Raw genomic sequence first — 230686 nt, 5'->3', positions numbered from 1 at the left:
CCGGCGGGCAGTTGGACCGTGACCTCCAGGGATCCGGAGGCACCGAAGAGCTGGTTCTTCGCTTCCGGAGCGGCGATCCGCAGGACCCCGTCGCGGTACTCGACCGTGGTCTGCTCGGCCGCCTTCACGTCACGGCTCTTCGAGGCGTTCGCGGGCAGGACCTCCACCGTGGTGTCCGTCCGGTCCGCCGCGATGAACCGGACCAGCCCCGCGGGGACGTCCAGGACGGCGGAGACGGGGGCGGGGGTGTCGAACTTCAGCATCATGCACTCCGGGTTTCTGTATCGCGCACCTCTTGGCGCGCTGTTTCCGATGACAGAAACACTACGTTGCGTTCATCAATACGAGAATAGCCAGATTGCATTGCATTGCCATTACACCAGGTCAGAGGCGCACAATCATTGCAATGGAATGACACCTAACGCAATGAACCTCCACCCTACCGTTGCAATGGGATGAAGCTGAACGCTAAGCTGGAGGCGTCCGGGGCCACCAACGACCGCAAAGGAGACCGCGATGCCGGGAGGCAGGCTCACCCAACAGGAGCGCCGACAGATCGCCCTGGGGGTGACCGACGGACTCGCCTACGCGGAGATCGCCCGGCGCCTCGACCGTCCGACGTCCACGGTCACGCGCGAGGTGATGCGCAACGGCGGCCCCACCGCCTACCGCGCCGAGTCGGCCCACCGCGCCACCGAACGCCGTGCGCAGCGGCGCCGGCAGCCCGTGCCCCTGGGGCCGCAGGCACCCGGGCGGGCCGACGGGCCCGACGCCGAAGCCGTGCGCGAGTACGAGGAGGAGACCTTCACCACCGTCCTCATGCAGACGGGCATGCCCAGGATGACGGCACGGGTGCTGGCCTGCCTCTGCACCAGCGACAGCGGCAGCCTCACCGCGGCCGAACTCGTCCGGCGCCTCCAGGTCAGCCCGGCCTCCGTCTCCAAGGCGATCGCCTTCCTCGAAGCCCAGGGCCTGATCCGCCGGGAACGCCACGAAGGCCGCCGCGAGCGCTACGCCGTCGACGACGACGTCTGGTACCAGTCCACGGTCGCCAGTGCCCGCGGCACCGCCCGGCTCGCCGACATCGCACGGCAGGGCGTCGGCGTCCTCGGCCCCGGCACCCCTGCCGGCGCCCGCCTCGAAAACATCGCCCGCTTCGTCGACTTCGTCTCCGAGAGCATCGTCCGCGCCGCCGACCAAGCGCGCGACATCCTTCACACCCGACCCGAAACGGCCCCGGACAGCGGGGCCTGAGCCGCTCAGGTGGACAGTAGGGGTGCTGCGCCGAACGAGACGTCGAAGCGGTCGCACCAGATGGTGACGCTGCTGTAGTCGGCGATGTTCACCTCGGCGGGGACGGTGTAGTTCTGGTCGCCCTTGTTGCCCTTGAGCTTGCCGAGGCTCACGTGCTTGCCGTCGGCGAACACGCGCCAGCCGTCCACCCCTTCCTTCACCGGTGCGTCGCTGAGCCAGACGCGCAGGTCGGGGCCGTTGCTCGTTTCGAGGTTCTCCAGGCGCAGGGTGTGTGAGCCGTCCGGGAGCCGGACGAGCTTCGCCATGCCCGTGGTGCTGTGCTCGTGGCTGATCAGTACGCCGGCGGCGACGGTCCGCGCGGCGGGGGCGGCACTGCTCGCTCCGGTGGGGGCGCCGTGCGCGGTCGGTGAGGCCTCCCGGACCGTCTGGTCCTGCCACAGCTTCCACGGCTGGAACCAGTACAGACCCGCGCCCAGCACCACCACGGCAGCGATCAGAGCAGTGACCATGCGTCGTGTCATGACGATCCTTCATCCATCCTCGGCAGTACGTGACGGTCATTCAACGCGGCAGCGAGGCCGCAGACCATCCGCGGACCGATGACGAAACCCTTACGGCGTGCGCGCACCTGCGTCGGGCACGGCCGCTCCCCCTCGATTGTCAGTGGTGGGTGAGAAGGTTGGAGCATCCAGTCGGAAAGAGGGGGAGCTTCCATGTCCGGAAACCAGAACTACATCAATCACGTTGCTCTTGTGTTGGATGCCAGTTCTTCGATGTCGCATCTGAACCGTAAGGTCGTCGAAGTCGCCGACCAGCAGATTGCATATCTGGCGCGCCGGTCGCAGGAATTGGACCAGGAAACCCGTGTCACGGTGTACGTCTTCGCCGACAAGGTGGAGTGCATCATCTACGACAAGGACGTGCTGCGGATGCCGTCCCTGAAGCAGCTCTACCGGGTCGGTGGCATGACGGCTCTGCTGGCGGCCACGCTGAAGTCGCAGCGGGAGCTGGCGCAGACGGCGCAACTGTACGGCGACCACAGCTTCCTGACGTTCGTGCTGACCGATGGGCAGGAGAACGCGAGTCACCGCTGCGTGGACGCCCCTTCCAAGGACCCGCGTGAACTGGTGCAGGCCGTGTCGCAGCTGATCGCGACGCAGGCGGACAACTGGACGCTGGCCGTCCTCGTGCCGGACCAGATGGGCAAGCGCGAGGCCATGCAGTGCGGTTTCCCGAAGGACAACATCGCCATCTGGGACGCCACGAGCACGCAGGGTCTGGAAGACGCCGGCGAGGTCATCAAGCAGGCCACCGAAAAGTTCATGGTGGGCCGCTCCCAGGGCATTCGGGGATCGCGGGCAGTGTTCTCCATGGGTGCGGACACGGTGAACGAGGACACCATCAAGGCGGCCGGTCTCACCCCGGTCGATCCGTCGGGATACCAGCTGATTCCGGTGGCTCGTGACGCGGGAATCCGGGAATGGGTCGTCGAATCCGGGAACACTTATCGCACCGGTTGTGCGTTCTATCAGCTGAGCAAGTCGGAAAAGGTCCAGGCGCGGAAGCAGATTGCGGTGCTGGAGAAGAAGACGGACCGCGTGTTCACGGGACCGGAGGCGCGTGCCCTGCTCGGCCTGCCGGACGTGGAGGTCCGCGTCAAGCCCGACCACAACGACGACTTCACGATCTTCGTGCAGAGCACCAGCGTGAACCGGAAGCTCGTACCGAACACGCGGCTCCTGCTCATGAGCTGACGCCTCGGAACCTACCGGGTGGGACCGGGGGTGACATGTAGGCTGACTACGACTTTTGTGAACAAGTTCAGGAATTGGGGGGCCGGTGTACCGACACCGCGTCATGATCTCCGCTGCCGTCGTCGCGGCAGCAATCGGCTTCATACCCGCCACCGCGCAGGCGGCGGGGCCGTCCGCCGAGCCCGGCCGGTCCACGGCCACGGCCGGTTCCGCGCAGAACACCTCCGCACAGAACACCTCCGCGCAGGATGCCTCCGCGCAGGATGCCTCCGCGCAGGATGCCTCCGCGCAGGCGGCGGCCAAGGATGCCGCCGCGAAGGACACCGCCGCGAAGGGCGCCAACGCCAAGGCCGGCAACGCCGGAGCCGAGTACTTCGAGGTGGGCATGGGGACGTCCACCTCCTACGCGCACACCATCGGACTGGCGACCTCCGTCAGCACCGACCAGGCCAACAGCTACGCCTGGTACACCGTCGACTGGGGCGACGGCACCACCAACGAGGAGTTCGGCAAGGCCGACGAGCTCGTCTACCTCAAGCACACGTACGCCGAGGTCGGCTCCCACAAGATCACGATCACGGCGACCGACAAGATCGCCAAGCTGACGTCCACCACCACCAAGGACGTCGTCGTGGACGGCTCCGAGTTCACCCCGCACGCGCCCACCCGGCTGCTGGACACCCGTGACGGCACCGGCGCGCCGGCCGCCGGCCCCGTCGGTGCGAACGGCACGACCCGGGTGAAGGTCGTCGGCAACGGGGGCATCCCCGCCGGGGTGACCGCCGTGGCGCTGAACATCACGGCCACCAACGCCTCGGCGGGCGGGCACGTCATCGCGTACGCCTCCGGCAAGAAGCAGCCGGCCACCTCGAACGTCAACTTCGCGGCGGGGCAGACCGTCCCGAACCTGGCGATCGTGCCGGTCGGTGAGGACGGGTACGTCGAGCTGGCCAACCGCAGCGTGGGTTCGGTGGACCTGATCGCCGACGTGACGGGCTACTTCACCCGCACCGCAGCCAGTGGCTACACCTCCGTCAAGCCGTCCCGGCTCGTCGACACCCGGCAGGGGCTCGGCACGGCCATGGGCCAGGCCGCAGCGCAGAGCACCTTCGGCGTGCAGATCGCCGGTCAGGGCGGGCTGCCGGCGGGCGTCACGGCCGTGGCCCTCAACGTCACGGTGACCGACCCGAAGGGCGCCGGTCACCTGACCGCCTTCCCGAGCGGCCAGCAGGCGCCGTCCACGTCGAGCGTGAACTTCGCCGCCGGGCAGACGGTCGCCAATGCGGTGATCGTGCCCGTCGGGCCGGACGGAAAGATCAACATCCGCAACGGCGCCTGGAGCCCGACCGACGTGATCGTGGACGTCACCGGCTACTACAGCGCCGACGGCAAGGCCGCCTACCTGCCGATGGAGCCCGAGCGCAAGTACGACTCGCGGGCCGGCAGCTTCCCCCTGCCCCTCGCCGGCCAGAAGTACCACACCGAGACCGTGTGGACGTCGGGCAGGGCGCTGGAGGCCCTCGTCCTGAACACGACGGTGACCAACCCGCAGGGCAGCGGGCACCTCTCGGTCGCACCGGACCCGAACACCATGGACGACTACATCTCCGGCAAGGCGGTCAAGCCGACCCCGCCGGACTCGTCCGTCCTGAACTGGACGCCGGGCGCCACCGTCTCCAACCTGGTCCAGGCGAGCACCGGAACCACCGGTGTCATCGACTTCTGGAACCGGGGCTGGGATCAGACCGACCTGATCGTCGACCTGTACGGCATGTACGACAAGAACTGACCTGAAGCGCTGCTCGACGGCCGCCCGCCCCTTCCGGGGGCGGGCGGCCGTCTTTGTCACCCACACGGAAAACGCTTGGACGGCGTCGATACCGGCGCGGGACACTGCGAATTCCGCTACTGGACGACTACACAGGGTTGCCATGGAACCGTCTGCATCACGAGGAGGCCCACCCGGCAGGGGATCGGTGGTCCTCGCACTTCGTTACTACGGCAGGGAGTTGGCGCGGCTGCGGTGGTGGACGGCGCCCGCCATGCTGCTGCCTGCCGTCGGCAACATCGGGATCAACTACATCGCGCCGCTGATCGTCGCGAAGCTCGTCGGCCGGATCGCCGACGATACCGCCGGCGGTCTCGGCCTGGGGCCGGCGCTCCCGTACGTCCTCGCCTTCGCCGGTGTCCTGCTGCTCTCCGAGGCCGCGTGGCGCGCCGGCCTGCACTGCCTGAACCGGCTCGACGCCCTCGGGATCGAGAGCCTGTACGTCATCGGCATGGACGAGCTGTTCGCGAAGGACGCCGCGTTCTTCCACGACAACTTCGCCGGTTCACTGACCAAGCGGGTCCTGAGCTTCGCCTCCCGCTTCGAGGAGTTCGTCGACACGCTGACCTTCTCGGTCGTGGGCCGGTTCGTGCCGCTGCTGTTCGGGGCGGTGGTGCTCTGGCGCTACGAACCGCTGCTCGTCGTCGCGCTCCTGGTCATGATCGCGGTGACGGGGGTGTGCGTCCTGCCCCTCGTACGGCGCCGTCAGGCGCTCGTCAACCGGCGCGAGGAGGCGATCGCCCGGGTGTCGGGGCACGTCTCCGACAGTCTGATGAACATGGACACCGTCCGCGCGTTCGGTGCGGAGGACCGCGAGGCCGCCGAGCACCGCTCGCGGGTGGCGCGCTCGCGCGGGCTCATGCTGCGTTCGTGGGACTACGGCAACCTGCGGATCGACACCGTCGTCGCTCCGATGTCCGTGGTGACCAACGCGCTGGGCCTGCTGCTCGCCGTGACGGCCGTATCGGTCTCCGGGGCCCGGCAGGGGCACGGCGTGGAAGCGGTCGTGGTCGCGTTCACGTACTACTCCAACGCCACGCGGATCATGTTCGAGTTCAACCAGATCTACCGGCGGGTGGAGAGCTCGATGACGGAGGCCTCGCAGTTCACGCAGCTGCTGCTGACGCCGCCCACCGTACTCGACCCGCCGTCGCCGGAAGCGGCGCCGGAGCCGGAACGGGCCGGCGCGGTGCGGTTCGAGAAGGTGACCTTCGCGCACGCGGGCGCGGAGCCTTTGTTCGAGGGGCTGGAGCTGGCCGTGCCCAGCGGGGCGAAGATCGGGCTGGTGGGCCGGTCCGGCGGGGGCAAGACCACGCTGACCCGGCTGCTGCTGCGGATGACGGACATCGATTCGGGCCGGATCCTGATCGGCGGTCAGGACATCAGCAGGATGCGCCAGCGTGACCTGCGCGCCCTGATGGCCTACGTTCCGCAGGACCCGGCGATGTTCCACCGCACGCTGCGGGAGAACATCGCGTTCGCCCGGCCGGGCGCCACCGACGCCGAGGTCCGCCGTGCGGCCGAGGCGGCGCACGTCACGGAGTTCGCCGACGCGCTGCCGGACGGCCTCGACACCATGGTCGGTGAGCGCGGCGTGAAGCTGTCCGGCGGGCAGCGCCAACGGGTCGCGCTCGCCCGAGCGATCCTGCGCGACGCGCCGATCCTGCTGCTCGACGAGGCGACCAGCGCCCTGGACTCGGAGAGCGAGATCCTCGTCCAGGAGGCGCTGTGGCGCCTGATGGAAGGGCGGACCGCGCTCGTGGTCGCGCACCGGCTGAGCACGGTGGCCCACATGGACCGGCTCGTCGTCCTCGACCGCGGCCGCATCCTCGAACAGGGCACGCACCGGGAGCTGCTGGCCTGCGACGGCACCTACGCGAAGCTGTGGCAGCACCAGTCGGGCGGCTTCCTCGACGACGCGCCCTCCCCCGCCCCCTCGCCCTCTTCGGATCTGCGGTGATCCGCCGGTCCGGTCACGGCGACTCCTGGAGGTACGCGGCGATCAGGGCCAGGTCGTTGGCGATGGACAGGACGTCGACGGGGTCGGCGGTCGGGGTGGAGGCACCGTTGACGCCCGCGTAGAAGGTGTCGAAGCGGCCGCCGCCCTTGTCGAGGTAGCCGGCGATGGTGATCGCGCCGACGGCCAGCCGGTCGTTGAGGGAGTCCCCGCCGACTGCCGCACCGGTCTTGCCGAAGACCTTCCCGCGCGCCGGGCAGCTGCGGCAGTTCTCGGCCAGCAGACCGTCGACGCCGAGGATGGGCAGGGCCTCCCGGAAGCGTTGTGCGTCCGGGGTGCGCTGCCAGTACGCCAGCATCTGCACCAGTGCCCGGGGGGTGGCCCGGTCGGCGGGGTTGCCGCCGCGGCCGTCCATGAGTTCGGCCTGCTTGCGGTCGACGCCGGCCCGGTCCAGGAAGCCGGCGAGGACCGGGAAGCCGTCGGCGCACTGGTGGCTGCCGGTGGTGACGGCCATGAGGCAGATGCCGAGGTTGGCGCCCAGGTTGTGGCTGACCTTGAGGATGAGCTTGGCGTACTGGTCATAGGGGGGTGAGGTGTACGCGGCCACCCGCGGGCGGCCGTCGTACGAACGCGGCAGCCGGGCGGCGGGGTTGGGGCCGCTCGCGTCGGCGGTGACCCGTACGCCGGCCCGGGCGAGCGCCTCGATGAGCGCGGTGCGGCCGAAGGTGTTCGGGTCCGTGATGGGAGAGGTGCGCAGCAGCGGCTTGGCGTCCGCCGCGATGGTGCCGGACAGCAGGATGCGGGTGCCGCCGTCGGTGGCGGTCACGGTGATGTTCGTGGGTTGGCCGGCGGCGACCGTCTTGACCGTGGAGCTGACCCGGTACGGGGCGACCTTGGGACGCCAGTCCAGGCGGGCGGCGGCGCCCGCCCGGTCGCCGGGCGTGGTCAGCAGGTCGATGAGGTTGTCGTTGATGATCAGCGGGGTCGGGGTGGGGACGAGGACCGTGTCGGGGGCGAAGAGGCGGCTGTCGACGATGACGTCGCCCTCGACGCGGGTGATGCCGGAGGCGCGGACCTGCCGGGCGAGCTGGTCGATGCCGGCGAGGGGGTTCTCCGGGGTGAGGGTGGCTCCGGGGAAGTCGTTGGCGTAGGTGTGGTCGAGGTCGGTGTACGCCACGGTGCCGTCGGGCCGCGTCCGGCCGCCCAGGGTGAGGTCACCCTGGGCGACGAGGTCGAGGTCGCCGGTCAGCGTGGCGCCGTTGCGGTCGCCGACGGCGTAGACGGGCGTGACGAAGCGGTGGTCCGTGCCGAGGGTGCGCCAGGTACCGGAGACGGGGAACAGTTTCGCGGTGGAACCGGGGATGAAGAACTGCTCGGGGAACATGCTGTGCAGCACCCGCCCGTTGGCCGGCTCGGTCTGCAGGAGTCCCCACTGGGCGTGCCGGTACTCGGGCTTGCGCATGATCGCCGTGATGCGCGGGTCGAGCCGGCCCGGGTCGCCCGCATCGCCGTACGGCCACGGCGAGGGAGCGGGCGCGGCACGGGCGCCCGTACCCGAGGCGAGTGTCAACAGCAGCAGGGCGGCGAAGACGGCGGCCGCCCGGCGCCGTATCGCCGCAGCGCGTATCGGATGTCCCACAGCGCGCTCCGTTCGTCGCGGCTGTCATCTCCCGAGGCTCCGGGGCCTGTGAACAGGGTGGCACGGCACGATCCGGCGCGCACGTCACCCCGGGTGGACGCTGCTAGTCCTGCGCGGTGGGGCGGACGACGATGTCGCCCACGTCCACGTTGTCCGGCTGTTCGATGGCGTAGGCGATGGCGCGGGCTATGGCGTCCGGCGGGATCGCCGTCCTGTCCATGCGGGCGCGGACCTGGGCCTGCATCTGCGGTGGCATGGAGTCCGCGAATTCCGTGCGGGTGATGCCCGGCGAGACGACCGTGACGCGCAGGCTGTCGCCGGCCTCCTGGCGCAGGCCCTCGGAGAGGGTGCGTACGGCGTTCTTGGTGGCGGCGTACACCGCCTGGCTCGGGACGATCCGGAGTCCGGCCGTGGAGACGACGTTCACGAAGTGGCCGGAGCCCAGCTCGCGGAAGACCGGCAGGGCCGCGGCGATCCCGTACAGGACGCCCTTGAGGTTGACGTCGATCATCTTCTCCCAGTCCTCGACGCGGAGCTCGTCCAGCGGGGAGATCAGGCCGACCCCGGCATTGCCGACGAGGACGTCGATCCTGCCGAAGCGGTCGCAGGCCAGGTCGACGAGGCCGGTCAGGTCCTCGCGGAGCGTGACGTCGGTGCGGATCCACGCGGCTTCGCCGCCGGCCTGCTCGATGCGGGCGGCGAGGGCTTCGAGCCGCTCCGTCCGGCGCGCGCCGAGGACGACCTTGGCGCCGCGTTCGGCGAGCAGCAGGGCGGTCGCCTCGCCGATGCCGCTGCCGGCGCCCGTGATGGCGACTACCTTGCCTCGGATCCTTCCTTCGTTCTCGACTTCGTTCTTTCCGTCGTTCTTGCCTTCGTTCTTGCCTTCGATACCCGCCATGATCGGCACGTCCTTCCTCGACTTCCTCGGTGAATACGGGCAGGCCAGGGCATGCCCTAGAGTTAAGTGGAGGCGCCACCACTTAATGGAGACTAAGCGGGCGCGCCTCCACTTAGCAACCGACGGAGAGCGAAAGGACGGCCGACGCCGATGGGTCGGGACGCAGCACGCCCACTGAGGGCCGACGCGCAGCGCAACAGGGACAAGATCTTGGCCGCGGCGGTACGCGTGTTCACCGAGGAGGGTCTGGACGCGCACCTCGAACGCATCGCCAGGGAGGCGGGCGTGGGAACTGCGACCCTGTACCGCAACTTCCCCACCCGCGAGGCGCTCGTCGAGGCGGCCTACCGGAACGAGTTGGCGCAGCTGCGCGATGTCGTGCCCGAGCTGCTCGCGACGGGGTCGCCGTACGAGGCGCTGCGCGCATGGACCCGCCTCTTCATGGACTACGCCACGGCCAAGCTCGGCATGGCCGATGCACTGCGGGCCATCGCCGCTTCGGGGAGCAACCCGTACGCCCACAGCCACGACATGGTCCAGAGCGCCATCACCGAGTTGATGGACGCGTGTGCCGGGGCCGGGGCGATCCGGACCGACATCGGCCCGACCGACATGTTCGCGGCGCTCGCCGGTATCGCCCTCACCTCGGCGAGGCCCGAACAGCGGGAGCAGGCCGAACGCCTGCTGGACCTCACCCTGGACGGACTGAAGCGCACTCCGTCGGCACGTTGAGGAGGCGGCGCAGCCAGCGGGTGCGGGCCTCGCGGGCGTCGCGGGTGAGGGCCGCGTGCGGTGCCAGGCCGTCGAAGCCGTGGTAGGCGCCGGGCCACACGTGCAGTTCGGCCTGGCCGCCGGCCTGCCAGATGGCGTTCGCGTACGCCACGTCCTCGTCCCGGTAGATCTCGGCCGACCCCACCTCGATGTAGGCCGGGGGGAGTCCGGAGAGGTCCGTGGCACGGGAGGGGGCGGCGTAGGGCGGCAGGTCCGCGGCGCCGTGGCGCTCGCCCAGCAGGGCCTTCCAGCCGGTCGTGTTGGAGGTGAGGTCCCATACGCCGAGGCCGGTCATCTGGTGGCTGGAGAAGGTCTCGCCGCGGTCGTCGAGCATGGGGCACAGCAGCAGTTGACCCAGGGCGGCGGGGCCGCCGCGGTCACGGGCCAGCAGTGCGAGGGCCGCCGCGAGGCCGCCGCCCGCGCTCTTGCCGCCGATGACGATGCGGTCGGCGTCGATGCCCAGTTCGGCCGCGTGGCCGGCCGCCCAGTGGAGTCCGGCGTAGCAGTCCTCCAGCGGCGCCGGGTACCGGGCCCCCGGCGCCAGACGGTACTCCACCGAGACGACGGCCAGCTGCAGGGGCAGTGCCCACTCGCGCAGGATCCCCGGGAGTACGGACCAGGCGTTGCCCATGACCATGCCGCCGCCGTGCATGTAGTACAGGAGGGGCAGCGGGCCGGCGAGCCCGGCCGGGCGCGCGCTGACGAGGGTGACGTCGGGTGAGTCCGGGGGACCCGGTACGCACAGTTCCGTCACCTCGAAACGGCCGTCGGCACGCAGGTCCCCGGCCGTGGGCCGGGGGCGGGAGACGGCGTCCCGCTGCTGCCGGGCCGCGAGGTTGTGGGGGGTGATCGGCTCCCTCGCCGCGTCGTCCAAGGCCTCCAGCGCGACGCGGAGTTCGGGGTCGAAGGGGGGTACGGGGGTGGTGACCGGGGCCGGTCCCGATGCCGGGGCCGATGCCGGGGCCGGGGCGGAGGCCGGTGCCGGTGCCGATGCCGGTGCCGATGCCGGGGCCGGTGCCGATGCCGGGGTGCGGTCGGCCCCCGCCGGGGCGCGGCGGACGCTCATGACTCGTCTTCCTGTCCGATGAGACCCATACGGCGCATCCCATCACGCGCCCGCCCCAACCTCCGGTGCCGGGTCGGCGCATGACAGCTGTCATAAGGCACGCGTGACCCCGGGCTCTGCCCCCGAGGCCCCTCCCCCGGCCAAAATAATGATCATCAAACCAATCACGGGGGCGCAGCACCATGGACATCCTGAAGAAGAAGACCGCGCAGGGCGCACCGGCCGAAGCGATCGACACCAGCACGATGACACCGGCCGACTACCGGCTTCCGCTGTGGTTCTTCGGCTTCGAAGGCGTTCTCGCGGCCGCCTTCGACATCCTGAAGGCCTTCCCTTCGGCGTGGCCCGTGCTGCTGATCCTGCTGGCCGTGAACATCACCGTCTCGCTGACGATGATGCGCAGGCGGCTCAAGCTCGCCAAGGCGCTGTGGCGCGGCAAGGAGACCCGCAGGGTCGCCATCGCGCTCGTCGCCCTGCGGATCGGCAGCCACTTCGTCCTCAACGCCCTTGGCCTGGCCGTCACTTCGACCCTGGGCCACGTGCTCTTCGCGGTCGTCATGGCTGCGGTGACGATCGGTCTGCTCGGCTACTCCCAGCAGACCGCCATCCGCGCCCTGACCACCACCCCCGCCCCGGCCCCCCGCCCCACCGCCTGACCACCGCACGGCGGCGAACCGGACCTCGGTCAGCGGGCGCTGCCGAGGGTGCGGTCGGCGGCGGAGCCCTGGAGCATCAGGGTGGTTTCCTCGATGCGGCTGAAGCGGCCGTCGGGGGCGAGGTCGGCGAACACGTAGACCTCCATGCGCACGGTCGAGCCGTCCTCCTTCGTGATGTCGACGGTGTGCCGGTCGGCGTACCGGCTGCCGTCGTACAGCTCCTCGTGCACCTCCACGCGGCCACCGGCGACGACGCCGCGCACGTGGGTGATGTGCTCGATGAACTCGGCCCGGTCGGCCCACTCGCCGTCCGTGCGCTGGCGGTACTCCGGGGTGAAGTGGAGGTCGGCGGCCTCCTGGACGGTGATGTCGCGGTTGAAGATCAGGTCGTTGAGGGCGGCCTCGATACCGGTGCGCGTCATGGGAGTTCCTTTGCAGGACGAAGGAAAGTGCGTGCGTTTCGCACGCATCTCGATCACGGTAGCACCGATCGCGTGCGCCGCGCACGCTATTCTTGGGGCGTGGAGAACGAAGTAGGTCACGAGATCGCAGACGCGCTGGGCATCCTGCTCAGGCGCACCACCCGTACGCAGCTGCACCGGCAGCTCACCGAAGGCATGGGCGAGGGGGTGGACGAACAGACCTACCCGGTCCTCAGCGCACTGGCCCGGACCGGCCCCCGCAGCGCCGCCGACCTGGCCCCCGACGTCGGAATCGACCGCTCCGGCGTCACCCGCCGAGCCTCCCGACTGGAGGCCGCCGGCCTCATCCGGCGCGAGGCGGACCCCACCGACCGGCGCGCGCACCTGCTCGTCCTCACCGAGCAGGGCCGATCCGCGGTCGCGGAGCTGCGTACGCGGCTGGCCGCGCACATCATGAGCAGCCTGTCGGGGTGGCCGCCGGGCGAGGCCGCGAAGTTCGCCCACCAGCTACGCCGCTTCACCGCCGAGGGGCCCTTCGCCTAGGGCCTGTCGTCAGAGTGGCTGCGGGCGCCCCGAGCCAGCCGGGACTTTGACGGCAGGGCTTGGTGCCGGGAGCTTCCCGGACGCGCTCGTCGTCCGTCCCGTGCACGTACGGGACAGAGGGCGTGCGCTGGGGGGCAACGGCGGTGCGGGAGCGCGCACATGCTGGATCGAGCGGCACATGCCCGCTTCGCGTCCAGCCGCAGCGGTCGACCACACCCCGTCTGGACCCGGCCATTCGAGAGGGAACCGTGTTCAAGAAGACTTACTCCGCGCTGCTGTCGCTGACGGCCGCCACCGCGATCCTTGCGTCCACGGCCGTCACGGCCTCCGCGGCGGCCGCCCCCGACGGCGGGACGGCCGGGGTGAGCCGGGTTCAGGCCCAGGCCCAGCCGCAGACCGCCGCAGCCTATTCCGTTATCAACTGGGACATCACCGGCATCACCAACGGGGCAGGTGAGCACGCCGGCCGCTACTGGAACCTGATCGACGCGATCCACCGCAGCAGCTACGGAGATTCGACCGAGGTCGGCGGCGGGCTCGTCGAGCAGACCACGCGCAACACCAACCGGCTGATCCAGGTACGGGTGCTCAACGAGGGGGCCGACCTGGTCTCCGTCTACCTGTGGGCCGACAATCTCTACGTCGCGGGCTTCTACTCCCCCGGCGCCAACCGGCACTGGGCCTTCCAGGACGGCCGCCAGGGGCAGTTCCAGCAGGACCTGGGCGTGACGGCGCGCCTCATGCCGCGCAACGGCAGCTACGCCAGCCTGAACGGCGGGTCCACCCGCGAGAACCTGAACCTCGGCTCCACCAACATCTTCAACGCGCTCCGCGACCTGCACAACCTCGGGGACTGGGACGAGACGCGCGCGGACCGGGGCATGCTGATGGCGATCACCATCTTCTCGGAAGCCGCCCGCTTCGGACCGATCATGAACCGCGTCTACGGCAACATCAACGGCTACACCGCCTACCAGCTGAGCCCGGACTACGCCCAGCTGGAGAACCAGTGGGGGGCCCTCTCCCGGGCCGCGCACAGCTGGCACACGGGCCAGCCGGCCTCGGTGCGGGTGATCGGAAACAACGTCACGAGTTTCGCCAGCTTGCGGCGGGTCGTCGGCTTCGTGGAGCTCCACGGCTCGGAGGCGCTGCTCTAGGAGTTGGCGTCCAAGTGTCAGGCCCACATCAGGAGCGATGCGAGGGTGACAGCTGCTTGGTAGGACTGCGCGGTCTTGTCGTACCTGGTGGCGATGCCGCGCCACTGCTTGAGCCGGTTGAAGCACCGTTCCACGACGTTGCGGTACTTGTAGGTCTCACGGTCGAAGGCCGGTGGACGACCGCCGAGACTGCCGCGCCGGGCCCGATTCCGGGCCTGGTCGACCCGCTCGGGAATGGCTAGGCCGCGCCGCTGCTTGAGCTTGTTGATGCGCCGCTCGACGGTGTTCCGCTGCTTGTCGGCCTCGCGGTCGAAGGCCGGCGGACAGCCCCTGCGCCTGCCGAGCCGCCTGGGGTTGGCGGCCTGGTCGGCGGGCTGCGGGCTGCGGGCTGCGGGCTGCGGGCTGCGGGATCACCACTCGGACGCCCCGCCGCCGCAGATGGCCGCGGATCGCGCGGGACGAGTACGCCTTGTCGGCCAGGACCACGTCCGGTGCGACCGTGGGGCGGCCGATCCGCCGGGGCACCCTTGTCTGGGCCATGACCTGGGCGAACGCTGGTGCGTCACCCGCCTGGCCGGGTGTGATGACGAACGCTAGCGGCCGGGCCGGCACCGCCCGTCGGCCGCAGGGTGGATCTTCGTGGTCAGTCCGCCGCGGGACCGTCCGAGGGCATGGTTGACCGGCTCGCCGGCCGGGGCCCCTTTTGACGGGCCCTGGCAGCGTGCTGATGGGCACGCACGATCGTGGAATCGACCGCGACGACCCGGTCGAGGTCGCCCTCGCCTCGGCGTCGGCCTGCGCGAGCAGGGCGGTGAAAACCTTCGCCCAAGTGCCGTCGGCCGCCCACTTCCACAACCGGTCGTGCGCGCCCTTCCACGACCCGAAGTGCTCGGGCAGGTCCGGACGCCGGCGGGCTGCGGGGCGCGCGAGTCCGGTCGGGGGCTGGGCCCGATCGCCGCCCTCAGCCAGTCCTGGGGCATCGCCACCGACGGGACCGGCAAGTGGCTCTGGTTCCGCCTGGGCGCCTCCGCGGACACCGCCCGAGCGCGTCAGCGCAGGGCGGGCTCTCCCGCGCGGACGGCACGCACGGCGCGCTCGACCGTCTCCTGCTGCTCGCCGACCGGGGCCGCGTAGCCGATCGCACCGCGCGCGGCCTCCTCGCCGAGCGTACGGGTGATCACCCACGTTGCGAGGTACTGCGAGGCCAAGCAGCCACCCGCCGTGGCGATGTTGCCCACGGCGTGGAACGGCGCGTCCAGCACGGTCACGCCGCAGGCCTCGACGTACGGGCGGCTCATCAGGTCCGCGCACGCCGGCGTCCCGTCCAGCAGCCCGAGCCGGGCGAGGACGAGCGCGCCGGAGCACTGCGAGCCGATCAGCTGGCGCGCGGGGTCCAGGGGCAGCATGGAGAGCAGCCGGTCGTCGGCGACCACGTCGCGCGTCTTCACACCGCTGCCGATCAGTACGACGTCGGCCTCGGGAATGAACTCCATGGGGCGCTGGCCCGTCACCTCGACGCCGTTCATCGACGTGACCACGGGCGTCGGCGTGGTGATGAAGGCTTCGAGGCCGTCCTTGCGGCAGCGGTTGATCAGCGCCGAGGCGATGAAGCTGTCGAGCTCGTTGAACCCGTCGAAGGTGACCACGGCTACCTGCATCACAACTCCCTGCGTGTGGCGTGCGGGTGGCCAGCCTGCCATGCGGGGCGGGCCCGGACACGGGCCAATCCCCACCGATTGGCATGCCGATCAAGGCAGCATCATCTTTTTTGATGCATCAGAATTGATACATCAAGATTGATGGGATATTTTCGTGTCGTGGCCACCGGAGGATGCCGGGGCGCGGACGGAGGGGCGGGACATGCGCAAGTGGGCCGGCAATCCCTGGGCGGTACTGGTGACCGTGTCGTTGGGGTTCTTCATGACACTGCTGGATCTGACCATCGTGAACATCGCCATCCCCGAGATGATCGACGCCCTGGGGGCCACCCTCGACCAGACCCTGTGGGTGGTCAGCGGGTACGCGCTGGTGCTCGCCGTACTGCTGATCACCGCGGGCCGACTCGGGGACCTGTGGGGACAGCGCAGGCTCTTCGCCTCCGGAGTGGTGGTGTTCACGCTCGCCAGCGTGGCGTGCGGGCTCGCGCCGAACGCAGGGCTGCTGATCGCGGCCCGCGGGCTGCAGGGACTGGGCGCGGCACTGTTGGCGCCCCAGACGATGGCGCTGATCGTCTCGGTCTTCCCCGCGCAGCGGCGCGGCACGGCCATGGGCATCTGGGGGATGGTCGCCGGACTCGCCACGCTGTCGGGGCCCACGCTGGGCGGCACCCTCGTCTCGACCGTCGGCTGGCGGTGGATCTTCCTGGTGAACGTGCCGATCGGCGTGGCCGCGCTGGTGATGACGTACCTGGTGGTGCCGGACGTGCGGGGCGGGCGGAGCCACCGGTTCGACCTGGTGGGGGTGCTGATCGCGACCGCCGCGCTGTTCTGCCTCGCGTTCGGGCTGCAGGAGGGCGGGCGGTACGACTGGGGCGCGGGGGTCTGGGCACTGCTGGCCGCCGGGGTCGCGCTTGTCGCGGGGTTCCTCGTACACCAGCGCCGCAAGCAGGACCGTGAGCCTCTGGTGCCGTTCGTGCTCTTCCGCGACCGGAACTTCACCGTGATGACCGTGCTCGTGGCGCTGGTGTCGATGGCGATGATCGGGCTGGTGCTCCCCTTCAACCTGTACCTGCAGTCCGTACTGCACATGAGTGCGCTCAAGGCCGGTTTGGTACTCGCGCCGTCCTCGCTCGTGTCGATGGTGACGGGCCCCTTCGCGGGGCGGCTGTCGGACCGGATCGGCGGCAAGTACCTGCTGATGGCCGGGCTTTCGCTGTACGCGGCGGGGATGGTCGCGATCGTGCTGATCGCAGGTCCCGCGACGCCCTGGTACCTGTTCGCCCCGGCGACGGCCGTGACCGGACTGGGCATCGGGTGCGTGGTGGCGCCGATGTCGACCGAGGCCATGCGCCACGTGGAACCGAGGCTCGCGGGGGCGGCCTCGGGAGTGAACAACACGATCCGTCAGATCGGCTCCGTCATCGGGGCGGCCTCGGTCGGGGCACTGCTCCAGGGGCGGCTGGCCGCGGAGCTCGCGGCGGGCGCGACGTACGGGGACGCGTTCCTCGCAGCCCTGCACGTGACGGCGGTCCTGCCGATCGCCGCCCTGGGGATCGCGGTGCTGCTGTGCCTGCTGGTACGCAACCACACGAAGCAGCAGCCGGCCCCGTCGACGCGGAGCTCGGCGGCGCCCGCAGCCTCCGGTGCCTAGGGTCTGGTCTGCTGGGGTGACCGTGCTGGTCGCAGCCGTCGTCGATGGCCGCGACCAGCACGGTCGCGTCGACTTCGGCGACCGGCCGCCGCGCGAGCGGGCGAGGTGGACTTCGCCGGCCGGTCCGCAAGAGCAGCCGGGACCGTGGTAGGACGGGTCGCCGCCTTCCGGACAACACGGCGCGGCAGGAAGGCAGTTGACCGAAAGCGATCTCTGGGGTGATGATCTCCCCCGGGGGAAAATCCACCTCAACCGGGCCGTATGTCAAGCCTTGTTGCAGGTGGGCCGGAGGGGGACATTCCGGGACGGGACCGTTCCACTGCCCTTCGGCTTTGCTTGACCACTGCCTTTGTCGTGCTGTGACGCCAGTCCGCAGCCCGACCGCCCCCGCACGCCTGCGGGTCGGCCGGTCGGCCTGCCGTACCCGCACAGAGACGGAGGAACCATCATGATCGCTTCGCTGAAGACGACCGCTAAGGCCTGCGCCACGGTCGGCGCCGCCGCCGCGCTCGTCCTTTCCGTGACCAGCTCGGCCAGCGCCAACGGCTTGGTCCAGTGGCGGCACGACGTGTCCGGCAAGTGCCTGGCCCAGGACTACTACGACACCGACGTGTGGCTGGCCACCTGCGACGCCCGGGAAGCCAAGTGGTACGACTACGCCAACAACGACGGCACCTGGCTCATGCAGGACTACTACACCAAGGAATGGTGCCTGACCGGGTACGGGAACGACGTCTACATCGAGAAGTGCACCGGCAACGACTGGCAGCGCTGGAGCGAGAACTGGACCGGTAGCGCCTGGAAGCTGAAGAACAAGGCGACCGGGCGCTTCCTGGACTCCAACGGCGGCAACGGGCCGGCCAACGTCTACCTCCACGACGAGAACGACGGCCGCTACCAGCTCTGGCACTGACCGGCACCGGGCGCCCGGCACCGGGCGCCCGGTGCGGTGCCGGGCGGCGCGGTTCCGGGGACGCACGGGTTCAACGAGTTCAGCCTTGCTCTAGGATCCGATGGCTATGGGGGGATCTGTTCGCGGCCGCCGGCGCGCGACTCGCGCCGTCGCCGTGGCCTCGGTCGTGGTGGCCGTGCTGGCCGTGCTGTTCGTTGTGTTCCTGGTCTTTCCGGGGTTGGTGGTGGACCACGACCTGGCCGGTGACCACCTTGGTGCCGCAGAACGGTTGAACGCCGTGAACAACGTGCGCACCACGCTCCTACAGGCGATCGGTGGCGCGGTCGTCCTGTTCGGCGCCTACGCCACCTGGCGGCAGTTGCGCGTCAGCCAGGACGGGCTCAACGCCACCCGGGAGGGCCACGTCACCGACCGTTTCAGCCGGGCCGTGGAACAGCTCGGCAGCGACAAGCTGGACGTGCGGATCGGCGGCATCTACGCACTGTGGCGGATCGCGGACCATTCCGTCCGCGACCACGAGGCGGTCGTCTCGATCATGGCGGCGTACCTTCGGACGCACCTGCCGTGGCCGCCGCAGGAGCCGGGATCTCCGGCGGCGGACGTGTCCATCAACGCAGTGCGCCCGCTGGAGACCCGGGCCGCAGATGCTCAGGTGGCGCTCACCTGCCTCGGGGTCCTTGGTCAGGGACGCGACCCGGGCTGGCTCAACGTCAGCTTCACCGACCTGCGTCGAGCCGATTGCGACGGACTGTGGCTGAACGGCATCAACCTCGACGGCACGTGCCTGGAAGCGGCGAGCGCGTACCAGGTCAACCTGAGTGGGGCGTCACTGATCGCAGCCAATCTGCGGCATGCCGAACTCGGGACCTCGATTCTCCACCAGGTCCGCTGTCTCGAAGCCGATCTGCGCGGCGCACGCCTGGTCAAGGCCGACCTGCATGAGGCGAACTTCTCCGGTGCGGACCTGAGGGAGGCGAATCTGCGCAAGGCCCGTGCCCATGGGGCCGTGTTCGTCCGTGCGGATCTGCGATGCGCCGACCTGCGGGGCTGCGATCTCGGCGGTGCCGACTTGCGGCAGGCGAAACTGGAAGGCGCGCTGGCGAGCGACCTGACGATCTGGCCGACCGGCTTCGACGTTCACACGGCCGGCATCGTCGTCGCCGAGGATCCCGGCGCCGAACCGGACAATCTGCTGCCGGCTGCCGCGATCACGAGGCAGGCCCCACCCCTGCTGTCGACCTGATGTTCGGCCCGACACGACGGCTTCGTCGCGTCGAGTGATGTACTAGCCCGCTCCGGCGGAGCCCGCGTCCGGGGCTTCCAGGGTGAGGCGGGCCAGCACGTCGGGTGAGAGGCGGCGGGCGAGCGCGTCCAACAGGGCGACGACCTCGGCGAGTTCGTCGGGGTCGTCCGTGCCGAGCGCGGTGGACAGGGCGACGTCGATCGGGGCGGCGGCAACCTCCGCCCGCCGGTCGGAGACCTCGGGGTTCTGCCGGACGAGGGTGCGCCGCCGGTCGCCGGGGTCGGTGGCGGTGACCACGGAGCCGGTTTCGCGCAGCCGGGCCACGCACGCGGACACCGCGCTCTGCGGCAGCCCAGAGCGGACAGCGATCTCGCCCACGGTGGTGTCGGGGTGGGCGTACACGTCGAGCATCACGATCAGGACCGACCGCGTGCTCGTCGCGCGCTTGCCGACACCGCCCGTCGGGATGGCCTCTTCGCCGATCTTCATCAGCGTCCGGCCCAGCAGGAAGAGCTGCACTCCGTTCATGCCGCGACCTTACATCAGAACAGATGTATCTAGTTCGATGGAATATGAGGGCACGTGCGGCGCACGGAAAAGCCTTGGCACGGCCCGGTTCCGGGCACGTAGGGTCGTGCGTCCGCTCCGTTCCGGGTCGTCAGCCAGCCAGCTCTGCAGAGGGGTTCGATGTCCAGCGTGAAGATGCATGCCGACGAGGTCGACATCGACGGACCCCTCGTCGGCCGATTGGTCGCGGCGCAGTTCCCGCAGTGGGCGGACCTGGAGGTACGCAGGGTCCGGTCCGCCGGTACGGACCACGCGATGTACCGGCTGGGCGACGACATGACTGTACGGCTGCCGCGCATGCCCGGCGCCGCGGACCAGGTCGACCTCGAACAGCGGTGGCTGCCCCGCCTCGCCCCGCACCTGCCGCTGGCCGTACCGGTGCCCCTGGGGCAGGGGGTCCCGGGCGAGGGCTACCCGTTCGCCTGGTCGGTGTACCGCTGGCTGGACGGCGCGAACCTGTTCGACGAACCGCTCACCGAACTACACGATGCAGCCGCCGGGTTGGGCCGCTTCGTCGCCGCGCTGCGGCGCATCGACACCGCCGGCGCGCCGCGGTCGTTCCGGGGCGGGCCGGTGGGTACCGCCGACGCCGGGGTCCGGGCCGCGATCCGGGACCTGGGCGCCGACGGCACGCTCGACGCGGGGGCCGCGACCGCCGCGTGGGAGGCGGCGCTGCGCGTACCGCAGTGGGACGGCGCGCCCGTCTGGCTGCACGGCGACCTCCTGCCCGGGAACCTGCTGGCCCGGCAGGGCCGGCTCAGCGCCGTCATCGACTTCGGCGGCGTGGGCGTCGGCGACCCCGCCTGCGACACGATGGCGGCCTGGACCCTGCTGTCCGCCGACACCCGCGAGGTGTTCCGCGACGCGTCGGGCGTGGACGACGCCACTTGGGCGCGCGGCCGCGGCTGGGCCCTGCGCTTCGGCGTCACCGCGGAGCACTACTACCGCGTGACCAACCCCGTGCTGGCCCGGGTCGGGCACCGCGCGGCGGCCGAGGCCATCGCCGACCACCAGGCCGCCTGACCCCGGCCGGCCCACCGGGCCGCAGGCCGCCCCCGTCCGCCTTCGCCCGCCGGACCACCGTCCGGCGGGCGAAGGCGGTCGCGGCCTCGGGCGGGGCGGGCGGGGTCAGGCGCCGAAGTCGGCGAGGCCGAGGGCGCGGAGGCGGTCCTGGTCGACGATGACGTCGATCGCGGCGATCTTTCCGGACGTGACCGTGAAGGCCATGAGGGACAGGGGCCCGTCTGCGGAGACGACCACGACTCCGGCCGCGCCGTTGATCAGCGCCGGCCGGACGAACGGGACCAGGCTGCTGTACATGACGGCCTGGGAGGCCACCGTCTCGGCGCCGCGCAGGACGACCGTCCGGCGGGCGCTGCCGGCGAACCCGTCGGAACGCAGGATGACGTCGGGGTCGAGGACGGCGACGAGGGCTTCGAAGCGGCCGTCGCGGGAGGCCTCGAAGAAGGCGTCGACGACCTTGCGCTGGAGGGTGACATCGGGATCGGGGACCGGGGCCTGGCCCTGGACCCGGCGGCGGGCGCGGCTCGCGAGCTGGCGGGTGGCGGCCGGGGTCTTGTCGATCAGCGGGGCGATCTCGTCGAAGGGCACGGCGAACATGTCGTGCAGGACGAAAGCGAGCCGCTCGGCGGGCTGGAGCGATTCGAGGACCACCAGCAGGGCCAGGCCGACGGAATCGGCCAGCATCACCTCGTGTTCGGGGTCGATCACGTCGCCGCGCGTGACGACCGGGTCGGGCATGCGCGTCTCCAGTGGCTCCTCGCGGCGGGTTTCGCGCGAGCGCAGCATGTTGAGGCAGATGCGGGCCACGACGGTGGTCAGCCAGCCGGCCAGGTTCTCGATCTCGTCGGAGTCGGTGCGCTCCAGGCGCAGCCAGGTTTCCTGGACGGCGTCCTCGGCCTCGCTGAGCGAGCCGAGCATCCGGTAGGCGACCGCACGCAGCCGGGGCCGCTCCGCTTCGAAGCGGTCCATCGGCTGAAAACGTACGTCCACCGTCATGTTCCTTTCGTACGGCGCCGGTTCATCGACCCGATTGTCGTACAAGTGTGCCGCTCAGGCCGCGCCCGCCCCTGCCGCCGCGACCACCACCGGCCGGACCCGGGTCAGCATCAGCTCCAGGAACCGGTCCGGGTGGCGGAACGACGCGAAGTGGCTCGCGTCCTCGATCAGCGCGAACTCCTTGACCGGGGCCTCGACCTCGTCGAAGAACGCCCGGGCGCGCTCGGCCGGGGTGATGACGTCCTGGTCGCCCTGGAAGACGAAGAACGGCAGCTCGAAGCGGGTGCCGTCGGCCCGGTCGTCGAACGCGTCCAGTTCGGGGGTGAACCGCGCGGAGAACTTCATGCCCGCGAAGTACTGGCCCAGCTCGCGCAGCGAGTGCAGCGGCGAGAACCACAGCGAGCGCAGGACGACGCTCTTGAGGGTGTCCAGCGTCAGCGGGTCGGAGGCCACGGTCAGCTTGCCGTACGCAGCCCGCTGGTCGGCCGTCAGCCGGTGCGGGTCGCTGCCCATCGCCAGCACTGCGGCGGCGTCCTCGTCCTTGCCGGCCGCGCGCAGCCGGGCCAGGAGCGCCTCGTGGACGGAGGTGTCGCGCCCGGCGTCCAAGACGTTCTGGTCGGTGCCGACGTACGCGGAGTACAGCTCGGGGTGGCTGCGGGCCAGGCGCAGGCCGAAGACGCTGCCGAGCGAGCTCGCCACCAGCACGACCCGGTCGGCGCCGAGCCGCTCGCGGGCGTACCGGGTGACGTCGAGGGCGTCCTCGTACAACCGGCCGAAGCTCAACTCGCCCTGACCCTGCGGTCCGGAGCGGCCGAAGGTCTTGCCCGCACCGCGCATGTCCCAGCGCACGATCGTGAAGTGCGCCTCCCAGGACCGGGTGCGCTCCGCGAAGATCGAGTGGGAGGCGCCGGGGCCCCCGTGGATCTCGACGACCACCGGGTTGGCCCGGTCCTCGCCGCGGATCGAGATCCACTGCTCGATGCCGCCGATGCGGACGAACCCCTGCTCGTCGATGCCGTTCGGGCTGTCGATGCGCAGCAGCCGGGCGCTAACGGCGCGGCGCAGGGCGCGGTGCCCCAGCAGGCCCGTGACGGGCGTGGCGAGCAGGGCGGCGGACGTGGCGAGAACGGTGGCGAGCATGGCGAGCGACCCCCAAGAATTGTGTACCCGATAAACGATTACGTTTATGTTGTATACAGTTCCTGGCGCGTGCCGTCAACCGGTCCGGCGCGCAGCGATACGAGGGAGCGGGCCCCCATGGCCAGGAGCAGGGACGAGAAGCGTGATCCGGCGGTCAGCCTGGCGCTCCTGTGGGGAGAGCAGGGGCAGCCGAGGCGGGGGCCGAAGCCCTCGTTGACCGTCGATCGCATCGTGGACGGCGCGCTCGCCGTCGCCGACGCGCAGGGGCTGGACGCGCTGTCCATGCAGAGCGTCGCCGCGCGCCTGGGCGTGACCACCATGGCGTTGTACCGCTACGTCCCCGGCAAGGCGGAGCTGCTCGACCTGATGGTGGACGCCGCCTTCGGACCGGCGCCCGACGTCGCCGGCGTTCCGGGGGGCTGGCGGCCGCAGTTGGACGCGTGGGCGCGCGCGTGCTGGGAGCAGTACCGGCGCCGGCCCTGGATGGTGGTCGCGACGGGGATGCGCCGGCAGCTCATGGGTCCCCGTCAGCTGGCCTGGCTCGACTCGGCCTTGGCCGCGCTGTCGGGCACGGGGCTCCCGTACGCACAGCAGCACGCGGCGTTCCTGCTGGTCATCGGGCACGTACGGGGGCTTGCGCAGCAACTCGTCGACGACGACGAGGAGGGCCGCCAGGAGTGGGCCCGGCTCACGGCGCAGGTGTGGGAGCGGCACGGCGACCGGTTCCCCGCGCTGACCGCAGCCATCGCGGGCGGGGCCTTCACCCCGCGCGCGGACGATCCGCTCGACTTCGGGCTGGAGCGCATCCTCGACGGCGTCGCCGCGCTGGTCGAACGCGGGTGATCCCACGGCATGCCCGGGGCGGGGGACCCCGGGCATGCCGTGGCCGCCCGGGGGCGGGGGGTGGCCCGCCGGGCGGCGTACGGACTGTCCTTCGGTGTGGGGGGCGGGCGGTGGGGAAGGGCCTACGAGGCCCAGGCGCCCGGCGCGATGAAGGACGGTCGGGGGCGCAGGGGCAGCTTGTACACCTGGGCCTCCGTCTGGGAGGCGTGGGCCTCGTTCTGGAGCCGGATCCGGGCGGTGAGGAGCACGGCCAGGGCCGCGACCTCCTCCGCGGTCGGGTTGCCCTTGGTGATGCGGATCGAGGCGGCGATCGCGAGGGCGGACGTGTCGCCGGCGGGGCCCGGCGCGGTAGCGGTGACGGGGGCGGTCACAGCGGGACGTTCCCGTGCTTGCGGCTCGGCTGCTGCGTGTGCTTCGTACGCAGCATGTCGAGGGTGGTGATGAGCCGCGCGCGGGTCTCGGCCGGGTCGATGACGTCGTCGACGAGGCCGCGTTCGGCCGCGTAGTACGGGTGCATCAGCTCGGTCTGGTACTCCTTGATCTTCTGCGCGCGGGTGGCGTCGGGATCGTCGGAGGCGTTGATCTCGCGGCGGAAGATGACGTTGGCCGCTCCCTCCGCGCCCATGACGGCGATCTCGTTCGAGGGCCAGGCCAGGGCGACGTCCGCGCCGATGGACCGGGAGTCCATGACGATGTACGCGCCGCCGTAGGCCTTGCGCAGGATCAGGCTGATCCGCGGGACGGTCGCGTTGCAGTACGCGTACAGGAGTTTCGCGCCGTGCCGGATGATGCCGTTGTGCTCCTGGTCGACGCCGGGCAGGAAGCCGGGTACGTCGATCAGGGTGACCAGCGGGATGCTGAACGAGTCGCAGAACTGGACGAAGCGGGCCGCCTTCTCGGACGCCTGGATGTCCAGGACGCCCGCGAGGTGGGCCGGCTGGTTGGCGACGATGCCGACGACGTGCCCACCGAGGCGGGTCAGCGCGCAGACGACGTTCTGCGCCCACTGGGCGTGGACCTCGAAGTAGTCCCCGTGGTCCGCGATCTCCTCGATGAGGTCGCGGATGTCATAGCCCTGGGTGGGCTTGGCCGGGACCAGGTCGAGCAGGCTCTCGCAGCGGCGGTCCGCCGGGTCTTCGAGGTCGCCGGCGGGGGCGAGTTCGCGATTGTTGGACGGGAGCAGGGACAGCAGGTGGCGCACGTCCTCCAGGCAGCTCTGCTCGTCGTCGTAGGCGAACGCGGCCACGCCCGAGGCGCCGGCGTGGCTGTCGGCGCCACCGAGGTGCTCCATGGTGACGGCTTCGCCGGTGACGGCCTGGACGACGTCGGGGCCGGTGATGAACATCTGCGAGGTGCCGCGGACCATGAAGACGAAGTCCGTGAGCGCCGGCGAGTACGCGGCGCCACCCGCGCAGGGGCCTAGGATCACCGAGATCTGCGGGATGACGCCGGAGTTGCGGACGTTGCGCTGGAAGATGCCGCCGTAGCCGGCCAGGGCCGTGACGCCCTCCTGGATGCGGGCGCCGGCTCCGTCGCACAGGCCCACGATCGGAGCGCCGGCCGCCTCGGCCAGGTCCATCAGCTTGTGGATCTTCTCGGCGTGGGCCTCGCCCAGCGCGCCGCCGAAGATCCGGAAGTCGTGGGCGTACGCGAAGACGGTACGGCCGTGGACCTTGCCCCAGCCCGTGACGACTCCGTCGGTGTGCGGCTTCTTGTCCTCCAGGCCGAAGCCGGAGGCGCGGTGCCTGCGGAGCTGCTCGACTTCGCTGAACGTACCCTCGTCGAACAGGAGCTCGATGCGCTCGCGGGCGGTCAGCTTGCCCTTGGAGTGCTGGGCTGCGGTGGCGCGTTCGCTGGGTCCGGCTTCGGCCAGCGCGCGTACGGCGTGCAGTTCCGCGGTGCGCTCGCGCAGTGAAGCGAAGCGGGTCTCCTCCCGGCGCGGGGAGATCGGAGCCGCGGGTCGGGAGTCCGGCGCGAGTACGGTCTCCAGTGGTCTTTCCTCGACGATGCTCATACGGGCCCTTTCGACACAGAGGCACCGGGTCCGGCCGGTGTCGCGTCGCCCAGCTTCACCGCGGGCGCTACAGCTTGGCTTGATTCCCGCCCGGGAGCCGGTCGAGCTCCCGGTCGGCCCCCCGGTTTCCGGCCGGGAACGGGCCCGGTCACACGGGGTCCAGCAGTCCCGAGACCATGGCGACGAACCCTTCGTCGAGCATGGTGGACACGGCGGTGTCCCCGGACGGGTCGAGTCCGGCGTCGTGGCAGGCGACGCTGACGAGGTAGCGGCCGAGCACCGGGTAGGTACCGAAGGCCCATTCGTCGTGGGCGGCCGGGGTGCCGTCGGGGGCGAGCAGGCCGCTGTCGCCGCTACGGCCCGTCGCGAAGCCGAACTCGGAGAAGCCCATGCGCAGGCCCTGGCCGAGGGCCTTCGTGTACGCCTCCTTCAGCGTCCACAGGCGCAGCATGCCGGCGGTCTGCTCCGCCTCGGGGAGGGCGGCGAGCTCGGCGCGCTCGGCTTCGGTGCAGACCTGGTTCTGGAGCAGGGAGAAGGCCAGCCTGCGGTCGGCGGGTTCGGTGTCGATGCCGATGCGCCCGTTGCGGCTGATGCCGACGGCGATCAGGTCGTCGGTGTGCGTCAGGCTCAGGTCGATCTGGTCCAGGCCGCGCAGGTACGGGCGTCCGCCGGGCTTGTACGAGAGGTCGAGCTTGGCGGGGTCGGTCCCGAGCGCGGCGGCGGCCGTGTACCGGACCGCGAGCCGCGAGGCGACGAAGCGGAAGCGGATGGTCGGGTCGGTGGTGTGGCGGTAGCGCTGCCAGTCCCGGCCGAGCAGGGGCCGCAGGGCGGGTTCCGCGAGCGCGGCGGTGAGCCATTCGCCCCAGGTGGTGAACACCGAGGCGTTGCCGCGCCGGGCCATGCCCTCCCGCACCCCTTCCCAGGGGCCCGCGGGACCGGTGACGTGGACCGGCGCCGTGATGCGCTGCGTCGTGTCGCGCTGCGTCGTGTCGCGCTGCGGGTCTTCCATCGGCATCGCCCTCTCGTTGCATGTGTTTCCGCTGGCAGCGGCGGTGACGTGGCGCTGTCACGCTCGGCGGGACGGGTCGAGGAATCCTCGAACTCCACTTGAGGAGCGCCACAGGTTGCACCGCGGAACGGTCGGTACCGGGTCGCGGCGCGGGCACCGGCGCCAGGGGCGCGGAGAAGGCCGCGCCGGAGCGGGGCCGGTACCAGACCAGGACCGGGCCGGGCCTGCCCGGGCAGCGGCTCCCCCCACCGTCGGGCGGAACCCGCGAAGTGGCGCCGGCCGCCCGCGTACTGGACCTCGGGCGTGGCGCGCCCGACAACGCAACGAGATGCGGTGCCCGGGGCACCTCCCAGCGGCAGCTGGCCGAACGCCGCCGGGCAGGCGGGACTAGGCAGACCCCGCCCAAGGGGCTACGAGTGACGGGACCCAGGGCACCTCCCAGCAGTAGCTGGCGGAACGCCGCCGGGCAGGCGGGACTACGCAGACCCCGCCCATCGGATTGCAGGTGGCGGGGCGCCGCCCCGGGGCGGCCGGGGGGTTTCTGCTCCGTCCCCGCTCGACCACCCCTGTAGGCACGCCTTCGACCCTGACCCGGGTGAGGGGTGGAGTTTCGATGACGGGGGCACGTGTGACGCTAGTGGGCAGGGACGCGGTGATCGGAGCGCTGGACACGGCGCTCGCGGAGTGCTCCGAAGGGCGTGCGCGGATCGTGCTGGCCGAGGGCGCCACCGGCTGCGGCAAGAGCGCACTGGCGGACACCGCCGCCGAACGGGCGCGCGCGGCCGGGGCGTTGGTCCTGTCCGCGGTCGCCGCCCCGGAGGAGCGCCAGGTCGCCCTGGGCGTGCTGCGGCAGCTGGTCCACGGCGAGGAGGGCTTCGCCCTGCCCGTGCCCGCCGCCGACGGTTCGACCGCACCCGCCCGGGTGGAAGCCATGCAGGCCTTCTGCTCGCGCCTGCGCGAGCTGAGCGCCGAGCGGCCCGTCGTGCTCGTCGTCGACGACGTCCAGCACGCCGACGGCGCGTCCCTCCAGTACCTCCGCTACCTGGCCCGCCACGCCCGTTCGTCCGCCGTCCTGACGGTACTGACCGGCTCCCCGCACGCCGAGGACCTCGACCCGGTCTTCACCACCGAGCTGATGCGACAGCCGCACTTCGGCCGGCTCCGCCTCGACCGGCTCGGCCGCGACGAGGTCGCCGCCCTCCTCGGCGGGCTCCGGCCGGCCGACGGGCCGCACCGCATCAGCGGCGGCAACCCGCTCCTGCTGCGCGCCCTCGTCGAGGAGACCGGGGACGGGCCGTGCGAGACGCCCGAGCCGGGCGGCCCGTTCGCCCAGGCCGTCACCACCTGCCTGCACCGCAGCGGGACGACCGCGCTCGCCGCGGCCCGGGTCGCTGCGGTGCTCGGGGAACGCGCCACCCCGGAGCGGGTCGTACGGCTGCTGGACGCACCGGCCCCGGCCGGCCGGCGGGCACTGACCGCCCTGGAGGCCGCCGGCCTGCTGGACGGCACCCGCTTCCGGCATCCCGCCGCGCGGGCCGCCGTACTGGAGGACGCCGGGCCCGCCGCCCGCGCCGACCTGCACCGCCGGGCCGCCCGGCTGCTGCGCGCGGACGGCGACCCCGCCACCGCCGTCGCCGGGCACCTGCTCGCCGCCGCCGGCGATGACGCCCCGGGCGACCCCGCCGACACCGAGGTCCTGCGCGAGGCTGCCGAGGAACTCCTCGCCCAGGGCGACGCCCGCGCCGCCACGGAACTCCTCGAACTCGCCCTCCGAGCCGGCGGCGACGCACTCGCCTGCCACGGGATCCGGCTGCGGCTGGCCCAGGTCACGGCCCGCTTCGACCCTGCGGCGGCCGAACGCCGGCTCACGGACCTGCTGGAGACCCGGAGCGCGGCCGCGCCCGGCAGCGGGCACGGCGGGCACGGCGAGGACACCCGGCTCCTGATCGGTCTGCTGCTCTCCCAGGGGCGGCTCGCCGAAGCCGCCGCCCTCGCCGCCCGCGACACCACCGTCCCGGCCGGCGCGTCCACCGCCGAAGCCGCCGAAGCCGCCGCGGCCACCGCGGCTTCCCCGTTCGACACCACCCTCGACACCCCGGCCGCGGTCAGCGAGCGGCTCCTGCAGTCCACCCGGCTCACCGACGCCACCGTCACCCCCCTCACCCACGCGATCCGCTCCCTCACGGCCTCCGACCACCCCGACCGCGCCGTCACCTGGAGCCGCAACCTGCTGGAGGAGGCGGACCGCGCCCAGGCCCCCGGCTGGACCTCGCTCTTCGCCACCCTCCACGCCGAGGCCCTGCTGCGCCTCGGGGACCTCCCCGGCGCACACGCCCACGCCACCACGGCCCTCCAGGCCCTGCCCGAGCGGACGGGCAGTTCGTTCCACTGCGCGCCGACGGCCGTGCTGATCCGGGCGTGCAGTGCGATGGGCCGGTTCACCGAGGCCTCGCGATTGACGGACCGCCAGCTCCCGCCGCGGCTGCCGGCCGGCCTGCACGGGCTGTCGTACCTGCGCGCCCGCGGGCTGCACCGCCTCGCCGTCAACCAGCCGCACGCCGCACTCGCCGACTTCCTCGAAACCGGCCGCCTCATGGCGGCCTGGGGCATCGACCGCCCGGCGCACCTGCCGTGGCGCACCGATGCCGCCGAGGCCCTGTTGCGGCTCGGCGAGGCCCGGCGGGCCGAACAGCTCGTCCTGGAACAGCTCGCCCACCCCGACGCGCGGCGCCCCTGGGTGCGCGGTGCGTCCCTGCGCCTGCGCGCCCTCACCGGTGAGCCCCGGCAGCGGGCCGCGCTGCTGGGGCAGGCCGTGGAGGAGCTGCACCGCTCGGGCGACCGCGTCGAGACGGCGCGGGCGATGGGCGACCTCGGCCGCGCCCTCCAGGCCGAGGGTTCCGCCAAGGGGAACACCATGGTCCGCAACGCCTGGAACCTCGCGAAGGACAGCGAGGCCACCGCCCTGTGCCGGGAGATCCTCCCGGACGCACCGCTGACGCCGCCGGTCCGCGACCGGGCCCCGGCCACGGGGGCGGGCGGCAGCGCGACGCTGAGCGGTTCGGAGCAGCGGGTGGCGACGCTGGCGGCCCAGGGGCTGACGAACCGGGAGATCTCCTCGAAGCTGTTCCTGACGGTGAGCACCGTCGAGCAGCACCTCACGCGGGTCTACCGCAAGCTCCAGATCACCTCGCGGGGCGACCTGCCGATGGACCTGGCGCCGGTCGGCCGGGCGGCGTTCTGAGGCCCTGTCCTCCCGAAGCCGCCGTCAAGTGAGCGGCCCAGGAGGAATCCAACGGGTCAGACCACCGGCGGTCGGCCCGGCCGGGCCGTGCGCCGCACCGTCCGCCACCGCATGGGCCGCCAGCCGGACCCGGTCGCTTCGTGGCCCTGCCCTGATGTCCGCGCACGGTTAGGGGGCGGCAGGGGTACCCCGGAGCGGCTGCCCCCTCGTAGCGTCACTTGCCCGGAAATGCCGTCCGACAGGCGACGGCACGGGACGACGGACGACGGGGAGTTCACCATGGACTGGGACCAGCGATTCGAGGAACTGCTCCGCGAGTACCTGCCGTTCCTCTCGGACGGCGAGCCGCTCTCCCCCGACACCGGCCTGCGGGACGCGGGCCTGGACTCCCTCGGCACGGTCGAACTGCTGGGGTCGCTGGAGAGCGCGTACGGCGTCCGGTTCGTCGACGACGCACTGAGCCCCGAGACCTTCGCCACGCCCGCAGTGCTGTGGGCCGCGCTGGGCAGGATGTCCCGGGCGGCCCACGGCTGAGCTGCGGTCTTCGGTCAGGCGACCACGGTCCAGGTGTCGTTGCCGGCCAGGACGGTGGCGAGGTCGCCCTTGCCCTTGTCGTCGACGGCCGCCTGGAGCTGCTCCGCCATGAGCGTGTCGTAGACGGGGCGTTCGATGTCGCGGAAGACCCCGATGGGGGTCCGGTGCAGGGTGTCGGCGTCGGCGAGGCGTGAGAGGGCGAAGGCCGTGGTGGGGGACGTCGCGTGGGCGTCGTGGACCAGGATCCGGTCCTCGTTCTCCGGGGTCACCTCGACGACTTCGAGGTCGCCGGTCGCCGGGTCGCGGACCACGCCCTTGTAGAGGTCGGCGCCGAAGCGGATCGGCTGCCCGTGTTCGAGGCGGATCACCGCTTCCTGGGCCTCCTGCTTGTCCTTAAGGGCGGCGAAGGCGCCGTCGTTGAAGATCGTGCAGTTCTGGTAGATCTCCACCAGCGCGGTGCCCTCGTGCTCGGCCGCGGCGCGCAGCACGCCGCCGAGGTGCTTGATGTCGGAGTCGACGGTGCGGGCGACGAAGGTGGCCTCGGCGCCGAGGGCGAGGGATACGGGGTTGAAGGGGGCGTCGAGGGAGCCCATCGGCGTGGATTTGGTGATCTTGCCGACTTCGGAGGTGGGTGAGTACTGGCCCTTGGTGAGTCCGTAGATCCGGTTGTTGAACAGCAGGATCTTGAGGTTGACGTTGCGGCGCAGGGCGTGGATCAGGTGGTTCCCGCCGATGGAGAGGGCGTCGCCGTCGCCGGTGACGACCCAGACGGACAGGTCGCGGCGGGAGGTGGCCAGGCCGGTGGCGATGGCCGGGGCGCGGCCGTGGATGGAGTGCATCCCGTAGGTGTTCATGTAGTACGGGAAGCGGGAGGAGCAGCCGATGCCGGAGACGAAGACGATGTTCTCCTTCGCCAGGCCCAGCTCGGGCATGAAGCCCTGGACCGCCGCCAGGATCGAGTAGTCACCGCAGCCGGGGCACCACCGGATCTCCTGGTCCGAGCGGAAGTCCTTCATGGACTGCTTGGCCTCGGCCTTGGGCACGAGCTTGAGGAGTTCACTGGCCACGGTTCGCCTCCTGGATGGCGTCGGCCAGCTGCGCGGCCTTGAACGGCATGCCGTTGACTTGGGTGAAGGATAGGACGTCGACGAGGTAGGTCGCGCGCAGCAGCCGGGCGAGCTGCCCGAGGTTCATCTCGGGGACGACCACGCGCTCGTAGCGGGCGAGGACCTCGCCCAGGTTGCGGGGGAAGGGGTTGAGGTGGCGCAGGTGGGCCTGTGCGACCGACTCTCCCAGCGTCCGCAGCTCGCGGACGGCGGCGGTGATGGGGCCGTAGGTGGAGCCCCAGCCCAGGACGAGGGTGCGGGCCCGGTCGGGGTCGTCGACCTCCAGGTCGGGGACCTCGATGCCGTCGATCTTGGCCTGGCGGGTGCGGACCATGAAGTCGTGGTTGGCCGGGTCGTAGGAGATGTTGCCCGTGCCGTCCTGCTTCTCGATGCCGCCGATCCGGTGCTCCAGACCGGGCGTGCCCGGGACCGCCCAGGGGCGGGCCAGGGTCTGCGGGTCCCGCTTGTACGGCCAGAACACCTCCGTGCCGTCCGCCAGAACGTGGTTGGGTTCCGTCTGGAACGGGACGCGCAGGTCGGGGAGTTCCTCCACCTCGGGGATGCGCCAGGGCTCGGAGCCGTTGGCGAGGTATCCGTCGGAGAGCAGGAACACCGGGGTCCGGTACGTCAGCGCGATCCGCGCCGCGTCGAGGGCGGCGTCGAAGCAGTCCGCGGGGGTGCGGGGCGCCACGACGGGGACGGGGGCCTCGCCGTTGCGGCCGTACATCGCCTGGAGCAGGTCCGCCTGCTCGGTCTTGGTCGGCAGGCCGGTGGAGGGGCCGCCGCGCTGGATGTCCACGATCAGCAGCGGCAGCTCCAGGGACACCGCCAGCCCGATCGTCTCGGACTTCAGGGCGACGCCGGGGCCGGAGGTGGTGGTCACGCCGAGCGCGCCGCCGAAGGCCGCGCCGAGCGCCGCGCCGATGCCGGCGATCTCGTCCTCGGCCTGGAAGGTCCGCACGCCGAAGTTCTTGTGCTTGCTCAGCTCGTGCAGGATGTCCGACGCCGGAGTGATCGGATACGCACCGAGGTAGAGCGGCAGGTCGGCCTGGCGGCTCGCCGCGATCAGGCCGTAGGACAGGGCCAGGTTCCCGGAGATGTTGCGGTAGGTGCCGGTCGGGAACGCCCGCGTCGCCGGGGCCACCTCGTAGGAGACCGCGAAGTCCTCGGTCGTCTCCCCGAAGTTCCAGCCCGCGCGGAACGCGGCCACGTTCGCCTCGGCGATGTCCGGCTTCTTCGCGAACTTCTGCCGCAGGAAGTTCTCCGTGCCCTCGGTGGGCCGGTGGTACATCCAGGACAGCAGGCCCAGCGCGAACATGTTCTTGCTGCGGCCGGCCTCCTTGCGGGAGAGCCCGAAGTCCTTCAGCGCCTCGATGGTCAGTGACGTCAGCGGCACCGGGTGCAGCTGGTAGGCGTCGAGGGAGCCGTCCTCCAGCGGGGACGTCGCGTAGCCGACGCGGGCCATGCTCCGCTCGGTGAACTCGTCGGTGTTGACGATGATCTCGGCGCCGCGGGGGACGTCCGCGATGTTCGCCTTCAGCGCCGCCGGATTCATCGCCACCAGCACGTTCGGGGCATCGCCCGGCGTCAGGATGTCGTGATCGGCGAAATGCAACTGGAACGAGGAGACGCCGGGCAGGGTGCCGGCAGGGGCGCGGATCTCGGCCGGAAAGTTCGGCAGCGTGGAGAGGTCGTTCCCGAAGGAAGCCGTCTCCGAGGTGAACCGGTCACCAGTGAGCTGCATGCCGTCACCCGAGTCACCCGCGAAACGGATGATCACCCGGTCGAGGCGGCGTACTTCCTTGGGCCCTGTCCCGGTCTGGCTGGGGACGGCGTCGGTGACGACGGGCGTGGGCGGATTCACCTGGTACCTCCGAGGATGAGCAGGGCAGGGGTCAGCCTTGCGAACCGCGATCGCGTCAGACTCGACCGCCCGTTGAGCGGCCTGGAACTGCCTTCCGCGCCGCTCCGGCACATGGCCGCCGGATCTCGGCCCTCGACACGGACGCGCTTGCGAACCCGTCGAGAACGGCTGGAGGGCCGGTCGAGAAACGGTCGCGGCGCGCGGGAAATCCGGACACCCGGTTTTCCGCCGCCCATTTCGACCGGCAGCCCGTACGGTATTCGGCCAAGCGGAAGCGATCCGGTTTGGTCCGTCGATTTCGGGCGACGCCCAGCTGGCCGCCGCGCCGGCACCTCGAACGTACGGTCTTTCCTGCCGGAATGGGGGCGGTATTCCGCCGGATGCGCCGCTTCCGTGGCAGCTGCCTCCCCCTATCTCCGGCCGGGTGCCATTACCCCTCCGTAGGGGGTCGGTGGAAACTGCCACCCCAGAGTGCGGCGGCCACCATGGATCCGGGAGGCGTTCGCCCATAGCTTGAGGTGTCCTCGATCGGCTGGTGCCGACACTTCTCGGATCCGGCACTGGAGGTGGCCGTGCGCGTCCGACCGACGCCTGGGGTGGTCGCCGCCGCCGTGGATGCGGACGGCTGCCTGGAACTCCGTGCCGATTACGTTGCCGGTTCGGGCCGTTTCCGGTGCGGTCCGGTGGGCACCGCCATGTGGATTGTTCTGCGCCGCCACGACGGCGATGCGGGAATCGCCGCCGACACGCTCGCCGAATTGTGGAACACCGCACCGGAAAACGCGCGCGCCGATCTCGACATCTGGGTCGAGGAAATGCGTGACGCCGGACTGCTGTGCGTACAGCCGGCGCCCTGAGGCCGTCCTGGCCGGTTCCCGTCCCGATCTCCGCTTCTCCTCGACCTGCTCTGTAGCAGCCGGGATCCATCCTGTCCTCGGTTAGGGGTGGACCTTCAATGGCGGGGGCGGCTATGACATCGGCGGGCTTGGTGGGCAGGGAAGCCGGAATCGACCTCCTGGAGACGGCACTCGCGGACTGCGTCGCGGGGCAGTCCCGGATCGTCCTGATCGAGGCCGGCACAGGATGCGGCAAGAGCGCGCTCGTCGACCTCGTCGCCGAGCGGGCCGCCGCGACCGGCGCGACGGTCCTGTACGCCGTCGGCGCCCCCGAGGAGCAGCAGGTGTCGCTCGGGGTGCTGCGCCAGCTCGTCAACAGTGAGCAGGTCTTCGCCCTACCGAGGCCGTCCGACGGCCCCGGTGCGCCGTCGCGGGTCGAGGCGATGCAGGCGTTCTGCGCGGAGCTGCGCGAACTGAGCCTGGACAGCCCGGTCGTGCTCTGCGTCGACGACGTGCAGTACGCGGACCGCGAGTCGTTGCAGTACGTGCAGTACCTGGCGCGGCACGCGCGGACCGCGCCGGTCCTCGTCGTGGTCGCCGGCGCGCTTCACGCCCCGGCGCAGGATCCCGCGTTCACCACTGAGCTGATGCGTCAGCCGCACTTCCGGCGGATCCGGCTGGAGCGGCTCACCGCGGACGAGGTGGCCCTCGTACGGGGCCGCCCGGAGGGGGCCGAGGAGCTGCACCGGATCAGCGGCGGCAATCCGCTGCTGCTGCGCGCGCTCGTCGAGGAGGCCGCCGGGCAGCAGTGGACCGCGCAGGCGGACGGTGCGGCCGGACCGCCGGCGCCCGGGGCCGCCGGCCCCGAGCCGGGCGGGCCGTTCGCCCAGGCCGTCGCGACGTGCCTGCGGCGCAGCGGGCCGGACGGGCCGGGGCTGGCGCGGGCGGTGGCGCTGCTCGGCGAGCAGGCGTCCGCGGCCCGCGTCACCCGGCTGAGCGGGCTCGACGCGGCGGCGGCCCGGCGCGGGCTGGCCGCGCTGGAGGCCGCGGGCCTGCTGGACGGTGTGCGGTTCCGCCACCCGGCGGCGCGCGCGGCGGCCCTGGAAGAGTGCTCTCCGCAGACCCTGACCGCGCTGCACACCGCGGCCGCCCGGGTGCTGGGCGAGGACGGCGGGCCGGTGCTCGCCGTGGCCGGGCACCTGCTGGCCGCCCGCACCGAGGGCGGGTCCCCGGACTGCGGTCCCGCGGAGGTCGCCGTACTGCGGGACGCGGCGGAGGAGCTCCTCGTGCGCAACGACGCGCGGGAGGCCGCGCGGCTGCTGGAACTCGCCGTGCGGGGGCGGGGCGACGAGCACGTGCGCCGCGGGATCCGGGTGCGGCTCGCACAGATCACGGCCCGCTTCGATCCGGCCGCCGCGGAACGGCAGCTGGGTGCGCTGCTGGAGGCCGCGCGTAACGGCCTGCTGGACACCGAGCAGGTGCAGCCGCTGGCCGGGTTGCTGCTCGCGCAGGGGCGGGTCGCGGATGCCGCCGGGCTGCTGCCGGACGCCGTCGGCGAGCCGGCCGCCTCACCGCTGGACACGCTGGTGGACGCCTCGGCCGCGGTGAGCGAGCGGCTGCTCCAGTCGGCCCGCCTGACCGATGCCACCGTGGCGCCGCTCGCTCAGGCCGTACGGTCGCTGATCTGCTCGGAGCATCCCGAGCGGGCCGTGCCGTGGAGCCGGAACCTGCTGGAGGAGGCACGGCGCTGCCAGGCGCCGGGCTGGAGCGCGGTGTTCGCCGCCCTGCACGCGGAGGCGCTGCTGCGGATGGGGGACCTGCGGGGTGCGCACGCGCATGCGACGGCCGCCCTGGAGGCGCTCGCGGAGCGCGGCGGGAGCTTCCCGTGCGCGCCGGCCGCGGTGCTGATCCGGGCGTGCACGGCGATGGGGCGTTTCACGGAGGCGTCCCGGCTCACCGACCGGCAGGTGCCGGAGGGGCTGCTCACGGGCCTGTACGGGCTGGCGTTCCTGCGGGCCCGCGGCCTGTACCGGCTGGCGGTCAATCAGCCGCACGCGGCGCTGGCGGACTTCCTGGAGGTCGGGCGCCTGATGGAGGGCGGCCGGGTGGACCGGCCTGCGTTCCTGCCGTGGCGTACGGATGCGGCGGAGGCGCTGCTGCGGCTGGGCGAGGGGGCGCGGGCGGAGCAGCTCGCCCTGCGGCAGCTGGCCCTGCCGGACGCGCAGCGCCCGTGGGTGCGGGGCGTATCGCTGCGGATGCGGGCGCTGGCCGGTGATCCGAAGCGGCGTGCGGCCGTACTGGGCCAGGCCGTCGACGCGCTGCACCGCTCCGGGGACCGGGTGGAGACGGCGCGGGCGATGGCCGAGCTGGGGCGGGCGCTGCAGGCGGACGGGTCGCCGTCGAAGGGCAGCGCGATGATCCGTTCGGCGTGGAACCTGGCGAAGGAGTCGGATGCCACGGCGCTGTGCCGGGAGATCCTGCCCGACGCGCCGCTGGCGTCCGCGGCCGCCCGGGACCGGGCGCCGGCCGAGGCGGGTACGGGTACGGGTACGGGTGCGGGCGGGGCGGCGAAGCTGAGCAGTTCGGAGCAGCGGGTGGCGACGCTGGCGGCGCAGGGGCTGACCAACCGGGAGATCTCGGCGAAGCTGTACCTGACGGTCAGCACGGTCGAGCAGCATCTGACGCGTGTGTACCGCAAGCTGCAGATCACCTCGCGCGGTGACCTTCCGATGGGCCTGGAGCCGGTGGCACTGCCGGCCGTGGTCTGACGGCCCGGGACCGGGCCGCCCCGGGTACGCCTCCCGACCGGTCCCGACCGGGTCCCGGACCGGCCCGGGCCACGGACCGGACCGTGGGCCGGCGTCGACCGTAGGGCCACGGGACCGGACGGCCACGGACCCGATCGATTGCTCAGGGCCGGTCCGTGTGCTCCGGGCCGGGGCCCGGCGGGGCGCACGGGCGGCGGCCGCGTCAGGCGGCGCGGCGGGCGCGTGGGGCGAGCAGGTCCGCGGCCCGGGCGGCCAGGACGGGGCGGTCCACCTTGCGGTTGGAGTTGAGGGGGAACTCGGGGACGTGCTCGAAGCGGCGGGGCAGCATGCCGTGCGGCAGGACCTCGCGCAGGCTCCGGGCGAGTTCGGCCGCCGGCCGGACCTCGCCGGTGTAGAAGACGACGAGCTCGGTGCTGCCGTCGACGGGCCGTGCGACGGTCACCACGTCCTCGACGCCCGCGCAGGCGCGCAGCGCGTGGTCGACCTCGGCGAGCTCGACCCGCCAGCCCTGGACCTGGACCTGGGAGTCCAGGCGGCCGAGGTAGATCAGGTCGCCACCGGGCAGCCGGCGGACCCGGTCGCCGGTGCGGTACCAGAGGCGGCCGTCGCGTTCGACGAAGCGGCCCCCGTCGTCCTGCGGGTCGAGGTAGCCGGTGGCCATCTGCGGTCCGGTGATCAGCAGTTCGCCCTCGACGGCGGTCTCGGCGCCGTCTTCGTCGAGCAGGACGTGGTCGTGGCCGGCGTGGACGGCGCCGATCGGGACGAGCCCGTTGACGGCCTGGCCGGGCGAGGTCTGCGGGTCCCAGCGGTACGCGGTGATGGTGACGGTCAGCTCGGTCGGCCCGTAGATGTTCTCCAGCGTGGAGGCGGGCGCGGCGGCCTGCCAGTCGGCGGCGTCCTGGGCGCGCAGTGCCTCGCCGGCGAAGAAGCTCCAGCGCAGCGTCGCCAGCGCGCCGGGGTTCAGGCCGCCCATGCGGCGGATGAGGCCGATGGCGCTGGGGGTGGAGAACCAGACGGTGATCCCGCGCCGTTCGAGGTGGGCGGGCATGTCGAGGTAGGCGCTCGGCGGTACGACGTCGACGACGCCGCCCGCGCCCCAGGCGCAGAACAGGTCGAACATGCCGCAGTCGAAGTTCAGGTCGAAGGTCTGGGTGAAGACGTCGTCGGGGGTGAAGCCGTAGCGGGCGTCGAGGAGCTCGAAGTAGTGGTGCGTGCTGCCGTGGCTGATCGGCACGCCCTTGGGGCGGCCGGTGGAGCCGGAGGTGAACAACATGTACGCGGTGTCGGTGGCTTCGACCGGGCGCGGCGCGTCGAGTGCGCGGGCCGGGTCGGGCTCGACGAGCAGTATGCCGGGGGCGTCGAGGCCCTCGCCGAGGGCGGCGCGGCCCTGGTCGTCGACGATCAGGGCGGCCGCGCCGGAGAGTTCGAGCATGCGCCGGGTGCGGACGGCGGGGAAGTCGGGGTGCAGCGGGACGACGGTGGCGCCCGCGTAGAGCCCGCCGAGGATGCCTGCGTACGCGGTCACGGTCTTGCCGGCGAGGACGCCGACGACCTTGGCGGATCCGAGGGAGCCGGCCCAGGTGAGGGCCTGCTCGTGCAGCTCCCGATAGGTGTGGGTCTCGGAGCCGATCCGCAGGGCGGGGCGGTCGGGGGACAGGGCCAGCCCGCGGCGGAAGCGCTCGTACAAGGCGGGGCGCTCGGTGTCAGACATGCATCACTCCGAAGGGGACGTGTTGATTTCTTCGCGGGTTAGGGGTCAGGCCGGGGTTCCCGGGCGGCCGCCGCCGGTCCTAGCGTCACGTGCTTGGGAAACGACGACCAACACAGCGGAAAGACTGGGGTCACCATGGGCTGGGACAAGAATTTCGAGGAACTTCTGCGGGAGTACCTGCCGTTCCTCAGTGCGGACGAACCGCTTGAGGCCGACACCGATCTGCGGGGTGTGGGACTGGACTCCCTCGGCGTGGTCGAGCTGCTGGGGTCCCTGGAGCAGACGTACGACGTCCGGTTCGTGGACGAGGCGCTGTCGCTGGAGACCTTCGCCACCCCCGCGGTGCTGTGGGAGCAGATCGGCACGATGCGCGAGGCCGCGAACCGCTGACCGGCCGCACCACCGGACCTGCCGCCGCGGCCGCGGCCGCCGCCCTCAGGCGGCGGTCGCGGTCCGGCGGCGCGGCCGCATGGCCAGCCGGGGGTTGACGGGTACGACCTTGAAGTTGCGGGTCGCCGCCCCCACTCGGCCGAACAGGGCGTCCTGTCCGGCCACGTAGAGGGTCCCGACGCCCTTGTCGCGCAGCGAGCCCAGCACGCCCGGCCAGTCCACCGGCCGGACACAGCCGTCCAGCAGCAGGTTCCTCACCTCGTCGCCCGTGGTGAGCACCGCCCCGTCCTGGTCGGCGACGACGGGCAGGTGCGGGTCGCGGAACGTGAGCCCCGCCAGGACCTCGTCCTCGACGCGGCGGCGCAGCCCGCCGAACGCCGGGGAGTGCAGCGGCGGCTCCATCACGTACAGCGGCATGCCGCCCGCCGCCCGCAGCCGCTGCTGGAGCCACTCCAGCCGGGACTTGCGCAGGGTGAGCATCGCGAAGTCCTCGTCCACGACACAGGTGACGTCGTGCCACTCGCCCTGCTCGGTCAGCTCGGCCCGCACCTCGTCCAGCACGGCGCGCGGAGTCCGGGCGAAGGACTGGGTGGCGACCTCCTCGGGGTGCTCCTCGGCGAAGTACGCGTCGAGCGTGTGGGCGAAGCGTGCGGTGAAGCGGATGCCGTCGGCGAAGGACAGCGCCCCGCAGTGCACGGCGGCGGCCTTCTCGCCGAAGCTCAGGCCGGTGCAGAACGCCGGCTGCTCCTCGAACTCGTGCTCCACCCACTGGGCGAGGGCGAGGCAGTTCACGAGGAACGCCACCTGGGCGTGCTCCGAGTAGTCGCCCTCGGCCTGCTTGAACCGCTCGAAGAGCGAGTACCCGAGCACCTCGTCCGCCTCCGCGAACAGGGTCCGGGCGAACGGGTTGACCAGCATGAACTTGGCGACCTCGGCGAACGGGACGGGGCCCATGCCGGGGAACACCAGGGCGCTGCCCGTGCGGTCAGTTGCCTCCATGGCCCACCGTCTCCTTCTCCTTCGCGCCCGCCAGCGAGCCCAGGAACTCCTTCATCACCTGCTGGAACAGCTCCGGCTCCTCCAGGTGCGGGAGGTGGCTGGACTCCTCGAAGATCTCCCACCGGACGTCGGGGATCAGGTCCTGGAACGGCTGGACCGTCGCCGGGGTCGCCTCGTCGTGGCGCCCGGAGATGAGCAGGGTCGGCACGGCCACCTGCGGGCAGTGGTCGATGACCGACCAGTCCTTGAGGGTGCCGTTGACATGGAACTCGCTGGGGCCGTTCATGGCGTAGTACACCGTCGGGTCGTTGTAGACCTCGTAGAACGAGGCCAGGTAGTCCCGCGGCCACGGCTTGAGGCGGCACACGTGCTTCTCGTAGAAGGGGCGCATCGCGTTGTGGTACTCGTCGCTGTCGGTGGTGCCCGCGGCCTCGTGGCGCAGCAGCGTCTCGTTGACGCCGGGCGGCAGGTCGGCGCGCAGCCGCTCCGCCTCCTGGAGCCACAGCGGGTAGGAGGCGGGGGCGTTGGCGATGACGAGGCCGCGCAGGCCGGCGGGGCGGGCGGCCGCGAACTTGGTGACGAGCAGCCCGCCCCAGGACTGCCCGAACAGGACGTAGTTGTCGGCGATGCCGAGCTGCTTCACCAGGTTGTCGAGCTCGTCGGCGAACAGCTCCGGGGTCCAGAAGTCGGCCCCCTTGTCGGGCAGGTGGGTGGAGCCGCCGTTGCCCAGCTGGTCGTACAGGACGACCGGGCCGGTGTGCTCCGCGAGCTGCGTCAGGTTCTTGAGGTAGTCGTGGGTGCTGCCGGGGCCGCCGTGGACGACGACCAGCGCGGGCTGCTCCGACTGGAGGTCACCGGTGACCTGGTACCAGGTCTCGTACGGGCCGAAGGGCACGGTGCCTTTGGGTTTGAGTGCCACCGTCGTCTCACATCGCTTTCTGGGTCTGGTCGGCGGTCTGTGCTGCGTCGGGAGTGGTGGTGTCGGGCACGTCGGAGGTGAGCCAGTCCTCCAGCACCCGGGCGGTGTCGTCCGCGCGCTCCTCGACGATGGTGAAGTGGTTCGCGGCGACGGGGCGCAGCGTGTGGGCGGGCTCCCAGGGCTCGGCCTTGCCCTGGGTGAGCTCGGGCGAGGGGTCGTCGCCGTCCGGTACGAACGACTGGGTGCACTGGACGAACAGGACGGGCGCCGCGACGCTGTCCAGGGGCAGGTTCGGTACGAGTTCCACCCAGCGGCCCATGGCCGAGAGCCGGGTGGTGTCGAACTCCCCGAACGCCGCTTCCTTGTCGAACATGCCGAGTGCCAGGCCGTCCATCGGGACGCCCTCGCTCTCGCCGTCGTGGACGTTGTAGGTGTCGAGCAGGACCACGCCGTGCGGACGGATGCCGTACGCGCGCTCCAGGTGCCCGGCGGTGGCGTAGGCGAGGGTGCCGCCCGAGGAGTAGCCGATCAGGACGAACGGCTCGCCGCCGGCGGCCTCCAGGACGGTGCGCGCCAGGCCCTCGACGGCCGCCTGCGGCGTGGCCGGCAGGCTCTCGCTCGTGTCGAAGCCGAGGATGGGCAGGGCGGACACCTTCCGCTTGCCCTGGAGGTGGGAGACGAGGCGTGCGTGCTGGTACGCCCCGCCGGTCGCCATCGGCGTGTTGACGAAGATCAGGTGCGGGCCGTCCGCACCGTCGGCGAGCCGCGCCGCGGCCGGTACGTGCTCCAGCTCGGCCGCGGACTCGAAGGACGGCCGGACGGCCGCCGCCGCGCGCAGCAGGTCGAAGCCCTTGTCGGCGTGGCCGGAGACCACGGCCCCGTAGAACAGGTCGCGCAGGGTCTCCCCCGCGCCCCGGGCCGGCCGGGCGGCGGGAGCGGAGTCCGGTGACGGGGTGCCGGAGGCGGTGGCCGCGGTGGCCGTCGTACCGGGCCCCTGCTCGGCGTACTCGGCCAGCAGCACCTTGGCGAGCTGCGCCGGGCTGTGGCTGTCGAACACCACCATCGGGGACAGCCGCAGGCCGGTGTCCTGCATGAGGGCGTTGCGCAGCTCCATCGCGCTGAGCGAGTCGAATCCGGTCTCCAGGAAGCCCCGCTCGACGTCGATGGCGGTGGGGCTGCTGTGGCCCAGGAGGTGCGCGGCGCGCTTCTGGACGAGCTCGCGCAGCGCGGCCTCCTGCTCGTCCTCCGGTGCCTGGCCGATCCGGAGCCAGATGAGCTCCGTCACGGCGCTCTTGGCTCCGGCGGTGCGGCGCTGCACACCGGCGGTGGCGGGCCTCAGGAGCGCGGGGAGCCGGTCGGCACGCGCCTGGAGGGCGGTGCGGTTGACGTGGAGCGGAACGGTGGCGGGCCGTCCCGAGGCGCAGGCGGCGTCGAAGAGGGCGAGGGCCTCCTCGGCCCGGAGCGGCGGCAGGCCCTGGCGCTCCATGCGCTTCACGTCGGTCTCCGAGACGTACTGACCGAGGCCGGTGTGGGCCCAGAGGCCGTAGGCCAGCGACTGGGCGGCGAGGCCCAGCGCGTGGCGGTGGGTGGCCAGGGCGTCGAGGAAGGTGTTGGCCGCCGCGTAGTTCGCCTGTCCCGCGGCGAGGGTGAGTCCGCCGGCGGAGGAGATGAGCGCGAACAGCGGCAGGTCCAGGTGCTGGGTCTGCTCGTGCAGGTGCCAGGCGGCGTCGGCCTTGGGCGCCAGGACCCGGTCGAGGCGCTCGGCGTCCATGGTGGCGATCAGGCCGTTGTCACCGGTGCCGGCGGCGTGCACGAGACCCGTCAGCGGGTGCTCGGCCGGGATCGAGGCGAGGAGCGCGGTGATGTTGGCCGGATCGGCCACGTCGCACGCCGTGATCGTGACCTCGGCGCCCAGTTCCGTGAGCTCCGCGGCCAGTTCGGCGGCGCCCTCCGCGTCCGGACCACGGCGACTGGTCAGGACCAGGTGCCGGGCACCGTGCCCGGTCACCAAGTGCCGCGCCAGGTGCGCACCGATACCACCAGTACCACCGGTGATCAGGACCGTGCCCGCCGGGTCGAGGGCGACGGCGGCCTCGGCGGTCGAGGTGACCGGGGCGAGGCGCGGGATGCGGACGCCGTCGGCGCGGACCGCGCTCTCCGGTTCGCCGGAGGCGATGACGGCGGCGAGATCATCGGAGTCCGCGGTGAGGTCGGTGAGCTGGATGCGGCCCGGGTTCTCGGCCTGCGCCGCACGCACCAGACCCCACACGGGAGCCTGCGACAGATCGATGCGCTCCGCGGCATCCACGACGACCGCGCCACGGGTCGCGACCACGAGGGTGGTCTCGGCGAAGCGCTCCTCGGCCAGCCACTCCTGCACGACCGCCAGCGTCCGCGCGGCCGCGGAACGCACCGCCTCCGGCAGCGAACCGTCCGCATCCGGTACGTGGAAGACGAACGCACCCGACAGCTCGCCCTCGGGCAACGCACCCCACAAGTGCTGCTCCGCCACGACCTCGGCCGGGGCCGGGGCCGGCAGTGGACGCCAGGCGATCTCGAACAGCGACTCCGGCCGGCCCCCGCCCAACTGCTCCTGCGACACCGGGCGGAACGTCAGGCTCTTGACCGACAGCACCGGAGCACCGGTCGCATCGGCCGCGTCCAGGGACATGGTGTTCTCGGAGGTCCAGGAGATCCGTACGCGCAGCGCCGTGGCGCCGACCGCGTACAGGGTGACGTCCTCCCAGAAGAACGGCAGCAGTGGCTGTGCGCCCTCACCGGACTCGTCGCCGGATCCGGTGCTGCCGATGCCCAGTGCGTGCATCGTGGCGTCCAGGAGCGCCGGGTGGACGCCGAAGTCCTCGGCGTCGCCGTGCGCCTGCTCGGCCAGTTCGATCTCGGCGAAGATGTCGTCGCCGGACGTCCACGCGGCCGTGAGGCCCTGGAACACCGGGCCGTAGTGGTAGCCGCGTCCTTGGAGCAGCTCGTAGGTGTCGCTCACGTCCACCGCGGTGGCGCCGGTGGGCGGCCACACGGTGAGGTCCGTGCCCGCCGCGACCGGGCGGGTACCGAGCAGGCCGTCCGCGTGCAGCAGCCAGGGCGTGTCGGCCGGGGCGTCCTCGTGGCGCGAGTGGACCCGTACGGTCCGGCGGCCGGTGTCCTCGGGCGCGCCGACGGACACCTGGAGGGCGACGCCGCCGTGCCGGGGCAGTACGAGGGGTGCCTGGAGGGTGAGTTCCTCCAGGACGGGGGCGCCGACCTGGTCGCCGGCCTGGAGCGCCAGCTCGACGAAACCGGTTCCCGGCAGCAGCACGCTGCCGAGCACGTCGTGGTCACCGATCCAGCCGTGCGTGGCGGCCGCGATCCGGCCGGTCAGTACGGCTTCGTCGGACCCGGCCAGGGTGATGGCCGCGCTGAGCAGCGGGTGGCCGACCGAGGTCTGGCCGTGGTGGGCGACGTCGGTGGCCGGGGTGGCCTCCAGCCAGTACCGCTCGTGCTGGAAGGCGTACGTCGGCAGGTCGACGCGGCGGGCGCCCGTTCCGGCGTAGAAGGCGGTCCAGTCGATGCGCGCGCCCGTGGTGTGCAGGTGGGCCAGGGCGGTCAGGAGGCTCCGGGTCTCGGGGCGGTTCCTGCGCAGGACGGGTTCGACGAGCACGCTCCGCCCGTCCAGGGAGACCTGGGTGAGGGCGGTGAGGATGGCGTCGGGGCCGAGCTCCAGGAACCGGGTGACGCCCTTGGCGGCGAGGTGTTGGACGGTGTCGGAGAAGCGGACGGCTTCGCGCAGGTGGCGGGTCCAGTACTCCGGGGTGCCCCAGTCCTGGCTGATTTTCCCGTGGACGCCGGAGACCACCGGGATCTGCGCGGGTGCGTAGGTCACGGATTCGGCGACGGCGCGGAACTCCGCGAGTGCCGGGTCCATGAGCGGTGAGTGGAAGGCGTGCGAAACCCGCAGCCGGGTCGTCTTGCGGCCCTGCTCCGTGAACGCGGCCCGGATCGCCTCGACGGCCTCCTCGGTGCCGGACACCACGATCGAACGCGGGCTGTTGATCGCGGCGATGCCGACGGAGTCGGTGAGGTGCGGGAGGACTTCCTCCTCGGTCGCCTCGATCGCCGCCATCGCGCCGCCCGCCGGCAGCGCCTGCATCAGACGACCGCGCGCCGTGACCAGACGGGCCGCGTCTTCCAGCGACAGGACCCCGGCGGCGTGCGCTGCGCTGATCTCACCGATGGAGTGGCCCGCCAGGAAGTCCGGACGCACACCCCACGACTCCACCAGCCGGAACAGGGCCGTCTCGATCGCGAACAGGGCGGGCTGGGTGTAGGCGGTGCTGTTCAGCAGCGCCTCGTTCTCACCCCACATCACCTCGTAGAGGGGGGTGTCCAGGTGCGCGTCCAACGCCGTGACGACCTCGTCGAGGGCGGCGGCGAACACCGGGAACGCGGCGTGCAGTTCACGACCCATACCCAGACGCTGCGCACCCTGGCCCGTGAACAGGAAGGCCGACTTGCCCTCCCGCACCTGACCCTGCACCACACCCGGGGCCGTGGCCCCCTCGGCGAGGGCCGTCAGACCGGCAAGAAGCTCCTCGCGGGTCTCACCCACGACGACGGCCCGGTGCTCGTGCGCGGTGCGCGAGGTCGCCGTCGAGAAGGCGAGGTCGGTCAGCGAGACGTCCTCGTGGTCACCGGCGTGCGTGTGCAGGCGGGCCGCCTGGTCGGCCAGGGCCTCGGGGGAACGCGCTGAGAGCACCACCGGTACGGCGGGCAGCTCGCGGGGTTCGCCCTCGGGAGCCTCGGCCGCCGGGGCCTTGGGGGCCTCTTCCAGGATGACGTGTGCATTCGTACCGCTGAGGCCGAAGGACGAGATGCCCGCGCGGCGCAGGCGGTCACCCGCCGGCCACTCGACGGCCTCGGTGAGCAGTTTGACGTTGCCCTCGGACCAGTCGACGTGCGGGGTGGGCTCGTCGACGTGCAGGGTCTTCGGCATCAGGCCGTGGCGCAGGGCCTGCACCATCTTGATGACGGCGGCGACGCCGGCCGCGGCCTGCGTGTGGGCGATGTTCGACTTGAGGGAGCCGAGCCACAGCGGCTTGTCGCCGTCGCGGTCCTGGCCGTAGGTGGCGAGGACGGCCTGCGCCTCGATCGGGTCGCCGAGCTTGGTGCCCGTACCGTGCGCCTCGACCACGTCGACGTCCGCCGTGGTCAGGCCGGCCTTCTCCAGGGCGCTCTGGATCACGCGCTGCTGCGAGGGGCCGTTGGGCGCGGTCATGCCGTTGGACGCGCCGTCCTGGTTGACGGCGGAACTCCGGATCACCGCGAGCACGGGGTGGCCGTTGCGGCGGGCGTCGGAGAGCCGTTCGATGACGAGGACGCCGACGCCTTCCGACCAGGCGGCGCCGTCGGCGGCGCCCGCGAAGGACTTGCAGCGGCCGTCCGCGGCGAGGCCGCGCTGGCGGCTGAACTCGACGAACATGTCGGGGCTCGCCATCACCGCGACACCACCCACGAGCGCCATCGAGCACTCGCCGGAGCGCAGCGACTGGGTTGCCAGGTGTAGCGACACGAGGGAGGACGAGCAGGCCGTGTCCACGGTCATGGAGGGGCCTTCGAGGCCCAGGGTGTACGAGACGCGGCCCGAGATCAGGCTGCCGCCGGTGGTGGCCGCGGCCTCGGTGCCCTGCCCGTAGTCGTGGTACATGACGCCCGCGAAGACGCCGGTCCGGCTGCCCTTGAGGGTGTGCGGGTTGATGCCGGCCCGCTCGATGGCCTCCCAGGAGACCTCCAGGAGCTGCCGCTGCTGGGGGTCCATGATCAGCGCCTCATTCGGGCTGATGCCGAAGAAGTGCGGGTCGAAGTCGCCCGCCCGGTAGAGGAAGCCGCCTTCATTGGAGTACGTCTTCCCCGGCACGCCGGGCTCCGGGTCGTAGACGTTCTCGACGTCCCAACCGCGGTCGTTCGGGAAGCCGGAGACGGCGTCGCGGCCCTCCACGACGAGCTGCCACAGGTCCTCGGGGGACGTGACGCCGCCGGGCAGGCGGCAGCTCATCGCGACGATCGCGATCTGGTCGTCGTCGTCCGCCTGCGAACGGGCGACGCCGCGGGCCGGGCGGGTGGCGGCGCTCTGCGCCGATCCGGCGATGGACTCGCCGATGTACTGCGCGACGGCGCGTGCGTTCGGGTAGTCGAAGACCAGGGTGGCGGGGAGCCGGAGCCCGGTGGCGGCCTTCAGCTGGTTGCGCAGCTCGACGGCGCTGAGGGAGTCGAAGCCGAGCTCCTGGAACGCCCGGTCGGGTTCGATGGCGTCGGCCGACTCGTGGCCCAGTACGGCGGCGACGTGGGCCCGCGCCAGGTCGAGGAGGGCGCTGTCGCGTTCCTCCTCGGTCTTCCCGGCGAGGCGCGCCGCGAGCTCGTGGGCGGGGCCGGTTCCCGTACCGCTCGCGCTCGCGCGGACGTTGCGGCGCTGCGGGGCGGGGGTGGCAGAGCGCAGGAGCGCGGGCAGCTCGTCGGTACGGGCGGCCAGGGCGGTGCGGTTGACGTGGAGCGGGACGGTGGCGGGCCGTCCGGAGGCGTACGCGGCGTCGAAGAGGGCGAGGGCCTCCTCGGGCTGGAGCGGCGGCAGGCCTTGGCGCTCCATGCGCTTCACGTCGGTGTCGGTGATGTACTGGCCCATGCCCGTGCTCGCCCAGAGGCCGTAGGCCAGCGACTGGGCGGCGAGGCCCAGCGCGTGGCGGTGGGTGGCCAGGGCGTCGAGGAAGGTGTTGGCCGCCGCGTAGTTCGCCTGTCCCGCGGCGAGGGTGAGTCCGCCGGCGGAGGAGATGAGCGCGAACAGCGGCAGGTCCAGGTGCTGGGTCTGCTCGTGCAGGTGCCAGGCGGCGTCGGCCTTGGGCGCCAGGACCCGGTCGAGGCGCTCGGCGTCCATGGTGGCGATGAGGCCGTTGTCACCGGTGCCGGCGGCGTGGACGAGACCCGTCAGCGGGTGCTCGGCCGGGATCGAGGCGAGGAGCGCGGTGATGTTGGCCGGATCGGCCACGTCGCACGCCGTGATCGTGACCTCGGCGCCCAGTTCCGTGAGCTCCGCGGCCAGTTCGGCGGCGCCCTCCGCGTCCGGACCACGGCGACTGGTCAGAACCAGGTGCCGGGCACCGTGCCCGGTCACCAAGTGCCGCGCCAGGTGCGCACCGATACCACCGGTACCACCGGTGATCAGGACCGTGCCCGCCGGGTCGAGGGCGATCGGGCCCTGCGCCGACTCCGGCGTCGTCACGGCCGTCAGGCGCGGGATGCGGATGCCGTCCGGGCGGACCGCGCTCTCCGGCTGACCCGAGGCGATGACGGCGGCGAGGTCGTCCGTGGGCGCGGTGAGGTCGGTGAGCTGGATGCGGCCCGGGTTCTCGGCCTGCGCCGCACGCACCAGACCCCACACGGGAGCCTGCGACAGATCGATGCGCTCGGCGGCGTCCACGACGACGGCGTCACGGGTCGCGACGAGCAGCGTGGTGTCCGCGAAGCGCTCCTCGGCCAGCCACTCCTGTACGACCGCCAGCGTCTGCGCGGCCGCGGAACGCACCGCCTCGGGCAGTGCACCCTCGACGACCGGTACGTGGAAGACGACCGCACCCGACAGCTCGCCCTCGGGCAGCGCACCCCACAGGTGCTGCTCCGCGACGACCTCGGCCGGGGCCGGGGCCGGCAGTGGACGCCAGGCGATCTCGAACAGCGACTCCGGCCGGCCCCCGCCCAACTGCTCCTGCGACACCGGGCGCGACACCAGCGAGCCCACCGTCAGGACCGGCTGCCCCTCGGCGTCGGCCACCGTCACGGTGACGGTGTTGGGGCCGGAGGGGGCGATGCACACGCGCAGTGCCGAGGCCCCGCCCGCGTGCAGGGTGACGTCGTTCCAGGAGAACGGCAGGACCGTGGACTCGTCGGTGCTGGAGCCGTCGTCGATCAGCGCCACGTGCATGGCGGCGTCGAGGAGGGCCGGGTGCAGGCCGTACTGCGCGGCGTCGCCGTGCGCGTGCTCAGGGAGGGCGACCTCCGCGTACAGCGATTCGCCCGACGTCCACGCGGCCTTGAGGCCCTGGAACACGGGCCCGTAGTGGTAGCCGCGCTCCAGCAACAGCTCGTACGCACCGTCCACCGTCGACGGGGTGGCCCCCGGCGGCGGCCACTCGGTCAGACCGGCGCCGACCGGTACGGCCGAGCCGCTGACCAGGGTGCCCTCCGCGTGCCGCGTCCAGACGGGGTCGGTGGCGTTCTCGTCGCGGGAGTGGATGCTCACCGTACGGCGCCCGGATGCGTCCGCGGCGCCGAGCCAGACCTGTACGGCGGCTCCGCCGCGCTCGGGCAGGATCAGCGGGGCGTGCAGGGTGAGTTCCTCGATCGTGTCGCAGCCGGCCTGGTCGCCGGCGCGGACGGCGAGCTCGACGAAGCCGGTGCCCGGGAAGAGGATGCTGCCGAGGACGTCGTGGTCGGCCAGCCAGGGCTGGGTGTCGACCGAGAGCCGTCCGGTCAGGACGACCTCTCCGGAGTCGGCGGCGGCGATCGCGGCGCTGAGCAGCGGGTGGCCGACGGTGTCCAGGCCCGCGGAACCGAGCCCGGCACCGTCGCCGGTCGTGGCCTCCAGCCAGTACCGCTGCTGCTGGAAGGCGTACGTCGGCAGATCGGCCCAGCGGTCCTCGGTGGCGCCGAAGTAGGCGGCCCAGTCGACGGCGACGCCCTGGTTGTGGACGCGGCCGACGGCGGCGAGCAGCTCGCGGGCTTCCGGCCGCTGCCGGCGCAGCGAGGAGATGAAGGCGGTGCCCTCGACATCGCCGACGGTCGCGCTCGCCAGGGCGGTCAGGATCGCGTCCGGCCCGAGCTCGACGTACGTTTCGACACCGCGGCTCTGGAGGTGTTGGACGGTGTCGGAGAAGCGGACGGCTTCGCGCAGGTGGCGGGTCCAGTAGTCCGGGGTGCCCCAGTCCTCGCTGAGTTCGCCGTGGACGCCGGAGACCACCGGGATCTGCGCGGGTACGTAGGTCACGGATTCGGCGACGGCGCGGAACTCGGCGAGTGCCGGGTCCATGAGCGGCGAGTGGAAGGCGTGCGAAACCCGCAGCCGGGTCGTCTTGCGGCCCTGCTCCGCGAACGCGCCCCGGATCGCCTCGACGGCCTCCTCGGTGCCGGACACCACGATGGAGCGCGGGCTGTTGATCGCGGCGATGCCGACGGAGTCGGTGAGGTGCGGGAGGACCTCCTCCTCCGTCGCCTCGATCGCCGCCATCGCGCCGCCCGCCGGCAGCGCCTGCATCAGACGACCGCGCGCCGTGACCAGACGGGCCGCGTCCTCCAGCGACAGGACCCCGGCCACGTGCGCGGCCGTGATCTCACCGATGGAGTGCCCGGCCAGGAAGTCCGGCCGCACACCCCAGGACTCCACCAGCCGGAACAGGGCCGTCTCGATCGCGAAGAGGGCGGGCTGCGTGAACGCGGTGTTGTTCAGCAGGGCCTCGTCCTCGCCCCACATCACCTCGTAGAGGGGGGTGTCCAGGTGCGCGTCCAACGCCCCGACCACGGCATCGAGGGCCTCCGCGAACACGGGGAACGCGGCGTGCAGTTCACGACCCATGCCCAGACGCTGCGCACCCTGACCCGTGAACAGGAAGGCCGACTTGCCCTCCCGTACCTGACCCTGCACCACACCCGGGGCCGTGGCCCCCTCGGCGAGGGCCGTCAGACCGGCAAGAAGCTCCTCTCGGGTCTCACCCACGACGACGGCCCGCTCGCCCAGCCGGGCGCGCCGCGTGGCCAGCGCCCGGCCCGTCACGGCGAGGTCCGCCTCGTCCAAGGTCTCCAGGTGCGCGATCAGACGGCCGGCCTGTGCGCGCAGCGCGGGTGCGGTCCGGCCGGTCAGCGCCCACGGCACGAGCCGCGGTACGAACCCGGGGGCCGTGTCCTGCGGGGCGCCCTCTTCGTCGGTCGCGGCAGTCTCGACGGGCGCGGGGGCCTCCTCGACGATCACGTGCGCGTTGGTGCCGCTGAGGCCGAAGGAGGAGACGCCGGCCCGGCGCGGGCGCTCGCCGGCGGGCCAGGCGACGGGCTCGGTGAGGAGTTTGACGTTGCCCGCCGTCCAGTCGACGTGCGGGGTGGGCTCGTCGACGTGGAGGGTCCTGGGCAGGACGCCGTGGTGGATGGCCTGCACCATCTTGATGACGCCGGCGACACCGGCCGCGGCCTGGGTGTGGCCGAGGTTGGACTTCAGGGAGCCGAGCCACAGCGGCTTGTCCGCGTCGCGGTCCTGACCGTACGTGGCCAGCAGTGCCTGCGCCTCGATCGGGTCGCCGAGGGTGGTGCCCGTGCCGTGCGCCTCGACGGCGTCGACGTCGGCCGTGGTGAGGCCGGCGTTCTCCAGGGCGCTGCGGATCACGCGGCGCTGCGAGGGGCCGTTGGGGGCGGTGAGGCCGTTGGACGCACCGTCCTGGTTGATGGCGCTGCCGCGGATGACGGCCAGGACCTGGTGGCCGTTGCGGCGGGCGTCGGAGAGCCGTTCCAGCAGGAGGACGCCGACGCCCTCGGACCAGCCGGTGCCGTCGGTGGCGGCGGCGAAGGACTTGCAGCGGCCGTCCTTGGCGAGGCCGCGCTGGCGGCTGAACTCGACGAAGACCTCGGGGGTGGACATGACGGCGACGCCGCCGGCCAGGGCGAGGGTGCACTCCCCCGCCCGCAGGGCCTGCGCGGCGAGGTGCATCGCGACGAGGGACGAGGAGCACGCCGTGTCCAGGGTCACGGACGGGCCCTCGAAGCCGAAGGCGTACGAGACGCGGCCCGAGGCGATGGAACCCGTCGCGCTGTTGTACGCGTAGTCGTGGTACATCATCCCGGAGTAGACGCCGGTCTTGCTGCCCTTGAGGGTGTGCGGGTCGATGCCGGCCCGCTCGAAGACCTCCCAGGACGCCTCCAGCAGCAGCCGCTGCTGCGGGTCCATGATCAGCGCCTCGTTCGGGCTGATCGAGAAGAGGGCGGGGTCGAAGCGGTCCGCGTCGTGCAGGAACCCGCCCTTGTTGACGTACGTGGTGTTCGGGCGCTCGCCGTCGGGGTCGTACAGGCCCTCGACGTCCCAGCCCCGGTTGACGGGGAACTCGGAGACGCCGTCGCGGCCCTCGTCGACGAGCTGCCACAGGCTCTCGGGGGAGTCGACTCCGCCCGGGAACCGGCAGCTCATGGCGACGATGGCGATCGGCTCCCGCGCGGCGGCCGACAGGTTGCGGTTCTGCGTCCGCAGCCGGGCGGTCTCCTTCATGGACGCCCGGAGTGCGTCGAGCAGCTTCTGGTCAGAATTGGACATCGGCTTCTCACATTCCCTGTATCGCGTCGTCCAGCCCGAGACCGTCGAGCGCCATGTTGATCAGACTCTCGGCGTCCATGTCGTCGATCGCTTCTTCCTCCGCGGCGACCGTCGTGGACTCCGTGTGTTCCGCTCGCCCGTCGGCGAGTTCGAGCAGGGTGTCCACCAGGCCCAGTTCGCGCAGGCGGGCCATGGGGACGGTCTGGAGCAGGCGGCGGATCCTGCCCTCGTCGGAGTCGGGGTCGGCCGCGTCGCCGCTCCCCCCGCTCCCTTCCCTCGGCCGCAGCTCCTCGGCGAAGTGTTCGGCGAGCGCGAGGGAGTTGGGGTAGTCGAAGACGAGCGTGGCCGGCAGTCGCAGTCCGGTGGCCTCGGCGAGGCTGTTGCGGAATTCGACGGCGGACAGCGAATCGAATCCGAGTTCCTTGAACTCGCGGCCCTTGCCGATCGACGTCGCCCCCGAGTGGCCGAGGATCGCCGCCGCGTGGGCCCGTACGAGGTCGACCAGTTCGTCGGTACGGGCCGCGTCGGACAGCCCGGCCATCCGCCGGTGGAACGCCGCCACGTCGACCGTGGAGCCGGACTCCGCGCGGCGGCGCGAGCGGGCGGGCACCAGGCTCCGGAACAGGTCCGGGAGGTCGGTGGCGTTCCGCATCGCCTTCGTGTTCAGCAGGATCGTCACGAGGGCGGGTGCGCCGTGCGTGCGGGCCGCGTCGAACACCTCGGTGCCCGCGCCGGCCGACAGTGTCTCGATGCCGATGCGGCTCATGCGGCCGCTGTCGGCGACGGCCAGCTCGCCGGCCATGCCGCCGCCGGCCTCCTCGGCCGCCCACGGTCCCCAGGCGAGGGACTGGGCGGGCAGGCCCTGGGCCCGGCGGTGGGAGGCGAGGGCGTCCAGGAAGGCGTTGGCGGCCGCGTAGTTGGCTTGGCCCGGGTTGCCGAGCACACCGGCCACCGAGGAGAACAGGACGAACGCGGCCAGGTCCAGGCCCGCGGTCAGCTCGTGCAGGTGCAGGGCCGCGTCGACCTTGGGGCGCAGGACCGCGCTCACGCGCTCCGGTGTCAGGGAGGCGAGGACGCCGTCGTCCAGGACGCCGGCCATGTGGATCACACCTGTCAGCGGGTGGGCGGCCGGGATCGCTGCCAGGAGGGCGGCGAGGGCGTCCCGGTCGGAGGTGTCGCAGGCCGCGATCTCCACCTGGGCGCCCAATTCCGAGAGTTCCGCGACCAGTTCGGCCGCGCCCTCGGCCGCCGGACCCCGGCGGCTCGTCAGCAGCAGGCGGGTCACACCGCGCTCGGTGATCAGGTGCCGGGCGAACAGGCGGCCCAGCATGCCCGTGCCGCCGGTGATCAGCACCGTGCCATCGGGGGCGAACTCGGCGGCCGCGGCCGCTGCGGTGTCGGCGTCCGCCGCGGCCCGTACGAGGCGCGGGGCGTGGACGGCGCCGGCCCGTACGGCGGACTGCGGTTCGCCGGAGGCCACCGCGAGGGCGACGTCCGCCGTGTCTGCGGCGTCGGCGGTGTCCGTGTCGAGGAGGACGACGCGGCCCGGGTTCTCCGACTGGGCGGTCTTCACCAGGCCCCAGACGGCCGCGCCGGCCAGATCGCCCACGTGTTCGTCGGCGACGGCGACCGCGCCGCGGGTGCGGACGACGAGCGTCGATCCTTCGAAGCGCTCACCGGCCAGCCATTCCCGCAGGACGTCCAGGGCCTGGCCGACGGCGGTGTGCACCGCGGCGGCGTCCGACCCGGCGGGGGCGTCCCAGACGACGGTGTCCGCGACCGGGCCGTCGCCGAGCGACTGCCATGCGGCCACCGGCCGGGCGTCGGCGGTGGCCGTCGGCTGCTGCGTCGGCCAGTCGATCCGGAACAGTGCGTCCCGGACCACGGAGCGGCCGTCGGCGGCCAGCTGCTCCGCGGCGAGCGGGCGCAGCATCAGCGAGGCGAGCGAGGCGACGGGGACCCCGGAGGCGTCCGCGAGGTCGACGGCGACCGAGCCCTCGCCACGGGCGGAGACCCGTACGCGCAGGCTCGCGGCGCCGTCCGCGGTGAGCGAGACGCCGGAGAGGGCGAAGGGCAGGGCGGCCTCGCCGCCGGTCACGCCGGACAGCGCGACCGGGTGCAGCGCCGCGTCCAGCAGCGCGGGGTGGACCCCGTACCCGTCCGGCTCCACGCCGTCGGGCAGTGCGACCTCGGCGAAGACGTCGTCGCCGGAGCGCCAGGCGGCCTTCATGCCCTGGAAGACGGGGCCGTAGGCCAGGCCGGCCTCGGCCACGTCCGCGTAGAACCCGTCCAGGTCGACCGGCTCGGCGCCGGCGGGCGGCCAGGCCGTCGCGTCGAAGGGGCGCGCGGGTTCGGCGGCCTCCTCGGTGAGCGTGCCGACCGCGTGCCGCACCCACGGCAGGTCCTCGTCCTCGCCGCGCGAGTGGAAGGTGACCGGACGCCTGCCCGACCCGTCGGGGGCGCCGACCGCGACCCGCACCGCGACTCCGCCGTGCGGCGGGAGCACCAGCGGCGCCTCCAGCGTCAGTTCGTCCACGGCCGGGCAGCCGATCCGGTCGCCCGCCTGGACGGCGAGCTCCACGAAGCCGGTGCCGGGGAAGAGGACGGTCTCGCCGACCTTGTGGTCGGCCAGCCACGGCTGGGCAGAGAGCGCGAGGCGGCCCGTGAGGACGATCCCGTCCGTCTCGGGTGCGGAGATCACCGCGCCGAGCAGCGGGTGGTCGACCGTCGAGAGGCCGAGGGAGGTGGCGTCGCCGCCCGCCTGGCCGTCGAGGATCCAGAACCGGCGGCGCTGGAAGGCGTACGTCGGCAGGTCGACGCGGCGGGCGCCGGTGCCGGCGTAGAAGGCCTGCCAGTCGATGCGCGTGCCGGTGGTGTGCAGGCGGGCCAGTGCGGTGAGCAGGGTGCGCGATTCGGGGCGGTTCTTGCGCAGGACCGGCTCGACGGCGACGTCCCGGCCGTCCAGGGTGGTGCCGGTCAGGGCCGACAGGATGGCGTCGGGGCCCAGCTCGACGAAGCGGGTGACGCCCTGGCCGTGTAGGAAGCGGACGGTGTCGGCGAAGCGGACGGCCTCGCGCAGGTGGCGGGTCCAGTAGTCCGGGGTGCCCCAGTCCTCGCTGATCTCGCCGTGGACGCCGGAGACCACCGGGATCTTCGGCTGGTCGTACGTCACGTTCTCGGCGACCAGGTGGAACTCGGCGAGGACCGGGTCCATGAGCGGCGAGTGGAAGGCGTGCGAGACGCGCAGCCGGGTCGTCTTGCGGCCCAGTGCGGTGAAGACGGCGGTGATCTCCTCGACCGCGTCCTCGGCGCCGGACACGACGATCGAACGCGGGCCGTTGACCGCGGCGATGCCGACCTTGTCGGTCAGGTGCGGCAGGACCTCCTCCTCCGTGGCCTCGACGGCGGCCATCGCACCACCGGTGGGCAGCGCCTGCATCAGGCGGCCGCGGGCGGCGACGAGGCGGGCCGCGTCCTCCAGGGAGAGCACCCCGGCGGCATGGGCCGCGGTGATCTCGCCGATGGAGTGGCCGGCCAGGAAGGACGGGCGGACGCCCCAGGACTCGACGAGCCGGAACAGGGCCGTCTCGATCGCGAAGAGCGCGGGCTGCGTGAACGCGGTGCTGTTCAGCAGCGCCTCGTCCTGGCCCCACATCACCTCGTACAGCGGGGTGTCGAGGTAGGCGTCGAGAGCGGCGACGACCTCGTCGAGGGCGGCGGCGAAGACCGGGAAGTCGGCGTGCAGTTCCCGGCCCATGCCCAGGCGCTGCGCACCCTGGCCGGTGAACAGGAAGGCCGGCTTGCCGTCCCGTACCGCGCCCTGCACCGCGCCCGCGGCGGCGGGCGTGCCGTCGGCCAGCGCGGCGAGTGCGGCCAGCAGCTCCTCGCGGTTCCCGGCGACGACCGCGGCGCGGTGGTCGTGGGGGGTGCGGGAGGTGGCCGCGGAGTGGGCGAGGTCGGTCAGGGAGAGTTCCGCGTCCTCGGTGACCCGCGTGCGCAGGCGTTCCGCCTGTTCGGCGAGGGCCTGCGGGCTGCGGGCCGACAGCACCACCGGTACGAGGGGCAGTTCGCGGTGTTCGCCGGCGGGCGCCGTGGTGGCGGGGGCCTCTTCGAGGATGACGTGGGCGTTGGTGCCGCTGAGGCCGAAGGAGGAGATGCCGGCGCGGCGCGGGCGGCCGGCGCGGGCGGGCCAGGCGACCGGTTCCTGGAGCAGCTTGACGTTGCCCGCCTCCCAGTCGACGACCGGGGTGGGCTCGTCGACGTGCAGGGTCTTCGGCATCAGGCCGTGGCGCAGGGCCTGCACCATCTTGATGACGCCTCCGACGCCGGCGGCGGCCTGGGCGTGGCCGATGTTCGACTTGAGGGAGCCCAGCCACAGCGGCTTGTCCTCGTCGCGGTCCTGGCCGTAGGTGGCGAGGACGGCCTGGGCTTCGATCGGGTCGCCGAGGGTGGTGCCGGTGCCGTGCGCCTCGACGACGTCGACGTCGGCGGTGGTCAGGCCGGCGCCCTCCAGGGCGGTGCGGATGACGCGCTGCTGGGAGGGGCCGTTGGGGGCGGTGAGCCCGTTGGAGGCGCCGTCCTGGTTGACGGCGGAACCCCGTACGACGGCCAGGACGCGGTGGCCGTTGCGGCGGGCGTCCGAGAGGCGCTCGACGACGAGGACACCGACGCCTTCCGACCAGGCGGCGCCGTCGGCGGCGCCCGCGAAGGACTTGCAGCGGCCGTCCCTGGCCATGCCCTTCTGGCGGCTGAACTCGACGAACACCTCGGGGTCGGACATCACGGTGACGCCGCCGGCCAGGGCGAGGGTGCACTCGCCGGACCGCAGTGCCTGGACGGCCAGGTGCAGGGAGACGAGGGAGGACGAGCAGGCCGTGTCGACCGTCATGGACGGGCCCTCGACGCCGAGGACGTAGGACACCCGGCCCGAGGCGATGCCGCCCGTGCTCGCGTTGTGCGCGTAGTCGTGGTACATCATCCCGGAGTAGACGCCGGTGCTGCTGCCCTTGAGGGTGCGCGGGTCGATGCCGGCGTCTTCGAACGCCTCCCAGGACGCTTCCAGCAGCAGCCGCTGCTGCGGGTCCATGATGAGCGCCTCGTTCGGGCTGATGCCGAAGAAGTCGGGGTCGAAGTCGCCCGCGTCGTAGAGGAATCCGCCCCGGGCGACGTAGCTGGTGTCGGGACGGGCGCCGGTCGGGTCGTAGATGCGGGCCAGGTCCCAGCCGCGGTCGGCCGGGAAGTCGGAGATCGCGTCGACGCCGTCGGCGACGGCCTGCCACAGGCCGGCGGGCGAGGTGATGCCGCCGGGGTAGCGGCAGGCCATGCCGACGATGGCGACGAGGTCGTCGTCGGCCGTCGCGGCGGTGGTCTTGCGGGCCGCGGGCTGTGCGGCCGCGGGCAGTCCGGACACCTCGGTGAGCAGGTGGCGGGCCAGGGCGAGCGGGTTCGGGTAGTCGAAGACGACGGTGGCGGGCAGGCGCAGGCCGGTGGCCTCGGCGAGTCCGTTGCGGAACTCGACGGCGCGCAGCGAGTCGAAGCCGAGCTCCTTGAACGCCCGCTCCGGCTCGATGGCCTGGGTCGAGCTGAAGCCCAGTACGTCGGCGACCTGCCGCAGCACCAGCTCGACGAGCACCTCTTCGCGGTCGGCGGCGGGCAGTGCGGCCAGCCGCTGCTGGAGGGCGCCGGCCTCGATCTTGCCGCCGGCCTTGCGGCGGCCCGTGACCGGGGCGAGGGAGCGGAACACCTCGCGGGCGCTCCCGCCCTGGGCGCGGATCGCGCCGAGGTCCAGCTTGACGGGTACCAGGGTGGCGTCGCCCGCGCTCCGTGCGGCGTCGAAGAGCGCGACGCCCTCCTCGGCGGAGATCGGGAAGACGCCGCCCTGCGAGATGCGGGAGCGTTCGGCTTCGGTCAGGCTGCCGGTCATGGCGCTGGCCTCGCCCCAGAAGCCCCAGGCGAGGGACTGGGCGGGCAGGCCCCGGGCCTGCCGGTGGGCGGCGAGGCCGTCCAGGAAGGCGTTGGCGGCAGCGTAGTTGGCCTGGCCGGGGTTGCCGAACACGCCGGCGACGGAGGAGAAGAGGACGAAAGCGGCCAGGTCGGCGTCCGAGGTGAGTTCGTGCAGGTTGAGGGCCGCGTCGACCTTCGGGCGCAGGACGGCGTCGATGCGCTCGGGGGTGAGCGAGCCGAGGATGCCGTCGTCGAGCACGCCCGCCAGGTGGATGACGCCGGTGAGGGGGTGCTCGGCCGGGACGGCGGCCAGGAGGGCGGCGAGCGCGTCGCGGTCGGCGGCGTCGCACGCCGCGATCTCGACGTGGGCGCCCAGTGCGGTGAGTTCGGCGGCGAGTTCGGCGGCGCCTTCGGCGTCCGGGCCGCGGCGACCGGCGAGCAGCAGGCGGCGCACTCCGTGCGCGGTGATCAGGTGGCGGGCGAAGACCCGGCCCAGCATGCCGGTGCCGCCGGTGAGCAGCACGGTGCCGTCCTCGGCGAACCGGGGGGCTGCGTCCGCGTCGGTCGCGGTGGCGCGGACCAGGCGCGGCGCGTACGCCACGCCGTCGCGGACGGCGATCTGGGACTCGCCGGCGGCGTACGCGGTGAGGACGTCGGCGTCGGTCGCGGCGTCGGCCAGGACGATGCGGCCGGGGTTTTCGGACTGGGCCGACCTGACCAGGCCCCATGCGGTGGCGCCGGCCTGATCGGTGACGTCCTCGCCGGCCAGGGCGGCGACCGCGCCGCGGGTGCGGACGACGAGGACCGATGCGGCGTACCGCTCGTCCGCGAGCCATTCCCGGACGACGGCGAGGGCCTGGTGCGCGGCGGTGCGGGCGGCGTCGGCTCCGGTGCCGGCGGGGGCGTCCCACAGGACCACGTCGGCCGGCTCGGCGTCCTCGGCGTCCTCGGCGGCGGACCGGGTGGCCTCCCACGTGGCGAGGGAGGCATCGGCGGTGGCCGCCGGGAGGGCCTGCCAGTCGATGCGGAACAGGGCGTCCCGGGTGAGGGAGCGGTCCTGGGCCAGCCGGTCGTCGGTGAGCGGCCGCAGGACGAGCGAGTCGACCGAGGCGACGGGCTGCCCGGAGGCGTCGGCGAGGTCGACGGCGACCTCGCCGTCGCCGAGTGCGCTGACCCGTACGCGGACGGCGGCGGCGCCCTCGGCGGCGAGGGTGACCCCGGACCAGGCGAACGGCAGGGCCGCCTGGTCTCCGGTGACGCCGGTCAGCGCGACCGTGTGCAGGGCCGCGTCCAGCAGCGCCGGGTGGAGGCCGTACGTGGTGCCGTCGGTGCCGTCGGGCAGGGCGGCTTCGGCGTACACGTCCTCGCCGAGGCGCCAGGCCGCGGTCAGGCCGCGGAACACCGGGCCGTAGTCCAGGCCTTCCGCGGCGACGTTCTCGTAGAAGTCCCGAAGGTCGACGGGTTCGGCGTCGGCGGGCGGCCATGTGGTGGTGTCGAAGGGGCGGGCGGGGGCGGCGGTGCGGCCGAGGGTGCCGACCGCGTGCCGGGTCCAGGACAGGCCCGTGTCCTCGCCGCGCGAGTGGACGGTGACTCCCCTGCGGCCGGCCGGGTCGGGCGCCTCGACGGTGACCCGGACGGCGACGCCGCCGCGCGCGGGCAGCACCAGCGGGGCCTCCAGGGTCAGTTCCTCGACGGTGGTGCAGCCGGCCCGGTCGCCGGCCAGGACGGCCAGCTCGACGAAGCCGGTGCCGGGGAAGAAGACCTGGTCGCCGACCCGGTGGTCGCCGAGCCAGCCGTGGGTGGCGGTGGAGAGACGGCCGGTCAGCGTGAAGCCGTCGCTGTCGGGCGCGGTGATGACGGCGCCGAGCAGCGGGTGGCCGGCCGGGTCGAGGCCGGCGGCCTCGACGTCGCCGGTGCCCGCGGGGGCCGGGGCCCAGTAGTGCTCGCGCTGGAAGGCGTACGTGGGCAGGTCGGCGGGGCGGGCGGGGGCGGAGCCGTGGAAGAGGGTCCAGTCGACGGGCGCGCCGGCCGCCCAGGCCTCGGCGAGGGAGGTGGCGAAGCGCTGTACGCCGCCTTCGCCGCGGCGCAGCGAGCCGACCGGTGCGGCGCTGACGCCGACGGCGGACACGGTCTCGGCGAGGCCGACGAGCAGGCCGGGGTGCGGGCTGGCCTCGACGAAGACGGTGAAGCCGTCGTCGAGGAGGGCGCGGGTGGTCTCCTCGAACAGGACGGTCTGGCGCAGGTTGCGGTACCAGTAGTCGGCGTCGAGGGTGGCGGTGTCGACGGGGGCGCCGACGACGGTGGAGTAGAAGGCGACGTCCGCGGAGCGGGGGGTCACGCCGGACAGGGCCTCGCGGACCTCGTCGCGGATCTCCTCGACGAAGACGGAGTGCGAGGCGTAGTCGACGGGGATCTTACGGGCCTGGATCCCGCCCGCCTCAAGGTGGGCGTACAGCGCGTCGAGGTCGTCGGGGTGGCCGCAGACGACGACCGAGGTGGGGCTGTTGACGACTGCGAGCTGGAGCCGGCCGTCCCAGCGGGCGATGAGTTCGCGGACCTCGGCGGACGGCAGGCGGACGGACATCATGCCGCCGCGGCCGGCCAGCCCGGACCGGATGATCTTGCTGCGGAGGGCGACGACGCGCGCGCCGTCCTCCAGGGACAGGGCGCCGGCGACGGTGGCCGCCGCGATCTCGCCCTGGGAGTGGCCGACGACCGCCGCCGGTTCGACGCCGAAGGAGCGCCACAGCTCGGCCAGCGAGACCATGACGGCCCACAGCACCGGCTGGACCACGTCGACCTCGTCGTAGGTGGGGGCGCCGGGCTCGCCGCGTACGACGTCCAGCAGGTTCCAGTCGGTGAACGGGGCGAGGGCTTCGGCGCAGGCCCGCATCCGGTCGGCGAACACGGGCGAGGAGTCGAGCAGTTCGACGGCCATGCCGATCCACTGCGAGCCCTGGCCCGGGAAGACGAACGCGACCTGCGGGGAGCCGGAGGCGGTTCCGCGGACCAGGTGGGGGGCCTTGCCGCCGTCGGCGAGGGCGTCGAGGCCGGCCAGCAGGGCGTCCTTGCCGTCGCCGAGGACGACGGCGCGGTGGTCGAAGGCGGTGCGGCGGGTGATCAGGGCGTGACCGATGCCGCGCGGGTCCTCGTCCCCTGCGCGCTCGCGGACGAACGCGGCCAGTTTCTCCGCCTGGCCGCGCAACGCCCGGGCGCTGCGCGCCGAGACGACGTACGGCAGGACCGGGGAGGTGACGGCCGGGGCCTGACGGACCGGCTCGGCGTCCGCGGCGGCCGACTCCGGCTCCGGCGCCTCCTGGAGGATGACGTGAGCGTTGGTGCCGCTGAGGCCGAACGCGGAGACACCGGCGGTGCGGGCGTGGTCCTCGGCCTTGGGCCAGGGCAGCGCCTCGGTGAGCAGCTCGACGTGGCCGGCGGTCCAGTCGACGTGACTGGACGGCTCGGCGACGTGCAGGGTGCGCGGCATGAGTTCGTTGCGCATCGCCATGACGGTCTTGATGACGCCGCCGACGCCGGCCGCGCCCTGGGCGTGGCCGATGTTCGACTTGAACGAGCCGAGCCGCAGCGGCCGCTGGGCGGTGTGGTCCTGGCCGTAGGTGGCGAGCAGGGCCTGCGCCTCGATGGGGTCGCCGAGGGTGGTGCCGGTGCCGTGGGCCTCGACGAGGTCGACGTGGGCGCCGGGTATCTCGGCGTTGGCCAGGGCCTGGCGGATCACCTTCTGCTGGGCGGGGCCGTTGGGCGCGGTCAGCCCGTTCGAAGCGCCGTCCTGGTTGATCGCGGAGCCCTGGATCACCGCGAGGACCTCGTGGCCGTTGCGGCGGGCGTCGGAGAGGCGCTCCAGGAGGATGACGGCGGCGCCCTCGGCCCAGCCGGTGCCGTCGGCCGATTCGGAGAACGCCTTGCAGCGGCCGTCGGGGGACAGGCCCTTCTGTTTGCTGAACGCGACGAACGGCGACGCGGTCGACATGATCATCACACCGCCGGCCAGGGCGAGCTTGCACTCGTTCTGGCGCAGCGCCTGCGCGGCGAGGTGGATGGCGACCAGGGAGGACGAGCAGGCGGTGTCGACGGTGAAGGCGGGGCCTTCCAGCCCCAGGGTGTACGAGACCCGGCCGGAGATGACGGACGAGGCGCGGGAGGTCGCCATGAACGCCTCGACGGCCTCCGGGACGCCTTCCTCGTAGTCGCCGTAGTCCTGGATGCCCGAGCCCATGTAGACGCCGACCTGGCTGCCCCGCAGGGTCTCCGGGTCGATGCCGGCGCGCTCGAACGCCTCCCAGGACACTTCGAGGATCAGGCGCTGCTGCGGGTCGGTGCCCTCCGCCTCCAGCGGGCTGAGCCCGAAGAACCCGGGGTCGAACATGCCCGCGTTCTCCAGGAACCCGCCCTGGTGGACGTAGCTCGAACCGGGGGCGTCCGGGTTCGGGTCCATCAGGGTCTCAAGGTCCCAGCCACGGTCGGTGGGCATGCCCGCCACGGCGTCGCGGCCCTCGGCCACCAGCTGCCAGAGCTCTTCCGGCGTGGTGATCCCGCCGGGGTAGCGGCAGCTCATGGCCACGATCGCGATCGGCTCCCGCGCCTGAGCCTCGACGTCCTGGAGCCGCTGCCGGGTCTGGTGCAGGTCGGCCGTGACTTTCTTCAGGTAGTCGAGGATCTTCTCGTCATTTGCCATGTCGGGTCTCACCGAGTCCTTTTGATGAATGTGTCGGCAACGTGCTCGGGGGCTCGGTCAGGCCAGGCCGAGTTCTCTGTCGATGAAGGCGAAGACGTCGTCCGCCGAAGCGGATTCGAGCTGGTCGCGAACCATCTCGCCGGTTCCCTGGAGGTCGGTGAGCCTGCCGACCAGGGCTTGCAGCCGCGAGGTGATCCGGCTGGAGCGGATCTCTTCGATGTCGAGGGAGGTGGCGAGCTCCTCGAAGCGGTCCAGCTCGGTGAGCACGTCGGCCGGGCCTCCGTCGCCGTCCTGGAACAGCTCGGTGCGCAGGAACGCGGCCAGTGCGGCGGGCGTCGCGTAGTCGAACACCATCGTGCTCGGGAGGTTCGCGCCGGTCGCCTCGCTCAGGCGCGAGCGCAGTTCCACGGCGGCGACGGAGTCGAAGCCGAGGTCCTCGAAGGCGCGGGTCGGTTCGAGTTCCGCCGGGGAGTCGTAGCCGAGCAGGGCGGCGACCTTGCCGCGGACCAGGTCGAGCAGGGCGCGGGTCTGCTCCGCCTCCGGCTTGCCGGCCAGCGAGGCCACCAGCGCGGATCCGCCGCCCGCGGCCGCCGGATCGGCGGCGCCGGCGAGGATGTCGCGCACCTCGGGCAGGGCGTCCAGGAGCGGGCGGGGCCGGGCCAGCGTGTACGTGGGGACGAAGCGCTCCCAGTCGAACTCGGCGACCACCAGGTGGCTCTCCTCGTGCTCGATGACCTGGCGCAGGGCGCCGACCGCGATGGAGGGCCGCATGGCGGGCGCGCCGATCCGGCGCATCATCGCGCCGAGTTCGGCGTCGACCATGCCGCCGTCCCACGAGCTCCAGGCGACGGAGGTCACCGTGCGGCCCTGGGCGCGGCGCCGGTGGGCGAGGCCGTCGAGGTGGGCGTTGGCCGCGGCGTAGGCGCTCTGGCCGGCGCTGCCCCATACGGCGGCGCCGGAGGAGAAGAGGACGAACGCGTCCAGCGGGCGGTCGGCGAGGAGTTCGTCGAGGAGGACGGCTCCGGTGACCTTGGCGTGGCCGACCTCTGCGAACTCTTCGAGGGAGAGGTCGGCGAGCGGGGCGATGCGCTGCATGGCGCCGGCCGCGTGGATGACGGCGGTGAGCGGCTGGTCCTCGGGTACGGAGTCCAGGACGCGGGACAGGGAGGCCCGGTCGGTGACGTCGCAGGCCTCGATCGTCACGCGGGCGCCGAGGCCGGTCAGTTCGGCGACGAGCTCGTCGGTGCCGGCGGCGGCGCTGCCGCGGCGGCTGGTGAGCAGCAGGTGCCCGGCGCCCTCGGCGGCGAACGTACGGGCCACGTGGGCGCCGAGGCCGCCGGTGCCGCCCGTGATGAGGACGGTGCCGTGCGGCTGCCAGGTCCGGCGGGGCTCCTGGCCGGCGAGGGGGGCGCGCACGAGGCGGCGTACGAAGACGCCCTGCGGCCGGATCGCGACGGCGTCCTCTCCGGAGGTGCCGGTCAGCAGGGAGCACAGCTGCCGGGCGCTGCCGGCGTCGACGGCGGCGGGCAGGTCGACGATGCCGCCCCAGGTTTGCGGGAGGTCGAGGGCGAGGGATCCGGCGAGGCCCCACAGGGGGGTCTGGGCGACGGCGGTCACCTCGTGGGAGCCGGCCACGGCCGCCGCTTCGGAGGTGGCGAGCCACAGGGGGGCGGCGAGGCCGGCGTCGCCGTGGGCCTGTACCAGGGTGATGGTGGCGGCCAGGCCCCGGGAAAGCACCGGGTGTTCGGGGTACGGCCGCTCGTCGAGGGAGAGCAGCGACAGCACTCCGGCGGCGGTGCGGCCGCGCAGCGCCTCGGTGAGCGCGGCGCGGTCCTGGCCGTCGACCTCGACGGTCTCGGGGGCGGCACCGGCGTCGGCGAGGGCGGCGAGCACGGCGACGACCCGGGGGTCGGCGGCGTCCTGCGGGCTCACGGCGACGATCCAGGTGCCGGTCAGGGCGGCGGCGGGCAGGGCGTCGGGGGCGGGCTGCCACACGACGCGGTAGCGCCAGGAGTCGAGGGTGTACGCGTCGTGGTGGCGGCGGCGCCACTTCGAGAGGGCGGGCAGCACCTCGTGCAGGGGGTCGGCGGCGATCTCCAGCCGGCCGGCGAGCGTGTCGACGTCGGCGTGCTCGACGGCGTCCCAGAAGGCGGTGTCGGCCGGGTCGGCCGCGCCGGCGCCGGTGCCCGCGGCGAGCAGGCCGGGGGTGGCCGGGACGGTGTCGGCCCAGAAGCTGCGGTGCTGGAACGGGTAGGTGGGCAGCGCCAGTCGGCGGGCCGGGCCGCCGAACAGGGCGGTCCAGTCCACGGCGGCGCCGCGGGCGAAGACCTGGGCGACGGCGGCCAGGAGGGTGCGCGCCTCGTCGCGGCCGCGGCGCAGGGCGGGTACCACGGCGACGGCGCCCGCGCCGGTGTCGGCCGTGAGCGAGTCGGCGGCCATCGGGGTGAGCGCGGCGTCCGGGCCCAGTTCGAGGAGGATGCGGGCGCCGTCGGCTTCGAGGGTGCGCAGGGCGTCGGAGAAGCGGACGGCCTCGCGGACGTGGCGGACCCAGTAGTCGGCGCTCTGGAGCTCGCCGGGCCCGGCCGGCCGGCCGGTCAGGTTCGACACGACCGGGATGCGGGCTTCGTTCCAGGTCACGCTCTGCGCGACCTGGCGGAAGTCCTCCAGCATCGGGTCCATGAGCGGGGAGTGGAAGGCGTGCGAGACCCGCAGTTCCTTGGTCTTGCGGCCCTCGTGCCCGAAGTGGGCGGCGATGGCGCGGACGGTGTCCTGCTCGCCGGAGACGACCACCGAGCGGGGCCCGTTGATCGCGGCGATGCCGACGCGCTCGGTGAGGTGGGGGCGGACCTCCTCCTCGGTGGCCTGGATCGCGGCCATGGCGCCGCCGGCGGGCAGGGCCTGCATCAGGCGGCCGCGTGCGGTGACGAGGCGGGCGGCGTCGGCGAGGTCGAGGACGCCGGCGACGTGGGCCGCGGTGATCTCGCCGATGGAGTGGCCGGCCAGCAGGTCCGGGCGCAGGCCCCAGGACCGGACGAGCCGGAACAGGGCGGTCTCGACGGCGAACAGCGCGGGCTGGGCATAGGCGGTGCTGCTCAGCAGCTCCTCGTCGTCACCCCACATCACGTCCTTCAGCGGGGTGTCGAGGTGCGCGTCGAGGGCGGCGGCCGCCTCGTCGAGGGCCTCCGCGAACGCGGGGAAGGCGGCGTGCAGTTCACGGCCCATGCCCAGGCGCTGGGCACCCTGGCCGGAGAAGAGGAAGGCGGTGCGGACGTCGGGTTCGGCGACGGCGCGGGCGGCGTCGGCCGGGGTGTCGCCCTCGGCGAGGGCCGACAGGCCCCGTACGAGCTCGTCGCGGTCGGCGGCGAGCAGGACGGCGCGGTGCTCCAGCGCGGCGCGGGTGGTGGCCAGCGAGAAGCCGAGGTCCCGTACGGGCGCCCCGTCCCCGGCGGTGTCGTCGGCGGCCAGGTGGTCCAGCAGGTTGGCCGCCTGGGCGCGCAGGGCGTCCGCGGTCTTCGCCGACAGCGGCAGCAGCGCCGGGACCGAGGCGTCGGGGGCGGTGTCCGGCGCGGTGGCATCGGCGGCCGGGGCGTCCTCGGCGGGCGCGGCCTCGATGATGACGTGCGCGTTGGTGCCGCTCAGGCCGAACGCGGAGACGGCGGCGCGCCGCGGCTCCCCGTGGTCGGGCCAGGCGACGGCCTCGGTGAGCAGCCTGATGTTGCCGGCCGACCAGTCGACCTTGGGGGTCGGCTCGTCGACGTGCAGGGTCTTGGGCAGGACGCCGTGGCGGATCGCCTCGACCATCTTGATGATGCCGCCGACGCCGGCGGCGGCCTGCGCGTGCCCGATGTTCGACTTGATCGAGCCCAGCCACAGCGGCCGGTCCGCGGGGCGGCCCTTGCCGTACGTGGCGAGCAGCGCCTGCGCCTCGATCGGGTCGCCGAGGGTGGTGCCCGTGCCGTGCGCCTCGACCGCGTCGACCTGGTCGGCGGTCAGCTGCGCGCCGGCCAGGGTCTGCTCGATCAGCCGCTGCTGGGACGGGCCGTTGGGGGCGGTGATGCCATTGGAGGCGCCGTCCTGGTTGATGGCGGAGCCGCGGATGACGGCGAGCACCGGGTGGCCGTTGCGGCGGGCGTCGGAGAGCCGTTCGACGACGAGCATGCCGGCGCCTTCGCCCCAGCCGGTGCCGTCGGCTGCCGCGGCGAAGGACTTGCAGCGGCCGTTGGGGGCGAGGCCCCGCTCCTGGCTGAAGCCGACGAAGGAGGTGGGCGTCGCCATCACGGTCACGCCGCCGGCCAGCGCCAGGCCGCACTCGCCGGCGCGCAGGGCCTTGACCGCCCAGTGGAGGGCGACCAGCGAGGAGGAGCAGGCCGTGTCCACGGTGACCGCGGGGCCCTCCAGGCCGAGGGTGTAGGAGATGCGGCCGGAGGCGATGCTGCCGAGGCCGCCGATCCCACCGTCGGAGGGGTAGTCGTGGTAGACGACGCCGGCGTAGACGCCGGTGCGGCTGCCGCGCAGCGAGAGCGGGTCGATGGTGGCGCGCTCCAGCGCCTCCCAGGAGGTCTCCAGCAGGAGGCGCTGCTGGGGATCGGTCTCCCGCGCCTCCTTGGGGCTGATCTTGAAGAAGTCGGCGTCGAACCGGTCGGCGTCGTGCAGGAAGCCGCCTTCGCGGGCGTACGACTTCCCGGGCGTGCCCGGCTCCGGGTCGTACAGCCCGTCGACGTCCCAGCCGCGGTTGAGGGGGAAGCCGGTGATCCCGTCGCCGCCCGAGGCCACCAGGTCCCACAGGTCCTCGGGGGAACCGATCCCGCCGGGGTAGCGGCAGCTCATCCCGACGATCGCGATCGGCTCGTGCTCGCGGGCCTCGGCCTCCCGCAGGCGCCGCTTGGCACTCTGCAGGTCGGCGGTGGCGCGCTTGAGATAGTCGCGGAGTTTGTCCTGGTCAGGCATCTGAAGTCAACCAATCTGAAGCCAACTGTGGATCGCGGCGGTCGAGGTCTCGCGGGGTCAGAGCCCGAGTTCCCGGTCCAGTGCCTCGAACAGTTCGTCGTCGGTGACCGCCTCGAAGTCCTGCTCCGGGTCGGTCGGTTCGGTGGTGCGGGTGTCCTGCCAGCGGCGCAGTACCGCTTCGAGCCGTGCGGTGATCCGGGCGGGTTCGGCGGCGTCCCGGGCGACGGCCGCGAGGGCCGCGTCCAGCTGGTCCAGGAGCTCGGTCAGGGCCTGCGTCCCGTCGTTCTCGTCGCCCTGCACGGCGGCGGCCAGGTAGCCGGCGACGGCCCGCGACGTCGGGAAGTCGAAGGCCAGGCTCGCCGGGAGGGCGAGACCGGTGGCCGTGCCCAGGCGGCTGCGCAGTTCGACGACGGCCAGCGAGTCGAAGCCGAGCTCCTGGAAGGACTGGTCGGCGGCCACGGCGTCGGCCGACGCGTGGCCGAGCAGCCCGGCGACGTGCGAGCGCACCACCTCCAGGAACACCCGCTCCCGCTCCTGCGGGTCCAGTCCGGTCAGCCGCCGCCGCAACTGGTCGGCCTCGTCGGTGCCGCCGCGGCCCTGCCGGCCGGCGGGGGTCCGTACGAAGCCGGACAGGACGGCCGGTACGCGGCCGGTGGCCGAGCGCAGCGTTCCCCGGTCGAGGTCGAGGGCGGTCAGGTCGGCCTCGCCGGTGCGCAGCGCCTCGTCGAGCAGCGTCAGTCCGCGGTCGGCGCCGAGGGCGGGCAGGCCGAGCGAAGCCAGCAGGCCCTGCTGTTCGGCGGGTTCGGCGGCGGCCTCCCACGGCCCGAACGCCAAGGCCGTCGCGGCCAGTCCGAGGCCGTGGCGGTGCCGGGCGAGCGCGCTGAGGAAGGTGGCCGCGGCGGCCCGCGCACCCTGTCCGGCGCCGTGCATCAGCCCGGCGGAGGAGGACAGCAGCAGGAACGCCGCGGGACGGTCGTCGCGGGTGAGCTCGTGCAGGTTCCACGCCGCGTCGGCGGTGCACCGCAGGGCCTCGTCCAGCGCGCGTGCCGCCCCGGCGTCGATGACGGCTCCCCCGGCCGGGGCATCAACGTGCACCACCGCGACGAGCGGGTGCTCGGCGGGAACGGCGGCCAGCAGCGCGGAGAGCGCGGAGCGGTCGGCGGGATCGCAGTCGGCGGTGTCGACGGTCACCGGGAGGCCGGCGAACTCGGCGGCGAGAGCGGCGGGGCCGTCCGCACCGTGCGGGTCCGTGCCGGTGGCGGCCGGCGCACGGACGAGCAGCAGGCGGGTGGCGCCGTACTCGGTCACCAGCCGGCGTGCCACGACCGCACCGGCGGCGGACGCGGCGCCGGTCACCAGGACCGTGCCGGCCAGCTGCGGCCGGTCCCCCTGCGGGGCGGCGGCCTTGGCGAGCCGCGGTACGAGGACGGTGCCGGCCCGGATCGCGAACTCGGTCAGTCCGGCGCCGAGGGCCCCGGGCAGCGCCTGCCGGGACGCCTCGGTGTCGTCGAGGTCGGCCAGCACGAACCGGCTGGGCTGCTCGCTCTGTGCGGCCCGCACCAGACCCCAGACCGGGGCCTGGGCGAGGTCGGCGCTCTCGTCGTCGCGGACCGCGACGGCGCCGCGGGTGACGACGGTCAGGGGTGCGGCCTGCTCCTCGTCGAGCCACTGCGTCAGCCGGGTCAAGGTCGCCGCGGCCACGGCACGGGCCCGGGCGGCCGCGTCGGTGTCGGCGGCCCCCTCGGGTACGGGGCACTCGAACAGGACGGACGCGTCCTGCGCCGGGCCGGCGCCGGCGGGGGCTTGGCCCCAGGTCAGCCGGTACAGGGCGCCGGGCTGTTCGCCGGTGCGCAGTTCGTCCGCCGAGACGGTCCGCTGGGTGACCGCGGCCGCCGACAGGACGGGACGGCCCTCTGCGTCGGCCGCTTCGAGGGCGAGCGTGCCCTGGGCGTCGCGGCTGATGCGGACGCGGAGGGCTCCGGCGCCCGTCCGGTGCACCTGGAGGTCGGTCCAGGAGGCGGTGGCCCGCGGGGCCGGAGCCCCGGTGTCGAGCCGGTCGAGCCCTTCGAGCCGGTCGAGGTGCAGGGCCGCGTCGAGCAGGGCGGGGTGGACGGTGAACCGGTCGGCCGCGGCCTCGCCGGAGCCCGCGTCGGCGGGCAGCGCGATCTCGGCGAACAGCTCGTCGCCGCGCCGCCAGGCCGCGGACAGGCCCTGGAAGACGGGGCCGTACCCGTACCCGCCGGCGAGGAGCCGCTCGTACGCGTCGGCGACCGCGACGGGCGCGGCGCCGGCGGGCGGCCAGGCCGAGAGGTCGGCGGGGGCGGAGGCGGGGCCGAAAGGCTGTGCGGCGCCGTCGGCGAGGGTGCCTTCGGCGTGCAGGGTCCAGGCGGTGTCCCCGGCGGCCTCGCCGTCCTCGGCTCGGGAGTACACGCTCACCGTGCGCAGCGCGTCTTCGCCGGGGGCGCCCACCACCACGTGGAGGGGGACGCCGCCCTGCTCGGGCAGCGGCAGCGGGGCGTGCAGGGTCAGGCCGGCCAGCCGGTCGCAGCCGAAGTCCGCTCCGGCGCGCAGGGCCAGTTCGACGAAGCCCGTGGCCGGGAAGACGACCGTGCCCAGCAGGTCGTGGTCCTCCAGCCAGGGCTGGGCGGAGCGCGCGGGGCGGCCGGTGAAGGTCGCCCCGCCCGTGCCGGGGGCGGGGACGACCGCGCTCAGCAGCGGGTGGTCCACTGCGTCGAGGCCGAGCGAGCCGGCGTCCCCGCCGCGGCGCTCGTCGAGCGCCCAGAAGCGGTCGCGGCGGAAGGCGTACGTCGGCAGCTCGATGCGCTGCGCGCCGCTGCCCGCGAAGAAGGCGGGCCAATCGACATCGACGCCGTGGGTGTGGGCCTGCGCGACGGCGGCCACGAGGGTGTGCTCCTCGTCGCGTTCGCGCCGCGACAGCGCCAGGAACACCGGGGCGGTGTCGCCGATGGCCGTGGTGTCGGTGAGGCAGGCGGGGCCGAGGCCGGCGAGGACGGCGTCGGGGCCGACCTCGACGAAGGCGGTGGCTCCGGCGTCGGCGAGGGCGCGCACGCCGTCGCCGAAGCGGACGGCCTGGCGGACGTGGCGGACCCAGTACTGCGGGTCGGCGATCTCCTCGGCGCTCATGATGCGGCCGGTCACGTTCGAGACGAGCGGGATCAGGGGCCCTGCCGGGGAGAGTCCGGCCGCGACGGCGCTGAACTCGGCGAGCATCGGGTCCATCAGCGGCGAGTGGAAGGCGTGCGAGACGCGCAGCCGGGAGGTCTTGCGGCCCAGGGCCGCGAAGTGCTCCCGGATCGCCCCGACGGCGTCCTCGGCGCCGGAGACGACCACCGACTGCGGGCCGTTGACCGCGCCGATGCTCACCGTGTCGGTCAGCAGCGGCAGCACCTCGTCCTCGGAGGCCTGGACGGCCAGCATGGCTCCGCCCTCGGGCAGGGCCTGCATCAGCCGGCCCCGGGCGGCGACCAGCTTCGCCGCATCGGCCAGGGACAGCACGCCCGAGACGTGGGCGGCGACCAGTTCGCCGATGGAGTGCCCGGCGAGGAAGTCCGGGCGGACCCCCCATGACTCCAGCAGCCGGAACAGGGCGGTCTCGAAGGCGAACAGCCCGGCCTGGGTGTGGACGGTACGGCTGAGCTCCTGGGCGTCCTCACCCCAGACGACCTCGCGCAGCGGCCGGTCCAGGTGCCGGTCCAGCTCCGCGACGGCAGCGTCGAAGGCTTGGGCGAACACCGGGAAGGCGGCGTGCAGTTCACGTCCCATTCCGGGACGCTGGGCGCCCTGGCCGGAGAACAGGAAGGCGGTCAGTCCGCCGGTGGCGGCCCGGACGGCGGGCACGGCGGCGGGGGCACCGGAGGCGAGCGCGGCCAGCGCCTGGCGAGCCTGCTCGCGGTCGGTCGCGATCAGCGCGGCCCGCTGCTCCATGGGCGCCCGGGTGGTCGCCAGGGAGAACCCGATGTCGCGCGGTTCGGCGGCGGGCAGCGCGTCGAGGTGCTCCAGCAGCCGCCCGGCCTGCCGCGCAAGGCCCTCCGCGTCCCGCGCGGACAACACCCACGGCACGACCCGCGTCCCACCGGCGGCACCGGCGCCACCGGAGGCTCCGGCAGATGCCACGGCCCCCGGCGCGTCCGCGGCATCCGGCGCAACGGAAGCAGCCGGGGCGGCCGGGGCGGCAGCCGTCTCCGGGGCTTCCAGGATGACGTGCGCGTTGGTGCCGCTGATGCCGAAGGAGGACACGCCGGCCCGGCGCGGCCGGTCCGACTCGGGCCACTTGCGGGCCTCGTCGAGGAGGCGGACGGCACCCGCCTCCCAGTCGACCTGGGCCGACGGAGCGTCCAGGTGCAGCGACTTCGGCATGATGCCGGTCTGTAGGGCCTGCACCACCTTGATGACTCCGGCGACGCCCGCGGCGGCCTGGGTGTGCCCGATGTTCGACTTGATGGACCCCAGCCACAGCGGATCGGCGGCGCCGCGGTCCTGCCCGTACGTCGCGAGCAGCGCCTGGGCCTCGATCGGGTCGCCGAGGGTGGTGCCCGTGCCGTGCGCCTCGACGAGGTCGACGTCGGCGGTGGACAGGCCCGCGTTGGCGAGGGCCTGGCGGATGACCCGCTGCTGGGAGGGGCCGTTCGGCGCCATCAGGCCGTTGCTCGCGCCGTCCTGGTTGACGGCGCTGCCGCGCAGGACCGCGAGGACCCGGTGCCCGTTGCGGCGGGCGTCCGACAGGCGCTCGATCACGAGGACGCCGACGCCCTCGGACCATGCGGCGCCGTCGGCGGCGGCGGAGAACGACTTGCACCGGCCGTCCTTGGACAGGCCGCGCTGCCGGGAGAACTCCACGAAGGTCTCCGTGGAGGACATCACGGTCACGCCGCCGACCAGGGCCAGCGGGCATTCGCCGGACCGCAGGGCCTGCGCCGCGAGGTGCAGGGCGACCAGCGAGGACGAGCAGGCGGTGTCCACCGTCACGGACGGGCCTTCGAGGCCGAACGTGTAGGAGACGCGGCCCGAACCGAGCGAGCCGGCGGCACTGTTGCCCGTGTAGTCGTGGTACATGATCCCGGCGAACACGCCGGTCGACGTGCCCTTCAGCGAGGCCTGGTCGATCGCCGCGCGCTCCAGCGCCTCGTAGGCGACCTCCAGCAGCAGCCGGTGCTGCGGGTCCGTGGTCAGGGCGTCGTTCGGGCTCATGCCGAAGAACGCCGGGTCGAACTCGTCGGCGTCGTGCAGGAAGCCGCCGTGGCGCACGTACACCTTGCCGGGGGTGCCCGGCTCGGGGTCGTACAGCCCGTCGATGTCCCAGCCGCGGTTGACGGGGAACTCGGTGATCGCGTCGACCTCGTCCTCGACGAGGTTCCACAGGTCCTCGGGGGAACGGACGCCGCCCGGGTAGCGGCAGGCCATGCCGACGATCACGATCGGGTCGTCGCCGTCGGCCGCCGGGCCCGCGGTGGCGGTGGCGGGCGTGGCGGTGGCGGCGGAGCCGGCGAGCAGCGTGTCGAGGTGGTCGGCGACCGCCTGGGCGTTCGGGTGGTCGAAGACGAGGGTCGGGGTCAGCCGCAGCCCGGTCGCAGTGGTGAGCTGGTTGCGCAGTTCCAGTGCGGTCAGCGAGTCGAAGCCCAGCTCGTTGAAGGCGCGGTCGGGACCGACCTCGGCCGTGGAGGAGTGCCCCAGGATCGAGGCGACCTGGCCGCGTACGAGGTCCAGGAGGGCGCGGCGGCGCTCCTTCTGCGGCAGCGCGGCGAGCACCTGGCCCTGCGTGGCGCTGCGGGCACCGGTCCGGGCCGCGGCGCGGGCGCGCCGGCGGACCAGCGCGGAGAACTGCGCGGGCAGGTCGTCGGCGGCGCGCAGGGCGGCGAGGTCCAGTGCGAGCGGCAGCAGGACGGGATCGGCGGACGTGGTGGCGGCTTGGAACAGGGCGAGGCCGGCGGCGGCGGACAGCGCGCCGATGCCGGAGCGCCGCATGCGCTGGAGGTCGGTGTTGTTCAGCTCCTCCGCCATGCCGTCGCCGCTGACGGAGCCGGCGTCGCCCTCGGTGGCCCACAGGCCCCAGGCGAGCGACTGGCCGGAAAGCCCCTCGGCGCGGCGCCGGGCGGCGAGGGCGTCGAGGAAGGCGTTGCCCGCGGCGTAGTTGCCCTGGCCCGGGTTGCCGAGGACGCCGGCGACCGAGGAGAACAGCACGAACGCGGTCAGGTCCCGGCCCCGGGTCAGCTCGTGGAGGTTCCACGCGGCGTCGACCTTGGGGCGCAGCGCCCCGGCGAGCAGTTCGGGGGTGAGCGAGCCGATGGTGACGTCGCCGAGGACACCGGCGAGGTGGATCACCGCGGAGACGCGGTGTCGGGCGAGCAGGTCGCGTGCCTCGGCGGGGTCGGCGAGGTCGCAGGCGCTGATGGTGACGTCGGCGCCCAGGGCGGTGAGTTCGGCGTGCAGGGCGTCGGCGCCGGGGGCCTCGGGGCCGCGCCGGCTGACCAGCAGCAGTTCGCGCACGCCGTGCACGGTCACGAGGTGGCGTGCCACCAGGTGCCCCAGGGTGCCGGTGCCTCCGGCGAGCAGGACGGCGCCCGGGCCGTCGAAGCGAAGCGTTTCGTCCGCGGTGGCGGCGGCCGTGGCGCGCACCAGGCGCGGGGCGAACAGCGCACCGCCCCGTACGACGACCTCGGGCTCGGCCGCGGCCAGGATCACGGCGGGATCCAGCGTGGACTCCGGGGCGCCGGGTTCGAGGTCGGCGAGGACGATCCGGCCGGGGTTCTCGGCCTGGGCCGAACGCATCAGGCCGCGGACCGCGGCACCGGCCAGGTCCGTGACGCCTTCGCCGGGCGCGGCGACCGCGCCGCGGGTGACCACGAGCAGGCGGGAGTCGGCGAACCGCTCGTCCGCGAGCCACTCCTGTACGCGGGCCAGGGCCCGTGCGGTGGCCGCGTGCACGTGGGCGGCGGTGTCCTCGGAAGTGCCGTCGGCCGCGCCGGCGTCCGTGTCGGCGTCCGTGTCGTCGAGGACCAGTACGTCCTGCGCGGGCCGGGTGCGGTCGTCCGCCTCCCACCGGCCCCAGGTCAGCGGGGCGGCAGCGGCGGCAGCGGCGAGCGGCTGGAGTTCGACGGCGAACAGCGCGCCGCCCGGGACGGCCCCGCCGGCTGCCTCCGCCACGGCACCGGGCCGGGAGACCAGTGACTCGACGGAGAATACGGGCAGGCCCTCCGCGTCGGCGCCGTCCAGGGTGATGGCGTCGGGGCCGGAGGGGGCGATCCGCACCCGCAGCCGGGTCGCCCCGACGGCGTGGAAGCGCACGCCCTTCCAGGCGAACGGCAGCAGCACACCGGAGGCGCCGTTGGAGTCGCCCGCGGCGCCGCCCGGGCCGTCGTCGAGGAGCGAGCCGTGCAGGGCCGCGTCCAGGAGCGCGGGGTGGACGCCGAAGCGGGCCGCGTCCTCGTGCGCCTGCTCGGGCAGTTCGACCTCGGCGAAGACCGCGTCGCCCTGCCGCCAGGCGGCCTGGAGGCCCTGGAACACCGGCCCGTAGTGGTAGCCGCGCTCCTGGAGCAGTTCGTACGCGTCGTCCAGGGGCACCTCGGCGGCGCCGGCGGGCGGCCACTCGGTGAGGTCAGCGCCGGACGCGACGGGCGCCGTTCCGAGGAGGCCCTGGGCGTGCAGCAGCCAGGGGGTGTCGGGCTGCGCGTCCTGGGGCCGGGAGTGGATGAGCACGGTCCGGCGGCCCAGCTCGTCGGCGCCGGAGACGGAGACCTGGAGGGCGACGCCGCCGTGGTCGGGCAGGACGAGGGGGGCCTGGAGGATGAGCTCTTCCAGGGTGGTGTGGCCGACCTGCTCGCCCGCGTACAGGGCGAGTTCGACGAACCCGGTGCCGGGCAGGAGCACGGCGCCGAGGACGTCGTGGTCGGCCAGCCAGGCCTGGGCGTCGACGGCGAGCCGGCCGGTGAAGGTCACCCCGTCCGTGTCGGGGGAGGCGATGACCGCGCCGAGCAGCGGGTGGTCAGCGGGCGCGAGGCCGAAGGCGGAGGCGTCGCCGCCGCCCGAGAGATCGGCGATCATCCAGTACCGCTCGCGCTGGAAGGCGTACGTCGGCAGCGCGACCGCCTCTGCGCCGCTCCCGGCGTAGAAGGCCGTCCAGTCGATCGGGGTGCCGGTGGTGTGGAGGCGGGCCAGCGCCGTCAGGAGGGTGCGCGCCTCGGGGCGGTTCTTGCGGACGGCGGGCTCGACGACCGCGTCGTCGCCGTCGAGGGTGCTCCGGGTGAGGGCGGTCAGGATCGCGTCGGGGCCGAGCTCCAGGAACGTCTGGACGCCCTTCGCGGCCAGGTGCTGGACGGTGTCGGAGAAGCGGACGGCTTCGCGCAGGTGGCGGGTCCAGTACTCCGGGGTGCCCCAGTCCTCGCTGAGTTCGCCGTGGACGCCGGAGACCACCGGGATCCGGGCGGGTACGTAGGTCACGGACTCGGCGACGGCCCGGAACTCGGCGAGGACCGGGTCCATCAGCGGCGAGTGGAAGGCGTGCGAAACCCGCAGCCGGGTCGTCTTGCGGCCCTGCTCCGTGAACGCGCCCCGGATCGCCTCGACGGCCTCCTCGGTGCCGGAAACCACGATCGAACGCGGGCTGTTGATCGCGGCGATGCCGACGGAGTCGGTGAGGTGCGGGAGGATTTCCTCCTCGGTGGCCTCGATCGCCGCCATCGCGCCGCCCGCCGGCAGCGCCTGCATCAGACGACCGCGCGCCGTGACCAGACGGGCCGCATCCTCCAGCGAGAGGACCCCGGAGGCGTGCGCTGCGCTGATCTCACCGATGGAGTGCCCGGCCAGGAAGTCCGGACGCACACCCCACGACTCCACCAGCCGGAACAGGGCCGTCTCGATCGCGAAGAGGGCGGGCTGCGTGAACGCGGTGTTGTTCAGCAGGGCCTCGTCCTCACCCCACATCACCTCGTAGAGGGGGGTGTCCAGGTGCCCGTCCAACGCCCCGACCACGGCATCGAGGGCGGCGGCGAACACCGGGAACGCGGCATGCAGTTCACGACCCATGCCCAAACGCTGCGCACCCTGACCCGTGAACAGGAAGGCCGAGCGGCCCTCGCGCACGACGCCCTGCACCGCACCCGCCGCCGTGCCTTCCGCCAGTGCCGACAGTCCCGCGAGGAGCTCCTCGCGGTCCGCGCCGACGACGACGGCCCGGTGCTCGTGCGGCGTGCGGGTCGTGGCCGCGGAGAACCCGAGGTCGGTGAGGGACGTGTCCGGGTGCCCGGTGACGTGCGCGTGCAGCCGTCCGGCCTGTTCGGCCAGCGCCTTCGGCGAACGGCCCGACAGGGCGACGGGGACCAGCGGCAGTTCGCGGATCTCGCCCTCGGGCTCGGCCACGTCGGCGGCCGGGGCCTCTTCGACGATGACGTGGGCGTTCGTACCGCTGAGGCCGAAGGAGGAGATGCCCGCGCGGCGCGGGCGCTCGCCCGCCGGCCAGGCGACCGGCTCGGTCAGCAGCTTGACGTTGCCCGCGGTCCAGTCGACGTGCGGGGTCGGGTCCTCGGCGTACAGGGTCTTGGGCAGGACGCCGTGGCGCAGCGCCTGCACCATCTTGATGACGCCGCCGACGCCGGCCGCGGCCTGCGTGTGGGCGAGGTTGGACTTCAGGGAGCCGAGCCACAGCGGCTTGTCCGCGTCGCGGTCCTGACCGTAGGTGGCCAGCAGTGCCTGCGCCTCGATCGGGTCGCCGAGGCGGGTGCCGGTGCCGTGGGCCTCCACGGCGTCGACGTCGGCGATGGTCAGGCCGGCGTTCTCCAGGGCGCTGCGGATCACGCGCTGCTGGGACGGCCCGTTGGGGGCGGTCATGCTGCTGGAGGCGCCGTCCTGGTTGACGGCGCTGCCGCGGATGACGGCCAGCACCTGGTGGCCGTTGCGGCGGGCGTCGGAGAGCCGTTCCAGGACGAGGACGCCGACGCCCTCGGAGCAGCCGGTGCCGTCGGCGTCCGAGGCGAACGGCTTGCAGCGGCCGTCGGCGGCCATGCCGCGCTGGTGGCTGAAGTAGAGGAACATGTCCGGCTCGGTCATCACCGTGACGCCGCCGGCCAGGGCGAGCGTGGACTCGCCGGAGTTCAGGGACTGCGCGGCGAGGTGCAGGGCGACGAGGGACGAGGAGCAGGCCGTGTCGATGGTGACGGCCGGGCCCTCCAGGCCCAGGCTGAACGCGATGCGGCCGGTGACCAGGCTGCCGCCGGTGGTGGCCGCGGCTTCGGTGCCCAGCGCGTAGTCGTGGTACATCACGCCGCCGAAGACGCCGGTCTTCGTGCCGCGGAGGGTGTGCGGGGCGATGCCCGCGTTCTCGACGGCCTCCCAGGAGGTCTCCAGCAGCAGCCGCTGCTGGGGGTCGAGCGCCAGGGCCTCGCGCGGGGAGATCCCGAACAGGCCCGCGTCGAAGTCGCCGGCGTCGTAGAGGAAGCCGCCCTCGCGCGTGATGGTCCGTCCGGGCTTGCCCGGCTCGGGGTCGTACAGGGCGTCGGTGTTCCAGCCGCGGTCCGTGGGGAACGCGGAGACGCCGTCGCGGCCCTCGGCCACGAGCTGCCACAGCTCGTCCGGGGAGGTGACACCGCCGGGGTAGCGGCAGGCCATGCCCACGACCGCGATCGGCTCACCGGACGACTTGCGCTCCGCGGCAGCGAGCCGTTTGCGGGCTTCACGCAAGTCGGTGGTAGCCCGGCGTAGATACCCGAGAAGCTTCTCCTCGTTGCTCACCGAGCACACCCTCCTATGCCATTCGACGACGCCGGGGCGAGATGCGGATTCCGTGCACTCGGGGGCAGGAATTCCGACCCTGCGCCGAATCGGCACGTACGTTCCACAAACTCGCAACGGACTGAGATCTCTCGAAAATTACTTCGGCGAAGGGTGGTCCGCCCACCCCTGAGCACCGCCCCGGGCCCCCTAGGATCACTGCCGCCCCACCCCTCCCCGGTGGGGAGGGGCCCGAGTTCGCCCCCGTCTCCGGCCGGACCCCTTGGCGCGGGCAACGGCATACCAGGGGTCGGCTTAGGGGTGGCTAGGGGTAGCTCCGGGGCAAATCGCTCCGTTAGCGTTCAGGGCGGAAACTCTGACGAGGGTCAGACGAATCGTCCACCGGAAATACGCTCGCTTTCAAGGATAAAAAATGCCTGACAAAGGCCCGGCGTTAGCAGTCCGAACCGGCGATCAGTTTTCCGTGCAGGATCTCACTCATATCAATTCCAACGAGCGCCTGGGGTACCGCACCCCGAGGCGCTCACGCTGTCTTCCGCCGCTCCACGCAGGACCCGTTCCCGCTTCCACCGCTCGCGGCGCAACCCCCCACCCCACCCTCCACCCCCCAACGAGTACGTGACACGCAAGTGCGTACCTGATACGCTCTGCGTGCCGCGTACGCCGAGAGGATATGGACGATTGCCATGACGGAACTGAAGCCCAAGGCAGGAACGAAGGAGTGGATCGGCCTAGGAGTGATCGTCCTGGTCACCCTGCTGGTCTCTGTCGATGTATCCGTGCTGGGATTCGCGATCGCGCCGCTGAGCGAGGACATCTCGCCCACCGCCTCGCAGCTGCTGTGGATCATGGACATCTACAGCTTCGTCCTGGCCGGCACCCTGGTCACCGTCGGCTGGCTGGGCGACCGCATCGGCCGCCGCAAGCTGCTGCTGATCGGTGCCGCCCTGTTCGGCGTGGCCTCCGCCCTCGCCGCCTTCTCCACCAGCCCTGAGATGCTCATCGCCTCGCGGGCCCTGCTCGGCCTCGCCGCGTCGACCCTGACGCCGACGTCGCTGGCGCTGATCCGCAACATGTTCCACGACTCCAAGGAGCGCAAGACCGCCATCGCGGCCTGGGGTGGCACGCTCACCTCGGGTGCCGCCATCGGCCCCATCGTCGGCGGCCTCCTGCTGGACAACTTCTGGTGGGGCTCGGTCTTCCTGATCAACACCCCGGTGATGGTCCTGGTCCTGCTCTCGGCCCCGTTCCTGCTGCCCGAGTACCGCGACCCGAACCGCGGCAAGCTCGACCTGCTGAGCACCGTGCTCTCCCTGGCCGGCGTCATGGCGCTGATCTACGGGTTCAAGGAGCTCGTCATCGAGGGCTACAGCCAGAGCGCGGCCGTCTGGGCCGCGGTCGGCGCCCTCCTGGTCGTCGCCTTCGTGATCCGCCAGAAGACCACGGCCAACCCGATGATCAACATCTCGCTGTTCCGCAGCGGCGGCTTCAGCGGCGCGGTCATCGTCAACCTCATGGTGGCGTTCGCCCTCATGGGCAGCAGCGTCCTGACCAACCAGTACCTCCAGCTGGTGCTCGGCTACTCCCCGCTCAAGGCCTCGCTGTGGTCGCTGGCCCCGATGCCCGCCATCGGTGTCGCGGTCGCCCTGTCGGCCTCGCTCGGCCGCAAGGTCCGCCCGGCCGTGCTCATCGGCTCCGCCCTGGTCATCATGGCCGCCGGCTTCGGCGTCCTGACCATGGTCGAGGTCGACTCCAACATCGCGGTCGTCCTCGTCGGCGTCGGCCTGCTGGCCGGCGGCATGGTGGCGTCGAAGACGCTGGCCGCCGAGATCGTGGTCACCTCGGCCCCGCCGGAGCAGGCCGGTTCCTCGGTGGCGACCTCCGAGACCTTCACCGAGTTCGGCATCGCCTTCGGCTTCGCCTCGCTCGGCTCCATCGGCTCCGCCGTCTACCGCGACGACATGGCCAAGGTCAGCCCCGAGGGCGTCACCGGCTCGGCGCTCGACTCGCTGCGCAGCACCATCGGCGGTGCGGCCGACGTGGCCGCCCACCAGTCGCAGCAGATCGGCGCCCAGGTGATCGACGCGAGCCGGGAGGCCTTCACGCACGGCCTCCAGGTGGCCTCGCTCGTCGGTGCGGGCCTGATGCTCCTCACCGCCCTGATCGCCGCCCTCCTGCTCCGCAAGACCCCGATCGAGGCGGCACTGCCCGGCTCGGTCGAGGCCGCCCAGTCGCAGGAGCCCCAGCACATCCCGACCACCGCGGGTGCGGCTTCCACCCCCGCCGCCGCACCGCACTCTTCGGTCGCCTATCACTGATCGACGACAGGCCCCGAAGGGCACGAAAGACGTCCGCCCCGACCACCAGAAGGTGGTCGGGGCGGACGTCTTTCGTGCCCGGACTCGCTGGACTGCGACGGCGGTTCACGGTGTGGCGACGACACCACGGTCGCTACGGGGAAGCTGTCCATCGAGCAAGCGGGCGAGGTCGTCACACGGCTTGTGGACGAAACACCGTGGCTTCAACGCGCGCTCGCCTCGCAGCTCGTGGAACAGCGCTACGCCTGCTCGGCGGCTCCATCGTCATGCTTCTGTGGCCCCGAACGCCCCTCGATGTCATACCACTTCGTGCTGTCCGAGGCCGATGTCCCGCACAGGTCACACAGCTCCGTCTCGGGTTCGACGTCCTGGTCGACCGGCTCTTCGCCCTCGTCACCGTTCCCACATCGCCACCGTGCGCTGCCGCTCCGGCGACGGGCAGGGGCTGGAAGGTGGATCGCGGCGCGCCGTGACGGTGTGTCTGGAGGACCGACACGGACGGGTGTGACTTGATCGTCGGAGGTCCTGCACAGGGACCGGAATATCAAACCCTTCCGCGGTGCCCTGGTTTCGGCATCCCTTCTCAAGGAGTCCCGAGCGTGAGACTGAGCCTGCAACGTGCGGCATCCCAGCGACGTGGAGCCGCAGCCACAGCCGAGAGGCTACGGCGCCCGGCCCGGCGTGCTGCTCTCCTGCTCGCCACGACGGCGCTGCCGGCGGCGCTGGTGGTCCCCATGGCCACGCCCGCCGAGGCGGCGCCCGTGACCGTTACCTTCAACGCCGGCGCCAACCAGCCGTTCGACGTCCCGTCCGGCGTCACCCAGCTGACCATCACCGCCACCGGCGCCGCAGGCGAGAACGCACCCGACGGAGGCGCGGGCGGGACCGGCGACACCGTCACCGGCACCGTCACCGTGCCGTCGGGCACCACCACGCTCTACGTCAACGTCGCCACGGGCGGGGGCGCGGGCGGCGGACCGGGGACTGCGGGCGGTGGTTCCAGCGACGTCCGCACCTGCAGCTCGGCCGGCCCCGGCTGCACCCTGACCGGCGTCGCCGCCACCGACCCCCGCCTGATCGTCGCGGGCGGCGGAGGCGGCGGGGGGAACGGCATCAGCGGATTTCCCCCCACCATTGGGGCCACCGGAGGAAACGCCGGCACCACCGGTCAGACCGGCGGCAGCGGCGGCGCCGGGGGCGGCGGGGGCGGAACCCAGACGACCGCCGGCTCCGGCGGAGCCACATGTACCCTCAGCCCCGGTTCGCCGGGCACCCCCGGCGCAGAGGGGGTCGGCGGCACCGGCGGAGCCAGCTTCGCCGCAGGCGGCGGCGGAGCCGGCTGGTTCGGCGGCGGCGGAGGCGGGGGCTGCGGCACCCTCCAAATCGGTGGTGTGCAGGGGCCCGGTGGTGGCGGCGGCGGATCGGACCACGTTCCGACGGGTGGCACCTCCGCACCCGCGACCGGAGCGGCCGTGGTGACCATCACCTACGAAGCCGGGAGCACCGGGGGAGGCGGCGTGTCGATCCTGCCCATCAACCTCAGCGGCATCCTCCCGATGTTCAACAACATCAGCATCAACAACAACATCAAGAGCCCCGGCGCCACGAACAACACCACACAGGATTTCAACCTGAATGCACCCTGAGCATCCATCCGTCTGATGCGGGGCCAATGACAGCTCGCGGTTTCTCGCGAGCACAGCAGGCACACCTGATCAGCGGCTACCCATGGCGGTCTCGGCGGACACCGTCGCGACCGCCATGGGTATTTCGGTCCGTCATCTGCGTCGCGCTTCCACGAGCAGGTACCCGAGGCTTTTCAGGCGCGGGGCAGCGCGGCGGGGCAGGACGCCTGACACCGTCACGGCCGCGTGACATGACTCGGCATGAGCCGGCGCCCACCGCTCGATCCGCGTATCGGCGATGCCGGGGAAGACCTCGCCGAGTGTCTGTGTCACCTGCTCCTGGGTGATCGTCACCGTGTCCGGCGTCGCGATCCGCGGCGTCTGCTGGTCCGCGAGGGCGTCCAGTGAGGCATTAGCGCAGCCCACCACGTATCCGGCAGCCCGGGGTCTTCGAGCGCGAGGGCCCCCTTGGCGACAGACGGCGACGCAATCAGCTCCAGCTCGTCCGCACGCCACATCACCGGCTCACCGGGCTCGCGCCACGCCCTGATACCACTCGGGCAGCGACAGACAGGGAACGCGATGCCCTCCGCCGGAGCGGCACGTCCCCGGGCTGCCGTTCGTCACGATCCACAGCACGTCGAGCGCGGCCACCCTGCTGGGCCGCCTGCTCCGGCAGGGTGGCCGGCTCAGCCCAGCAGGTCCTCGCCGGAGTTCTTGCGGATCAGGACCTCGATGCCGTCGAGGACGCGCTCCAGGCCGAAGGTGAAGTCGTCGTCCGTCTCCTGGAAGGTGCCGGCCTCGATCAGTTCGCGGACCGCGGGGAAGGTCTCCGCGTCGACGAACTTGTCCATCGCGCGGCCGTAGTTGGCCATCAACTCCTCCTCGCTCTGGTCCTGGCTGGTCAGCGGCATGGACACCTGCGCGTTGTTGCGCACGTAGCCGACCATCAGCAGCATCACCGAGAGCTTCTCGTTCGGCGAGAGCCCGGTGCGGCCGAGCGTGCGCAGCCCGCATTCGAGCCAGCTCATCTGGCCCGGCTCCAGCGGCGGCCCGCTGACCGGGACCTGGAGCATCCACGGGTGGCGCCGGAAGATCTCCAGGAACGCGCGGGCCCACAGCTCCAGGCCGCCGCGCCAGTCCTTGTCGCTGCCTTCGAGCAGCGGCGGCTTGCCGTACGCCATGTCGACCATGAGCGAGTGGAGTTCGTCCTTGCTCGACACGTGCCGGTACAGGGACATCGTCGCGAAGTCGAGCCGCTCGGCCACCCGGGCCATCGACAGGGAACCCAGCCCGAACTGGTCCGCGTACTCGATGGCCGCCGTGACGATGCGTGCCGCGCTCAGGCCGGCGCGCGCTCCGCGCTGTTCCCGGCTGCGCAGCTCCCACAGCACGTCGATGCTGCCCGGCAGGCCGCTGCCCTCGTTGCTGGTCATGGAGCGTCCCGCCTTCATTCGTCCTCTTCACGGATTCGATGCGTATCACGCACGCATGGGTGACATGTTATGCGTCACCAGGCCGTTTTCCTGCACCCCGGCCGGGATACGGGAAAGGCTCCCGCCGCGTTCGGCGGGAGCCGGTACCCGGACCGGGGCCGGTCAGCCCAGGTGCGCGGAGATCTCCCCCAGGACGGCGCCCGCCTGGGAGTTGAGGTAGAAGTGGCCGCCGGGGTACGTGCGCAGCGCGTACGGGCCGGTGGTGTGCTGCTCCCAGGCGCGCGCCTCCTCGGGCGTCACGTGCGGGTCGCTGTCGCCGGTCAGGACGAAGAGCGGGCAGGTCAGCTGCGGGCCGGGCGCGTAGCGGTAGGTCTCGGCGGCCCGGTAGTCGGAGCGGATCGCCGGAAGGATCATGCGGACGATCTCCGGGTCGCCGAGGACCGCGGTGTCGGTACCGGCGAGGCGGGTGATGTCCGCGAGCAGGCCGTCGTCGTCGCGCAGGTGCACCCGCTCGTCGCGCACGGTGGACGGGGCGCGCCGACCCGAGGCGAACAGTCCGTGCAGGACGGTGCCCTCGGCCTCCAGCCGCCGGGCGACCTCGAACGCGAGGGTCGCTCCCATGCTGTGCCCGAAGAAGGTGACGGGCCGGTCGCACCACGGCCGCACCTCTTCGGCGAGGGCGTCCGCGAGTGCGGCGATGGAGTCGATGCAGGGCTCGTGGCGGCGGTCCTGCCGGCCCGGGTACTGGATCGCGAGGACGTCCACGCCCGGGGTCAGCGCGCGGGAGACGGGGAAGTAGAACGACGCCGAGCCGCCCGCGTGGGGGAAGCAGATCAGCCGGTGCGCGGCGTCCCGGCCGTCGGGGTGGAAGCGGCGCACCCACGCGCCGGTCTCCACGGGTGTCTGGGTGATGGTCATGCGGTGTACTCCTTCGTCCGTGGCCCGACCGCCGCCTGTCCGCGGATCAGCTCCGCGGTGACGGGGTCGAGCTCGCGGGGACCTGCGTCGAACTTGCACCGGACATGGAAGAGGTCGTTCATCAGGTCGGCCGAGCCGATCTTCCGCGACGGCCCGCGCTCGGCGATCCCGGCCAGCGGGAGCTTGCCGGTGTCGGCCCAGGCGAGGCGGCCGCGGGAGTCGATGTAGCTGCGCGCGCGGCCGGCGTTGTCCGGGTGCACGCAGTACGGGACGTCGAGGTAGCCGTGCCGGAACGCCTTGAGCAGGGCGCGCCCGAGGTCGTCGTCGAGGTTGAGGACGGCGTCCACCAGGGCGCGCGCCTCCTGGTAGGTCGGGGAGTCGAGGAAGACGTCGTCGGGTCCGCGGCCGGTGCGCAGCGCGGTCCGGCTGGCGTATTCGAGGGCCTGGACGTTCTCCGCGACGGTCGGGATGCGGCGGGCCTCCGCGGCCGTCTTGACGATGAGGCGTTCCGCGCCGGTGCTGACGGCGAGTTCGGCGGCGCTGCCGAGCAGCCCGTACGCACCGTGGTCGGTCTCGGGGTAGACGCCCATGTACGCGTAGATGACCACGTGCCAGTTGTCGATCGGCAGCAGTTCGGCGCTGAGCCGGCGCAGCGCGGTGACCGCCTCCCGGTCCTGGACCGGGTCGGTCTGCTGGGCGTAGCTCATCGAGACCGAGCGCAGCCCGTGCTGGGCGAAGAACATCGCTTCGAGGAAGCTGATGGCGACGAGCTGGCTGGGCGGGCACAGCTGGCCCATCATGCAGCCGCCGAAGGTCTCCAGGTGCGGTTCGATGCCCACGTCCTGCATGCGGACGTACAGGTCGCAGCAGTCCTCCCAGTTGCGGATGGCGTCCGCGAGCGGGGTGCGCCCGTAGGGCAGGCAGTAGGAGACCGGGCCGCCCTCGGTGGCGTTGAGGTCCAGCCGCATCATCGCCCGGAAGATGTCGATGGGCGTGGCCGAGCCGTGCCGGACCTGGACGGGGAACCCCGCGTCGCGGACGCCGCCGAGCACGGCGGCGGTGGTGGCCGGCGGGTGGCTGACGACCGGGTAGCCGTTGAGGTCGATGCCGTCGCGCAGGGCGGTCTCGACGGCCTCCAGGTTTCCGACGCGGGTGTAGCTGTCGAGGGTGAGGGTGCCGACGGTGGCGGCGTCGGCGGCCTTGGTGGCGACGAGCCCGGTGCGCATCCGGCCGGGGTCCCCGAAGCCCATGCGGGGCTGGACGACCAGGCGGCCGTTGCCGCCCTCCCTGCGGACGAACTCCCCGAAGTCGACGGGGGCCGGGCCGGCGGGCCGCCCTTCGCGGACGGCGGCGGGTTCACTCATGCGGAGACCCGGGCGTGGTCCACGGCGCGCTGCGGCGCGGGCGGCAGCGTGGCGAGGAACGCGTGGAACGCGGCGATCGGGTCCTGGCCGTCCTCGAACACGGCGTCGAAGCCCGCGGCCATCAGCTCGTTCGTGCGGCTGGCGCCCTCGCCGCCGTCGGTGCCGAGCTTGCCGCCGATGACGATCGGGGTCGCGGCGAGCGGGGTGCAGTCCCGGAGCCGGCCGATGACCCGCATGCCGTCCTGGTAGCCGTGGCCGTTGACACTGCTGATCACGATCATCTCGGGGTTGCGGTCGCGGCACTCGGAGACGAGCAGCTCGTCGGGTACGCAGGGGCCGAGGTTGACCACGTCGTATCCGCACTCCTCGATGAGCAGCTGGAGGAAGACGAGGTTCCAGGTGTGGGAGTCGGAGGCCAGGGTGGTCACGATCACGGTCCCCTTCGACCGTTCGACGAACGCCTCCGCGGTTCTCGCGGGCAGGTCACGCATCATCGCCCTCCTCGGTCCGGTACGTGCGTACGTGCTCGATGCGCGAGACCGAGACGACCTTGCCGCCGGACACGGCGACCTCGGTCGGGGCCGGGCGCCCGAGGAACATCAGCAGGCTCGACGTGGGCCCGTACGCACCGGCGTTGGGGATGCGGACGAAGTCGCCCTCCTCCAGCAGGGGCAGGTCGATGCCCCGGCCGAGGACGTCACCCGGGGTGCACAGCGGGCCGACCAGGCTCGCCTTCTCCGTCTCGGCGTCCGCCTCGACCTGCACGGACACCGGCAGCAGCCGGCCGAGGCCGGACATCCCGCCGAAGGTGTTGATGCCGGCGTCGAGGATGACGAACTTCTTGCCCCGGCTGACCTTGACGTTGCTGACGCGGGCGACGAGCGTCCCGCTGTCGCCGGACAGGTAGCGGCCGGACTCGACGGCGAGCCGCGGTGCGCCTTCGCGCCACTGCGGGAAGTGGACGTCGAGCGAGGCCTCCAGCTCGGTGCGGAGCTTGGGGTAGCGGGCCCGCTCGCCGTGCTGCGCGTACGGGACGGAGAAGCCGCCGCCGATGTCGAGCAGGCGCAGCGGGACGCCCAGGTCGTCCTGGATGGCGGCGGCCACGCGGATGGTGTGGGTGAGTTCGCCGATGAGGGACTCCTCGTCGGCGGCGTTGCTCTGCGAGAAGAGGTGGAGTCCGGCGATGCGGGTACCGGGCACCGAGCGCAGCTGCTCGGCGATCCCGGGGACGGTTTCGCTGTCGATGCCGAACTGGGTGGGGGCGCCGGTCATCCGGATGCTGGTGGTGGCGCTGGCCGAGGCGCTGTTGATGCGCAGCAGGCAGTCGGCGACGGTGTCGTGTTCGAGGGCGGCGCCGCCGATGTGCTCCAGGTCGCTCAGGGACTCGGCGGAGAAGGTGCGCACGCCGGCCACGATGGCCTCGTACAGCTCCTCGGGGGTCTTGCCGGGCCCGGTGTAGAGGATGTCGGAGCCCGGGTAGCCGGCTTCGAGCGCTGCGGCGAGCTCACCGGTGGAGCTGATCTCGGCCTTGCAGGCGGGGCCTTCGCCGTCGCGCAGTGCCCGGACGAGGTCGACGTGCGGGTTGGCCTTGAAGGCGTAGAACACCTCGAAGCCCTCGGGCAGCCAGCCGAACAGGTCCCGGCGGGCGGCGCGGGCGCGGTCGAGGTCGTAGACGTACAGGGGCGTGCCGTACTGGCGGGCGAGCTCGGTCGGCTCCATGGACGGGAAACTCACTTTCCACTTCCTTCGAGCAGCAGGGCCAGCTCTTTGCGGGCGTTCTTGCCGTGCTGGGTGAGCGGGAACTCGCTCAGCACGCGGACGATCGCCGGGACCTTGGCGGGCTCCAGTCGCTGGGCCACGCCCCTCAGCACCTCGGCGGGGGTCAGGTCGCCCTCCACGAAGAGGGCGAGGTCGTGCTTGTCACCGGGCGCCAGGGCGGCCGCGGCGCGGACTCCGGGGATGTCCATGGCGGCGCCCTCGATTTCGAGGGTGCTCATCCGCAGGCCCTTGCGCTTGAACATGTCGTCGCGGCGGCCCTCGAAGTAGAGGTAGCCATCGGCGTCGAGGTGGCCGTAGTCCCCGGTGTGCAGGCTGCGCTGCCCGCTGGCGGGGTCGGTGCGGAAGGTGTTGGCGGTGATCTCGGGGCTGTTCCAGTAGCCGGGCATCACGTGCGGGCCGACGGCGACGATCTCGCCGACCTCGCCGGCGGGCAGCTCGTTGCCGTCCGCGTCGACGATCAGGACGCGGGTGCCGGGCAGGGGAAGGCCGACGGCGCCGGGGCGCTCGCGGTCCTCCTCGGGCGGCATCACGGTGATGCGCTTGGCCTCGGTCTGGCCGTACTGGCGGACCACGCGGGCTCCGGGGAAGTGCTCGCGCAGCGCGTCGATGGTGGCCGGCGGCAGGGCGGCGCCGGTATTGGTGAACATCCGTACCGGGGCCTGCGGCTCGGCGTCCCGCTTCGCCAGGCTGACGATCATGGAGGCGAAGGAGGGGACGATGGGGACCACCGTCGCACCGGTCTCGCGCATCCGGCGCACCAGCGTGAGGTCGGAGTCCTGGTCGGCGAGGACGATCTCGCAGCGCGCGATGCAGGTCATGACGACCTTGTAGAGGCCGTAGTCCCAGGACATCGGGAAGCGGCAGAAGACGATGTCGTCCGACCGGTACCCGAGTGCCTCGGTCAGCGCCCGGGAGGCGAACGCCACCTGGGCGTGCGGGCAGACGACGCCCTTGGGGGCGGCGGTGCTGCCGGAGGTGTAGATGAGGGTCGCCACGTCTTCGGGGCGTACCTCGCAGGTGGTGCGGGCGCCGCGGGCGCGCAGTTCCTCGACCTCGGCCCACACGTCGGCGAGCAGGTGCACCGCGCCGACCGCCTCCCGCAGGCCCGCTGCGGTCTCGGCGGAGCCGATGGCCAGCTTGGGCCCGGCGTTCTCGCTGACCTGGCGCAGGTGGTAGGGCTTCATCGTGGGGTTGAGCGGTACGAACACCGCTCCGGCCCGCGCGGCCCCGTAGAACATGGCGGCCAGCTCACGGCTGGTCGGCAGCTGCAGGACGACGGGATCGCCGACGCCCATGCCGCGGCCGGCGAGCCAGGCGGCGAACGCCTGGCTGTACTCGTCGAGCTGCCGGTAGGTCCAGGCACCCGCGGCGTCGCGGATGGCGGGGGCGTCCGGGGCCGCCGCGGCGGCTGCGTCCAAAAGTCCGTGGACGGTTTCGCCCCGGGACGGTCCGGGAGTAATTCCGGTTGTTCCGGATTCTTCACGTATCGAATACGAGAGGCTGACCAACGCCCCACTCCTGCCTCTTCGAGTTGTGGCTCGGTTCGTCCCCCCGTGGAAACCGGCTGGAAAAGAGCCGAGGGAGACAGGACATCCTTCTTTTCAGGTGCCGCTTGAATTCAGACTGAGTGCGGTTGGAACGACCGGGCAATGTGGTCGATCACGACCCTCCGGACGTCGTCCGCGTGTTCGTTCAGGAAGAAGTGCCCACCGGTGAAGACGGTGAGGGTGAACGGCCCGGCGGTGTGTTCCCGCCAGGCGGCGGCCTCGTCGGTGCTCACGTGCGGGTCCTCGGTCCCGGTCAGCACGGCGATCGGCGTGCACAGCGGCGGTCCGGGGCGCCAGCGGTAGCTCTCGGCGGCCTTGTAGTCGCTGCGGATGGTGGGAAGGATCATGCGGACGAGCTCGGGGTCGTCCAGGACGGCCGCGTCGGTGCCCTGGAGGCGCAGGATGCCGGCGACGAGTTCCTCGGCGGTCTCCGCCCGCTCCGTCCCCGCGCGGCCCGCCCGGCCGCGGGCCCGGGACGGGGCGCGCATGCCGGAGACGACGAGCCCGGCCGGCGGCCGGCCCTGCTCCTCCAGGCGGCGGGCGGTCTCGAAGGCGACCATGGCGCCCATGCTGTGCCCGAACAGGGTCACCGGCCGGTCGGACCGGGCCAGGACCTCCTCGGTGGCGTGCGCGGCGAGCGTCTCGATGTCCTCGATGCAGGCCTCCGTACGGCGGTCCTGGCGCCCGGGGTACTGCACGGCCAGGACGTCGACGTCCGGCGCGAGCGCCCGGGCCATCGGGAAGAAGAACGTGGCGGCGCCGCCCGCGTGCGGGAAGCAGACGAGGCGGTGGGGAGCGTCCGGCGAGGGCTGGAACCGCCGGATCCATGCGCTGGTGCCCTGGAGCGTTTCCGTCATGACTCTTCGACTTCCCTTCCCGGCAACCGGGCGGTATCCCGTTGCCCTCGTCCCATCGAAACGGCGCCCGGGCCCGCGCCGCCATTGCCGCCGCCCCCTGTGACCACCCTTCACCACCCCTAATTTCGGCCGGTCCCCGCCATTCCCACCAGGGGCGCGGCGGCTTAGGGGTTTTCAGCAGGGGTGAAGGACAGCAGCCTGAATGAGGTGAACTCCGGTTGGGGGTCCCTCCGGATGGGGGCACCTCCCAGCTGGGGGAGAGTCTGGGGGAGGAATGCGCAGGCGTTTTCCGTGACGCGGTGACGCACCTGTGCGTGCGCCCTCCCACTGCCACCGGCTGAGCCCGAGCCCGACCACGACCCACGCGATCGATCCAGGCCGTGACCGCACACCAGGTGCGGGGCGGATGAGAGAGGGACCCATGACGGAACTCATCCATGCGCAGTCGGAGACGACGGTCCGCCCGTTTCCGCTGGCGCGCACCGGCTGTCCGATGCAGCCGGCTCCCGAGTACGCCGTGCTGCGCGAGACGGAGCCGGTCTCCCGTGTGAAGCTGACGTTCAACGGCCGTGAGGCCTGGCTGCTGACCCGGTTCGAGGACATGCAGCAGATGCTGCGCGACCCCCGTTTCCAGTCGGACATCGCCGACCCCGGCTACCCGCTCCAGTTCGGTTTCCCGTTGGAGCTGCTGGAGCAGGGCATCGTGCAGCGGACCCTGTTCCACATGGACCCGCCCGTGCACACCCAGCACCGCATGATGCTGATGCCGGAGATGACCGCCAAGAAGGTCGAGGCCATGCGGCCCCGCACCCAGGAGATCGTCGACGAGCTGATCGACGCGATGCTCGCCCAGGGCGGCCCGGTCGACATCATCTCCGCGCTGACGATGCCGCTGCCGTCCGTCGCGATGACCGAGCTCCTCGACGTGCCGCGCGACCAGACGGACCTCTTCTACCGCTGGATCACCTCGCTGGTGACCCAGGGCACCCCGGAGGAGCACGCCGCCGCCAACACCGAGGTCGAGATCCTGCTGCACCGGCTGATCGCCGAGCGCACGGAGAACCCCGGTGACGACCTGATCAGCAGCCTGATCCTGCGCAACCAGGAGCGCGGCGGCGACCTCGGCCCCACCGACATCAGCGCCCTCGTGCGCACGATGATCGCCGGCGGCCACGAAAGCACCATGAACGGCATGACCATGGCCGTCCTGGTGCTGCTCAGCCACCCCGAGCAGGCGGCCGTGCTGCGCGAGAACCCGGAGCTCGCCGGCCAGGCCGTCGACGAACTGATGCGCTTCTCCAGCGTCGCCGACCACGGCACCGTCCGGGTCGCGAAGGAGGACGCGGAGATCGGCGGCCAGCTGATCCGCAAGGGCGAGGGCGTCATCTGCTCGCTGACCGCGGCCAACCACGACCCGAGCGTCTTCGCGGACCCGAACACCCTCGACTTCCACCGCAAGGAGGCCGCGCAGAACATCGCGTTCGGCTACGGCCACCACCGCTGCGCCGGCCAGGTCCTGGTCCGGATGCAGATGGAGGTCGTGTTCACGACGCTGCTGCGCCGCATCCCCGGGCTGCGCCTCGCCAAGCCGGTGGAGGAGCTCCCCTTCAAGGAGAAGGCGCTCATCGACGGCCTGCACGAACTGCCGGTCACCTGGTAACGGAGAGGACGAAGATGCTGCAGGTCATTATCGACAAGGACGTCTGCGTCGCCTGTGGGGCCTGTGTGCTCTCGGGTCCGGACGTCTTCGACCAGAACGAGGACGGCCAGGCCGTCCTCGTCGTCGACGAACCCGGCGAGTCGCTGCGCGACCAGATCCTGGAGTCCATCGAGGCGTGCCCGGTGCAGGCCCTGAGCCTCGTCGAGCACGCGGCGGCCGCGGCCGAGTGACCCCACCCGCTTGGACGACCGGGGGCGGGTCCCCGCCCGGGAACCGCCCCTGATCCGTCGCCCGAGCCGTTCGGACGGCCATCCCCCGTCCGCCCGAACGGACCCGGCCGTCCGTCCGGAGACGCCCCGTCGTCTCCGGGCGGACGGCGAGCTTGTTGACGCTCCGTCACATCGGAGTCCTTTCGAACGTCTTTACGTCTTTACGTCCTTTCGTCCGCTGCGGACAACGAGTGTGTGGAGTGCAGATGACTGAGCCCGGAAACTTTGTCTCCGGCACCGACGGTGTGCCGACCGGTCACACCGCGGCGGACGCGGCGACGGAGTCCGCGCTCGTGCGTGACCTCGGAGCGCTTCCGACGGCCGAGCAGACCCACGTCCTGCTCGACCTGGTACGCGATCACGCGCTCGCCGTGCTGCGGTCGAAGTACGCCGACGCCCCGGACGCCCCGGCGGACCTGCCCGTGTCGGTCGACCCCGACCGGTCCTTCAAGGACCAGGGCCTCGACTCCGTCGCCCTGCTGGAGCTCCAGGTCCGGCTGAACACGGCCACCGGCCTGGCCCTGCCGCCGACCGTCGCCTTCGACCACCCGTCCCCGGCCGAACTCGCCGCCCACCTGCGCACCGAGGTCCTGGGCCTGTCGGACCGCCCCGAAGCACCGGTGCGCGCGGTGGCCGTGTCGGACGAGCCCATCGCCATCGTCGGCATCGGCTGCCGCTACCCGGGCGGGGTCGCCTCTCCGGAAGACCTGTGGCGCCTGGTCAGCAACGGCGAGCACGTACGGGACGAGTTCCCCGCCGACCGCGGCTGGGACCTGGAGGCCCTGTTCTCCGACGACCCGTCGACGCCCGGCACCACCTACGTGCGCCACGGCGGGTTCCTGCCCGACGCCGCCGAGTTCGACGCGGACTTCTTCGGGATCAGCCCGCGCGAGGCCCTCGCGATGGACCCGCAGCAGCGCCTGGTGCTGGAGACCGTGTGGGAGGCCGTCGAGCGGGCCGGCATCGACCCCGCCACGCTGCGCGGCACCGAGGCGGGCGTGTTCATCGCCGCCGAGCCGCAGGAGTACGCGATGCGGCTGCACGAGGCCCCGGACGGCCTCGACGGCTACCTGCTGAGCGGCAACGCCCCCAGCGTCATCTCCGGCCGCGTCTCCTACGTCCTCGGGCTCGCAGGTCCGGCCCTCACCGTCGACACCGCCTGCTCCGGCTCCCTCGTCGGCATGCACCTGGCGGTCCAGTCGCTGCAGCGCGGCGAGTGCACGCTCGCGCTGGCCGGCGGTGTGGCCGTCATGGGCAGCCCCGGCACCTTCACCGCCTTCAGCCGGCAGCGCGGCCTCGCGCCCGACGGCACCGTCAAGGCCTTCGCGGCCGCCGCCGACGGCACCGCCTTCGCCGAAGGCGTCGGCGTGTTCGTCCTGGAGCGGCTGTCCGACGCGCAGCGCAACGGCCACCCGGTGGTCGGTGTCATCCGCGGCTCCGCCCTCAACCAGGACGGCGCCTCCAACGGCCTGACCGCGCCCAGCGGCCGCGCCCAGCAGCAGGTCATCCGGCAGGCCCTCGCCAACGCCGGGCTGACCGGCGAGCAGGTCGACGCGGTCGAGGCGCACGGCACGGGCACCACCCTCGGCGACCCGATCGAGGCGCAGGCGCTGCTCGCCACGTACGGCAAGGGCCGCCCCGCGGACCGGCCGGTGTGGCTGGGCTCCGCCAAGTCGAACATCGGGCACACCCAGGCGGCGGCCGGCTCGGCCGGCGTCATCAAGATGCTGATGGCGATGCGGCACGACGAGCTGCCCCGCACGCTGCACGTGGACGAGCCCACCCCCAACGTCGACTGGTCGGCCGGCGAGGTCCGCCTGCTGACCGAGTCCGTCGCCTGGCCGAAGGGCGAGGAGCCCCGCCGCGCCGGCGTCTCCTCCTTCGGTGTCAGCGGCACCAACGCGCACGTCATCATCGAGGAGGCGCCCGCCGCCGACCCGACGGAGCCCGCCGATGCCGCCGACGCCCCGGCCGCCCCCGTGCTGCTGCCGGTCTCCGCCGCGAGCGGGACCGCGCTGCGCGCCCAGGCCGCCCGGCTGCTGGCCCGCGCCGAGGAGGAGGACGCGCCGGCCGCGGCCGACCTCGGCTACTCCCTCGCCACGACCCGCGCCCGCCTCGCCCACCGCGCGGTCATCTCCGCCGAGGACCGCGACGAGGTGCTGGCGGGCCTGCGCGCCCTGGCCGACGGCCAGGAGTCCCCGTACGTCTTCCCGGGCACCGCCGACGGCGGCCGCCTCGCGTTCCTCTTCACCGGACAGGGCAGCCAGCGCGCCGCCATGGGCCGCGGCCTGTACGACAGCCAGCCGGTGTTCGCCGCCGCCCTGGACGAGGCGATCGGCTACCTCGACCTCCAGCTGGACCGGCCGCTCCACGAGATCCTGTTCGCCGCCGAGGACACCGCCGACAGCGCCCTGCTGAGCGAGACGGTGTACGCGCAGGCGACCCTCTTCGCCGTCGAGGTGGCCCTCTTCCGGCTGCTGGAGTCCTGGGGCGTGCGCCCCGACTACGTGGCCGGGCACTCCATCGGCGAGCTGGCCGCCGCACACGTCGCGGGCGTGCTGTCGCTGGACGACGCCGCCACCCTGGTCGCCGCGCGCGGCCGCCTCATGCAGGAACTGCCCAAGGGCGGCGCCATGATGGCGGTGACGGCCTCCGAGGAGACGGTCGCCCCGCTGCTGGCGTCCGTCGCCGACCGGGTGGCCGTCGCCGCGGTCAACGGGCCGGCGTCCGTGGTCATCTCCGGCGAGGCCGACGCCGTCGCCGCGGTCGCCGCGCAACTGGAGGCCGACGGGCACCGCACCAAGCAGCTGCGGGTGAGCCACGCCTTCCACTCGCCGCTCATGGAGCCGATGCTGGAGGAGTTCCGCCGGATCGCCGAGATCCTCGACTACCGCGCCCCGCGCATCCCCCTGGTGTCGACGCTGACCGGGCGCGCCGCGACGGCCGCCGAGCTGTGCTCGCCGGAGTACTGGGTGCGGCACGTCCGCGAGGCCGTCCGCTTCGACGACGGGGTGCGCCGCCTCGCCGAGCTCGGCGCCACCACGTTCCTGGAGATCGGCCCCGACCCCGTCCTGTCGGGCCTGGGCCGCGACTGCCTCGAAGCCCTCGGCGGCGCACCGGTGTTCGTCGCCGCGCTGCGCCGCGGCCACGACGACCTGCGGCAGCTGTCGGCCGCCCTGGCCACCGCGCACGCCCGCGGTGCGCGGGTGGACTGGGAGGCGTACTACGCCGGCAGCGGCGCCCGCCGCGCCGAGCTGCCGACGTACGCGTTCCAGCGCGAGCGCTACTGGCTGGCCGCCCCCGTCTCCCGCGGCGACGCCGCCGGGCTCGGGCAGGTGGCCGCAGACCACCCGCTGCTGGGTGCGGTCGTGTCCCTCGCCGACACCGGCGCCTCGGTGCTGACCGGGCGGGTGTCGGCGCGCTCGCAGCAGTGGCTGGCCGACCACGTGATCGCCGGCAGCACCCTGCTGCCGGGTACGGCGTTCGTCGAACTCGCGCTGCGTGCGGGCGAGGAGACCGGCTGCGAGCGCCTCGACGAGCTGATCATGGAGGCTCCGCTGCTGCTGCCCGCGACGGGCGGGGTGGCGCTCCAGATCGTGGTCGAGGCCGCCGGCGACGACGGCCGCCGCCCGATCGCCTTCTACTCGCGCGACGAGGACGCCCCGGCCGACGCGCCGTGGACCCGCAACGCCTCGGGCGTGCTGGCCGCCGCTGCGGCCTCCGCCCCCGCCTCCGCCGAGCCGTTCGACACGACCGTGTGGCCGCCGCGCGGCGCCCGGCCCGTCGACACCGCACGCCTCTACGAGGACATGGCGGAGCAGGGGTACGGCTACGGCCCCGCGTTCCACGGCCTGAGGGCCGTCTGGCAGGGCGACGGCGTCGCCTACGCCGAGGTCGCGCTGCCGGCCTGCGTCGTGGACCAGGCCTCCGCGTTCGGGCTGCACCCGGCGCTGCTCGACGCCGTCCTGCAGGCCACCGACTTCGCCTCCCCCGAGCCCGTCGCCGACGGCCCGCGGCTGCCCTTCGCCTGGTCGGGCGTCTCCCTGACCGCGGCCGGCGCCTCCGCGCTGCGGGTCCGGATCACCGCGACCGGCGCCGACTCCGTCGCGATCGACCTGGCGGGAGCCGACGGCCTGCCCGTCGCCTCCGTCGAGTCGTTCACGGTCCGCCCCGTCACCGCCGAGCAGCTGCGCCCGCAGGCCCACGACGCGCTGTTCCACCTCCGCTGGACCTCCCGGCCGCTGCCCGCGCCGCACGAGGACGCGCCCGCCGCCGTCGCCCACCACGCCCTCCGGGGCGCCGCGGGCGACGTACCCGCGCAGGTGCGCGCCGTCGCCGGGGACGTCCTGACCGCGCTCCAGCAGTGGCTGGACGACGAGCGGTCGGCCACCGGCCGGCTGGTCGTCCTGACCCGCGGGGCGCTCGCCGTCACCCCGGGCGAGGACATCGACCTGTCCCAGGCACCGGTGTGGGGCCTGGTGCGCTCCGCGCAGGCCGAGAACCCGGGCCGGTTCGCCCTGCTGGACACCGACGGCTCGCTGGAGCCGGACGAGCTGCTGCGGATCGCCGCGGCCCTCGACGAGCCCGAGGCGGCCGTCCGCGGCGGCGAGCTGTACGTGTCCCGGCTGGCGACGCTGCCGTCGGCCGACCCGCAGCCCTCGCCGTGGGGCCCGCAGGGCACCGTACTGATCACCGGCGGCACCGGCGGGGTCGGCGCCGCCGTCGCCCGCCACCTCGTCACCGAGCACGGCGTACGCCACCTGCTGCTGACCGGCCGCCGCGGCGGGGACGCCCCCGGCGTGCGCGAGACCGCCGAGGAGCTGACCGGGCTCGGCGCCCGGGTGACCGTCGCCGCGTGCGACGCGTCCGACCGGGACGCCGTGGCCGCATTGCTCGCCGCGATACCCGCCGACCGACCCCTGACCGCCGTCGTGCACGCGGCCGGTGTCATCGACGACGCACTCGTCGGCTCGCTCGACGCCGGACGGCTGGACACGGTCCTGCGGCCCAAGGCCGACGGGGCGTGGAACCTGCACGAGCTGACGCAGGGGCTGGACCTGTCCGCCTTCGTCCTCTTCTCGTCCACGGCGACGCTCCTCGACGGCGCCGGCCAGGGCAACTACGCGGCCGCCAACGTCTTCCTGGACGCGCTGGCCGCCACCCGCCGCGCCGCCGGACTCCCGGCGACCTCCCTCGCCTGGGGTCTGTGGACCGGCGTCGGCGGCATGGGCGGACAGCTCGACGAGGCCGCCCTGCGCCGCATCGAGCGCCTCGGCCTCCAGGTGCTGTCCCCCGCAGAGAACCTCGCGCTGCTCGACGGCGCGCTCACCGCGACCGGCGGCGAAGCCGCCGTCGTACCCGTCCGGTTCAACCTGCGCACGCTCCAGGCGCGGGCCGCCGAGGTCCCGTCCGTCCTGCGCGGCCTGGTCCGCCCCGCCCGCCGCAGTGCGGGCACCGGCGCCGTCCCCGTCGAGCAGTCCCTGGCCCGCCGGCTGGCCGGCCTCTCCCGCGCCGAGCGCGGCGAGGCCCTGCTGGACCTCGTCCGTACGCAGGTCGCGGCCGTCCTCGGCCACGAGAGCGGCGACCGCATCAACCCGACGCGCGCGTTCAACGAGATGGGCTTCGACTCGCTCGCAGCCGTCGAGCTCCGCAACCGGCTCAGCTCGGCCATCAGCATCCCCCTGGCCGCCACCCTCATCTTCGACTACCCGTCGCCGAGCGCGCTCGCCGACCACCTGGCGGCCAAGCTGGGCGACCCGGGCAAGGAGGCCCGCCGCACGGCGCCCGCCACCGCACCCGTCCCGGCCGACGACGACCCGATCGTGGTCGTCGGCATGGCCTGCCGCTACCCGGGCGGCGTCTCGACGCCGGACGACCTGTGGCAGCTCGTCCAGGGCGGCGTCGACGCCGTCGGCTCGTTCCCGACCGACCGCGGCTGGGACTCCGACATCCACGACCCGGAGCCGGGCAAGCCCGGCAAGAGCCTCAGCGACAAGGGCGGGTTCCTCTACGAGGCCGCCGAGTTCGACGCCGAGTTCTTCGGGATCAGCCCGCGCGAAGCGCAGGCCATGGACCCGCAGCAGCGGCTGCTCCTCGAAGTCTCCTGGGAGACGTTCGAGCGGGCCGGCATCGACCCGCACGACCTGCGCGGCAGCGACACCGGCGTGTTCGCCGGCGTGATGTACCACGACTGGGGTCTGCGCCTGGGCCCGCTGCCCGAGCAGCTCGCCGGCTACCACGGCAACGGCAGCCTCGCGAGCGTGGTCTCCGGCCGCGTCGCGTACGCGCTCGGCCTCGAAGGCCCCGCGGTGACCGTGGACACGGCGTGCTCCTCGTCCCTGGTCGCCATGCACTGGGCGGCGCAGGCACTGCGGCGCGGCGACTGCGGGCTCGCCCTCGCGGGCGGCGTGACCGTCATGTCCACCCCGGACACCTTCATCGACATGAGCCGGCAGGGCGGCCTGGCCGCCGACGGCCGGTGCAAGTCCTTCGGCAGCGGCGCCGACGGCACCGGCTGGGGCGAGGGCGTCGGCCTGGTGCTCCTGGAGCGGCAGTCCGACGCCGAACGCAACGGCCACCGCATCCTCGGTGTCCTGCGCGGTTCCGCGGTCAACTCGGACGGCGCGTCCAACGGTCTGACCGCCCCGAACGGCCCGTCGCAGCAGCGCGTCATCCGCCGTGCCCTCCAGGACGGCGGCCTGAGCGCCGCCGACGTCGACGTCGTCGAGGGCCACGGCACCGGCACCACGCTGGGCGACCCGATCGAGGCGCAGGCCCTGCTCGACACGTACGGCCAGGAGCGCCCGCAGGACGGCCGGCCGCTGCTGCTCGGCTCGATCAAGTCCAACATCGGCCACACGCAGGCCGCCGCCGGTGTCGCGGGCGTCATCAAGATGCTCCAGGCCATGGAGCACGGCGTCCTGCCGAAGACCCTGCACGCCGACGAGGCCTCCCCCCAGGTCGCCTGGGACGCGGGCGCGGTGGAGCTGCTGACCGACGCGGTCGAGTGGCCCGCGGGCGGGCGCCCGCGCCGCGCGGGCATCTCGTCCTTCGGCATCAGCGGTACGAACGCCCACCTCATCCTCGAAGAGCCGCCGGTGGCGGCCCCGGCCGAGGCTTCCGGAGAGGCCCCCGAGGCCGCCGCCGGACCGGTCCCGTGGGTGGTGTCCGGGCGGACGGCGCAGGCCGTACGGGCGCAGGCGGCGCGACTGGTCGCGCACCTGGAGACCTTGGACGAGGCGGACCTCGCCGTGACGGGCCGGGCGCTGGCCACGCGGCGCGCCCGGCTGGGCGAGCGGGCCGTCGTCGTGGGTGAGACCCGCGAGGAGCTCCTTGCCGGCCTGACGGCCCTCGCCGAGGGGGCCACGGCCCCGGGCGTGGTGCAGGGTCAGGTACGGGAGGGCAAGTCGGCCTTCCTGTTCACGGGCCAGGGCGCGCAGCGTCTGGGCATGGGCCGTGAACTGCACGCCGCGTTCCCCGTGTTCGCCGCCGCCCTCGACGCCGTGGTCGCGGCGTTGGACACACACCTGGACACCCCCCTCTACGAGGTGATGTGGGGCGAGGACGAGGCCCTGCTGAACAACACCGCGTTCACGCAGCCCGCCCTGTTCGCGATCGAGACGGCCCTGTTCCGGCTGGTGGAGTCCTGGGGTGTGCGGCCGGACTTCCTGGCCGGGCACTCCATCGGTGAGATCACGGCCGCGCACGTGGCCGGGGTCCTGTCGCTGGAGGACGCGGCCCGTCTGGTCACGGCGCGCGGTCGTCTGATGCAGGCGCTGCCCGCGGGCGGCGCGATGGCGGCGATCGAGGCCACCGAGGAGGAGGTCCTCCCGCACCTCACCGACTCCGTCGGCATCGCCGCGATCAACAGCCCGCGCTCCATCGTGGTGTCCGGCACCGAGGACGCCGTCGAGGCGATCCGGGCCGCGTTCACGGAGCAGGGCCGCAAGACGACCCGGCTGCGGGTTTCGCACGCCTTCCACTCACCGCTCATGGACCCGGCACTCGCCGAGTTCCGCGCCGTCGCCGAATCCGTGACCTACGCACCCGCCCGGATCCCGGTCGTGGCCGGCGTCCACGGCGAGATCAGCGAGGACTGGGGCACCCCGGAGTACTGGACCCGCCACCTGCGCGAAGCCGTCCGCTTCTCCGACACCCTCCAACACCTCGCCGCCAAGGGCGTCACCCGGTTCCTGGAGCTCGGCCCCGACGCCATCCTCACCGCCCTCACCCGGACCACCCTCGACGCCGCTCTCGACGCCGAAGGTGACACCGAGGCGCCGGTCGTCGAGCCGGTGCTGCGCAAGAACCGCCCCGAGGCGCAGACGCTCCTGACCGCCGTCGCGCAGCTGCACACCACCGGTACGCCGATCGACTGGGCGGCCTTCTACCGGGCCGCCGAGGACCGCTGGTCCGATCTGCCGACGTACGCCTTCCAGCACCAGCGGTACTGGCTGGAGGGCGCGGCGGCCGGCGGCGGTGCCGGGCTCGGCTCCGCCGGTCTCGAATCCGTCGGGCACCCGCTGCTCAGCGCCGCGATCGCCGCCGCCGACTCCGGCGAAGTCGTCCTGACCGGGCGCCTGTCGGTCGACACCCAGCCCTGGCTGGCCGACCACGACGTCCTCGGCTCGATCCTGCTGCCGGGCACCGGCTTCGTAGAGCTGGCCGTCCGCGCCGGCGACCAGGTCGGCTGCGACCGGATCGAGGAGCTGCTCCTCGAAGCACCGCTGATCGTGCCCGCCCGCGGTGGCGTGGCCCTCCAGGTGCGGGTCGGTACCCCGGACGCCTCCGGCGCCCGGTCGGTCTCCGTCCACTCCCGCGGCTCCGCCCCGGACGCCCCGTGGACCCGCCACGCGTACGGCACGGTGGTCCCGGGTGCGCCGGCTCCCGCGTTCGACCTGTCCCAGTGGCCGCCGGCCGGTGCGACCGCGCTCGACGTCAACGGCGCGTACGACCGGCTGCTGGAGCGCGGGTACGCGTACGGCCCGGTGTTCCAGGGCCTGAAGGCCGCCTGGATCCGGGGCGACGACGTGTTCGCCGAGGTGGCGCTGCCCGAGTCGGCGCACGCCGACGCCGCGCAGTTCGGTCTGCACCCGGCCCTCCTCGACGCCGCGATGCACGCGGACCTGCTCGGCGGCAACGGCGCCGCCGAGGGGGCCACGCTGCTTCCGTTCTCCTGGAACGGGGTCACCCTGCACGCGGCCGGTACGTCCGTGCTGCGGGTGCACATCCGCCGCGTCCGTGGCGACGAGGTGTCGGCGATCATGGTCGCCGACGAGACGGGTGCACCCGTGGCGACCGTGGAGTCGCTGGTGTCGCGTCCGGTCTCCGAGGCGCAGCTCGCGGCGGCATCCGGTGACGCGTCCGCCTCCCTGCACCGCGTCGAGTGGTTGCGTACGGCTCCGAGCGGAGCCGAAGCGGCCGAAGCCGCCGTGTGGTTCGCCCCCGTCCCGGCCGGCGACGACGCCGCGGCCCGGGTGCGTGCGGTGGTGCCCGAGGTGCTCGCGAAGGTCCAGGGCTGGCTGGTCGATCCGGAGTCCGGATCCGCCCGCCTCGCGGTGGTCACCCGCGGCGGTGTCGCCGTCCTGGCCGGCGAGGACGCCGATCCGGCGCAGGCCGCCGTATGGGGCCTGGTCCGGGCCGCCGAGGCGGAGAACCCCGGCCGGTTCGTGCTGGTCGACGTGTCCGCCGACGCCGCCGATCCGGACGCCGACGTGGCGGCCGCGGTGGCCTCCGGCGAGCCCGAGACGGCCGTGCGCTCCGGCGAGGTGCGCGTCCCGCGCCTGACCCGGATCGCCTCCCCCGCGCCCGCCTCCCCGTGGAGTGCGACCGGGACCGTGCTGGTCACCGGCGGTACCAGCGGCCTCGGCGCACTGGTGGCCCGCCACCTGGTCGCCGAGCACGGGGTGCGGCACCTGCTGCTGACCAGCCGCCGCGGCCCGGACGCGCCGAACGCCGGGGCGATCGTCGCCGAGCTCGCCGAGCTGGGCGCCCACGCCTCCGTGGCGGCCTGCGACGTGACGGACCGGGAGTCGCTCGCCGGCGTCCTGGCCGGCATCGACGCGGACCACCCGCTGAGCGGGGTGGTGCACGCGGCGGCCGTCGCGGGCGGCGGGCTCGTCGGCTCGCTGACCTCGGAGGGCTTCGACTCCGTACTGCGGCCGAAGACCGACGGCGCGTGGAACCTGCACGAGCTGACCCGGGACGCCGGACTGTCGGCGTTCGTCCTCTTCTCCTCCGCGGGCGGCTCCGTACTGGCCGCCGGCCAGGCCGACTACGCGGCGGCCAACTCGTTCCTGGACGCCCTCGCCACGCACCGCCGGGCCCAGGGCCTGCCGGCCACGGCACCCGCGTTCGGCATGTGGGGCATCAGCACCGGTCTCGGCGGTGACCTCACCGACGCCGACCTGGAGCGGATGAAGCGGCTGGGACTGCCGGCGCTGACCGTCGCGGAGGGGCTCGCCCTCTTCGACGCCGCGGTCGCCGGGGACGACGCCGTGGTCCTGCCGCTGAAGACGGACGCCGCGGCGCTCGCCGCCCGTGGCGAGGACCTGCCCGCGCTGCTGCGCGGCAAGGTGCGCGGACCGGTCCGCCGGACCGTACAGGCGCAGGCTTCCGAGACCTCCGAGCTGGAGCGCCGCCTCGCCGGGGCCTCCGCCCAGGAGCGCGACCGGATCGTGCTCGAACTCGTCCGCACGCAGGTGGCGGCGGTGCTCGGCCACCCGTCCCCGGACGCGATCGGACCGGAGACCGCCTTCCGCGAGCAGGGCTTCGACTCGCTGGCCGCCGTCGAACTGCGCAACCTGCTCCAGGCCGCGACCGGTCTGCGGCTGCCGGCCACGCTGGTCTTCGACTACCCCAACTCCCGGGCGGTCGCGGGCTTCGTGCTGGACAAGCTGTCGGCCACCGCCGGCCAGGCGGCACCGGCCGCTGCCGCCGCGCCCCGCGCCGGGGCCTCCGCTCCCGCCGACACGGACCCGATCGCCATCGTGTCGATCAGCTGCCGCTTCCCGGGCGGCGTACGGTCCGCCGAGGACCTGTGGCAGCTGGTCGCGGAGGGCCGCGACGCCGTCGGGGCGTTCCCGACCGACCGCGGCTGGGACGCCGACGCCATCTACGACCCCGAGCCCGGTACGCCCGGCAAGACGTACGCCAAGGACGGCGGCTTCCTGTACGACGCCGCCGAGTTCGACGCGGAGTTCTTCGGGATCATGCCGCGCGAGGCGCTCGCGATGGACCCGCAGCAGCGCCTGCTGCTGGAGGCCGCGTGGGAGACGTTCGAGCGGGCCGGGATCGACCCGCAGACTCTGCGCGGCAGCCGGACCGGCGTGTACGCGGGCATCATGTACCACGAGTACGGCAGCCGGCTCACGGACGTCCCCGAGGACCTCGCGGGATACCTCGGCAACGGCAGCGCGGGCTCGATCGCCTCGGGCCGCGTCGCGTACACCCTCGGTCTGGAGGGCCCGGCCGTCACGGTCGACACCGCCTGCTCCTCGTCCCTGGTCAGCCTGCACATGGCCTGCCAGGCGCTGCGCTCCGGTGAGATCACGATGGCGCTGGCCGGCGGTGTGACCGTCATGCCGACGCCGGACCTGTTCGTCGACTTCAGCCAGCAGCGCGGCCTCGCCGCCGACGGCCGGTCCAAGGCCTTCGCCGGGGCCGCCGACGGCACCGGCTGGGCGGAGGGCATCGGTCTGCTGCTCGTCGAGCGGCTCTCCGATGCGGAGCGGCTCGGCCACCCCGTGCTCGCCGTGATCCGGGGCAGCGCCATCAACCAGGACGGCGCGTCCAACGGCCTCACCGCCCCCAACGGGCCTTCCCAGCAGCGGGTCATCCAGCAGGCGCTGGCCGCGGCCGGGCTCACGACGGCCGATGTGGACGCCGTCGAGGGCCACGGCACGGGCACCCGTCTCGGCGACCCGATCGAGGCGCAGGCCCTGCTGGCCACCTACGGTCAGGGCCGCGACGAGGACAAGCCGCTGTGGCTCGGCTCGATCAAGTCGAACATCGGCCACGCGCAGGCGGCGGCCGGTGTCAGCGGTGTGATCAAGATGGTGGAGGCGCTGCGCCACGGCGTCCTGCCGAAGACGCTGCACGTGGACGAGCCGTCGCCGCAGGTCGACTGGACCGAGGGCAACGTACGGCTGCTGACCGAGCCGGTCGAGTGGCCGGCGGGCGGGCGCCCGCGCCGCGCGGGTGTCTCCTCGTTCGGCCTCAGCGGTACGAACGCGCACGTCATCCTCGAAGAGGCTCCGCAGACCGCGGCGGAGCCCGCAGCGGAGCCCGCAGCGGAGCCGGTCACACCGCCCGCGGCGGCCGCCGCGCCGACCGCCCTGACGGTGTCGGCGAAGAACGCGAAGGCACTGCCCCGGCAGGCCGAGGCGCTGCGCGCCCACCTGGAGGCCCACCCCGAGCAGTCCCTGACCGACGTCGGGTACTCGCTGGTGGCGTCCCGGGCGGCGCTGGACCACCGTGCGGTCGTCCTCGCCGACGACCGTGCGGCGGCGATCCGGGAGCTGGCGAAGCTGGCCGGGGGGACGGAGTCCGCGGACGTCGTCACCGGCGGTCGCGTGGACGGTGCCACCGCGTTCCTGTTCACGGGCCAGGGCGCGCAGCGCCTGGGCATGGGCCGTGAACTGCACGCCGCGTTCCCCGTGTTCGCGGAGGCCCTCGACGCGGTTGCCGCCGCGGTCGACCCGTACCTCGACACCCCGCTGTACGAGGTGATCTGGGGCGAGGACGAGGCGCTGCTGAACAGCACGGCCTACACCCAGCCCGCCCTGTTCGCCATCGAGACCGCGCTGTTCCGGCTCGTCGAGTCCTGGGGCGTCCGGCCGGACTTCCTGGCCGGCCACTCCATCGGTGAGATCACGGCCGCACACGCCTCCGGGGTCCTGTCCCTGGAGGACGCGGCCCGCCTGGTCACCGCCCGCGGTCGCCTCATGCAGGCGCTGCCCGCCGGCGGCGCGATGGCCGCGATCGAAGCCACGGAGCCGGAGGTGCTGCCGTTCCTCTCGGACGAGGCCGGCATCGCCGCGATCAACAGCCCGCGCTCCATCGTGGTGTCCGGCACCGAGGACGCCGTCGAGGCGATCCGGGCCGCGTTCACGGAGCAGGGCCGCAAGACGACCCGGCTGCGCGTCTCGCACGCCTTCCACTCACCGCTCATGGACCCGGCGCTCGCCGAGTTCCACCTGGTGGCCGAGTCCGTGACCCGGCACGAGCCGAGGATCCCGGTCGTGGCCGGTGTGCACGGCGCGATCAGCGAGGACTGGGGCACCCCGGACTACTGGACCCGCCACCTGCGCGAGGCGGTCCGCTTCTCCGACACCGTCCAGCACCTGGCCGCGAAGGGCGTCCAGACGTTCCTGGAGCTCGGCCCCGACGCCATCCTGACCGCCCTCACCCGGAGCACCCTCGACGGCGACGACGCGGTCGTCGAGCCCGCCGTACGCAAGAACCGCCCCGAGGCGCGCACCCTCCTGACGGCGCTGGCCCGCCTCCACACCACCGGCACGCCCGTCGACTGGTCGGCGCTCCACGCCGGATCCGGCGCGCAGGTGGTCGAGCTGCCGACGTACGCCTTCGAGCGCCGGCCGTACTGGCTCGACGCTCCCGCGGCGGCCCCGGCCGGCGACGTCACGAGCATGGGCCAGCAGCCGGCGCAGCACCCGCTGCTGAGCGCGGTGGTGGTCTCGCCGGAGGCCGGGGGCGTGGTGCTGACCGGCCGGCTGTCGGTGAAGACCCACGCGTGGCTGGCCGACCACGACGTCCTCGGAACCGTGCTCCTGCCCGGTACCGGGTACGTGGAGCTCGCCATCCGCGCCGGTGAGGAGGTCGGCTGCGACGTGATCGACGAGCTCACCATCGAGGCGCTGATGCCGATGCGCGAGGACGGCGGCGGCCTGGCCGTCCAGGTCACCGTCGACGCGGCCGACGCCACCGGCCGCCGCTCGCTCGCCGTGTACTCGCGTCCCGACGACGGCCCGGCGGACACGCCGTGGACGCGGCACGCCAGCGGTGTCCTCGCTCCCGGGGCCCAGCACCCGCCGGCTCCCGAGTCGTTCGGGGTCGGGACCGGGGTGTGGCCGCCGGAGGGCGCGCAGGAGGTCGACATCTCCGGCGTGTACGACTACCTCACCGGCCAGGGCTACGGATACGGGCCCATGTTCCGCTGCCTGCGCGGGATCTGGACGCGCGGCAAGGAGACCTTCGTCGAGGTGTCGCTGCCCGAGGACGACCTCGCGGTGGGCGCCGAGTACCGGATCCACCCGTCGATCCTCGACGGCTCGCTCAGCGCGACGGACTTCATGGACGGGCGCCGGCCGCAGGACGTCGGGGGCACCCAGCTCCCGTTCGCCTGGGCCGGTGTGACCCTGCACGCCGCCGGTGCCTCGCAGCTCCGGGGCAGGATCACGGCCGTGGAGTCGCACAAGTCGCAGGGCTCCGACGCCGTCCGCATCGAACTGTCCGACCTGCGGGGCACTCCGGTCGCGACCATCGACTCCCTGGTGGTCCGCCCGGTCACGGCGGCCCGCGTCAACGCCGCCGCGGCCGCCGGCCAGGGCGAGCGCACCTCGATGTTCCACATGGTGTGGAACCAGCTGCCGCTCGGCGCCAGCGCCTCGGCGGTCGCCGACCGCTGGGCGGTGCTCGGCGGCTCCGACCACGCCTTCGGCGACGGCCTGGCCGCGTACCCCGACCTGGGGGCGCTCACCGCGGCCCTGGACGGTGGCGCGGAGCTGCCCGAGGTGGTCCTGCTGCCCGTGCCGGCGGGCGAGGGCGACGTACCGGGAGCGGTCCGGTCGGTGACCGGCGCCGTCCTCGACGTCCTCCGGGCCTGGCTCGACGAGCCCCGCTTCGGCCGGTCCCGGCTGGCCGTGGTCACCCGGGGCGCGGTCCAGGCGAAGGACACCGACACCGTCGACCTGGCCCAGGCGCCCGTGTGGGGCCTGCTGCGCTCGGCCGAGGAGGAGAACCCGGGACGCTTCCTCCTGGTGGACACCGACGGCTCGGCCGCCGCCCACCAGGTGCTGCCCGCCATCGTCCTGACCGGCGAGCCGGAAGCGGCGGTGCGCGGCAGCGAGGTCAAGGTTCCGCGCCTGGCCCGGATCGCCTCCAGCCAGGTCGCCTCCGACCTGCCCTGGTCGGCGGAGGGCACCGTACTGATCACCGGCGGTACGAGCGGCCTCGGCGCGATCACCGCCCGCCACCTGGTGGCCGAGCACGGCGTACGCCACCTGCTGCTCACCAGCCGCCGGGGCCCGGACGCGCCCGGCGCGCGGGAACTGAGCGCCGAGCTGGCCGGTCTCGGGGCGGAGGTTTCGGTCGTCGCCTGCGACGTGTCGGACCGCAGCGCCGTGGACGCGCTGCTGGCCGGCGTGTCCGCCGAGCAGCCGCTGACCGCGGTGGTGCACGCGGCGGCCCTGATGGACAACGCGCTGACCGCGCAGCTGACGGCGCAGCAGGTCGACGCCGTACTGCGGCCGAAGGCGGACGCGGCGTGGCACCTGCACGAGGCGACGCTCGGCATGGACCTGTCGGCCTTCGTCCTCTTCTCCTCCTGCGCCGGACTCGTCGTCGGCGCCGGGCAAGGCAACTACGCGGCGGCCAACCGGTTCCTGGACGGGCTCTCCGCGCACCGCCGCTCGCTCGGCCTGCCCGCCACCTCGCTGGCGTTCGGCCTGTGGGAGACGAAGACCGGACTGGGCGGCGGCGTCACCGACTCCGACCTCGGCCGGATGAAGTCGCTGGGCCTGCCGGCGCTGCCGACCGCGGAGGGGCTGGAGCTCTTCGACGAGGCGATGACCCTCGACGAGGTGATGATCGCCCCGATCCGTGTCGACAACGCGGCGCGCGGTGCGGCGCCCGGCCAGGCCCCGGTACTCCTGCGGGACGTGCTGAAGGCCGAGCCGGCGGCGCAGCAGCGCCAGGACGTGCGGGCCCCGGCCGTGGCGGCCGCGGCCGCGGCGGCGGCCGGCTCGCTGTCGCTGGAGGAGCGGCTGGCCCGGATGCGGCCCGCCGACCGGGAGCCGGCGGTCCTGGACCTGATCCGGGCCCAGGTCGCGGCTGTCAGCCACAGCGACCCGGACACCATCGACGTCAACAAGGGCTTCACGGACCTGGGGCTCGACTCGCTGGCCGCGATCGACCTGCGCAACCGGCTCCAGACCGCGACCGGAATGCGCCTGCCGGCGACCATGATGTTCGACTACCCGAGCCCCGTCGTGATGGCGGAGTTCCTCCTCGAAGAGATCCTCCCGGCCATCGAGGACGCCGCGGAGCCCGAGCCGGCGGCGTCGGCCCAGGACGAGAACACGATCCGCGAGGCGCTCGCCTCGATCCCGGTCGCCGCACTGCGCGAGGCGGGTCTGCTGGACGCGCTGCTGAGGCTCGCCGGACCGGTGGAGCAGCAGGGGGCGCCGGCCGCACCGGCGGCGTCCGGTGGGCCTGCCGCGCCGCAGGCCGCCGACCGCAGCGAAGAGATCAAGAGCATGAACATCGACGACCTGGTGCGTGCCGCGCTTGCGTCCGCCGAACCGAATTCGAACGAGGGCTGAGGTCATCGTGGAAGCATCAGTTGAGCAACTCGTCACCGCGCTCCGGCAGTCCATGCTGGACAACGAGCGGCTGCGGCGGGAGAACGGCGAGCTGGCCGAGGAGGCCGAGCGGGCTTCCGAGCCGATCGCGATCGTGGGCATGGCCTGCCGCTACCCCGGCGGCGTCAACTCCCCCGACGACCTGTGGCAGCTCGTGGCCGAAGGCCGCGACGGCGTCTCCGCGTTCCCGGAGGACCGGGGCTGGAACACCGACGCGCTCTACGACCCGGAGCCGGGCAAGCTCGGGAGGACGATCACCCGTGAGGGCGGTTTCCTCTACGACGCCGGCGACTTCGACGCGGGGCTGTTCGGGATCTCCCCGCGCGAGGCCCTGGGTCTGGACCCGCAGCAGCGACTGCTGCTGGAGACGTCCTGGGAGGCCATCGAGAGCGCGGGCATCGCCCCGCACACCCTGCGCAAGAGCAAGACCGGGGTGTTCGGCGGCGTGATGTACCACGACTACGGTCCCGGTACGAGCGACGGCAGCCTGGTCACCGGCCGCGTCGCGTTCAGCCTGGGCCTGGAGGGCCCGGCCCTGACGATCGACACCGCGTGCTCGTCGTCCCTGGTCGCCATGCACCTGGCGGCGCAGTCGCTGCGCTCGGGCGAGTCGACGCTCGCACTGGCCGGCGGCGTCACCGTGATGACCGAGCCGGACATGTTCCTCTACTTCAGCCACCAGCGCGGCATGGCCGCCGACGGCCGCTGCAAGTCCTTCTCGGCCGATGCCGACGGCACCGGCTGCTCGGAGGGCGTCGGGGTCATCGTCCTGGAGCGGCTCTCCGACGCCCGCCGCAACGGGCACGAGGTCCTGGCGGTCATCAAGGGCTCCGCCGTCAACCAGGACGGCGCCTCCAGCTCCATGACGGCCCCCAACGGCCCCTCCCAGCAACGCGTCATCCGCAGCGCCCTGGAGAACGCCGGCCTGACCATCGCCGACGTCGACGCGGTCGAGGCGCACGGCACGGGCACGACGCTGGGCGACCCGATCGAGGCGCAGGCCGTCCTGGCCACGTACGGCCGGCGGCCCGACGGCGACAAGCCGCTGTACCTGGGCTCGCTGAAGTCCAACCTGGCGCACACGCAGGCCGCGGCCGGTGTCGGCGGCGTCATCAAGATGGTGCAGGCCCTGCGCCACGGCCTGCTGCCCAAGGTCCTCCACCTGGACGAGCCGACCCCGCACGTCGACTGGGAGGCGGGCAACGTCAAGCTGCTGACCGAGGCGGTCGACTGGCCGGCGGGCGAGCGTCCGCGCCGTGCGGGCGTGTCCTCGTTCGGCCTGAGCGGTACGAACGTCCACGTCATCCTGGAGGAGGCGCCCGCCGAGCAGCCCTCCGGGGCGGAGGGCGGGGCCCGTGAACTGCCGCTGGTCCCGGTCGTCCTGTCCGGCCGGTCCGCGCAGGCCCTGACCGACCAGGCCGCGCAGCTCCACGCCCGCCTCGAAGCGGACGAGGAGCTCGCCCTCACCGATCTCGGCTACTCGACCGCGACCACCCGGACCCCGCACGAACACCGGGCGGTCGTCGTCGGCGCGGACCGCGAGGAACTGCTCTCCGGCCTGTCCGCCCTCGCCGAGGGCGCGGCCGCCGACGCCGGTGTGGTGGAGGGCCAGGTCCAGGACGGCAGGACGGCGTTCCTGTTCACCGGCCAGGGTGCGCAGCGCCTGGGCATGGGCCGCGAACTGCACGCCGCGTTCCCGGTGTTCGCCCACGCCCTCGACGAGGTCGCCGCGGCGGTCGACACGTACCTGGACACCCCGCTGTACGAGGTGATCTGGGGCGAGGACGAGGAGCTGCTGAACAGCACCGCCTACACCCAGCCCGCGCTCTTCGCGATCGAGACGGCCCTGTTCCGGCTCGTCGAGTCCTGGGGCGTCCGGCCGGACTTCCTGGCCGGGCACTCCATCGGCGAGATCACCGCGGCCCACGTGGCCGGGGTGCTCTCCCTGCCCGACGCGGCCCGCCTGGTCACCGCCCGAGGCCGCCTGATGCAGGCGCTGCCCGCCGGCGGCGCCATGGCGGCGATCGAGGCGACGGAGGAGGAGGTCCTTCCGTACCTCACCGACGCCGTCGGCATCGCCGCCATCAACAGTCCGCGCTCCATCGTGGTCTCCGGCAGCGAGGACGCCGTCGAGGCGATCACCGGGGAGTTCGGCGGCCGTGGCCGCAGGACCACCCGGCTGCGGGTCTCGCACGCCTTCCACTCGCCGCTGGTCGAGCCGGCCCTGGCCGAGTTCCACCTGGTCGCGCAGAGCGTGGCGTACCAGCCGGCGCTGATCCCCATCGTCTCCAACGTGACCGGCCGCCTCGCCACGGACGCCGACCTGTCCTCGCCCGCCTACTGGGTGCGCCACGTCCGCGACGCGGTTCGCTTCACCGACGCCGTCCGGCAGCTGGCTGCCAAGGGCGTCACCCGCTTCGTCGAACTGGGCCCCGACGCGATCCTGACCGCGCTGACCCGTACGACGCTCGACACCGACGGCGCGGTCGCCGACGGCGCGGTCGCCGACGGCGCGGTCGCCGACGGCGCGGTCATCGAGCCGGTGCTGCGCAAGAACCGGCCCGAGTCCCGCAGCCTGCTGACCGCGCTGGCGCACCTGCACGCCGCGGGCGCCCGGGTCGACTGGGCGGCCTTCTACGAGGGCACCGCGGCCCGGCCCGTGGCCCTGCCCACCTACCCGTTCCAGCGGGAGCGGTACTGGATCATCGAGAACCAGTCCGGCGGCGACGCCTCCGCCTTCGGCCTGACCCCCGCCGACCACCCGCTGCTCGGCGCGGTCGTCGCCTCCCCCGACACGGACGGGGTGACCTTCACCGGCCGCCTCTCCGTCGACACCCACACCTGGTTGGCCGACCACGACGTCCTGGGCACCGTGCTCCTGCCCGGCACCGGGTTCGTCGAACTCGCCCTGCACGCGGGCGAGCAGGTCGGCTACCCGGCCCTGGAAGAGCTCGTCCTCCAGGCGCCGCTGGTCCTGCCCGGGCGCGGGGGCGTCTCCCTCCAGGTGTCCGTCGGCCCCGACGACCTGGGCCGCCGCACGATCCGCATCCACTCGCGCCACCAGGACGCCCTGCCCGACACCCCCTGGCTGCTGCACGCGGAGGGCCTGCTCGGCACCGCGCCCGCCACCCTCGACGCCGACCTCACCGCCTGGCCGCCGGCCGGCGCCGACGAGGTACGGGTGAGCGACGCGTACGAGCTCCTCTTCCGGCAGGGCTACGACTACGGCCCGGTGTTCCAGGGACTCAAGGCCGCCTGGCGGCAGGGCGACTCGGTGTTCGCCGAGATCGAACTGCCCGAGGAAGCGCACGACGACGCCGCTCTGTTCGGCCTCCACCCGGCGCTCCTCGACGCCACGATGCACGCGCTCGGGGTAGGCGAGGGCGTCACCGGCGAGGAGCCGACGGAGCTGCCCTTCTCCTGGTCGGACGTGTCCCTGCACGCGGTCGGCGCCACCTCGCTGCGGGTGCGGATCACCAAGCACGGGACGAACAACCTGTCGCTGGCCCTCGCGGACCGCAGCGGGGCACCGGTCGCCTCCATCGGCTCGCTGACCTTCCGTCCCGTATCGCAGGAGCAGCTCGGCGGCGGGCAGCCGGACACCCTGTTCGAGATGGGCTGGCGTCCGCTCGCCGTTCCCGCAGGCTCCGGGGCCGCGTTCCAGCTGTGGGACGAGCTGCCCGCGGGCCCCGTGTCGGGCGCGGTGGTCTTCCCCGTCCCGCAGGCCGGCGGCCCGGTCCCGGACGCGGTGCGCTCCGCGGCGGGGCAGACCCTCACCGCCGTCCAGGAGTGGCTGGCCGACCCGCGGTTCGAGCAGTCCACGCTGGTCGTGGCGACCCGCGGTGCGGTGGCCGCCGACGCCGGCGAGGGCGTCGACGTGGTGCAGGCCCCGGTGTGGGGCCTGGTGCGCGCCGCGCAGGCCGAGAACCCGGGCCGCATCCAGCTCACCGACCTGCCCGCGGGCGGTGTCGGCGTTGACGGCGTGGAGGCGGTCATCGTCTCCGGCGAGCCGGAGAGCGCCGTACGCGGGGCAGGCTTCCTGGTCCCGCGCCTGACCCCGGTGACGGACGCCGGCTCGGACCTCCCTGTCCTGGATCCGGAGGGCACGGTCCTCATCACGGGCGGCACGGGCGGCATCGGCGCCCACCTGGCCCGCCACCTGGTCACCGAGCACGGCGCCGGCCACCTCGTCCTGACCAGCCGGCGCGGCCCCGATGCGGAGGGTGCGGCCGAACTCGCCGCCGAACTCGCCGAGCTCGGCGCCGAGGTCACCGTCACCGCCTGCGACGTCTCCGACCCGCAGGCGGTCGCGGCCCTGCTCGCCGCGATACCGACCGCGCACCCGCTGACCGGTGTGGTGCACGCGGCCGGCACGGGCGACAACGGCCTGATCGCCACGATGGACGCCGACCGCCTGTCCGCGGTCCTGGCGCCGAAGGCGGACGCGGCTTGGTACCTGCACGAGCAGACCCGCGAGCTGCCGCTGGCCCTGTTCACGCTGATCTCCTCGGCGGGCGGCCTCACCCTGGCCGCCGGCCAGGCCAACTACGCGGCGGCGAACACCTTCCTCGACGCCCTCGCCGCCCACCGCCACGCCGAGGGCCTGCCCGCGCAGGCCCTGGCGTACGGGCTGTGGGCCGCCAGGACGGGTCTCACCGAGTCCATAGAAGAGGACATCCGCCTGATGGCGGCGCGCGGCCTCCCGGCCCTCGAAGTGGAAGAGGCCCTGGAGCTCTTCACCTCGGCCCACGCCAAGGGCCGCCCGGCCCTGGTCCCGCTCCGCGTGGACACGGCTACGCTCCGCTCCCGCGCGGACGACCTCCCGGCCCTCCTGAAGGGCTTGGTCCCCCAACCCACCCGTTCGGCCGCCCGGACCGCCGACCGCGGCACCGACCCGGCGGCGCTGGTCGAGCGCCTGTCCGCCCTCCCCGCCAAGGAGCGCGAGCAGGAGCTGCTGGACGTCGTGCGCGCGCACGCCGCCGCCGTGCTCGGCCATGCCGGGCAGGACGCGGTACGGGCGGACCGCGGCTTCCTGGACCTCGGTTTCGACTCGCTGACGGCCCTGGAGCTGCGCAACAGGCTCGGTGCGCTGACCGGCTGCCGGCTGACGCCCACGCTGATCTTCGACTACCCGTCGCCCGTCAAGCTGGCCGCACACCTGCGGGAGCTGCTGTTCGGCGCCGAGGACCCCGAGGACGACCTGAGCGCCGCCACGGCCGAGGAACTGTTCGACATCCTCGACGGCGAGGAGATCTTCCAGTAACGAGCACGGCGCTCCAGGCCCCCGCCACCCACCGTGGCGGGGGCCTGCGTGCGTTCCGGGTCCCACCGGCACCACCGCGAGCGCCAGGCACCACCGCGCCCCAGGCACCAGCGACGCCCCAGCGGGACCGGTCCGCGGCGCCGTCGGGAATCCAGCCGCGCGTAAGGGCGCGTCAAGTTGCCATGAACATGCTGTTAACAAGTCGCCACCGACTCACGGTGGCGCACCCGAGGAGGTATTCCCATGGCCCTGCGCGATGTCCTCAACAACCTGAACGACACCGAGCTCGTCGCCAACCCGACCGAGGCCCGCCTCGCCGGTGAGGGCGTCATCGACCCGGCCAAGGCCGCGGTCCTCAGCAACGACGAGGCGTACGACGCCCCGATGATGGTCCTCAGCCAGATCAACGAGGCCTGATCGCTCGGCAAGTCAGCAGGTAGAAGGCCGCCCGGGAGCATCCCGCTCCCGGGCGCCTCTGATCCCGAGACCCCTCCCGACCGAAAGGCTGGCTCCCCGCATGACCGCAGCCGCTTCCCTGACTGCCACGCTCCGCGACAGGCTGCTGGAAGACGCCTGGGGCGTCTCGCACCGCATCCTCAAGAACGCCGTGGACGTGTCGGATCTGCTCGGCTCCGCCGACATCGAGCGCTGGCTCGACGCGAGCCTGCTGAAGTGGCCGTACTTCACGCTGCTGAAGCACGGCGAAGTTCCTCCCGTCACCTCGTACACGTCGGTGCGCGACGTCATCGGTCAGAAGCGGGAGGGTTTCCCCGACCCGGCCGCCGTCCGCCGCCACATGGACCGCGGCGCGACCCTCAAGCTCAACCAGCTCCAGGACTGGCACCGGCAGACCCGCGACATCGCCCGCGGGCTGGAGGAGTTCCTGCCCGTCGCGGCGAACTCGTACGTCTTCTGGACGCCGGACGAGTCGCGCGGCATGCTCCCGCACCGCGACGCCGCCCACGTGGTCGCCGTCCAGCTGGAGGGCCGCAAGGAGTGGCACCTGTACGCCGAGCCCGACCAGGTCGGGGCCGGCGCGGGCCTGGACGTCGACGCGTCCCGCCCGACGCACGTGTTCACGATGGAGCCCGGCGACGTGCTCTACCTCCCGCACGGCTGGCCGCACGACGCGGTCGCCGTCGACGGACCCTCGCTGCACCTGACGTTCACGCTGACCGACCCGACCCCCGAGAACCTCGTCGAGGCGTTCCTGCAGCGCTTCCTGGAGGACGAGCCCGAGCTCGTGCACCACTTCCACCAGCGCCCGCTGGACGAGCGGACCAGCGCGGTGCGCAAGGCCCTGTACGAGCAGGCCAAGAACTTGGACGGCGCGCGATGGACGCGCACGGCGGTGGACACGATGCGGGAGGCGATCGGCTGATGACTGTCACGACCCACACCCCCGAGGCCCGCTCCGGGGCGGCGACCGCGCCGGCCTCCGACGGGGTGCCCACGCTCCTGGACCATCTGGTGGGCGACCCCGCCGTGTTCTTCCGGGACCACTGGGCGAACCAGCCCGTCGTACTGCGGGCGCAGACGGACCTGTCCGGCCTGATCACCGAGCAGGAGATGTGGGACGAGGTCGAGTGCGGCCTGCTGTCCCGGCCGTACTTCACCGTGTTCAACGAGGGCGTGCGCACCGCGATCAGCGACATGTCCACCAAGCGGCGCGTGGTCGGCCACGACCTGACCGGCTTCATCCGGGCCGAGCAGATCCACAAGGACTGGGAGGCCGGGGCGACCTTCAAGTTCAACCAGGCCGAGCACTGGCACCCGCGGATCCGCACCCTCGTGCAGGGCATGCAGCCGCACTTCCGCGGCGGCCTGGAGTCCTTCGTCTTCCTGAGCCCGCCCGGCAAGACCGCCATGCAGGCCCACTACGACGGCGCGCACGTCTTCGTCCTCCAGGTCTGCGGCACCAAGGACTGGGTCTTCGGCCGCATCCACCCGGGTTCGACCAGCGACTCGACCATCCACGAGGGCCCGATCGCCGACGAGGAGCGGGTCGAGGTCACCCTGCGCCCGGGCGACGTCCTTTACATGCCGCACGGCACGCCGCACTACGCGACGGCCCGCGAGGGCAACTCCATCCACATCGCGATCACCGTGGAGGAGCCGACCGCCGAGAACCTCGCCAACGTCCTGCTGGCCACGTTCATGGCGGACCCGCGCTTCACCGCGTTCGAAGAGGACCACCACCGGCACTCCGCCGCCGAACGCACGGAACTGCTGCGCGAGGCCCTGCTCGCCCACCTCGCCGACGCGAACGAGAAGGCCGTCACGCAGGCCGCCGTCACCCTGCGCAGGGAGCACCGGTGAACCGGCTGCGGGCCTCCCGACGTCCGCCCTGGCTGACCGGCGGAGGACCCGCAGCCGTCACCCGGGGCACCCTGCGCAGCACCACCCCGGAGCAGACCTGGGCCCGGCTGGCACCGCTGCTCGCCGAGCGGGGCATCACGCGGGTGGCCGACCTGACCGGTCTGGACACCCTCGGCACTCCCGTGTGGACCGCGATCCGGCCCGCGGCCGCCACCTTGGTGGCCAGCGCCGGCAAGGGCATCGACCACGCGTCGGCGCGGATCTCCGCGGTGATGGAGTCGCTGGAGGTGGCCGCGTCCGAGCAGGCCCGTCCCGAGACCGTCGCGCACGGCAGCGCCCGGGACGTGGAGCCGGGCTACGGCGTCGCCGAACTGTCCCTGCACCCCGTCTCGCTGGCCGACGACCGTACGGAGCTCGACTGGGTGGCGGGCTGGGACCTGGTCGCCGGCGCCCCGGCCCTGCTGCCCGCGGCGGCCGTCGGCCTGCGCGGCTGGGCGGCCGGGCAGTGGCAGCCGAGCACCTTCGTGACGACGACCAACGGCCTGGCCGGCGGCAACGACCACGTGGAGGCCGCGCTGCACGGGCTGCTGGAGCTGTGCGAGCGCGATGCGCTGGCGCGCCTCGGCGACGCCGACGCCGTACGGGTGGAACCCGACGGCCTGGGCGACCGGCTGGGGCCGGTCGTGCAGCGGATCCGCGAGGCGGGCGGCGACGCCGTGCTGGAGCGGATCCCGTCGCTGCCCGGTACGTACACGTACACCTGCTGGCTGACCCAGCCGGAGATGTGGCAGGTCTTCGCCGGGTCGGGCTGCCACACCGATGCGGCGATCGCAGCCGAACGGGCGCTGCTGGAGGCCGTGCAGAGCCGCGGCTCGACGATCAGCGGCGGCCGGGACGACATCCCCGAATGGACGTTCCGGCTCCAGGGCGCCCCCGCCGGACGGCCGCGCCCGGTGCCGGGCCGCAGCGAACCGCTGCCCGCGGCAGGAGCCGCGCCCGTCCGCACCCTGGACGAGGTCCTGGACGGACTCGTCGACGCCGTGCACGACCGCACCCGGCGGCCCGTCATCGCCGTGGACCTCACGCCGGGCGGCCGCCCGTGGCCCGCCGTCGTGCAGGTCTTCGCCCCCGGTCTCGGCCTCGTACTCGAACACCCGCGCCCGCAGGAACTCACCAGCAGGAGCTTCGTGTGACAGCCCGTCCACCCCGCCGCATCGCCTTCGTGGGCCCGACGCTGGCTCCGTCCGAACGGCCCGAGGGCTCCTTCACGTACCTGCCGCCGATCCGGCACGGCGACCTGTTCGCGCTGGACCTGCGGCCCGGAGACCAGGTGCTCGTCATCGACGGCGTCTACCAACACTTCGCGCCGATCCGGCACAAGGAGATCCTCGCGGTGCTCGCCCTCGGGGTGCGCGTCGCGGGTACGGCCAGCCTGGGCGCGCTGCGCGCCGCGGAGCTGGCCGGCTTCGGCATGCGCGGCCTCGGCCACGTGTACACGGCGGCCCGCTGCGGCGAGCTGGTCGCGGATGCCGACGTGGGCGTGCTGCATGCCGCCGACGGCGACGGAGGGCGCCGCCTCACGGTGGCGACGGTCGCCGTCCGGCATGCGGTCGCGGAACTGACGGCCGCCGGTCGGCTCTCCGCCGCCGAGGCGGCGCGGATCCGGCAGGTGGCGGACTCCCTGCACTTCACGGAGCGCTCCGAACGGGCGCTCCTCCACCACGCGGGCCCCGCCCGCCCCGCCATGCAGCGGCTCGTCGACCACCTGGCCGACCACGGGGACGTCAAGACCCAGGACGCCCTGGCGGCCCTCCACCTCCTTGAGTCCGAACGCGCGGCCCCCACGAAGGACTCGGGCTGGGGCCCCGCCGCCGACCCGACCCGTGAGGCCGCCGCGGACGCGGCCGCGAGGCCCGCCGGCGGCCGGCGCCCGGAAGCCGTCCGGAACACCGCCTCGGACCCGGGCCGAGCACCCGCCGCCGAGCAGCCGCCCGAAGCCGGGTCCGCCGCCGGCACGGTGACCGGGCCCTGCGCCGGCATCGGCCGGGCAGCCGCCACCGCCACGGGCTCGACCGGAGGGTCCGCCCCGGGACCCGAGCTCGCCGCCGGCGTCCCGGCGGCGGGGGCCGTCTGGGAGAGTTCGTACGGCAGCGAGTGGGCCTTCGAGCGGCGGCCCCTGCGCCCGGGGTCCGCGGTCGGGTCGCGGCACGCCCTGGCCTGCCTCCAGCTGTTCGAAGCCGACTTCCCCGAGCGGCACCGCGCCTACGCCCGCCGGATGGCGGCGGCCGCCGTCAGCCTGCCGGCCGGCGCGGCCTCCGGCGCCCTGCTCGGCGCCGCCGGGTTCGCGCCCGCGACCCGGCCCGACGCACGACTGGCCCGGCCCACCGCCGCGACCGCGCACTGGTCCGCCGAGGACCGGCTGCTGACCCGTACGTTCCGGCTGCGCCCGGGCCGGCTCGTGTACGCCGACCTGCCGCCGGAGGCCCTGGGCGGCACCGGGCCCGCCGAGCTGGAGCAGTGGTGCCTGCGCCTGGCGACCCCGGCCGGCCCGCCGCCCGTACCGCCCGCCCACTGGCACGCACTGCTGCGCCGGCTGTGGGGTGCTCAGCACCCGCACGAGTACCGGCTGTGCGCCCTGGAGCGCGGCTTCCGCGACGAGGCCGAAGCCGCCCGGCTCGCCGCCGCGTTCAACCCGGCGCTCGTCGCCCTGCTCACCGAGAGGGCGGCCGCGTGATGACCCCCACGACACCCACCCCGGCCACCGATTTCGTCGAAGCGCTCGCAGCCGAGCCCCGCCCCAAGGCCGTCGCCGCCTTCGACGGCGAGGGACGGCTGCTGCTGCGCGCGGACGCCCCGGACGGCTTCGGCTCGCTCGTCCCGACGCTGGTCGGATACCGCCGCGGCCCCGCCGGGACCTGGGCGGCCGACTGGTCGGTGACCGAGCCGGGCGAGACGATCGCGGTCCCGGGCGGCTTCCTGTACGTGCGCCGCCGGGCCGTCACCTTCCGGTCCGCCCACGACGGCGCAGACGTCGTCGAGCGCGTCGTGGAGCACGTCGCCGGCGAGATCGCCACCCTGGCCCTGCGGCCGGGCACCGCCACGGTCGCCTGTGTGATCCGTACGGCCGGCCCCCTCGGCGCGCACCCCGAAGGGCTGCTCCAGGGGTCCGACGCCGTCTGGTCGCAGGGCGCGGACGCGAGCCTGGCTGCGGTCCGCCGGCCCGAGGGCGACTGGCAGATCCGGCTGGTCGACGTCGGCACCACCGACGCCGCCGGCCGCGACCTGCCCGTCACCGTGCCGGACGGCGCCTCCCTCACCGGCGAGGCCGCCTGGTCGGGACCGGACACCCTGCTGCTCGGCCTCGCCCACCACCGCCCCGACGGAACCCGGCGGTTCGGCCTCCTCGCGGTCCGCGCCGAGGACGGCGCCACCGAGCGCAGCCTCCTCTTCGACGGGATCGACCTCTGCTACCCGGTGGCGGACCCGGACGGCGGCCAGGTCGCCTACCTCGGCACCTCGGTGCCTGCGAACGACGCACCGCCCGTGCAGTCCGCCTGCCTGGTCCGCCCGGGCACCCTGGAGCTGGCCGTGCTCGACGCCCCGGCCGGCACCTGGCAGCGCCCGGTCGGCTGGGACGGCCCCGGCCGGCTCGTGTGCACGGCCGAGGACGGCCCGCGGCGCCGGCTGTACGTGTACGAACCGGCCCGCGACAGCTGGCGCGACGTCCCGCTCGCCGCGTCCGCGGAGAGCGTGCAGGTCCGCGGCGGCCGGGTCGCGGTGCTGGTGTCCGCGCTGGACACGCCCCCGGCGGTCGACGTCGTCACCTTGGCGGACGGGCACACCGAGCGGGTGGAGGCCAGCGAACGGCCGCCGCTGCCGGGCACGTTGTCGTACCACCGGCAGGCCGTGCCCGGCGCGACCGGGGCGCTGGCGAGCTGGCTGTGCCGGCCCGCCGAGGGACCGGTGCGCGGGCTGGTCGTGTTCTTCCACGGCGGTCCCTTCAAGAGCTGGACCGAGTGGTCCTGGCGGTGGAACCCGTGGCCGTTCGTCGCGTCCGGGTACGCGGTGGCGCTGATCGAGCCCCCGATGTCGCTGGGCTACGTGTCGGCCGTCCCGGGCGGCTGGGCCAACTGGCGGTCGGGGATCGCCGCGGTGGCGGTGCGCCAGGTGGAGCAGCTGCGGGCCGAGACGGGCCTGGCGGAGCTGCCACTGGCACTGATGGGCGGCAGCTTCGGCGGCTACCTGTCGCTGAGCACGGCCGCGGCGCTGCGACCGCGGCTGATCGCCTCGCACGCCGCGCCGCTGGACCTCGTCCAGGTCGCGGAGAGCAGCGACGTCGGCTGGCAGTGGCTGCGCGAGTACGGCGAGCCCGCTTCGGCGCAGCACGCGGGCTACCGGGACAACAGCCTGCCGGTGCGGCCCGTGCCGGAGGGCACCCGCGTGTTGCTCTCGCACGGCATGCACGACGGGCTGGTGCCGCCGACCGAGACGCTGCGCGTCCACCGGCAGCTGTCGCGCCAGGGCGTCCGCTCGGAGGTGGCGTTCTTCCGCTCGGAGGCGCATCCGCTGAGCCGGCCGCGCAACATCCGCGCCTGGTACCGGTGGGTGCTGACGGCCTGCGCGAGCGCGCTCGCGGGCGAGGCGGGCAGCGAAATCGCGGACGAGCTGACGGGTGAACTGGCGGCGCGGTTCGCCGAACTGGCCATGGGAGGCCTCGATGACGCGGCATGAGACCGGGCGCACCACCGAACGCACCGTGGTCACCCGGCGGCAGCTCGCCGACGCACTGACCACCCTGGGCGTCCGCCCCGGCGACGTGGCCGTCGTGCACTCCTCGCTGCGCGCCTTCGGCTTCGTGGTGGGCGGCGCGCAGGCCGTGTACGAGGCCCTGCGCGAGGCCGTCGGACCGGACGGCACGCTCGTCATGCCCGCCTTCACCCCGCAGCTGTGCCATCCCGCCACTTGGCGCGCCCCGGACCTGGTGAGGACCGACCCGGCCGCCGCGGCGGCCGGGATGCCGGTCTTCGATCCGCTGCGCACGCCGGTCTCGCGGACCATGGGCGTGCTGCCGGAGCTGCTGCGCGCGCTGCCGGGCAGTCTTCGCTCGCCGCACCCGCACGTGTCGTTCGTGGCCGAGGGGCCGCGGGCGCGGGAGATCACCCGCTCCCATCCGGACGCGTACCGGCTGTCGTCGCAGAGCCCCCTGGGTGAGCTGTGGCGGCTCGACGCCACGGTCCTGATGCTCGGTACCGGCTGGGACAAGTGCACGGCGCTGCACCTGGCCGAGTACGCCGCCGCGTATCCGGGGCGGCGAGAGGGGCTGTGGCCGTTGCCCGGTCCCGGCCCGGCCGGCACCCGCTGGCACGAGGTGCCCGAACTGCTCGTCTGGGAGGGCGACTTCGACCGGATGGGCACGGAGTACGAGGCGTGCGGCGGCCCGCTGGCCCGGACGGCCGTCGGCACGGCCGTGTGCCGGGCCGTGCCCCTGCGCCCCCTGGTGGACTTCGCCGCCGGCTGGCTGCCCGGCCACCGGGACCTGCGGCGCGGGATCGCCCCGCCCGGCTGGCGCGAGGTCGTCGACGCCGACGGCCCGCTGCCGCTGCCGCCGCTGGTCTGCGGCCGTGGACCGCAACTGCGGCCGGAACCGGCTCCGGGGGTGCCCGTATGACCGCCGGCGGAGTGTTGCTGCGCCCGGTCACGGGCGAGGACCTGGACCTGTTCGAGACCGCCTTCACCGGCGAGGAGGGGACGGGCGCCTTCCAGTGGTTCGGTTTCACGTCCGCCCTGCGGCTGCGCAGGCGGCACGCGGAGGACGGGCTCCTCGGCCCGGACGGCGGGGTGCTCAGCGTGGTCGCGGGACGGGACACCGTGGGGCGCGTGGAGTGGTTCAAGTCGACGTGGGGCCGCACGGACACCTCGTTCTGCTGGACGGTGGCCATCGGCCTGGTACCGGGCGCCCGCGGCCGGGGCTTCGGCACGCGGGCGCAGCAGCAGCTGGCCCGCTACCTGTTCGCCCACACGCGGGCGGAGCGGGTGCAGGCCTGGACGGACGTGCGCAACCTCGCCGAGCAGCGGGCACTGGAGAAGGCCGGGTTCACCCGGGAGGGCGTGCTGCGCGCCGCCCAGTGGCGGGGCGGCCGGTGGCACGACCAGGTGCTGTTCTCGATCCTGCGCGGCGACGAGGAGAGGTCATGACGGAGCTGACGGGGTCGACGGGGTTGACGGACCTGACGCTGGCGAACGGAATGCGGGTGCTGCTCCAGCCGCTGCCCGGCTGCCAGGTCGTCGCCACCTGCCTGCACGTGGGGACCGGCTTCCGCAACGAGCCCGTCGCCGGCGCGGCCCACCTGCTGGAGCACGTCCTCGTACAGGGCTCCACGGCCGACGGGCCGCTGACGGCGGCGGTGACGGCCATGGGCGGCACGATGAACGCGCGGACCTCCGCCGACCACACCCAGTACACGCAGATCCTGCCCGCCGACGGGCTGGAGCTGGGGCTGCGCATCGAGCGGGACCGGTTGACCGGACCGGACCTGAGCCCGGAGCACGTCCGCGGCCAGATCGCCGTCGTCCAGGCGGAGATCCGGCGCAACGTGCTCCAGCGCCCGCACGGCGGCCTGGTCCTGTTCGACCTCCCCGAGCTCCTGCACGACACCTGGGAGAACCGGCACAACGGCTACGGCGACATCGGGGCACTGGAGTCGCTGGGCGCCGCGGAGCTGCGCACCTTCTTCGAGCGCTCCTACGCACCCGGCAACATCCACCTCGCGGTCGTCGGCGACTTCGACCCCGACCGGGCGCGGGAGCTGGTGGAGCGGCTGCTCGGCCCGGTGCCGGCGCGGCCCACCTGGCAGCGCGAGCCGGCCGTCGAGTCCCCGCTGACCGGCGGCCGGTACGGGCGGCGCGCGGAGAAGGTCGCGCCCGCGGGCCGTACGGTGCTGGGCTGGCGGGTGCCGGACCCGCAGGCGGCGCCCGCGGACCACTTGGCGACCGTACTGCTGAGCGAGCTGCTGGAGACCGTCGGGGGCGACTGCGCCCGGCACGGCGCGGGGGAACACCCCTGGGGGGCGTTCCGGGCCCGGGTCAACCGGACGGGCAACCCGTTCGACGTGGCCCGCGCCTCGCTGTTCGCGGTGGAGTTCCCGCATCCGGTGGACACCTCCCCCGATGCGGCCGAGGACTGCCTGCGGTCGGTGTTCGCGCGGATCGCCGACGGCTCCCTGCCGGTGGAGGGCCCGCTGGCGACGCTGCGCCGCCGGCTGGCGATGCACCTGCACGCCGAACTGGACTCGGTGGCCGGCCAGGCGTCCTGGCTGGTCGTCGGCGCGGCCGTGCACGGCGACCCGGGCCATCTCGCCGGACTGCCCGCCGCGGTCGACGCCGTGTCGGCGACCGACGTGGCCCGCCTCGCCGGGGTGTACGCGACGGCTCCGGCAGCCCGCATCACCAGCCTCCCCGTGGCCGCAGAGCCCGTACCGGAACCGAAGCCCACGACCGCGGGAGCCCCGGCATGACGGCCACCACCATCCCTGTACCGCACTTCACCGCGCCCGCCCACCGGCAGCACGAGCTGGACCGCGGCACCCTCGTCGCCGTCGACCGCGCCGGCACCGGGGACCTCGCCGAGGCCCGGCTGCTGCTGCCGCTGGTTCCGGGCCCCGCGGCCGCACACGCCACCGAGGTGGACGTGGCCGCCGAGGCGCTGCGCGAGGCCCTGGAGGAGGCGGCCGGCGCGCTGGCCGTCGTACGGGCGGAGGCGCGCCCGGACCGGATCGTGGTCTCGGCCCGCTCCTTCACCGGCGATCTCGCGGAGGTGTGCGCACGGATCGGCGCCTGCCTGGGCCCCGAGGGCCCGGGCCCCGCAGACCCGGGCGCGGTCGGCCCGTTCGGCGCCGAACGGGTCGACCGGGCCCGGGCCGCAGTGGCCGCCCGGCTGTCCGCCGCCGAACGCCATCCCACGGTGGTCGCCCGCGCGGGCTTCCTCGCCGCCGTGTACGGCGGCCACGCGTACGGGCACACGGCCACCGCCGCCCGCCTGCCCGGCGTGACGGGCGAAGCCCTCCGGGCCTTCCTGGCCGGCGCCCCCGTCGCGGCCCGGCGGGCCGTGGTCGTCGGACGCGGACCGGCCGGCGCACTCCTCGACGCGGCACGGGCCCTGCTGCCCGCCCCGCCGCGGCTCGCCCCGCGGACCGCCGCCGCGCCGCCGCGCCGCCCGGCGGGCGGCACGGCCACGCTGGTCTCCCCCGGTGTGCCGCAGACGCTGATCCGGCTGGGCGGCCACGTGCCGGGCCGGGTCCACCCGGACTATCCGGCGCTCCAGGTGGCCGTGCTGATGCTCGGCGGCTACTTCGGCAGCCGACTCACCGCGGTGCTGCGCGAGCGCGAGGGGCTCTCGTACGCCCCGCGCGCGGTCCTCGACCCGTTGGGCGGCTCGGCCGCGTTCACCCTGGAGGCCGACGTGCGGCCCGACGGCGCCGCGCGGGCCCTCGTACTGATCGACGAGGAGCTGGAGCGGCTGGCGGCCGGGGCCTTCTCCACCGGCGAGCTGCTCGGTGCGCAGAACTTCACGGTGGGCTCGATGGCCATGGCCTGCTCGTCCCGTTCGGGGCTGGCCTCGGTGTTCGCCGGGACGCTGGTGAGCGGCCTGTCCCCGCAGTGGCTCGGCGGGTACGAGGACCGGGTGCGCGCGCTGTCCGCCGCGGACGTGGCGCGCGCGGCCCGCACGTACCTGCTGGAACCCGGCCTCACCGGCGTGCTGGTGGCCCCCGGCCCGGCCGACGGCCTGCCGCCGGTGCGCCCCCTCCCCCTCTCCTGACCGCATGCGACGATCGGACCTGCCGTGCTGAAATCCTTCCTCCAGGGCAATTTCGCCTCCTTGCGGGGCCCTGCGCGGACCCTGGGCGCACTGCACTTCGTCGACAGCCTGGGCAGCGGCCTGTTCATGGCGGGCTCGGCGGTGTACTTCGTCGTCGTGGCGGGCCTGCCCGTCACGACGGTGGGCCTCGGCCTGTCCCTCGCCGGCTTCAGCGGGTTCGTCTCCAGCATCCTGCTGGGCCGGGTCGCCGACCGGTTCGGGGCCCGGCAGATGCTGGCCGTGCTGCTCACGCTGCTGGCCGGGCTGTACGTGCTGTACCCGCTGGTGGGGTCGGCCTGGACGTTCTTCCCGGTGGTGATCGCCATCGGGGCCCTGGAGTTCGGCTGCGGGCCCGCCTTCGGCGCGCTGATCATGGACCTGGTGCCGGAGTCCGACCGGGTCACCGCGCGGGCGGCGCTGCGGTCCCTGTTCAACGTCGGCTTCTCCGGCGGCGCCCTGGCCTCGGCCGCCCTGATCGGGCTGGGCGGCGGCTGGCTGGAGCTGCTGCCGCTCGGCAACGGCCTGACGTTCCTGGCGGCCGCGGCGCTGGTACTGCGGCTGCCCGCGTCGCAGGCCCGGCCGAACGCGGGCGGCGGCGGACACTTCAAGGTGCTGCGGGACCGACCGTTCCTGAGCGTCATCGGCGCGTCCAGCCTGCTGGCGCTGCACAGTGCGGTCCTGCTGGTGGGCATTCCGTTGTGGATCGTGCGCACCACCGATCTGCCGCGTGGAGTGGTGCCGTTGATCCTCGCGGTGAACACGGTGCTGGTGGTGCTGTGCCAGGTCGCCGCCGCCAAGGGCGCGGACACGTTGGACGGCGCCGTCGCCGCGGCCCGCAAGGCCGGGCTGGTCAGCGTCGCGGCCTGTGCGGCGCTCGCGGTGGCCGGCTGGACCGGGTCCTGGCTCACGGGGGTCGCGGCGATCGTGGCCGTCCTGATGTTCACCGCGGCCGAACTGTGGCAGTCCGCGAGCGGGTTCGGACTGGGCTTCGGCCTGGCCCCCGACGCGAACCGGGGCGAGTACCTGGGCGCCTTCCACCTGCACGTGGTCGTCCAGGCCACGCTGGGCCCGGCCGTGGTGTCGTTCCTGGTGTCCGTCGACGACTCGCTGGGCTGGCTGGCGATGGGCGCCGTCTTCCTGGCCGGTACGGCGGCCATCGGCCCCTCCGTGGCCTGGGCGCGCCGGACGTCCGACCGCCGCGAGGACGCCCCGGCGCAGGAGCCGGCCGCAACTCCGGCCGCAACTCCGGCCGAGGCACCGGCCGCGTCCTGAACCCGGCCTCGTCAACGCGCCCCGTCAACCCGTCCCCACTCCCTCGTTGCGCACTGCAGCACTTCTCCAGCGGCCCTTGGGAGCGTGGGGACTCCACTTCGACCCGTTTTCGAGTGCACCACGGGAGGCAGCGCATGTCCGCGTCCGTATCCGAGCGTCCCGCCACGGCCGGGGCCGATGCGCCGGCCCCCACGGCGGCGGCTGACCGACGCGCACCGTCCGGCGCGCGCCCCGCCCGCCCCGGGCCGGCGCTCGCGGTCATCGCGGGCTGCAACGCGATGATCCAGCTCGACGACCCCATCATGAACATCGCCCTGCCCGGCATCCGCGCCGACCTGGGGCTGTCGGCGCTCGCCGCGTCCTGGGTGATCGGCGCCTACCTGCTGGCGTTCGGCGGCCTGCTGCTGCTCGGCGGCCGGGCGGGGGACATCCTGGGGCGGCGCCGGGTCTTCGTCGCGGGCGTGGCGCTGTTCACGGCCGCCGCCGCCGTCCGGGCGGTGGTCCCCACCGGTGGACTGCTGATCGCCGTACGCACCGTGGAGGGCGCCGGCGCGGCGTTCGCCGCGGCCAACGGGTTCGTGCTCATGCTGAGCACGTTCGCCGAGGGACCGGCCCGCAAGCGGGCCATCGCCGTCTGCACCGCCGTGGGCGCGGCCTCCACCGCCGGCGGCCTGCTGCTGGCGGGCGCCCTGACCTCGGCGGGATCCTGGCGCTGGGTGCTGCTGCTCAACGTCCCCATGGGCCTGGCCGTCGTACTGCTCGCGCCGCGGGTGATCGCGGAGACCGAGCGCATCCGGGGCCGCTTCGACCTGCGCGGCGCGCTCCTGTCCGCGCTGGGCGCCGCCTCGCTCGTGTACGGACTGTCGCAGGCCGCCGAACACCCCTGGACCGACGCGCTCGTCGCCGGTCCGCTGCTCGCCGGCCTGGTGCTGCTGTCCGTGTTCGTCGCCACGCAGCGGCGCGCCTCCCAGCCGATCGTCCGCCTCGGGCTGCTGCGCGACCAGGACCGGGCCCTGGCCTTCGCCAGCATGCTGGTCCTGCCCGGCGCGCTGATCGGGGCGTACTTCTTCCTGAGCCAGTCCTTCCAACAGCACCACGGCTGGTCCCCGCTGGAGGCGGCGTTCGGCCTGCTGCCGGTGCCGGTGACGATGGCCGCCATGGCCGGTGTGGCCGTCCGGGTGGAACGGGCGATCGGCCCGAAGCCGATGATGGCGATCGGCACGGCCGCGCTGGTCGTCGAGAACCTGTGGCTGGCGGCCCTCGGGCCCGGCGACGCGTACCTGACGGGGGTGCTGCCCGCGCTGGTCCTGCTGGGCGCGGGCATGGCGTTCTGCGTGATCCCGCCGACCGTGCTCGCCACGTCGGGCCTGCGCCCCGACGAACTGGGCTCGGCGGCGTCCGTGCTCAACGCCCTCCAGTCGGTGGGCGGATCCCTGTGCATCGCCTTGATGGTGACGGCGTCCTCGGGGCACTCCGACTTCTCCGAGACGATGTCCGCGGGCTTCACGGCGGGCGCGGCCTTCGCAGGAGCGGCCCTCCTGCTGGCCCTCTCCCTCCGCCCCCGCCGCCGCGCCTGACCGACGACGGACCGGCGGCGAAGAGCGGACCGGCAGCCGTCCGGGTTCGGGACCGGTTCCGGGTCCGGGTCCGGGTCACGTCAGTGCACCGCCACGCCCACCTACGGGTGAAGTCCGGCCCGAAGCCGGCGGCGCCGCCCCGAGGCTCGGGAGACTGTGCCCCGGTACGGGCGGCCGTACTCCTGGGCACGGGGGCGCGAGTGATGACGAACGGAACGGTCCTGCTGGCACTGCGGGAGAACCCGATGGGCGGCGGCGTCAGCGCCGAGCAGCTGCGCCGCATCGGCAAGGAACTGGAGAACAAGGGCCTGGAGCTGCGCTGGGCGCCGAGCGCCCGCGACGCGCGGGCCGCCCTGCAGACCGAGGCGGGCCTCGCCGCGGCCGTGATCGCCTGGGACCTGCCGCGCACGGCGGGCGGTGCGGTCGAGGAGGGCGGCGGCGGGGAGGTCCTGCGGCACATCGGACGGCGCTTCAAGGACCTGCCGGTCTTCCTGGTGATGGCGGACGAATCCGACCAGGACCTGGAGCGGTTGCCGCTGTGGGTCTCGGAAACGGTGGTCGGCTACATCTGGCCGCTGGAGGACACTCCGTCCTTCATCGCGGGCCGCGTCGCGACGGCGTCCCACGGCTACCACCGGGACCTGCTGCCGCCGTTCTTCAAGGCACTGCGCCGGTTCGAGGACTCCCACGAGTACTCCTGGCACACCCCCGCCCACTCGGGCGGGGTCGCCTTCCTCAAGTCCCCCGCCGGACGGGCGTTCTTCGACTACTACGGCGAGCGGCTGTTCCGCACCGACCTGTCGATCTCGGTCGGGGAGCTCGGCTCCCTCTTCGAGCACAGCGGTCCGATCGGCGAGGCCGAACGCAACGCCGCCCGCGTCTTCGGCGCCGACCGGACCTATTTCGTCCTGCACGGCGACTCGACCGCGGACCGGATGGTCGGCCACTACAGCGTGACGGACGACGAGATCGCGCTCGTGGACCGCAACTGCCACAAGTCGGTGCTGCACGGGCTGGTGATCTCCGGGGCGCGCCCCGTCTACCTGGTACCGACCCGCAACGGCTACGGTCTCGCCGGCCCCCTGCCACCCGCCGAGACCGAGCCGGCGGCGGTGGCCGCGAGGATCGCCGCGAACCCGCTCACGGCCGCGGCGCTGTCCCCCGCGGCCCAGTACGCGGTGGTGACCAACTCCACGTACGACGGGTTGTGTTACGACACCGTCGCGGCGGCGAGGGCGCTGGCGCCGAGCACGCCGCGGCTGCACTTCGACGAGGCCTGGTTCGCGTACGCCCGCTTCCATCCGCTGTACGCGGGCCGCTACGGCATGGCCGTCGGACCGGACACCTTCCCGGACCCGGAGGGCGACCCGGACCCGGACGCCGCTGCGGGGCCGGGCAGGCCCACGGTCTTCGCGACGCAGTCCACGCACAAGCTGCTGGCCGCCCTCTCCCAGTGCGCGATGGTCCACGTCCGCTCGGCGCCCCGGGCCCCCGTCGAACACGAGCGGTTCAACGAGGCCTTCATGATGCACGGCACGACCTCCCCGCTGTATCCGGCGATCGCCTCCCTGGACGTGGCCACCGCCATGATGGACGGCCCGCAGGGACAGTGGCTGATCGACGAGGCCGTGACCGAAGCCATCCGCTTCCGTCAGGCCGTCGTACGGACCGGGCGCCGCATCGCCGCCGCCGGGGACCGGCCGGAGTGGTTCTTCGGCGTGTGGCAGCCCGACTCGGTCACCGATCCGGCCACTGGCGCGCGCATCGCGTTCGCGGACGCACCGCCGTCGCTACTGAGCCGCGAGCCCTCGTGCTGGCACCTGGAACCGGACGCCGCTTGGCACGGCTTCGCCGGGCTCGGCGAGGGCTACTGCCTGCTGGACCCGGTCAAGGTCACCCTGACCTGCCCCGGGGTGACGGCCACCGGCGAACGGGGCGACCTGGGCATCCCGGCGCGGATCCTCACCGCCTATCTGGCGGCGCGCGGGATCGTCGTGGAGAAGACCGACAGCTACACCGCGCTGATCCTCTTCTCGATGGGCATCACCAAGGGCAAGTGGGGCACCCTGATGGACGCCCTCATGGACTTCAAGGCCCTCCACGACGCCGACGCCCCGCTGGACCGGGTGCTGCCGGAGCTGGTCGCGCGGTTCCCGCGCCGCTACGGCCGCACCACCCTCGGCGCGCTGTGCCGGCAGATGCACGAACACCTCACCCGCGCCGAGCTGATCGACGCCCTCGACGCGGCCTTCCAGGAACTTCCGGAGCCGGTGGCGCCGCCGCGCCACTGCTACCAGCTGCTGGTCCGGGGCGGCACCGAGCGCGTACGGCTGGCCGAGGCGGCCGGGCGGGTGGCCGCGGCCATGGTGACGGTGACCCCGCCGGGGATCCCCGTGCTGATGCCCGGCGAGTCCACCGGCGCCCCGAACGGTCCGCTGCTGCGGTACCTGCGCGCCCTGGAGGCCTTCGACCGGGCCTTCCCCGGCTTCCACAGCGAGGCCCACGGGGTGACCGTGGACCCCGAGAACGGCGACTACCTGATCGAATGCGTCCGCCCGGCGCCGTAGTCGGCCGTGTCCTGCGGCGGCGCGCCGACACGGGCCCGGCGGGAGGTGACGACCGGCTCCGGCAGCCCGTGCAGGACCGACGGGGGCGTCCGCGGTACCGCTACTTCAGCAGGGTCTTGAACTCTTCGAAGTCGAGGACGCCGTCGCCGTTCGCGTCGGCCGCCATGGCCTTCTTGACCTCTTCCGCGAGGTGCCCCTGGCCGCCTTCGGCCTTGAACCCCTCGGCCAGTTCGACGATGTTGATCCGCCCGTCGCCGTCCGTGTCGATCTCGTCGAACAGTGCCCTGAGTTCGGCCTCGGTCATGACGTTCCCCTCTCGCATCACAGGACCGCGAAGGTCCACACAGCCCCCCACCCTGGCAGATCCGCTCCGGAAGCCCCGCACCGGCCACCCGTACGGGTGTACTGCCGCCACGCGTGGGACCGGCCTACGAGGACTCCTGGCGGGTGGCTGCGGACAGGGCCCGGGCGAGGTCGCGGGCCGAGGTCGGGGTGCTGTCGGTGGTGCCGCCGATCGAGACCAGCGGGGCCCTCCAGCCGTGGGCGCCGATCCGCTCGGCCACCTCGTACGCGACGGCTCCACCGCCGGAGAAGCAGCCCAGCAGCAGCGGTTCGGCCGCGGCGAGGAGCGGCCGCAGCGCCGCGAGGCAGGCCGTGGCGCCGGCCGGGGCGTCGAGGGTAACCAGCGCCTGCGGGCCCCGGTGGGCGCGCGCCACCGCCGCGTAGCAGTCCTGCGGGGCGGCCGGGGGCGGTACGAGCAGTACCGTCCCGGCACCGGGACGCGCGGCCGGGCGCAGGGTGACCAGGGCGGGCGCGGCCCCGTACGGTACGGCTGCCGCATCCGGTACGGGCAGGCCGTCGAGCAGCGCGAGTGCGTCGGCGACGGTGGCCCGGGTGGGGTCGGCCTCCGGGAGCCCGCGCAGCAGCAGGGCGGTCTGGGCGAGGATCCGGGCGGCTTCGGCGTCGGTCAGGCGGGCCCGGTCGCTGTCGGCGGTCAGTACGAGGGCGCCCGCACGGTCGTGGCGGGCGGTCAGGGCGAACGGCAGCCCGGTGTGCGCCTCGACGGTCTCCGGCGGGGCCACGCGCACGTCCGCCGCGGCCAGTTCCCCGTCCAGCGGGTCCTCGGCGCCGCCGGGCGGCCGGACGGCGGCGGGCGGCCGGACGAAGGTGAGGAGCGTTTCGGTGAGCGGCGGCTGCGCGGGGCGGCCGGCCTGCTGCCGGATCTGACCGGCGGAGACCCACTCGTACGCGGCCAGGCCCAGTGCCCGGTCCCGCAGGTCGGTCAGCAGCCGCGCCAGCGGAGCCTTCGGGTCCACGTCCACGGACAGCGGGAGCGGGTTGCCGAGCGGGCCGGGGAGCCGGTCCGCGCCGTCGAGCGGGATGCCGCGCCCGGAGACGGTCACCCCGAACGCGACGGGGCCGGGTGCGGGGCCGCTGCCGGTCGCCGCGGCCGCGCGGTGCAGTTGCAGTGCCCAGGCGGCGTGCAGGGCGGTGCTCTCCGGGACTCCGCACACGGCCGCCCATCCGCGCAGGCGGGCCGCCTCGGAGGGGTTGAGCCGTTCCCGGGCGTGACCGTACCCGCCGCCGCCCTCCCCTGAAGCCGCAACCGGAGCCGGGCCCGGGCCCGGGTCCGGAGCCGCAGCCGGTGTCGGTGTCGGTGTCGGTGTCGGTGTCGGTGTCGGTGTCGGTGTCGGTGTCGGTGTCGGTGTCGGTGTCGGTGTCGCGGGCAGTGTGCGGGCCCCGGCGGGCGGAACCGCCCCGGCCCAGAACTCCCGGGCCGGGCCCGGGTCCTGCCCGGCCAGCCAGCGCAGGTGGTCGGGGAGCCCGGGGCGGCGTTCGCCGCCTGCCGGGCGGCCGTCGGCCGCGTACGCCCACAGGAAGGCGCGCAGCAGCGCCCGTACGCTCCGTGCGTCGAGCAGGGCCTGGTGGTACGTCAGGGCGATCCGGGCGTCGGGGCCGTCGGCTCCGGGCTCCCCGTCGACGCGGCGGATGCGCAGCGGGCCGGGCCGCCCCGGTTCGAAGGGCTGCTCCCGCTCGCTGCGGAGCACCTGCGGCCAGTCGGCCGGCCGGTCGGGCTCGTACGGGTCGTGCCGCACCCGGGCTTCGACGCGCTCGTGCACCCTGACGACGGGACCGCTGCCGCCGCGGCCGGGACCGGGGGCGAACGCGGCGCGCAGGACGGCCTCGCGGTCGGTGACGGACTGCCAGGCCGCGTCGAACCGGCCCCGGTCCAGCGGCCCGTACCAGCGCAGGTGCAGCTGCCCGACGTGCAGCTGCGGCCCCGGCGGGGCGGTCATGAGGTCGAGGAGGACCTCGCGCTGGCGGGCGGAGGCGGGCAGCCCGGCGGCGGGTCCGGCGAGGCGAGCGGCCCGGCCGGGTGCCGGCTGCTGGGGCAGGGCGGCCAGCGGGCCGGGCCGCGCCGGGCGGCCGTCGCGCGCCGTGGGGGCGGTGAGCAGGTCCGCGAGCCGGCCGGCCAGGGCGGGCCGGTCGGCGGGCCGGTCCCCCGGTCGGCAGGTGAAGTGGAGCGTGTGGTGGGTCGCCGTGTGGCGGTGCAGTTTGGGCCCGCAGGGCGCCGCCAGGACGAGGGCGGTGGCCATGAGCGGGGCGTCGAGGGGCCCGATCAGGTCGAGTGCGGGTGGTGTGCCCGGGGCGATCACCACGGTGATGGCGTCGTCCATCTCCCCTCCCCCTGCATGCCGTGGAAGCGCCTCCAGAACGGGCTAGTCAAGCCGGGGTCAAAGATAAGGCAAAAGCTGGTCAAACAACATGCCTCAGGCATCGGACTGTCTAATTCCACATGGAACTTGGCAAATTCCGTGTGGAACCTGCCCGGTTTCCGCGCGTTCAGCGGGCCGGCAGGGCCGGGGCCAGCAGCGCCGCCGACACCATGGCCACGAAACCCTCGTCGAGCATGGTGGCCACGGCACTGTCCCGAGACGTGTCCAGCCCGGCGTCGTGGCAGGCCACGCTGAGCAGGTAGCGTCCGGCCACGGGGTAGGTGCCGAAGGCCCATTCGCCGTGCGTGGCGGGCGAACCGTCGGGCGCGAGCAGGCCGGTCTCGCCGCTGGTCGCCGTGGCGAAGCCGAACTCGGAGAAGCCCATCCGCAGGCCCAGCCCGAGCGCCTTCGTGTACGCCTCCTTCAGCGTCCACAGCCGCAGCATCCCGGCCGCCCGCCCGCTCTCCCCCAGCGCCGCGAGCTCGGCGCGCTCGGCCGGGGTGCAGACCTGCTCCTGCAACAGCTCGAAGGCCAGCCTGCGGTCGGCGGGTTCGGTGTCGACGCCGATGCGCCCGTTGCGGCTGATGCCCACGGCGATCAGGTCGTCGGTATGGGTCAGGCTCAGGTCGATCTGGTCGAAGCCGCGCAGGTACGGGCGTCCACCGGGCTTGTAGGAAAGGTCGAGTTCGGCCGGCCCGGTGCCCAGCGCGGCGGCGGCCGTGTACCGGATCGCCAGCCGGGAGGCGACGAAGCGGTGCCGGGCGGTGGCGTCGGCCGTGTCCCGGTAGCGCGCCCAGTCCCGGCCCAGCAGGCGGCGCAGCGCGGCCCCGGAGGCCGGCTCGGCCGGCCACTCGTCCCAGGTCGTGTGGACGCAGGCGTTGCCGGTGCGGGCCATGCCCGCGGCCACCTCCGCCCAGGGCCCGTCGGGCCCGGCGGCGTGTACGGGCACGCTCAGCAACGGTGAGTTGCGCCGCTCGTACGGGTCACGCTGGTCGTACTGGTCGTGCCGGTTCATCGGCGTGTCCCCTCGGCTCACTGGGCCAGTTCGGTGGCGTCGAGGTCGCAGCTGCGGCCCGCCCGGTAGCGGCGTACGAGCTCCTCCAGCACCTGCCCGAGGCAGTCGTCGGGCAGCTCCGGCACCGGAATGCCCAGCCGGCCGCCGATCCGGGTCAGCGCGAGCACGGCCCAGGCCGGTGAGGCGAGGAACGGCTCGCTGCCGTCCTGGCCCTCCCAGGTGCCCAGGATCGCCGCCGCCGCGAGCACCAGCGCGTAGCGGTCGCTCAGTACGCACCAGGCCGGGTCGGCGAGGGCTGCGGCGCCCTGCGGGATCGCCCGGCACTGCTCGCGCAACGCCCGCAGTTCGATGACGAACGCCTCCGCGAGGTCGGCGAGGACCGCGAGCTGGCCGCCGACCCCGCGGACCTCCGCCAGCCGGGCGGCAGACCCGACGAGCGAGGCGGCGAGGAAGTCGCCGCCGTCGGCGATGCCCAGGAGCCGGTAGTCGAGCTGCGGCAGGCTCGCGGCGGAGCGGAACAGCTCCGGCGGCGGCTCCTCCTCCTTGAACCAGGCCCGCTCGGCCAGGGCGCGCAGCTGGGGCACGATCACGGCCTGGCAGGCGGCGGTCCCGGCGTGCCCGAGCCCGGCGACCGGCAGGTCCCGGGAGAGCTTGTCCAGCGCGCCGTACTCGGGGGTGCCGTGCTGGTAGCCGCGCGAGCCCAGCACGGCCGCCAGCTCCTCCAGGCTCTCCCGGAGCAGGTCGGGGACGACGTACTTGACCGCCGCCGCGAGCACATGGGTGCGGTCCGGCAGCAGGCTCAGGGCGCGCAGCGCGACGGTGGCCATGCTGTCGCAGGCCAGCAGGTCGGCGAAGACCCCGGCGAGGGGCTTGTGGAAGCGGCGGGCGACGGGACGGCTGCGGCCGGTGGTGGCGGCCCGCACGGCGGAGTGCAGGACGGTGCCGGCGGCGGCGACGGCGGTCGCGGAGATGACGCAGCGGTTGACCTGGTAGGTGCGCAGCGCGAGCGCCACGCCTTCGCCGACCCGGCCGACGAGGGCGCCCTCCGGGACCTCGCAGTCGGTGAACCGCAGTCCGGAGAAGAGGGATCCGCGCATGCCGGCGGTGGGCACGCGCGGCAGCCGGGTGAGGCCGCCGGCCGCGGTGAGCTCGTCCGGGTCGAGCAGGAGGACGGAGTGGCTGAGCGGGCTGCGGGCGCGGTCGGTGCGGGCGTAGACGACGTACGCGTCCGCCCGGGCGGCGTTGATGATGACGTCCTTGCGGCCGCTCAGCGAGAAGCCGCCGCCGGGGCGCGGGAGGGCGGTGAACTCGTCGCGCAGGATGGCGTTCGCGTGGGCGAGCTCGTGGTGGACGATCGAGGCGCGCCCGCCGCCGAGCAGGACGTCCGCGGCGGCCCGGCGCTGGGCGGTGCTGCCGGCCACCCAGACGGCGGAGGTCGCGAACAGCGAGGTGATGCCGGACCCGAAGCCGAGGGCGAGGTCGCGGCGGAAGACGGGACGCAGCACCTTGACGAGCAGATCGGCGCGGGTGAGCCGGCCGCCGAACTCGGCGGGGACGAACTCGGCGCCCAGGCCCGCCCCGACGAGCAGCCGCTCGGTGGCCGCGGGCGGCTCGCGGCGCTCGTCGGCGGCGAACAGGGCGCCGAGGCCGTGCGGGTTCGCGGGATCGTACGGGTCGCCCAACAGGGCTTCGAGGCGCGCGGCCCGGCGCAGCGCCTCGGTCTCCTCGGCGGCGCGGCCGGCAACGCTGGTGACGGCGCGGCCGACAACGCGACCGGCGACACGACCGGCCGCGTGGCGTGCGGCCGGGCCGGCGGGCCCGCTCTCGGGACGCGTGGTGGTCTCGGTGGTGGCCATGATGGCGGAGATCAGCTCCTTCGTCCGGGACTCTCGGCCTGCTGTGCGCAGTCCGCGGGGCTGGTCCGTCCTCGTGCGCGGATCTTCAGCGTGCGGGCATCGGCTCGACACCCGCTTGAGGCTTCGTGCAGCACGGCCGGAGACCGGCCACCGGGATCACCGGTGGCGGCCTGCGGTCCGTCCTTCGATGTGGAGCAGCACGGCGCGGGCGGCACGCAGTTCACAGCCGGGGAGGGTGTCCTCGGGGTCGGGCCCGCAGGGGTGGGGGCGGGTGAATCCGGCCGCCTCAAGGGTGCGTACGGCGTCGGCGGTACGGATGACCTGGTGGGCCTGGAGCAGCAGCCGCTCGGGCCGCAGCCGGCGTTCGTCCGGGCCGGGGCCGATGGCCCGGCCGGTCGCCGTGCACACCAAGTGGACGGACCGCGGCGCGGTGGCGCTCTCGCGGGCCGCCTTCAGGAACTCGCCCTCGGCGGCCCGGGCGGCACCGGGTGCGGGCCGCGGCGGGACGAGCCGGCCGAGCGCGGCGACCAGCCGGGCCGCGTCGGGCAGGCTGAGCACGCCCGCCACGTGCGCGGCGGAGAGTTCACCGGCGCCCTGCCCGGCCACGGCGTCGGCCCGCAGCCCCCAGCTCTGCCACAACCGGTACACGGCCACCTGGAAGGCGAACAGCGCCGGCTGGGCGAACTCGGCCCGGCGGATCAGGCCCGAGTCCACCCCGCCCTCGGGGGCGAACACCACGGCGGCCAGGGGCATCCGCAGCCAGGGGTCCAGTGCCTCGCGTACGACGTCGTACGCGGTCCGGAAGGCGGGAACCGAGCAGTACAGCTCACGGCCGAGGGCGAGGCGGCGGCCCGTGTGACCGGTGAACAGGACGGTCAGCGGCGGGGCGGAACGCCACGGTGGGCGCGGCCCGCGGGGCCGGCGGGCGAGGAGGGCGGCCGCGTCATCGGACACCGGGCGCCGCCTCCACGGTCTCGTACAGACCGGGCTCGGGGGTGGCCAGCGGGCCGAGGTCCTTGACGAGGGCCTGGAACTGCTCGCTGCGGACGGCGTTGCGGTGGGCCTCGGCGTCCTGCCACACGGCGAGTTCGAGGAAGATCCGTTCGTCGCCGAGGTGGCGCAGCGCCTCGTGGCCGATGTAGCCGGGCTGGCTGCTCATGTACGCGGTCAGGCGGTCCTTGACGGCCAGGAAGCGGTCGATGTCGCCGTGGACGGTCAGCTTGTTGACGAAAGTCACCATGGGGGCTCCTCGGGTCTGCCACGGCGGGATTGCCGCCCTCGTGTGGGTTCTGGGGGATTGGGGTCCGGGTGCCACGCTCGGCGGCCCGGCTCGAAGAGCCCTGGAAGACGGCTCGACCGCCCCTCCAGAGTGCACGGGAAGCGGCCGGAGCCCGGCGTGGCGGTCCCCTAAACCCCCCTAACTCCTGAATGTCGGCCCACAGGGGGTGTGGTGGGGGGAACCCCAGATTGCGGCCGGATCCATGGATCCTGCCCGGCTTCCGTAATAGCTTGAGGGTTCCTCGACCGGTACGGAGACCGGCATCGAGCCGGCCCTGGAGGTGCCCGTGCGGATCCGACCGATGCCGGGGGTGCGTGTCACTTCCGTGGACGCCGACGGCCGCCTGGAGCTGCTGGCCGCGTCGTCCACCGGACCGGCGAGCTACCGCTGCGGCCCGGTGGGCACCGCCATGTGGATCGCCCTGCGCCAGCACGACGGCGACAGCGCGGCGGCGGCGGACCTGCTCGCCCGCCTGTGGGGCACCGGACCCGAAAACGCCCGCGCGGACCTCGACATCTGGATCGAGGAAATGCGCGACGCGGGCCTCCTGCACACGGAGCCCGCCCCCTGACCGGCTGACCGGCTGACCGGGGCCGATCCGGCCCGGCTCAGGCCGCCGGGTCGTCGTCCGGGGTGATGGTGATCGCCGGGGTGGGCCAGGCGTGCGCCGTGATGCGGTGGGCGAGCTCCCGGGCCAGCGGCGCGGCGGCCTGGGGGCAGGCCAGGGTCAGGGGTTCGCCCTTCGCCAGGACCGGGCGCAGCGCGGCCAGGCAAGCGCCGGCGTCCGCATGGACGTCGAGGGCGACCAATTGCCGGGCCCCCGGATCGGTCGCGGCCGGGGCGGTCTGACGCCCGGCGGGCGCGCCCGGGGGCGGGATCAGGACCACGGTGCCGGCCCCGGGGCGGGCGGCCCGTCGCAGGAGGAGCAGGCGTGCGCCTCCCGCGGGCCTCGGCGCGGGCGGCTGCGGCCACGGGCCGAGCAGCCTCAGGGCCTCGCCGACGGTCGTCGACTCCCGTGCGCGGGCGGGGAACTCCCGCAACAGCTGAGCGGTCCGGTGGACGGCGTCGGCCGCGTCCGCGATCCGCGCCCGGTCGTGCACCCCGGTCAGCACCAGGCCGCCCCCGCGGTCGTGGTGCGCGGTCACCGACAGGGCGAAGCCGCCGTGCGCGCCCACGGTCTCCGGCGGGGTCACCCGTATCCCCTGGGCGGCGAACTCCTCGTCCAGCGGGTCGGTGCCCGTCGCCGCCGGCGCGTCGAAGGCCAGCAGCGTCTCGGTGAGCGGATCGTCCGGTTCCCGGCCGCTCCAGGCGTGCACCTGCCCCATGGAGACCCACTCGTACGCGGCGAGGTCGAACGCGCGGTCCGCGAGGTCGGCCAGCAGCCGGGCGAGCGGCTCGCCGGGGTCGACGTCGACGGACATCGGCAGCGGGTTGCGCAGCGGGCCGGGCAGCCGGGAGGCGCCGTCGAGGGGGATGCCGCGGCCGGACACGGCCGTGGCGAACGCCACGGGGACCGGGCCGCCGCCGGGCACGGCCCGGCGCAACTGGAGGGCCCAGGCCGCCTGGAGGGCGGTGCTCTCGGTGACGCCCTGCCCGGCGGCCCAGTCCCGCAGCCGGGAAGCCTCGTACGGGTCGAGCCGGACGGTGGTGCGCAGGTGCCCGCTCCGGTCGCGGGGCTGCCCCGCGCCCGCGGGCGGCGGCAGGGTGGCCGATCCGGCGGGCGGTGCGGCCGCGGACCAGAACGCGCGGGCCGGGGCGCGGTCCTGGCCGGCCAGCCAGCGCAGGTGGTCCCGCAGGTCGGGGCGGCGCTCCCCGCCCGTGGCGGCGCCTTCGGCGAGGTAGGCACGGGCGAAGGCGCGCAGCAACAGGCGTACGCTGCGGCCGTCGAGCAGGGCCTGGTGGTACGTCAGGATGACGCGGGTCGGACCGGCGCAACCGCTGCCGCCGCCCGGACCGCCCTGTTCGTCCAGCAGTGCGATCCGCAGCGGTCCGGGCCGCGTGGGGTCGAAGTCGCGCTGCCGCTCGCTCAGCAGCAGGGCCTGCCAGTCGGCAGAGCCCTGCGGGTGGCGCACCAGCTGCGGGACGACCTGCGGGTGGACGACGACGCGGGGTCCGCCGCGGGTTCCGTACGGGGCGAACGCGGCGCGCAGCACGGCCTCCCGGTCGTACACGCTCTGCCATGCGGCCTGGAACCGCCGGGTGTCCAGCGGCCCGTACCAGCGCCAGTGCAGCTGCCCGACGTGCAGTCCGGAGCCGGGCCGGGCGGCCATGGCGTCGAGGAGGACCTCGCGCTGCCGGGCCCCGGCGGGCAGCCCGGGCCCGGGGTGTACGCGTTCGGGGCGTCCGGGCCCGGGGTGTGCGGGTGGGCCGGTCCGTTCGGAGCCGACGCTCATCCTTTCCCCCTCGTCTCGGCCTCGCACTTCAAAGGGGTCGAGTATGCGCGGGGTTCCCACGTTTCGCTGACGCGCGCCTGACACACCGCCGGAGTCCCGGCGGAGCCCGGGCCGCGGGGACGGGGCCCCGAGGGGTGCGCTACCAGGTCACAGGGTGCGGACGGCGGTCTCCGCGTGCTGTTTGGCGAGGCCGAGGGTCGCGGTGCTGTTGCGGCCGAGGGCCTCGCGCACGTACCGGCGGGCCGCCGTCAGGTCGGCGCCGGGGCCGAGCACCTGCTCGATCGCCTCCTCCCGCAGCAGCACGCTGTGCTGGGAGACGGCGGTGACGCCGCTCTCGTCGGGGATCAGCGACCACTCGCCGGTGTGCGCGGCCATCAGGGCCGGGGTCGAGGTCTGCTTGTAGACGATGCGGCCGGCCGCCGGGAAGCACACCCGCACCGATTCGGTGGTGTGTGCGGACCCGTCGGCGGTCATGGTGTCCATGCTCAGCAGCTGGACGCCGGGCTCGTCCTCGGTGACGGCGGCGCGCGAGACGTGCGGGATGCGCTCCGGCCAGTCGGCGGCCCCGTAGAGGAACTGGTAGACGAGTTCGGCGGGGCCGTTGATCCGGACGGAGTCCTCGAAGGACAGCAGCAGGTCGTCGAGCCGGCTCCAGCGCTCCGCGGCCTCCTTCAAGGTGGCCAGTTGGGCGCGGCTGTTGGTGTCGGTGGCCTCCTTGGTCCAGTCGACGTCGGCGGGCCGGTCGCCGGCGACCGCGAAGTCGTGCAGCAGGACCAGCCGCGAGCGGCCGGTGCCGCGCGGCTCCACGATCCAGCTGCCGCCCATCGAGACGACGGGGGCGGCGGGAACCTCCTGGCGGAAGTCGATGCGCAGCCCGGGCGCGTCCAGGGTCCGGCGGGAGAGCCAGGACTTGACGGTCCCGTTCGCGGTCACCCAGATGTGGAACCGGTCCCGGGAGCCGTCGAAGTCGAGCCGTTCGACGTGGACGCTCGACGGGAAGAACAGCGGCCACTGGGTCGTGTCCGCGATCAGCCCGTAGACCACGCCCGGGGGCGCGTTCACGTCCACGGAATAGGACGTGCGGTGCACCTGCTGGACCGACATCGCCACACCCTTCCCTCACAAGTGATCCAGAGTCTGTCCGTGCCGGCCGGAACTCCGCTCGAAGCGGCCTGGAGCCAGGCCCTGAGCGGGTCGGGCCGCGCCCGTGGGCCGCTCAGTGCCCGGCCGGGGCCTCAGCGCGCGAGCGCGGACTCCGCGTACTGCTTCGCGTACGTCATCGTCGCCGTGCTGTTGCGGCCCAGCGCCTCGCGCACGTACCGGCGGGCCGCCGCCAGGTCGGCCGAAGCCCCCAGCACCTGCTGCACCGCCTCCTCGCGGAGCACGACCCCGTGCTGCGAGGTGACGGTCGAGCCGTACGCGCCGCCGGTGACGGTCCACACCCCGGTGTGGGCGGACATCAGGGCGGGCGTGCGGGTCTGCTTGTAGACGATGCGGCCGGCCACAGGGAAGCACACCCGCACCGATTCGGTGGTGTGCGCGGACCCGTCGGCGGTGAGGGTGTCCATGGCCATCACCTGGACGCCGGGCAGCTCGTCGGGTTCGGTGAGCTCCAACCGTGACACGTGCGGCAGCAGCTGCGGCCACTGCTCGGCCCGTTCCAGGAAGGCGTAGACCAGCTCCGGCGGGGCGTCGACGCGGACGGTGTCCTCGAAGGACATCACGAGGTCGTCGAGCCGGCCCCAGCGCTCGCCGAGCGTGGCCAGGTTCGCCAGCTCCGCACGGCTGTTGGTGTCGGTGGCGCGCTCGACCCATTCGACGTCCTCGGCCCGGTCGCCGCCGACGGAGAAGTCGTGCAGCAGGACCAGCCGGGAGCGTTCGGCGCCCAACGGCTCGACGATCCAGGTGCCGGTCATCGCCGACAGCGGGGCCGCGGGGACCTCCTGCCGGAACTCGATGCGCCGCGCGGCGGCGTCGAGGACGCGGCGCGAGGTCCAGGACTTGACCCGCCCGTTCGCCGTCGCCCACATCCGCAGCCGTTCGTGGACGCCGTCGAACTCCAGCCGCTCCACGTACACGTTGGGCGGGAAGTACAGCGGCCATTGCACGGGGTCCGCGATCAGTCCGTAGACCACGCCCGCGGGGGCGGCCACCTCGGTCTCGTGCACGGTACGGTGCACCTGCTCGGCTGCCATCAGAAGTTCCCCAGTCCGCCGCAGACGTTCAGCGCCTGCGCGGTGACGGACGCGGCGAGGTCGGTGGTCAGGTAGCCGACCATGGCCGCCACCTCCTCCGGGATCGCGTACCGGCCCAGCGGGATCTTCGCCTCGAACTGCTCCTGCACGTCCTCGGTCGTGGTGTCCCAGGCGGCCGCGTAGCCGGCCCGTACGCGCTGCGCCATCGGCGTCTCGACGTAGCCGGGGCACACGGCGTTGACGGTGATCCCGGCCGGGGCCAGCTCCTTGCCGAGGGCCTTGGTGAAGCCGACGACGGCGTGCTTGGACGCCGAGTAGGGGGCGCCCAGCAGAACGCCCTGCTTGCCGGCCGTGGAGGCGATGTTGATGATCCGGCCGTACGGGGCCCCGCCGAGGCCGCCGTGCTTGAGCACTTCCCGGGTCAGCAGGAAGACGCTGTTCAGGTTGGTGTCGATGACGTCGTACCAGAGCTCGTCGGTGATGTCGGCGGTCGGACCGCCGCCGCTGCGCCCGGCGTTGTTGACGAGGACGGAGACCGGGGCGCCCCACTCCGCGACGGCGGCGGCCACCAGCTCCGTGACCGCTTCGCGGGAGCGGACGTCGGCGGCGGTGCCCGCGACGTCCAGGCCCTCGGCGCGCAGCTCCTCGACGGTCTCCTTGACGTTCTGCGGCGTCCGCGCGCACAGGAACACCCGGTGTCCGCGGCGGGCCAGGTCCCGTACGACCGCCAGGCCGATGCCGCTCGTACCGCCCGTGACGAGGGCGACCGGCTTGTCCGGCGCCGCCGACGGCGCTGACCGTGTTGTCGTCGTGGACGTGGTGGTCATCGTGTTGCCTCCAAAACCCGTGGTGGGACTTCGACCGTGTCGCGGAGCCCTGGAGGTGCGGTGGAAGCCGGATTGAGGACGGGTACGGTTCCTGCCGCGCCGGGATCCGCGGGATCCCCGTCCGGCGCCCCGTCCGGCGCCCCGTCCGGCGCCCCGTCCGGCGCCCCGTCCGGCAGGGCGGCCTGCGGACCCAGGGGTGCCAGGGCCCGCGCGAGGGCGCGCCGGGTCAAGGACGCGCCGCCCGCGGCGACGTAGCCGTCGGGCCGGATCAGCAGCCAGCCGCCCGGTCGCAGCCCCAGCGCACGCCGCAGCACCCCCTGCGGATCGCCCAGCGCCCGTGGCCCGCCGAGGTCTGCGGCGACCTCGCCGAGGCCGTCACCGGGGCCGTCGCCGAGGCCGTCGCCGAGGCCGTCGCCGAGGCCGTCGCCGAGACCGTCACCGGGGCCGTCGCCGAGACCGTCGCCCGGCCGCCCGTCGCCCGGCCCGTCGACCACCGCCCGTACCGACAACCAGGCGCCGTGTGCGCGGGCCGCGGCCGCCGCCGTCGCCACGCCGACCTCGCCCGGCCCGCCCGCCTCCCACACCAGGGACCAGCGGGTGTCGCGCAGTTCGGCGCGCAGCGCCTCGGAGCCCGGGTCGCCGCGCCGGTCGGCCGCCGCCGCGGCCCGGACGCCTGCGGGCAGCCCCATCAGCGGGTCGGCGGTGCTCAGCGGGCTGTCGCCGTACGACAGGAGCAGTCCGGACATCCCGCCGAGGACCTTGCGCTGGATGGCCCTGCGCAGCGGCCCGATGGTGCGGACGAAGGTGAAGACGACCGGCAGGGCGAATCCGGCCAGCGCATTCTTGAACTGGACCAGGAAGGTGGCCTTCCGGGTCGATCCGATCAGGGCCTTGCCGATCGGGACCCGCTCCTGCCCGTACGTGGCCAGCAGCTCCCGGCCCGCCTGCCCCCGGGCGGCCATGGCGAGCTTCCAGGCCAGGTTGTACGCCTCCTGGATGCCGGTGTTCATGCCCTGCCCCGAGGCGGGGCTGTGCACGTGGGCCGCGTCGCCCGCAACGAAGCAGCGGCCGTCGTGCATGCGCGGCACCATCCGCTGCTGGAACGTGAACACGGAGGTCCACTCGGGTTCACCGACCCGCACCGGCCGCCCGAGCCCGGCGCCGAGCTTCTCCGAGAAGCGCCGCGCCGCGTCCCCCGGCTGCGCTCCGGGGGCGGTGTCCAGCAGCCGCCAGTACCCCTCGCGCTGGTACGGGACCATCATCAGGGCCTGGCTGCCCGTGTGGACCCAGTAGATGGTGTCGGGCGGCAGGTCGGTGGAGACGGGCGCGTCGGCGAGTGCCCAGGTCTCGCTGGACTCTCCGAGCAGCGGCAGCCCCAGCTGTTTGCGCACGGTGCTGTGGCCGCCGTCGCAGCCCACCAGCCAGGGCACCTCGTACTCCTCGGTGGTGCCGTCGGGGTGCTCCAGGCGGGTCCGTACGCGGTCGTGGTCCTGCTCGAACGAAGCCAGCCGCACCCCCCATTCGACGCTGACGCCGAGGCGGGCGACGGCCTCGCGGAGCACGTGCTCCGTCTCGGCCTGCCCGATGATCAGGCTGTACGGGAAACGGGTGGGCATCGCCGCGTAGTCCGCGTCGAGGCGGACCAGGCGGCTGCCGCGCGCGTACATCGTGAAGGCCCGGTTCTTGCGGCCGCGGGCGAGCACCCCGTCCACGACGCCCATCTGGTCGAAGGTCTCCAGGGTGCGCGGGTGGACGGCCACGGCACGGCTCTCGCGGGCCGGCCCGGGGGCCCCGTCGACGAGGCGTACGCGCAGCCCCCGCCGGGCCAGTTCATGGGCGGCGGTCAGGCCGACGGGGCCCGCCCCCACCACGAGGACCCGGGCGGACCCGGCCCCGGACGGTGTGCCGGTACTGCTCGCCACGTGACTGCTCCTCTGGTCGTACGGATGCGAAGGGGGAAGTCGGGGTCCGGGGCCGGGGTCAGACGGCCGCGGCCTCCGCGGCGGCGCGGCCGCGCAGGCTCTGGCGCAGCGTGCGCCGCTCGGGCTTGCCGACGTGGTTGCGCGGCACGGCATCGAGCACCTCGACGCGGCGGATCTGCTCGAAGTCGTTCAGGCGGGCGTTGGCGCGCTCCACGATGGAGTCGAGGACGTCGAGCAGGCCGGGGGCGGTGGGGTCGCGCAGGACGATGCCGGTCCACACGAGCGCGCCGTGGACCGGGTCGGGCCAGCCCGCCACGATGCACTCGGCGACGCGCGGGTCGGCGCCGATGACGTCTTCGACGGCGCTGGGCGAGACGAGCTCGTTGTCGTACTTGAAGACGTCGTCGAGCCGGTCCACGAGGAACAGCACGCCGTCCTCGCCCAGGTATCCGATGTCCCCGGTGGCGAACCAGCCGTCCGCGTCGACGGGCCGGGTCACGGTCTCGTCGAGGTATCCGGCCATCACCTGCGGCCCGCGGACCTGGACCTCGCCGGTGGCGTACACGTCGAGCGGCGTGCTGGTGTCCACGGCGACGATGCGGCATTCGGTGCCGGGTACGGCGGCGCCCACCGAGCCGCTCTTGGGACGGTGCGGGTCCTGGCAGTGGGACAGCGGGGAGAGCTCGGCCAGCCCGTAGCCCTGGATGACGGGCACGCCCAGGCGTGCGCGCAGGGTGCGGGCGGCGGTCGGGGACAGGGCGGTGCCGCCGGAGAGCACGGCGGTGAGGCGGGCCCCGGCCGGGAAGTCGTGGGTGAGCCGCTCGTCCTGGGCCAGCCGGTGCAGACGGGCGGGCAACCCGTAGTAGTGGGTGGCCCCCACCTGCGCGGCGGCGGCGAGCGAGGCGATCGGGTCGGGGTCGGTGCACAGCACCTGGCAGGCACCTGCGTACACGCCCGAGTTGAGGTGCATGACGTGGTAGAGCGGCAGGTGGTTGAGGGTGACCGAGTCGCTGCCGAGGTCGTGCGCGGCGGCGGTCTGGGCCGCGTTCGCCACCAGGTTGCGGTGGGTGAGCCGGACGCCCTTGGGACGGCCGGTGGTGCCGGTGGTGAACTGGATGCACGCGTCGCCGTCGAGGTCGACGGCCCCGGGCAGGTCCGTCCGCTCCGGCGCCGACTCCAGGGCGGCCTCCAGCGGGACGGCGTCGCCGGGGACCATGCCGTCGGGCGCGTCGGTGACGACCACGGACCGCAGGTGCGGCAGCCCGTCGCCCAGTTTGACCAGCAGCTCGGCGGTGGCGGTCGGTACGAACGCCACTTCGACCTCGGCGGTGCGCAGGACGTGCACCAGGCCCGCCTCTTTGATCAACGGGTTGACCAGCACCACCGTGTTCCCGCTGCGCACGGTCCCGTAGTAGGCGGCGGCGAAGACGGGGTCGAGGACGTTGGCGACGCCGATCCGCGCTCCGCGCCGGCCGAGGGTGTGCTCCAGGTAGGAGGCGAAGCGGTCGGCCCGGGCGTCGAGTTCCGCGAAGGTCACCGTCGTCGTGACACCGCCGCCCGTCGCGGTCCGGATCGCCCGCCCGGCCGGGTCGCGGACCGCCGCCCGACGCAGCAGGCCGTCGAGCGGAAGTTCCGGGTACACGAATCTCGGCATGGTGCTCTCCTCCTGGCTCCCGAAGGGGCAGCCGCGGCTGCGGCGGAGCCTCCACCCTGGGCAGCGGCGCTTGAGGAGTCTTCGAAGGGCGCTCGATCCGCGCCGCAGATGCTGTGGGGAACCGATGGAACGGAGTCCCGCGATGACCGCGACAACCGCGACGATCGCCGCCGAGGCGTCCCCCCGCCCGCCCCGGGAACGGGAGTTCGGGCTGCTGTACGCCGAGGTCCAGCAGTTCTACTCCCGGCAGATGCAGCTGTTCGACTCCTTCGAGGCCGAGCCGTGGGCGCGTACGTTCACACCGGACGCGGTCTTCGACGTGCCGACGCTGCCGGCGCCGGTGATCGGGCGCGCGGCCCTCGCCGCGAACGTCCGGCGCAACGCGGAGGTGCAGGCCGGCACCGGCGAGCAGCTGCGGCACTGGCTCGGCATGCTGGACGCGCGGCCGCAGCCCGACGGCTCGGTGCACACCCGCAGCTACGCACTGGTGTACCTGACCCCGCGGGGCGGTGGGTCGAAGGTGCACCGGGTCTGCGTGATGGAGGACGTACTGGTGCCCGCGCCCGGCGGCTGGCAGGTCGCCCACCGCCTGGTGACGCGCGACGACCTGGCCTGACCGCCCGCGCAGCCCCGCGGACCCGGGGCTACGCGGGCCCGCGGGGCTACGCGGCGCGGTGGCTACGCGGCGCGGTGCGCGGGCAGCGGCGTGAACAGGTCGGTGCGCACCCCGGCCGGGTCGTGACCGTGCGCGACCTTCCGGGTGATCTTCGCGCCGATCGGGGTGCGGGTGACGAGCGCCGCCGCCCGCGCCCGCAGGAAGTCGGCAGCGGGCCCGCCGCCGCCGAACATCGTGCGGGCCTGCATGACCTGCATGCGGTGCACGGCGGCCGCCGCCGGGGCGCGCCGGTCCCGGTAGGCCGCGAGTCGCCGGGCCGTCGGCTCCCCGTCGGACAGCGCGGAGACGAGTACGGGGTGCAGCGCGGCGGCGTCCTGGAGGGCCAGGTTGATGCCCTGGGCGCCGATGGGCCCGTGGGTGTGGGCGCTGTCGCCGAGCAGGACGAGCCCGTCGCGCACCCATTGCGCGGCGTGCGAGGCGAACACGTCGAGCAGGGTCAGGTCGGCCATGGCGGTGATCTGTTCGTGGACGAGGTCCGCGAACGGGGGCAGTGCCTCGGCCAGTTCCCGTCGGATGTCCTCGATGCCGCGCCGGACGGCGCCGCGCCAGCCGCCGTGCGGCAGGGTCCAGCCGATCCGCAGCCGGTCGGGGTGGGTGTCGTGGACGAGCAGGGCGCTGCCGGCCGTGCGGTGCACCCGTACCCGCCCGGTGGCCCGGCCTGGCGCGTGCAGCGCGAACCACACCACGTCGTGGGCGAAGGACTCGACGCGCCCCGCGTCGATGCCGGCGAGCGCGCGGGTCTTGGAGAACCGGCCGTCGGCGCCGACGACCACCTGCGCGCGGACGGTGACGGGCACCCGGTCGGGGCCGTTCACCACGGCGCCCGTGCAGGGGCCGTCCGGCCGCCGCTGGCGGAGCGCGGCGATCCGGTGGCCTTCGAGCAGGGTGAAGCCGGGCAGCCGCCGGCAGGCGGCGAGGAGTTCCCGGAGCAGGTGCGGCTGCGGGAGGGCGAGCAGGTGGTCGTACGGGGCGGGCAGCCGCCCGTAGTCGATGTCGAGCAGCACCCGCTCCCGCTCCAGTACCTGGAAACCGCCCAGGCACGCCGCGCCGTGGGCCGCAGCTCCGGCGAGGACGCCGAGTTCGTCGAGGATCCGCTGGCCGCCGGGCTGGAGGATCTCGCCGTGGAAATCGCGGTGGAACGCGGTGGAGCGTTCGACCAGGGTCACCCGGACGCCGGAGCGCAGCAGCATGAGCGTCAGCGCCAGCCCGGCGGGTCCGGCGCCAATGACGCAGACGTCGGTGTCGATGGCGTCGCCGGCGGTGGCGGTGGTGGAGGCGCCGGCGGTGGCTGCCTGTTCGCGCACCGGGCTCAGACCGCGGCCCGTGCTGCCAGCACCTCGTTGACCATGGCGAGGTAGCGGCGGGGGGTGTCGGCGTCGTCGAGGGCCTCCTCGTCGAGGAGGACGTCGTATTCGCGCTCGACGTACCCGGTGGTCTGGAGGACGGCGAGCGAGTCGTAGCCCAGCTCGAACCAGTTCATGTCCAGGACGTCGCCGTCGAGGTCGATGCCCTCCTCCTCGCCCGCGCACTCGCGCAGGATGCGCTTCAGGTCGTCGAGTTCCAGCCGGTCCATGGTCTCCCTCTGTTCTGGTGGGGTGTGATGTGGGCGTGGGGGGGGTGTGGGGGCGTGGGTGAGGTCAGGCGTCCGCGGCACGGACGACGACGGCCGAGTTGAAGCCGCCACGGCCGCGGGCGAGCACGAGCGCGGTCCGCAGCGGCAGCCCCAGGGCGGGGCTGGGCGCTCCGGTGACCAGGTCCAGCGGGCAGTCGTCGGCCGGGAGCTCGGTCCCGGTGGTCGGCGGGATCAGCTGGTCGCGCAGGGTGAGCAGGGCGGCTGCCACGTCGAGGGCCGCGCCACCTGCGGCGAGCCGCCCGGTCATCGACTTCGGTGCGGTGACGGGCACCCCGCGCGGGCCGAACAGTGCGGTGATCGCCTCGGCTTCGGCGCGGTCGGCGCCGCGTTCGCCCGCGGCGTCGGCGAAGACGACGTCGACCTCGTCGGGGTGTACGCCCGCGTCGGCGAGGGCGAGTTCGGCGGCCGCCCCGAGCCGGGAGGTCCCGTCGGAGTCGAAGGTGGCGGCATGCCCGGCGAGGGTCCCGTAGACGCGGGCTCCGCGCCGGCGCGCCTCTTCGGCGCCCTCCAGGACGAGGAGCGCGCCGCCCTCGCCCGCGACGTGGCCGCTCGCGTCCTCGGCGAACGGCAGGTAGGCGCGGGCCGGGTCCTCGCGGTCGGTGAGCCCGCCGCCGGCCAGGTAGGCGGCCCAGCCCCAGGAGCACAACGCGGAGTCGATGCCGCCGGTGACGACGAGCTCGGCGCCCTTGCGGATCTGGCGGCGGGCGTGGGCCATCGCGTCGAGGCCGCCGGCCTGCTCGGAGACGATCACTCCGGAGGCGCCGCGCAGGCCGTGCCGGATGGAGATCTGGCCGCTGTTGACGGCGTAGAACCAGGCGAAGGACTGGTACGCCGAGACGTGCTGGCCGCCCTTGCTCCACAGTGCCTGGAGCTCCTGCTGGCCGAACTCGAACCCTCCGAAGGAGTTGGCGGTGACCACGCCGGCGGCGTGCTCGGGCAGCTGCGCGGGGTCGGCCCCGGCGTCGTCGAGGGCCTCCTTCGCTGCGGCGAGCGAGAGCCGGGTGACGCGGTCCGTCTGCGGCAGCAGCCGGCTCGACACGTGGTCGGCGTCGACGAATCCGGGCACCTCCCCGGCGAGCTTCGCCGGGTAACCGCTCGCGTCGAACCGGCTGACCGGCCGGATGCCCGAGCGGCCGCGCAGGACGGCGGACCACCAGGCCTCGGTGCCGAGCCCGTTGGGGGCGGCGACCCCGATGCCGGTGACGACGGGGGCCGCGGTCCGCGGCCGGGCGGCAGCGGGTACGCAAGCGACGGCAGGGGCGACGGCAGGGGCGGCGACTGCGGTGGTCATCGGTCCGCCTTCAGGTTCGGGCTGGTCAGGATCATCGCGCTCTGGAACCCGCCGAAGCCGCTGCCGACGGTCAGGACCGCGTCGGTGCGCTGCCGGCGGGCGGTCAGCGGGGTGTAGTCGAGGTCGCAGGCCGGGTCGGGCTCGTGCAGGTTCGCCGTCGGGGGGACGGTGTCGTGTTCGATGGCCAGGGCGCAGGCGGCCACTTCGAGGGCTCCGATCGCGCCGAGCGAGTGCCCGATCATCGACTTGATGGAGCTGACGGGGACCTCGTACGCCCGTTGTCCCAGGCTCCGCTTGAACGCCTCGGTTTCGTGCTTGTCGTTCTGCTTGGTGCCGGAGCCGTGCGCGTTGATGTAGTCGATGTGCTCGGGCCCCAGCCCCGCCTCGCCGAGCGCGGCCGTGATGGCCGCGGCCATCTCGACTCCGTCGGGCCGCAGTCCGGTCATGTGGTACGCGTTGCTGCGCGAGGCGAATCCGGAGATCTCGGCGTAGACGTGGGCGCCGCGGCTGCGGGCGTGCTCGTACTCCTCGATGACGAGCACGGCCGAGCCCTCCCCGAGGACGAACCCGTTGCGGGTGCGGTCGAAGGGCCGCGAGGCGGTCTCCGGCTCGTCATTGCGGGTGGAGGTGGCACGGATCGCGTCGAAGCAGGCTGCGGTGATCGGCGTGATGGGCGCCTCGGCCGCGCCGGTGACCATCACGTCGGCACTGCCCTCGCGGACGAGGTCGACGGCGTGCCCGATCGCGTCGAGACCGGAGGTGCAGCCGGTGGACACCAGCGCCACGGGCCCCTGGGCGCCAACGGTACGGGCCACCTCGGCCGCCATCGAGCTGGGGACGAAGTAGTCGTACAGGTGGGGTACGGCCTTGGTGTGGTCGACGAGCGTACGGGTGCCCTGCTCGCTGACGACCCCGTACTCGGCGTCCAGGCCGGTGGTGCAGCCCAGCGCGCTGCCGAGGGTGACCCCGGTGCGCGCGGCGTCGTACGAGCCGGCCAGGCCGCTGTCGGCGAGGGCCTCGCGGGCGCTGACGACGGCGAACTGGGCGGCGCGGTCCAGGCGCCCGGACTGCTCGGCGCTCAGCCCGGACTCCTGCGGGTCGAAGTCCGCCTCGGCGGCGATCCGGGAGCGGAACGCGGAGGCGTCGAAGAGGGTGATGGCGCGGGTGGCCGTCCGGCCGTCGGTCAGCAGCGACCAGAATTCCTTGGTGCCCGGGCGGCCCGGGGCCACGACCCCGATGCCCGTGATGACGACTCGTCTCATCGCCCTTCCCCCTGTCCTGTCTGGTCGCGGTGGCCGCGCAGCACGATGCGGGCGGCCCGGCCGAGCATCCGGGGCAGTTCGCCGCCCCGGACGAAGAAGTGGCCGCCGGGCACGGTCCGGCGGACGAGCCGGCCGGTGGTCCAGCGCTGCCAGCCCGCGGCGGCCTCGGCGCCGACGAGGGGGTCATCGCGGCCGATGACCGCGAGCACCGGTACGGGCAGCGGACCGGGCGCGGTCGGCGCGGTGGCGGCGGCCCGCAGGCTGCGGGCGAGCCGGAGATCGGCGCGGAGCACGGGGAAGACCGACCGGAACCACACGTCGCCGGGCTCCACGCCGGGCGGCAGCGCGTCGAACCGGTCCAGGACGCGCAGCAGTTCCGCGTCCGGCAGCTCGGCCGAGTTCGCGAGGGCGGCCGGGAGGTCCGGCGGCGGGCTGGCCCCGACGGCCAGCAGCGCGGGCATCGCCAGCCCGTACTCCCGGACGGCGTGGGCGACGGTCAGGGCGACCGTCGCGCCGAGGCTGTGCCCGTAGAGGATGTAGGGGACGCCGGGTTCGTCGGTTATCTGCTCGAAGAGCGGCTTGAGGTCGGCCAGGAGCTCGTCGCGGCCGGTCAGCCGGATCTCACGGCGCCGCTCGTCGCGTCCGGGCAGCAGCCAGGGCGTGGTCGACACCCCGCTCCCGGCGAGTTTGTCCCACCGGTAGAACGAGGACACTCCGGCCCCCGCATGTGCGAAACAGTGCAGCCGAACGGCCCGTCCGTCGCCCATCGCCACCTCCCAGGAACCGCACCACGTAGGTCTCGACACTCACCGACCTCACTTGAGACCGGCTCGAACCCGTGTGTACGGCCCCTCCCGGGAGGGGACTCGGGGCGGGCGGTGGGGCCGCAGCGCCCCCTATGCCGCGTAGAGGTCGAACGTCGATCCGCGGCGCGGGCCCGCCACCACGTCGAGCGCCGGGTCCACCGTCAGCATCGCCTGGTGCAGGCGCTGGAGCTGCGGGGACGGCTCCACTCCGAGTTCGTCGATCAGGCGGTTGCGCAGCCTGCGGTAGACGTCCAGGGCGGTGGCCTGGCGGCCGGACCGGTACAGCGCGACCATGGCCTGCGAGTGCAGGCCCTCGTGCTGCGGGTGCCGGGCGATCAGCTCGGTCAGCTCGGCGATGACCTCGACGTGGCGGCCGAGGCGCAGGTCCGCGTCGATGCGCCGCTCGACGGTCACGAGCCGGCTCTCCTCCAGCCGCATGACCTCGATCTCCAGGATCGGTCCCACGCGCACGTCGACCAGCGCCGGGCCGTTCCACAGTCCGAGCGCCTTGCGCAGCAGGTCGGCCGCGCGCTCGTCGTCCCCTTCCTCGTACGCGTGCTGACCGCCGACCACGAGGGTCTCGTACGCGTACACGTCCACGGCGTCCGGCGGTATCTGCAGCAGGTAGCCGCCGTGCCGGGTCGCGAGCACGTCCTTGGCGCTGCCCGGGACGCCCGGTCCCATGGCGGTGCCCAGTCTCCTGCGCAGCTGCAGGATGTAGGTCTGCAACGTCGTGAGCGCGCTCTGCGGGAGGTCGGTGCCCCAGATCTCCTCCATGAGGGTCTGTACGGGCATCACCCGCCCCGGATAGAGCGCGAGCAGCGCCAAGATCTGGCGCGGCTTGCCAGCCGTCGGAACAATCGAGCCCCCGTTGACCTCGGCACTCAACGGACCCAGAACCTGAATCTTCACGGTGTCCTCCGCATTTCGTCGAGTTCCCATCGATTTTCAGCCTTCGACTCCGGCACGGTAGCGGTGTCCAGTGCGGTGTCCCGGAATTCTTGAGCAGGTGTCGAGCAGCCCTCCGCCCCAGATGGTTGCAGGACGAAAACAAGCTGGTAGATTCCGCTCAGTGGATTAAAACCGGCACATAATTCATTTCGCCGGGAGGGGGCACGCACCATGGACGACACCGGGGCGGACTTCCGCGTCCTGGGCCCGGTCGAGGTGCTCGACCGCCGCTCGGGGGCGTACGTCGTGCCCTCCGGCGCCAAACAGCGGGCGCTGCTCGGCGCCCTGGTGGTCCGGGTGGGCCAGGTACTGCCCGCCGACCGGCTCATCCACGAGCTGTGGGGCGACCGGCCGCCCGCGGGCGCGGCGAACGCCCTGCACGCCCATGTGGCCAGGCTGCGCCGGCTGTTGCAGGGCGCGGGCGGGCAGGAGTGGATCGCCACCCGGTCGATGGGCTACCTGCTGCACCCGGGCCGGGCCACCACCGACGCCCAGCGCTTCCACCGCCTGTCCGCCGAGGGCCGGGCGGCGCTCGGCGCCGATCCCGTCCACGCCGCGCAGCTGCTGAGCGGGGCGCTCGCCCTGTGGCGCGGCCCGGCACTGGAAGGCAGCGGGCAGGGGCCGCTGTGCACGGCGGAGGCGGACCGGCTGGAGGAACTGCGGCTGACCACGCTGGAGACCCTGTACGACGCGAACCTGCGCAGCGGGCGGCACGCCGAGGTCGCCCGGGAGCTGGAGCGGCTGACGGCCGGCCACCCGACGCGCGAGCGGCTCTACGACCTCCAGATGCTGGCCCTGTACCGGTGCGGCCGGCAGGCGGAGGCTCTGGGCGTGTACGAGCGGGCCCGCCGGCGGCTGGTGGACGGACTCGGCGTGGAGCCGGGCCCTGCCCTGCGCGAGCGGATGGAGGCGATCCTGCACCACGCGCCCACCTTGGCCCTGCCCGCCTCCCCCGCGCCGGAACCCGAGCCGTCCCTGTACGAACTGGGCCGTGCGATCGCCCGTCTCGGCGACCGGATCGAGGCACTGGGCCGGGAGCAGGAGGCCCTGATCCGGCGCTTCAACCAGCTGACCGCGGCCCCGGACGGGCCGTGAACCCTCAGGCGTGGCACTCCAGGGGCCGCCCGTGGAACTCGGTCATCTCCTGGAACAGGGCGCCGATGTCCAGCGGCGAGCCCTCCGGCAGGCCCTGCTCCTCGGCGTAGCCGCGGTGCAGGTTGGGCAGCAGGCGCTCGGTGTCCAGCAGTTCGGCGTACGGGCCGGGGCCGGTGGCGCGGGCCAGCTCCAGCGGGGTCAGGCCGGCCGCGGAGCCCTCCCGCGCCAGGCACTGGACCCAGCGCAGGTACTCCGCGTTCGCGTCGAGCAGTTCGGGGCCGCCGACCGGCCCGTGACCGGGTACGACCGTGGTGGCACCGAGCTCCCGCAGCCGGTCCAGCGCCCGCAGGGAGCCCGCGACGGACCCCATGACGCAGAACGGCGTGACCCCGTTCATGACGATGTCGCCGGTGAACAGCACGCCCTGGTCGGGCAGCCAGACGACGGTGTCGTCGGTGGTGTGGGCCGCCGGGCCGATGTGGATGAGCTCGGCCCGGATCGAGCCGACGTGGAGCGTGGTGCGGTCCCGGAAGGTCAGCTCGGGCGGGGTGATCTCGATGTCGCCCCAGCAGACGTCCGGCCACAGCCCGGCCATGTGCAGCCCGGCCGCCCGGACCATGGTCCGGGTCCGCTCGTGGCCGATGGTCAGGGCCTCGGGGAAGACGAAGTTGCCGTAGGTGTGGTCGCCGTGGAAGTGCGTGTTGACGAGCGCCCGCGGCGCCCGCCCCGCCAGCCGCAGCACGGCCCCGCGCAACCGCCGTGCCCGGCTCTCGGTGGCGGCGGTGTCGACGAGCGCGCTGTGCCCGCCGTCGACGAGGATGCCGGCGTTGTTCAGGCACCAGCCCCCGGCGGGCTGCACGTAGGCGTGGACCCCGTCACCCACCTCGACAACGCCACCTTCGCCCCGCACGGCCCACCTCTTTCCCAAAGATCCGTAACCAGAATTCTCAACCGCCCCGCCACGCCCCCGCTAGATTCCCCCTAAAATCCCCGTGGAATTTCCCCCTCGCCGCGCATTCCCAGGCGCCACCTTGACCAAATGTCGAGCGAATTCCCGACCCGCCTATTTCTCACGACAACGGGTCACGGGGCAACCGGCGTAGATACAGGCGCAGAAACCGCAGGCGCAGGCGACCCATCGCGGGGGCGGATCACCGATCCGCCCCCGCACTCGCGCCGGCCGATGCGTCCGGCGACCCGGCGGCGGTCCGCCGGGACCGGTCGGCGCAGTGCCGGACCCACCCCGCGCCCCTGCCGACACGGCACGGCGCGGCACGGCGCGGCACGGCGCGGCACGGCCGGTGTCAGACTCCCGCCGGTTCCGGGAGGACCAGGCGGCGGGGGGCTGCGCGGCCCCAGGGGAAGCCGTGGTGCAGGTGGACCGCCGGCGGCCGGGCGGCATCGACCTCGACCGCCACCGCCGCCAGGACCTCCGGCACCGGCTCGACCTCCAGGAACCGCCACCGCACCGCCGAGTCGTCGGCCGGCGGCCGGAAGCCGAGGACGCCCCGGTCCTCGGCCAGGGTGAACACGAAGGAGTCGAAGGGCAGGCCGAGTCCCAGCCCGCGCGCCTTCGAGTACGCCTCCTTCAGCGTCCACAACCGCAGGGCCCGCCGGTCGCGCGGCCGCCCGGGGGCGGCGCTGGCGATCCACTCCTGCTCCTCGGCGGCGAACGTCGCGATGATGTTGTCCAGTCCCCGCTCACCGCGGTCCAGCCGCTCGACGTCGACGCCGATGCGCGATCCGCGGGACACGCCCAGCAGGTTGTAGGCGTTGGCGTGGGAGAGGTTGAAGTCCAGCGCGTCGGCCCCGCGCGGCAGCCCGCCGGCCGGCGTCTGGAGGAACGGCCGTCCGCGCGAGGAGCGCCAGATGATCGCCTCGGCTTCGGGGATGCCGGTCTCCAACGCCAGTACCCGCCGGACCAGCGCGTGGGCGACGAGGTACTGGCGGCGGTCGCGTTCGAACAGGAAGCGGCCGGCCACCTCCTGTTCGTTCTCGTCCAGCCAGTACGAGGCCAGCGTCGCGGCGATCCCGGGCGCGAGGTCCTCGTTGGGGCAGAACCACAGGTTCACCGGGGCCGGCTCGTTCTCCCCCGGGCCCGCCGGGTCGAGGGGCAGCGCGGTCATGCGGGGCCGCCGTCTTCGCCGCCCAGCCACAGCGGAACGCGCAGGAACGCGGATGCGGGCAGCCGCACTCCGGCGGTGGCGGCCCCGCGGGCCGGCTCCAGCGCGGCCCAGTCGACGTCCAGCCCGGACAGCCACAGGCCGCGCAGCTGGTGCAGGTGCCCGGACTGCCAGAGTGCGGCGAGGTACCCGTCCGTCTCGGGTACGGCGCCCAGTCCCAGCGGGTCGGCGCCGCCGTCCCGCAGATCGGCGCAGGGCGCCCCGTCCCGTACGAACTGCTCCAGGGCCCGGACCAGTTCGCCGGTGTCACCGACGACGACCGCGAACCGGCAGTCCATGGCGGCCCGCCCGGTACGCAGGGCGCGCGCGAGCCCGTCGAGCGGGGGAACCGGTCCCGGGCCCTCCAGCAGCTCGGCGAAGCGGCGGGCGGTGGCGGCCAGGTGGGCGGGGGTGGGGGCGGACAGGACGAACAGCTCACCGGCCGCGCCGACCCGCTCCGCGCCCTGCTCCGTGGCGGCGGGCACGTACTCCTCCAGGACCACGTGCGCGTCCGCGCCGCCGGCCCCGCGGACGCCGACGCAGATCCGGCGCGGCACGTTCTCGTCGCCCTGCCAGGGTTGCGCCTCGGCGCGCCCCGGCCCGGGCGCCAGGCTCCGGTGGCGCAGCTGGAGCACGGCCCGGGTGAGGGCGGCGGCGCCGGTCGCCGCGCCCGCATCGCCGACGAGCGGGCGCACGGACCCGGCGTCCTCGCGGACGGCGGCGGCGGACGCCTCGACACCGGCCGCGCGCAGGGCCTCGCGCAGCACGCGCGGCGCCGGGGCGTCGGCCGACGTGTCCGCCGACGTGTCCGCCGACGCCGGCCGGACCGGTCCGGCGGGCCCCGTACACCCGCCGGACCGGGACCTGCGGCCGGGGCCGGCCGCCGTGGGATCGGGTGCGGTGTGGCCGACCGCGCTGCCGCGCACCACGCAGTGGACGTCGTCCCCGTCGGCCAGGGCCCGCGCCAGGGGCTTGAGCAGCAGGGCGCCGACGCCTTCACCCGCGCCGGGGTGTCGGCTGGAGGGGTGCAGCAGCAGCCGGACGCCGCCGACGAGCGCGGCGGCGCATTCGCCGCGGTGCAGCGCGGCGACGGCTTGGTGCAGGGCGACGAGCACGGAGGACTCCGCGGTGTCGACCGACTGGCTGGGGCCGGTGAGGCCGAGCAGGGCCGAGAGCCGGTTGGGCAGGCTCCACTGGCCGCCGCGGGGCATCGGCCGGGGCCGCTCGCGCCGCCAGGTCCCGGCGGCGAGGAGCGCGTAGTCGCCGCTCCCGGCGCCGGTGAACACCCCGACGCTGCGCGGCGTCCCGTCGGCGGCGGTCAGTGCGTCGAGACGGCCGCCGGTGCACCCGGCGTCCTCCAGGGCCTCCCAGGCCGTTTCGAGGAACAGCCGTTCCTGGGGGTCCATCAGGGCGGCTTCGCGCGCGTCGATCCCGAAGAACTCCGGGTCGAAGTCCTGTACGCGTTCCAGGTAGTGGCCGGGCTCGTCACCGGGCCGCCCGGGCGGCGGGGCCGAGGCGCTGCCGTGGCCGTCGCGCGCCCGGCGCCAGAACGCGCCGAGGTCGGGCGCGCCGGGATAGCGCCCGGCCAGCCCCACGACGGCGACGGGCCCGGCACCGGCCACCGGCCCGGCCCCCACTGCCCGGTCGACCGGCCCGGCAACGGCGCTGGGCCCGACGGCACCGGCGTGCTCCGCGTCCCGTTCGGGCCGGGCGTCCGGCTGTGCGAGGACGACGGGTCCCGCACCGGTGGCGGCGCCGGTCAGCAGCGCGGCCACCTGGGCCCGGTCCAGATGGCCGTTCTTGAACCGGGTCAGGACTTCCTTCTCGTCCATCTGGACGCGCTCCTTCTGGGGGTGGAAAAGCAGCTTCAGCCGCGGCGGCCGAGCAGCACGAGTGCCTCGTCCACGGTGAGCCGGTCGTCGCGGATCGCGTCCAGCAGGACGTCGAGGTCGCCGCTGGGGAGCGGCCGTACGACGGCGGGGGCCGGGGCGGGGACGGGAGCCACGGCGGCGACCGGAACCGGAACCGGGATCGGGACGGCGGCCGGGCGGAAGGCCCGCTCCGACGGCCGGGGCGCCGCGCCGAACTCCTGCCGGACCTGCCCGGCCTGCCCGGCCTGCCCGGCCTGCGCCGCCTGCACGGCCTGTGCGGCCGCTCCCGTCCGCGTCGCGATGTAGGCGGCCATCGCGGCCAGGTTGGGGTGTTCGTACAGCAGGACGGACCGCTCCTGGAGGCCGAAGGTGCGGTTGACGACCGCGATGAACTCCGCGCCGACCATGGAGTCCACGCCGAGCACGTTGAACGCGGCGGTGGTGTTGATGTCCCAGGGGTCGCAGCACAGGATCCCCGCGAGCTGTTCGCGCAGCACCTCCGCGATCCCGGTCGCCGCGGCGGCGGCCGGCGACTGCCGGGCGGGGGCGGTGGCCGGAGCCGCAGCGGCCGCGGCGGCAACAGGGGCCGCGGCGGCAACGGAAGCGGGCGCGGCGGCCGCACTGCCCGCCGCCCGCGCGACCTCCCGCGCGAAGGACGCCGGCGTCGGGAAGTCGTACAGGTCGGTCGCGAGGACGCGCAGTCCGTACCGGGTGTTGACGACGGCCACGAACTCCACGACCAGCAGGGAGTCGAGTCCCATGGACTGGAAGGTCTGCTCGGGGTCGATCTTCTCCGGCTTGACCCTCAGGACGTCGCCGAGCACTCCGATGAGGTCCGTCAGTACGTCCGCAGGGTGTTCATTCATCATCGCAGGCTCCTCCAAGCCGTCGGTGGCACACGGTCACGCGGTACTGCCGGAGAACACCGGCCGGGACCGGTCGTCCGCCCGGTCGTCCGCCCGGTGGCGCGCGCCGTCGGCCGCCACGGCGCCCAGTACGTCGTCCCGCGCGTCGCCCCGTACCTCGCCCACCCGGCGGGGCGCGGTGTCGGGATCCGGCATCCCGACGTGGAAGTCCCGCTCCGTGCCCTCGGGCACCAGGCCGGGCAGCAGCAGCGTCCACAGTCCCGAGACGCGGCGCTGGAGCTCGGCGTACGGCATGCCCGTGGCGGCGAGTGCCTCGATGCCGCAAGCCGCCGCGGCGACCAGGGATTCGATGCTCTCCCAGCGGCCCTCGGCGCGGAGTTCGCCCGCGTCCCGGGCCTGGCGCAGCAGCCCGCAGACCTCCGCGAGCCAGATCCGGTGGAAGTCGGTGGCGCGCGAGGTCAGTCCCGCGCACTCCTTGGTGATGCGGAAGCTGGCCGGGATCGCCGGTTCCTCGCGCAGGTTGAGGGCGAGCCAGTGCGTCGTGTCGACCAGGGTCTGGAGCGGAGAGCCGCCGGACGCGCTCAGTTCGCGCACCGCTGCGTGCAGCAGCTCGCAGCCCCGCAGCTGGACGGCCTCCGCCAGTTCGTCTTTGGAGGCGAAGTGGAAGTACAGCGCCCCCTTGGTCACTCCGGCGGACGCCGCGATCTCCCCGAGCGTCGCGTTCGCGTAGCCGTTGCGGTGGAACATCTCGGCCCCCGCGTGCACGAGTTTCCTGCGGGTCCGCTCCGACCTCTCCTGCACCGCGCTGCCTCCTCGGCCCGTGGTGGTCCGGGCGCGCGTCCGGCCCGGCGAGCCGGTTGCGGCCGCGTTCCTGGTGTCGCGTGCGGCCATCTCAGCCGACGCGTACGAGTCGCTCGCTGTTGGTCTCCGCCACCACCGGACTCTCGGGGCTGGCCATCAGGATCGAGCGCTGGAGCCGGCGCAGGGCGGCCGACGGCTCCAGCCCGAGCTCGCGCACGAGCGTGGCGCGCAGCCGCTGGTAGACGTCCAGGGCCTCGCCGCGGCGGCCGGAGCGGTGCAGGGCGAGCATGAACTGGCCGTGCAGGTTCTCGTGGGTGCGGTACCGGCTGGCCAGCACGGTGAGTTCGGCGAGCAGCTCGCGGTGCCGCCCGATCCGCAGATCCGCCTCGATGCGCTGGTCGAGCGCACAGAGCCGGGTCTCCTCCAGCCGCCGGGTCTCCATGTCCAGCTGGATTCCGCCGTGTACGTCGGCGAAGGCCGGTCCGGACCACAGGGACAGCGCCTCGCGCAGCAGCCGGGCCGCGCCGGGGAAGTCGCCCGCGTCCATCGCCCGGTAGCCCATGCCGGCGAGCCGGTCGAACTCGCGGACGTCGCTGGTGCCGCCACCGCTGTTGAGCAGGTAGCCGCCGGGCAGCGTGACGAGGACGTCCTTGGCGGTGCGCCGGCCCGTTGGGGCCGCTGCGCCCTCGCCGTCACCGGCGGACTCGCCCTGTTCCAGGGCGGTCGCGATGAGGGCGCGCAGCTGCAGGACGTACGTCTGCAGTGTGGTCCGGGCGCTGCGCGGCGGTGCTCCCGCCCACAGTTCCTCTATGAGCGCCGACACCGGGACGACCTGGTCGGCATGGAGCGCCAGCAGTGCCAGCACCTGTCGCGGCTTCGGGGCGGTCGGCGTAACGGAGACTCCCTGTTCCCGCACCGCCAGTGTGCCCAGTACTTCGATGTCCACGCCGTACTCCCCTGTCCGTGGATGAGCCTTCGCCAGTAAAAAACAGGACCGGCGGTTTGTCAATACGAAACCGACCATGCTGTTTTTATCTCTTAGCCGCCCTAACGAACCCTCAGGAAACCTTTCTGACCTGGGATGTTGTCGACACGTCAGGGTGCAGAGCCCGGTTCAATCCCGCTCTGCAGCCCCTCTAGAACGGCCCTAGATTAGGCAAAACAAACCGCAAAGTCTGCGTACGAAGTGGGTGAACGAAGTGGGTGAACACAGAAGTGCCCCGGTTCCTCCGCGCACGCGCGCGGAGGAACCGGGGCACCGTCCCGGCCATCCTCAGGAGACCCGGGTTCCGGCGGCCTCGAAGCCGCCGAGCCGGTCCGCCGGCACGAGCGTCGGCAGCAGCAGCCGCCAGAAGCGGGTCACCGTCGCCGCCGACAACCACACCCCGTCCCGGACGCCGAGCACCTCGAACCCCACGGTCGCCGCCACCACGGCGGTCACCACGTCCCCAGCCGCCGCCTCGGGGCGCAACTCGCCTTCCACCTCCGCCCGCTGCAGCGTCTCCTCGACCCAACCGCGCCAGCGCTCGCGCAGATCGCCCCGGCGCGGCCGGGGCAGCTCGCCGCTCAGCGCGAAGCCGGCCCGCAGCACCGGGTCGGTGCGCAGAGCCCCGGCGAGCCGGTGGGTGACGTCCACGAGGAGCTGTACGCGACTGGCCCCGGCCGGGAGCGCGTCACCGGCGAGGGCGAGCAGCCGGACCAGCGCCGCTTCCTCGACGGCGTTCGCCAGCGCGGCCTTGCTGGGGAAATGGAAGTGCAGCGCCCCGTTGCTCACCCCGGCCAGCGAACTGATCGCGGTGAGCGAGGCCGCCGAGAACCCGTCCCGGTCGAAGGTCTCGGCTGCGGACCGGATCAGGGTTTCGCGCGTGCGCGCTGCGCGCTCCTGTTTGACCATCGACTGCTCCGTCATCGCGAGGGGTTGCCACGCCCGCGGAGGGCAGGCCGGCGGGTGCTTGCTGCGGAGCTCCGGTGGCGGCCGCTTCGTGACTGCCACGCGATTCCTGACTACCACGTGCTCCAGCTCTCACTGTAACAAACCGTCTGTGCGGTTTTTGATGCAGAGCCTCATATGCCTCCGAGGCGGCCGAAAGGGCGGGCTGGGCCATCGAAGACATTCGGACACCGTTGATCACCGCACTTGAGGATCGCTCCGGCGGCACTCGACTCGCCCGGGGGTTCCGCCGGCCACGGGGGCTGCGGCTAGAGTGGGGCAGAGGCTAGAAGAACCGCTCCGACCAGCGGAAACGTGTTATTCGGAAGGAAATCATCCGCCGTTTGCCCCAGCGGATCGTCGGATACCGCTAGAAATTAAACCGGTTGGTATGTATCTTTCCCGGCCAGAGGCACACACGCCCTTCTCGCCAGCGGAGCCCAGGGGGAGCAATGTCTGCGAGCACGTTTCAAGTTGAACGCACCGGGTTCGACGGGGAAATGGCGAGACGGGCCACCCGGGTTGCGACGAGACCCGGGGTCCCCTCCACGTGGACCACGACGGTCCCCAAGGAATTAGTGCACCGAGCCGCCGTCGCCGAGGTCATGCTCACCGACTGGGAGCGCCAGGACGACACCCACTTCACGGTGACCGCCCAGTGGCCCCGCGGCCACAGCTTCTTCACCCCGGTCCACGGCACCCATCACGACCCGCTCATGGCCGTCGAGACCTTCCGCCAGGTCGGCGCCCTGCTCGGCCACGCGGAGTTCGGCGTCCCCTTCGGACACCAGTTCCTGATGAAGGACCTGTCCATCGCCGTGGAGCACGAGCAGCTCGAAATGGGCGGCGCGCCCGCCTCGATCGACATCGAGGTCACCTGCACCGACGTCAAACGCCGTGGCGGCCGCCTCGCGGGCCTGCGCTACGAGGCCGTGCTCCGCCGGGACGGCCGGCCGGCCGCGACCGCGGCCGCCTCCTACACCTGCATCGCGCCGGCGGTCTACCAACGGCTGCGCGGAGACCGCCCCCTGAGCGGTGCGCAGCGCCAGCTGCCGCTCACCGCGCCGACGGCCCCGCAGAGCGTCGGACGCATATCCCCCATGGACGTCGTCCTCTCCCCGACGGACCAGCCGGACCGCTGGTTCCTGCGGGCGGACACGCGCCACCCCGTGCTCTTCGACCACCCCGTCGACCACATCCCGGGCATGGTGCTGCTGGAGGCCGCCCGACAGGCCACTTCCGCCCTGCTGGACCGATTCGCCTTCCTCCCCCTCGGCATGGACAGCACCTTCGACCTGTACGCCGAACTGGACGCGCCCTGCGTCATCGAGGCGCACGAGCTCCCCGCGGGAACGGTCCCCGAGAACCGCAAGGCCGTCCGGGTCACCGGTCACCAGAACGGCAGCCGCGTGTTCAGCTCCATCGTGACCGCGGCGTCGTACGACCTCTGACCGGCCGCGGCGGCCCCGGCCGACATCCGCTCGAACAGGGCCGTCACACACTCACACGAAGGCGCTCAGGTGATCCCTCGCCCATGCGTGGAAAGAGCCCGCGGGCCGACCGAGCAGCGCGGGCACCGTCCGGTCCACCCGGGCCTTCGCACCCGCGCGCTGCCGCTCCGCGCTGTCCAGCAGCGCCTCGGCGAGCTCGTGCGGATAGCGGGCCCGCAGCGCCGTACGCGCCTGCTCCGGTTCCAGTTCCTCGAAGCGCAGCTGGCGGCCCAGCAGTTGCCCGAGCACGGCGGTCTGCTCGGCCGCGGTGATCGCCTCCGGCCCGGTCAGCGTGTAGGCCCGGCCCGCGTGCCCCTCCCCCGTGAGGGCCCGTACCGCCACGTCCGCGATGTCACGCGGATCGACGCAGGCGTTGCCCGAGGACCCGCACAGGGCCCGCACCACGCCGTCCGTGCGCAAGGAGGCCGCCCAGGACAGGGTGTTGGACATGAACGAGCGCGGGCGCAGCAGCGTCCATTCCATCCCCGAGCAGCGCAGGAGCTCCTCGTTGCGCCTCTGCCAGCGGGTGATCAGGTCGTCGGCCCGGGGATCCTCGACAGCGGCGGCGGAGAGCTTCACGACGTGCCGTACGCCGGCCGACCGCGCGGTCTGGACGAAGGCCGCGTCCTCGTCCCCTCCAACCCCCGTGGTCACCAGAAAGGCCGTGCGGACACCGCGCAGGGCCCCCGCGAGCGACTGCGGATCCCGGTAGTCGCCGTACACGGCCTCGGCCGTGGCGAATGCCTCCACAAGTCGTTCCGGTTTCCTACACATGACGCGAACGCCCAGGTCAGCGGGGATGCGACGGGCGACTTCCCGGCCGACCGTCCCCGTGGCACCGGTGACAAGAATCATGACCTTCCCTCTCTGACCTGACATTTTTCTTCCGGCACGACAGCCGATGACCGTCACCCGCTGTAAGATACGAACTGGGCGGTTTTTTACTGACCCCGCAACCAGAGGAGAGGAGGAGGCAGCGTGGCTGAGCAAGTCCGGGCCATCCGCACACGGCAGGCGATCCTTTCGGCAGCGGCCAAGATCTTCGAGGAACACGGCTACCAAGCCGCCACCATCTCCCAGATCCTCAGCGAAGCCGGTGTGACCAAGGGAGCCCTGTACTTCCACTTCCAGTCGAAGGACGACCTGGCGCAGGGCGTACTCGCCGAGCAGGACCAGCGGATCATGGTCCCCGAGCGGGCGTCCAAGGTGCAGGAGATCGTGGACATGGTGATGCTCCACGCCTACCGCCTGCAGACGGACCCCATGGTGCGCGCCGGCGTCCGCCTGACCATGGACCAGCTGGCCCAGGGCCTCGACCGCAGCGGCCCCTTCCTGCGCTGGGCCGAAGTCACCACCATGACGCTCCGCAAGGCCCAGGAACAGGGCGAGCTGCTGCCGCACGTGGCGCCGGCCGAGACCGCGGACGTCGTCGTGGGTACGTTCGCCGGCGTCCAGTCCATGTCGCAGGCCATCTGCGACTACCGCGACCTGGCGGGCAGGGCCTCCGCGCTGATGCGCCACCTGCTGCCCAGCATCGCCGTACCGTCCGTCCTCGCCTCCCTCGACCTCACCGAGGCCCGCGGGGCCGCGGTCTACGCCGAGGCCCGCAAGGCGGCGGACGAGCTGGAGCTGGCGGCCGCCGTCGGCTGAGCCGGAGCCCGCGTCGGCCGAGCCGGGGGCGGGACCAGGGCGAAGTGCCCCCGGTCCCGCCCCCGGCTCCATCACGGGCACCCCGCGCGGGCGCCCCCGGCGAAGTACAGCGACAGCGTGCCGGCCAGGTCGGCGCCGCCCGGCGTCCAGGCGATGTAGCCGTCGGGCCGCACCAGCACCGCCTCGTACGGCACTTCGGAAGTGGGCCGGGCCCGCACCACGCGCAGGATCCCCTCCCAGGCCCGCGCCTGTTCGCGGTGGCGGCCGCCCTTCTCCCCCAGGAGCAGCAGCAGCGGCCGGCCGTCCCGGAGCAGCCTGATCACATCGGTCTCGCCGGTCGGGGTGGTCAGCACGACATTGTGCAGAAACGTTCCTGCTCCCGGGCCGGGACTCCCGGTGTGTTCCGGAAGCACCGTGTCCTGCGCGCTGATCAGGCCGCTGAGGTGCCCCTGGGCGCCGTCCTGCGCCAACAGTCCGCTGAACACCCCGCGCAGGGCGTCGAGCTCGGGCCCCGGCCGCATCAGGGCGAGCTGGGCCCGCGTGTTCTCGATGACCCGCCGGGCGACCGGCCTGCGCTCCGCGTCGTAGGTGCCGAGCAGGTCCGGGCCCGCCTGCCCGCGCACCGCGAGGGCGAGCTTCCAGGCCAGGTTCAGGGCGTCCAGCACGCCGGTGCTCAGTCCCTGCCCGCCGATCGGGAAGTGCACGTGCGCCGCGTCCCCCACCAGGAACACCCGTCCCGCACGGAAGGCGTGGGCCAGCCGGGTGAAGTCGCTGAACCTGCCGAGCCAGCGCGGCTCCTCCATCGCGATCTCGCGTCCGGCGATCCAGGACGTCTCCCGGCGCAGTTCCCCCAGGGTGGGCGGAGCGTGCCGGTCGGCGTGCGCCCCGGTGCAGTTGAGCGTGCGGATGTGCGTCCGGCCCTCCGGGTCCGCCTTGGCCACGATCCAGCCGCGCGGGGTCTGGTGCCAGCCCGCCGCCAGTGCGTCCGGCTCCTGCAGCGTGACGGCGCCCATCAGCGCGGAGACCGTCGCCGGATGGGTGTCGGAGCCGATGCCCGCCTGCTCGCGGACCGTGCTGCGCGCACCGTCCGCCCCCACCACGTACGCGACGGTGCAGGCGAGGGGCCCGTGCGGGCCCTCGGCCTCGATCCGCACCCCGTCCGGCTCTTGGACCAGCGCGGCCACCCGGTGCTCGCGCAGGATCCGCGCCCCCGCCGTACGGGCCCGCTCCTCGAACTGCCGCTCCAGCTGCGCCTGGGGGCATTTGAGGATCGGCTCCGGCTCGCTGTCGGGAGCGGTGATGAGCAGGCCGGGCAGTCCGGCGAAGTGGAAGGGGCTGCCCGCGCCGGTCCGGGCGGGCGCGCACGGGGCCGCCGGTCCCGGCAGATGGCCGCGGCGGGCCAGGCACTGCACGGCCCGGGCGTGCAGTGTGGTCGCCTTGGGCCGGTCGGACACCGAGGCCCGGTCTTCGAGGACCACCGTGTCGACCCCGTACGCGGCCAACTCGGCCGCCACCAGCATCCCGACGGGTCCCCCGCCGACCACCGCCACCTGCGCCCGCATACGACGTTCCCCCTGCACAGCGGTGCCTCCCCGTTGGCCCGACTCCGTACTGGCGCAGAAATATACCGGGTGTCCCGTTTTTTTTCCATGCCCGTGCGATCAGGTTCGGGCCGCGGCGTCGCCGTGCCCTGGCGGGGGGCTTCGGAAGGAGCCCGGGGCCGGCCACGGCGAGGCTCCGGCACGGGCGCGCCGGGGCTGCGCGGGGCGCTGCACCGGCGGCGTACGAGAAGCCACGGCGGGCGCTCCGGCAGGGCTACGGCAGGAGTCCGCGCACCGCCGAGGACATGGGGCCGCCCTCGGAACGCTCCGTCTTGTGCCCCTTGTTGCCCGGTGCCAGCGTCCGGGCGTCCACGGCCTCGGCCGGCGCCCCCGTCGCGTACAGCCCCTCGGGGGCGCTGTCCCGGTCGTGCGGGAGCAGCCAGAACACCCGCCGCCGGAAGGTGCCGGAGGAACGCGACGGCTTGGCCTTCGGCCCCAGCAGCGCGTACCCGACCATCCGCCCGTCGCGGTGGTACGCGGGCCGCCCGCGCCGGGTCGGCAGCCGGTCCAGGCTCTGGCGGACGTAGTCGAGCCGGCTGATGTCCTCCAGCCAGACGAGGTCCACCTCGTGGAGGATCTCGTCTTCTGCGATGAGGGCGCTCATGCTGTCTCCTCGTCCGCGAGCAGGCCGATGCCCGGGTAGTACTTGCGCTGGTTGGACAGGATCATTTCCTTCGGCGAGGCAAGTCCCACCGACTCGCGGACGCGTGCCGCGAAGGCCCGGGACGATATCGCCGGTGCCCCCTCATTCTGGCACCAGCCCCTGTAGGCCGCGTAGAGCTGCGCTTGCTCCGCCCGCAGATCGGCCTCCAGGCGACAGGTCTCGCCGATGAAGCGCCCGATGTGGTCCTCGGTCTCCGCGTACGCCGTGGTCGCGATGCGGACCCGCTCGGGGCCGGTGAGGTCCCGGTCGCCGCCGAGGTAGCGACGGGCCCCGTCGATCAGCCAGTTGAGGATGCCCGGACCCTCCTGGGTGACGAGGACGTCCGCCAGGTTGTCGATCTTGCGGTCGTCGGAGACGACCCGCTCGAACGGGATCAGCCGCATGCGCCGCCAGAACGCGAACCCGCCGGTGCCCACCTCGGGCCGGTGGTTGCCCAGCAGCCACATCTTGTGCGTCGGCTCGAAGCTGAAGAAGTCCTGCCGCATCCGGCGCGCCTTGATGCGGTCGCCGCCGGTGAGCAGTTTGACGCGGGCCTCGTCGAAGCGGTCGCCCGGTTTGACCTCGCTGCACACGATCACGCGGCGGCCGTGCAGTTCGGCGAGGTCGGTGGGGTGCCCCTCGTACGGCCGTGACATCAGGAACCCGGGGGGCGCGGCGTCCGCGTAGTCCCCCAGCAGCTTCATCAGGACGTCGAGGAGTACGGACTTGCCGTTCTTGCCGGAGCCGAACAGGAACGGCATGACCTGGGCGCCGACGTCTCCGGTGACGGAGTAGCCGAGCAGCAGCTGGAGGAAGCTGATCATCTCCGCGCCCTCCGGCCCCTCGCCGAAGGTGTCCGTCAGGAAGCGGTTCCAGCGCGGCGTGGGCATCGGCTGCGGCGCCGCCGAGGTGGAACGGGAGTGGAAGTCCTTCGTGGGCTCGGCGGGGCGGATGTGCCCGGTCCGCAGGTCCACGACGCCGGCGGGCGTGCACAGCGCGTACGGATCTGCGTCCAGGCGCGCCGCGTTGAGCACCATGCCCGGGGCGGACTTCGCCTGGGTGAGCATGGCGTTCATCCCGCTGGTGCTGAGGGTGCGGCGGCGGTGCTGCTGGAGCGCCGCAGGCGTGTACAGGCCCCGGGGGTCGGTGGTGGCGATGGACTCCGCGAGGTCGCCCGCGGACCACATCACGGTGTCGTCCTCGTCGATCTGCCAGCGCGTACCGTCCCAGCGGTACCAGCCGATCCCGGGAACGTGCCGGTAGTCGTTGCGGTACAGCTTGACGAACAGCTTGGCGTTGCCGCGGTCGGTGAGGGTGTCGGGCAGCAGCCCGTCCGCCGTCGCCTCGCCGTCGGCCGTCGCCAGGGCCGCCTGGGGGCCCTGTACGGCCGTCTCCCGGCCCGCGGAACGCGGGGAGGGCTCCAGGGACTCCTCGGAGGCGCGGGGCGCCGGAACGGGCTGCGCGAGGATCTGGGCTGCGACGGCCTGCACGTCGAAGCCGGCCAGCATGCTGTCGTTCTCCACGCTCACACGCGGCCTCGGAGGGCCAGCGGGCGTGCCAGGCCCGCGCTCAGTCCGCCGCGGATGATGGCGCGGCAGCGCCGCTCCTGCCCGGGGCGGGCCCGGCCTGCCGCCTCCTCCAGGGCCCGCAGGGCCTCGGTCTCGCTGACGTGGCCCGCGGCGACGAGTCCACCGGCGGTGTAGGCGGCGCGGTTCAACTTCTCGGAGAACGCGGCCCCTTCGGGTACGAGGGCGCAGTCGGCGACCTCGGCCAGCACTCCGGCGAGGACCCGGTCCGGGGCTCCGCGCCCCCCGCCGGCCGCGATGACGGCCTGCCGGGCCCGGGGCGGCACGGGACGGGGCCCGGGAACCTCCGCGGCGGGCAGGTGTCCGGTGCGCTCCAGTTCACGGGCGAGCCAGCCCGGCAGCGGCGCGGGCATCCGTACGGTTCCCAGGGGTCGGTAGACCCCGGCGGGGGTCACCGTCCCGGGAGCCACGATGTACCCGCCGTGGGCCCGTACGTCGACCTGCCAGGCGAGCGCCCGGCCGTTGCCCGATCCGGCGGAGCACTGCCAGCGCTGGCCGCCGCCGTTGCAGTACCACACGTGCAGGCCCCCGGACGGGGTCCGCACGCGCAGGGTCGTCTCGTCGTCCGCCGGGCTCGCCGCACCGCGTAAGGCGGCCAGCACGCCCACGGTGTGGAACCCGTTGGCCAGCCCGGTCAGGTCGACGGTGTCGGATATTGCAACGCCCGGCAGCAGCCGTTCGCGGCTGGGGAGTTCGCGCGCGTGCGCATCGATGTCGATCACGACGAGGCCCGCCGGACCGGTGGCGACGCCGACCCCGAGATCGGGACGGGCACCCCACCACTGGCGGATCCGCTCGGAGTCGAGCGTGGCGGCGTGGAACCCGTGGCACCAACGGCCCGCCCGCAGACACTGGCACGCCCCCCGGTCATGGCCCGGAGCGCGGCACACGTCGCAGTTGCCCACGGGCGTTTTGCGGCCCGGCGCAAGAGGGTGAACCGGCCACCCTTGGCGCGCGCACCACTCGGCAGTCGCCACAGGCTCCGACCGCCTTGGGTCGCTGCGCGAAACCCGCAGCTCAGCTGCCATTTACTTCCCCCGTAAGCGACTGAAGCGACTCAACGCCCAACAACAGATTAGCGAAACCACTGGGAGACGAGAGACATGAGAGCCAGAACAGATGTACGTGTCCACGAAGGGTCGCAGAAGGGTCGCAGCGACTGAGCGACTGAACGGGAGCGACTGAGCGACTCTTCGGTCGCTCGTTGAGTAGCTCACAGAACACCAGGTCACAGGCCTGCGCAAGCACAAACAGCGACTGAAGCGACTCAAGACCCCTATATATGACGCGCACACGCGCACACGCGCACGCACGCCAATGTCTCCATATACCCGGACCTTGAGTCGCTTCAGTCGCTGTTCCCCTTGAACGACCCCTCTGACCTGCTCTTTTCCTCCAGCGACCGAAGCGACCGAAGAGTCGCTCAGTCGCTGCCCTTCAGTCGCTGCGCCTCGCGACCCCCCTCAAGGCCCCCTGAACCCCGCCTCCACCGAGAACCGAGCAGCGACTGAACGCCCCACCGGGCAAATCCGGCCCCGCCGGCCGACCCCGGCCCCGCCGGCGTTCGAGGCGCGGGGGGTCCGGGGCAGTGCCCCGGGAAACGGAGGAGGGGCGGGGCGGGGAGAAGGCCCCGCGCAGCGGCCCCGGCCCCAGCCCCGGTCCGGGCGGGCACGGGAGCGCCCGGGTACGAGGCCGCGTCAGGCCCCGTACTGCTCCAGCAGGAGCTTCTTCTGCGGCTTGCCCATGGCGTTCCTCGGCACCGCCGGAACGAACCACACCTCCCGCGGCCGCTTGTGCACCGACAGGTTCGCCGCGACGAAGTCCGTGAGTTCGGCGCCCGTCACGCCCTCGGCGACGACGAACGCGACGATCCGCTGCCCCAGGTCCGCGTCCGGGACCCCCACCACCGCCGCCTCGCTGACCTTGGGGTGGTCCAGCAGCGCGTTCTCGATCTCGCCGGCGCCGATCCGGTATCCGCCGGACTTGATCATGTCGATGGAGGCCCGGCCCACGATGCGGTGGACCCCGTCCGCGGGATCGACGGCCGCGATGTCGCCCGTACGGAACCACCCGTCCTCGGTGTACGCGCCCGCCGTGGCCTCCGGCCGGCCCAGGTAGCCCGCGAACAACGTCGGTCCGGTCAGCTGGAGTTCCCCGATCTCGGCGCCCGGCTCGGCGGCGATCCGGGTCCGGATGCCGGTGAGCGGGGTCCCGACCGTCCCCGGCCGGACCTCGCCGCCCGCGCGGCCGCTGACCGTGATCAGCGTTTCCGTCATCCCGTACCGTTCCACGGGCCGCAGCCCGGTCAGCCGCTCCAGGTCCCGGAAGACGGGCGCGGGCAGCGCGGCGCTGCCCGAGACCAGCAGCCGGGCCCCGGACAGTGCGGCCGCGGCCGCAGGCTCGCGGGCGATGCGGGACCACACGGTCGGCACCCCGAAGTACAGGCTCCCGCCCGCCGCCGCGTACGCCTCGGGCGTGGGCCGTCCGGTGTGCACGAGGCGGCTGCCGGTGCGCAGGGCGCCGAGCACGCCGAGCACGAGCCCGTGCACGTGGAACAGCGGCAGGCCGTGCACCAGCGTGTCCTCGGCGCTCCACTGCCAGGCTTCGGCGAGCGCGTCGAGGTCGGCGGCGAGCGCCCCGGCGGTCAGCACCACGCCCTTGGGCGCGCCCGTGGTCCCGGAGGTGTACAGCACGAGCGCCGGGTCCTCGGGCCCCGCATCGGCGGTGCCCGCCGATGCCGCGGAACCGGAGTCCCGCCGGGCGAAGTCCACCTCCACGACCTGCGCCCCGGAGTCCTGCAGGATGTGCTCGCGCTCGGCGGGCCCGGCATCCGGCGGCAGCGGTACGAACGGCACCCCGGCCAGCAGCCCTCCGACCGCGGCGGCGACGGTCTCCAGGGAGGCCGTCGCGGTCATCGCGAAGGCCTTGGCCCCGGCCACGTCGGCGGCCACCGCTCGGGCCGCGCCCAGCAGGTCCTCGTAGGAGGCGGTCCGTCCCGCGACCTCGATCGCGTCCTTGCGGTCCCCGTACTCCCCGTCCAATGCCGTCAGCACGCTCGTGTCCCCCTCGGTGGTCATCCGGCCCGGTCGGCCCCAGGCTACGGCCCCCCGTCCCGCTCCCCCGGGGGCGCCACCGAGGCCCCGGAAGAGCCGTGCGGGGTCCGGGGCCGAAGCCCGGGACCCCGCACACCCGACCCGTGGGTTAGATGACGCCCTGCGCGAGCATCGCGTCGGCGACCCGCTCGAAGCCGGCGATGTTGGCGCCGGTCACGTAGTCGCCGGGAGCCCCGTACCGTTCGGCGGTCTCATGCGCGACCTCGTGGATCGAGCGCATGATGCCGGCGAGCTCGTCCTCGACGCGCCCCGCGCTCCAGGCCACCCGGCCTGCGTTCTGGCTCATCTCCAGGGCGCTGACGGCGACTCCGCCCGCATTGGCGGCCTTGCCGGGCCCGAACGCGACCCCGGCCTCCTGGAGGATGCGTACGGCCTCGGGAGTGGTCGGCATGTTGGCGCCCTCGGAGACCGCCTTGACGCCGTTGGCGATGAGCGTGCGGGCGTCCTGCGCGTCGAGTTCGTTCTGCGTGGCGGAGGGGAAGGCCACGTCCGCGGGGACCTCCCAGACCCGGCCGCCGGGCACGTACCGGGCCGAGGACCCGCGCCGCGCCGCGTACTCGCTGACGCGCCCGCGCTCGACTTCCTTGATCTGCTTCAGCAGCGCGAGGTCGATGCCCTTGTCGTCGACGACGTAGCCCTGGGAGTCGGAGCAGGTCAGCGGGTTCGCGCCGAGCTGCTGGAGCTTCTCGATGGTGTAGAGGGCGACGTTTCCGGAGCCGGAGACGACCGCGGTCAGGCCGTCGAGGGATTCGCCGCGCACGTGCAGCATCTCGGCGGCGAACAGGACGCTGCCGTAGCCGGTGGCTTGCGGGCGGATCGCGGAGCCGCCCCAGTTCTGCCCCTTGCCGGTCAGGACGCCGGCTTCCCAGCGGTTGGTGATGCGCCGGTACTGGCCGAACAGGAAGCCGATCTCGCGGCCGCCGACGCCGATGTCACCCGCGGGTACGTCGGTGTGCTCGCCGATGTGGCGGTGCAGCTCGGTCATGAAGGACTGGCAGAACCGCATGACTTCGGCGTCGGAGCGGCCGTGCGGGTCGAAGTCGCTGCCGCCCTTGCCGCCGCCGATCCCCAACCCCGTCAGGGCGTTCTTGAAGATCTGCTCGAAGCCCAGGAACTTCACCACGCCGATGTCGACGGACGGGTGGAAGCGCAGGCCGCCCTTGTACGGGCCGAGCGCGCTGTTGAACTCGACGCGGTAGCCGCGGTTGACCTGGACACGGCCCCGGTCGTCCTGCCACGGGACCCGGAACAGGATCTGCCGCTCCGGCTCGGTGAGCCGCTCCACCAACGCGACCGCCGGGTCCGCGTACTCCGGCCGGGCGGCGAAGACGGGGGCCAGGCTCTCCAGCACCTCCCGCACCGCCTGGTGGAACTCCGGCTGCGCGGGGTTGCGGCGCTCGATCTCGGCCCGCAGTGCTTCCAGCCTGTCCTTCGAGTCCTTCACGGATGTCCCTCCAGGGAGTGCGCGGTGCGTAGACGACGGCAGGTGCATGGTGCCTTCAGGTCCGCGAGTACCGGTCGCTTCCGAGCGGAGCGCACCTCGCACGCGCACTTTCGGAAAAGTTTTTCCGGATCGCGGCCCTTTTCGGAGGCTACCGTGCGCAGCACTGCTCTGGGCAAGGCTTCTGCCCTGCGGACAAAAATGTCCTCCCGTGGGGTAGGACCACGAGCAGACCACCACCAGAGGAGAAACGGACGTGGAGATCGCAAGACTCGTCTCACTCATCGCCGCGACGGTCACGACGGGCCTGATGGCGGGCCTGTTCTTCGCCTTCGACGTGTCGGTGATGCCGGCGCTGCGGCGCTCGGACGACCGGACGACGATCCAGGTGATGCAGCGCGTCAACGTCGCCATCATCAACGGCTGGTTCATGATCGGCTTCCTCGGCGCCCTGCTCTTTACGGGCCTCGCGCTGGCCCTGCACCTCACCTCGGGCGGGGGCGCCGCGGCGGTGCCGCTGATCGCTGCGCTCGTCGCGTACGTCCTCCAGCTCGGTGTCACCGGCAGGGTCAACATCCCGCTCAACAACGCCCTGGAGCAGGCCGGCCCCGTCGAGCGCATCGCCGATCCGGGCGCCGTCCGCCGGGCCTTCGAGTCGCGCTGGGTGCCGGCCAACCGCTGGCGGACGCTGCTGTGCACGATCGCCCTCGGCTGCCTGGCCTGGGCCCTCGTACTGAACGGCCGCCTCTGACGCGTTCGGGCGCTACCGCGCGGTGGCCCGCCCGTACAGCACCAGCGCCCGCGAGAGGGCCGTCAGGGCCGCCGTGCAGAGCAGCGTGCGGATGATGTTCGTGGTCACCCACGTCCCCTTGAACTTCTCCACGACGGAGAAGTCGGTCAGCTTCGCCGCCTCGCCCGCATTCGCGAGCTCGTTGTTCAGCGGGATGTTCACGGTGAAGGTGATCACCAGGACGACGAGGTACAGCGCGGCCGCCGCCCCCACCCACACCGCGACCCCGCGCCGACCCCTGCGGAACTCCACCACCGCCGAGGCGACTGCGGCGAGCAGGGCCACCACGAAGACGGTGCCGAACAGCCCGTTCCCGTCGATGACCGCGTTGATGTTCTGCATCGCGGTGACGTACGTCCGCTCGTCGCCCCGGGCCAGCCCCGGCATCACCGAGACGTCGAAGGCGAAGAACAGCCCCGCCATCAGACCCACGAGCACGGTCGAGACCATGAGCAGGACGGTCGCGATCCGGTCGCCGCCGCCAGCCGTGTTCTTCCGCATGGGACTCTCCTCTGGTCGTGTCGTGTCACCACGGTCCGGTCCGGATCCGATCCCGAAAATCCCGGTGCCCGAGCAGGTCGCACCCCCCGGTAGGGTGCGGCCATGAGCACCTCCGCCCTGCGCCTGGAGCCGGTCACCGCAGCCAACTTCGATGCGGTGTGCGCCGTACGGGTACGCCCCGACCAGGCCCGTCTCGTCTCCCCGGTGGTCAAGTCCCTCGCCGAGGCCTACGTCCACGGGGACACCGCCTGGCCGCGCGCCGTCGTCGACGGCGACGAGGTCGTCGGCTTCGTCATGGCCTTCGTCGACATCGCCTGGAACCCGGAGCGGGACCCCGCCGACATCCGCTCGGGCATCTGGCGCCTGAACGTCTGCGCCGACCACCAGTCCAAGGGCTACGGCCGCTTCGCGGTCCGGGCCCTCACCGCCGAGCTCCGCAGCCGCGGCACCGACCGCGTCTACGTCACTTGGGAGCCCGGCCCCGGCACCCCCGAGCCGTTCTACCTGGGCCTCGGCTTCCGCCTCACCGGCGAGGTCAGCGGCGGCCAGACCGTCGGCGTCCTGGACCTCCCGGCCGTCTAGGGGCCGTCCGGCAGGACCACCGTGCGCGAGGACCCCGGAGCCGCCGGACCGGCGGTCACGGCCGCGGCCCCCGTACGGAACTCCTGCGGGCTCACCCCGCGCACCCGCTTGAACGCCGTCGACAGCGCGAACGCCGAGCCGTAGCCCACCCGCCGGGCCACCGTCGCCACCGTGGCGTCCGGCTCGCGCAGCAGGTCGGCCGCCAGGGCCAGGCGCCACCCCGTCAGGTACGCCATCGGCGGCTCCCCGACCAGGTCCGTGAACCGCCGCGCCAGTGAGGCCCTGGAAACCCCGGCCTTGTGCGCGAGCTCCTCCACCGTCCAGCCGTGCGCCGGGTTCTCGTGCAGCAGCCGCAGCGCCCTGCCGACCACCGGATCGCCCTGCGCCCGGTACCAGCCCGGGGCCCCCGAGCCGGGGTCCGCGAGCCAGGTGCGCAGCACCCCGATCAGCAGCAGGTCCAACAGCCGGTCCAGGACGAGTTCCTGGCCCGGCTCGTCCCGGGAGATCTCCGAGCCGAGCAGCCCGATCAGCGTGGCGTCCGCGGCGGCCGCCGGCCGGACCAGGATCGTCGGCAGCGCGCCCAGCAGCCGGCGGCCGATCTCGCTCGGCGCCATGTAGGTACCGCTCAGCATCACCGCCGACCCGGCGTCCTGGTGCCCCGCGCCCCAGGTCCGCACGCCCAGCGCCATGGACTCGCTGACGTCCTCGCCCGCCTCCGTACTGCACCGTTGTTCGGGGTCCACCGTGATCTGCACCGGCGTCCCGGGCGCGTCCGCCACCGTGTACGGCTCGGGCCCCCGTACGACCGCCACGTCCCCGGGGCCGATCAGCACCGGCGTGCCCCCGTCGGGGAGCAGCCAGCCGGTCCCGTGCACCATCGTGACCACCGACAGCGGGGCCCGGTCCTCGATCCGCACCGCCCAGGGCGGGTTGAAGACGGACTTGAGGAGGAAAGCGCCCCGGGCGTTGGGGCCTTCGAGGAGTCCGGTCAGCGTGTCCACGGGGCCATCCTCTCCCGGCGTCCTGCCCCGGGGCAGGAGTTCAGACGTCCCAGACACCGGTGGCCGCCGCCTCGCGGGCGTAGTCGGCGAAGTCCCTGGGAGCCCGGCCGAGGGCCTCCTCCACCCCGTGCACGAGGTGGGCGTTGCGCCCGTCCAGGATCATCGTGAACAGGTCGGCGAACTCATGCGGCAGACCGTTCTCGCGGAGCACCGCGCGGTACTCCTCGTTGGAGACGGGCACGTACGCGATCGCGCGCCCGGTCGCCTTCGACAGTTCGGCGGCGGCGTCGGTGAAGCTGATCAGCCGCGGCCCGGACAGCTCGTACGTCCTGCCGATGTGCCGGTCGTCGGTCAGCGCGGCCACCACCACGTCGGCGATGTCGTCGGTGTCGACGAAGGCCTCCACGGCGTCCGCGGTCGGCAGGGCGATCTCCCCGGCCCGTACGGACTCCACGAAGAATCCCTCGTCGAAGTTCTGGGCGAACCAGCTGGACCTGACGACCGTCCAGTCCGCCCCGGACGCCTTCAGGCTCTCCTCGGCGCGCTGCGCGGCCTCCTCGCCCCGCCCGGACAGCAGGACCAGGCGGCGCGCACCGGCGGCGACGGCCGCCTCTGAGAACGCGCCGATCTGCTCGGCGGCCCCCGGGAAGGCCAGGTCGGGGTAGTAGGTCACGTACACCCGGTCGACGCCCTCCAGCGCCGGCTCCCAGGTGACGGGGGCGTTCCAGTCGAAGGCGGGGGCCCCGGTGCGCGAGCCGATGCGCACCGGGATGCCCAGGAGGTCGAGCTTCTGCGCGACGCGGCGGCCGGTCTTGCCGTTGCCCCCGATGACGAGGGTCCGTGCCTGCGATGCCTGCGGTGTCTGTGTCATGCCTCCAGTGAAGCCGGCACCGGCGAGACGGAACATCGCCGAAAAGCTCAACCGCATACGCGTGCGTCCACGCCGCGGTCGAGGCGCTCAGGCGCGGCCGGCGTCCTCGCCGAGGGTGTGCGCGACGAGGGCGTTGGCGTGGCCGTGGCCCATGCCGTGCTCCGTCTTGAGCCAGGAGACGAGCTCCATGTGCTTGGTGAGCGGCGAGGACCGGATCAGGTCCTTCCATTGCGCGACGGGGCGTCCGTACTTCTTCTCGATCGAAGGGAAGTAGCTGGCAGGGCCCTTCACCGGCTCGCTCATCTCTGCGGTGCTCCTGTCGGTCGGTACGTACGTCGTGTTCCGCTGTCACAAGGTAGACGTACTTCCCGACCGAAACTCATCGCCGATCACCGGAAAGATCTCGGATGATGTCCCGATGACCTGGACCGAACGCATCGTCACCAGTCCCCGGGACGGTATCCGCCTCTCCTGCCGGGACTGGGGCGGCACCGGCGTCCCCGTCGTCTTCCTGCACGGCCTGGCAGGTCACGCCGGCGAATGGGACGCAGCCGCCGAACACCTCTCCCCGCACCACCGCGTGGTGGCGGTGGACCAGCGCGGCCACGGCGCGAGCGAACGCCGCCCGGCGGACGTCTCCCGCGCCGCCCACGTCGCGGACGTCCTCGCCGTCACCACGCAACTCGGTCTGGACCCCGCGGTCCTCATCGGCCAGTCCCTCGGCGGGCACACCGCCCTGCTCACCGCGGCCGCCCACCCGGACCTGGTCCGCGCCCTCGTCCTGGTCGAAGCGGGCCCCGCTGCCGCCGACCCCGCCACCCCGAACCGGATCGGCGCCATGCTCGACTCCTGGCCGCTCCCGTTCCCCACGCTCGACGCAGCACGCGAGTTCCTCGGCAGCGAGGCCTGGGCGGCCGGCCTGGAGCAGCAGGCGGACGGCTGGTACCCCCGCTTCGAGCGGGACGTCATGGTCGCCGCCATCACGGAGAACACCACCCGCGCCTGGTGGCCCGAGTGGCAGCGGGTCGCCTGCCCGGTCCTGCTCGTGATCGGCGAGAAGGGGATCGTTCCGCCGGAGGAATCACAGCGCATGCTGACCCCGCCGGGCCCTTCCACGACGGCCGTCTCCGTACCGGGCGCCGCTCACGACGTCCACCTCGACAGCCCCGGGGCCTTCCACGCCGTCCTGACCCGTTTCCTCGACCGCGTCGGGATGAAACCCGGTCGCTCACATATGGCCGATCACGCAGCCTCAACTATGGTCGAGATCAAGCAATGTGATCACATGTCCGCATGACCCCCACGAGGACGCTCTACCTGCTCTGTTCTGCCGCCCCGCCCGTCTTCGACGTGGCCCATGTGATCGAGGACGCCCAGTCCCGCGGCTGGGACGTCTGTCTCGGCCTCACCCCGACCGCCGCGCACTGGGTCGCCGGAAGCCTCGACGGCCTGGCCGCCCTGACCGGGCACCCCGTGCGCTGGCAGTACAAGCTTCCCGGCGAGCCCGACGTATGGCCTGCTGCCGACGCGCTGCTCTTCGCCCCGGCCACCTTCAACTCCCTCAACGCCTGGGCCCTCGGCCTCACCGACCGCTTCGCCGTCGGCGTCGCCGCCGAGGCGATCGGCAAGGGCACCCCCGTCGTCACCATGCCCTGCACGAACGCGGCGCTCGCCGCACACCCGCAGTTCGACCAGTCCCTGGCCACCCTGCGCGGTGCCGGCGTCACCGTCCTCTACGGCGACGACGGTTTCGTCCCCGGCCCTGCCGGCCCCGACGCCCCGCCCCACTTCCCGTGGCCGGTGGCCCTCACCGCCCTGGACGCCGCGAGCACCACACCCAACCCATGAGGGCCGTACCAGGGCCGCCTACTCCCCCGTCACCCCGTCGATCGCCTCGCGCAACAGGTCCGCGTGCCCGTTGTGCCGGGCGTACTCCTCGATCATGTGGGCCAGGACGTAGTGCAGCGAGTACGCCTGGTCGCCGAAGTGCCCCTGCACGTCGAGCGACTCGGCGGCTTCGACGATCGCCCGGGACCGCGCGCAGGCCTCTTCCCAGATCCTGAACGACTCGGCCGGGTCCGCGTCGTCGACGTGGAACTCCGTCCACTGCCCGGCCTCGTTCTTCGGGAAGTAGCCGCGCACGTCGTCGCCGTTCAGGACGTTGCGGAACCAGCCGCGCTCGACCTCCGCCAGGTGCCGCACCAGCCCGATCAGGCTCAGCCCGGACGGCGCGACGGCCCTGCGCCGCAGCTGCTCGTCCGTCAGCCCGGCGCACTTCATCATCAGGGTGTCCCGCTGCCACTGCAGGATGCTGGTCAAGGTGGCGCGCTCGTCGCCCACCAGTACGGGCCGGGTCCGCTGCTCGTCGATCATCGGGCGATCATCACAGCCGTACGGCGACCCGTGCACGGCATTTCAGATGCCGGACCGCAGCTGCCGGAAGAAGGCTCGGACGTCCCCGACCAGCAGCTCCGGCACCTCCATCGCCGGGAAGTGGCCGCCCCGGTCGAACGAGGTCCAGCGCACGATCGTGTCGGTGCGCGCGGCGACGTGCCGCAGCGGGATGAAGTTGTCCCGCGGGAAGTCGGCCAGTGCGGTCGGCGTGGCCGACACCTCGGGCGGTAGCCCGTAGTAGTCGGCGTGCGCGCGCTCGTAGTAGATCCGGGCGGCCGACCCGGCCGTCCCGGTCAGCCAGTACAGCATCACATTGGTCAGTATCTGGTCCCGGTCGATCGGGCACCCGGGGTCGCTCCACTCGGCGAACTTCTCCCCGATCCAGGCGAGCAGCCCGACCGGCGAGTCGTTCAGCCCGTACGCGAGGGTCTGCGGCCGGGTCGCCTGGATGTCGGCGTACCCCTGCCGCTCCCGCGACCAGACCCGGAACCTCTCCCACGAAGCCAGCGTCCGCTCCCGTTCGGCGGCACTCAGCCCGGCCAGCTCCTCGGCCCGCGGCTCCTCGGTCGCCCCTCCCCCGGGCAACAGGTTCAGGTGCACCCCGAGCACGTTCCCCGGCCGGCTCCTCCCGAGCTCCCGCGAAACGGCCGCGCCCCAGTCGCCGCCCTGCACCCCGTACGCCGCGTACCCGAGCCGCTCCATCAACACCCCGAAGGCCCGCGCGGTCCGCTTGAACTCCCAGCCGCTCTCCCGGGTCGGCCCGGACAGGCCGAAGCCCGGGATGTGCGGCAGCACCAGATGAAAGGCATCGGCCGGATCCCCGCCGTGCGCCCGCGGGTCGGTCAGCGGCCCGGCCACCCGCTGGAACTCCACGAACGACCCGGGCCAGCCGTGGGTCATCAGCAGCGGGGTGGCACCGGCCTCGGGCGAGCGCACGTGCGCGAAGTGCACCTGCGCCCCGTCGATGACGGTGGTGTACTGCGGCCACTCGTTCAACCGCGCCTCCGCCGCCCGCCAGTCGTAGCCGTCACGCCAGTACCGCACGAGCTCCCGCACCTCCCCGAGCGGCATCCCGTACGCCCGACCCACCCCCGGCAGCTCATCGGGCCACCGCACCCGGTCCAACCGCTCGGCCAGGTCCTTGAGCTCGTGCTCGGCCACATCAACCCGGAACGCCTGCGCCCAGTCCCCAAGATCACCCATGCCCGCATGCTAGGTGTATTGCCCCGGGAGGTTGTGGACGGGTGATGGAGGTCTCGGCTGAGGTCTCTTGAACGGGTGAGGGCCTTCCGGGTTCGGTGTGGATTGCGACATCTCCACCGAACGACAGAAGGCCCTCATGCCCCACCGTAATGCACCTCTGACCGAGACCGGACGGCTGCGTCTGGCCCGCTGCGTGGTCGAGGACGGCTGGCCGTATCGGCGTGCCGCCGAGCGTTTCCAAGTCTCACCGACGACCGCCCAGCGGTGGGCCGACCGCTACCGCGCGCACGGTGAAGCCGGCATGGGTGACCGGTCCTCGCGCCCGCGCCACAGCCCGCGCCGGACACCGTCCCGCACCGAACGCCGGATCATCAAGATCCGCCTCCTTCGCAGGTGGGGACCGGCCCGCATCGCACATCTCCTGGGACTGGTGCCCTCGACCGTCCACCGCGTCCTGACCCGCTACCACCTGGCCCGCCTGTCCCACCTGGACCGGGCCACCGGCCGCGTCATACGCCGCTACGAACGCGACAAGCCCGGTGAACTGGTCCACGTCGACATCAAGAAGCTCGGCAACATCCCCGACGGCGGCGGCCACAAGGCCCTCGGCCGCCCGGCGGGCCGCAAAAAGAAGTCCGGCGCCGGCTACAGCTACATCCACACTGCCGTCGACGACCACTCCCGCCTCGCCTACAGCGAGATCCTGGCCGACGAGAAGAAGGAAACCGCCACCGCCTTCTGGACCCGGGCCCAGGCCTACTTCACCGCCTGCGGGATCACCGTCGAACGCGTCCTGACCGACAACGGCTCCTGCTACAAGTCCCACGCCTGGCGCGACCTGCTGGCGGCGGCCGGGATCACCCACAAGCGAACCCGGCCCTACCGCCCGCAGACCAACGGCAAGGTCGAACGCCTCAACCGCACCCTCCTGGACGAGTGGGCCTACGCACGCCCCTACCAGTCAGAAGCCGAACGCCGGGCAGCGTTCCCGCAGTGGCTGCACACCTACAATCACCACCGCGGACACACCGCGCTCGCAGGCAAACCACCCGCCAGCCGCGTCCCCAACCTCACAGGGCAATACACCTAGGCCCGAGCCGTTAACGGCGTTAACGGCGTTAACGCCGAAGCCCCGGAGCGCCCGCCCGGACCGTTAACGCCGTTAACGCCCAGCACCCCAACGCCCGGGCCCGACCCGCCCGGACCGTTAACGCCGTTAACGCCCAGCACCCCAACATCCGGGCCCGACCCGCCCGGACCGTTAACGCCGTTAACGCCCAGCACCCCAACATCCGGGCCCGACCCGCCCGGACCGTTAACGCCGTTAACGCCCAGCACCCCAACATCCGGGCCCGACCCGGCCAGACCGTTAACGCCGTTAACGCCGGGCGCCGACCGGGGTCCCGTACAGGCCTTGGTCCTTCAGGATCCGCCGCCGAACCGTTAACGGCGTTAACGCCGTTAACGAAAAAGTACTTGTCGACTGGTTTTCTTTGCCGCCATCCGACTAGATTGACCCTTGAACCAACGACGAACACCAACCCCCCTCAGGAGAACCACCACATGGCAAGGGCCCGGCAGGAACGTGCCGAGATCACGCGGCAGGCGATCCTCGACGGCGCGGCAATCGCCTTCGACCGCTTCGGATTCGGCGGCGCCAGCCTCAGCGACGTGGTGAAGCACGCCGGGGTCACCAAGGGCGCCCTCTACTTCCACTTCCAGTCCAAGGAAGCCCTCGCCCGCACCCTGATGGACGAGCAGTTCCAGGTCTCCGCCGGCGTCCCCGCCATCGAGGAACCGGGCCTGCAGACGGTCATCGACCTGACGCACCAGATGGCGTACGGACTGCGCGCCAACGTCCGTGTCCGCGCCGGCATCCGCCTGGTCATCGAGTTCGGCTCCTTCACCAACCCGGACCCGACCCCTTACAACGCCTGGATCGACACCTGCCACGGCTGTCTGAAGCCGGCCCAGGAGCGCGGCGACGTCTTCCCCTTGCTCGACCTGTACGACCTCTCCACGCTCCTCGTCGGCTCCTTCACAGGAATCCAGGTCACCTCGCACGTCCGCACCGGCCGCGAGGACCTGCACACCCGGGTCATCGACCTCTGGAACTTCCTCCTCCCGGGCATCGTGCCCGCGGAACGCATCCCCCACTTCGACCCGGCCGGCTCGCCCGAGTGCCGGGCCGAACTCGGGCTGACCGCGCCGGACTCCCTGGCGGTCCCGGTCGGCTGACGACGTATCCAGGGCGGCCTCGCACACGCCGTGGTGAACCACGGGGGTGCTCGCTACGGCGTGTGCGAGGCCGCCCTGTCGCGTACCCGGGGCCTCCAGAACGCTTCCCAGGCCATTTCGTTAGCAAAACCCAAGCGTGGCGCTCACATCCGCCTCCGAACGTTAGTAAAGTCCCTCTCATGACTTCGCCCTCGTCCCAGAGCGACCGCGAGAAGGTCGTCTCCAAGCTCCCCCCGTGGCTCCGCCAGGAATTGAAGATCCGCACAGCCCAACTGCGGGTCGACATTCAGGACGCCGTCCACCAGGGCATCGCGCACTGGAGCGCCCTCGCTTCCGCCCCCTCCCCCGTCGACACCTCGGGCGCCGAATCGTTCTCCACCTGGCTGCCCGCCGGCCAGTGGGAGTCCTTCCGCGCCGGCTCCAAGGACCGCGGCGTCTCCCTCATCCAGGGTCTCGCCCAAGCGGTCCGCCTCTGGCTGGAGATGAACCCGGCGCCGACGGTCAGGCGGCCCTCCGTCGTACGCCGCATCGTCGTCTGCAACCAGAAGGGCGGCGTCGGCAAGACCGCCATCACCGCAGGCACCGCCGAGGCCCTCGCCGAGGACCCGGACAGCCTCCACCCGGTTCGCATCGCCCGCCAACTGGCCCGCCTCTCGGCGGCCGAGGACGGCAGGGAGACCGAGGAGGGCGGTCCGCACCACCACTCCGAGACGACCCCCCTCGACCTGGAGGACCTCCCCGGCCTCGGCATGCGGGTCCTGCTGGTCGACTTCGACCCCCAGGGCCACCTCACCAAGCAGCTCGGCCAGCAGCCGCTGCCCATCGGCGGCGACAGCCTCACCTGCCACATGGCCGGCGAGGCCAAGGGGCCCCTCGCCGACCTGATCGTCCCGATCCCGGACCAGCGCTTCGGCAACCGCCTCCACATCCTGCCCGCCTGCACGGACGCCTTCCTCCTCGACGTCCGCCTCTCCACCGTCCGCGCCCGCGAGGCCGCCCTCGAACGCGCCCTGTCCCCCGTCGAATCCGACTACGACGTCATCCTCATCGACTGCCCGCCGAGCCTCGGCCTGAGCATGGACGCCGCGATCTACTACGGGCGCCGCCGCGACACCGAGCAGCCGGGCGCTTCCGGCGCGCTGATCGTCGTACAGGCGGAGGACTCGTCGGCCGACGCGTACGACCTGCTCACCTCGCAGATCAACGACCTGCGGGACGACCTCAGCCTCGACATCGATTACCTCGGCCTCGTCGTCAACCTCTACGACGGCCGCCGCGGCTACATCGCGACCTCCTCGCTCCAGGCCTGGATGGACATAAAGGATCCGCGTGTCGTCGCCATCGTTCCCGACCTCAAGGAACAGCGCGAAGCCGTCCGCGTGAAGCAGCCGCTGTTCGTGTACTCGCCCAAGGGCGACCAGGCCGTCGCACTGCGCGCCCTCGCTAGGGAGATCTCATGAGCAAGGCCGACAAACTCGGAGTCTCCGCATCCTTCGCGCGGGCCCAGCCCGTCGGCGTCAGCTCCCGCCGCGCGGCCATCGCGGAAGCCACCGGGGCACCCACGTCCGGCGTGGCCCCGTCCGAGGTGCCCATCGAGGCGCTCGCGCACAACCCGTTCAACCTCCGCGAGGACCTCACCGAGCTCGACGAGCTGGCCCAGTCCCTCGTTTCCCGCGGCCAGCTCCAGCCCCTCGCAGTCGCCACCCGCATGGCCTTCATGGAAGCGCACCCGGGACAGACCGACGGCCTGGGCCGTGCCCCGTACGTGGTCATCGACGGCAACCGCCGTCTCGCGGCAGCTCAGCTGGCCGGGCTGAAGACCATGCACATCCACGTGAACGACGCCCTGTCCGCCTCCGCGGCCGACATCCTCGAATCGGCGCTGATCGCCAACGTCCACCGGGTGGACGTGGCCCCCATGGACCAGGCCCGCGCGCTCCAGGAGCTCGTCGAGGTCCACGGTTCCCAGGCCCAGGTCGCCAAGCGCCTGGGCAAGACGGGCGCCTGGGTCTCCCAGCGCCTGGCCCTCCTGAACCTCACCCCGAGCCTCCAGGAGAAGGTCGACACGGGTGAGCTCAAGGTCGAACCGGCCCGCCGGATCGGGCGCCTTCCCCAGGAGCACCAGGAGGCCGCTGCCGACGAGAGCCTGAACGCCGTCAATCCGCCGCGGCAGCGCACGCACACACCCCCGCCGACCGTTAACGCCGTTAACGCCCCCGCACCCGCCCCGGCACCGGCCCCCCGCCCCACGCCAACCCCGGCACCGGCACCGGCACCGGCACCGGCCGAACCGACCGCACCGACCGCACCGGCCACACCCCGGATCACGATCGCGACGGACTCCCCGGAAACCATCGCGGACGCCCTGACGGCGCACCTCACCCCCGACGACCTCAAGGCCGTCACCGAGCTGCTGATGCTGCGGCTCTGAGGCACACCCCACGCCGGGGGCGTTAACGCCGTTAACGCCGTTAACGCGGCCTGCGCCCCCACGTGCGTTTCATGTGCGTTCAACCGTGCGGTTCACCTAGGCTGCACTCGGAGGTACCGATGCCCGACGAACAAGAGAGCCTCTTCGCAGCGGTCGACGCGCTGCTTGAGGAAGCCGCCCAGGACCCGCTCCCGCACCCCGACGAGCGCAAGCGCCTGCGCGAGGCAGCAGGCCTGAGCCAGGACCAGATCGCCAAAGCCCTCTCCGTACGCCGCGAAACGGTCACGTCCTGGGAGACCGGCCGTACGGCCCCCCGCGCCCCGAAGCGCGCGGCCTACGCCCGCCTCCTGGAAGGCCTGGCCGCCCTCCACCCCGTAAACGCCGTTAACGCTCCCGCTCCAGAACAGCCCGCCACGCCAGCGCCCGCACCCCCGACCCTTAACGCCGTTAACGCCCCGACCCCGGCCCCGCCGGCACTCCCGTCGACCGCGTCGACCGTTAACGCCGTTAACGCTCCCGCTCCGGAACAGCCCGCCACACCAGCGCCCGCACCCCCGACCCTTAACGCCGTTAACGCCCCGACCCCGGCCCCGCCGGCACTCCCGTCGACCGCGTCGACCGTTAACGCCGTTAACGCTGCCGCTCCAGAACAGCCCGCCACACCAGCGCCCGCACCCCCGACCCTTAACGCCGTTAACGCCCCGACCCCGGCCGCCACCCCGGAACCGGGTTCCGCCCACGCCCCCGCCCGCGCCATGGGCATCGCGCCCCGCACCTCCCCGAGGTCCGGGGCGAAGCCCCGGTTCAGGGAAGGGGCGGGTAGGGGATCAGCCCCGCAGGGCCCCACCCCGAAGCCCACCCGCACCCCCACCCCCCTGGAAGGGAACGGCCCCCTGCTCGTCCTGGACGGCACCGACAAGGCCTACGCCGCCTCCGGCCTCGTCCTCCCCCTCCCTCCCAAGGCCCACACCGACCTTCCCACCCTCATCGCCTGGGCCCTCGGCCCCGACGCCGATCTCCGCTCCCCCCGCCTCCACCGCAACGGCAAGGACGGCGACCCGCTCCTCGTCCTCACCGCCGCCGCCACCGAGGCCCTCGGCCTCCCCCCGGCCCTCGAAGACCGCCGGACCCTCCGCCTCCCGGACGACCACCCCACTCTCAAGCTGTTGTCCAAGGGCAAGTGGCAGCTCACCCGCCGCGGTTTCGGCCCCTGGCCCCGCATCTACCGCCCGGCCTCGCCCACCACCGGCCGCCAGTGCGTCCAGCTCGCGGTCCTCCCCTGGGGCGCCCTCGATGCCCGTGCCTGGGGCGAGGACACCGCCGGCCTCCCCGCCCCGGAACTCGCCGAGGTGCTCACCACGTACGCCACCCGCGTCCTGACCCCGCGCGGCTCCACCGCGGTGTCCGGCCTGGAGCTCATGACGGCCCTGCGCCCGCCCACCCGCGCGGCCCGCAACCCCGACACCCAGGTCTGGGAGTCCGCGCCCGTACCCGGCTCGCTGCTGCGGCCCGTCGACCCGGCCCCTCCGGAGGCCCCCGACGAGCACCCGGTCGTCGCCGCCCTCTACCCGCGCTCCCACCAGCGCACTCCGGACGAGGTCCTCGACGAAGAGGCGTACGACTGGATCCGCGACCCCCAGCTCCTCACCGACGCCGAGTGCACCCGCACCCACGCCGTCGGCATCGACGTGAACATGGCGTTCGCCGCGGCGGCCAACCGGCTCCCCGTCGGCCTGGGCCCGGCCGTCCACGTCCAGGGCCCGCGCTTCGACCCGAAAACCCCCGGCTGCTGGCTGGCGGACCTCTCCGCCCTCGCCCTCGACCCGCGCCTCCCGAGCCCCTTCACCCCCACCGGCCGGCCGCCCGCCGGGCCCGCCTGGTACGCGACCCCGACCCTGGCCTACGCCCAGGAGCTCGGGCACCCCGTCCAGCCCACCGAGGCCTGGCTGCGCCCCGACAACGGCCCGTACCTCGACGCCTGGTACACCCGCCTGCGTGATGCGTACGTGGCCACCATGGCCGATCTCGGCGTCACCTCGGCGCTCCCCGAGCCCGAGTTCCTGGCGGCGATGGCCGAGCTCCAGGAGTGCCCGGACCCCGTCCTGAAGCCGGTCCTCTCGGCCATCAAGTCCACCGTCAAGGGCGGCATCGGCAAGCTCCGCGAACGCCCCCAGGGCGCCGCCTACCGCCCGGGCGAACCCTGGCCCGCCCTCGAACGCCCCACGTGGCGCCCCGACATCCGCGCCGCCGTCATCTCCACGGCCCGCGTCAACATGCACCGCAAGATGAACAAGCTCGCCACGGCCGCCGGCCTGTACCCCGTAGCCGTCCTCTCCGACTGCGCGGTGTACCTCTCCGACGGTCCGAGCCCGCTCGACTTCCTCCCCCGCACCCCCGAGGGCAAGCCGCTCCCCGGCGGCTTCCGTCTCGGCGTCAGCCCCGGCATGGTCAAGCACGAGGGCACCCAGTCCCTCCTGTGGGCCGTCGAGATGCTTGACCAGGGTCTCAACCCCGCCCGCCACATCAAGGGCCACGACGCGGCAGCCGACGGAGAGTAACCAGACATGCCCGAGATCGACGACAGCCTGACCCGCGCCGACGAGCAGCACTTCACCCGCGGCATCCCCAAGTCCGCGGGCGCCCAGGTGCGCTTCCTCGTCAAGAGGCTGAAATCCACCCGCGAGACGGCCCGGCTGCTCGGCATCTCCCAGCGCACGGTCGAGCGCTACGTCAGGGACCAGATCAGGCAGCCCAAGCCGGCCCTCGCCGCCCGTCTGGAGTCGGAGGTGCGCCGCCGATGGCAGCCCCTGGTCCGCAAGCGCGCCCGCGCCCGGGCGGCGCGGACGACCGGCCTGGTCATCGAGACCCGCGCCCGCTTCGGATTCACGGCCGCCCCTGGCACCACCGACGACGGCCGCATGCGCCGTATCACTCAGCACCTCCCGCCGGAGTACGCGGGACGCCTCTTCGCCGCCCAGGAGGCGGGCGCCGGCGAGGCACAGCTGCGCGCCATCGCCGCGGAGGGCCTCCAGGAGATCTACTTCAAGGACAACGGCGCGCGCGCCGGCGGCCTGCTGGTGGAGTTCACCGACATCGACTACGTCGACTTCGCGTTCTGACCCCAGGCCCGCTCGTCCCGTCCGTCCGCCCACAGGGTCTGAAGGGTCTGAAGGGACCGGGATTCGGCATTCCGTTCACGCGCGCCCGTGCGCCCGGCCCGTACGGGGCCGGGCAGGGACCCAAGGGACCCAAGGGACTGAAGAACCCGAAGGACTGAAGGACCGGATCAGGCGACCGTGGGCGTGGACAGCCCCCGCTGCGAACGCTCGGTCTTCCTGCCCACCTGCCGGGGCCCGATCGTCCGGGGGTCGACGGCCTCGCCCGGCGCGCCCTCCCGGTACAGGCCGTGCGGCTCGGCGTCCCGGTCGTGCGGCAGCAGGTAGAAGACGCGCCGCTTCTGCAGTCCGCTGTCCGGATCCGCCTCGGCGGTGTCGCCGAGTTCGGTGAAGCCGATCATGCGCCCGTCGCGGTGGTAGCGCGGCTTGCCCCGGCGGCGGGGCGTTTTGTCCAGGGCCTGGCGCACGTAGTCGAGCTCTTCGGGGTCCTCCAGCCACACCACTTTGTCCTCGTGGGCGAGATCGCTTGATGACAGTAGCGAGCTCATGGCCTGGGTCCCTCCTCGATCACATGGGCCCTGCGGGGCCCCTGGTCCCTCCACGCCGCGGACGGCGCCGATGCGGGTATGCAGCAGGGCCTTGCGGGCCACTGCCGGGTGGTGGGTCTGTTCATCGTCCTTGTCCATCGTAGGCGTGCCCACCCCGGGGCGGCATCACCCATCGTCGGGTCACCTCGTGGTTGCCCTGTTCGCCTCGCGCGGAGTTTGCTCCTCATCGGCCAGGAGAGCCAGTCCGGGGTAGAACTTCTGCCCGTTCGAGCGGAGCATCTCGTTCGGCGAGGCGACGCCGACCTCGGCGCGAATGCGTGTCGCGAACGCGCGCGTGGTCGCGGGCCGCAGGCCCTCGCCGTCGAGGCACCAAGCACTGTACGCGCGGTAGAGGGCTCCCTGCTCCACCTTGAGGTCGCGGGGGTCGGGCAGGTCCGCGCCGGTGGTGCAGCACTCGACGAGGAACCGCCCGATGTGGTCCTCGGTGGTGGCGTAGGCCTGGGTGGCACTGCGGACGACGCTCGGCCCGGTCAGGGCCGGCTTGGCCGCGAGATACGCCTTGGCCCCCTGGATCATCCAGTGCAGGATCCCGGGACCCTCCTCCTGGACGAGGGTCTCCGCCAGGTTGTCGATCTTGCGGTGGTCGGGGACGACCTTCTCGAACGGGATCAACCGGATGCGGCGCCAGAACGCGTGTCCGCCGGTGCCCACCTCCGGACGGTGGTTGCCGAGCAGCCAGAGCTTGTGGGTGGGCTCGAAGCTGAAGAAGTCCTGCCGCATCCGCCGGGCCTTGAGCCGGTCGCCGCCGGTCAGCAGTTTGACCCGGGCCTCGTCGAACTTGTCGTGCGGCTTGAGCTCGCTGCACACGAACAGGCGCCGGCCGTGGAGCTCGGTCAGCTCGGTGGAGTGCTCGTTGAACTTGCCGCGCTCCATCAGGAAGCCGGGCGGGGCCACATCCGCATAGTCCCCGAGGATCTTGATGACGACGTCGAGGAGGGCGGACTTGCCGTTCGCGCCGACGCCGTAGAGGAAGGGCAGGACCTGGCCGCCGACGTCGCCGGTGATGGAGTAGCCGAGCAGGAGATGAAGAAAGTTGATCATCTCCCGGCCCTTCTCGTCGTCCCCGAACGTCTCGTCGAGGAAGCGGTGGAAACGGGGGGTGGGCATCGCCTCCGGCGCCAGGTGGGTGGCCCGCGAGTGCAGGTCCCGGGTGGGGTCCGGCTTGTGCAGGTCGCCCGTGCGCAGGTCCACGACACCGGCCGGGGTGCACAGGGCGTACTTGTCCCCGTCCAGGGTGTCGGGGTCCAGGGCCAGTTCGGGGGAAGCCTTGGCCTGGGTGAGCATCGCCTTGACGCCCGAGGTGGACATCGCGCGCTTGCGGTGCTGGGCCAGCTCGCGGTCGGAGAAGACGCCGCGCGGGTCGTGGACCGGAAGTTCCTCCGCCATGTCGCCCGCGGCCCAGATCGCGGCCTTCTCGCCGCCGGTGCGCTTCCAGCGGTACTCGTCCCAGACGTACCAGCCGAGCCCCTCGACGTGCCGGAACCGGTCGTGGTGGAGGTGGGCGAACAGCTTGGCGTTGCCCCGGTCGCTGAGGTTGTGCAGGAGACCGGTCTGGACGAAGTCGGCGGCGGCTCCGGCGGCCGGGAGCGGGGCCGCGTTCTGCTGGGCGGGCAGGCGACGCTTGCCGCGCACCGCCGTGGACGCGGGCAGCACTGCGGGCACGGGAGAGCCGGCGGGCAAGGCGTCGTGCCCACCGGGTACGCGGAGCTCCGCCGTCGTCTCGGCGGCGAACGCGGCGAGCTGTTCCGCCGCCGCCTGGGCGTTGAACCCCGTGCTCTTGGCGCTGCTCATGTGCGTTCCTTGGGGTGGATCGGCCGATCGCTTCCGGCGCGCAGCCCTGTGTCGACGATGAGGACGTTGCGGCGCGACTGGTGGGGCCGGGCCCGGTCCGCCGCTTCGAGCAGGAGCAGGCGCCCCTCCGCCTCGTCGAGGTGGCCGCCCGCGACGAGGCCGCCCGCGGTGAACGCGGCGCGGTTGAGCTTCTCGCTGAAGGCCGTTCCGGACGGGCTCGTCCCGCAGGAGCCGACTTCCGCCAGGAGGCCTCCCAGCAGCCGCCTCCCGGCCTCTCGTCGACCGCCGGGCACAGGGGGCCGCAACCCGGCTCCGACAGCCTGGGAACGCACGGTGGAGGGCATGGTGGAGGGCACGGGGGAGTGGTCCTCCACCACGTGCCCGGTGCGGGCGAGTTCGGCGGCGAGCCACAGCGGCAGGGGCGCGGGCAGTCGGGCCCCTGGCAGGGCCCGGTAGACACCGGCGGCGGTGCGCGTCGTGGGCGCCACGATGTAGCCGCCGTCGGCCCGTACGTCGACCTGCCAGGCGAGCGCAACACGCGAGCTCGACCCGCTGGAACACCGCAGCCGCGGACCGTCTTCGGGCGCCCGGTACCAGATGTGCATCCCGCCGGAGGGCGTACGAACCCGCAGGGTCTGCGTGTCCTCGCAGGGGTCGGGCCGGCCCCGGTGGGCTGCCAGCAGGGCCAGGGTGTCGAAACCGCTCTCCAGGCCGGTCAGGTCGACGCGGTCGTCGATGGGGATGCCTGGCAGCAGCCGCCCGCGGTCCGGCACCACGGCCGCGTGGGCATCCACGTCGATGACCACGAGTCCGGCTGCGCCGCATGCCACGCCGATCCCGAACTCCGGCTCCCTGCGCCACCATTCGCGCAGCCTGTCCGGGTCGGTCGTGGCCGCGTGGAACCCGTGGCACCAACGGCCTTCCGCATGGCAGGGACACGCTTCGGGGGAGTGGCGACGGCCCGTGCACTCCCGGCAGTTCGCGGCGGGCGTTTTGGTCCCCGGGGCCAAAGGGTGCACCGGATAGCCGCGCGAAGCCAGCCAGGCCGCCACGTCCAGCGCCGTCCCGCCGGTCGCGCCTCGGCGCGGGTTCTCGGGATGGACCAGCACTGGCTCTTCCTTGACGCGGTGTCGGGGGACGGCTCCTCCGTCCCGGGCCCGGTCCTGACGTACAGGCTGACCTGCGCCTCAGGGACCAGAGGGACTGAAGATTCACTATCGCGGAGATTACCGCAGGGTTTGCGGAAGCTCGGGCCGCAGGCACAGGTATATCGAGAGTTCAGTCCCTTCAGTCCCTCAGTCCCTGAAGTTCTACCCTGGTTCGTCCGGAAAAGTTCCGTCTTGGAATTTGGTATCAGCCCGGGCGTGTCGCGAACGGTTGCCCGACTCCCGCCCCGGGGCTCCAGCGGCTCTCAAGCACCGGGCGAGGGCGATGCGAGGGCCATGATCCAAGGGGCCCTGCACGCAGGTACTGAAGCACTCGGAACCCCGTTCAGTCCCTCCCTTTTCAGTCCCTTGAGAAAACCGCAGGTCAGAGCGCTAGAGCCCACGGAACAGGGACTGAAGGGACTGAGAATCACTACTTCCATTCTTTACGTGCGTGTGTGTATGCGCGCAGGCATATAAGAAGCCTGGTACTTCATATGCGGCTCATAACTACAAAATTGAGTCCCTTCAGTCCCTGGACCACCGGCCTTAGCCCTCTGACCTGCAGGTTTACGTAGTGACTGAAGCGACAGGGACCGAAGGCGATCCACCGGCGTTCAGTACCTGTCGGGGGGAGGGGGCACCGCGGGAGGGGTCTCGTGACGCCCAGGGTCCAGGAACCCCCGAGCCCCGATCCCCAGCCCGCGCCGAACGCCCCCGGGCTTCACCCACCCGGCCCGAAGCCGAACCGTGAAGCACGGACCCCGACACCTGGACGTGTGGACGCGCCGCGGCGGCTGGAGCCGTTTCCAGCGGCACGCGGTGCGTACCGGAGCGGAACCGCGGCGCCTGACCCCGCACCCCGCTGCGCACGCGTCAGTCGGGGTGTCCACCCAACCCCCGGCCTGGCCCCACCCGAAGCCCCGGCGGAGCACGTGGGCTCAGACGCCAGCCGCGGGGTCTGTCGTACACCGAACTCATGACGCAGCGCCGCCCGCCCGCCGGGTACCCGGCACATCCCGTGCACCCCTGCCGCGGCGGGGGCGACGCCGAGCACAGGTAGACCCCGGGCAGCGGGGTCCGGTAGGGGTCGGTCCGCGCCGTGGGCCGGGCCGGGCTCCGTACCAGCGTCATGGCGCACGCCACGATGTCCCTGGGGTTGTAGTCCTCGTACGCGGCGCCCGTCACCGAGCGGTGCGCGAGGACCGTGTCCGTGAAACCGGGCGCGTGACCTTGATCCGCACCGCCGGACCAGCTCGTGCAGGTCCACCGTGCTGCCGTGCGGCACGTGCGCGTACGCCCACAGCGGGCACCTGCCCGCCCGGAGTCGGCCGCTGCCGGCTCGACGAGCAGGACGAACGGCTCCCCGGTGGCGACTACGGCCGGGCCGTAGCGGATCCGCTGGACCAACCGACGACGACGACAAGGAAATCCTTTCTCCCGGGTCCTGTCACATCCTTCTCCTCCGGTCCGTCAGTGCTGTGGAAGCAAGCGCCGAACAGGCAGATGCGAACGAACAGGCAGATGTGAAGGAGCCCGGTCATGACGAACGCCCCGATCTCACGGATGCAGAACCCGGCCGAGTTCGTGCCCGAGACGGCCGACATCAGCGCGGCCCTCTTCAAGGCCACGGGCAACCGCTCGGTACCCCGCACCACGATGAGCCTCGTCCACCTGCGGGCCGGGCAGATCGTCGGCAACACCTACCTGACGATCCTGAACACCGCCTTCCTTCGCAAGGCCGGGGAGACCGAGGCCCGCATCACCGCCGTCTCCTCGTGGCACGACGCCCCGTATTTCAACGCCGCCGAGCGCGCGGCCCTCGCCCTGGTCGAGGCGACCCTCCAGCCGGCCCCGGCCGGCCGCGAGCGGGTCACCGACGAGCTGTACGCCGAGGTGGCCGAGCACTACGACCAGAAGGCGCTGGCCACCCTCACCATCGCGATCGGCCAGATCAACTTCTTCATCGCCCTGGCGGTCATCGGCAAGCCCACCCCGGTCACTTCCCTCGCCGACGAGCAGTGGGACTGACCCGACGGTCTACTGGGCCCAGGGCAGCACCCGGGTCTCTTCACTTCCGGCCACGGAGACCACGCCGTCGGCCCGCATGACGACGTGGGCCTCGGCGGCCTGCGGGGCGTGGACCTGACGGAACACGTCCGGCGGCAGGACGAGGGTCTGCCCGGCGGCGACCTTCTCGGTGCGCCCGGCGCAGGTGACCTCAAGGACCCCGGAAGTCACCGTCCACACCTGCTCCCGGCTCACGGAGTGCTCGGGGCCGTTCTGGCCGGCCTGCATCGTGACGGTCCAGGTGCTGAGCTCCGAGCTGCCCCGGCTGGGTGCGGCCAGCCCGGTCATTCGGGCGTTCGGGGACTCGGTGACGTTCTCGGCGGTGGGCGTGATCACGATCATGGCGGGCTCCTCGGCCTGTGCGGGCTCGTCGGGGTCGGCGGCCCATTCGACGAACTGGATGACGATGTCGTTCGGGTCGGTCAGCTGGAACAGCCGCTCGCCCCAGGGCTCTTCGCGCAGCGCCATGGTGATCGGCGCCCCGGCCTCGCGCAGGCGCTGCTCCTCAGCCTCGATGTCGGTGACGGTGAGCGCGAAGATCAGGCCCGTTGCCCGCCGGTCGCGCTGCTCGGGCGGGAGCACCTCGCTGCCGCTGCGGAGGAGCACGACGTCGGCGGCGGCATCCCCACGGGTGAGGGAGGCGAACCCATCGGCGGCGGCGGTGACCCGGTAGCCCAGGTGGGTGCAGAAGAAGGCGCGTGATGCGTCCACGTCGGCGACGGTGAGGGACAGCGTGGAGGTGGCGACGTTCAAGGCGGACTCCATCCAGTTCCGTTCATTCGACATAATTTTGCGACGGACGTAACTTTATGTGGAGCCGCTTGAGTAGGTCAAGCAGAATTTTTCCCTCGACGTAAGATTTGCCCATGGCTACCGAGATGGGGCTCCGCGAGTCCAAGAAGCACGAGACCAGGCAGCTGATCTCCGACTGCGCGACCACGCTCTTCATCGAGCAGGGCTTCGAACAGACCACCATCACCGAGATCGCCGCCGCCGCCCGCGTGGCCAAGAAGACGGTGACGAACTACTTCGCACGCAAGGAGGACCTGGCCCTCGACCATCACGAGGCGTTCACCCAGGGTCTGGCCCGGGCCGTCGCCGAACGCGCGCCCGGCGAAGAGCCGTACGCCGCCCTGGGTCGGACGTTCCGCGCCGCCCTGCTCGCACACGACCCCGTCGTCGGCTTCACCGGCCCCGCCTTCGCCCGCATGGTCGCCGACAGCCCGACCCTCATCTCACGGCTGCGCGAACTCCACGACCAGCGTGAGGAGGCCCTCGCCGCGGCCCTGAGCGCCGCGGCGCCGGACCCCGTACCGGCCATCGCCCCCAGGGCCGCGGCCGCCCTGATCGCCGCAGCGGACCGCCTGCTCTTCCGGCGCATTCAGGAACTCACCCTGGCCGGCTGCACCGACGAGGAGATCGAAGCCGTCCTGATCCCGGAGACCGACCACGTCAACGCCCTCCTGACCGCCGCGCTGGACCCCTTTACGAACCGCTGACGAAGAGGAGTGCGGCACTGAGGACGACCATGACGGCGGTGGCGAAGTGGATGCCGAAGGCGGTGGCCTTGGTACCGCCGTGCCGGAGCACGATCCAGGTGTCGCCGAGCGGAGTGACGGCCACGGCGAGCATGAACCAGGCCAGTGCGTCGGCGTCGGCGAACGCGAGGAGGGCCAGGCCTATCAGGCCCGAGGTGAAGTCGCGCAGACCCTTGATGGTCAGGTAGGCGGGGTCGCCTTCGGGCCGGGCGGGGACTCCGTATCCGGCGGCCGCGGCCTGCGGGGAGAGGAGGAAGCGGGCGCCGATCACGAGTACGAGGGCGATGAGGAGGGCGGCCAGGCCGTAAGCGAGGGAAGCGAACACGGTGGGGCTCCTTCAGGATCGAAGTTCTAGCACTGCTAGTATCAAGAACGACGCTAGCAGTCCAGTGCGAGATTTTCTAGCACTGCTAGAATCGCTGCCATGTCGATTCAGGCGCGCCGTGAGCGCGAACGAGCGGAGCGGGAACGGCTCATCGTCACGGCGGCGCGGGAGCTCGCCGAGTCGGAGGGCTGGGAGGCGGTGACGACCAGGCGGCTCGCCGAACGGGTCGAGTACAGCCAGCCGGTCCTCTACAGCCACTTCAAGGGCAAGGGCGCGATCATGGCCGCGGTCGCGGTCGAGGGTTTCGCTGACCTGGCCGCCGACCTGCTGGCGGCACGCACCGGGGCGGCCGACGCGCGCGCCGCGCTGGCACGGGTCAGTGCCGCGTACGCGGCGTTCGCCGAGCAGCGCCCCGCCGTGTACGACGCCATGTTCAGCCATGTCGTGGATCTACCGTTCGCCACACCGGACGCACCGGAGTCGCTGCACGCCGCGTTCGGTGAACTGGCGCGGGCGATGGCCCCCCACGCGCGCGAGGACGACACGGGCACGCTGACCGAGACCTACTGGGCCGCCCTCCACGGCTTGGCCACCCTCATGCGCGTCGGCCGGCTCCCCCGCGAAGCCCACGAAGAACGCCTCGCCCTCCTGGTCCGCCGCTTCACCGACGCCTGATGCGGGGCCGAGGACACGGCCCGGGGGCCCCACGAAGGCCGACCCGTGACCTCACGAGTTCGTGCAGGTGGAACGAGCCGTGCGCTCCGTACATCTAGCAGTGCGGCGGGGCTCCACAGGGCCCCCGCCGCACGGTATCTGCACGGTGTGAGTGGCAAGGCGGGGCTGGGATGAAGGCAATGAAGGTGGCGGGCGGTCCTCCGGAAGACCCGGAGCTGGAAGGAACCACCACCGCGGGGGCGGGCCCTGACGACACGTCCACGGAGCCGGACACGGCGGACGACGCCAAGACCGATACGAAGGCCGACGCTCCCGAGGTCGGGGCCGACCCGGACGAGGACGAAGAATCCGAGGCCGGTCAGAGCGCTGACGAAACGCAAGTGCTCACGATGCCCGCCCGTACCGCGGTCAAGCCCAAGCGCAACACCGAAGCCGATGCCACGGCACCCGTGTCACCCGCGCCCAAGGCCTCTGCACCGGGCAAGGAACAGGACGCCGAGCCCGAGCCGGCTGACGAGCCCGAGAGCCGCACCGACACTGCAGCCGAGGCTGACGCGAAGGCCGACGGCACGCTGACGCTCACCAAGCCGGCCCGCGACGGGGCCAAGCCCGTAGACGCTGCGGCAGCGAGCAACGAGCCCGAGCCCGAGCGGGATGCTCGGCCCACCCCCGACAGCGGCAAGGACACCGGCCCCGAGTCGGCTGACGAGCCCGCGAGCCGCACCGACATTGCAGCCGAGGCCGGCGAGAAGGCCGATGGCACGCTGACGCTCACCAAGCCGGCCCGCGCCGGAGCCAAGCCTGGGACCGAGCCCAGCCTTGAGCGCGACGCTGCGGCAGCGAGCAACGAGCCCGAGCGCGACGCTCGGCCCATCCCCGACAGCGGGAAGGACACCGGCCCCGAGTCGGCTGACGAGCCCGCGGGCCGCACCGACATTGCAGCCGAGGCCGGCGAGAAGGCCGATGGCACGCTGACGCTCACCAAGCCGGCCCGCGCCGGAGCCAAGCCTGAGACGAAGGCCGGGGCCAAGCCCGGGACCAAGGCCGCGACGCGAGCCGACGCGGCGACCGAAGCCGAAGAAGCCCCGGCCTCCACCGCCGACGGCGAGAACACGCGAACCATCGTGTTCCGCGCGCCCGACACCGCCGCGACGGACACGCCCGGGGACGACGCCGAGGCGCGTCGCGATGCGAACAAGGAAGCCCGGCCCTCGGCCGAAGACGCGTCGGGCGACGAGTCCGACGCCCAGGAAGGCCAGACCGGCACCGACCCGAAGGCCAAGCCCAAGCCCAAGCCCAAGGCCGACAGCCGAAGGACGCCCGCATGGGCTCGTGGAAAGGCGGACGAAAAGGAGGGCGGGACCGGCACCGCCCCTGAGGCCGCCCCCGAGACCGACCCCGAGCGGACGAGCCAGTTCGTCGCCCTCAAGCCGCTCGACCTGCCGGCACCCAGCGCGCCCCACCCCCACCCCCAAGCCCCCACCCAAGTCCCCGCCCCCGCGACGCCCCGGCCCCCGCTGGACCTGCTGGCCGAACTCACCAACACCCCTGCCCCGCCGGAGACGCCCCACCGGACCGCGCTGCGCCGCGTCAAGGTGTGGACGCCCATCCTGTTGCTCCTCGCCGGGGCCTACGCCGGCGCCCAGCTGCTGCGTCCGCTCCCCACCCCTCACGTGGTCGCCACCAAGACCGCGCACACCGTCGACGGCCAGTTCTCCATCCCGTGGCCCGCCAAGGGCCAGGGAGCCGTCCGCGTTCCCGGCTCCGGCGACATCGGAACGTTCGGCGACCAGACGCCCGTCCCCATGGCCAGCGTGGCCAAGGTGATGACGGCCTACGTGATCCTCAAGGGCCACCCCCTGCGCAAGAACGAGCCCGGCCCCGACATCACCATCGACGCGAAGACCGTGGCGGACGGCAACTCCGATTACGAGTCCCGGATCCAGGGGCTCACGGCCGGTACGAAGTTCAGCCAGCAGGACGTTCTCAAGATGCTCATGATCCCCTCGGGCAACAACGCCGCCCGCCTGCTGGCCCGCTGGGACACCGGCACCGACTCCGAGGCCGCGTTTGTGGAGAAGATGAACGGCGCCGCCCGGGACCTCGGGATGAAGGACACCACGTACACGGATCCCAGCGGCCTGGACGCCGGCACCGTCAGCACCGCCACCGACCAGCTGAAGCTGGCCGAGGCGGTGATGAAGGACGAGGTCTTCCGTACGATCGTCGCCATGCCCAGCGCCCCCATCAAGGGGCTGGCCAAACCGCTCCTCAACAACAATGAGCTGCTCAGCATCCAGAGCCTCAGCGTCCGCGGCATCAAAACCGGCTCCAGCACACCGGCCGGCGGCGCACTGATGTGGGCGGCGTACAAGTCGGTCGGCGACGAGACCCCGCTGATCCTCGGCACGTTGATGCAGCAGCGCGTGGACGGCCCGGACCCGTACGCGACCAACAGCCTGGCTCTGGCCCTGACGAACAGCAGGCAGATCATCGAGGCGGTGCGCACGGCCCTGGCGTCCACCCCGCTCGTCCGCAAGGGCGACACGGTCGGCTACGTGGACGACGGCCTCGGCGGCCGCACTCCGCTCGTGGCCACCAAGGACCTGAACGTGATCGGCGTCCCGGGCCAGCAGGTCAAACTCACCCTCACCGCCGGCGCCGCGCCGCTGCCGCACGAGGCCAAGGCAGGCACGGAGGTCGGCACCCTGAAGGCCGGCGACGGCGAAGGAGCCAAGTCCGTACCGGTGGCCCTCCAGCACACGCTGACCGAACCGTCCACCACCACCCGTCTCACCCGCCTCCGCTGATCACTCCCACCGCCGACATGCCCCGGCATCAAGCCGGGGCATGGGCGAAGCCGGCCAGAGCAGCGGGCTGCACGGCACCGGCTGCGGCCGAGCCGTGCAGCAGTTCGGCCAGATCGTGGCCTCCGGCCCGCTCAGTGGTGGGAGTCGCTGCCGTGATGCGGTCCAGCCGGAAGCCCCGACCTGCCCGTCGCATGCGGCACCACGCGATGAGGTACCACCGGCCGCCGGCGGTGAGCAGTCCGGCCGGTTCCACCGTTCGGTCGCCTTCGCGTCCTGCCGCATCGACGTAGGACAGCCGCAGCACCGTGTGGGTGGCGAGGGCCTGTTCCACTGCGGCGCGGACCGCGGAGTGGGACGGCGGGGGCAGCGCAACGATCCGTGCGGCCAGGTCCCCGGCTGCCGCCGAGGCGGGGCCGGTCATCGACGCCGCGATCTTCTGGGCGGCCGTACGGGCCGCACCGGCGTACGGGGTACGGGCGTCGGCCGCGGCGAGGGCGACGGCCAGTGCCCAGGCTTCCTCGACGGTGAAGCGAACCGGCGGCAGGGTCATGGCCGGGTCGATCGACCAGCCCCCGCCCCGCCCGGGTGCGCTGCGCACCGGGACACCGGCCTCCATCAACACCTGGAGGTCGCGCTGCACCGTGCGCGTGCTCACCTCGAATCGCGCGGCGAGCTCCGCGACCGTCAGCTGCCGCGGCGCCGCTGCGCGCAACTCTTCCACCAGTGCATAGAGTCGGGCCGTGCGGTTCATGCCGGCGACGCTACCGTCCCGCGCTGGACAGGAAGTCCTGCTGGCGCTGCAGTTCCCGCTCCGTGACGGTGAGCGGGAACAGGGTGAAGCCGTGCATGGCGCCGGCAACGACGCCGAGCTCCACGGGTGCGCCCGCCGCCCGCCACCGCTGGGCCAGGAACAGCGAGTCGTCCATCAGCGGATCCTCGCTACCGACGACGATCCGTGCGGGCGGCAGGCCGACGAGATCGGCGAACAGCGGTGACACCTCGGGATCGCGACGTTGTTCCGCGTCCATGCCGGGCGTGAACGACTCGTAGGTCCGCCGCAGGGTGTCGGTATTGCTCAGCAGTCGCTTCGGGCCGAAGGATCGCTGGCTCGGTGTCATGGACAGGTCGTAGGGGCCGAACAGTAGGTGAGCCGCCCGGAACGCGCCGCGGATCCCGTGCCGGTCGCGCAGGCGCAGCAGCGTCACGACGCTCAGGTGGGCTCCGGCCGATTCACCGCCGATCAGCAGCCGTTCGGTACCGAACTCGGCCGCGGCGTGCTTCACCAGCCACAGCGCCGCCGCTTCGCAGTCGTCGGCTCCGGCGGGGAACGGGTGTTCCGGTGCGAGACGGTACTCCACGCTCACCACGGCCAGCCGGGCCCGCTCGGCGAGCAGCCACAGCCTTTCGTCCTGCCCGTCCGCGGAACCGAACGCCCAGCCGCCTCCGTGGATGTGCAAGAACACGCCGTCGACGCGGTCGGGCACGAAGACCCGTACCTTCACCCCGCCCTCGACCACGCGGTCCTGCCCGTGCGCCAGTCTCACCGGCGGAGTGTCGCCGCCCAGCCGGTTGCGCCGCAGGGCGGCCAGCAGAGCCGCGTCCGGCGTCCCCTCGCGCGCCGGTCGGCTCGCGGCAGCGGCCTCGAATTGCTCGTTGAACGCCAGGGTCTCGGCGAGGCAGTCCTCATCTGTGATCGTCATGCCCCAACGGTCACAGCCGTCCGCGACAACCCCCTGTCACCCTTTCCCGGTGAGCCGCGTCACACCCTGCGGCCGAGCCGCACCCGGCGTAGGTGGCGGCAGGGCGTTTCATCGAGTCAGAACCCGACCTTCCAGAGCTGGCGGCCCGGATCGGCACGCTGCTGGCCACGGTAGCGCCGGACGAAGCCCGGCAGCGCTTCATGCCCGACGACGCCCCGCCCTCCGTCCCCGAGATCTGCGCCGCCCTCGAACCGGTGGAGACGCACGGGGCCGCCCCGTTCCCGGCCCGGATCGCGGCGGACCGAGTCGTGTCCCTCCTCGGACCGGACGCCACCTGGTGGACCAACCACGACGCCGAATGCGGCGCCGTCGTCGCCGCCGTGCGGGCTCGTACGGCCTTCTCCGCCTTCACGCCGAGTGCGCCGAGCCGCCGGTGCTGCTCCTCGTTCAGCCGGCTCCGTTCCCGCCTCTGGGTGGTGAGCCAGCGGCCGATGTCGTCGCCGTGCCAAGGTCACCCCGGGCACGATGTCGCCGAGCCGCGCACCGGCCGCCAGGGCATACCGCAGGTAGGCGTGGTGGCGCTGCCAGTCCACCGTCCATCCGAGCGCGCTCGGGTTCCAGTCCTCGTCGATGGAGGCGAGGGCGTCGGCCCGCCGGCGGGCACGCTCCGGGTCCTTCCCCAGCCCGCCGGGCCTCCTGATGCTGGTCAACCACTGTCCCAGGGACCGGTCGAGGGCGGTGGCGTGCCGGGGCGCGGCGAGCGTGCAGTGGAGTTCGTAGTAGGCCCGCGCGGCAGCGAGATTGGTCTCGAACCCGGCATCGGCGATGTCCCAGACGATCCCCAGCCCCTCCAGCCCGCCCTCCCGCTCGCCGGTCATGGTCCCGGCCCGGAAGGCGCGGCGCTGGTCGGAGAGCCACCGCCCCAGCGGGTAGGCCCCCTCGGTGTGGTCGTAGGGGACCTCCGGCCCGCCCTCCCGCTCGCGGTAGCGCCACGCTGCCTCGACGCCCCTTCGCCAGTCTTGGCGTTCGGTGTTGAAGATCTGGTAGCTGATCCACTTCGCGATGAGCGCGGGGTCGCGGGGAGCGGCGAACCGGAGCAACAGCCGGGCCTCCTCCTCGCGCTCGCCGGGCGCCTGCCCGATCAACTGCGACGGCGCAACGACACGCATCTGGGCCTCTTGTGGAATGGCGAGCACTTCCACGGCGCGTTCATCGTGTGCCCGAAGCCCGTCCAGTACCCGAATCAACGGACCGTAGGACTGAGAAGAGAGAATGTCCTCCGGCTTTTCATCCGCCGCCAGTGGTGTTCACCGTCGTGCTGGTCCTGGCTGTGGTGATGCGGCTAGCTCCTTCGCGATGTCCGTACTGCCCCGCCCTGCGGCGAACATGGCGACTGCTTCCATCCGGACCCGCTCGCGAAACGCTTGCCTCTCCGCGGTCAGACCCCCCACCCTGCGGATGCCTCATGCACCCGGCATACCGCGACGATCACCGATCGTCAGCCCCTACGACAACCCGCCTTCAAGGTCAGTGACTATTCCCGCGGACCAAACCCACGTCCTAGACTGCGACCGCTCCAGGACTTGGCGATCACCGGGAGGGCGTGCGAGATGAAACGGGCACTGATCAGCGCATTGGCGGCCGTGGCGTTAGTCGTGTCCGGGGGGAGTGTCGCCACCGCTTCCGACGGCGCTCCGCCGCGCACGACGCACGGCCCTTGCCAGTACACACAGACCCCGGACGAGCCGCCGGCGCGCTCTGTTCCGCTGCCGCCTGACCCGCGGCGCACCCCCAGTCGTGGCACGGTTGATACGGCTGTTCCGACTAGCCAGGGCCCGCTCCCGCTGCACTTGGACCGGGCCAAGGCGCCGTGCACGGTCCAGAGTTTCCTGCACCTGGCACGGCATGGGTTCTACGACCGTACGGTGTGCCACCGTCTGACGGCGTACCCGACGCTGAAGGTCCTGCAGTGCGGCGACCCGACCGGTACCGGTGAGGGCGGGCCCGGGTACAAGTACAAGGACGAGCTGCCGGTGGACCTGCCGCCGGCACCGACCGATCCGACCGGCGCGCGCCGCCTCTATGGGCGCGGCCTGCTGGCGATGGCCAACGCCGGTCCGGAAACGAACGGTTCACAGTTCTTCGTCGTTTACGGCGATTCCGCGCTGCGACCGAACTACACGGTGTTCGGCACGGTCGGCGCCGACGGCCTGACGACACTCGACAAAGTCGCCGCCGGAGGCATCGAACCGACCGCGGAGGACCCTGCACCGGTCGACGGCACACCCGTGCTGCGGACCGAGCTGCTCCGCGTCCGGCCGTCCTGCCAGCATTGACGCACCGTGGCGTGGCCACGTCCTCGATGAGCGTGCTTGGCGTCTGTGGCCGCCCCAGGCGGATTACGCCCGGCCGGGTGAAGCGTCTGGGTGCGGAAGCGGAGGGCTCCGGACCTTGTGCCCGGACTACGCGAAGCGCCCAAGGCGCAACCAGTGGACTCCGTACGGTGCTGCCCATGGACATCGCACCCATTGCGACATCGTGGGTGGTTGTCCAGCAAGCCCCAGCCGGTGTCTTCCGGGCGGTGTTCGGTTTTGGGCGGGTCAGGCCAGCGAGGGGCGGCTCGCGGGGACAGTCTGGTGCGGTGTAGGTGGTGTCACCGGGATGAGTTGAGCTGGACAGGGAGACGCGGTTGTCGCTGAGGGGGAGGGCAGTTGCGGTATCCGTGGCTCGGTGAGCTGGGGTGTTGCAGGTCGTGTGAGAACGGTGTTTACGGCGTCAGTCGCGTCTTGACCTGGGGTTGTTGCGGCTTGGTTGAGAATCATGCTGGTGTTGCAGATGGCGTCTGGGTCTAAAGGAACGAGGCGCATTTCGTGCTTTTCAGGGTTTCTGTGTAGTTCAGTAGGTAATAGGTGGTCAGGGTGTGGGTTCGGAGTTGGTGGGTTTCGGGACGCGGCGGCTCGATCAGTCCGTAAGCCCGCGCCGGGCCGCACGACTCGTTCCTGGTCTGCGACGGACACCGGTTCACTGGTAGGGCTTGAAGGCGTTGAGGTTGGACGGCCGGCCCTGCCACTGCCCGTGGAACAGGTCCTCCGGGGTGGCTGCGTCGGCCAAGAGTTTGACGGTGCGGGAGGTCATACGGAGTTGGCGGCCGATCGCCCCTCCGGCTGAGCCCGGCTGTCAGCAGTTTGTGGACAGTCGCGTGCTTGACGCGGGCGGTCAGCGAAGCGGTGTCCCCGTGGCTAGGGCGAGCCGGACGGATCTTCGAACTTCTCCGGCTCGGGGGCAGGCTGGGCCGGATCCGGCGCCAGCACCCGCTGGCATCCACCTTGGTCTGCGACACAACGTTCTGCAGCCTCGCTCAGGTTGTGCCAAAGATGCCACCGGTCCGCCACCTGCACTGCCTGGGGCGCCCCGGCCGTGACGCCTTCGGCGAAGAACGGTGCACGATCGCGGCAGACCACCTCCACCCCGGGCCGTTTCGCGAGCCACCCAGGCTGGAAGCCTCCCGGTCGGGCAGTAGGTCCACCGGCCTACGGCTTTCGACATCGACCAGGACGGTCCCGTAATGGCGGCCTTTACGGGTCGCGTACTCATCGACGCCAACCACGCGCGGGGCCGGAACTTCAGGGTCGGGCAAGGCTTCGACCAGCGTCAGCACCGTGCTGCGGCTGACGGCCACGCCGAAGACTCTCGCCAAGCGGGCACCGGCCCGGCCAGCGAGCGCGAGGCCGACCGCGGCCAGCGTCGACCGCAGGCGCTCTGTCCGCCGGCCATACCGACGGGTCAAGCCCGGCAGCTGTTCGGCGAAGGTCCGCCGCCCGCACGAGATGACCGGGCAGAGCAACCGGCGGACGCGTAAACAGAGAGCGACTCGTCTGCCTCCGCTGGGGACATCAGCGGGAAAGCGCAGGTAGGAGCAGTGGATCCGCCGCAGCTCCCGCATCCGGGACAGATGGCCCAGCCACCGGGCTTCGGGCCTCGATGTGTATTGCCTCGTCGTTCACGGCCACGGAGAGCACCACCACGTCGGCGTTCGACGGGAACAGCAACTCCTCCAGCCGGAGCACCACTTCTTCCACGGGCCGAATTGTCAGCCACACCGCACCCGGTACGGCTCAATTTCGGGCATCTCCCTCAGGGCCCACTCGCCCGACAATCGTCACTCAGAGTGCATGCTCCACGGAATGTGAGCCAGAACCCGAGAACTGACAGAGCCGGGCCCATCCTTCCCGCATGGCCGTCAGTGAAGCGTGATGGGCTCCTTGATCTTGATCTTCGCGTGGCGCCCCGTTCATGATCGTCTTATGAGTCAGCACTCGGTAACCTTGGACAAGATCGTTTTGGAGGACTGGCCGGCCGTTCACTCGTGGGCGTGCCTCCCGGAGGTGTGCCGCTATCAGTCCTGGGGGCCGAACACAGAGGTCCAGACACAGGACTTCGTGGACTCCGCGGTCAAGGCCTGGTCGGCCACCCCTCAGCGCCGGTTCCCCTATGTCGCCCGCGTCGGGCGGGATGTGGTGGGCATGGGTGAGCTGCACGTCCGCAGCCATAAGCAGCGCCAGGGCGAGATCTCATACATCGTGCATCCCCGGGTATGGGGGCAGGGCATCGGCACGAAAATCGGTCGGCAGCTACTCGCGCACGGGTTCGGCGAGCTGGGGCTTCATCGGATCCATGCCACCTGTGACCCGAGGAATCTCGGCTCCTCCCGAGTGCTGTCCAAGATCGGTATGACGCATGAGGGACGCCTGCGCCACACGGCCCTGCTCCACGATGGCTGGCGAGACTCCATGATCTTCAGCAGCCTCGAAGAGGAATGGCGCTCCACTGCGTAACCCCGCCAGCCGGGTGCTGTCGTTTCTCGTGAACATCGACCTCGGCGCCGACCGGGCGCCTTCCAAACCCGTGAACATCTGGCTTCACAACGCGGGCTCTGGCTCAACTTCCGTGCTGAGTGACGCTCCGTTACGGCTGGACGTCGAAGAGGGCGATGGAAGGTGGCGGCGGGGCAAGCACTGCGCGGAGGCGCGTGAGTATGGCTCGCCACTGCTTCCAGTCCTCCGGGTCGACCCAGTTTGAGGCTGGCCCGTCCTTGTCGCTGGCGATGCGGGCGAGGGCTTCGTTGGCGAGTGCCCGAAGGTCGGAAGGGAACAGGGGCATAGGTGTTTCCGGACCGTAGGACATGTCGACGGGTTCGCCTCCTGGGCATTGCGCCGCGATGAGTGCAGCGGCGGCCACCGCCTCTTCTGCTTCCGTGAGATAGCCGGTGGTGTCGATCGTCCGGATGAGGACGCCTCGGATCAGAGATTCGCGCGCCTCGGGCTCGGCGTCGTCGAGCGCGTTAGCGAAGTCCGCGGCTGTGTCGTTGTCGAAGGGGCCGGTATCCCAGGTGCCCATGCTGATCTCCTTGCGTATGGTCGCCCGGATCCTCGCATCAGGCACTGACAACACGATTACGGGGCGAGCAGGACCCGTTTGCGAAGAAGGTTGAAGCCTGCGCGGCCGAACATCTGGCGCTTGAGCATCTTGATCCGGTTGACGTGGCCTTCGACGACTCCGGAGTTCCAGGGCAGGGTGAGGCCGGCGATGACGGCATCGCGGTCTCGGTCGATGCCGGCGGCGAGGGTGTGGAGGCTGGGCAGGTCGTCCTGCCGGACGGCTTCGAGCCAGTCCGGAAGTCGTTCGCCTTGGCGCTCGGTGAGCATGGTCGCGAAGGACCGGACGTGGCGGGTCAGAGCGTCGAGCTCGGGGCAGTGTGTCCGGACGGACTTGAGTCGGATCTGCTCGGACTCGGTGAGGGTGGCCGGGCGGCGAAGGATCCATCCGGCGACCGTTCGGGGCGAGGGCGGCCGTGCGGTCACCGGCTGTGGTGAGGTGCGTTTGTCGTGCAGGTAGGCGCGGACGCGCTGGTAGCTGCCTTTGTAGCCGAGAGGCAGGATCTCCTCCCAGAGTTTCCAGGCGTTGGTGCAGCCCTCGTTCCAGCGGTCGTCCAGGTAGGGCTTGTAGTCGTCGAGAACGGAGGGCCGGTTCTGCCATTGGCCGGTGAACAGGTCCTCCGGCTTCGCGACGTTGGCGAACTGTTTGACGGTCCGCCAGGTCATCCCGAGTTGTCGCTGGATCGAGCGTTGGCTGTGCCCTGCCTTCAGCAGGGCGTGCACGGCTGCGTGCCGGGACCGGGTCCGGTCGGCGAACCGGTGCCCGCGTGGCCATGGCGACCCGGTCTGGCCCACGGTCGGGACTGTCACAGGCTGGGGCTCAGGTGACGCGGGTGTCAGAACCTGCAGGCAGCGGCGATGCTGGGCAACACTCCGCTCGGCGGCTTCGCTCAGGTTGTGCCAGAGGTGCCACCTGTCCGCGACCTGGACCGCCTGCGGCGCTCCGGCGGCGGCGCCCTCGGCAAAGAACGGTGCCCGATCCCGGCAGACCACCTCAACGCCTGGCCGCTGGGCGAGCCACGCCGCCAGACTGGATGCCTCCCGATCTGGGAGAAGATCGATTGGACGGCGGGTTTCGATGTCCACGAGGACGGTGCCGTAGTGGCGGCCCTTGCGGGTGGCGTACTCGTCGACGCCGACCACCCGCGGCGCCGGTACTTCCGGCTCGGGCAGCGCGTTGACCAGGCGCAAGACAGTGCTCCGGCTCACGGACACGCCAAGGACGTCGGCCAACCGGGCGCCGGCCCGGCCGGCCAGGGCGAGACCGAGTGCCGCGAGGGTCGAGCGCAGTCGTTCCGTGCGCTGACCGTGCCTGCGGGTCAGGCCGGATATCTGCTCCACGAAGGTCCGGCGCCGACACAAGGTCGTCCGGCACCGGAACCGCCGGACGCGAAGCTGCAGCACGACCCTTCGCCCTGCGCTGGGCACGTCGGCAGGAAACCGCAGGTAGGAACTGTGAACGTGGGTCGACCAGGCCCCGCATTCCGGGCAGGCGGCGCCAGTCGTGGTGCACTTCGCGTCAACACGCACTATCGCGATGTTCACGTCCACCGACAGCACTGCGACGTTCGCGATCGACGGGAACAACAGCTCCTTCAGTCGGACCACGACCTCTTCCACAGCCCCGTACTGTCAGCCCAACTGCCCTGACCACGGCTCATTTTCGGGCGACTTCGAGCACTGCCCGTCGACGCTCAGCTGTCACTGAGAGTTGCTACTGCACGGAAGTTGCGCCAGAACCACTTCACGTGAACGAAGCCAGCGGGAAGGAAGTCCGTCCGGTCGCGTGATGGCACCGTTGTTGCGGTCAGGGCTTGCTGGGAATCATCCGTTCATGACGAGCTACGTGCCCTCGCCTGATGAGGTGTCCGCCGCGCTGACCGCAAACGGTGGCTGGACCAAGAGGCAGCTTGCCGAGTGGGGAGTGCCGTGGCCTCCTCCGTCCGGCTGGCGCAAGCACCTGGAGGCGAAGTGGAACGGCGAAGACGTCGCCCCGTTACCGCGCCAGGAACCTGACCAGGACACGCTGTTCTGACGGTCGCCGGCTGCGGTTCGGCGAGGCCCATCCCTTCAGGGGTGGACCTCCTTGCTGTGTGCGGCAGGGGGCCGCACTTTAGATCTCCTCGGTGAACGGTGCGCAGCGTGAAAGGGGGGTGCTTTCCGAGGGCGCAGTCTGGATCATTGGCGGATGAGCGATGAGCACAGGCCGGATGATGAAGCCGACGACAAGGATTGCGGGGAGGACGCAGGACTCGAGAGCAATGAGGGCCCGGACCTGTCGGGTATGTACGCGGCTGAGGTCTGGGTCAAGTCCATCAGCGAAATGCTCCGCCCTTTCCTCGCATACACCCAGCAGATGGAGTCCACGGGCAGGGCAGTCGCCCGCACTGTCGGCCCTGCCCTTCAGGCTGTTGTGCGCTCACAGCGGGAGATACCGGCTATGACCGGCCCCGTCCTGGCCCTCCAGAGCCAGGTGCGCGACCTGTACGACTGGGATCGACGGATCCGTGATGCGGTCAGCAGCATCTCGCTTCCGCGTACGCTGCTGGACCAGCTCTCGGCCACGGCCTCGTTGTTCCTTCCCTCGAACCTCAGCGGGCTTTCTACCGACGAGCTTCTCGGGATCCTGGACTTGTGCGAGCAAGACGGTCTATCCCTGGCATGGGCCCCTCGGGCCTCGATCGTCGGTGGACTCCTCTCGCTCAATGCACGAGAGGAGCGTGGGGCTTTCCTCTCTGGACACCGCGACGAAGTTCTTGACGACATTGAGGCGAGTCTGCAGAACGTCACTCATCCCAGGCTCGCTGGTGTGTCGGTCATCCTGCATGCCGCTGTCCGAGCGGCGCGGGTCGGTTCCGACGAAGGCGCCCAGGCGCTGGCGGGCAATGTGCTGGAGACCGCCATGAAGGGGCATGGCAATGCCTGGATCAGGAGATCGTTTCCCCAAGCTGAATATCGGGGAACGGGGCACCACCTCACCATCGCCGGCGCGCTGAGTGACTCGGACCCGTGGACGGACCTGACGCTGCGGCAGTTCAAGCACTTCCTCGTGCTGGTGGGCATGAACAAGGCTTTTGCCCCGGGGGCCACACAGGACACCTTCAACCGTCATCTCGGAGCCCACCAAGCATCGCCCGACTCCTACAGGCTGGAGTTCGTCCTACCGTCGCTTCTCCTCTCCCACTCCCTTCTGCGGGCCTTGGATGAGGATCTGGAGCGCCTGGAGGACGGGCTGGACCGACAAGGTTGACCCGATCGATACGAGGGCCGCGGGTCGCCGCTTCGGGCTGTGGTGGCGGAACTTGTATGGAGCGTGTCACAGCCTGGGTGAATCCTGTCTGCGGTGGTCGGTTGACGCGTAATACTCCCGGGATCATCCGATGGGACGCGGGAGAAGAGTTGGCAGCCAATTCGCGGTACGGCGGCTTATCCGGCCATGAGGCCAGGGAGCTGCAGGACAGGGTTTGGGCGGACGAGCGTGATCTTGCCTGGAAGAAGAGGCGTACTCGGCGGGTTAGGACTGCATTGGCGTTGGCGGTGTTGGCTGTCCCGGGGCTGGTGGTGTGGTCCGCGGTGTTCTCCGGCCAGCATCAGTGGCTGATGGCGGGCCGTGCCGTCTTATGGGTGGTCTTAGGCGGCTCGGTTCTGTTTCTGCTGATTACTGCGTTTCAGCATCTGTGGAAGACCAACCGGCTGGAAGCCCCTCTCGGTCTGTTGGTCCATCCGGTTCGCGATCGGTTCAAGCTTCCGATGGCGGAGCTGCAGGATCGTCTGGATGTGAACCGGACGGCTCTGCGGCGGGTGGGCGCGCTGACGCCGGTGTCTCTGCGGGAGCAGCGGGGGATGTACCGGGAGGAACTTGCGGAGGTCATCGAGAACTACCAGGCGGAGAGCCGCAAGTACCGGCGGGTCCACAACGGTCTGCAGTCTCTGATCATGGTCGGGTCGACGACGATCACCACGGTCGCGGCGCTGGACGCGAAGGAGTGGAACTGGCAGACGATCATGGTCATCGCGCTCGGGTTCTGCGTCACGCTCGCGAGCACGTTCACCGGCTACTACAAGTACCGGGAGCGCAGTTACTTCCTGCAGCAGACAGCGGATGCGATCGAGGAGGAAGCCAACGCGGTCGCGCTGGGTGTGGGGGAGTACAGCGTGTTTGGTGAGGACGAGCAGGACCAGGCGCTGGCGAAGTTCACGCAGCGGGTGGAGACGTTGCGCAATGAGCAGCGGCGGCGCCAGCAGCAGCTCGATCAGCCAGCCGAGCACACTCCTGTGCAGGGGGCTTCGGGTGTGTAGCGAGACCTGTCGTCTTCTGGACCAATACAACAGGCCTCGCTGTGGTGGTCGGGGAGAGCTCTCAGGCCTTGGCTCTCCTCACAGGTCTGCTACTCCCTACTGTCGCGGATAGCCTGGGCTACGTCGAGCAAGGCGTAAGCGATGGCGGCGAGCCCCTCACCGACCGCCTTGGTTTGTTCGTCCTCTCCATCCCGATACTTGGCCTTGATGGCCAGATCTTCAGCCTGGTCTCGCAAGTAGCTCATGTGTCCCCCTCTGCCGTGACTGAGCAGAGATCCCTGCCCGCAGTAGAGCGTGGGCAAGCCAGGAACCGCCGCGTGCCTCTTTGATCGGTTGGTCAGTTGATCGGATGCGTCCGTCCGATAAGTGCTCACCCGACGGCAGCCCATTCCAGACCGCTCACAAACGGCTGTCAGGTAGGGCGTCGACGGAACCGGGGAGATAGCCTTCGCCACTGTCCTGGCAGCAGCAGACGCTGACGATGAGATCAACCGGACGGTTTCAGTAAACTCCACGGTCGTCCGGGCCCATCAGGGTGCGGTCTGGGCACGTACAAGAGGCAGCTCGATCGGGTGAGCCCGCCGATCATGCTCTCGGACGCTCCCCCGCGGGGGGCTGAGCGCCAAGGTCCACCTGGCCCCCACAGCGGCGGCTCGGGAGACGCGGGGCGAGGGCATTCACACGACGCTGCAGCTGGATCTCGTTCAGCCCATCGACTCGAGCGCGGCTCTCCACCACTCGACGGCCTATGGCGGACAGTCCTACGGCGAGGATGAGCTCATCCGCGCGAAAAACGTCGCGGAGGCCGTCGGAGCTCCGCCGACAATGACCCCGGCACAGATGGCCTCGGCGAGAAGGCGCTGTGTTCTCGCCAGGTATGTGCCGTCTGTCGGTTGTTTCCAGCCTTGTCGGCTTGGGCTGGCTGGGCGAGGCGTAGCATCCGCTGGTTCTGTCACTGCGGGGGAGGGCGGATCCGTTGGAGACGCAGCTGGAGGTCTGGTACGCGAAGGCTGAGCATTTCTTCTCTGCGCCGGACCCGGGATCTGTCTACTTGCGGTGCGCGAGTTCTTCTCTCAGTACGGCGAAGTCTGCTCGGCTTCTGGGGAAGCGCGAGGGGGTCAGCCGCTCTGCGGTGCTGGTGCGTATGTGCGCTGAGCCGTATCGCGGGCAGGTCATGGGCCGGTGTGCTGATGACTTGCGCACCCGGGCACGCTTCGAGAGGGCCTGTGCCGAGTTAGCTGAGGCCGCGAGTGCTTACGAGCGTGCGGTGGACGAAGCGGAGTGGGACTGGCGGCCGGTGTGCCTGCTGTTGGCCGGCGCCCTCGTCGCTCTACTGGTGTTTGGCGGGCCGTGGATTTCGCCGATCTTGCTGCTGCTGGCGGCGGGGGTGCTTGCCTGGTTGCACTCGCGGGGCAGCAGCGCGTTGGTGAACCTGCTGGAGTGTTTGCGGGCCGGGGTTCGGAAACTCAGCTGGGTCGCTTGTCGGATCAGCGCGGGGGTCTCCGCCATGGAGTGGGCCGAGACGCTGCAGAGGGAGGGGACGGGGCCTTCGGTTGATGCAGTGGTCCGGGAGATGCTGGGGGAGGACCCTGACTCCCTTCTTGTCCGTGGCGATCATGAGGATGGTCTGCGAACGCCTCGGGCTGCGCATTACCTGGTGGAGAACGCTGCGTGGCTGCAGCTGAAGCGCAAGGTGCAGCAGATCGAGGGTGGGACCATCGCCGTCTGTGGTCCGCGGGGGTCGGGAAAGACGACTCTGTTGGAGGCGGCGGTCCGGCAGGCGGATTTCGGGGTGCTTGCTCAGGCGCCTGCGTCGTACACGCCTCACGACTTCCTGGTGTCGCTCACGGTGCGCTTGTGCCAGACCTATATCCGCGACAGTGGCAAGGTAGTTCCGGAGTTCACTCGGCTTTCGCCTCTCGACCGGCTGGGACGGCGGATCAAGGCCGGCGTGAGGCGTGTGGGGCGGTGGGGTGTCTTCGCTCTGCCGGCCGCCGCGCTAGTGGTGGCGGGTTCAGCGGCGTCGGTGCGGTCCGTGTACTCGCAGAATGCCGGTGCGGGGGCTCATCTGGTGAGCGTGGTTGCCGACCGTGTGAGTCGTGGCGGGGAGCAGATCTGGCAGGGGCATTCAGTCTTCACCAGTGTGCTGGTGGCTGTCGCAGGTCTCGTGTGGTGGCGGGCCCGGCGCCGGGCCGGGGTGGTGCATGTGCTGCTCCAGGCTCCGCTGGTCTTAGGCGGTGTGGTGGGTTTCCTGCTGGTCGCGGCGTGTGTCCGCGACCTGGTCACCGATGAGCAGATCCGTCAGGTACTTCGCCAGGTCGAGTTGTCGACCCTTCTCAGCCTGGGCTTCGCCGTGCTGGTTCTGACAGTCTGTCGCGCTGCTCAGGAGTCGGAGGTGGAGTTCACTTGGGGCGCCTGGGACATCTCGGCCCGAGGCGTCTTCCGCCCTGTCACGTACCTCGTCAGCGGCTTGATTGTCCTTCTTCTCCTGCGCAACGAGCAGGTCCACGCGCTGCTGGCGGACTCCGAGAATCCCTTGCGGCTGGCAGGCTTGGTGGTTGCAGCTCTGCTGTTCAAGATCGCCCTGTGGAAACCTCGCCCGGCAGAGTCCGTTCTCGTTGCACGCTGCCAGGACTACCTGTACCGGCTGCAGACCGTTCAGTCCTCCTCCAGCGCCCTCAACACCAGTGCCGCGGCTCAGTTGGTGACTCTGGGTACCGCTCACACGTCCTCCCTGTCGACGGTGCCCCTGAGTTTTCCGGAACTGGTCGATGACTTCCGTCGGCTGCTGGGACTGATCGCTGCGGAGAAGGCCAGCCAGGGCAAGTACGTGGTGATCGCCATCGACGAGGTGGACCGGCTGGGCTCCGATACGAAGGCACTGGCGTTCCTCAGCGAGATCAAGGCAGTCCTGGGCGTGCCTGATGTCTACTACCTGATCTCGGTCGCGGAGGACGTCGGCGCTACCTTCGTACGCCGCGGTCTGCCGCACCGTGACGTGACCGACAGCTCCCTGGACGACATCCTTCACGTGCAGCCCAGCACCCTGACCGAGTCCCAGCAGATTCTCTCCGCCCGGTCGGAGACGTTGACCGGCCCGTACACAGCGCTGGCCCACGCATTGTCGGGCGGCGGGCTACGCGACCTTCTGCGCTACGGACTGCAGATCATGGAGATGCAGGACAAGTCCCAGTCCAACGAGCTGACCGAGATCTCCCGCCACCTCATCCTGGAAGAGCTCTCCGAAACACTGGCCGGCTTTCGGACCCTGCTGAGCAAGCACCAGTTCTCCCCGCACACGAGCCCCATCCTCGGGTCGTTCGGTGCCCTCGTCCGCGACCTTCAGCTCCCCTGCCCGTGCGCTGCGCTCAGTTTGCAGCCGAGCCTGGAGCGGTTCGCGTTCTACGGGTCGGCTGAGCGCCCTGGTGCGCCGACCGGCTTTGAGCTCGTCGACACCACGCGCCAGCTCATCGACGAGGCCTCTGCGTACGCGTACTTCTCGCTGACCTTGCTCGACATCTTCAGCAGCAGCGGTCTAGACCGGCGTACCGCTCTGGCTGCAGCGTTCGGCCGCGAGGGCGACCTTCAGCGGCTGGCCGACGCCCGGCAGGAACTGGGGATCTCCCCGTACAGCGCGCGGACGCTGCTGGACGGTATCCGGGCGGCATGGACGTTGCCTCTGCAGCCAAGGGGCAACGGGAGTATCCCTCTTCAGCGGGCGGGTGACTGCTCCATCCACACAGCCTGACGACTTCCGCGGGGAGTGGCTGGCATCCACGGCCCGGGTTCCAGCAGCAGCTTCACCAGCCGTGTTCCTGGAGAGCCGGTAGCTACAACCGCCCTCGGCACGGTGGACTCCTCCATGGTCGGCATCCCCTACCTCCCCCTGGACGGACCCGTACGACGAGGTGAGCTGGGAGCGCCGTGACGTCGTCATGACCCACTGGCACGACCGCTCGGCTCGGTGGACTTCGAGTATCGCAACGGCGAGCTCCCCGACTGCTAGACCGGTCAACGCGGTCAACATCGTCACCAACAGATCTTTCGGCGGCGCTGTCGGCACGCTGTCTTCTTCCTGTCCGTCATCGACTCCATGGAGTCGATGACGGACAGGTACAAGGAAGAGGGCATGACTTCAAGAGCGGCTCCGGCACCGGCCTGGCCTTCTCTCGCATGCGTTCCTCCCTGAAGGAAGAAAATCCGCGCCCTGCGCCGACGGGGCTTCGAGATGGACCTCGGCGACGACGACATCACGTCGGTCCAGTGCCAGAACCCCAACAGCTCCCCCGCGTGAACGACGTGTTCATGACGGCCGTCGAGAACGGCACCGAGTCCAGCCTGCGCGCCCGCACGACCGGCGAGGTCATCGAGAAAGTCGACGGCAAGGCTCTCTTCCTGAACGACAACGGGGTAGGCAACAAGTCCTTCTATGCCACGCGCTTCGCCAAGGTCGTCGAGCTCGTCATCACCGCGATGGACATCTCCATCTGCTTCGCGGACTTCCCGACGCAGAAGATCGGCGAGAACACCCGAGCCTTCCGCCAGCTCGGCATCGGCTACGCCAACCTCGCCACGTGAAAGATCCCGGCTCGCCATTCGACTACCCAAGCAGAGCATCCTTAGCCGCACGCTCGGTCTGTGCTCATCCATGTCGGGTGCTCAGGACGCGGCCGAGGAACTGCGCGGCAGGCTCGACAACCCGATCCCCCTCCAGGGCGAGGGGACGCTGGGAGAGCTGATCAAGGCGTTCGCGGCAGAACCGAAGACCTGTCTGTTCGGGGCGCTGTCGCTCTGGCAGGGCGTGGACGTGCCCGGTCCCAGCTGCCAGCTCGTGATCATGGACCGCATCCCGTTCCCGCGCCCGGACGATCCGCTGATGAGCGCCCGGCAGAAGTCGGTAGAGGAGCACGGCGGCAACGGCTTCATGGCTGTCGCGGCCACGCACGCGGCGCTGCTGATGGCCCAGGGTGCCAGCCGGCTCGTACGGGCTTCCGGCGACCGGGGCGTCGTCGCGGTCCTGGACCCCCGGTTGTCCACGGGCCGGTACGGGAGCTTCCTGCGGGCCACGCTGCCGGACTTCTGGTACACCACGGACCGCAACCAGGCGGTGGCCGCCAGCTTGACTTGGTCCTACCAGCAGGCCGGGATGCGGCTCAGCGAAGGAAGCCCTTGCGCTCGTGAGCCATGAACTGGCGCTAGTCAACCGCTCCCGCACAACGGGGGAACCTCAGGTCGACAGTGGAGCGCGGTCAGGTCGTGGAGGCCCGGATGGCCCTCAAGCGGCTCCCTGCCGACCTCGGGGAGTAGCCATGGATGTCAGTGGTGAGCCGGCCTGGCTCCCGCCTGACCTGGACCGGCTACGGACAGTGGAAACGGTCTTGTCCGTGCTCCTCGCGAAGACCCGCGAGCGGATCGCCGTGCTCGAGCAGGCTAAGCGCGTCCGCCCAGACGCCGCCCGACGCCAGGCACCGGTCGTGGAATGGGTCATCCAGTACGGCATCAGCGCCCAGCACCGGCCCGAACTCGTGCACACCGGCGACTGCCGTATGGCCTCCGGCCGCTCGAAGCCTGCCACTCGCCGCCAGGCCCTGGAGACTCTGCAGAACACCCAGGCACGTGCATGCGAAATCTGCCGGGCCGACTCCGCCTCGGACTCCTGGACCTCTGACCAACGGCACCGGCGCACGGATGCGATCACCCTGCCTGCCAGCGGGACGTCTTGTGCCCCAGGCTCCCGATCATGGACATCAAGCACCTGCCGCCCATCGGGACGGCCGTCTCGGGCGGCTGCTGCCGTCTGGGTGTACCTCGGTGCCGCGTCTGCCCGGGGGTGCGAGCCTGGAGGGAGGGGGTTGAGCCTGGAGGTTGCGATGCGGCCGGTCTGGAGCGGCGCGATCAGCTTTGGCCTGGTCACTTCCCTGTGAGGTTCCCCCGAGATGCGGGGATGAGTGACGGATGGTCAGATGGGTCTCGCGAGAGGAGCCCAGACGATGCCCGCACCGAGGAAGTACCCGTTGGAGTTGCGTGAGCGTGCGGTACGGATGTATCGGACCGCCGAGCCGAAGCCCGTGATCCGCCGCATGGCCGAGGATCTCGGCGTGCACCACGAGGCCCTGCGTAACTGGATCCGGCAGGCCGAGGCCGACGCCGGCGAGCGAGGAGACCTGCTCACCACCGCCGAGCGCGAGGAACTGGCCGCCCTGCGGAAGGAGAATGTCCAGCTCAAGCGGGCGAACGAGGTCCTGCGGACGGCCTCGGCTTTTTTCGCGGCCCAGCTCGACCCGACCCGGCCCAGGTGACGGCGCTCGTCGACGAGCACCCGCACCTGGGGGTCGAGCCCGTACTCCGGGAACTGAACATCCCCTCCACCACCTACTACCGTTGGCGCCAGGCCGAGACCGAGCCGTGCGAACGGCACCGTCGGGACGCCGAGCTGACCAGCAGGATCCGTCAGGTCCACGACGAGTCCGGCGGGATCTACGGCTCACCCCGCGTGCACGCCGTCCTCAAGCGCGAGGGCACGCGCGTCGGCCGCAAGCGCGTCGAACGGCTCATGCGCCAGGCCGGCCTCGCCGGGATCAGCCCTCGCCGGAGCAAGAGCTTCACCCGACGCGACCCGGACGCGGATCTGGCCCCTGACCTGGTGCAACGCGAGTTCACCGCGAGCGGGCCGAACCGGCTGTGGGTCACCGACCTGACCATGATCACGACGCTGGAGGGCCCGCTGTGGCTCTCCGCGATCCGCGACGCGTTCTCCCGCCGGGTGGTGGCCTGGGAAACCTCTGCCCGCGCGGACGCGGACCTGGTCCTGACCATCCTGGAGTACGCCCTGGCCAGCCGCGAAGCCACCCCCGGCGAGCTCATTCACCATGCGGACCACGGCTGTCAATACACATCCGTGAAGCTCACGACACGCCTGGTCAGGGCAGGGATCCAGGCATCCATGGGCTCGGTCGGCGACTCGTTCGACAACGCCCTCGCGGAGAACCTGTGGATGCTGATCAAGACCGAGGGCGTCCGCGGCCGCGTCTTCGCCACCCGGGCCGAGGCGAACCTCGCGCTCTTCGAGTACATCGACGGTTTCTACAACCCCCGCCGCATCCAGAAACGGCTCGGCTACCTCAGCCCGATCGAGTACGAGGAGAAGCACTACGCCGACCAGGCAGCAGCCGAACAAGTGAACCTGACACCACGTCAACCCGCCCTGGCCAGCTAGTCAACCGCTCCCGCACAGCGGGGGAACCTCATCCAAGGCTTACTACGTCCGCCCGGCGACCAGCTATAGCCACACCTTTCTCACTGCCTCCAACACCTGGCGCACCACCCGCACCGACAACAGCTACGACGACTACGGCATGCAGACGCAGACCTCGTCGAGCGGTGACACGGCCAACGAAGGCGACGAGACTTGCACCCGCACCTGGTACGCCCGCAACGCAGGCAAGGGCCTCATCAGCCTGACCTCGCGCACTCGCACCGTCGGGGCCCTCTGTTCCGTCACCGATGACAAGCTCAGTCTGCCGGCCGACTCGGCCACCCGGGGCGACGTCCTCGCCGACACGGCCACGGTGTACGACGACACCTCTGCCACCGCCTGGAGCGCCAACCAGACGCCGACCCTGGGCCTGTCCACGTGGACTGGCCGCGCCCAGTCATACCCGGCAGCAAGCGGCGCCGGTGACCGGGACCCGGCGGGCAGTGCGGGTTGGCAGACCGTCAGCAAGATTATTTACGACACGGACACCACAAAACTCGGCCGACCGTTGACCGCCACCGACGCGGCCGGTAACACGACGACGACCAGCTATACGCCCGCTGCGGCTGGCCCGCTGCAAGTCACCGTGACCTCCGCTCCGAAGCTCACCTCCAACGGCCAGCAGCACAAGTCGTACGCCTACGTGGACCTGCGCGGGTCTGTCGTGCGCTCCATCGACGCCAACATGGCCTCGACCTACAACACCTACGACGCACTCGGCCGCGCAAAGGAGACCTGGCTCCCCAACCGGGCCCAGTCCCAGTCTCCGAACGTCAAGTACGACTACCTCATCGCCCGCGGCAAGCAGCCGTGGACCTCGGTCGGCACCCTCGCTGCCGACGGAACGTACAAGACGGTCTACACGATCGCCGACGCCCTGCTGCGCTCCCTCCAGACGCAGTCCCCGTCACCGAACGGCGGCCGGATCCTGACCGATACCCGCTACGACTCGCGCGGCCTGGCCTACGAGACGTACGCCGACATCTGGGACAAGGACAAGGCGCCCGAAGGTACCTACGTCCGAACCGAGTACGGCAGCACCCCGCTGCAGAGCCAGACCGTCTTCGACGGTCTCGGCCGCGCGACAAGCAACACCCAGCTGGTCTACGGAGTACAGAAGTGGTCGACCAGCACCAGCTACACCGGTGACTCAACCGCCACCACTGCCGTCCAAGGCGGCACCGCGACACGTACGATCATCGATGCCCTCGGCCGGACCACGGAGACTCGCACCTATGGCGGGACGACGCCGGTCGACCCCGCGTACGGGGGCGCCGCGCCAGGTACGCCGTACACCAGCGTGATGTACACATACACCCGTGACGGAAAGCCAGCGACGGCCACAGGCCCCGACAGCTCGAAGTGGACGTACGGTTACGACCTCTTCGGCCGACCCGTCACCAGCACCGACCCAGACAAGGGTAAGGCCACCACGACGTACACGGCCCTGGACCAGATCGCGACCACGAAGGACGCGCGCAGTACGGTACTCGAGTACGGCTACGACGAACTCGGCCGCAAGACTGGTCTGTGGAAGTCTCCGAAGTCCGATGCGAACAAGCTGGCGGCGTGGACATACGACAGCGTCCGCAAGGGTTCCGTGACCGACGCCATCCGCTAGGAAGGTGGTCTGGGCGGCAAGGCGTACACGAAGTCCGTCACCGCATACGACACCCTGGGCCGTCCCGCAACGACCCGCCTCACCCTCCCGTCCGACGACCCGCTTGTCACCTCGGGAGCCATCGCCGCAACCACCGACCAGACGGCGAGCTACCGACTGGACGGGACCCCGAACACGGTGGGTGCGCCAGCAGCCGGCGGCCTGCCGTCCGAGATCGTGCAGGTGCACTACAACGACTTCGGCCTCCCGAAGGCGCTGTCCGGCACCACCGCCTACGTTCAGAACGTGTCTTACTCTCCACTCGGCGATGTCGAGCAGCTCACCCTGGCCCGCTCAGGGGCTGAGGGAGTCCGAAAGACGTTCATCGGGAACACCTACGAGGAGGGAACCCGGCGCCTACTGCGGTCCACGGTCAACGATCAGACCCACACCGGCATGCTCCAGGACCTGACCTACATGTACGACCAGGCCGGCAACGTCCTGTCGATCTTCGACGCGGCCCCGCAGAGCGGCTTCACCCAGGCAGACAACCAGTGCTTCTCCTACGACGGCCAGCGCCGCGTGACCGACGCCTGGACCCCGAAGGCCGCGGACTGCTCCACGGCCGGCCGCACCACCGCCAACCTGGGCGGCGCAGCCCCGTACTGGAACAGCTACACCTACACCGCATCGGGCCAGCGGGCCACGGAGAAGACCAACACCGGCACCGCACAGACTCGCACCTACTGTTACGACAAGACTCGCCCTCATGCCCTGGCGGCCACCACCACCGGCGCCACCTGCACCGGCGTCACGCCGCAGTACGCCTACGACGCCAACGGCAACACCACCACGCGCGCCGAAACCCCGGGCAGCGCCATTGCCCAGGCCCTCGCATGGGGAGCGGAGGGCAAGCTCGCACAGGTCACGGAAGGCGCCATCGCGACTGACTACATATACGACGCGGACGGGCAGCTCTTGATCCGACGCAACCCGGCCGGCGAAACGATTCTGTATACCGGCTCCACGGAGGTTCACCTCAAGGCCGCCCACAAGTGGGCGACGCGCTCCTACAGAATTTCCGGAATCAAGATCGCGGTGCTGACCAACGAATCCAGCACCACCAAACTGTCCTACGTGGCAGGCGACGCCCACGGGACTTCGTCGCTGGCGGTGTCAGCCGACGACACTCAGACGGTATCCAAGCGGTACACCACTCCATTTGGTGCCCGGCGTGAACCAGTAGCGGCGAACTGGCCCGACGACAAGCGCTTCCTGGACATGCCGGAGGATACGAGCACGGGCCTGACCCACATCAGCGCACGCGAGTATGATGCCGCGCTTGGCCAGTTCATCAGTGTTGACCCGCTCTTGAGTCTGGACCTTCACCAGTCCCTCAACGGATACAGCTACGCCAATAACAATCCCGCCACCTATTCCGATCCCACCGGCCAGCGGGAAACCTGCGGCGCCTACGGCAACTCGTGCTACGAGCAGGACTACAACAACGACGGCACTGACAACAACGATGGTGACCGGAACACCACTGGTGACGACGACGGGTCCTACGATCGCGCCAACAACTCGATGCACGGTGGTACGGAGAGAGGTGGTCAGTCCGCTCGGTGGAACGTGGGCAAGGGGCCGGACCGTGGAATCATCATGATTCGATACTATATTCACACCTATGGTGCAATGGAGATCATCCCCGGTCATCCCTCGCTCCTCGGCGACAACCGTGGACCGACCCTCGACCCGAGCGCTGCGTACCGCATGGTGCTCTTCTGGGACACGGCCACAGGCGAGGTCATCTTCAATGTGGCCCCGTCCCACACCATGCCAAGTAGTAGGGAGACCATCGTGTCCCATCAGACGGGCTCGAAGACGGTCGGTGGTCCGTCGGAGATGGTCCCAGCGAATCCGATCCTGCTCAATCACAGCGCTTTCCGTACGTTGACCGGAAAGAACGTAGTCCAGACTAATGACTCCGACTCGGATGCTCTCAATATGAGCGTGCATGGAGTTCAGCCATTGCTGTCAGTGGGAGCAGTCGACAATCGTCTGGCCGTCGAGGCCAGCGAGAAGTCCGTGCGGGTAAGCCGTTCCGACAATGCATATCCAGACATGGAAGTGGTGCAATACCGAAAGAATCATTCAGTGCGGTGGATTGCGCACGACAGCATGGCTCACACCAGTGGATATGACGCCCCTGATGGACTTGGGGGTGTCCTTTTCAAGGAGCTTGATCACCGGACCTGGGTCAACGGCGCCTGCGTGAAGAGCTGTTGAAGGAAGGGAAGAAATGAGTACGGCGAGGTGGCTGCGCATTTCCCTGCAGCGCTATGTCCTGACCGTCCTGCTTGGATGGGCAGTTGCGGTGGCGCTGCTCCCCAGGGGCGAGGACTCCTTCGGTGAGATGTTTTCTCTGGGTATGCAAATGGCGCTGATTGGGGTTCCGCTCCTTACGATCGCGACCATGTTCGTGATCACCTTGTTGGCGGGTAGGCGGTTCGAGCCGCAGACTGGCAGTGTCCAGGGGATCCGCGGCGGGTGGATGGTCGTGCTTCCGCTGATCCCGCTGCTGCCCATGGGCATGCTCATGCCGATTTCGTACCTGATCATGGTGGGTACGCAGCTCATCTATGGGTCTTGGGTGCTGCCCTGCCAGGATGCCCGCGATACAGCGGACGTCCTCCGTTCGCTCGCTGACCCGGCGGTCCCTGCTGAGGAGCGGGTCCGGATAGCCCAGGCGGTCGGCGGTGTCCACTCCAGGTTGGTTGTGGAAGCCCTGGTAGATGCCGCGACCGACGAGGCGCCGGAGGTTGCTCAAGCCTCGCTGGAGACTCTATGCACCATCTGGCAGCGTGATGGAGTCGTCAGTGAGGACTTGCTACTGAAGCTACAGCCGCAGGCCCAGGACCAGGTTCGTGCCCTGGGAGTCAGGGTTCGCAGCCCCTGGTGAGGTAGCGCGCGGCTCTAGCACACCCCAGCCTGGCCCTTCCGAGTCTTCGAAGGGCCAGGCTGTGCCGGTTCCCTATGGGTCCTCATACCCGCTCAGAGAGTGGGCCGGCTGTGAATGGGTAAGCAGGCCGGACTGGTTGGGCGTTAGCCGGGTCCGCGTGGTCGTCCCTGCTCTCACCGCATAGTGATGCTGATCTTGGCTGCCACTGCGTGACCAAGCTGCTGTCATGAGGTGGCTAGCACGGTGGTGGGTGGCTGTCATGGGGTTGCCCATTCCTGTGTGCGGCTAGCCGGGGCAGGGGTGTGCTGGTGGGTATGGACGTGGATGGTCGGTTGGCGCGGGGTGTGGTGGTGCGTCGGTTGTTGGCGGTGGATCAGGGGCCGGGGTCGGTGTCGTCGCTGCATGTGCAGGTGATGGCTGAAGCCGCTGGGGTGTCGGTGAGGACGGTGTGGCGGTGGCTGTCGGAAGCGCGTGAGGGTCGGCTGGAGCCCGCGGTGCGGCAGGACAGGTTCACTCTGGACGATGGGCAGTGGCAGGTTCTGGCGGAGGTGGGCGGGAATGTCGCGGCGTTGCACCGGTGGCTGACGGCCGATGGTTCGTCCTCGGCCGGGGGCACGCCGTCGTTGGGGACGTTGCATCGTGCAGTGCAACGGGATCTGCGGGCGGGGCGGGTCTTGGAGGTGGCTCGGCCGTCACGGAACCGGGTCGAGGTCGGCCGCTATGACCGGGTACTGGCGGAGCTGAAGCTTGAAAGGGCGGGTGAGGGCCTGCCGGTGGTCGACGCGGATCCGGTAGTTCCGGCTGGTGCCGTGTCTGAAGAGGACGCTGCGCCGCCGTCGCGGGGTGGGGTGCGGTTGTTTGTGCCGGGTGCCCGGGTGGTGTCGACGGCCGGGACGGCTGCGGTGGTGGAGGCGGTGGGGCACACGGTGGCGGCGCGTGGGGTTGGGTGTGTGTTCGGGGAGCCGGGGGTGGGGAAGACGGTGGCGGTGCAGCAGGCGCTGCATCTGCTGCCTGACCGGGTGCCTGTGTGGCGGGCGGTGGTCGGGGTGAAGCCGGGCCTGCCGCAGATGCGAGCTTCGCTGCTGGACGCGATGGGGCTGGCGGCGGGTTCTCTCTCGCACCGTGCGCAGCCGGCGGACCGCGCTCTCGGGGAGGCGCTGCGCCGGCCGGGGGTGATGTTCCTCGATGACGCGCAGCGCTTGTCTCCGCCGTTGCTGGATTACCTGCGCCTGTTGTGGGACGAGCCGAGTACGGCAGCAGCGCTGGTGCTGTGTGGGGCGGGCGCGGAGCGGGTGATTGCTCGGGCGCCGGCGTTGCGGTCGCGGGTGCTGACCTGGCACCAGGTCCCCGGGCTGGACCAGGAGCGGCTCGCGGAGACGCTGGCGATGTTCCATGACGTGTGGGAGGGCGTCGATCCGGCGGAGGTGGAGTGGGCGGATGCGACGGTGGCGCGGGGGAACTTCCGTACCTGGGCGAAGATCACTTCCCACGTCTACGCCTTGTCCAAGCGAGGCCGGGACGTACGCGTGGACCGTGCGTTGATCGAGCAGGCCTGTGCCCGGCTGGGCCCCTACCCGTAACAGCGGGCGGTACGGGATCGGAAAGGGAGACCAAGACCGGCGGCAGGGAGCGGTTTCGTGATCAGTTCATCCGAGGTGGGGGAGTCGGCACCACTGGACGTGCCAGGACCAATACCTGAGCTTCAGGGTCCGGCGCTCGCGGCGTTGCGCGGTCCTGCTGTGCAGCGGTTGCTGCGGCTTCGGAGCCAGGGAAGGCTGTCGCGGGGACACGTGCGCCTGGCAGGGGAGTGTCTGGGGGTGTCGGAGCGGACGGTGTGGCGGTGGCTCGCGCAGGCCGAAGCCGAGCCCGGCGAAGGGGCCGGTCCGGGTGCCAGGTCGATGGATCGGTTCGAGGTGACGTCGGAGATACGGGTGCTGCTGGCGTACTGGCGGGGCAACGCGTCCGCGGTTCACCGGCAGCTGGTGGCTCGCGCCCGTACGGCGGCCGGTGAGCCGGCCATCGCGGTTCCCGGAGGTGCGCCGATGGAGGCGGTGCCCTTGCTGGATCCGGTCCCGTCGTTGTCGACGTTCCTGCGCGCGGTGCGCCGTGATCTGACCGCGGGCGAACGCGCGGGTCTGGGCCGGGGTTCGGAGGCGGCCCGGGCCCACGATGTGTTCGGACGTCGCCCGAGGCTGTGGCGGAATCACACGTGGGAGGCCGATCACGTCCAGGCGCCGCTCCTGGTCGACGCAGACGGGCAGCTGGTGCGCCCGTGGGTGACGTGGTTCATCGACGTCGCGACGAAGACCATCACCGGTACCGCGGTCACCCCTGGCCATCCGTCGCGGGCCTCGATCCTTGCCGCCCTGCGCGCGGCCGTGCTGCGCACCGGCCCGTACGGGCCAGCGGGAGGCATACCCGAGCACGTACGCGTCGACCGCGGCCGGGACTTCCTGTCGAAGACGGTACTGGGCGCGTTCACCGACCTGGATACCCAGTTCGAGGATCTGCCTGCCTACAGCCCGCATCTGAAGGGGACTGTGGAGAACCTCAATCGGTGTGCGGACCGCATGCTTTTCGCGGTCCTGCCCGGCTACACGCTTAACCCCGGGCCCCGGCATGCCAAGAAGAAGCCTGGCCTCGCCGAGCCGGTGCCACTGACCTTCGCCGAGTTCACCGCCGAGGTCTTGGACTGGGCGCGTTGGTGGAACACCGAGCACCGCCCCGCCGGCCTGGCCGGCCGGACCCCTCTTGAGGCCTGGCAGGCCGATCCCACGCCGCTCTCGGACATCTCCGAGGCCGCGTTGTGGGGGTTGATGCTGGAGGACGACGGCAGGGTGCGGAAGCTGAGCAGTCACGGGGTGCGCTGGCGCGGCCGGGACTACGTGGGTGCGTGGATGGCCGGCCAGGCAGGCCGCAGTGTCCGGATCCGGCACATGCCCCACCACGATCACGAGATCGAGGTGTGCGACCTTGCCGGCCGCCATCTCGGTACCGCCCACCTTGCCGACGCCGCGACCCCCGAACAGCTCGACGAACTGCGCCGCACCCGCACCGCGCGGGCCCGCCGCCTGCGCGAGGAGACGAAGAAGGCCGAGGCCCTGCGCCGGCAGCGCTTCGCCCCCGCCACCACGCCCACGCCCGCGCAACGCCTGGGTGCCGTCACGGCAGCCGAAGCCGATCAGGAACTCGCCGCGGCATCCGACAGCGACATGGCCGCCTTGGCCCTGCCAGACCTCATCCCTCACGCGCCGCCGCCCGACGACTGGAACACCCCAGCCACCCTGCGCCCCGCCGCCCGGGATGAGAAGCGATGACGAGCCAGCTACCGCGGCGGGAGACAGATCACTACACCCAGCTCGCGGACGCCGCGGTCGTCACGACCCGGGCGCTCCTGGCCGCGAGGGAGAACATCACCGACACGATCGACGCCAGGGCGATGATGTGTCTCCACGGCCCGGCAGGCGTGGGCAAGACCCTTGCCGCGAACGTCTGCCTGCGTGAGCTTGAGCGGATCCGTGGCGAGGAGGTCTGCCGGATCGCCTTCCGCGCCCGCCCCACCGCCCGCGCGGTGCGCCACGAGCTCTTCACCGCGCTCGGTCTGCCAGGCGAACCTCCGCGTCACCCATCCGAGTTCGACAGGCTGCTCCTGGACTCGCTGGCAGCCCAGCCTCGGACGCTGGTGGTCGACGAGGCCCAGTGGCTCAATCGAGAAACGTTCGAATATTTCCGGTTTGCCTGGGATAACCCCTACACCCAGATCGCGATCATCTTCGCCGGAGGAGAGGGCGCGCACAGCGTGCTGCGCAAGGAGCCGATGCTGTCCTCCCGCATCTTTATCTGGCAGCACATCACCAAGCTCACCATGGAGGAAGTCCGGCAGGTCATCCCGCTCTACCACCCGATCTGGGCGAAGACGGACCCCGCAGACATCGCCTTCGCCGACCGCCACGCAGCGCACGGCAACTTCCGCAACTGGGCCAGGCTCACGGCCCACACCCTCATCGGGCTCCAACGCACAGGCCGAGACCATCCGGACCAGGAAGTCCTTCGCTGGGCCTTCAGTAGACTGGGCAGTTGATCTGTGTGCTGTCCGAATACGGTGCCGGTCACCTGCGGGTAGCTGTCCTACCGGGCCCAGTCGACGCCGAGTTCGGCGAGGGCTGCGAGCTGCGTCTGATCGAGCCGGTCGCGGCGCTGTTTCTGGTTGGCGATCCATACCCCGGTCCGGTGCTTCCCGTCCGGGAGCTGCTCGACGTGAGCGCGCCCAGGCAGGCGACCTTCCCGTGCGACGTACTGCGCGAGGGCCTCCAGGCCTTTCTGGAACGCTGTGCCGCCCATGCCCGGCCCGGACGCCACGGCGGCCTTCGTGGGGGCTTTACGTGTCTGTGCGGCCTTCTTGACGCCCAGCTTGCCGAGCCTGCGCTGCTGCTCCTCGTTGAGCTTGCTGAAGTCGCGTCGTTGGGTGGTGAGCCAGCGTCCGACGTCTTCGCCGTGCAGGGTGACCCCGGGTACGACGTCGGCGAGCCGGGCGCCGCCCGTGAGGAGCTGGGTGAGGTAGGCGTAGTGGCGTTGCCAGTCGACCGTCCACCGCAGTTCGCGGGGGTTCCAGTCCGGATCGATCGCGGCGAGTTCCTGGGCCCGCCGACGTGCGCGGCCAAGGTCTTTCCCGAGCCCGCCGGGGCGCCGGATGTTCGTCAGCCACTGCCCGAGTGCCCGGTCCAGGGCGGTGGCGTGCCGTGGGGCGGCCAGGGTTCCGTGGAGTTCGTAGTAGGCGCGCGCGGCGGCGAGGTTCTGCTCGAAGGCGGCGTCGGCGGTGTCCCACACGATCCCCAGTTCTTCCAGCTCGGCCGCCCGTTCCCCGGTCATCTGCCCCGCCCGGTACGCGCGCCGCTGGTCGGAGAGCCACCGTCCGAGCGGGTACGTGCCCTCGGTGTGTTCGTAGGGCACGTCCAGGTGTTCCTCGCGCTGCCGGTAGCGGTACGCGGCTTCCGCGCCCCGCTTCCAGTCCTGGCGCTCGGTGTTGATGACGGTGTAGCTGATCCACTTCGCGATCAGCCCGGGGTCTCGGGGGGTCGCGAACCGGAGCAGCAGCCGGTCGTCCTCCGCGCCCTCGGCGGGCTCCGGACCGACCGGAAGCGACGGATCGACAACGCGTTTCCGGACCTCCTGTGGAATGGCGAGCATTTCCACGGCCTTTTCATCGTGCGCCCGAAGCCCTTCCAAAACCCGAATCAAAGGGCGGTACGAGTTCGAGGAAAGCATGTCCTCCGGCTTCTCATCCTCGGCCAAGAACACCGGAACGATCAGCGTCGCCATCTTGCCCTGCCCCGGCTGCTGCCGCAGGGCTCGGCCGATCGCCTGGACGATGTCCACAGCCGACCCCTTCGGGTCGATCAGGGCTACCGAGTCGGTCGCTCGGATATCGACTCCCTCACCGAGGACCCGGCAATTACTGAGCACGGCGCGCCCCGCCCGGCGCCCGAAGTCGGAGAGCACCGACTGCCGGTGGACGCCCTCGTGTTCCCCGCACAGCCACCCCGACCACACCCTCTCCGGGTGCCGGTCCGGGTCCACCTGATGCAGCCGCGCCGCGACCCGAGGCAGCCCGGCGGCGAAGGCCTCCGCCTCGACCGTCCGGTGGTGGAAGGTGATCGTCGTCTGCAGGCCGTGCGCGGCCATGGTCTCCAACAGCGCGGTCTGCGTCGCCGCGAGCCTCTGACCCCGCAGCTGCTCCTCGTACCGCTCCACGCCGATGAGCCGGGCCGGGGTGACGACGGGGTCGGTCAGCTCGGCGACGACGATCTGATACTTCGCCAAAAGACCCCGGGAGATGGCCGATGCAAGGGACAGTTCGTAGACGACGGGCCCGAACACGCTCTCGTCGTCCATCGAGCAGGCCAGCTCACGCGGCAGCCGGTCCCGTACCCGCCGGGTCCGACCGGGTGTCTCCTCGTCCACGACGGCGACCTGCGCCTCGTACAGCTCCTGCTCCGCCCGCGAGCGTGGAGGGTATTCCTTCCAGATCCTGGGGGTGGCGGTCATGTACAGCCGGCGCATGGCCGGGATGACCTCCTGGTGGTGGATGTCCGCCCACGCCTTACCGGCCGAGCCCGAAGTCCGGTGGGCTTCGTCGACGACGACCAGGTCGAAGACGTCCATCGGCAGCCCGTACGCGCCCTCGTGTGCCTCGGCCAGGACCGGCAGGGAGGCGTAGGTCGCGTAGACGGTCACGGGACCCCGGCCGTGCCACAGTCCGAGCTGCGGCGCCGACGTCGTCGCCCGCACCCCCAGGTCCCACAGGGTGGGGTCGTCCGCCAGCGAGCACACCGCCACCGCGGGCCCGGTGTGGCCGGCCAGCCGCCATTCCCGGGCCGTCTGCGTCAGCAGATCCAGTGTTGGCAGCAGCACCAACACCCGTCCGTGCCGGGCCAGACGAAGCGCCGCCGCAGCGGCGATGAACGTCTTCCCGGTCCCGCACGCGGCCACCACCGTCGCCCGCAGACCGGCCTCCGGAATCCGCTTCCCGGGCGGAATATCGAGCCCCCGGACAATCGCCTCCACCGCCTCCTCCTGGTGAGGACGCAGTACGATGTCACCAGACTTCTGCATTCGGCACTCCACTGAAAACGAAGCGGCGGGAAAACCCGACCAGGGGAGGAGGTAGAGGTTTTCTCGGGATCCTACACAGCTACACGCATCACATCCCGCATGATGCATACTGATGACTGTACCGCGAACGAGGTCCACCAGAGTCGTCCAGGACAACTCCGACTCCGGCGGGAGGAAGTGATCGGTAGGATCCGGGACATGATCAACCCTCTTTCGAAGCCTCCCGAGCGGGGGTACGTCATCGGCTCCCTGGCGCTGGCCACCCTGTTGATGGTCGGGTGATACGGCTTTCAACCCGTCCCCACCGATTGCGTCGTATATCACGGGTCGTACGTTCCTCTTGAGGGGAATGAACCCACCACGGAGCAGCTCAAAGAGCCTGAGAGACAGGCCTCCACAGCCGAAGGATGCCAACGGACGAGACCTGGGACACCTGGGGATCCTCGACCTGACAACCCCTGCCGGGATTCGACAGGAACACACTCCCCTTTCCAGCCCGCAGCCCGCGCAGCGGGCCGCCCTGAAGGCGAAGCCGGAAGGGCTCAGAGTGGGGGAGCGGAGCGGACCCACCCCAACGGGCCGAAGGCCCAGACCCCGTGAAACGGGGTCACCCCGGCTCGCGGAGCGAGCCGTTCGGGCGAAGCCCGAACCAGTCCGGAGCGAAGCGCAGGACACCGGCCCGAAGGGCCGGCCCTAGCTCGGCGAAGCCGAGCCCGCCGAGCGCAGCGAGGCGGTCTCTCTCCTACGCGCGCAGCGCGTAGGT

152 protein-coding genes and 4 pseudogenes (1 of these 156 cut by a window edge) are annotated in these 230686 nt (G+C 72.4%); 73 read left to right on the top strand and 83 right to left on the bottom strand.

Translation table 11 applies throughout. The annotated features are described in order from the left end of the window. Window positions 1-263 carry the 5' portion of a DUF4097 family beta strand repeat-containing protein gene (locus tag OHA65_RS36910; protein WP_327286549.1) on the bottom strand. The gene continues 409 nt to the left of window position 1, outside the view, so 263 of the gene's 672 nt are visible here — the first part of the coding sequence; the start codon lies at window positions 261-263; its stop codon lies off the left edge, out of view. Between the two features lie 253 nt (window positions 264-516). Here OHA65_RS36910 and OHA65_RS36905 point away from each other — a divergent pair, with 253 nt between their 5' ends. Beyond that, window positions 517-1254 (top strand): MarR family transcriptional regulator, encoded by a 738-nt coding sequence (locus OHA65_RS36905; protein ID WP_329316766.1) that lies wholly within the window; start codon window positions 517-519, stop codon window positions 1252-1254. Between the two features lie 5 nt (window positions 1255-1259). Here OHA65_RS36905 and OHA65_RS36900 read toward each other — a convergent pair whose 3' ends face one another. Continuing rightward, complete coding sequence (locus tag OHA65_RS36900) at window positions 1260-1775, bottom strand: DM13 domain-containing protein (protein WP_331736322.1); 516 nt, start codon at window positions 1773-1775, stop codon at window positions 1260-1262. A 192-nt stretch (window positions 1776-1967) separates the two neighbouring features. Here OHA65_RS36900 and OHA65_RS36895 point away from each other — a divergent pair, with 192 nt between their 5' ends. The 3 genes from OHA65_RS36895 to OHA65_RS36885 all read left to right on the top strand — a co-directional run bounded on the left by OHA65_RS36895 (window position 1968) and on the right by OHA65_RS36885 (window position 6796). Beyond that, a complete protein-coding gene (locus tag OHA65_RS36895; protein ID WP_329316762.1) occupies window positions 1968-3008 on the top strand; it encodes a vWA domain-containing protein in 1041 nt (346 codons plus the stop codon). 103 nt (window positions 3009-3111) lie between these two features. Then, window positions 3112-4797, top strand: coding sequence for a PKD domain-containing protein (locus OHA65_RS36890; protein ID WP_405763550.1), 1686 nt, complete (start codon window positions 3112-3114; stop codon window positions 4795-4797). A 142-nt stretch (window positions 4798-4939) separates the two neighbouring features. Next, window positions 4940-6796 carry an ABC transporter ATP-binding protein gene (locus OHA65_RS36885; protein WP_331736318.1) on the top strand — a complete coding sequence of 619 codons (1857 nt, stop codon included), beginning with the start codon at window positions 4940-4942 and terminating at the stop codon, window positions 6794-6796. A 13-nt stretch (window positions 6797-6809) separates the two neighbouring features. Here the strand turns inward: OHA65_RS36885 and dacB are convergent, their stop codons facing one another. Both dacB and OHA65_RS36875 read right to left on the bottom strand, forming a co-directional pair. Beyond that, window positions 6810-8432 (bottom strand): D-alanyl-D-alanine carboxypeptidase/D-alanyl-D-alanine-endopeptidase, encoded by a 1623-nt coding sequence (gene dacB / locus OHA65_RS36880; RefSeq protein WP_331735088.1) that lies wholly within the window; start codon window positions 8430-8432, stop codon window positions 6810-6812. 103 nt (window positions 8433-8535) lie between these two features. Beyond that, the gene (locus OHA65_RS36875) at window positions 8536-9330 is read right to left on the bottom strand and encodes an SDR family oxidoreductase (protein ID WP_331735085.1); all 795 of its coding nucleotides are present in this window, start codon (window positions 9328-9330) and stop codon (window positions 8536-8538) included. Window positions 9331-9480: 150 nt separating this feature from the next. On the opposite strand from OHA65_RS36875, the gene OHA65_RS36870 reads away from it, so the two are divergent. After that, a complete protein-coding gene (locus tag OHA65_RS36870; protein WP_327286202.1) occupies window positions 9481-10062 on the top strand; it encodes a helix-turn-helix domain-containing protein in 582 nt (193 codons plus the stop codon). Here OHA65_RS36870 and OHA65_RS36865 read toward each other — a convergent pair. Next, window positions 10022-11167 (bottom strand): alpha/beta hydrolase fold domain-containing protein, encoded by a 1146-nt coding sequence (locus OHA65_RS36865; protein WP_331736316.1) that lies wholly within the window; start codon window positions 11165-11167, stop codon window positions 10022-10024. The two genes, OHA65_RS36870 and OHA65_RS36865, sit on opposite strands and share 41 nt — an antisense overlap. A gap of 182 nt (window positions 11168-11349) precedes the next feature. Between OHA65_RS36865 and OHA65_RS36860 the strand changes: the two genes are divergently transcribed. After that, complete coding sequence (locus OHA65_RS36860; RefSeq protein WP_327286200.1) at window positions 11350-11823, top strand: hypothetical protein; 474 nt, start codon at window positions 11350-11352, stop codon at window positions 11821-11823. 29 nt (window positions 11824-11852) lie between these two features. On the opposite strand, the gene OHA65_RS36855 is transcribed toward OHA65_RS36860, so the two are convergent. Then, window positions 11853-12245, bottom strand: a complete 393-nt coding sequence (locus OHA65_RS36855; RefSeq protein WP_327286199.1) for a nuclear transport factor 2 family protein — start codon at window positions 12243-12245, stop codon at window positions 11853-11855. Between the two features lie 99 nt (window positions 12246-12344). Here OHA65_RS36855 and OHA65_RS36850 point away from each other — a divergent pair, with 99 nt between their 5' ends. Together OHA65_RS36850 and OHA65_RS36845 are read left to right on the top strand one after the other, a co-directional pair. Further along, window positions 12345-12788 (top strand): MarR family winged helix-turn-helix transcriptional regulator, encoded by a 444-nt coding sequence (locus OHA65_RS36850; protein ID WP_327286198.1) that lies wholly within the window; start codon window positions 12345-12347, stop codon window positions 12786-12788. 248 nt (window positions 12789-13036) lie between these two features. Continuing rightward, entirely contained in the window at window positions 13037-13945 is a 909-nt protein-coding gene (locus OHA65_RS36845) for a ribosome-inactivating family protein (protein ID WP_327286197.1), read from the top strand. Window positions 13946-13962: 17 nt separating this feature from the next. Here OHA65_RS36845 and OHA65_RS36840 read toward each other — a convergent pair. Then, window positions 13963-14842: pseudogene (locus tag OHA65_RS36840) on the bottom strand (IS5 family transposase). Window positions 14843-14994: 152 nt separating this feature from the next. Then, window positions 14995-15603: a DJ-1/PfpI family protein gene (locus OHA65_RS36835; RefSeq protein ID WP_327286196.1), complete on the bottom strand. Its 609-nt coding sequence runs from the start codon at window positions 15601-15603 to the stop codon at window positions 14995-14997. 202 nt (window positions 15604-15805) lie between these two features. Here OHA65_RS36835 and OHA65_RS36830 point away from each other — a divergent pair, with 202 nt between their 5' ends. The 3 genes from OHA65_RS36830 (at window position 15806) to OHA65_RS36820 (ending at window position 19410) form a co-directional block, all read left to right on the top strand. Further along, window positions 15806-17254, top strand: coding sequence for a DHA2 family efflux MFS transporter permease subunit (locus tag OHA65_RS36830; protein WP_331729778.1), 1449 nt, complete (start codon window positions 15806-15808; stop codon window positions 17252-17254). A gap of 448 nt (window positions 17255-17702) precedes the next feature. Further along, on the top strand, window positions 17703-18167 hold the full coding sequence (locus OHA65_RS36825) for a hypothetical protein (protein WP_327286194.1): 465 nt from the start codon (window positions 17703-17705) through the stop codon (window positions 18165-18167). A 106-nt stretch (window positions 18168-18273) separates the two neighbouring features. After that, on the top strand, window positions 18274-19410 hold the full coding sequence (locus OHA65_RS36820) for a pentapeptide repeat-containing protein (RefSeq protein WP_331736314.1): 1137 nt from the start codon (window positions 18274-18276) through the stop codon (window positions 19408-19410). A 42-nt stretch (window positions 19411-19452) separates the two neighbouring features. On the opposite strand, the gene OHA65_RS36815 is transcribed toward OHA65_RS36820, so the two are convergent. Then, window positions 19453-19938, bottom strand: coding sequence for a helix-turn-helix domain-containing protein (locus OHA65_RS36815; protein WP_327286192.1), 486 nt, complete (start codon window positions 19936-19938; stop codon window positions 19453-19455). 159 nt (window positions 19939-20097) lie between these two features. Between OHA65_RS36815 and OHA65_RS36810 the strand changes: the two genes are divergently transcribed. Further along, the gene (locus tag OHA65_RS36810; RefSeq protein ID WP_331736312.1) at window positions 20098-21000 is read left to right on the top strand and encodes an aminoglycoside phosphotransferase family protein; all 903 of its coding nucleotides are present in this window, start codon (window positions 20098-20100) and stop codon (window positions 20998-21000) included. A 105-nt stretch (window positions 21001-21105) separates the two neighbouring features. On the opposite strand, the gene OHA65_RS36805 is transcribed toward OHA65_RS36810, so the two are convergent. Next, window positions 21106-21969, bottom strand: coding sequence for a sigma-70 family RNA polymerase sigma factor (locus tag OHA65_RS36805; RefSeq protein ID WP_331736563.1), 864 nt, complete (start codon window positions 21967-21969; stop codon window positions 21106-21108). 81 nt (window positions 21970-22050) lie between these two features. Further along, the gene (locus OHA65_RS36800) at window positions 22051-23136 is read right to left on the bottom strand and encodes an alpha/beta hydrolase (RefSeq protein WP_331729767.1); all 1086 of its coding nucleotides are present in this window, start codon (window positions 23134-23136) and stop codon (window positions 22051-22053) included. A gap of 117 nt (window positions 23137-23253) precedes the next feature. On the opposite strand from OHA65_RS36800, the gene OHA65_RS36795 reads away from it, so the two are divergent. Next, window positions 23254-23979 (top strand): TetR/AcrR family transcriptional regulator, encoded by a 726-nt coding sequence (locus tag OHA65_RS36795; RefSeq protein ID WP_331736309.1) that lies wholly within the window; start codon window positions 23254-23256, stop codon window positions 23977-23979. Window positions 23980-24101: 122 nt separating this feature from the next. Here OHA65_RS36795 and OHA65_RS36790 read toward each other — a convergent pair whose 3' ends face one another. The 3 genes from OHA65_RS36790 to OHA65_RS36780 form a co-directional block, all read right to left on the bottom strand. Then, the gene (locus OHA65_RS36790; protein ID WP_327286188.1) at window positions 24102-24350 is read right to left on the bottom strand and encodes an acyl-CoA carboxylase epsilon subunit; all 249 of its coding nucleotides are present in this window, start codon (window positions 24348-24350) and stop codon (window positions 24102-24104) included. After that, window positions 24347-25993, bottom strand: coding sequence for an acyl-CoA carboxylase subunit beta (locus tag OHA65_RS36785; protein WP_327286187.1), 1647 nt, complete (start codon window positions 25991-25993; stop codon window positions 24347-24349). Before OHA65_RS36785 ends, OHA65_RS36790 begins: the two co-directional genes overlap by 4 nt. A 148-nt stretch (window positions 25994-26141) precedes the next feature. After that, window positions 26142-27008: a 4'-phosphopantetheinyl transferase superfamily protein gene (locus OHA65_RS36780; protein ID WP_327286186.1), complete on the bottom strand. Its 867-nt coding sequence runs from the start codon at window positions 27006-27008 to the stop codon at window positions 26142-26144. Between the two features lie 499 nt (window positions 27009-27507). On the opposite strand from OHA65_RS36780, the gene OHA65_RS36775 reads away from it, so the two are divergent. Next, on the top strand, window positions 27508-30243 hold the full coding sequence (locus OHA65_RS36775) for a BREX system ATP-binding domain-containing protein (RefSeq protein WP_331736305.1): 2736 nt from the start codon (window positions 27508-27510) through the stop codon (window positions 30241-30243). Between the two features lie 228 nt (window positions 30244-30471). After that, window positions 30472-30777: an acyl carrier protein gene (locus OHA65_RS36770; protein ID WP_331735071.1), complete on the top strand. Its 306-nt coding sequence runs from the start codon at window positions 30472-30474 to the stop codon at window positions 30775-30777. Between the two features lie 14 nt (window positions 30778-30791). Here OHA65_RS36770 and OHA65_RS36765 read toward each other — a convergent pair whose 3' ends face one another. Both OHA65_RS36765 and OHA65_RS36760 read right to left on the bottom strand, forming a co-directional pair. Continuing rightward, on the bottom strand, window positions 30792-31793 hold the full coding sequence (locus OHA65_RS36765) for a 2-oxoacid:ferredoxin oxidoreductase subunit beta (protein ID WP_327286547.1): 1002 nt from the start codon (window positions 31791-31793) through the stop codon (window positions 30792-30794). A 40-nt stretch (window positions 31794-31833) separates the two neighbouring features. Further along, window positions 31834-33747, bottom strand: coding sequence for a 2-oxoacid:acceptor oxidoreductase subunit alpha (locus tag OHA65_RS36760; RefSeq protein WP_328765513.1), 1914 nt, complete (start codon window positions 33745-33747; stop codon window positions 31834-31836). Between the two features lie 518 nt (window positions 33748-34265). On the opposite strand from OHA65_RS36760, the gene OHA65_RS36755 reads away from it, so the two are divergent. Together OHA65_RS36755 and OHA65_RS36750 are read left to right on the top strand one after the other, a co-directional pair. Further along, window positions 34266-34604, top strand: coding sequence for a PqqD family protein (locus tag OHA65_RS36755; protein WP_327286181.1), 339 nt, complete (start codon window positions 34266-34268; stop codon window positions 34602-34604). Between the two features lie 131 nt (window positions 34605-34735). Next, window positions 34736-37351 (top strand): AAA family ATPase, encoded by a 2616-nt coding sequence (locus tag OHA65_RS36750; protein WP_405763660.1) that lies wholly within the window; start codon window positions 34736-34738, stop codon window positions 37349-37351. A gap of 202 nt (window positions 37352-37553) precedes the next feature. On the opposite strand, the gene OHA65_RS36745 is transcribed toward OHA65_RS36750, so the two are convergent. After that, window positions 37554-39062, bottom strand: a complete 1509-nt coding sequence (locus OHA65_RS36745) for an AMP-binding protein (RefSeq protein ID WP_327286180.1) — start codon at window positions 39060-39062, stop codon at window positions 37554-37556. Window positions 39063-39197: 135 nt separating this feature from the next. Here OHA65_RS36745 and OHA65_RS36740 point away from each other — a divergent pair, with 135 nt between their 5' ends. After that, window positions 39198-39452 carry an acyl carrier protein gene (locus tag OHA65_RS36740; RefSeq protein WP_327286545.1) on the top strand — a complete coding sequence of 85 codons (255 nt, stop codon included), beginning with the start codon at window positions 39198-39200 and terminating at the stop codon, window positions 39450-39452. A gap of 45 nt (window positions 39453-39497) precedes the next feature. Here the strand turns inward: OHA65_RS36740 and OHA65_RS36735 are convergent, their stop codons facing one another. The 6 genes and pseudogenes from OHA65_RS36735 to OHA65_RS36710 all read right to left on the bottom strand — a co-directional run. Further along, window positions 39498-40451 (bottom strand): ACP S-malonyltransferase, encoded by a 954-nt coding sequence (locus tag OHA65_RS36735; RefSeq protein ID WP_327286179.1) that lies wholly within the window; start codon window positions 40449-40451, stop codon window positions 39498-39500. Next, window positions 40438-41370 (bottom strand): proline iminopeptidase-family hydrolase, encoded by a 933-nt coding sequence (locus OHA65_RS36730; protein WP_327286178.1) that lies wholly within the window; start codon window positions 41368-41370, stop codon window positions 40438-40440. The genes OHA65_RS36735 and OHA65_RS36730 overlap by 14 nt, the downstream gene beginning before the upstream one ends. Window positions 41371-41377: 7 nt before the next feature. Continuing rightward, on the bottom strand, window positions 41378-52696 hold the full coding sequence (locus OHA65_RS36725; protein WP_331736299.1) for a type I polyketide synthase: 11319 nt from the start codon (window positions 52694-52696) through the stop codon (window positions 41378-41380). Window positions 52697-52703: 7 nt separating this feature from the next. After that, window positions 52704-63344: an SDR family NAD(P)-dependent oxidoreductase gene (locus tag OHA65_RS36720; protein WP_405763545.1), complete on the bottom strand. Its 10641-nt coding sequence runs from the start codon at window positions 63342-63344 to the stop codon at window positions 52704-52706. A 45-nt stretch (window positions 63345-63389) separates the two neighbouring features. After that, the gene (locus tag OHA65_RS36715) at window positions 63390-68279 is read right to left on the bottom strand and encodes a type I polyketide synthase (RefSeq protein ID WP_331736295.1); all 4890 of its coding nucleotides are present in this window, start codon (window positions 68277-68279) and stop codon (window positions 63390-63392) included. A 57-nt stretch (window positions 68280-68336) separates the two neighbouring features. Then, window positions 68337-79001: pseudogene (locus tag OHA65_RS36710) on the bottom strand (beta-ketoacyl synthase N-terminal-like domain-containing protein); the annotation flags it as partial. Between the two features lie 704 nt (window positions 79002-79705). Between OHA65_RS36710 and OHA65_RS36705 the strand changes: the two are divergent. Both OHA65_RS36705 and OHA65_RS36700 read left to right on the top strand, forming a co-directional pair. After that, the gene (locus OHA65_RS36705) at window positions 79706-81337 is read left to right on the top strand and encodes an MFS transporter (RefSeq protein ID WP_327286173.1); all 1632 of its coding nucleotides are present in this window, start codon (window positions 79706-79708) and stop codon (window positions 81335-81337) included. A 734-nt stretch (window positions 81338-82071) separates the two neighbouring features. Further along, complete coding sequence (locus OHA65_RS36700; RefSeq protein WP_331736290.1) at window positions 82072-82983, top strand: hypothetical protein; 912 nt, start codon at window positions 82072-82074, stop codon at window positions 82981-82983. A gap of 132 nt (window positions 82984-83115) precedes the next feature. On the opposite strand, the gene OHA65_RS36695 is transcribed toward OHA65_RS36700, so the two are convergent. The 8 genes from OHA65_RS36695 to OHA65_RS36660 form a co-directional block, all read right to left on the bottom strand. After that, window positions 83116-83316: a hypothetical protein gene (locus OHA65_RS36695; RefSeq protein ID WP_405763543.1), complete on the bottom strand. Its 201-nt coding sequence runs from the start codon at window positions 83314-83316 to the stop codon at window positions 83116-83118. A 335-nt stretch (window positions 83317-83651) separates the two neighbouring features. Beyond that, window positions 83652-84398: a TetR/AcrR family transcriptional regulator gene (locus OHA65_RS36690; protein ID WP_327286170.1), complete on the bottom strand. Its 747-nt coding sequence runs from the start codon at window positions 84396-84398 to the stop codon at window positions 83652-83654. A 162-nt stretch (window positions 84399-84560) separates the two neighbouring features. Next, complete coding sequence (locus OHA65_RS36685) at window positions 84561-85316, bottom strand: alpha/beta fold hydrolase (protein WP_327286169.1); 756 nt, start codon at window positions 85314-85316, stop codon at window positions 84561-84563. Continuing rightward, complete coding sequence (locus OHA65_RS36680) at window positions 85313-86680, bottom strand: methylaspartate mutase (RefSeq protein ID WP_327286168.1); 1368 nt, start codon at window positions 86678-86680, stop codon at window positions 85313-85315. Before OHA65_RS36680 ends, OHA65_RS36685 begins: the two co-directional genes overlap by 4 nt. Beyond that, window positions 86677-87174: a cobalamin-dependent protein gene (locus OHA65_RS36675; RefSeq protein WP_331736284.1), complete on the bottom strand. Its 498-nt coding sequence runs from the start codon at window positions 87172-87174 to the stop codon at window positions 86677-86679. The genes OHA65_RS36680 and OHA65_RS36675 overlap by 4 nt, the downstream gene beginning before the upstream one ends. Beyond that, window positions 87164-88399, bottom strand: a complete 1236-nt coding sequence (locus OHA65_RS36670) for a type III PLP-dependent enzyme (RefSeq protein WP_331730397.1) — start codon at window positions 88397-88399, stop codon at window positions 87164-87166. Before OHA65_RS36670 ends, OHA65_RS36675 begins: the two co-directional genes overlap by 11 nt. Before the next feature lie 11 nt (window positions 88400-88410). Next, window positions 88411-89877, bottom strand: coding sequence for an AMP-binding protein (locus OHA65_RS36665; RefSeq protein ID WP_327286166.1), 1467 nt, complete (start codon window positions 89875-89877; stop codon window positions 88411-88413). Between the two features lie 200 nt (window positions 89878-90077). Then, window positions 90078-90863: an alpha/beta fold hydrolase gene (locus tag OHA65_RS36660; RefSeq protein ID WP_327286165.1), complete on the bottom strand. Its 786-nt coding sequence runs from the start codon at window positions 90861-90863 to the stop codon at window positions 90078-90080. 421 nt (window positions 90864-91284) lie between these two features. Here OHA65_RS36660 and OHA65_RS36655 point away from each other — a divergent pair, with 421 nt between their 5' ends. The 17 genes from OHA65_RS36655 (at window position 91285) to OHA65_RS36575 (ending at window position 131245) form a co-directional block, all read left to right on the top strand. Next, window positions 91285-92523 (top strand): cytochrome P450, encoded by a 1239-nt coding sequence (locus OHA65_RS36655; protein WP_327286164.1) that lies wholly within the window; start codon window positions 91285-91287, stop codon window positions 92521-92523. A gap of 14 nt (window positions 92524-92537) precedes the next feature. After that, window positions 92538-92753 (top strand): ferredoxin, encoded by a 216-nt coding sequence (locus tag OHA65_RS36650; protein ID WP_327286163.1) that lies wholly within the window; start codon window positions 92538-92540, stop codon window positions 92751-92753. A 245-nt stretch (window positions 92754-92998) separates the two neighbouring features. Then, on the top strand, window positions 92999-109354 hold the full coding sequence (locus tag OHA65_RS36645; RefSeq protein WP_331736279.1) for a type I polyketide synthase: 16356 nt from the start codon (window positions 92999-93001) through the stop codon (window positions 109352-109354). Window positions 109355-109361: 7 nt separating this feature from the next. Further along, window positions 109362-114656 carry a type I polyketide synthase gene (locus OHA65_RS36640; protein WP_331736276.1) on the top strand — a complete coding sequence of 1765 codons (5295 nt, stop codon included), beginning with the start codon at window positions 109362-109364 and terminating at the stop codon, window positions 114654-114656. Between the two features lie 243 nt (window positions 114657-114899). Then, window positions 114900-115073 carry a hypothetical protein gene (locus OHA65_RS36635; RefSeq protein ID WP_159044106.1) on the top strand — a complete coding sequence of 58 codons (174 nt, stop codon included), beginning with the start codon at window positions 114900-114902 and terminating at the stop codon, window positions 115071-115073. 100 nt (window positions 115074-115173) lie between these two features. Continuing rightward, on the top strand, window positions 115174-116037 hold the full coding sequence (locus tag OHA65_RS36630) for a JmjC domain-containing protein (protein WP_327286160.1): 864 nt from the start codon (window positions 115174-115176) through the stop codon (window positions 116035-116037). Further along, on the top strand, window positions 116037-116975 hold the full coding sequence (locus tag OHA65_RS36625; RefSeq protein WP_327286159.1) for a JmjC domain-containing protein: 939 nt from the start codon (window positions 116037-116039) through the stop codon (window positions 116973-116975). Before OHA65_RS36630 ends, OHA65_RS36625 begins: the two co-directional genes overlap by 1 nt. Beyond that, window positions 116972-118168, top strand: coding sequence for a YcaO-like family protein (locus OHA65_RS36620; RefSeq protein WP_327286158.1), 1197 nt, complete (start codon window positions 116972-116974; stop codon window positions 118166-118168). The genes OHA65_RS36625 and OHA65_RS36620 overlap by 4 nt, the downstream gene beginning before the upstream one ends. Continuing rightward, entirely contained in the window at window positions 118165-119709 is a 1545-nt protein-coding gene (locus OHA65_RS36615) for a TfuA-like protein (RefSeq protein WP_331736272.1), read from the top strand. Before OHA65_RS36620 ends, OHA65_RS36615 begins: the two co-directional genes overlap by 4 nt. Then, window positions 119709-121706: a prolyl oligopeptidase family serine peptidase gene (locus OHA65_RS36610; RefSeq protein WP_327286156.1), complete on the top strand. Its 1998-nt coding sequence runs from the start codon at window positions 119709-119711 to the stop codon at window positions 121704-121706. Before OHA65_RS36615 ends, OHA65_RS36610 begins: the two co-directional genes overlap by 1 nt. Next, the gene (locus OHA65_RS36605; protein WP_328765493.1) at window positions 121693-122643 is read left to right on the top strand and encodes an AAC(3) family N-acetyltransferase; all 951 of its coding nucleotides are present in this window, start codon (window positions 121693-121695) and stop codon (window positions 122641-122643) included. Before OHA65_RS36610 ends, OHA65_RS36605 begins: the two co-directional genes overlap by 14 nt. After that, on the top strand, window positions 122640-123170 hold the full coding sequence (locus OHA65_RS36600; RefSeq protein WP_327286154.1) for a GNAT family protein: 531 nt from the start codon (window positions 122640-122642) through the stop codon (window positions 123168-123170). The genes OHA65_RS36605 and OHA65_RS36600 overlap by 4 nt, the downstream gene beginning before the upstream one ends. Further along, on the top strand, window positions 123167-124489 hold the full coding sequence (locus OHA65_RS36595; protein WP_327286153.1) for a pitrilysin family protein: 1323 nt from the start codon (window positions 123167-123169) through the stop codon (window positions 124487-124489). The genes OHA65_RS36600 and OHA65_RS36595 overlap by 4 nt, the downstream gene beginning before the upstream one ends. Beyond that, window positions 124486-125790, top strand: a complete 1305-nt coding sequence (locus tag OHA65_RS36590) for an insulinase family protein (protein WP_327286152.1) — start codon at window positions 124486-124488, stop codon at window positions 125788-125790. Before OHA65_RS36595 ends, OHA65_RS36590 begins: the two co-directional genes overlap by 4 nt. A gap of 24 nt (window positions 125791-125814) precedes the next feature. Beyond that, window positions 125815-127101, top strand: coding sequence for an MFS transporter (locus OHA65_RS36585; RefSeq protein ID WP_331735041.1), 1287 nt, complete (start codon window positions 125815-125817; stop codon window positions 127099-127101). A 134-nt stretch (window positions 127102-127235) separates the two neighbouring features. After that, window positions 127236-128678 carry an MFS transporter gene (locus OHA65_RS36580; RefSeq protein WP_327286150.1) on the top strand — a complete coding sequence of 481 codons (1443 nt, stop codon included), beginning with the start codon at window positions 127236-127238 and terminating at the stop codon, window positions 128676-128678. A gap of 203 nt (window positions 128679-128881) precedes the next feature. Beyond that, window positions 128882-131245, top strand: a complete 2364-nt coding sequence (locus OHA65_RS36575) for an Orn/Lys/Arg decarboxylase N-terminal domain-containing protein (RefSeq protein ID WP_327286149.1) — start codon at window positions 128882-128884, stop codon at window positions 131243-131245. 100 nt (window positions 131246-131345) lie between these two features. On the opposite strand, the gene OHA65_RS36570 is transcribed toward OHA65_RS36575, so the two are convergent. The 6 genes from OHA65_RS36570 to OHA65_RS36545 all read right to left on the bottom strand — a co-directional run bounded on the left by OHA65_RS36570 (window position 131346) and on the right by OHA65_RS36545 (window position 138073). Then, window positions 131346-131567, bottom strand: coding sequence for an EF-hand domain-containing protein (locus OHA65_RS36570; RefSeq protein ID WP_327286148.1), 222 nt, complete (start codon window positions 131565-131567; stop codon window positions 131346-131348). 106 nt (window positions 131568-131673) lie between these two features. Then, entirely contained in the window at window positions 131674-133923 is a 2250-nt protein-coding gene (locus OHA65_RS36565; protein ID WP_331736267.1) for a peptide synthase condensation domain-containing protein, read from the bottom strand. A gap of 166 nt (window positions 133924-134089) precedes the next feature. Beyond that, window positions 134090-134554 carry a 4'-phosphopantetheinyl transferase family protein gene (locus OHA65_RS36560; protein WP_405763657.1) on the bottom strand — a complete coding sequence of 155 codons (465 nt, stop codon included), beginning with the start codon at window positions 134552-134554 and terminating at the stop codon, window positions 134090-134092. 440 nt (window positions 134555-134994) lie between these two features. Next, a complete protein-coding gene (locus tag OHA65_RS36555) occupies window positions 134995-136833 on the bottom strand; it encodes an acyl-CoA dehydrogenase (RefSeq protein WP_327286145.1) in 1839 nt (612 codons plus the stop codon). 156 nt (window positions 136834-136989) lie between these two features. Beyond that, entirely contained in the window at window positions 136990-137787 is a 798-nt protein-coding gene (locus tag OHA65_RS36550) for an acyltransferase domain-containing protein (RefSeq protein WP_327286144.1), read from the bottom strand. Continuing rightward, window positions 137777-138073 (bottom strand): antibiotic biosynthesis monooxygenase, encoded by a 297-nt coding sequence (locus OHA65_RS36545; RefSeq protein WP_054223933.1) that lies wholly within the window; start codon window positions 138071-138073, stop codon window positions 137777-137779. The genes OHA65_RS36550 and OHA65_RS36545 overlap by 11 nt, the downstream gene beginning before the upstream one ends. A 325-nt stretch (window positions 138074-138398) precedes the next feature. Between OHA65_RS36545 and OHA65_RS36540 the strand changes: the two genes are divergently transcribed. Beyond that, window positions 138399-138683, top strand: coding sequence for a PqqD family peptide modification chaperone (locus OHA65_RS36540; RefSeq protein ID WP_329316673.1), 285 nt, complete (start codon window positions 138399-138401; stop codon window positions 138681-138683). Between the two features lie 37 nt (window positions 138684-138720). Here the strand turns inward: OHA65_RS36540 and OHA65_RS36535 are convergent, their stop codons facing one another. The 6 genes from OHA65_RS36535 to OHA65_RS36510 all read right to left on the bottom strand — a co-directional run bounded on the left by OHA65_RS36535 (window position 138721) and on the right by OHA65_RS36510 (window position 147103). Then, window positions 138721-140505 carry a condensation domain-containing protein gene (locus tag OHA65_RS36535; RefSeq protein ID WP_328765486.1) on the bottom strand — a complete coding sequence of 595 codons (1785 nt, stop codon included), beginning with the start codon at window positions 140503-140505 and terminating at the stop codon, window positions 138721-138723. A 147-nt stretch (window positions 140506-140652) separates the two neighbouring features. Continuing rightward, window positions 140653-141609 (bottom strand): aromatase/cyclase, encoded by a 957-nt coding sequence (locus OHA65_RS36530; RefSeq protein ID WP_328765485.1) that lies wholly within the window; start codon window positions 141607-141609, stop codon window positions 140653-140655. A 131-nt stretch (window positions 141610-141740) separates the two neighbouring features. After that, a complete protein-coding gene (locus tag OHA65_RS36525; RefSeq protein ID WP_331736263.1) occupies window positions 141741-142700 on the bottom strand; it encodes an aromatase/cyclase in 960 nt (319 codons plus the stop codon). After that, entirely contained in the window at window positions 142700-143527 is an 828-nt protein-coding gene (locus tag OHA65_RS36520) for an SDR family NAD(P)-dependent oxidoreductase (RefSeq protein ID WP_327286140.1), read from the bottom strand. Before OHA65_RS36520 ends, OHA65_RS36525 begins: the two co-directional genes overlap by 1 nt. After that, complete coding sequence (locus OHA65_RS36515; RefSeq protein WP_331736261.1) at window positions 143524-145449, bottom strand: FAD-dependent oxidoreductase; 1926 nt, start codon at window positions 145447-145449, stop codon at window positions 143524-143526. Before OHA65_RS36515 ends, OHA65_RS36520 begins: the two co-directional genes overlap by 4 nt. A gap of 58 nt (window positions 145450-145507) precedes the next feature. Continuing rightward, entirely contained in the window at window positions 145508-147103 is a 1596-nt protein-coding gene (locus tag OHA65_RS36510) for a class I adenylate-forming enzyme family protein (RefSeq protein WP_327286138.1), read from the bottom strand. Window positions 147104-147245: 142 nt separating this feature from the next. Between OHA65_RS36510 and OHA65_RS36505 the strand changes: the two genes are divergently transcribed. After that, the gene (locus OHA65_RS36505) at window positions 147246-147719 is read left to right on the top strand and encodes a nuclear transport factor 2 family protein (protein ID WP_327286137.1); all 474 of its coding nucleotides are present in this window, start codon (window positions 147246-147248) and stop codon (window positions 147717-147719) included. Between the two features lie 62 nt (window positions 147720-147781). On the opposite strand, the gene OHA65_RS36500 is transcribed toward OHA65_RS36505, so the two are convergent. From OHA65_RS36500 to OHA65_RS36475, 6 genes are all read right to left on the bottom strand, one after another. After that, a complete protein-coding gene (locus OHA65_RS36500; RefSeq protein WP_327286136.1) occupies window positions 147782-149083 on the bottom strand; it encodes an FAD-dependent monooxygenase in 1302 nt (433 codons plus the stop codon). 5 nt (window positions 149084-149088) lie between these two features. Continuing rightward, window positions 149089-149352, bottom strand: a complete 264-nt coding sequence (locus tag OHA65_RS36495) for an acyl carrier protein (RefSeq protein WP_327286135.1) — start codon at window positions 149350-149352, stop codon at window positions 149089-149091. A 64-nt stretch (window positions 149353-149416) separates the two neighbouring features. Continuing rightward, entirely contained in the window at window positions 149417-150703 is a 1287-nt protein-coding gene (locus tag OHA65_RS36490) for a ketosynthase chain-length factor (protein ID WP_331736259.1), read from the bottom strand. Then, the gene (locus OHA65_RS36485) at window positions 150700-151965 is read right to left on the bottom strand and encodes a beta-ketoacyl-[acyl-carrier-protein] synthase family protein (RefSeq protein WP_327286133.1); all 1266 of its coding nucleotides are present in this window, start codon (window positions 151963-151965) and stop codon (window positions 150700-150702) included. The genes OHA65_RS36490 and OHA65_RS36485 overlap by 4 nt, the downstream gene beginning before the upstream one ends. Next, the gene (locus OHA65_RS36480) at window positions 151962-152732 is read right to left on the bottom strand and encodes an alpha/beta fold hydrolase (protein WP_329316665.1); all 771 of its coding nucleotides are present in this window, start codon (window positions 152730-152732) and stop codon (window positions 151962-151964) included. Before OHA65_RS36480 ends, OHA65_RS36485 begins: the two co-directional genes overlap by 4 nt. 129 nt (window positions 152733-152861) lie before the next feature. Next, complete coding sequence (locus OHA65_RS36475) at window positions 152862-153683, bottom strand: AfsR/SARP family transcriptional regulator (protein WP_327286131.1); 822 nt, start codon at window positions 153681-153683, stop codon at window positions 152862-152864. A 210-nt stretch (window positions 153684-153893) separates the two neighbouring features. Between OHA65_RS36475 and OHA65_RS36470 the strand changes: the two genes are divergently transcribed. Then, complete coding sequence (locus OHA65_RS36470) at window positions 153894-154817, top strand: AfsR/SARP family transcriptional regulator (protein ID WP_327286130.1); 924 nt, start codon at window positions 153894-153896, stop codon at window positions 154815-154817. Between the two features lie 4 nt (window positions 154818-154821). On the opposite strand, the gene OHA65_RS36465 is transcribed toward OHA65_RS36470, so the two are convergent. From OHA65_RS36465 to OHA65_RS36435, 7 genes are all read right to left on the bottom strand, one after another. Then, a complete protein-coding gene (locus OHA65_RS36465; RefSeq protein ID WP_405759384.1) occupies window positions 154822-155700 on the bottom strand; it encodes an MBL fold metallo-hydrolase in 879 nt (292 codons plus the stop codon). 421 nt (window positions 155701-156121) lie between these two features. Then, a complete protein-coding gene (locus OHA65_RS36460; RefSeq protein ID WP_331729726.1) occupies window positions 156122-156943 on the bottom strand; it encodes a 4'-phosphopantetheinyl transferase superfamily protein in 822 nt (273 codons plus the stop codon). Then, window positions 156940-158811, bottom strand: a complete 1872-nt coding sequence (locus OHA65_RS36455) for a beta-ketoacyl synthase N-terminal-like domain-containing protein (RefSeq protein ID WP_331729725.1) — start codon at window positions 158809-158811, stop codon at window positions 156940-156942. The genes OHA65_RS36460 and OHA65_RS36455 overlap by 4 nt, the downstream gene beginning before the upstream one ends. Before the next feature lie 35 nt (window positions 158812-158846). Next, window positions 158847-159719 (bottom strand): acyl carrier protein, encoded by an 873-nt coding sequence (locus OHA65_RS36450; RefSeq protein ID WP_327286126.1) that lies wholly within the window; start codon window positions 159717-159719, stop codon window positions 158847-158849. A 33-nt stretch (window positions 159720-159752) separates the two neighbouring features. After that, complete coding sequence (locus tag OHA65_RS36445; protein WP_329316657.1) at window positions 159753-160517, bottom strand: ScbR family autoregulator-binding transcription factor; 765 nt, start codon at window positions 160515-160517, stop codon at window positions 159753-159755. A gap of 91 nt (window positions 160518-160608) precedes the next feature. Beyond that, window positions 160609-161463 carry an AfsR/SARP family transcriptional regulator gene (locus tag OHA65_RS36440; protein ID WP_327286124.1) on the bottom strand — a complete coding sequence of 285 codons (855 nt, stop codon included), beginning with the start codon at window positions 161461-161463 and terminating at the stop codon, window positions 160609-160611. A 327-nt stretch (window positions 161464-161790) separates the two neighbouring features. Then, window positions 161791-162426: a ScbR family autoregulator-binding transcription factor gene (locus tag OHA65_RS36435; RefSeq protein ID WP_329316655.1), complete on the bottom strand. Its 636-nt coding sequence runs from the start codon at window positions 162424-162426 to the stop codon at window positions 161791-161793. Window positions 162427-162899: 473 nt separating this feature from the next. Here OHA65_RS36435 and OHA65_RS36430 point away from each other — a divergent pair, with 473 nt between their 5' ends. Then, on the top strand, window positions 162900-163898 hold the full coding sequence (locus OHA65_RS36430) for a ScbA/BarX family gamma-butyrolactone biosynthesis protein (protein ID WP_327286122.1): 999 nt from the start codon (window positions 162900-162902) through the stop codon (window positions 163896-163898). A 51-nt stretch (window positions 163899-163949) separates the two neighbouring features. On the opposite strand, the gene OHA65_RS36425 is transcribed toward OHA65_RS36430, so the two are convergent. After that, entirely contained in the window at window positions 163950-164792 is an 843-nt protein-coding gene (locus OHA65_RS36425; RefSeq protein ID WP_327286121.1) for an NAD(P)H-binding protein, read from the bottom strand. A 123-nt stretch (window positions 164793-164915) separates the two neighbouring features. On the opposite strand from OHA65_RS36425, the gene OHA65_RS36420 reads away from it, so the two are divergent. Beyond that, the gene (locus OHA65_RS36420; protein ID WP_327286120.1) at window positions 164916-165587 is read left to right on the top strand and encodes a ScbR family autoregulator-binding transcription factor; all 672 of its coding nucleotides are present in this window, start codon (window positions 164916-164918) and stop codon (window positions 165585-165587) included. Window positions 165588-165658: 71 nt separating this feature from the next. Here OHA65_RS36420 and OHA65_RS36415 read toward each other — a convergent pair whose 3' ends face one another. The 6 genes from OHA65_RS36415 to gdhA all read right to left on the bottom strand — a co-directional run bounded on the left by OHA65_RS36415 (window position 165659) and on the right by gdhA (window position 174022). Next, the gene (locus OHA65_RS36415) at window positions 165659-167149 is read right to left on the bottom strand and encodes an FAD-dependent monooxygenase (RefSeq protein WP_331736255.1); all 1491 of its coding nucleotides are present in this window, start codon (window positions 167147-167149) and stop codon (window positions 165659-165661) included. 253 nt (window positions 167150-167402) lie between these two features. Then, window positions 167403-167792, bottom strand: a complete 390-nt coding sequence (locus OHA65_RS36410) for a DUF6009 family protein (protein WP_327286118.1) — start codon at window positions 167790-167792, stop codon at window positions 167403-167405. Then, window positions 167789-169339: a phage/plasmid primase, P4 family gene (locus OHA65_RS36405; protein WP_328765590.1), complete on the bottom strand. Its 1551-nt coding sequence runs from the start codon at window positions 169337-169339 to the stop codon at window positions 167789-167791. The genes OHA65_RS36410 and OHA65_RS36405 overlap by 4 nt, the downstream gene beginning before the upstream one ends. 17 nt (window positions 169340-169356) lie before the next feature. Beyond that, window positions 169357-170445, bottom strand: coding sequence for a bifunctional DNA primase/polymerase (locus OHA65_RS36400; protein WP_327286117.1), 1089 nt, complete (start codon window positions 170443-170445; stop codon window positions 169357-169359). Window positions 170446-171114: 669 nt separating this feature from the next. Beyond that, a complete protein-coding gene (locus tag OHA65_RS36395) occupies window positions 171115-172470 on the bottom strand; it encodes an AMP-binding protein (RefSeq protein ID WP_405763535.1) in 1356 nt (451 codons plus the stop codon). A gap of 148 nt (window positions 172471-172618) precedes the next feature. After that, window positions 172619-174022: an NADP-specific glutamate dehydrogenase gene (gene gdhA / locus OHA65_RS36390; protein WP_327286115.1), complete on the bottom strand. Its 1404-nt coding sequence runs from the start codon at window positions 174020-174022 to the stop codon at window positions 172619-172621. Window positions 174023-174227: 205 nt separating this feature from the next. Here gdhA and OHA65_RS36385 point away from each other — a divergent pair, with 205 nt between their 5' ends. Next, window positions 174228-174722, top strand: coding sequence for an anthrone oxygenase family protein (locus OHA65_RS36385; RefSeq protein WP_331729717.1), 495 nt, complete (start codon window positions 174228-174230; stop codon window positions 174720-174722). A gap of 12 nt (window positions 174723-174734) precedes the next feature. Here the strand turns inward: OHA65_RS36385 and OHA65_RS36380 are convergent, their stop codons facing one another. Next, window positions 174735-175262, bottom strand: a complete 528-nt coding sequence (locus OHA65_RS36380; RefSeq protein ID WP_327286113.1) for an anthrone oxygenase family protein — start codon at window positions 175260-175262, stop codon at window positions 174735-174737. 102 nt (window positions 175263-175364) lie between these two features. On the opposite strand from OHA65_RS36380, the gene OHA65_RS36375 reads away from it, so the two are divergent. After that, the gene (locus tag OHA65_RS36375) at window positions 175365-175844 is read left to right on the top strand and encodes a GNAT family N-acetyltransferase (protein WP_328765467.1); all 480 of its coding nucleotides are present in this window, start codon (window positions 175365-175367) and stop codon (window positions 175842-175844) included. Here OHA65_RS36375 and OHA65_RS36370 read toward each other — a convergent pair. From OHA65_RS36370 to OHA65_RS36360, 3 genes are all read right to left on the bottom strand, one after another. Next, on the bottom strand, window positions 175841-176845 hold the full coding sequence (locus tag OHA65_RS36370; protein ID WP_327286111.1) for an AraC family transcriptional regulator: 1005 nt from the start codon (window positions 176843-176845) through the stop codon (window positions 175841-175843). The genes OHA65_RS36375 and OHA65_RS36370 overlap by 4 nt on opposite strands. Window positions 176846-176885: 40 nt before the next feature. Then, window positions 176886-177716 (bottom strand): NAD(P)H-binding protein, encoded by an 831-nt coding sequence (locus OHA65_RS36365; protein WP_328765465.1) that lies wholly within the window; start codon window positions 177714-177716, stop codon window positions 176886-176888. An 87-nt stretch (window positions 177717-177803) separates the two neighbouring features. Further along, window positions 177804-178019 carry a DUF4287 domain-containing protein gene (locus tag OHA65_RS36360; RefSeq protein WP_327286109.1) on the bottom strand — a complete coding sequence of 72 codons (216 nt, stop codon included), beginning with the start codon at window positions 178017-178019 and terminating at the stop codon, window positions 177804-177806. A gap of 115 nt (window positions 178020-178134) precedes the next feature. On the opposite strand from OHA65_RS36360, the gene OHA65_RS36355 reads away from it, so the two are divergent. Beyond that, window positions 178135-179013: an alpha/beta hydrolase gene (locus tag OHA65_RS36355; protein WP_328765463.1), complete on the top strand. Its 879-nt coding sequence runs from the start codon at window positions 178135-178137 to the stop codon at window positions 179011-179013. Next, a complete protein-coding gene (locus OHA65_RS36350) occupies window positions 179010-179564 on the top strand; it encodes a flavoprotein (protein WP_331729714.1) in 555 nt (184 codons plus the stop codon). The genes OHA65_RS36355 and OHA65_RS36350 overlap by 4 nt, the downstream gene beginning before the upstream one ends. 18 nt (window positions 179565-179582) lie before the next feature. Here the strand turns inward: OHA65_RS36350 and OHA65_RS36345 are convergent, their stop codons facing one another. Together OHA65_RS36345 and OHA65_RS36340 are read right to left on the bottom strand one after the other, a co-directional pair. After that, the gene (locus OHA65_RS36345) at window positions 179583-180089 is read right to left on the bottom strand and encodes a DinB family protein (RefSeq protein ID WP_331729712.1); all 507 of its coding nucleotides are present in this window, start codon (window positions 180087-180089) and stop codon (window positions 179583-179585) included. Window positions 180090-180131: 42 nt separating this feature from the next. Beyond that, window positions 180132-181313, bottom strand: a complete 1182-nt coding sequence (locus OHA65_RS36340) for an epoxide hydrolase family protein (RefSeq protein ID WP_331736251.1) — start codon at window positions 181311-181313, stop codon at window positions 180132-180134. Window positions 181314-181449: 136 nt separating this feature from the next. Here OHA65_RS36340 and OHA65_RS36335 point away from each other — a divergent pair, with 136 nt between their 5' ends. The 6 genes from OHA65_RS36335 to tpg all read left to right on the top strand — a co-directional run bounded on the left by OHA65_RS36335 (window position 181450) and on the right by tpg (window position 189101). Next, window positions 181450-182403 carry an IS481 family transposase gene (locus OHA65_RS36335; protein ID WP_327279541.1) on the top strand — a complete coding sequence of 318 codons (954 nt, stop codon included), beginning with the start codon at window positions 181450-181452 and terminating at the stop codon, window positions 182401-182403. Window positions 182404-182876: 473 nt separating this feature from the next. Beyond that, window positions 182877-183551 (top strand): ScbR family autoregulator-binding transcription factor, encoded by a 675-nt coding sequence (locus tag OHA65_RS36330; RefSeq protein WP_327286104.1) that lies wholly within the window; start codon window positions 182877-182879, stop codon window positions 183549-183551. 179 nt (window positions 183552-183730) lie between these two features. After that, a complete protein-coding gene (locus tag OHA65_RS36325; RefSeq protein WP_327286103.1) occupies window positions 183731-185011 on the top strand; it encodes a ParA family protein in 1281 nt (426 codons plus the stop codon). Then, entirely contained in the window at window positions 185008-185982 is a 975-nt protein-coding gene (locus tag OHA65_RS36320; RefSeq protein WP_331736244.1) for a ParB/RepB/Spo0J family partition protein, read from the top strand. Before OHA65_RS36325 ends, OHA65_RS36320 begins: the two co-directional genes overlap by 4 nt. 119 nt (window positions 185983-186101) lie before the next feature. Next, window positions 186102-188540: a telomere-associated protein Tap gene (tap, locus tag OHA65_RS36315; protein WP_331736242.1), complete on the top strand. Its 2439-nt coding sequence runs from the start codon at window positions 186102-186104 to the stop codon at window positions 188538-188540. Between the two features lie 6 nt (window positions 188541-188546). Further along, entirely contained in the window at window positions 188547-189101 is a 555-nt protein-coding gene (gene tpg, locus OHA65_RS36310) for a telomere-protecting terminal protein Tpg (protein ID WP_327286100.1), read from the top strand. Window positions 189102-189268: 167 nt separating this feature from the next. Here the strand turns inward: tpg and OHA65_RS36305 are convergent, their stop codons facing one another. The 3 genes from OHA65_RS36305 to OHA65_RS36295 all read right to left on the bottom strand — a co-directional run bounded on the left by OHA65_RS36305 (window position 189269) and on the right by OHA65_RS36295 (window position 192606). Further along, window positions 189269-189646 carry a DUF6009 family protein gene (locus OHA65_RS36305; protein ID WP_054225930.1) on the bottom strand — a complete coding sequence of 126 codons (378 nt, stop codon included), beginning with the start codon at window positions 189644-189646 and terminating at the stop codon, window positions 189269-189271. 180 nt (window positions 189647-189826) lie between these two features. Beyond that, window positions 189827-191497, bottom strand: a complete 1671-nt coding sequence (locus OHA65_RS36300; protein ID WP_327286099.1) for a phage/plasmid primase, P4 family — start codon at window positions 191495-191497, stop codon at window positions 189827-189829. Next, complete coding sequence (locus tag OHA65_RS36295; protein ID WP_331735000.1) at window positions 191494-192606, bottom strand: bifunctional DNA primase/polymerase; 1113 nt, start codon at window positions 192604-192606, stop codon at window positions 191494-191496. Before OHA65_RS36295 ends, OHA65_RS36300 begins: the two co-directional genes overlap by 4 nt. Window positions 192607-194184: 1578 nt before the next feature. On the opposite strand from OHA65_RS36295, the gene OHA65_RS36290 reads away from it, so the two are divergent. Then, on the top strand, window positions 194185-194673 hold the full coding sequence (locus OHA65_RS36290; protein ID WP_327286096.1) for a carboxymuconolactone decarboxylase family protein: 489 nt from the start codon (window positions 194185-194187) through the stop codon (window positions 194671-194673). Window positions 194674-194682: 9 nt separating this feature from the next. Here the strand turns inward: OHA65_RS36290 and OHA65_RS36285 are convergent, their stop codons facing one another. After that, window positions 194683-195465 carry a VOC family protein gene (locus tag OHA65_RS36285; protein ID WP_327286095.1) on the bottom strand — a complete coding sequence of 261 codons (783 nt, stop codon included), beginning with the start codon at window positions 195463-195465 and terminating at the stop codon, window positions 194683-194685. A gap of 125 nt (window positions 195466-195590) precedes the next feature. Here OHA65_RS36285 and OHA65_RS36280 point away from each other — a divergent pair, with 125 nt between their 5' ends. Continuing rightward, the gene (locus OHA65_RS36280; protein ID WP_327286541.1) at window positions 195591-196211 is read left to right on the top strand and encodes a TetR/AcrR family transcriptional regulator; all 621 of its coding nucleotides are present in this window, start codon (window positions 195591-195593) and stop codon (window positions 196209-196211) included. On the opposite strand, the gene OHA65_RS36275 is transcribed toward OHA65_RS36280, so the two are convergent. After that, window positions 196198-196575: a DUF4267 domain-containing protein gene (locus OHA65_RS36275; RefSeq protein WP_327286094.1), complete on the bottom strand. Its 378-nt coding sequence runs from the start codon at window positions 196573-196575 to the stop codon at window positions 196198-196200. The two genes, OHA65_RS36280 and OHA65_RS36275, sit on opposite strands and share 14 nt — an antisense overlap. 99 nt (window positions 196576-196674) lie before the next feature. On the opposite strand from OHA65_RS36275, the gene OHA65_RS36270 reads away from it, so the two are divergent. Next, a complete protein-coding gene (locus tag OHA65_RS36270; protein ID WP_327286093.1) occupies window positions 196675-197250 on the top strand; it encodes a TetR/AcrR family transcriptional regulator in 576 nt (191 codons plus the stop codon). Between the two features lie 170 nt (window positions 197251-197420). After that, entirely contained in the window at window positions 197421-200060 is a 2640-nt protein-coding gene (locus tag OHA65_RS36265) for a serine hydrolase (RefSeq protein WP_331736239.1), read from the top strand. Between the two features lie 28 nt (window positions 200061-200088). Here OHA65_RS36265 and OHA65_RS36260 read toward each other — a convergent pair whose 3' ends face one another. The 3 genes from OHA65_RS36260 to OHA65_RS36250 form a co-directional block, all read right to left on the bottom strand. Beyond that, window positions 200089-200811 carry a WYL domain-containing protein gene (locus OHA65_RS36260; RefSeq protein ID WP_328765457.1) on the bottom strand — a complete coding sequence of 241 codons (723 nt, stop codon included), beginning with the start codon at window positions 200809-200811 and terminating at the stop codon, window positions 200089-200091. A 10-nt stretch (window positions 200812-200821) separates the two neighbouring features. Further along, window positions 200822-201760 carry an alpha/beta hydrolase gene (locus tag OHA65_RS36255; RefSeq protein ID WP_327286090.1) on the bottom strand — a complete coding sequence of 313 codons (939 nt, stop codon included), beginning with the start codon at window positions 201758-201760 and terminating at the stop codon, window positions 200822-200824. Between the two features lie 116 nt (window positions 201761-201876). Further along, window positions 201877-202929: a helicase associated domain-containing protein gene (locus tag OHA65_RS36250; RefSeq protein WP_405763528.1), complete on the bottom strand. Its 1053-nt coding sequence runs from the start codon at window positions 202927-202929 to the stop codon at window positions 201877-201879. Window positions 202930-203370: 441 nt separating this feature from the next. Here OHA65_RS36250 and OHA65_RS36245 point away from each other — a divergent pair, with 441 nt between their 5' ends. Beyond that, complete coding sequence (locus OHA65_RS36245) at window positions 203371-204096, top strand: peptidylprolyl isomerase (RefSeq protein WP_327286088.1); 726 nt, start codon at window positions 203371-203373, stop codon at window positions 204094-204096. A gap of 903 nt (window positions 204097-204999) precedes the next feature. On the opposite strand, the gene OHA65_RS36240 is transcribed toward OHA65_RS36245, so the two are convergent. Then, complete coding sequence (locus tag OHA65_RS36240) at window positions 205000-205221, bottom strand: hypothetical protein (RefSeq protein ID WP_327286540.1); 222 nt, start codon at window positions 205219-205221, stop codon at window positions 205000-205002. A 432-nt stretch (window positions 205222-205653) separates the two neighbouring features. Next, complete coding sequence (locus tag OHA65_RS36235) at window positions 205654-205839, bottom strand: hypothetical protein (RefSeq protein WP_327286087.1); 186 nt, start codon at window positions 205837-205839, stop codon at window positions 205654-205656. Window positions 205840-206064: 225 nt separating this feature from the next. Between OHA65_RS36235 and OHA65_RS36230 the strand changes: the two genes are divergently transcribed. Beyond that, on the top strand, window positions 206065-206595 hold the full coding sequence (locus OHA65_RS36230; RefSeq protein ID WP_327286086.1) for a GNAT family protein: 531 nt from the start codon (window positions 206065-206067) through the stop codon (window positions 206593-206595). 130 nt (window positions 206596-206725) lie between these two features. Here the strand turns inward: OHA65_RS36230 and OHA65_RS36225 are convergent, their stop codons facing one another. Next, window positions 206726-207157 (bottom strand): DUF4259 domain-containing protein, encoded by a 432-nt coding sequence (locus OHA65_RS36225; RefSeq protein WP_331736235.1) that lies wholly within the window; start codon window positions 207155-207157, stop codon window positions 206726-206728. A gap of 56 nt (window positions 207158-207213) precedes the next feature. Continuing rightward, a complete protein-coding gene (locus OHA65_RS36220) occupies window positions 207214-208815 on the bottom strand; it encodes an ISL3 family transposase (protein WP_327286084.1) in 1602 nt (533 codons plus the stop codon). Window positions 208816-209029: 214 nt separating this feature from the next. On the opposite strand from OHA65_RS36220, the gene OHA65_RS36215 reads away from it, so the two are divergent. The 3 genes from OHA65_RS36215 (at window position 209030) to OHA65_RS36205 (ending at window position 211494) form a co-directional block, all read left to right on the top strand. Beyond that, window positions 209030-209230 (top strand): hypothetical protein, encoded by a 201-nt coding sequence (locus OHA65_RS36215; RefSeq protein WP_327286083.1) that lies wholly within the window; start codon window positions 209030-209032, stop codon window positions 209228-209230. A gap of 153 nt (window positions 209231-209383) precedes the next feature. After that, a complete protein-coding gene (locus tag OHA65_RS36210) occupies window positions 209384-210445 on the top strand; it encodes a hypothetical protein (RefSeq protein WP_327286082.1) in 1062 nt (353 codons plus the stop codon). Window positions 210446-210594: 149 nt separating this feature from the next. After that, on the top strand, window positions 210595-211494 hold the full coding sequence (locus tag OHA65_RS36205; RefSeq protein ID WP_327286081.1) for a DUF4231 domain-containing protein: 900 nt from the start codon (window positions 210595-210597) through the stop codon (window positions 211492-211494). Between the two features lie 89 nt (window positions 211495-211583). On the opposite strand, the gene OHA65_RS36200 is transcribed toward OHA65_RS36205, so the two are convergent. Then, the gene (locus OHA65_RS36200; protein WP_327286080.1) at window positions 211584-211739 is read right to left on the bottom strand and encodes a hypothetical protein; all 156 of its coding nucleotides are present in this window, start codon (window positions 211737-211739) and stop codon (window positions 211584-211586) included. A gap of 1022 nt (window positions 211740-212761) precedes the next feature. Between OHA65_RS36200 and OHA65_RS36195 the strand changes: the two genes are divergently transcribed. The 12 genes and pseudogenes from OHA65_RS36195 (at window position 212762) to OHA65_RS36140 (ending at window position 227392) form a co-directional block, all read left to right on the top strand. After that, window positions 212762-215242, top strand: coding sequence for a hypothetical protein (locus OHA65_RS36195; protein WP_331736233.1), 2481 nt, complete (start codon window positions 212762-212764; stop codon window positions 215240-215242). Window positions 215243-215402: 160 nt separating this feature from the next. Next, window positions 215403-216063: pseudogene (locus tag OHA65_RS36190) on the top strand (hypothetical protein); the annotation flags it as partial. A gap of 52 nt (window positions 216064-216115) precedes the next feature. Further along, window positions 216116-216682, top strand: a pseudogene (locus tag OHA65_RS36185) (ATP-dependent DNA helicase); the annotation flags it as partial. A 121-nt stretch (window positions 216683-216803) separates the two neighbouring features. Beyond that, on the top strand, window positions 216804-217418 hold the full coding sequence (locus OHA65_RS36180) for a DUF6233 domain-containing protein (RefSeq protein WP_405763522.1): 615 nt from the start codon (window positions 216804-216806) through the stop codon (window positions 217416-217418). A gap of 66 nt (window positions 217419-217484) precedes the next feature. Then, on the top strand, window positions 217485-217793 hold the full coding sequence (locus tag OHA65_RS36175; protein ID WP_327280916.1) for a transposase: 309 nt from the start codon (window positions 217485-217487) through the stop codon (window positions 217791-217793). Next, on the top strand, window positions 217790-218710 hold the full coding sequence (locus OHA65_RS36170; RefSeq protein ID WP_331736232.1) for an IS3 family transposase: 921 nt from the start codon (window positions 217790-217792) through the stop codon (window positions 218708-218710). Before OHA65_RS36175 ends, OHA65_RS36170 begins: the two co-directional genes overlap by 4 nt. A 139-nt stretch (window positions 218711-218849) precedes the next feature. Beyond that, entirely contained in the window at window positions 218850-220370 is a 1521-nt protein-coding gene (locus tag OHA65_RS36165) for a hypothetical protein (protein ID WP_331736231.1), read from the top strand. A gap of 177 nt (window positions 220371-220547) precedes the next feature. Continuing rightward, window positions 220548-222638 (top strand): RHS repeat-associated core domain-containing protein, encoded by a 2091-nt coding sequence (locus OHA65_RS36160; RefSeq protein ID WP_331736230.1) that lies wholly within the window; start codon window positions 220548-220550, stop codon window positions 222636-222638. 13 nt (window positions 222639-222651) lie between these two features. Beyond that, window positions 222652-223311, top strand: coding sequence for a hypothetical protein (locus OHA65_RS36155; protein ID WP_329312100.1), 660 nt, complete (start codon window positions 222652-222654; stop codon window positions 223309-223311). Between the two features lie 314 nt (window positions 223312-223625). Beyond that, entirely contained in the window at window positions 223626-224891 is a 1266-nt protein-coding gene (locus tag OHA65_RS36150) for an ATP-binding protein (RefSeq protein WP_331736229.1), read from the top strand. Window positions 224892-225050: 159 nt separating this feature from the next. After that, window positions 225051-226628, top strand: coding sequence for a Mu transposase C-terminal domain-containing protein (locus OHA65_RS36145; protein WP_405763519.1), 1578 nt, complete (start codon window positions 225051-225053; stop codon window positions 226626-226628). Next, complete coding sequence (locus tag OHA65_RS36140; protein WP_327286537.1) at window positions 226625-227392, top strand: ATP-binding protein; 768 nt, start codon at window positions 226625-226627, stop codon at window positions 227390-227392. Before OHA65_RS36145 ends, OHA65_RS36140 begins: the two co-directional genes overlap by 4 nt. Before the next feature lie 47 nt (window positions 227393-227439). On the opposite strand, the gene OHA65_RS36135 is transcribed toward OHA65_RS36140, so the two are convergent. Beyond that, a complete protein-coding gene (locus OHA65_RS36135; protein WP_331736227.1) occupies window positions 227440-229923 on the bottom strand; it encodes a Helicase associated domain protein in 2484 nt (827 codons plus the stop codon). Window positions 229924-230686 lie beyond the last annotated feature (763 nt).

It is taken from the genome of Streptomyces sp. NBC_00045 (genome assembly GCF_045041095.1).
GTDB lineage: Bacteria > Actinomycetota > Actinomycetes > Streptomycetales > Streptomycetaceae > Streptomyces.
Note: the sequence above shows the minus strand (reverse complement) of the source record. Positions and strands in the feature narration are given on the sequence as shown.

Excerpts from the sequence above, each read along its gene's own strand:
- OHA65_RS36905 (WP_329316766.1), top strand. The coding sequence starts at position 517 with ATGCCGGGAGGCAGGCTCACCCAACAGGAGCGCCGACAGATCGCCCTG.
- OHA65_RS36900 (WP_331736322.1), bottom strand. The coding sequence starts at position 1,775 with ATGACACGACGCATGGTCACTGCTCTGATCGCTGCCGTGGTGGTGCTG.
- OHA65_RS36895 (WP_329316762.1), top strand. The coding sequence starts at position 1,968 with ATGTCCGGAAACCAGAACTACATCAATCACGTTGCTCTTGTGTTGGAT.
- OHA65_RS36890 (WP_405763550.1), top strand. The coding sequence starts at position 3,112 with ATGATCTCCGCTGCCGTCGTCGCGGCAGCAATCGGCTTCATACCCGCC.
- OHA65_RS36885 (WP_331736318.1), top strand. The coding sequence starts at position 4,940 with ATGGAACCGTCTGCATCACGAGGAGGCCCACCCGGCAGGGGATCGGTG.
- OHA65_RS36875 (WP_331735085.1), bottom strand. The coding sequence starts at position 9,330 with ATGGCGGGTATCGAAGGCAAGAACGAAGGCAAGAACGACGGAAAGAAC.
- OHA65_RS36870 (WP_327286202.1), top strand. The coding sequence starts at position 9,481 with ATGGGTCGGGACGCAGCACGCCCACTGAGGGCCGACGCGCAGCGCAAC.
- OHA65_RS36865 (WP_331736316.1), bottom strand. The coding sequence starts at position 11,167 with ATGAGCGTCCGCCGCGCCCCGGCGGGGGCCGACCGCACCCCGGCATCG.
- OHA65_RS36860 (WP_327286200.1), top strand. The coding sequence starts at position 11,350 with ATGGACATCCTGAAGAAGAAGACCGCGCAGGGCGCACCGGCCGAAGCG.
- OHA65_RS36855 (WP_327286199.1), bottom strand. The coding sequence starts at position 12,245 with ATGACGCGCACCGGTATCGAGGCCGCCCTCAACGACCTGATCTTCAAC.
- OHA65_RS36835 (WP_327286196.1), bottom strand. The coding sequence starts at position 15,603 with ATGCAGGTAGCCGTGGTCACCTTCGACGGGTTCAACGAGCTCGACAGC.
- OHA65_RS36830 (WP_331729778.1), top strand. The coding sequence starts at position 15,806 with ATGCGCAAGTGGGCCGGCAATCCCTGGGCGGTACTGGTGACCGTGTCG.
- OHA65_RS36825 (WP_327286194.1), top strand. The coding sequence starts at position 17,703 with ATGATCGCTTCGCTGAAGACGACCGCTAAGGCCTGCGCCACGGTCGGC.
- OHA65_RS36820 (WP_331736314.1), top strand. The coding sequence starts at position 18,274 with ATGGGGGGATCTGTTCGCGGCCGCCGGCGCGCGACTCGCGCCGTCGCC.
- OHA65_RS36815 (WP_327286192.1), bottom strand. The coding sequence starts at position 19,938 with ATGAACGGAGTGCAGCTCTTCCTGCTGGGCCGGACGCTGATGAAGATC.
- OHA65_RS36810 (WP_331736312.1), top strand. The coding sequence starts at position 20,098 with ATGTCCAGCGTGAAGATGCATGCCGACGAGGTCGACATCGACGGACCC.
- OHA65_RS36805 (WP_331736563.1), bottom strand. The coding sequence starts at position 21,969 with ATGGACCGCTTCGAAGCGGAGCGGCCCCGGCTGCGTGCGGTCGCCTAC.
- OHA65_RS36800 (WP_331729767.1), bottom strand. The coding sequence starts at position 23,136 with ATGCTCGCCACCGTTCTCGCCACGTCCGCCGCCCTGCTCGCCACGCCC.
- OHA65_RS36795 (WP_331736309.1), top strand. The coding sequence starts at position 23,254 with ATGGCCAGGAGCAGGGACGAGAAGCGTGATCCGGCGGTCAGCCTGGCG.
- OHA65_RS36785 (WP_327286187.1), bottom strand. The coding sequence starts at position 25,993 with ATGAGCATCGTCGAGGAAAGACCACTGGAGACCGTACTCGCGCCGGAC.
- OHA65_RS36780 (WP_327286186.1), bottom strand. The coding sequence starts at position 27,008 with ATGCCGATGGAAGACCCGCAGCGCGACACGACGCAGCGCGACACGACG.
- OHA65_RS36770 (WP_331735071.1), top strand. The coding sequence starts at position 30,472 with ATGCCGTCCGACAGGCGACGGCACGGGACGACGGACGACGGGGAGTTC.
- OHA65_RS36765 (WP_327286547.1), bottom strand. The coding sequence starts at position 31,793 with ATGAAGGACTTCCGCTCGGACCAGGAGATCCGGTGGTGCCCCGGCTGC.
- OHA65_RS36745 (WP_327286180.1), bottom strand. The coding sequence starts at position 39,062 with ATGTCTGACACCGAGCGCCCCGCCTTGTACGAGCGCTTCCGCCGCGGG.
- OHA65_RS36740 (WP_327286545.1), top strand. The coding sequence starts at position 39,198 with ATGGGCTGGGACAAGAATTTCGAGGAACTTCTGCGGGAGTACCTGCCG.
- OHA65_RS36735 (WP_327286179.1), bottom strand. The coding sequence starts at position 40,451 with ATGGAGGCAACTGACCGCACGGGCAGCGCCCTGGTGTTCCCCGGCATG.
- OHA65_RS36725 (WP_331736299.1), bottom strand. The coding sequence starts at position 52,696 with ATGTCCAATTCTGACCAGAAGCTGCTCGACGCACTCCGGGCGTCCATG.
- OHA65_RS36715 (WP_331736295.1), bottom strand. The coding sequence starts at position 68,279 with ATGCCTGACCAGGACAAACTCCGCGACTATCTCAAGCGCGCCACCGCC.
- OHA65_RS36705 (WP_327286173.1), top strand. The coding sequence starts at position 79,706 with ATGACGGAACTGAAGCCCAAGGCAGGAACGAAGGAGTGGATCGGCCTA.
- OHA65_RS36700 (WP_331736290.1), top strand. The coding sequence starts at position 82,072 with ATGGCCACGCCCGCCGAGGCGGCGCCCGTGACCGTTACCTTCAACGCC.
- OHA65_RS36690 (WP_327286170.1), bottom strand. The coding sequence starts at position 84,398 with ATGACCAGCAACGAGGGCAGCGGCCTGCCGGGCAGCATCGACGTGCTG.
- OHA65_RS36685 (WP_327286169.1), bottom strand. The coding sequence starts at position 85,316 with ATGACCATCACCCAGACACCCGTGGAGACCGGCGCGTGGGTGCGCCGC.
- OHA65_RS36680 (WP_327286168.1), bottom strand. The coding sequence starts at position 86,680 with ATGAGTGAACCCGCCGCCGTCCGCGAAGGGCGGCCCGCCGGCCCGGCC.
- OHA65_RS36675 (WP_331736284.1), bottom strand. The coding sequence starts at position 87,174 with ATGATGCGTGACCTGCCCGCGAGAACCGCGGAGGCGTTCGTCGAACGG.
- OHA65_RS36670 (WP_331730397.1), bottom strand. The coding sequence starts at position 88,399 with ATGGAGCCGACCGAGCTCGCCCGCCAGTACGGCACGCCCCTGTACGTC.
- OHA65_RS36660 (WP_327286165.1), bottom strand. The coding sequence starts at position 90,863 with ATGACGGAAACGCTCCAGGGCACCAGCGCATGGATCCGGCGGTTCCAG.
- OHA65_RS36655 (WP_327286164.1), top strand. The coding sequence starts at position 91,285 with ATGACGGAACTCATCCATGCGCAGTCGGAGACGACGGTCCGCCCGTTT.
- OHA65_RS36650 (WP_327286163.1), top strand. The coding sequence starts at position 92,538 with ATGCTGCAGGTCATTATCGACAAGGACGTCTGCGTCGCCTGTGGGGCC.
- OHA65_RS36645 (WP_331736279.1), top strand. The coding sequence starts at position 92,999 with ATGACTGAGCCCGGAAACTTTGTCTCCGGCACCGACGGTGTGCCGACC.
- OHA65_RS36635 (WP_159044106.1), top strand. The coding sequence starts at position 114,900 with ATGGCCCTGCGCGATGTCCTCAACAACCTGAACGACACCGAGCTCGTC.
- OHA65_RS36630 (WP_327286160.1), top strand. The coding sequence starts at position 115,174 with ATGACCGCAGCCGCTTCCCTGACTGCCACGCTCCGCGACAGGCTGCTG.
- OHA65_RS36625 (WP_327286159.1), top strand. The coding sequence starts at position 116,037 with ATGACTGTCACGACCCACACCCCCGAGGCCCGCTCCGGGGCGGCGACC.
- OHA65_RS36610 (WP_327286156.1), top strand. The coding sequence starts at position 119,709 with ATGACCCCCACGACACCCACCCCGGCCACCGATTTCGTCGAAGCGCTC.
- OHA65_RS36605 (WP_328765493.1), top strand. The coding sequence starts at position 121,693 with ATGACGCGGCATGAGACCGGGCGCACCACCGAACGCACCGTGGTCACC.
- OHA65_RS36600 (WP_327286154.1), top strand. The coding sequence starts at position 122,640 with ATGACCGCCGGCGGAGTGTTGCTGCGCCCGGTCACGGGCGAGGACCTG.
- OHA65_RS36595 (WP_327286153.1), top strand. The coding sequence starts at position 123,167 with ATGACGGAGCTGACGGGGTCGACGGGGTTGACGGACCTGACGCTGGCG.
- OHA65_RS36590 (WP_327286152.1), top strand. The coding sequence starts at position 124,486 with ATGACGGCCACCACCATCCCTGTACCGCACTTCACCGCGCCCGCCCAC.
- OHA65_RS36580 (WP_327286150.1), top strand. The coding sequence starts at position 127,236 with ATGTCCGCGTCCGTATCCGAGCGTCCCGCCACGGCCGGGGCCGATGCG.
- OHA65_RS36575 (WP_327286149.1), top strand. The coding sequence starts at position 128,882 with ATGACGAACGGAACGGTCCTGCTGGCACTGCGGGAGAACCCGATGGGC.
- OHA65_RS36570 (WP_327286148.1), bottom strand. The coding sequence starts at position 131,567 with ATGCGAGAGGGGAACGTCATGACCGAGGCCGAACTCAGGGCACTGTTC.
- OHA65_RS36565 (WP_331736267.1), bottom strand. The coding sequence starts at position 133,923 with ATGGACGACGCCATCACCGTGGTGATCGCCCCGGGCACACCACCCGCA.
- OHA65_RS36555 (WP_327286145.1), bottom strand. The coding sequence starts at position 136,833 with ATGGCCACCACCGAGACCACCACGCGTCCCGAGAGCGGGCCCGCCGGC.
- OHA65_RS36545 (WP_054223933.1), bottom strand. The coding sequence starts at position 138,073 with ATGGTGACTTTCGTCAACAAGCTGACCGTCCACGGCGACATCGACCGC.
- OHA65_RS36535 (WP_328765486.1), bottom strand. The coding sequence starts at position 140,505 with ATGAGCGTCGGCTCCGAACGGACCGGCCCACCCGCACACCCCGGGCCC.
- OHA65_RS36530 (WP_328765485.1), bottom strand. The coding sequence starts at position 141,609 with ATGTCGGTCCAGCAGGTGCACCGCACGTCCTATTCCGTGGACGTGAAC.
- OHA65_RS36525 (WP_331736263.1), bottom strand. The coding sequence starts at position 142,700 with ATGGCAGCCGAGCAGGTGCACCGTACCGTGCACGAGACCGAGGTGGCC.
- OHA65_RS36520 (WP_327286140.1), bottom strand. The coding sequence starts at position 143,527 with ATGACCACCACGTCCACGACGACAACACGGTCAGCGCCGTCGGCGGCG.
- OHA65_RS36510 (WP_327286138.1), bottom strand. The coding sequence starts at position 147,103 with ATGCCGAGATTCGTGTACCCGGAACTTCCGCTCGACGGCCTGCTGCGT.
- OHA65_RS36505 (WP_327286137.1), top strand. The coding sequence starts at position 147,246 with ATGACCGCGACAACCGCGACGATCGCCGCCGAGGCGTCCCCCCGCCCG.
- OHA65_RS36495 (WP_327286135.1), bottom strand. The coding sequence starts at position 149,352 with ATGGACCGGCTGGAACTCGACGACCTGAAGCGCATCCTGCGCGAGTGC.
- OHA65_RS36490 (WP_331736259.1), bottom strand. The coding sequence starts at position 150,703 with ATGACCACCGCAGTCGCCGCCCCTGCCGTCGCCCCTGCCGTCGCTTGC.
- OHA65_RS36485 (WP_327286133.1), bottom strand. The coding sequence starts at position 151,965 with ATGAGACGAGTCGTCATCACGGGCATCGGGGTCGTGGCCCCGGGCCGC.
- OHA65_RS36480 (WP_329316665.1), bottom strand. The coding sequence starts at position 152,732 with ATGGGCGACGGACGGGCCGTTCGGCTGCACTGTTTCGCACATGCGGGG.
- OHA65_RS36470 (WP_327286130.1), top strand. The coding sequence starts at position 153,894 with ATGGACGACACCGGGGCGGACTTCCGCGTCCTGGGCCCGGTCGAGGTG.
- OHA65_RS36460 (WP_331729726.1), bottom strand. The coding sequence starts at position 156,943 with ATGACCGCGCTGCCCCTCGACCCGGCGGGCCCGGGGGAGAACGAGCCG.
- OHA65_RS36455 (WP_331729725.1), bottom strand. The coding sequence starts at position 158,811 with ATGGACGAGAAGGAAGTCCTGACCCGGTTCAAGAACGGCCATCTGGAC.
- OHA65_RS36450 (WP_327286126.1), bottom strand. The coding sequence starts at position 159,719 with ATGATGAATGAACACCCTGCGGACGTACTGACGGACCTCATCGGAGTG.
- OHA65_RS36435 (WP_329316655.1), bottom strand. The coding sequence starts at position 162,426 with ATGACGGAGCAGTCGATGGTCAAACAGGAGCGCGCAGCGCGCACGCGC.
- OHA65_RS36430 (WP_327286122.1), top strand. The coding sequence starts at position 162,900 with ATGTCTGCGAGCACGTTTCAAGTTGAACGCACCGGGTTCGACGGGGAA.
- OHA65_RS36425 (WP_327286121.1), bottom strand. The coding sequence starts at position 164,792 with ATGATTCTTGTCACCGGTGCCACGGGGACGGTCGGCCGGGAAGTCGCC.
- OHA65_RS36415 (WP_331736255.1), bottom strand. The coding sequence starts at position 167,149 with ATGCGGGCGCAGGTGGCGGTGGTCGGCGGGGGACCCGTCGGGATGCTG.
- OHA65_RS36410 (WP_327286118.1), bottom strand. The coding sequence starts at position 167,792 with ATGAGCGCCCTCATCGCAGAAGACGAGATCCTCCACGAGGTGGACCTC.
- OHA65_RS36405 (WP_328765590.1), bottom strand. The coding sequence starts at position 169,339 with ATGCTGGCCGGCTTCGACGTGCAGGCCGTCGCAGCCCAGATCCTCGCG.
- OHA65_RS36400 (WP_327286117.1), bottom strand. The coding sequence starts at position 170,445 with ATGGCAGCTGAGCTGCGGGTTTCGCGCAGCGACCCAAGGCGGTCGGAG.
- gdhA (WP_327286115.1), bottom strand. The coding sequence starts at position 174,022 with ATGCACCTGCCGTCGTCTACGCACCGCGCACTCCCTGGAGGGACATCC.
- OHA65_RS36380 (WP_327286113.1), bottom strand. The coding sequence starts at position 175,262 with ATGCGGAAGAACACGGCTGGCGGCGGCGACCGGATCGCGACCGTCCTG.
- OHA65_RS36375 (WP_328765467.1), top strand. The coding sequence starts at position 175,365 with ATGAGCACCTCCGCCCTGCGCCTGGAGCCGGTCACCGCAGCCAACTTC.
- OHA65_RS36365 (WP_328765465.1), bottom strand. The coding sequence starts at position 177,716 with ATGACACAGACACCGCAGGCATCGCAGGCACGGACCCTCGTCATCGGG.
- OHA65_RS36360 (WP_327286109.1), bottom strand. The coding sequence starts at position 178,019 with ATGAGCGAGCCGGTGAAGGGCCCTGCCAGCTACTTCCCTTCGATCGAG.
- OHA65_RS36355 (WP_328765463.1), top strand. The coding sequence starts at position 178,135 with ATGACCTGGACCGAACGCATCGTCACCAGTCCCCGGGACGGTATCCGC.
- OHA65_RS36350 (WP_331729714.1), top strand. The coding sequence starts at position 179,010 with ATGACCCCCACGAGGACGCTCTACCTGCTCTGTTCTGCCGCCCCGCCC.
- OHA65_RS36345 (WP_331729712.1), bottom strand. The coding sequence starts at position 180,089 with ATGATCGACGAGCAGCGGACCCGGCCCGTACTGGTGGGCGACGAGCGC.
- OHA65_RS36340 (WP_331736251.1), bottom strand. The coding sequence starts at position 181,313 with ATGGGTGATCTTGGGGACTGGGCGCAGGCGTTCCGGGTTGATGTGGCC.
- OHA65_RS36335 (WP_327279541.1), top strand. The coding sequence starts at position 181,450 with ATGCCCCACCGTAATGCACCTCTGACCGAGACCGGACGGCTGCGTCTG.
- OHA65_RS36330 (WP_327286104.1), top strand. The coding sequence starts at position 182,877 with ATGGCAAGGGCCCGGCAGGAACGTGCCGAGATCACGCGGCAGGCGATC.
- OHA65_RS36325 (WP_327286103.1), top strand. The coding sequence starts at position 183,731 with ATGACTTCGCCCTCGTCCCAGAGCGACCGCGAGAAGGTCGTCTCCAAG.
- OHA65_RS36320 (WP_331736244.1), top strand. The coding sequence starts at position 185,008 with ATGAGCAAGGCCGACAAACTCGGAGTCTCCGCATCCTTCGCGCGGGCC.
- tap (WP_331736242.1), top strand. The coding sequence starts at position 186,102 with ATGCCCGACGAACAAGAGAGCCTCTTCGCAGCGGTCGACGCGCTGCTT.
- tpg (WP_327286100.1), top strand. The coding sequence starts at position 188,547 with ATGCCCGAGATCGACGACAGCCTGACCCGCGCCGACGAGCAGCACTTC.
- OHA65_RS36305 (WP_054225930.1), bottom strand. The coding sequence starts at position 189,646 with ATGAGCTCGCTACTGTCATCAAGCGATCTCGCCCACGAGGACAAAGTG.
- OHA65_RS36300 (WP_327286099.1), bottom strand. The coding sequence starts at position 191,497 with ATGAGCAGCGCCAAGAGCACGGGGTTCAACGCCCAGGCGGCGGCGGAA.
- OHA65_RS36290 (WP_327286096.1), top strand. The coding sequence starts at position 194,185 with ATGACGAACGCCCCGATCTCACGGATGCAGAACCCGGCCGAGTTCGTG.
- OHA65_RS36280 (WP_327286541.1), top strand. The coding sequence starts at position 195,591 with ATGGGGCTCCGCGAGTCCAAGAAGCACGAGACCAGGCAGCTGATCTCC.
- OHA65_RS36270 (WP_327286093.1), top strand. The coding sequence starts at position 196,675 with ATGTCGATTCAGGCGCGCCGTGAGCGCGAACGAGCGGAGCGGGAACGG.
- OHA65_RS36265 (WP_331736239.1), top strand. The coding sequence starts at position 197,421 with ATGAAGGCAATGAAGGTGGCGGGCGGTCCTCCGGAAGACCCGGAGCTG.
- OHA65_RS36260 (WP_328765457.1), bottom strand. The coding sequence starts at position 200,811 with ATGAACCGCACGGCCCGACTCTATGCACTGGTGGAAGAGTTGCGCGCA.
- OHA65_RS36255 (WP_327286090.1), bottom strand. The coding sequence starts at position 201,760 with ATGACGATCACAGATGAGGACTGCCTCGCCGAGACCCTGGCGTTCAAC.
- OHA65_RS36250 (WP_405763528.1), bottom strand. The coding sequence starts at position 202,929 with ATGCGTGTCGTTGCGCCGTCGCAGTTGATCGGGCAGGCGCCCGGCGAG.
- OHA65_RS36245 (WP_327286088.1), top strand. The coding sequence starts at position 203,371 with ATGAAACGGGCACTGATCAGCGCATTGGCGGCCGTGGCGTTAGTCGTG.
- OHA65_RS36230 (WP_327286086.1), top strand. The coding sequence starts at position 206,065 with ATGAGTCAGCACTCGGTAACCTTGGACAAGATCGTTTTGGAGGACTGG.
- OHA65_RS36225 (WP_331736235.1), bottom strand. The coding sequence starts at position 207,157 with ATGGGCACCTGGGATACCGGCCCCTTCGACAACGACACAGCCGCGGAC.
- OHA65_RS36215 (WP_327286083.1), top strand. The coding sequence starts at position 209,030 with ATGACGAGCTACGTGCCCTCGCCTGATGAGGTGTCCGCCGCGCTGACC.
- OHA65_RS36210 (WP_327286082.1), top strand. The coding sequence starts at position 209,384 with ATGAGCGATGAGCACAGGCCGGATGATGAAGCCGACGACAAGGATTGC.
- OHA65_RS36200 (WP_327286080.1), bottom strand. The coding sequence starts at position 211,739 with ATGAGCTACTTGCGAGACCAGGCTGAAGATCTGGCCATCAAGGCCAAG.
- OHA65_RS36180 (WP_405763522.1), top strand. The coding sequence starts at position 216,804 with ATGGATGTCAGTGGTGAGCCGGCCTGGCTCCCGCCTGACCTGGACCGG.
- OHA65_RS36175 (WP_327280916.1), top strand. The coding sequence starts at position 217,485 with ATGCCCGCACCGAGGAAGTACCCGTTGGAGTTGCGTGAGCGTGCGGTA.
- OHA65_RS36165 (WP_331736231.1), top strand. The coding sequence starts at position 218,850 with ATGCAGACGCAGACCTCGTCGAGCGGTGACACGGCCAACGAAGGCGAC.
- OHA65_RS36155 (WP_329312100.1), top strand. The coding sequence starts at position 222,652 with ATGAGTACGGCGAGGTGGCTGCGCATTTCCCTGCAGCGCTATGTCCTG.
- OHA65_RS36150 (WP_331736229.1), top strand. The coding sequence starts at position 223,626 with ATGGACGTGGATGGTCGGTTGGCGCGGGGTGTGGTGGTGCGTCGGTTG.
- OHA65_RS36140 (WP_327286537.1), top strand. The coding sequence starts at position 226,625 with ATGACGAGCCAGCTACCGCGGCGGGAGACAGATCACTACACCCAGCTC.
- OHA65_RS36135 (WP_331736227.1), bottom strand. The coding sequence starts at position 229,923 with ATGCAGAAGTCTGGTGACATCGTACTGCGTCCTCACCAGGAGGAGGCG.